This window comes from Geodermatophilus sp. SYSU D00867, from assembly GCF_054050315.1.
This window is the reverse complement of the sequence record NZ_JBJGZC010000002.1, coordinates 1-227,176: the sequence shown is the minus strand read 5'-3', so window position 1 is coordinate 227,176 and position 227,176 is coordinate 1. Positions and strand designations below refer to the sequence as shown.

Here is a 227,176-nt window from a genome sequence, read left to right as displayed (position 1 = left end):
CGATCTTGTTCTTGCGGACGTAGTGGAAGACCTCGTTGGCGTTGCCGGTGTCCGAGTCGCGGACGTCGGGCTTCTCGAGGAGGTCGGTGCTGCTCACGGTCTCTCCCTGGCTCGGGGACGTCTCCTGCGCGGGCACCCCGGCGTCCTCCGGCGGAGGTGGTGGCCGGGCGCGACCGCCCCGCCCACCATGATGGCAGGGTGCCCCCCGAAGCTCCCCGCACCGAGCCCCGCCGTGCTGCCACCGCACCCGTGACCCTCTCCCCGGAGGTGGCCGGGGCGCTCGACGCCGGCGCCCCCGTCGTCGCCCTGGAGAGCACGCTGCTCGCCCACGGCCTGCCGCGGCCGGACAACCGCGCCGCCGCCGACGACGTCGAGGCGGCCGTGCGGGCCGGCGGCGCGGTGCCGGCCACGATCGCGGTGCTCGACGGCGTGCCGCACGTGGGGCTGACGGCCGAGCAGGTCGACCGGGTGTGCGCCGACCCCGACCTGGCGAAGCTCGGCGTCCGGGACCTGCCGGTGGCCGCCGCGCTCGGCCTGTCCGGCGCCACCACCGTCTCGAGCACCGCGCTGCTGGCGGAGGCCGCGGGGATCGGCGTGTTCGCCACCGGCGGCCTGGGCGGGGTGCACCGGCAGTCGGCCGAGACCTTCGACGAGTCCGCCGACCTCACCGCGCTCTCGCGCACCTCGCTGGCCGTCGTCTGCGCCGGCGTGAAGTCCATCCTCGACGTCCCCGCCACGCTGGAGCGGCTGGAGAGCCTCTCGGTGACCGTCGTCGGCTACGGCACCCGCACCTTCCCCGGCTTCTACGTCGCCGACTCCGGCGCCCAGGTGGACTGGGCGGTCGAGTCCCCCGAGCAGGCGGCCGCGGTGCTCGCCGCGCGGCGCGCGGTGGCGCCGGGCGCGGTCGTCGTCGCCAACCCGCTGCCGGCCGACGAGCAGCTGGACCCGGAGCTGCACGCCCGGGTCATCGCCGACGCGCTGGCCGCCGCCGAGGCCGCCGGGGTGCGCGGCAAGGCGGTGACGCCGTTCGTCCTCGACCACCTGCACCGGGCCAGCGAGGGCGCGACGCTCGCGGTGAACGTGCGGCTCGTGCTGCGCAACGCGGAGCTCGCCGGGCGGATCGCGGCCGCGCTGGCCGCCGCGGCCCGCTGAGCACCCGCCCGGTCGTCGTCGTCGGCGACCTGGCCACCGACGTCGTCGCCGTCCTGTCCGGCGAGCCGGCGCCGGGCTCGGACCGGCCGGCCGCCATCCGCACCCGCGGGGGCGGGGCCGGGGCCAACGTCGCCGCGCACCTGGCCGCGCTCGGGGTGCCGGTCACCCTCGCCGGGTGCGTGGGCGACGACCCGGCCGGCGCGGCGCTGCTCGCCGAGCTCGCCGCCGCCGGGGTGGGCCTGGCGGTGCGGACCGTGCCCGGCGCGGCCAGCGGGACGATCGTCAGCCTGGTCGAGCCGGACGGGCAGCGGAGCATGCTCGCCGACCGCGGCGCCAACCTGGACCTGCGGCCCGACGACCTCCCGCCGCCGCTGCCCGGCGCCCACCTGCACCTGTCGGGCTACACGCTGCTCGACGAGCGCCCCCGCCCGGCCGGGCTCGCGGCGCTGGCCGCGGCCCGGGCGGCCGGGTGCACGGTGTCGCTGGACCCGGCGTCGACGGGCCCGCTGGCCGGCTACGGCGTGGACCGGTGGCTGGCCGACACCGCCGGCGTCGACCTGCTGCTGCCCAACGCCGACGAGGCGCGGCTGCTGTCGGGCTGCGCGGACGTGACCGACGCCGCGCGGGCGCTGGCCGCCCGGCACGGCGCGGTCGCGGTCACCCTCGGGCGCGACGGGGCGCTGTGGGCCGCCGGGACCGCGGTGCTGCACCGCCCGGCGCGCCCCGCCCGGGTCGTGGACACCACCGGCGCCGGGGACGCGTTCACCGCCGGGCTGCTCGCGGTGTGGCTGGGCGGGCCGGACGCCGACCCGGCCGCCGCGCTGGACGCGGGGCTGGCCCGGGCCGCCGAGGTGGTCGGCCGGCCGGGCGCGCGCTGAGGAGGCTCGGAGGCCGGGGCTCAGCCCTCGATGACGGTGCCGCCCTCGATGGCGCGCCGGCGGCGGGCCGGGTCGTCGAGGATGCGGTCGGGCTGCGGCGCCCGGTACCGGTGGGCGTCGAGCTTCTTCTTCGGCGGCCGGTCGTTGGCCATGACCACGGCGATCCACGGCAGCACCGTGCCGAGGACGGCGAACACGATCGCCAGCCACAGGATCTGGTAGGTCGCCGCGGCCAGCACCAGGGCGACGGCGCGGACGGCCATGGTGAGGACGTACCGCTTCTTCCGGGCCGCGTGCTGCTCGGCCAGGCTGGGTTCTGCCTGCGTGATGAGCACCGGCTCCGACCGTCGGGGTCGTGCGGACTGCTGGCTCGAGGCCACGGACACCCATCCCCTCCGCCGGCCCGGGGCCCGACGCTGTCGCCTCGCGGCCGGGTCCGGTCCCTGCTGGCCGGCCCCGGGGATCCCCGGTCCGGCCCCCATGGTGCCACCGGGACAGGGGCTGTGCAGGTGCCTCCGCGGACGATCGCGGGCCAGATCCAGCGTGTCGCGACGGACTCCCCGCCGCCTATCCGGCGGCCTGCTCCGCCGCCTCCTCGGCCGCCTTCTCGGCGGCCTGCTTGGCGGCCTGCTTCGCGGCCTGCTTCGCGGCCCTGACCTCGGCCAGCGACTCCGGGCCGGTGATGTCGGCGACCGACCGGCGCGAGCCCTCCTCGCCGTAGGACCCGGCCGCCTCGCGCCACCCCGGCGGGGTCACGCCGTACTGCTTGCCGAGCAGCGCCACGAGGATCTTCGCCTTCTGCGCGCCGAAGCCGGGCAGCTCGCCGATCCGGCGCAGCAGCGCGGCGCCGTCCGGGACGCCGTCCCACAGGCCCTCCGCCCGGCCGTCGTAGCGGTCGACGAGCAGCCGGCACAGCGCCTGGGCGCGCTGGGCCATCGAGCCCGGGTAGCGGTGCACGGCCGGCGGCCCCTGGAACCAGGCGAGCAGGACGTCGGGGTCGGCGTCGGCGATCGCGGCCGCCGAGAGCGTGTCCACCCCCATGCGGTCGGCGAGCAGCCGCGGGCCCGCGAAGGCGCGCTCCATCGGGAACTGCTGGTCGAACAGCATGCCGAGGACGAGGGCGAGCGGGTCGCGGCCGAGCAGGTCGTCGGCGGCGTCGTCCTGGGTGATGCGGAGGCTCGGCACGCCCCCGATCCTGCCGCACCGTGCGACGAGGGCATCCGGAGCGACCACCGACCTCGACGCAGGCCGGCCCGGAGGAGGTCGAGGGGACCCGCCCGTCGGCCCCTCAGAGCCCCCAGAAGGGGCCGGAGAGACCGACGCTGCGCATGTAGTCGGCGGCCTGAGCGGGCTCGCGGCGGGTGTACCCGCGGTCGAAGCGGCCGGTGTACCAGTCCGAGGCGAGGCGCCAGAGCGTGGTCAGGTCCATGACGTAGCCGCGGTCGTTCCCGGTCCGGTCGAGCCACGCGTCGACGCACGTCTCGCCGCAGAAGATCCGCTGATGGCCGCAGGTGCGGACGACGTCGTCCCAGATCCGCGCCGCGGGGACGAGGAAGTGGGCGACCTGGTCCCCCTCCGGCGGTGCGGTGCGCGTGACGTTCCACGCGTGCGGGGCCGCGCAGGCGGGGCAGGTCGTCGCGACGAGCAGTGCCGGTTCCCGGTGGAGCAGGTGGGGCATCGCGAAGGAGTCCCAGGCGCAGCCACCCCACCACAGCGTCGAGCTGCCCATCACGGAGAAGCCGAGGGGGATGGCCGAGAAGGGGTGGGCCATGACGATGCTGCCGCCCTGGTCGAGGACCAGGTGCCGCGCGGCCGCGAGCTGCTCCAGGGCGTCGCGGATGCGCTGCGGTGACACGTCGAACCGGTGGGCGAGCTCGTCAGGAGCCGGTGGGCGGCCCTCCAGGGCGAATCCGGTGTAGACGGCCAGGCGGACGTCCTCGAGGTCCATGCGACCCTCCTTCGCTCGGCAGGCGTCATCCCCCGTCCCGGTGCTGCGTGACGGTCGCGGACGCGGCGGTCCGACGGTCCGGGAGCCGGGTCGGTCCGGCCCACGGACCGGGGAGAGCCAGGCGCCCGCTGCTCCGCGGCCGTCTTCGACGCCTTGCCCGACGACCCGGACACGCCCTCGCGCACGGGGTCGGGTCCAGGACCGGGGGGCGCCGGACCCGCGCGGAACGAGTCCACGTCGGCGACCCGACGCCGCAGTTCCCCAGGGACCGTCACGCTCGACCTCCGCGTCTCCCTGCAGCCTACGGTCGTCCGCTCCTCCCGCACCGCTGCTCGGGCACCGGGAGCAGACCGGGCCCCCGGTGCTGCTGGTGCCGCGCCCGTGCTCGGGAGCAGACTCGTGCCGAGCCCCTGGAGGGCTCCCCTTCCTGCGGCGGCCCCGCTCGAGAGGAGGACCCGATGACCACGACCACCACCGGCCACGTGACCGTCGGCGAGGTGATGCGGCCCCCGGTGACGACGGTCGAGCGCGACGCCCACGTGGCCGCGGCCGCGTGGCTGATGAAGAAACACCACGACAACGCGCTGGTCGTCGTCACCGACGGCGCGACGCAGGAGCCGGTCACCCTGGTCTGCGACGGCGACGTCGCCCAGGCGGTCGCGGACGGGCGGGACCTCGAGCAGGTGCGGCTCACCGACCTGCCCCTCCTGCCGATGGTGCTGGTTGCGCCGGACACGCCGGTCGCCGACGCCGCGGAGCAGATGCTCGCGGCCGGCGTCGTCTACGCGCCCGTGGTGCAGGACCGGCGGCTGGTCGGGCTGGTCGACCTCCCCGCCGTCTGCCGCGGCCTCCTCGCCGAGCGCGCGAGCGGCGGGGCATAGGGCCCGACGTCAGGCGGAGACGGAGAACAGCGGCCGGCTCCCGGGCACGTTGCGCAGGACGGGGACGCCGCGGTCGTCGGAGGCGAGCCCCGAGCCGACGACGAGGTCCCGGACCGTGCCAGAGACGAGCACCTCCCGTCCCCGGCGACGCCGACCCGTGCCCGCCCCAGCGGGACGGCTCCGCGCGCGCCAGGGCGAGGAACCGGTCGCGGATGGAGGCCCGGGCGGCGTCGCCGACCCGCGCGACGAGCTGGGTGGAGCCCGCCACGGCGACGAACAGCACCGTCGACGGCACGGTCGTGGTGGGGTGCGCCGCCGGGCGGGTGCCGGTGGGGAACCGCTCGATCTCGGCCAGCGGGGCCTCGGTGTCCCCGAGGAAGAAGCGGTGGTCGTCGCCCTGGAGCTCGACCAGCCGTGCGCCGGGGATGTGGTCGGCGAGGTACCGGCCGATGCCGATCGGGATCACCAGGTCACCGCGGCGGTGCAGCACCAGGGCCGGGACCCGGATGGTGGGAGCACGTCGCGCAGGCCGATGCGCGGGTAGAGCTCGAACGTGCGGCGGGCCGTCCCGGAGCTGGCGCCGAGGCGCTGCAGCGTGCCCCACCAGGCGCGCAGCGCCGTGTCGCCGCGGCGTCCCGGGGCTCACGGCACGGTCCCGGGCTCACGGCACGGCGAGGAGGAAGCGGCGCACGGCGGCGTCGAACGCCGCGGGGGCCTCGAGGTTGACGACGTGGCCGACGCCGGGGAGGAGCACCAACTGGGATCCGGGGATCGCGGCGTGCAGCGCCTCGGCCACCGGCCGCGGCGCCCGCACGTCCTCGGTGCCGTGGAGCAGCAGGGTCGGGACGGCGACGGTCGGCAGCACGTCCCGCAGGTCGGCGTCGGCGAACGCGGTGAGCATCGACCGCGTCCCGGCCGGACGGACGTCGAGCACCACCGCACGGACGAGGTCGAGGGTCTCCTGCGGCACGGGGCCGGCGAAGAAGCCGGGCAGGTAGCCGTCGACCCACTCGGCCGGGGGGCGGTCGAGCTCCGCGCGCACCCGCCGCAGCCGGGCCTCGACCTCCTCCGGGGGCAGCGACCCCCTCCACCCGGCGTAGGCGGAGGCGAGGACCAGGGAGCGGACCACCTCCGGGTGGCGCTGCCACACCGCGAGCGCGAGCCCGCCGCCGAACGACAGGCCGCACAGGTGCACCCGGCCCAGGCCGAGCCCGCCGACGAACGCGGCCACCGCGTCGGTGTACCCGGCCAGCGTCAGGTCGGCCGGCGGGTCGGGGGACGCACCGCAGCCGGGCGCGTCCCAGGCGACCACGTCGAACCCGTCCGACAGCCCCTCCAGCTGCGGCCGCCACTCCCGGCCGTCGCTCCACGCGCCGTGCAGGAGGAGCAGAGGCGCTCCTGCACCCGCGCGGTGGTAGGCGATGGTCCACCCGCCGGCCTCGACGACGTCCACGGCGACCCCTCGACGATGCTGCTGGCCGTGGTGCGGGGCGGCTGCCGCCCCGCGGGCCGAGCGTCCCATCCGGGCCACCGGGCGTCGAGACGCCGGTCGAGGTGACCGGAGGACCCTGGTGCGACCGCCCCTGGACACGGGATGCCGCCTGGCCGACCCAGGGACCGGGTCGGACCGGCCGGCGGGGCAGGCACCGGGCCCGACCGGTGCGGGACGAGGAGGCGGCCGTGCCGCAGACGCTGACGGTGTCCCAGCCGGGGACGGTCCTGGGGTCTGGGCCCATCCGGACGACGAGGCCTACCTGTCGGCCGCGCTGATGGCCGAGGCCGGGGACGCGGGGGCGGACCGTCGTCGTGGTCACCGCCACCGACGGCGAGTTCGCCGGGAGGGGGACGGTCCGGTCGCCGACCTGCGGCGGCTGGAGGTGGTGGCGAGCCTGGCCGCGGTCGGCGTCACCGACCACCGGTGGCTCGGCTCCCGGGACGGGCGGTGCGCCGCCGTCCCTCCGGACGACGGCGGCCGGGCGGTGCGCGCCCTGCCCGAGGACGTGCGGCCGGACACCGTGGTCACCTTCGGCCGCGACGGGCCGTCGGGGAGGACACCTGCCTCCGCTGGTGGTCGGAGGAGAGCTCCGGCCGGGTCCCCGCACCGCCGGTGGTTCCCGTCCCCACGCCCCGGGCCCCGGGTGATGCGGTTCCGCGGGGGGTGTCCGGTGGGGCGGCCCGCTGACCCGTTCCGCCCAGGGGGTCCTGCCGCCGCGCACCGCTCGCGCAGGATGGGTCGGTGCGCGCGGTGGTGAGCAGGGTGTCCTCGGCCTCGGTGACCGTCGACGGGGCCGTCGTCGGGGAGATCGGGACGGGCCTGCTCGCGCTGGTCGGCGTCGGCCGGGACGACGACGCCGACCGGGCCCGCACCCTGGCCCGGAAGGTCCACGAGCTGCGGGTCTTCCCCACCGGGGACGGCGCCCGCTCGGCCGGCGACCTCGGCCTGCCGGTGCTCGTGGTGAGCCAGTTCACCCTCTACGCGGACACGCGGAAGGGCCGCCGCCCGTCCTGGGACGCCGCCGCGCCCGGGGACGTCGCCGAGCCGCTGGTGGACGAGGTGGTGGCGGAGCTGCGGCGGCGCGGGACCGGCGTGGCGACCGGCGTGTTCGGCGCGCGGATGGCGGTGGCGTCGGTCAACGAGGGGCCGATGACCTTGCTGCTGGAGGTCTGACCCGGCGACCGGACGGGTACGGGTGGTGACCGAACACACGGCCTGTGCGTTCACTGTGAACCCGGGCCGCGTGGAACACCCGGCCCCGTCGGGACCGTTGTACGGGGCGAAACACAACGGACCACAACGGACGAACGAACCGTGGGGGCCCCGCCGGACAACGGAGCCCCACCCCCGACGCGGGTGCGCCACCGCCACCGGACAGCCGGCGGCGCATCCGAACTCCGAGCAAGGACGAAGACATCCCGTGACGCTCCTCCAGTCTTCCCCCAGTGACGCCCTCGAGGTCCGCTCGCCCCGCCGCGAGCCGGACACCAGTGGCCTGGTGTCGACCGACCTGGTGCGCGTGTACCTCAACACCATCGGCAAGACCGCCCTGCTGACCGCCGAGCAGGAGGTGGAGCTGGCTAAGCGCATCGAGGCCGGTCTCTACGCCGAGCGGCTGCTCGCCGAGCGGCAGCTCACCCCTGCCCTGCAGCGCGACTACAAGGCCCTCGCGGTCGACGGCAAGGCCGCCAAGCGGCACCTGCTCGAGGCCAACCTGCGCCTGGTCGTCTCGGTGGCCAAGCGCTACACCGGCCACGGCATGACGTTCCTGGACCTCATCCAGGAGGGCAATGTCGGCCTCATCCGCGCCGTCGAGAAGTTCGACTACACCAAGGGCTTCAAGTTCTCGACCTACGCGACGTGGTGGATCCGCCAGGCGATCACCCGCGCGATGGCCGACTCCGGCCGCACCATCCGGCTGCCCGTGCACCTGGCCGAGCAGGTCAACAAGGTCGTGCGGACCCGCCGGCGGGTGCACCAGGAGCTCGAGCGGGAGCCCACCGCCGAGGAGCTCGGCCTCGAGCTCGACATGACGCCCGAGCGGGTCACCGAGCTGCTCGAGTACAGCCGGGACCTGGTCAGCCTCGACCAGACGGTCGGCGCCGACGAGGAGTCCCGCCTCGGTGACTTCATCGAGGACGCCGACGCCGCGGTGGCCGAGGACGCGGTGGCCTTCCAGATGATGAAGGGCGACGTGCGCAACGTCCTCTCCACGCTGGAGGAGCGCGAGCGCGACGTGGTCGTGCTGCGCTTCGGCCTCGACGGCGGCCAGCCCCGCACGCTCGAGCAGATCGGCAAGCAGTTCGGCCTGTCCCGTGAGCGGGTCCGCCAGATCGAGCGCGAGACGATGGCCAAGCTGCGCGACCCGCAGCGCGCCGACGCCCTGCGCGACTACCTGGCGTAGACGGAGGACCCCTCTGCCCCCCACCGCTCGCACGCTCGCGGCGGGACCCTGCAGAGGGCCGCACCGAGAGCCGGTTCCCCCTCGCGGGGAGCCGGCTCTCGGCGTTGACAGGGGTCGCGCCCCGGGCCAGGCTCGTGCTCAACCGAACGGTTGAGGAGGCGGCCATGGCGGGCACGGCGGAGCGGTGGGCGAGGCTCGCGGACGACTTCGGCCGCAGGGTCGACGGCGTCCCGCCCGGACGCTGGGACGACCCGGCGCCGTGCGAGGGCTGGGTGGCCCGCGACGTCGTCCGGCACCTGGTGGAGTGGATGCCCGCGCTCTACTTCCCCGCGGTGGACCTCCCGCTGCCCGCGCACCCCCCGGTCGACGACGACCCCGCGGGCGCCTGGCGGGCCACCGACGCCGCGATCCGGGCCCTGCTCGCCGACCCGGACCTCGCCCGCCGGCCGACCAGCACCCGGGCCGGGGACATGCCGATCGAGGACCTCGTCGCCATGACCGGCCTCATGGACCTCCTGGTGCACGCCTGGGACCTCGCCCGCGCCACCGGCCAGGACGAGACGATCGACGCGGACGAGGCCTCGGCGTTCCTCGCCGGCATCGAGCCGTGGGACGCCGCGCTGCGCGGCAGCGGCCACTACGGCCCGCGGGTGACCGTGCCCGAGGACGCCGACGACCGGGCGAGGCTGCTCGCCTTCACCGGCCGCCGTCCCTGAGGCAGGCGCGCCGATGAGTTTCGGCGCCGCCGGCGGTCAGCCCCTCGTTGACACCGAGGGAGGGACCGTGGGCCAGCTGTTGAGGGTGCAGAACTTCACCGTCTCGAGCGACGGGTACGGCGCCGGCGAGGGCCAGAGCCTGGAGCGGCCGTTCGGGCACGCCGACCCCATGACGTTGATGGCCTGGGCGGTCGCCACGGCCAGCTTCCCCAACCGCACCCGGCCGGGCGGCAGCCGCGGCCTGGACGACTACTTCACCCGCGACTTCACGCACGGCATCGGCGCCGAGATCATGGGCCGGAACAAGTTCTCGCCCCACCGCGGCCCCTGGGAGGACCTCGAGTGGCAGGGCTGGTGGGGCGAGGACCCGCCGTTCCACACGCCGGTCTTCGTGATGACCCACCACGTGCGGCCGTCGTTCACGCTGTCGGACACGACGTTCCACTTCGTCGACGCCGACCCGGCCACGGTGCTGGAGAAGGCGCGCGCGGCGGCCGGCGGTGCCGACGTCCGGCTCGGGGGCGGCGCCACGGTGATCCGCCAGTTCCTCGACGCCGACCTCGTCGACACGCTGCACGTCGCCGTCGCACCGGTCGAGCTGGGCGCCGGCTCCCGGCTGTGGACCTCGCCCGACGAGCTGCTCGACCGCTTCCACCACGAGGTCGTGCCCAGCCCGAGCGGCGTCACCCACCACCTGTTCTGGCGGAGGTGACCCGCCCTGCGCTGTCGTGCCCGAGCGGGGCCGGAGGGCTCCGCGGGTGGTGCCGGCCGGAGGCCGACGGTGTGATCAGTCGCGCATGCGGCGGGGACCCGGATCGACCCGGGCGGTCGGCGGCCCGACGCGCACGGTGCCGCCGGCGACCACGAGCGACCGGCCGCCGTGCCAGGGGTTCGCCGGGCCGACGATCACCGGCGACAGGGCGAGGCCGAGCACCTCGGGCAGGTCCTCGGCGAGCCGGGCCACCCGCAGCAGCAGGTCCTCCAGCGCCGCGACGTCGACCCGCTCGGCCCCCCGCCAGCCGTCGAGCAGCGGCCACGCCCGGGGCGCGCGGACCAGCTCGGCGGCGTCGAGGTCGGTGAGCGGCAGCGTGCGGTAGGCGCGGTCGCCGAGCAGCTCGGTGGCCACTCCCCCGAGGCCGAAGCTGACCAGGGCGCCGAACGACGGGTCGTCGACGACCTCGATGACGGTGGCCACGCCCGGCGCGGCCATCTCCTGCACGATCACCGGGTCGCCGGCCGGGATGGCCTCGAACGCGGCACGGACGGCGCCGGCGTCGGGCAGGTCCAGCCGCACACCGCCGAGGTCGGTGCGGTGCCGCAGCCACGGCGCCGTCGACTTGAGCACCACCGGGTAGCCGATCGCGCCGGCCGCGGCGACCGCCTCGTCCGCGGTGGTCGCCGTCCGCGTGCCGAGCAGCGGCACCCCGTAGGCGCCCAGCAGGGCGATGACCTCGTCGTCGCGGAGCTGCCGCCCCCCGGGGGACCCCGCCATCGCGCCGAGCACCACCGACCGCGCCCGGTCGGCGTCGACGCCGGGCAGCTCGGGCACGGTGCCGGCCGGCCGGCGGCGCCAGCGGGCGTACTCGGCGACCCGCGCCAGCGCGATGACCGCCCGCTCCGGCGTCGCGTAGGACGGGACCGAGCCACGGGCGGGCATGCCCTCGTCGTCGGGCACGGTGAGCTCCGGCGGGATGCCCTCCGCCGACAGGAACGTCGCGAGCACCGGCTTGGCCGAGCCCTGCGACACCTCGCGCAGCGCCCGGCCGTACGCGTCGGGCGAGGTCCGCACCAGCGGCGGGAGGAACACCGCGACGACGGCGTCCACCCCGTCGTCGTCGACCGCCTCCTGCAGCGCCGCGCGGAAGGCCTCCGGGGTGCCGGCGGTGCCGATGTCGACCGGCGCCTCGTGCGCCAGGGTCAGGCCCTGGTCGAGGACGGCGTCAGCGACCAGCACGCCCAGCGCCGTGGAGTTGCCGACGACGGCGACCCGGTCGCCCGCCGGCAGCGGCTGGTGGGCCAGCAGCATGCCGACCTCGAACAGCTGGGCGACGGTCTCCACCCGGATGACGCCGGCCGAGGCGAACAGCGCCGCCACCGACTGCTCGGGCACCGCGACCGACGTGCCGGCCAGGCCCGGGGTGAGCCCGCCGTGCCGGCCGCTCTTCACCGCCACCACCGGCTTGGTGCGGGCGACGCTGCGCGCGAGCCGGGCGAACTTGCGGGGGTTGCCGAAGCTCTCCAGGTGCAGCAGCACGACCTCGGTGCCGGGGTCGGTGGCCCAGTACTGCAGCAGGTCGTTGCCGCTGACGTCGGCGCGGTTGCCGGCCGAGACGAAGCTCGACAGGCCGATGTTGCGGCTGGCCGCCCGCTCCAGCAGGGCCACGCCGAGCGCGCCGGACTGGGCGAAGAAGCCCACCCGCCCGCGGCCGGGGACCCGCGGGGCGAGGCTGGCGTCCAGCCGGATCGCCGGATCGGTGTTGACGATGCCGAGGCAGTTGGGGCCGACCACCCGCATGCCCGAGGCCCGCGCCGCGGCGACCAGCCGCCGCTCGGCCTCCCGGCCCTCGGGCCCGGTCTCGCCGAACCCGCCGGAGATGACCACCAGGCCGCGGACCCGCTTGCGCCGGCAGGCCTCCACCACGTCCGCGACCTCGTCGGCGGGGACCGCGACGACGGCGAGGTCGACGTCGCCGGGGACGTCCTCGATGGAGGCGTAGGCGGGGACGCCGCGCACGTGTCGGGTGCCGGGGTTGACCGGGTAGACCGGCCCGTCGAAGCGGTAGTCGAGCAGGTTGCGCAGGACGAGGTTGCCGATCTTGCCCTCGTCGTTGCTGGCGCCGACCACCGCGACCGACGACGGGGTGAGCAGCCGCGCGATCGACCGGGACTCGCTGCGCTGCTCGCGCTCGTAGGCGACCGCCAGCGAGGTCTCGGTGGGGGCGATCGGGAAGGTCAGGTGGACCACGCCCTCCTCGTAGGAGCGGCGGGCCTGGTAGCCGGCGTCGAGGAAGACCCGGACCATCCGGCCGTTCTGCGACAACACCTCGGCGACGAAGGTGGTGATGCCGCGCTCGCGGGCGGCGGCGGCCAGGTGCTCCAGCAGCACCGAGCCGAGCCCGCGGCCCTGGTGGGCGTCCTCGATGAGGAAGGCGACCTCGGCCTCGGTGGTGCCCGGGAGGCGGTCGTAGCGGCCGACGCCGATCAGCTGGTCGCCGAGCAGCAGGACGAACGCGACGCGGGTGTCGTGGTCGACGTGGGTGAACCGGTGCAGGTCCCTGTCCGACAGCCGCTTCATCGGCCCGAAGAACCGGTAGTAGCGGGTCTGGTCGGAGCTGCGGTCCATGAGCCCGGTCAGCCCCTCGGCGTCCTCCGGGCAGATCGGGCGCAGGTGCACCGTGCCGCCGTCCGCGGCGACGATGTCGGCCTCCCAGTGCGCGGGCGGCTGCGGCGCCACCTCGGCTGGGGCCTGGTCGACGGTCTGCTGCTCAGTCACGGGGGTCGTCCGGGTCGAGGCCGAACCAGGGGAAGGACGCCTTGCGGGTGCGGGAGATCGCCCGGTCGACGCGGGACTCGGTGAACGGGTCCCACGCGGAGAAGCCGGTGTAGCCGCCCTCGGTCATGTGCGTGGGCGGCCGGGCCCGCAGCCCGCGGGCGACGACGTCGTCGCGCCAGGACTGCGGGATCGCGGTCACCGGGTCCAGCCGCTCCCCCGACGCCTCGGCGAGCAGGTGCGTCCAGGCCCGCGGCACGCAGCGCACCAGCCCGTACCCGCCGCCGCCGAGGGCGACCCAGCGGCCGTCGCAGACCTCGTGCGCGAGCTCGTGCACCGCCCGGTAGCTGGCCCGCTGGCCGTCGACGGTGAGCGCGAGGTCGGCCAGCGGGTCCTCGTGGTGGGCGTCGCAGCCGCACTGGGTGACCAGTACCTGCGGGGCGAACGCGCGCACCACGCTGGGGACGACGGCGGTGAAGGCGCGCAGCCAGCCGGAGTCGTCGGTGCCGTTGGGCAGGGCGAGGTTGACCGCGGTGCCCAGCGCCTTCTCGGGGTCGCCGGTCTCCTCGGGGAAGCCGGTGCCGGGGAACAGCGTCAGCGGGGTCTGGTGGACGCTCACCGTGAGCACCCGCGGGTCGTCGTAGAACGCGGCCTGCACGCCGTCGCCGTGGTGCACGTCGAGGTCGACGTAGGCGATCCGCTCGTAGCCCTGGCCGAGCAGCCAGGCGATGGCGATCGCGGCGTCGTTGAACACGCAGAAGCCCGAGGCGCGGTCGCGCATGGCGTGGTGCAGGCCGCCGGAGATGTTGACCGCGTGCTGCGCCTGGCCGGAGTGCACCAGCTCGGCGGCCTGGACGCTGCCGCCGGTGATGAGCGCGGCCGCCTCGTACATGCCCTCGAAGACCGGGTTGTCGGCGGTGCCCAGGCCGAACGCCTCGTCGGGGTGGGTGGGCGCGCGCCGCACCGCCTCCAGGTAGGCGGGGTCGTGCACCAGGGTGAGCAGGTCCTCGCCGGCCGGCGTGGGACGGACCACCTCCACCCGGCCCGGTGCCAGCACGCCCAGCCCGTCGGCCAGCCGCATGGTGAGGTCCAGCCGCACCGGGTGCAGCGGGTGGTCACCGCCCATCGTGTAGCCGAGCAGGGCGTCGTCCCAGACGACGGCCACCGAGTCGCTCACGAGCCCTCCCTGTCGCCGTCCCCGCCGGGCGCGCCGCCCGGGCCGGTGCCCGCGCGGGTGGTGCCCGGTCCGGACGCTACCGCCGCGCCCTCCGGCCGTCCCCTCCACGGCACCGCGGCCGTGGCCTCGGTCGCCCGCCCGGGAACCCCGTCCGCGATCCCCGGAACGGGGCGCAGCGCACCGTACGATCGGGTCCGACACGGAGGAGTGCCAGTGAACGACCTCATCGACACCACCGAGATGTACCTCCGCACGATCTTCGAGCTGGAGGAGGAGGGCATCGTCCCGCTGCGGGCGCGCATCGCCGAGCGGCTGCACCAGAGCGGCCCGACGGTGTCCCAGACCGTGGCCCGCATGGAGCGCGACGGCCTGCTGACCGTCGAGGGCGACCGCCACCTGCAGCTGTCGGAGACCGGACGCGCCCTCGCCACCGCGGTCATGCGCAAGCACCGGCTGGCCGAGTGCCTGCTCGTCGACGTCATCGGCCTGGACTACGCCGAGGTCCACGAGGAGGCCTGCCGCTGGGAGCACGTCATGAGCGAGGCGGTGGAGCGCCGGCTGCTGTCCCTGCTGGGCAACCCGACGGTCTCGCCCTTCGGCAACCCGATCCCGGGCCTGGACGCGCTCGGCGGGGAGACCTCGGCCGTCCTCGACGCCCTGACGCTGCTGTCGAACACCGCGACCGCCGAGGGCCGGCAGGTGACCATCCGGCGGATCAGCGAGCAGCTCCAGGAGGACGCCGCGCTGCTCCGGCAGCTCGCCGACCAGGGCATCCGACCCGGCGCCACGATGGTGGCGCAGTCGGTGAACGGCACGATCAGCCTCGACGGGCACCCGCTGCCGCAGGGCGTGGCCCAGCACCTGTTCGTCTCGGCCATGGACGAGGACCTGACCCCGGTCGAGGCCGCCGCCCAGCTCTGAGAGGACCCCGCCGCCCCCACGCCTCGCGGGCTCGGCGCGGGGCCCGCAGCGGGGCCGTTCCAGCACGTCACCGAGCCCGGCGCCCGGTCCCCCGCTCCGGTGGGGGGCCGGGCGCTGCTGGTTACGGTGGGCGGCACCGTCCCGTCGTCCCCGCGAGGAGCCCCGGTGAGCCCGTCCGACGCCGTGCCCGAGACCGCTCCCGATCCCGATCCGGCGCACCCGTTCGCCCGGCTGGCCGACTTCGTCGCGATCCCGCGGGTGACCGGCCTGGCGCTGGCCCACGACGGCCGGCTGGCGGTCTCGGTGCAGACCCTCGACGCCGACCGGAAGAAGTGGGTCTCGGCGCTGTGGGACGTCGACCCCGACGGGCACCGCCCGCCGCGCCGGCTGACCCGCAGCGCGCCCGGGGAGGCGGCGCCGGCGTTCGCCCCGGACGGCACGCTGCTGTTCCTCTCGGCCCGCCCCGACCCCGCCGCCGGCAAGGACGGCGGCGACCCGAAGCCGGCGCTGTGGGCGCTGCCGCCCGGCGGCGGGGAGGCCCGGCCGGTGGTGACCCGGCCCGGCGGCGTAGGCGGGTTCGCCGTGTCGGCCGACAGCGGTGAGGTCGTCGTCGTGGCCTCGACCATGCCCGGCGCTGCCGACGCGGACGAGGACGGACAGCGCCGCAAGGCCCGCACCGACGCCGGGGTGTCGGCGGTGCTGCACGAGGCCTATCCCGTCCGGTACTGGGACAGCGACCTCGGGCCGGCGGCCCCGCACCTGTTCTGGGCCGGCGCGCTGCCCGCGGAGGACCCCGCCGGCGAGCCGGCCGGGCCGGTGCCGCTGCGCGACCTCACGCCCGACGCCCTCCCGCCGCTCGGCGCCGGGGAGGCGGTGGCCCTCTCGCCCGACGGCCGGCTGCTGGTGCGCGTGGACTCCGTCGCCGACGGCCCGGCCGGCCGGCGCGACCGGCTGGTCCTCGTCGAGACCGCGACCGGTGACGGCCGGGTCCTGGTCGACGACCCGCTGGCCGACGTGTACGCCGCCGCGTTCTCCCCCGACGGCGCCTGGGTGGTCTGCGTGCGCGAGTCGATGACCACCTACGCCGAGCCGCCGGACTACACGCTGCTGCTGGTCGACGTCGCCTCCGGGGACGCCCGCGACCTGACCCCGGACTTCGACCGGTGGCCCAGCGCCCCGCAGTTCAGTGCCGAGGGCGACGCCGTCTACTTCCTCGCCGACGACGACGGCCGGCACGCGCTGTTCCGGGTGGAGCTCACCGGCGGCGCCCCGGTCCGGCTGACCGCCGACGGCGCCTACAGCGACCTGCGGGTGGCCCGCGACGGCAGCGCCCTGTTCGCGCTGCGCTCGGCCTACGACGAGCCGCCGGCGCCGGTGCGCCTGGACCCGCGCGCCACCGGCCAGCACCCCGAGCCGCTGCCCGCCCCCGGCGCGCTCGGGCCGCTGCCCGGCACCCTGCACGAGGTGCGCGCCACTGCCGCCGACGGCGCCGAGGTGCAGTCGTGGCTGGTGCTGCCCGAGGGTGCGAGCGCCGAGGACCCGGCGCCGCTGCTGCTGTGGATCCACGGCGGGCCGCTGATGAGCTGGAACTCTTGGTCGTGGCGCTGGTGCCCGTGGGTGATGGCCGCCCGCGGCTACGCCGTCCTGCTGCCCAACCCGGCGCTGTCGCAGGGGTTCGGCCAGGACTTCGTCCGCCGCGGCTGGGGCGAGTGGGGCGGTGCGCCCTACACCGACCTGATGACCGCCGTGGACGCCGCCCTCGAGCGGCCCGAGGTGGACGCGGAGCGAACCGCGGCGATGGGCGGCTCTTTCGGCGGCTACATGGCCAACTGGGTGGCCACCCAGACCGACCGTTTCCGGGCGATCGTCACCCACGCGAGCCTGTGGGACCTCGACTCGTTCATCGGCACCACGGACGCCGCCTACTACTGGGAGCGGGAGTGGGGCGCGCCGCTGGTCGAGCCCAAGCGCTACGAGCAGAACTCCCCGCACCGGTTCGCCGACGCCATCCGCACGCCGGTGCTGGTGATCCACGGCGACAAGGACTACCGCGTGCCGATCGGCGAGGGCCTGCGGCTCTGGTACGACCTGCAGAAGCGCGGCGTCCCGTCGAGGTTCCTGTACTTCCCGGACGAGAACCACTGGGTGCTCACGCCCGGGAACGCGACGGTCTGGTACGAGACGGTGATCGCCTTCCTCGCCGAGCACGTCCTCGGGCAGGGGTGGCAGCGCCCCGAGCTCGTCTGAGCCCGCTCACCCGGCCTCCTCGAGGGTGCTGCTGATCAGCACGCGCAGCTGGGCGGGCGGCAGGCACTGCGCCAGGCCGTCGGCGAGCAGCCGGGGCAGCCGGGCGTCCGGGTCCGCGGCCAGCGCGCGGTCCAGGGCCACGTTGGCCGTGGCGCCGTCGCCGCGCAGCCAGGCGCTGACCGCGAGCAGCGTGGCCGGCGGCCCGTCGAGCGGTACCGGCGCGCGGCGGGTGCACTCGGTCCACAGCACCTCGGCGGCCGCGGCGTCCTCGCCCAGCGCGAGACCGAGCGCGCGGTCGCGGACGTCGGGGACGGTGAGCCCCCACAGCACCCGGGCCACCCGGGCGTCGGCGAGCCGGGTGGCCGCGGTGGCCGGTCCGGGCCGGCAGTCGGCCAGGGCCGCGGCGATCGCCGCGCCGGCCTCCGCGGCGACCACGTCCCGGCCGAGCGCCTGGAGCCGGGCGGCGTGCTCGCGGCCCTCCGCCAGGCAGGCCGCCGCCATCGCGGGCGCCGCCGGGTCGCCGTCGGGCGGGGTGATCCGCGCGGCGAGCGCGGCGCGGTCGGCGGCCAGGACCGCGCCGCCGGCCACCGCCGCGGCGGCCAGCGGGCTGGCGCCGGCGGGCAGCGGCGTCCCGGAGCCGGGCTCGCAGCACGGGTACGGGCAGTCGTAGTCCCACCAGCGGCCCGACCGGACCAGCAGCGCCTCGCGCACCGGCACGTCCCGGGCGTCGAGGGCGAGCACGAGCTCGTGCACCAGGTCGCGGTGCGGGAGCTCCGGGGCCGGCTCCCCCGGCCCGGACGGGAGGACGGGGACCGACCGGTCGTCGGGGGCCATGACGTCGGGGACCATGACGTCGGGGGCCATGACGTCGGGGGCCACGACGTCGGGGGCCACGACGTCGGGGACCTCGGACACCACCGCCAGCAGCACCGCGACGGGGTCGTCGGTGAGCACCTTCCCGGCCAGCGTGACCGCCAGCGCGCGGGCCGCGGCGGGCGGCGGGAGGTCGGCGCGCACGGTGAGGCCGACGCGGCTGCCGTTCGGGCCGCGCAGGCCGACCAGCACGATCGACTCGGCGGGGTGGAAGCCGAGCAGGTGGGGCAGGGCGGCGGCGACCTCGCCGGTGTCGCCGAGCCGGATGACGGGGATGGGGGGTTGGTCCACCCGGCCGACCCTGGGGCCGGACGGGCCCTCGCTGGGCTCGCGCAGGGTGCCTGTGGAGGGGGTCGCTCCTGTGGACGGCCGGGACCGGGGGTGTCGGTCCCGGCTAGTCGAGGGCCTCGGCCTGCGTCTCGTACGCCTGCTCGAGCAGGCCGGTGAACGCCGTGGGGTCGGGCCGCCCGCCGGAGGTGTCGGTGGTCAGCAGCACGACCACCCGGTCCCCGTCCTGCACCACGCCGACCAGCGCCGGCACGGTCAGCTGCTGCCCGTCGGGCCCGGTCACCGTGGTCGTGTAGGTGACCCCGGCGGAGCCGTCACCGAGGTCGGGGACGTCGAGCCCGGCGAAGGCGATGGTGACCGTGCCGACCTGCGGCGCGCTGACCTGCACCTCCCGGCACCGGTCGAGCTGCTGCCCGAAGCCGGCCAGCGCGTCCTCGGCCGGGCCGCCGGAGGCCAGCGCCTGCACGGTGGTGACCGTCCCGGTGACGGCGACCTGCGCGGCGACGTCGTCGTACTCGTCGAAGGACGGCTGGGTGCCCTGCACCGCGGGCCCGCACTCCGGCGGGGTCACCTGCAGGTCCTCGGCCGTGCCGCCGGCCACCGCCGCGCCCTGCGCGAGCTGGGCCTCGGTCAGCGGGGTGACCTGCGCGCCCGCGCCGAACGCCTCGGCCGGCAGCAGGCTGGGCGCGAGGTCGGTCCCAGCGGACGACGACGAGGACGGCGACGCCGAGGACGAACCCGAGGCCGAGGACGACGAGGAGGTGGAGGCGGGCGAGGCCGCGCCCCGGACGTCCTCCCCGCCGCAGGCCGCGAGCAGCGGGACGGCGAGCAGGCCGGCGGTGGCGAGGACGGGGCGGCGTCCGGTCATGCGCCGGACGCTATCCAGCACCGGGCAGAACCGCAGGTCAGCCGCCCGATCGGGTCACAGCTCGTACTGGACGGCGCTGCGGGCGGCCAGGTACGGGCGCACGTGCTCGGCGATGACCGCGAGGTGCACCCGGTCGGTGGCGTAGCGCCGGAAGGCATCGGCGTCGGGGAAGTCGGCGACCAGGACCGCGTGCGCGTTGCCCTCGACCAGGCCGGCGTCGGGGGCGACGGTGAACGCCAGCGACCCGGGCACCTGCTCCGGCAGCCGGCGCAGCGCGGCCACCGTCTCGGCCCGCCGGGCGTCGTCGGCGGCGTCGGACCAGGTGAAGTGCACGACGTGTCGGATCACGCCGGTCACCCTGTCAGGCGGGCCCGGAAAGGGGACCGGACGGGGTCGGTAGGGTCCGGCGCATGGGACGACGGCTGCGGATCGCACTGCTGTCGTACCGCAGCAAGCCGCACGGCGGCGGCCAGGGCGTCTACGTCCGGGCCCTCTCGCGCGAGCTCACCGCCCTCGGCCACGACGTCGAGGTGCTCTCCGGCCAGCCCTATCCCGAGCTCGACGACGGCGTCCCGCTCACCCCGGTGCCGAGCCTGGACCTCTACCGCGAGCCCGACCCGTTCCGGACGCCGCGGCCCTCGGAGTTCCGCGACCGGATCGACGTCCTGGAGTGGGCGGCGATGTGCACCGCGGCGTTCCCCGAGCCGCTGACCTTCACGCTGCGCGCCGCCCGGCTGCTGCTCCCCCGCGCGCACGAGTTCGACGTCGTGCACGACAACCAGAGCCTGGGCTACGGGCTGCTGCGGCTGGTCCGCGCGGGCGTCCCGACCGTGGCCACGGTGCACCACCCGGTCGCCATCGACCGGCAGCTCGAGCTCGCCGCCGCGCCCACGCTGCGACGCCGGCTGACCCTGCGCCGCTGGTACGCCTTCACCGCCATGCAGGCCCGCGTGGCCCCCCGGCTGGACGCGGTCACCACCGTCTCGGAGAGCTCGCGGCGCGACATCGAGACCCACCTGCACGTCCCCGCCGCGGCCGTCGAGGTCATCCCCGTCGGCATCGACCCCGACGTCTTCACCCCGCCGCCGGCCGACCGGCCGCGCGAGGCCGACTCGATCGTCGTCACCACCAGCGCGGACGTCCCGCTCAAGGGGCTGGTCCACCTGCTCGAGGCGGTGGCCAAGCTGCGCACCGAGCGGCCGGTGCGGCTGACCGTCGTCGGCACCGCCCGGCCCGGCGGTCCGGCCGAGTCGGCGCTGGACCGCCTCGGCCTGCGCGACGCCGTCCGCTTCACCGGGCCGCTGCCCGAGGCCGACCTGGTGCGGCTGCTGCAGACGGCCACCGTCGCCGCCATCCCCTCCCTCTACGAGGGCTTCTCGCTGCCCGCGGTCGAGGCCATGGCCTGCGGGACGCCGCTGGTCACCACCGACGCCGGCGCGCTGCCGGAGGTGGTCGGCTCCCAGGCCGGCCTGCGGGTGCGCGCCGGGGACGTCGACGAGCTGACGGCGGCGCTGAAGCTGGTGCTCGAGAAGCCGTCGCTGCAGGAGCAGCTCGGTCGCGCCGGGCGCCGCCGGGTGCTGGCCGCCTACACGTGGCGCTCGACCGCGGAGCGGACCGCGGACTGGTACGCCGGGGTGCTGGACCGGAAGGGGCGCCGCGGATGACGCCGGGCCCGACGCGCGACCGGGAGGGCCGTCCGTGCTGACCGTCACCTACGACCTGCTCGACCTGCGCCCCGGCATGACCGTGCTGGACCTCGGCTGCGGCGAGGGCCGGCACGCCTTCGAGGCCTACCGCCGCGGCGCGTCCGTGGTCGCCGTCGACTGGGGCGTGCCCGAGGTGGAGACGACCAAGCGGTGGCTGGGCGCGATCGCCGAGGCCGGCGAGGCACCGGCCGGGGCGCACCACGAGGTGGTCCGCGGCGACCTGCGGCACCTCCCGTTCCCCGACGGCAGCGTCGACCGGGTGATCGCCTCGGAGGTGCTCGAGCACATCCCCGACGACGGCACCGCGATGACCGAGATCGCCCGGGTGCTCAAGCCGGGCGGGCGGGTCGCCGTCACCGTGCCGCGGTACGGCCCCGAGCGGGTGTGCTGGGCGCTGTCGGACGCCTACCACGCCAACGAGGGCGGGCACGTCCGCATCTACCGCGGCGACGTGCTGCGCGCCCGGCTGTCGGTGGCGGGCCTGGTGCCCGGGCGCAGCCACCACGCGCACGCGCTGCACGCGCCCTACTGGTGGCTCAAGTGCGCCGTCGGGGTGGACCGGGACGCCGCCGTCGTCCGGGCCTACCACCGGCTGCTGGTGTGGGACCTGACGAGGCGGCCGTGGGTGACCCGGCTCGCCGAGAGGGTGCTCGACCCGCTGATCGGCAAGAGCCTCGTGGTCTACGCGGACAAGCCCCGGGTGCCGGCGGCGGGCGCCCGCCCGGAGCGGGAGAAGACCGCTGCGGTCCGCTGAGCTGCCCGAGCTGCCCGGCGTCCTCGACGGGGCCGCCGTGCGGCGCACCGTGTCCGCCATCGCCGCCGAGCAGGGCCGCGACGGGTCGCTGCCGTGGTTCCGCGGGGGGCAGCTGGACCCGTGGGACTCGGTCGAGGCGGCGATGGCCCTCGACGTCGGCGGGGAGCACGCGCGGGCGGCGGCGGCCTACCGCTGGCTGGCCGCCCGGCAGCGCCCGGACGGCTCCTGGGCCGCCGAGTACCGCGACGGCGCCGAGACCCAGCCCGCCGTCGAGAGCAACCACGCCGGCTACCTCGCCGTCGGGGCGTGGCACACGTGGCTGGCCAGCGGCGACGAGCGACTGGTCCGCGAGCTGTGGCCGGCCGTCCGCCGCGGCCTGGACCTCGTCGTGGACATGCAGCTGGCCTCCGGCGCCATCGGGTGGGCGCTGCGGCCCGACGGCACGCCGGACGACGTCGCGCTGCTCACCGGCAACGCCAGCCTGTTCCAGGCGCTGCGCTGCGGCATCGCGCTGGCGGAGCTGGCCGGGCAGTCGCAGCCGGACTGGGAGCTGGCGGTCACCGGCCTCGGCACGGCGCTGCGCACCGAGCCCGCCGCCTTCGCCGACCGCTCCCGCTGGTCGATGGACTGGTACTACCCGGTGCTGGCCGGCGCGGTCACCGGCGGGCCCGCCCGCGCCCGGCTGGCGGCGGACTGGGACCGCTTCGTCGTCCCGGGCCTGGGCGCCCGCTGCGTGGCCGACCGCCCGTGGGTGACCGGCGCGGAGACCTGCGAGCTGGCGCTGGCGCTCGTCGTCGCCGGGCAGCCGGAGGCCGCCCTGGAGCAGGTGGCGGCCATGCAGCACCTGCGCCACGACGACGGCTCCTACTGGACCGGCTTCGTCTACCCCGACGACGCGCGCTGGCCGGTCGAGCGGACGACGTGGACCGCGGCGGCGGTGGTGCTCGCCGCGGACGCGCTGGCCGGCGCCACACCCGCCTGCGGGTTGTTCGCCGACCCGGCGGCGCTGCCCGCGCCGGGCACCGAGGACGCCGGTTCGGCAGCGACGCTGCCGGGCAGTGCCTCCGCGTGACGCGCACGTCGGTACGGCCCCGCACCCCCCGCACCCCCACCCCCGACGGCGTCAGCGTCGTCGTGATGAGCCGCGACCGGCGCGCGGACCTGCTGGCCACGCTCCCGCGCCACGAGGCGCCGGTCGTGCTGGTGGACAACGGCTCCACCGACGGGACCGTCGACGCCGTCCGCGCCGCGCTGCCGCAGGTGACCGTGCTGCCGCTGGTCGAGAACGCCGGGGCCCACGCCCGCACGATCGGCGCCGGGCACGCGGGCAGCGAGTTCGTGGCCTTCGCCGACGACGACTCGTGGTGGGCGCCCGGCGACCTCGCCCGCGCCGCGGCGGTCATGCGCGCGCACCCGCGGCTGGCGGTGCTCAACGCGCGGGTCCTCGTCGGCCCGGAGGAGCGGCTGGACCCGCTGTGCCCGGAGCTGGCCGCGAGCCCCCTCGGCACCCCGGCGCACCTGCCCGGACCGCGGCTGCTCGGCTTCATCGCGTGCGCGGCGATGGTGCGCACCGAGGCGTTCCTGTCCGTCGGCGGCTTCGACCCGGTGGTGCGCTTCCCCGGCGAGGAGGAGCGGCTGTCGCTGGACCTGGCCGCCGCCGGCTGGGACATCGCCTACGTGGACTCGGTGACCGTGCACCACCACCCCTCGGTCCGGCGGTCCGACCCCGCCGCGCGGCAGGCCGCGATCTGGCGCTCGAAGCTGCTCACCGCGGTGATGCGGCTGCCGCTGCGCGACGTCGCCCGCACCGTGGGCGCCGCGCTGCGGGCCGGGGCGCCCGGGCGGCAGGGGATGCGGCGGGCGCTGCCGGACCTGCCCGCCGCGCTGCGCCGCCGTCGCCGGCTGCCCGCCCAGGTCCTGGCCGACCTGCGCCTGCTGGCCGGGGACGCCGCGTGACGGCCACCGCCGCACGGCCGCAGGAGATCGGGAGCGACCCGCGGGTCGCCGTCGTCGTGATCACCCACCAGCGCCGCGACGAGGTGCTCGGGGCGCTGTCCCGGCTGCGGGCGCTGCCCGAGCGGCCGCACGTGGTGGTCGTCGACAACGGCTCCACCGACGGGACCGCGGAGGCGATCGCCCGGCGCTTCCCCGCCGTGGAGCTCGTCGCCAGCCCGGAGAACCTGGGCGCGATCGGCCGCAACGTCGGCGTCGGCCGGCTGGACACGCCGTACGTGGCCTTCTGCGACGACGACACCTGGTGGGACCCGGGGTCGCTGCGGACGGCGGCCGACGTCCTCGACGCGCACCCGCGGCTGGCCGTGGTGACCGCGCGGATCCTGGTCGAGCCCGGCGGCCGGGAGGACCCGATCGTGCCGGAGCTGCGCGACTCCCCCGTCCCCGGCGCCGGCTGGCTGCCCGGCCCGGCGCTCGGGTCCTTCCTCGCCGGCGCGAGCGTCGTCCGGCGGGAGGCGTTCCTCGAGGTCGGCGGCTTCAGCGAGCGGCTGTGGCTGGGCGGGGAGGAGGAGCTCATGGCCGGCGACCTCGCCGCCGCCGGCTGGGAGCTGTGCTACCTGCCCGAGCTGACCGTGCACCACCAGGCGTCGAAGGCCCGCGACGGGCACCGCCGCCGGCGCGACGGCATCCGCAACACCCTCTGGACGACGTGGCTGCGGCGCCCGCTGCGCCCGGCGCTGCGGCGCACCGTGCACCTGCTGGCCACGCTGCCGCGGGACCGGGTGACCGCGCAGGGGCTGTGGGCCGCCGTCCGCGGGATCCCCTGGCTGGTGCGCGAGCGGCGGGTCCTGCCGCCGCACGCGGAGGCCCGGTTCGCCGCGCTCGACGCCGCCCAGCGCCGCTCCACCGCCCGCCGCTACGTCAGCTGAGGGGACCCCGTGACGCCGCCGGACCACCGCACCGACCCGCCGCTGGTGGCGGAGGAGACGGCCACCGTCCTGGGTTTCCTCGAGTACCAGCGGCAGACGCTGGAGTGGAAGTGCGCGGAGCTGACGCCGCGGCAGCTGGCGACCCGGGCGGTGCCGACGTCGGAGCTGACCCTGCTGGGGATGGTCCGGCACCTGGCCGCGGTGGAGGCCGGCTGGCTGGTCGGGTTCGGCGGGCTGCCGTTCGACCTCTGGCCCGACGTGGTGCGGGACCGCGACGAGCAGTTCCGGGTGGACCCCGCGACCGTCACGGCGGCCGACGTCGAGGCGGCGTGGGCGACGTGGCGGGCGGTCGCGGAGGCGGTGCGGTCGGTCGTCGGCCGGCTGCCGCTGGACACCGCGGACCGGCCGTGGGGCCGTGACGACGAGTTCTCCCTGCGCTGGATCCTGGTGCACCTGGTCGAGGAGTACGCCCGGCACAACGGCCACGCCGACCTGATCCGCGAGGCCCTGGACGGCGTCACCGGCGAGTGAGCGCCGGCGCTCCGGCGCCCGGTGTCGACCTGCTGCTGTCTCGGCCCCGCTGAGGCGGCACCAGGTCGACGACGGGCGCCCCGGGACCAGGCCAATCCGGGCGATTGGCCCGTAGGAGCCGGGCCGGGCGCGCAGCAGAGTGGCGGTCGTGTTGCAGCACCGTCCGGTTCCCGTGTCGGCCCGTCTCCCGCGCCGCCTCGTCCAGCTCTACGCCGGCCTCGCGCTGTACGGGGCGTCGATGGCCCTGCTGGTGCGGTCCTCGCTCGGGGTCACGCCGTGGGACGTGCTGCACCAGGGCCTCGCGCAGCGGCTGGGCTGGTCGCTCGGGCTGGTCACCGTGGTCGTGGGTGCGCTGGTCCTGCTCGCGTGGATCCCGCTGCGGGAGCGGCCGGGGATCGGCACGGTGAGCAACGTCGTCGTCATCGGCGTCGCCGTCGACGGCACGCTCGCCGTCCTGCCCGCGCCGTCGCACCTGGCGGCGCAGGCGGCGTTCGCGGTGTCGGGCATCGTCCTCAACGCCGTCGCCACGGCCGCCTACGTCGGGGTGCACCTGGGGCCGGGCCCGCGGGACGGGCTGATGACGGGGCTCGTGCGGCGCACCGGCGGGTCGGTGCGGCTCGTGCGCACCACGATCGAGGTCGCCGTCGTCGCGACCGGGTGGGTGCTCGGCGGCACCCTCGGCGTCGCCACCGTCGCCTACGCCCTCGCCATCGGCCCGCTCACCCAGCTGCTGCTGCCCCGCCTGTCGGTGCGAGCGGAGGTCAGCGCGCGCAGCTGATGCAGGTGCGGGCGGTGGGCCGGGCGGCCAGGCGCTCGGGCGCGATCGGCCCGCTGCAGGTCTCGCAGCGGCCGTAGGTGCCGGCCTCGACGGCGGTGACGGCGGCGTCGACGTCGGCCAGCCGGCGGCGCGCCTGCTCCAGCAGCGCCGCCACCTGCTGCCGCTCGAAGGCGATGGTGGCGCCCTCCGGGTCGTGCTCGTCGTCGGCGTTGGACGCCCGCGACGCGGCGACGATCTCGTCGAACTGGCGGGTGAGCGCCTCGATCTGCGCCTGGGCGGCCGCCCGCTCGGCGCCCAGCGCGTCAGCGGACACGGCGCAGCAGCCGCAGCGAGCCGGTGCCCGGCAGCTCCTCGAAGTCCCCGGACGCGAGCACCCGGCGGTACACGCCGAAGGGTGCCTGGCCGCCGTCGGCGGGGTCGGGGAAGACGTCGTGGATGGCCAGCGTGCCGCCGACGGCGAGCTTGTCCACCCAGGCGTCCTGGTCGCGGCGCGCGGACTCCTCGGTGTGGCTGCCGTCGAGGAACAGCAGTGCCAGCGGGGTCGTCCACAGCGGCGCGAGCACCTCCGACCGCGCGACGACGGCGACGACGACGTCCTCGGCTCCCGCGTCGGCGATCGTGCGGCGGAACCGCGGCAGGGTGTCGATGCGCCCGACGGCGGGGTCGACCAGCGACGGGTCGTGGTACTCCCAGCCGGGCTGGTGCTCCTCGGACCCGCGGTGGTGGTCGACGGTGACCACCTGCCGGCCGGTCTCCCGCGCCGCGGCGGCGAGGTACAGCGCCGACTTGCCCATCCACGAGCCGATCTCCAGCAGCGGGCCGGGCACCGCCACCGCGCGGGCGGCCTCGTAGAGGGCGCGGCCCTCGTCGGCCGGCATGAACCCGGGTGCGGCCTCGGCGGCCGCCAGTAGTCGAAGGACCCCGTCCTCCTCCCGCCTCGCGAGCTCGGCGCGAGCCTCTGGACGGGGCCGGTCGGTGCGCGTGTTCACCGGGCGAACCTCGCACGCAGGCCCGACAGGCGTCGCTCCGGGGCCGCGCCGGCCGCCGTCCCGGCCGCGGTCGCGAAGAACGCGCCGACCGCCGTCGTCACCGGGACCGCCAGCACCAGCGCGATCGCGCCGACCAGCGTGCGGATGACCTCCTCGGCCACCGCGGCGCTGGTGAGCGTGACGCCGGCGGGCTGCGTGTAGACCTCGAACAGCAGCAGCAGCGGCAGCGCGGCCCCCGCGTAGGCGAAGACGATCGTGTAGACGGTGGAGGCGATGTGGTCGCGGCCGACGGCCATGCCGCGGCGGTACAGCTGCCGCCACCCCATCGCCGGGTCGACCTCGTTGAGCTGCCAGATCGCCGAGGCCTGGGTGATCGTGACGTCGTTGAGCACGCCGAGGCCGGCGACGACGACCCCGGCGATCACCAGGCCGGAGAAGTCCAGCGTCGGGTCGAACGTCAGCAGCTGGATGGTCTCCTCGCTGGTGAGCCCGGTCAGCCGCGCGACGTCGACGGCCACCGACCCCAGCACGGTCACCAGCGCCAGGCCGAACAGGGTGCCCACCAGCGCCGTCGTCGTCCGGGCGGAGAAGCCGTGCGCGAGGTACAGGACGACGAACATGATCGCCGCCGAGCCGACCAGGCTGACCAGCGTCGGCGAGGACCCCTCCAGCAGCGCCGGCAGCACGAACCGCAGCAGCACGAAGAACGCGAAGGCGAGGCCGACCAGCGCGGCGAGCCCGCGCAGCCGCGCGACCGCCCCGACGACGAGGGCGAACGCCACCGCGAGGACGACGATCGGCGTGGTCCGCTCGAAGTCGGCGAACTGGTAGTCCGGGCCGCCCTCGGCGCCGGGGTCGCGGGTGAGCACGAGGGTGTCGCCCTCGCCCACCCCGTTGGCGACCACCTCGGCCGACAGGTCGACCTGCTGGTAGTCCCCCGCGCCGTCGCCCTCGAGCACCTCGACGACGGCGGTGGCGCACGTGGCCTGCCCGGTCCCGGCCTCACCGCAGGGCAGCGTCTGCAGCGAGACCACCCGCGCGTCGGCGTAGGTGGTCCCCGCCGGGAGGAAGGTGGCCGCGACCTGCTCGGCGCGGGTCGGCTCGCCGCCGGGCCAGAGCGCGACCAGGCCGACCACGGTGGCCAGCCCGACCGGCACGAGCAGCAGGAGCATCAGCGTGACCGCGCGGCGTCGCCGGGTCAGCGTCTCCGGGCTCGGCGGGGGCGCGTCGGGGTCGGGCCCGTGGCTGTGGGTGTGGGGCGGCACCCGGCCAGGCTAGGAGCAGCCCCCGGCCCGGGACCGCCCGACACCGCGGTCGCGCGGCGCCGGTCAGGCGCTGCGGCCGTCCGGCCCGTCCGGGCGCCGCGAGGGACCCCCCGACGGCGGCGCGCCGCCGGCGTCGGCCGGTCCGGCGCCCTCGCCCACCACCTCGAAGCGGCGCCACAGGCCGGTCAGCTGCAGCGGCCGCGCGACCGCGGCCGGCGGCTCGACCAGCGCGACGGTGACCGCCCGCGGCTGGGTCATCCGCTGCAGCTGCACGAGGACGGCCATCCCGGCGGAGTTCATGTAGGAGACGCCGCTCAGCTCCAGCTCCACCCGCGAGAGCGTGGGCACCGACAGCAGCTGGTCGGTGACCACGCGGACCAGCGGCCGGCGGGCGGCCTCGGTGAGCTCACCGGTCACGGTGATGCAGCTGACGTCGCCGTCGAGCCGGGCGTCGACCTGGGGCTCGCCCTCGTGGGGCGCGGCGCCGGGGTCCTCGGCCGCGGGTCCACCGGTCTCTCGGTGCTCGTCCATGCCCGGGGTCTGCCCCCGTTGCCCGCGGTCCATGCGCGGCCGGGAACAATAGCCGACGAGAGACGTTTACAAGGGTGTCCGGTCGAGGTAATCTCCAGTTGCCACTGGAGGTTCATCCCCGGGCAGCGAACTCCACACCGGATCTCCCAGGAGGTTCACCAGCCATGCTGACCGCGTACGACCCGTTCGCCGCCACGTCCGCCGCCTTCCGCGCGCTGGACCAGCTCACCGGCCGCCCCGGCACCGCCCGCGCCCTGTCGGGCATGCCGATGGACGCCTACCGCGTCGGTGACAAGTTCGTCGCCCACTTCGACCTGCCCGGCGTGGACCCGGGCTCGATCGACCTGTCGATCGAGGGCACGACGCTCACCGTCAGCGCCGAGCGCTCCGTCCCGCAGCTGGAGGGCGCGGAGTGGGCCGTCGCCGAGCGTCCCTACGGCGCCTACACCCGGCAGCTGGTCCTCGGCCGCAGCCTCGACACCGACCGGCTGGAGGCCAGCTACCACGACGGCGTGCTCACCGTGAGCATCCCCGTGGCGGAGAAGGCCCGCGCCCGCAAGATCACCGTGACCCGCGCCGACGTGCCGGCCGCGGTGGAGAGCCGGACCATCGAGGGCGAGCAGGAGCCCGCCCAGGGCGAGACCCGGGCCGTCGAGAGCTGATCGGCGTCCCGTCCGCGGGGGCCGGGCCGGTACGGCCCGGCCCCCGCGCCACATCCGGGGCCCGTCGGGCCCCGGCACCGCAGGGAGGAGGAGGTCCCGTGGCCGGCCCCGACGACCGCCGGCAGGGCGAGCCGCAGCAGGCCGACCCGGCGGCCGACGCCGTGCGCCGGCTCGACGACCCCGACTTCCCGGCGCTCACGATGAGCCAGGCCGCCGCGCTGCTCGGTGTCCAGGCCGCCTTCCTGCGCAGCCTCGACGGCTCCGGGGTCCTGCAGCCGCACCGCTCCCCCGGCGGCCACCGGCGCTACTCGCGCCACCAGCTCGTCCTCGCCGCGCGGCTGCGCGGCCTCCTCGACGACGGCCACACGCTCGCCTCCGCCGAGGTCATCCTCGGCCTGCAGGACGAGCTCGCCGACGCGCGCGCGGACACCGTGCGGCTGCGCGAGACCGTCGCCCGCCTGCGCGCCGGCCGCCCGGAGGAGCCGGAGCAGGACGGGAGTTGATACCCCCTGGGGGTAGGGGTACAGTCGTCCGCGTGACCGACTCGGAGAGCGCCCCCGGCCACGTCCACGGCTACATCCACCGCAAGGACGACCACCTGAAGCGGCTGCGCCGCATCGAGGGCCAGGCCCGCGGGCTGCAGCGCATGGTCGAGGACGAGAAGTACTGCATCGACATCCTCACCCAGGTCTCGGCGATGACCTCCGCGCTGCAGTCGGTGGCGCTGAGCCTGCTCGAGGAGCACCTGTCGCACTGCGTCGCCGAGGCCGTCGCCACCGGCGGCCCGGAGGCCGACGCGAAGGTCCGCGAGGCCTCCGCCGCGATCGCCCGGCTCGTCCGTTCCTGATCCCCACCCCCACCCGGAGGACCCCGCCATGAGCACCGCCAGCTACACCGTCACCGGCATGACCTGCCAGCACTGCGTCGCCTCGGTCACCGAGGAGGTCAGCGGGATCCCCGGCGTCACCGACGTCGAGGTCGACCTGGCCAGCGGCGGCCTGACCGTCACCAGCGACGCCCCCGTCGACGACGCCGCCGTGCGCGCCGCCGTCGCGGAGGCCGGCTACGAGGTCGCCGGCCGCTGACGCGGCCGGTCGGGAGGGAGCCGTCGTGCGCACCGCCACCCGGGTCGCCGCCACGCTCGGCGCCGCGGCCGCCGTCCTCGGCGCCGGCTGGGGCGTGGGCGCCCTCGCCGGCCCGGTGGGCGCACCGCCGGCCGCCACCGGGGACGCCACCGCGGAGCACGCGGACGAGGGCGGGCACGCGGCGGCGGCTCCCGCCGAGGAGCACGACCTGCCCGCCGGGCTCGCCGTCTCGGCCGAGGGCCACACCCTCGACCTCGCCGACGACGTCCTGCCCGCCGGGGCCGCCGTCCCGCTGTCGTTCCGGCTGCTCGGGCCCGACGGCGACCCGGTGACCGCCTACGAGACCGTGCACGAGCAGGACCTGCACCTGGTCGTCGTCCGCCGGGACCTCACCGGCTACCAGCACGTGCACCCCGAGCTGTCCCCCGACGGCACCTGGACGACGACGGTCGCGCTCGAGCCCGGCGCCTGGCGGGTGCTGGCCGACGCCACGCCCACCGACCTCGGGCGCGACGTCGTGCTCGGCGCGGACCTCGCCGTCGGCGGCGCGTGGGAGCCCGCGCCGCTGCCCGCCCCCGCGGCGACCGCGGAGGTGGACGGCTACACCGTCACCCTCGACGGCGGCCTGGTGGCCGGCCGGGAGTCCGGGGTCGTGCTCACCGTGAGCCGCGACGGCGTGCCGGTGACCGACCTGCAGCCCCACCTCGGCGCCCGCGGCCACCTGGTCGCGCTGCGCGCCGGGGACCTCGGCTACCTGCACGTCCACCCCACCGGGGACGCCGGCGGGCAGGTGCGCTTCGCCGTCGAGGTGCCCGCGGCCGGCGAGCACCGCCTGTTCCTCGACTTCCGCCACGGCGACGTCGTCCGGACCGCCGCCTTCTCCCTCACCGCCCGGAGCGCCCCGTGACCACCCCCACGCAGATCGAGCTGTCGATCGGCGGCATGACCTGCGCCTCCTGCGCGGCCCGCATCGAGAAGAAGCTCAACCGGCTCGACGGCGTGACCGCCACGGTCAACTACGCGACGGAGAAGGCCCGGGTCACCTTCGGCGACGGCGTCGCGCCCGAGGACCTCGTCGCGACCGTGCAGAAGGCCGGCTACACCGCCGCCCTCCCCGTTCGGCCCCGTCCCGAGGCTCGCCCCGAGCTCGCGAGGGGTGAGGAGGACGGGGCCCTCCCACCGGACGCCGGGCTGCGGCAGCGGCTGCTCGTCTCCGCGGCGCTCAGCCTGCCGGTCGTGCTGCTCGGGATGGTCCCGGCGCTGCAGTTCGAGTACTGGCAGTGGGCCTCGCTGACGCTGGCCGCCCCCGTGGTCGTGTGGGGCGGCCGGCCGTTCCACCGCGCCGCCTGGACCAACCTCCGCCACGGCGCGGCCACCATGGACACCCTCGTCTCGCTGGGCACCCTCGCCGCGTTCGGCTGGTCGCTGTACGCGCTGTTCCTCGGCACCGCCGGCGAGCCCGGGATGACGCACCCCTTCTCGCTGGCCGTCACCCGCGGCGACGGCAGCGGCGACGTCTACCTCGAGGCCGCCGCGGGCGTCACCACCTTCCTGCTGGCCGGCCGCTACGCCGAGGCGCGCGCCAAGCGGCGGGCCGGGTCGGCGCTGCGGGCGCTGCTGGAGATGGGCGCCCGCGAGGTGTCCGTCCTGCGCGGTGACCTCCGCAACGGTGGCGCCGAGGTGCGCGTGCCGGTGGAGCAGCTGCACGCCGGCGACCTGTTCGTCGTCCGGCCCGGCGAGCGGGTGGCCACCGACGGCGAGGTCGTGGAGGGCTCCTCCGCCGTCGACGCCTCGATGCTCACCGGCGAGCCGGTGCCGGTGGAGGTGGGCCCGGGCGACGCCGTCGTCGGGGCCACGGTCAACGCCGGCGGCCGGCTGGTCGTGCGGGCCACCCGGGTCGGCGCGGACACCCAGCTCGCGCAGATGGCGCGGCTGGTCGAGGAGGCGCAGAACGGCAAGGCGCAGGTGCAGCGGCTGGCCGACCGGGTGTCCGGGGTGTTCGTGCCGGTCGTGCTCGCGCTGGCGCTGGCCACCCTGGGCTTCTGGATCGGCACCGGCGCCGGCGTGGCCGGGGCGTTCCCCGCCGCCGTCGCCGTGCTGATCATCGCCTGCCCCTGCGCCCTCGGGCTGGCCACGCCGACCGCGCTGATGGTCGGCACCGGCCGCGGCGCGCAGCTCGGCATCCTGGTCCGCGGCCCGGAGGTGCTGGAGTCCACGCGGCGGGTCGACACCGTCGTGCTCGACAAGACCGGCACCGTCACCACCGGCCGGATGAGCCTGGCCGGCGTCGTCGCCGCCGACGGCGAGGACGCGGCCGAGGTGCTGCGCCGGGCCGGCGCGCTGGAGGACGCCTCCGAGCACCCGATCGCCGCGGCCGTGGCGTCCGCCGCCCGCGAGCGCACCGGCGCACTGCCGGCCGTCACCGGGTTCCGCAGCGAGGCCGGACTGGGCGTCCGGGGCACCGTCGAGGGCGTGCCGGTCGTCGTCGGCCGGCCCGCGCTGGTGGGCCCGCTGCCCCCGGAGCTGGCCGCGGCGGTCGCCGACGCGGACGCCGCCGGGCGCACCGCGGTCGCCGTCGGCTGGGAGGGCGCCGTGCGCGGCGTGCTCGTCGTCGCCGACACCGTCAAGCCGACGTCGGCGGCCGCCGTGCGGCAGTTCCGCGCGCTCGGGCTGCGGCCGGTGCTGCTCACCGGCGACTCGGCCGCCGCCGCCCGCGCGGTCGCCGCCGAGGTCGGCGTCGACGACGTGGTCGCCGAGGTGCTGCCGCAGGACAAGGTCGACGTCGTCCGGCGGCTGCAGGCCGAGGGCGCGACGGTGGCGATGGTCGGCGACGGCGTCAACGACGCGGCGGCGCTGGCGCAGGCCGACCTGGGGCTGGCGATGGGCACCGGCACCGACGTCGCCATCCAGGCCAGCGACCTCACCCTCGTCCGCGGCGACCTGCGCGCCGCCGCCGACGCCGTCCGGCTGGCCCGCCGCACGCTCGCGGTGATCAAGGGGAACCTGTTCTGGGCGTTCGCCTACAACGTCGCCGCGCTGCCGCTGGCGATGGCCGGGCTGCTCAACCCGATGATCGCCGGGGCCGCGATGGCGTTCAGCTCCGTCTTCGTCGTCACCAACAGCCTGCGGCTGCGCCGGTTCCGCCCGCTGCCGGGCAACGACATCTCCGCGGTGCCGCCCGGCACACCGGCGCCCGCCGCCGCGTTGGACCCGGCATGACGAGCAGCTGGACCCCCGCCGACATCCCCGACCAGACCGGGCGCACCGTCGTCGTCACCGGTGCCACGAGCGGGCTGGGCCTGGCCACCGCCCGGGCGCTCGCGGAGCGGGGCGCGCGCGTCGTGCTCGCCGTGCGCGACCCCGCCCGCGGCGAGTCGGCCGCCGCCGGCCTGCCGGGCGACGTCGAGGCGCGCTCCCTCGACCTCGCCGACCTCGCCTCGGTGCGTGCCTTCGCCGACGCCTGGGACGGTCCGCTCGACGTCCTCGTGAACAACGCCGGGATCATGATGGTGCCGCAGGGTCGCACCGCCGACGGCTTCGAGCTGCAGTTCGGCACCAACCACCTCGGCCACTTCGCGCTCACCAACCTGCTGCTGCCGCACCTCACCGACCGGGTGGTGACGGTCGCCTCGACGGCGCACCGGATGGGCGGCCTCGACCTCGCCGACCTCGACTGGCAGACCCGGCGCTACTCGGCCGAACGCGCCTACGGCGCCTCGAAGCTGGCCAACCTGCTGTTCACCCTGGAGCTGCAGCGCCGGCTCACCGCCGCCGGCTCGCCGGTGCGGGCGCTGGCCGCGCACCCGGGCTGGGCGGCCACCAACCTGCAGGGCCGCACCGGCAACCGGCTGAAGGACGCGTTCGCGCTGCTGGGCAACCGGGTGGTCGCCCAGTCCGCCGAGCAGGGCGCGCTGCCGACGCTGTTCGCCGCGACCGCCGACCTCCCCGGCGGCAGCTACGCCGGCCCGGGGCAGCTGATGGAGACCCGCGGCGCCCCGACGCTCGTGGGGCGCTCCAACGCGGCGAGCGACGTCGCGACGGCGGCCCGGCTGTGGACGGCGTCGGCCGAGCTCACCGGCGTCGACTTCCCCGCGACGCTGCCCACCCGGGCCTGAGCACCTCCGCGGAGGCGCCCCTCAGAGGGCGGGGAGCAGGAGCAGGACGGTCGGGACCAGCAGGAGCAGGCCGGCGCAGAGCAGGGCGACGGCCCGGGCGGCGGCCGGCAGCGGGGCGGGCGGGCTGACCAGCCGCAGCACGCGGGCGGCGACCGCGCCGCCGGTCACCGCCAGCGCGCCGCTCGGCACGCCCCCGCCCGCTCCCCCGGCCGTGACGACGATCGCCTGCGCCAGCGTGCGCCGCGGGTCGGGCCCGGCCAGCGAGGTCACCGCGCGGTCGTCGGCGCGCATCTCCACCAGCTCGCGGACCGCGGCGTGCGCGCGGGCGGCCGCGGGCAGCACCGGCAGCGCCGCCTCCCACGCGACGAACGGCAGCAGGTAGAGGTGGTGGTGCTCGGCCAGGTGCGCCCGCTCGTGCGCGACGACGGCGGCCAGCTGCCCGTCGTCGAGCTCGGCGACCATCCCCGAGGACAGCACCAGCAGCGGGCGGGCGCCGGGGATGCAGAACGCCACCGGCGCGGGGTGCTCGAGCAGCCGGGCGTCGGGGGCGGCCGGCGACGGCTGCACGACCAGCTCCAGCAGCGCCCGGTGCCGCCGCCGCGTGCGCGCGGTCCGCACCCACGACAGCGCGAGGACGCCGAGCAGCTCGGCGGCGAGGACGCCGGCCAGGGTGAGGGTGACCCAGTGGTCGCCCCGGACCGGGTCGCGGGCGGGGTGCCCGGTCAGCACCGCCCAGCCGGCCTCCGGCAGCGAGTGCCCCCACGGCGCCAGCCCGTGCACGAGCAGCGCGCCGATGATCGACAGTCCACCGGCCAGCCCGATCGCCTGCCAGCAGACCAGCGCCACCAGCGGATCGCGCCGGGGCCACCGGGCACGGCCGAGCAGCGCCGGCACCGGCCAGGCCAGCAGGGCGGCGAGGACCGCGAGCGCCGCGGCGGTCGCGGGCAGCACGTCAGCGCGCGTCCGGCGCCGTCTCGCTGAGCAGCTGCCGCAGGAGGCGGGCCTCCTCCGGGTCGACGCCGCCGACGAACCGGGCGAGCACCGCCTGCCGGTCGCCGGCCTGGCCGAGGACCTCGTGCATGAGCTCGGCGGCGTGGTCGGCGCGGCTCGCCCGCGGCCGGAAGCGGCGCGGCCGGGCGTCGTCGTGCTCGACGAAGCCCTTGGCCTCCAGCCGGGACAGCACGGTGTGCACGGTGGTGAGCGCCAGCTCGCGGTCGGCCAGCGCGTCGCGCAGCTCGGCCGCCGCGACCGGCCCGTCGGCCGCCCACAGCACGTCCATGACGGTGCGCTCCAGGTCTCCCAGTGACGCCACGACGACTCCTCCCCCGGCCCGGCTTCTCTACCCAGCGTAGAACGTGCTCCGCCGGCCGGCCGTGCCGCAGGTCCCCGCCCCCTCCGGAGGGAGGTCCCCGCCTGTCCGCGACCTCACACGCCGGTCGTCTACACGTTGTAGAAAATAAGTTCTACGAGGCGTAGAAAGAAGGTGTCGGCGCAAGGCACAGACGAGGAGCGGCGCGCGTGGACGTGCTCGACATCGCCCGGTGGCAGTTCGGCATCACGACCGTCTACCACTTCCTGATGGTCCCGCTGACCATCGGACTCGGGATCCTGGTGGCGGTCATGCACACCCTCTGGGTGCGCACCGGCAAGCCGGAGTGGCTGCGACTGACGCGGTTCTGGGGCCGCGTCTACCTGGTCAACTTCGTGCTCGGCGTGGCCACCGGCCTGGTGCAGGAGTTCCAGTTCGGCCTGGCGTGGAGCGAGTACTCGCGCTTCGTCGGCGACGTGTTCGGCTCGCTGCTGGCGATGGAGGCGCTGCTCGCCTTCTTCCTCGAGTCGACCTTCCTGGGCCTGTGGATCTTCGGCTGGGGCCGCATCCCGAAGAAGCTGCACCTGGCGGCGCTGTGGGCCGCGGTCATCGGCTCGATCGTCAGCGCGTACTTCATCATCGCGGCCAACTCGTGGATGCAGCACCCGGTCGGCGTCACCGTCGGCGACGACGGCCGCCCGCAGCAGGTCGACTTCCTCGCCGTCCTCACCAACAACACCGCCCTGGCCGCCTTCAGCCACGCGATCGTCGCCGCGCTCATGGTCGCCAGCGCCCTGCTCGTCGGCATCGGCCTGTACCAGCTGCGCAGGCGCAAGCTGGCCGGCGCCCCCGCCACCGACGTCGACCACTCGGTGTGGCGCCGCTCGGTGCGGCTCGGCGGGTACGTGTCGCTGGCCGCGTTCGTCCTGGTCGCCGTCACCGGCGACTGGCAGGGCAAGCTCATGTACGCGCAGCAGCCGCTCAAGATGAGCTCCGCCGAGGCGCTCTGCGAGACCGAGGCGCCCGCGCCGTTCTCGGTCTTCGCCTGGGGCAAGCTCGGCTCCAACGAGTGCGACGACGTGCACAGCTGGACCGTTCCCGGCCTGCTCTCCTTCCTCGCCCACAGCGACTTCGAGACCGCCGTCCCCGGCGTGAACGAGCTGCAGGAGGAGTACTCCGCGGTCTACGGCGCCACCTACCCCGACGACCCGTCCTTCGGCGACCGCGCCGGCCAGCCGATCGACTACACGCCGGTGCTGGCGGTCACGTACTGGAGCTTCCGGCTCATGATCGGCATGGGCGCGGTCTCGGCCGGCGTCGCGGCCTACGCACTGTGGGCGACCCGCCGCGGCCGGGTGCCGACGTCGCGGATCGGGGTCTACGGCTCGCTGCTCGCCGTCGGCGCGCCGTTCGTGGCCAACGCGACCGGGTGGGTGTTCACCGAGATGGGCCGCCAGCCCTTCGTCGTCTACCCGAACCCGGACGTCCCGGTCGGCGAGCAGGTGTACTTCTTCACCGCCCAGGCCGTCTCCCCCGGCGTCACCGCCGCCGAGGTCTGGACCTCGCTGATCAGCCTCGGCCTGCTCTACGGCGCGCTCGCGGTGGTCGAGCTGTTCCTGCTCGTCCGGCTGGTCCGCCGCGGCGTCACCACCGGCGACACGACGCCGACCCCGCCGGCGGTCGGGTCGTCCCGCAGGGACGACGACGACCCGCGTCCGGGCGACGACCGGGCCGACGACGACGTCCTCTCCTTCGCGTACTGACCGGAGTGCCTGACATGGACCTGCAGACCCTGTGGTTCGCCGCCGTCGCGGTGCTGTGGACCGGCTTCCTGCTGCTCGAGGGGTTCGACTTCGGCGTCGCGGCGCTGCTGCCGGTGCTCGGGCGCCGCACCGCGGACAAGCACCTCATGCTGCGGACCATCGGCCCGGTCTGGGACGGCAACGAGGTCTGGCTGATCACCGCCGCCGGCGCGGTGTTCGCCGCCTTCCCCGGCTGGTACGCCACCTGGCTGCCGGCGCTGTACCTGCCCTTCGTCCTGGTGCTGCTCGGCCTGATCGTGCGGGCGGTGGCCTTCGAGTGGCGGCACAGCTCGCACGACCCGCGCTGGGACGCCACCTGGACCCGCGTCATCACCGGCGGCTCGCTGGTGGCCGCGGCGGGCGTGGGCGCGGCGCTGGCCGCCACCACGCTCGGCCTTCCGATCGACGCGGCGGGCACCCGGGTCGGCGGCGCGTTCGCCGGGCTGGGCTGGTCCTCGCTGCTCGGCGCGGCCGCGGTGGTCGGCTACTCGCTGGTGCACGGCGCGCTGTTCCTCGCGCTCAAGACCGACGGCCCGGTGCGGCTGCGGGCGCGGGCGTTCGCGCTGCGCTGGTCGCCGCTGGCCGCGCTGCCGCTGCTGGTGTGGGCCGGGCTGGTGCAGCTGCGCTCGGGCACGGCGCTCACCGGCGCGCTGTGGCTGGTGGCCGCGCTCGCCGTCGTCGTCACCTGGACCCGGGTGCGGCTGGACCGCGAGGGGCAGGCCTTCGCCGGCTGGGCCACCGTGCTGCTCGCCTCGGCGGCCACGCTGTTCGGCTCGGCCCACCCGGTGGTGGTGCCCTCGACGGTCGACCCGGCCTTCGACGTCACCGTCGCCGAGGCCGCGGTCAGCGACTACACGCTCACCGTGATGACCTGGGTGGCCGCGGTCGGCCTGCCGGTGGTGCTCGCCTACCAGGCCTGGACGTACTGGGTGTTCCGCCGGCGCCTGACCGCCGAGCCGCAGTCCGAGCCGGTGGCCGCGTGAGGAGCCCGGTGCACGACAGGGGCCCCTCGCGGGGGCCGCTGGCCCCGCTGGCCGGCGTGCCGGGGCTGCCCGGCGCGCTGGCCCGGGCGGCGGCCGCCGCCCTCGGCTCGACGGCGGGGCTGGTGCTGCTCGCCGCCGGCCTCGCGCACGCCGTCGCCCGCGCCGCCGGGTACGCCGACGGCGCCCTGACCGGCCCGCTCGCGCTCGCCGCCGGCGGCGCCGTGCTGCGCGCGCTGGCCGCCACCCTCGGCGACCGCGCCGCCGCCCGCGACGCCCGCCGCGCGGAGGACGCGCTGCGCCGGGCGCTGCTCGACCGGCTGGCCGCCTCCCCCGCCGCGGTCGCCGCCGCGGGCGGCCCGGCCCCCGCCGCGGTGCTGGCCACCACCCGGCTGGCCGACCTCGCACCCGCCCTCGCCACCTACCTGCCGGCGCTCGCGCAGGCCGCCGTCGTCCCGCCGGTGCTGCTGGTCGTGCTCGCCGCCACCGACCTGCTCTCGGCCGGCCTGGTCGCGGCCACCCTGCCGCTGGTGCCGCTGTTCATGGCGCTGGTCGGGCTGGCCACCCGCGACGGCACCACCGGCGCCGCCCGCGCCCTGGACCGGCTGGCCGCGCACGTCGCCGAGCTGGTCCGCGGGCTGCCGGTGCTGGTCGGCCTCGGCCGCGCCGCCGACCAGGTCACCGCGCTCGCCGAGCTGGGTGAGGCCACCCGCCGCCGGACGCTCGCCACCCTGCGCCTGGCGTTCCTCTCCGCGCTGGTGCTCGAGCTGATCGCCACGCTGTCGGTGGCGCTGGTCGCGGTCACCGTGGGCCTGCGGCTGGTGCACGGCGACCTTGGGCTCGCCGTCGGGCTCACCGCGCTGCTGCTCGCCCCCGAGGCCTTCGCGCCGCTGCGCGCACTGGGCACCGCCCACCACGCCGGCGAGGCCGCCACGCTGGCCGCCGCGGAGGCGCGCGCCGTGCTGTCCGCACCGGCCGCCCCCGCTCCCCCGGCGGCGGACGACGACGACCCGCGCGGCGCCGACGTCGTCGTCTCCGGGCTGACCGTGCGCCACCCCGGCCGCGCGCTGCCCGCCCTCCCGCCGGTCGACCTCGCGCTGCGGCCGGGCGAGCTGGTCGTGCTCCGCGGCCCCAGCGGCTCGGGCAAGTCCACCCTGCTGGCCGCGCTCACCGGCGCGCTCGACCCGGCCGCGGACGTCGCCGGCACCGTCACCGGCGTCCCCGCCGGCGGGATCGCGCTGGTCCCGCAGCACCCGCGGACGACGGCGCGCACGGTGGCCGACGAGCTGCGCCGGCACGCCGCCGCCTCGCCGGGCGTGGACGCGGTGGTGGCCGAGGCGTTCGTCGTCGAGGCGCTGCAGCGGGTGGGCGCCGAGGCGCTGGCCGGGCGGGACTGCACCACCCTCTCCCCCGGTGAGCTGCAGCGGGTGGCGGTCGCGCGGGCGCTGGTGCGCGTGCGCCGCGGCGCCCGGCTGCTGCTGCTCGACGAGCCCACCGCGCACCTCGACGAGGCCTCGGCGGCCCGCGTCGCCGCCGTGCTGGCCGGCCTGCGCGGCACGGTCACGGTCCTGCTGGTCACCCACGACCCGGCGCTGGCGGCGCTCGCCGACCGCACCGTCACGCTGTCCGGTCCCGCTGTCGCCGCGTCCCCCGGCGCGACATCGGCGGTCTCGGGGCGATCGGCGGCTGATGGCCACGAGACCGCCGATCTCGCGGGCCCGGCGACGGCCGCCCCCGCGACCACCCCGACGGCGGCGCTCGGCTGGCCGCGGCGGGTGCTGCTGCGGGCGGTCGCCGCCGGCACCGCCTCGGCCGGCGCGGGCGTCGCGCTCACCGCGGTGAGCGGCTGGCTGATCGTCCGGGCCGCGGAGATGCCGCCGATCCTCACGCTGCTGGTCGCCATCGTCGGCGTGCGCGCCTTCGGCCTGGGCCGGGCGGCGCTGCGCTGGGTCGAGCGGCTCACCGCGCACGACGCCGCCCTGCGCACGGCCGCCGGCCTGCGGGTGCGGGTGTGGCGGGCGCTGGCCGCGCAGGGCGTGGCCGCCGACCGGACGCCGGGCAGCGCGCTGGCCCGCGTGGTCGGCGACGTCGGACTGGTGCAGGACCTGTCGGTGCGGGTGGTGCCGCCCGCCGTGGTCGCCGCCGCCGTCCCGGTGCTCACGCTGGCCGCGCTGGCGCTGCTCTCCCCGGCCGCCGCGGGCGCCGCGGCGGCCGTCCTCGCGCTCACCGCGGCCGGCGTGCTGCTGGCGCACCGGCGGGTCGACGCCGGCGCCGCCCGCACCGAGGGCGCGCTGCGGGTGGCCGCGCTGCGCGACGTCACCACCGCCCTCGACGGCGCGGCCGACCTGCGCGCGCACGGCCTCGCGGCCGCCACCGCCGCCGACCTGGCCGCGGTGGCCGGCCGCCGGTCCGCCGTCGCCGCGGCCGGCGCCCGGGCCGGCGCGCTCGGCACCGGCCTGGTCGTCCTCGGCACCGGGCTGGCCGCCGTCGCCGCCACCGCGGTCGGCGCGGCGTCGGGCCTGGGTGGCCCGGAGGTCGCGGTCCTCGGCCTGGCCCCGCTGGCGCTGGCCGAGCCGCTGGCCGGCCTGGTGTCCGCGCTGCAGCGGCGCGGCGCGCTGGGCGACGCCCGCGCCCGCCTCGGCGCCGTCCTCACCGCCCCGGCACCCGCGGACCCCGCCGATCCGCTGCCCGCGCCCGCGCCGGTGCGCGACCTCGACGTCGCCGACCTGGTCGCCGGCTGGCCCGGCGGCCCCGACGTGCTGCGCGGCCTCACCGCGCGGGCGGCCGCCGACGGCGGCTGGCTGGTGGTCCGCGGCCCGTCCGGCGCCGGCAAGTCGACGTTCCTCGCCGTGCTGCTCGCGGCGCTGCGCCCGCGCGCGGGGCGCTACGCGCTCGGCAGCACCGACACCGCCCGGCTGACCGGCGCGGCCGTCCGCGCGCGCACCGCCTGGCTCCCGCAGGACGCGCACGTCTTCGCCTCGACGATCCGCGCCAACCTGGCCCTGGCCGCCCCGCGCGGTGAGCTGGCCGGCCCCGGCGGCGAGGCGCGGATGACCGCCGCGCTCACCGCCGCCGGCCTCGGCCCGCTGCTAGCCGGGCTGCCCGACGGGCTGGACACCCCGGTCGGCGCCGGCGGCACCGCGCTGTCCGGCGGCGAGCGGCGGCGGCTGGCCGCCGCCCGCGCCCTGCTCGCCGACCGCGACGTCGTCCTGCTCGACGAGCCGACCGCGCACCTGGACCCGCCGACGGCGGCCGCCCTGGTGCGGGACCTGCGCGACGCGCTGGCCGGCCGGGTCGTCGTCTGCGTCACCCACGACGACGCCGTCGAGCAGCCGGGGGACACCGTGCTCGACCTGGGCGACCGGCTGGCGCTCACCGGCTGAGGACGGGATCCGACGGCGCACGTCCCGGCGCCGCCGGCCCCGCCCGGGGCCCGCCCGGGGCCCGCCCCGAGCCTGCGGGGGTCCTTCCTCAGGCGGCAGCGGCGCCGGACCAGTGGCGGACGCCGGGCCGGACCCGGCGCACCTCGAAGCCCGGGCTGGCGGGCAGCCGCGGGTCGACGACGAGCGGCACGCCGGCCGGCTCACCGAGCGAGCGCGGACCGGTGCCGTGCCGGCCGAGCTGCGCGCACAGGCGCTCGTACAGCTCCGGCCGGACGGCGATCTCGCGGGGCGGCGCGGTGCCGGGCGCCCAGGCGACGGCGAGCAGGTCCCCGGCGGCGTCGGACGGGCCGGGGTGCGTGCTCGCGGGGAGGGAGACGACGGTGAGGGTCGTGGTGGCCATGACGAGCCTCCAGAGGCGGTTCCCCCGTGCTCCCGTACAACGCCGGGGGGAACGAGGTCATGCCTACCGCCTGGGTCCGACAGTTCCCCGTCAGTACCCAGGAGACGGCCGCGGACACCGCTGACGCAGGACTCCCGCGCGGGGACGGACGGCGACCGCCACACCGGGTCGCGCACCGGCCCTCCTCCGGCACCCCCGGCGGGTCGACACTGGCGGAGCCGTCCACGGGGGACCCGTCCTCGGGAGGGAGAGCACCGTGTCCGAGCACCCCAACCTCGTCCGCAGCCGCGAGGGCTACGAGGCGTTCGCCAAGGGCGACCTGGCCTTCCTGACCGAGCAGTGGCGCGAGGACGTCCGCTGGCACGAGCAGGGCACCACCGAGCTGGCCGGCGACTACGAGGGACCGCAGGCCGTCTTCGGCATGTTCGCCCGGATCATGGAGCTGACCGAGAACAGCTTCCGCGCCGAGCCGCTGCAGATGTGCGCCGACGACGAGTACGGCATCGCCCTGGTCCGGTTCACCGCCCGGCGCGGGACCGCGCACCTGGACACGCTGACCGCCCAGGTGGCCCGCTTCGACGGGGACGGGAAGCTGGCCGAGTTCTGGAACTGCCCCACCGAGCCGGCCGTCCTCGACGCCTTCCTCGGCGAGCAGCGGGCATGACGGATCCGGAGCACCCCAACGTCGTCCGGATCCACGAGGCGTACGCGGCCTTCGGCAAGGGTGACCTCGACCGCCTCCGTGAGCTGTTCGCCGAGGACGTCCGCTGGCACGAGCCCGGGCAGAACCAGCTCAGCGGCGAGTTCACCGGCGCCGACGAGGTCTTCGGGATGTTCGGGCGCCTCGCGGCGATCACCGAGGGGACCTTCCGGGTGGAGGTGCGGGCCGCCTTCGCCGACGACACCGACGGCGTCGGCGTCCTGCGGCTCACGGCCTCCCGCGGTGACCGGGCCCTCGACGTCCTCACGGCCCACGTCTTCCGCTTCGAGGACGGGCGGATCGCCGAGTTCTGGGAGGCGAACACCGACCAGGCCGCGATGGACGCGTTCTACAGCTGAGCCCGCCGACGACGAGGAGGCGACCGTGGCCGGCTCCCCGCACCCCCACGCCACCGTGCTGCTGGAGGCCTACGAGGCCTTCGGCAAGGGCGACCTCGACCGCCTGCCGGAGCTCTGGACCGACGACGTCCGGTGGCACGAGCCCGGAGCGCACCCGCTCGCCGGCGACTACACCGGTCCGCAGGAGGTCGTCGGCCTCTTCGGTCTGGCGTTCGAGGTCACCGAGGGCAGCCTGCGGGTCGAGGTGAGATCCGCCTTCGCCGACGACACCGACGGCGTGGCGGTCGTCCGCATGACCGCCACCCGCGGCGACCGGCACCTCGACGTCCTCGCCGCCCAGGTGCACCGCTTCGAGGACGGGCGGATCGCCGAGGTCTGGGACGCGCACACCGACCAGGCGGCGGTGGACGCGTTCTTCAGCTGACCCCGCCCGCGGGGAGCACCGGCCCCTCGTCCTTGAGCGCGACGCCGGAGGCGCCCAGCTCACGGGCGGCCGACAGCAGGGCGGCCACGGTGTCGGCGGCCTGCGCGTAGGACAGCCCGTGCGGCGGGCGGACGTTGGAGACGCAGTTGCGCTCGGAGTCCACCCGCCCCGGCCGCGGGTCCCAGGTGAGGTAGACGCCGAGGGAGTCCGCCGACGACAGTCCCGGCCGCTCGCCGATGAGCACCACGACCGCGCGCACGCCGAGGGCCTCCCCCACCGCGTCGCCCAGCGCCACCCGCGCCTGCGTGGCGACCACCGGCGGCGCGACCGACCAGCCGGGCAGCCGCTCGAGCAGCGCGGCGGCCAGCGCCGGCCCGTGCGCCTGCACCGCCCGCGGGGACAGCCCGTCGGCCAGCACGACCGCGAGGTCGGCGCCGGTCCGCGGCAGCGCCGTCCCCTCCGCGAGCTGCCGGCCGAGGTCGGGGCGCTGCAGGTAGGTGGCGCGGTCGGGCGCGGCCGAGGCGACGGTCAGGACCTCCCCGCCGAGCGCCGCGCGGACCGCGTCGACGTCGAGCGGCGAGTGGACGGCGTCCCGGGCGGCGGCGTGCGCGGCGCGGAACTCCAGCTCGCGGTGCGTGGGCAGCGCGTCCCCGGCCCGCCCGAGCGCCACCCGCGCCCGGGTCGCCGCCCGCAGCACCGCCCACGGGTCATCACCGTCCACGCGCGGGAGGCGGTCGCCGGTCACGAGGACGCCGCCGCGAGGAGGGCCCGCGCCGCCGGGGCGTCGGGGGCGAGCTCGCGCACCCGGCCGGCGTCGTCGAGCAGGTCCATCCGGGCCAGCCACGCCTCGAACTCCGGGGCCGGGCGCAGGCCGAGCACCTGCCGGGTGGTGAGGACGTCGGAGAACGACAGCGACTGGTAGTGCAGCATCACGTCGTCCGAGCCCGGGACGGCGATGACGAACGAGCAGCCGGCCGCGCCGAGCAGCAGCACGAGGGAGTCGGTGTCGTCGCCGTCGACCTCGGCGTGGTTCGTGTAGCAGACGTCGACGCCCATCGGCAGGCCGAGCAGCTTGCCGCAGAAGTGGTCCTCCAACCCGGCGCGCAGCACCTGCTTGCCGTCGTAGAGGTACTCCGGGCCGATGAACCCGACGACGGTGTTCACCAGCAGCGGGCGGAAGTGCCGGGCGACGCCGTACGCGCGGGCCTCGAGCGTCTGCTGGTCCACCGGCCGCCCGCCGACGCCGAGGTGCGCGCCGGCCGACAGCGCCGACCCCTGCCCCGTCTCGAAGTAGGTCACGTTCTCCCCGACGGTGCCGCGGCCCAGCGCGAGCGCCCCCGCGCGGGCCTCGGCGAGCAGGTCGAGGGTGACGCCGAAGCCGCGGTTGGCCTCCTGGGTGCCGGCGACCGACTGGAACACCAGGTCCACCGGCGCGCCCTGCTCCAGCGCCCGCAGCGTCGTCGTCACGTGGGCGAGCACGCACGACTGCGTCGGGATGCCGTAGCGGCCGATCACCGCGTCGACCAGCTCCAGCAGCGCCACCGTGCGGGCCGGGGAGTCGGTGGCCGGGTTGATGCCGATGACCGCGTCGCCGGAGCCGTGCAGGAGCCCGTCGACGATCGAGGCGGTGACGCCGACCGGGTCGTCGGTGGGGTGGTTGGGCTGCAACCGGGAGGCGAGCGTGCCGGGCAGCCCGACGGTGCTGCGCAGCCCGGTCACCACCCGCGTCCGCCGGCCGACGGCGACCAGGTCGGCGTTGCGCATGAGCTTCGACGTCGCCGCCACCATCTCCGGGGTGAGGCCCGGCGCGAGCGCGTTGATCGACGCCTCGTCGCCGGCCGCCGCCCAGGCCAGCAGGCGGTCGCGGAACTCGCCCACCGTCAGCGAGGCGACCGGCGCGAACGCCGCGGCGTCGTGGGTGTCGAGCACCAGCCGGGTGACGTCGTCCTCGTCGTAGCCGACCACCTGCTCGTCGAGGAAGGTGGCCAGCGGCAGGTCGGCGAGCACGGTCTGGGCGGCCACCCGCTCGGCGGCCGACCCGGCCGCGCACCCGGCGAGCACGTCCCCGGAGCGCAGCGGGGTGGCCTTCGCCAGCAGCTCGACGACGGTGGGGAACTCGTAGGTGGAGCCGCCGAGGGTCGTGCGGCGGACGGTCACGGCGGCTCCCCGGGTCGGCGGCCCGGTCAGCGTGGCCCGGCGCCGCCCGGCGGGTCAACGGGGTCGGACGGAACCGGACGCGCCGCTCACGGGATGCCGCGCCAGCGCCCCTTCTCGGCGTTGCCGGCCGGCCGGGACTCGAAGACGTTGCCCTCCGTCGGCTCCGTCCGGTGGTCGTCGGCGAGGGCGAACACGCGCAGCAGCGGGCCGACGAGGGCGTCGTAGACCGCCGGGAACAGCCGGAAGCCGAGGATGACGGCGGGGTTGGCGAAGCCGGACTGGATCAGCCGGCGCGGCCGGTCCAGCCGGGCGACGACCGAGCGGGCGACCCGCTCCGGCGAGTAGACCGGGATCGGCGGGCGGCCCTTGAGGCCGATGTAGCTGCCGGCCTGCGAGTAGATCGGGGTGTTCACCCCGCCCGGCGCCACCGCCGACACGTGGATGCCCGCGACGTCGCGCGTCTCCTGCTGCAGGACGCGGATCAGCCCCAGCTGGCCCCACTTGGCGGTGATGTAGCTGCCCATGAGCGGCGTGGTCACCGAGGCGAGCAGCGAGCTCACCACCACCAGGTGCCCGGCGCCCTGGCGGCGGAACTGCGGGAGGACGACGCGGGCCAGGTTGGCCGTGCCGTGCAGGGCGGTGTCGACCACCCGCTCGTACACCGCCTTCGGCACGTCCTCGATCCGCCCGTAGGCGACCACCTGCGCGGCGTGGACGACGACGTCGAGGCGGCCGGAGCGGACCACGGTGCCCTCGACGACGTCGCGCAGCGCGTCCTCGTCGAGCACGTCGGCCGGGCAGACGACGACGTCGGCCGCGCCCTCCGCTCGGACCTCGGCCGCGGTCTCCTCCAGCGCCTCGCGGCCGCGCGCCAGCAGGACCAGCGACGCGCCCCGCCGGGCGAACAGGCGGGCGGTGGCGCGGCCGATGCCGCTCGAGGCACCGGTGATGAGCACGGTCTGGGGCATGCGGGGACGACTCCTCGGCTCGGCGGTCCTCCCCCGCTACCCCGGTCGGTTGCCCGCCATGCGATCGAGCACGCCGAGCAGCCAGCCCGGCCCGCGGACGTCGGTGCCCGCCGGCAGCCGGGCGCGCAGGCCGCGGTCGGCGGTCACCGCGAGCACCGTCCGGCCGGTGCCGGCCAGCGCGGCGGCCTCCGCGGCCAGGGCGTCGTCCCCGCTGCCGGCCGCGCGCACCAGGCGGACGCCGTCGGGGGCCGGGACCTCCCGCGCGGCGCCCTCGACGACGACCACCACCTCGTCGACGTCCACCTCGCCGTCGTCCACCCCGCCGACGTCCACCCCGCCGACGTCCACCCCGCCGTCGTCCACCCCGCCGTCGTCCACCCCGCCGTCCGGGAGCGCCGCCTCGGCCAGCCGCCGCAGCAGCCGGGTGGTCGCGCCGGCGCGGTTGCGCCACCAGCCGTCGGGGCGGGCGCCGACGACGTTGGCGGCGTCGACGAGCAGGACGGCCACGTGTCCTCCCTGCGGGTGACCTCGTTCGCGCAGGTCCGGAGGCGGGTACCGGCGCGCCAGTTCCCCCAGACGAGGAGGTCCGATGGCGAGCACCGACCGTACCCACCACGACCACGACGCGACGGCGACCACCGAGGGCGCGCACGCCACCCGCGGCGCCGCCCGCGACGCGATCGACGCGCAGCGGGACCGCTTCGGCGGGATCAAGTGGGGCGCGGCCTTCTTCGGCTGGCTCTCGGCGAACGGGCTGGCGGTCGTCCTCGTCGCGCTGCTGGCCGCCGCCGGTGTGGGGCTCAGCCTCGCCGAGGTCGACGGCGTCGAGGACGTCCCGGCCGACCCGACCACCGCCCTCGGCGTCGCCGGCGGGATCGCGCTGCTGGTCGTCCTATTCCTGGCCTACCTCGCCGGTGGGTACGTGGCCGGGCGGATGGCCCGCTTCGACGGCGCCCGGCAGGGGCTGGCGGTGTGGCTGATCGGGCTGCTCGCCGTCCTGCTGCTGGCCGCGGCCGGGACGGTGCTGGGGGCGCAGTACAACGTGCTCGAGCAGCTGAACCTGCCGCGCATCCCGATCGACGAGGGCACCGCGACCACCGCCGGGATCGTCACGCTGGCGGCGGTCCTGGTCGTCACGCTGGCCGGCGCCCTGCTCGGCGGCAAGCTCGGCACCCGCTACCACCGCAGGGTCGACCGCGCCGGCTTCGGTGTCTGACCGACCGCGGGGCCCCCGTCGACGACCGGGGCCCCGCGGTCGTACCCCGGCCATACGCTGCGCCGCATGTGCCGCAACATCCGCCCCCTGTCGAACTTCGAGCCGCCGGCCACCGAGGACGAGGTCCGGGCCGCGGCGCTGCAGTACGTCCGCAAGATCAGCGGGTCCACGCACCCGTCCCGGGCCAACGCGGAGGCCTTCGAGCGCGCCGTCGAGGAGGTGGCCGCCGCGTCCGCCCGGCTGCTGGAGTCCCTGGTGACGACGGCCCCGCCGAAGGACCGCGAGGTCGAGGCGGCCAGGGCGCGCGCCCGCGCCGCCGTCCGCTACGGGACCTGAGACGCCAGCGGGTCGTGCACGACCCACTTGCTCCCCCGGGCATGGCCTCCGGCGGAGCGGGTAGGGGGCGGTCTCCCGACCCCTTCCCCTCCAGGAGAGTCCCGATGGCCCGCAACACCCTGTCCCGCGCCCTGCACGACCTCGGTCTGTCCGCCTGGTTCGGCGGCACGCTGGCCAACGCCGTGGCCCTCAACGCCGCCGCAGCGGACGCCGGCGGGGACGCCGGCCGGGTCGCCAACACCGGCTGGAACCGGTGGACGCCGGTGAACGCGCTGGCCATCGGCGCGCACCTGGTCGGCAGCGTCGGCCAGCTCATCGGCAACCGCGGCCGGGTGGCCCAGCAGGAGGGCGTGGCCGGCATGTCCGCCGTCAAGACCCTGCTCACCGCCGCCGCGCTGGGCGTCACCGCCTACAGCCGCTCGCTGGGCCAGATCGTCAACAGCCAGGACAACCCGTCGGCGAAGTCCGGCACCAAGCCCACCAAGCGCACCAAGGCCGAGATCGCCCACGCGCAGCAGCAGCTGGACTCGCTGCAGTGGGTCATCCCGGCGCTGACCGGCGCGCTCGTCGCCGTCAGCTCCTACGCGGGTGAGCAGCAGCGGCCCGGCGAGGTCGCGAAGGGCGTCGCCCGCCGCTGACCGCGGCACCGCCCCGCCCGCACCGACCCGGAAGGGGACCCGTGTCCCGGACCGATGCCCGCACGACCACGTTCTCCGGCAACACCGTGGCGGGTCCGGGCCCGGGTGGCCGCGGCGCCACCGTCTGCGCGCACTGCAGTGACGGCCTCGGCCGGCCGCGGCCGGTGCCGCCGGGCTCGTGGCGCGACCGCGTCCGGCAGGACCCGCCGCTGCACCTGGCGTACCGGATCGCGGTGTTCGTGGCCGGGCTGCTGTTCGTTCTGCTCGGCGTCGCGCTCACCGTGCTGCCCGGGCCGCTCACGATCCCGCCGGTCCTGGCCGGGCTGTGGGTGTGGTCGACGGAGTTCGACTGGGCGCGGCGCTTCTTCGCCGCGTTCCGCCGCAAGGCGGTCGCGGCGTGGCAGCACGCGAGGCAGCACCCGGCCGGCTCGGCGGCGGCGACCGTCGGCGGGCTCGCGGCGGCGGCGCTGGCGTTCTGGGCGGTCGGGCACTTCTCCCTGATCGACCGGGCCACCACCGCGCTCGGCCTCGGCTGACCGCACGTCCCCGGCCGCCGTCCGCACCCGCGGACGGCGGCCGGCGCGTGTCCGGGCCCGCTCCGCGGGCACACCGGAGACCGTGGCCGGACCGCACGCCCTGCCCCGCCGGCTGCCCCGGCTGGTCCGGCGCGGGCGCACCCCCGGGCTGCGCACCGGGAAGACCGTGCTCGCCGCGGTGCTGGCGTTCCAGGTTGCGACCTGGCTGGACACCAGCAGCTCGCCGGTCCTCGCGCCGCTGACCGCGCTGCTGGTCGTGCAGCTGACGATGTACGAGACGGTGGCGACCGGCTGGGAGCGGATCGCCAGCGTCACCGCCGGCGTCCTGATCGCGGCGCTGTTCGCCTCCGTCGTCGGCCTGTCCTGGTGGAGCCTCGGGCTCGTCGTCGGGCTGTCGCTCGTCGTCGGCCGGCTGCTGCGGCTGGGACCGCACCTGGCCGAGGTGCCCATCAGCGCGATGCTCGTGCTGGCCGTCGGCGGGGCGGAGAGTGCGGCGCTGGCCCGCGTCACCGAGACGCTGGTCGGCGCGGCGGTCGGGGTGCTGGTCAACCTGGTGGTCGCGCCGCCGCTCTACGTCCAGCCGGCCGGCGAGGCGATCGCGGAGCTCGCCGAGCGCATGGCCGGGCTCTGCGAGGACCTCGCCGCGGCGCTGCGCGGCCCGTGGTCGCGCCGCCTCACCGACGAGCTGCTGGCCCGTGCCCGTGCGGTGAGCACGGAGGTGGCCCGCGCCGACCGCCGGCTCGCCCGCACCGAGGAGAGCGCCCGCCTCAACCCGCGCGGGCGGGCGGCGCGGGAGGCCCAGCCGCGGCTGCGGAACACGCTGACCGCCCTCGAGCGGGTGCACGTCACCCTGCGCAACATCGCCCGCGTGCTGCTGGACCGCACCTACTTCCTGCCCGAGGACGACGCCGACCGGGCGTGGTCGCGGCCGGCGCGGGAGGCGCTGGCCGACCTGCTGGTCGCCGTCGCGGCCACCCTCCGCGACGCCGCGGCCGTGGCGGCCGGCACCGGGCCGGCCGCCGGCATCGACCCCGCCTGCCTGGAGACGCTGCTCGCGCTGCGCGGGCGGCTGGCCGAGGCGCTGCTCGTCGACCCCCGGGCCGATCCCGCCGCCTGGTCCCAGCACGGCGCCCTGCTCGACGCCCTGGACCTGCTGCGCGTGGAGCTGGGCACCGCGCTGCAGCCGCCTGCGGCGTCGTGGGCGCCGCCCCCGCTGGCCGCGGCGCAGCGGCGCGCGGTCCGCCGGGCGATGACCTGGCGCCGGCGCCGCTGACCTCAGGGAGCGGTGAGCACCACGGGGCCGTCGTCGGTGACCGCGACGGTGTGCTCGACGTGTGCCGCGCGCCGGCCGTCGGCGGTGACCACCGCCCAGCCGTCCTTCTTGTGCCTGTACCGGTCGCCGCCGGCCAGGAGCATCGGCTCGATGGCCAGGGTGCTGCCGGCGTGCAGGCGCACCCGGTCCAGGCCGGCCGACGGCCGGTTGGGCACGAACGGCGGCTCGTGCATCGAGCGGCCGATGCCGTGCCCACCGTGGTCGGGCAGGTGCGCGTAGCCGTACCGCCGGGCGACGTCGTCGACGGCGCGGGCGACGTCCTGCAGCGTCGCGCCGGGCACCGCGGCGGCGATGCCGGCGGCGAGCGCCTCCTCGGTCGCGGTGACCAGCCGCGCGTCGTCGTCGGAGGCCTGCTCCCCCACCAGCAGCGAGATCGCGGCGTCGCCGTTCCAGCCGTCGACGACGGTGCCGCAGTCGACGCTGAGCAGGTCGCCGTCCTTCAGCCGCTGGCCGCTGGGGCGGCCGTGCACGACGACCTCGTTGGGCGACAGGCACAGCACGCCGTTGTAGGCCGTCGGCGCCCACGCCGGCTTGTAGCCGAGGAACGACGACGTCGCGCCCGCCTCGTACATCGTGGTCTTGGCGAGGTCGTCGAGCTCGCGCAGCCGCACGCCGGGGACCGCCGCCGCCCGCACCGCGGCCAGCGTCCGCGCCACCACGCGCCCGGCCTCGCGCATGGTGTCGAGCTCGTCGGCGGTCCGCGGGGGCAGCACGGTCAGGTCCACGCCCCCGACGGTACGAGACGCCCGGCGCACGGCTGGCCGCGCCGCCCGGCCGGTGCCACGGTGACCGCCATGGACTTCCGCAGGGTCAGGCCCGGGCAGTGGCACAGAGCCGCCCGCATCGAGATCACCGAGCCCGGCGGGCTCCCGACGGCGCGCGAGGTGCACGAGCGCTGCCACGTCCTGTTCACCGAGGGCTGGTGCTGGGTGGAGACCTCCGACGGCAGCATCGACGTCTACCCCGCCTACCGGGTGCGCGCCGCGCACGACCTGCGCGAGGCCGACCAGGCCGGCGAGGTCCCCGGGACGGCGCCCAGCCCGCTGCTCTAGCCGGCGTCCGTCCCCCGCCGGACGTCGCCGGGGTCGGGCGTGCGGAAGACCGTGTCCTGGCCCTCGGCGCCCGGGGGCGACCCGCCGCCCTCCTCGGGACGGTCGGGCTCCTCGCCGCCCACGCCGAACCCCTCGGCGGGCGGCGGTGCGCCGGCGCCCGGGTCGGCGGCGGCGACCTCGTCGTCCGGGCGGTACCGGTTCGGCGTCATCGGCTCCCACATCGACATGGCCCTCCCCTACCCCGCGCGGGCTCCTCCGGTCGACGCCCGGGTGACCAGCGGGTGACCAGCAGGTGATCACCGGGCGTACGGCGGGTACACGGCCCTCCGAACGGCCGGGATCACGGGGATCCGCGGGGCGGCCGGTCACGGAGGGAGCGCGCGACGATGGCGACGACGGGCTCTGGTCAGCGGGCACGACGGGACGCCCGGCCGGTCCCCGCCCAGCACGGGATGGACGGCGCGGACGACGGGCGGCGGGAGAGCCGCGCCGAGCGGATCGACCGCGAGCTGATGGAGCTGCTCAACGAGCTGCGCGTGGCGCTGCCCGGGGTCCAGTTCCTCTTCGCCTTCCTGCTCATCGTGCCGTTCCAGCAGGCGACGTCCCGCGCGACCGACTTCCAGCGCGACGTCTACTTCGTGACCCTGGTCGCCGCCGTGGCGGCCACCGCGCTCCTCATCGCCCCCGCCGCGCAGCACCGCGCGCTGTTCCGCCAGCACGACAAGGAGGACCTGCTGCGGCGCAGCAACCGCAACGCCTTCCTCGGCCTGTGCGTGCTCGCCGTCGCGATCGTCTCGGCGGTGGTGCTGGTGGTCGACTTCCTCTTCGCCCTCCCGCAGGCGCTGGTCACCGGCGGCGTCGTGGCGCTGCTGCTGGGCTGGCTGTGGATCGGCAGCCCGGTCGTGCAGCGCGCCCGCGGCGGCACCGGCCGCCACTGACACCGGGGCACGTGTCCGCCCCAGCCGACCGTCGGACCCGGATGGCCCACTCCCCGGCCCCGAGCGGGCCACCGGGGTTCACCCCTCCGACGGGGTGGGCCGGCCGAGGGCGGCGCAGACGGCGTCGGCGACGGTGTCCGGGTCCTCGTGCTCCCAGAACCGCAGCACCCGCCAGCCGAGCCCGGTGAGGACGGCGTCGGCGCGACGGTCGCGCGCGACGTTGCCAGCGAGCTTCGCCGCCCACCAGTCGCGGTTGGCCCTCGGCAGGTGCCCGCACTCCGGGCACCCGTGCCAGAAGCACCCGGTAAGGACCCCGTCCCCCTCACCCCTCGCAGGCTCGGGGCGAGCCTCTGGACGGGGCCGGGGCCGGACGTCGACGCGGTAGCGGACGCCGCGGGCGTGCAGCCGCCGCCGCACCGCCAGCTCGGGAGCGGTGTCGCGCCGGCCCTGCCGCCGGAAGCGGGCTGCCACCGCCTCGGACGACGGCGCGGGCGCGGGCCCGGGACCGGGCGTCGGGTCGGAGCCAGCCGGGGACACCCCCGCATCCTGCTCCGCGGCACCGACGGTCCGGCGGTGCCGCTCCCCTAGGCTGGTGTCCCGTGCAGACGGCGGTGACGACGGGTGCCCCGCCGCGACCGGCCGGCGGCCCCCTCCGCTGGTCCCCCGTCGAGCTGCTCCCACCGGCGGTCCTCGCTCTGCTGTGCGCCGTGCTGCTGGCCCCCGGGCACGGGCTCTGGTTCGACGAGGCGTTCACCGCCCAGGTCGCCCGCCGCCCGCTGGCCGACATCCTGCGCGCGATCGTCACCGGCGAGGGCGTGACCAGCTACCTCGCCGACGTCCCGCCCTCCTACAACGCGCCCTACTACCTCGTCGTGCACGCCTGGGTGTCGCTGCCCGGGGCGGGCGGCGACACGTCGCTGCGGGTGCTCTCCGTGCTGGCCACCGCCGGCGGGCTGGCGCTGGTGACCCGGGCGGTCACCCGGCTGGCCGGCCGGGCGGCCGGCGTGCTGGCCGGCCTGGTGCCCGCCACCGCGCCGCTGCTGCTCGAGCAGGCCGTGGAGGCGCGCAGCTACGGGCTGGCCGTCCTCGCCACCGGCGGGGCGCTGCTGGGCCTGACCCGCTGGCTGCAGACCGGGCGCGGGCTGCTGCTGGTCGGCCTCGCCGGCGCCGGCATGGGCCTCGCGCACTGGTACGCGGTCACGGTGCTGGCGGCGTTCGTCGTCGCGGCGCTGCTGCTCCGCGGGCGGGCGGCCGTCCGGGTCGCCGTCGTCGGGACCCTCGCCGCCCTGCCGGTCGCCGGCCTGGTCGGCGTCAACCTGCTCAACGGCACCGGCGCGCGCAACGCCGAGCACCTGCGCGACACCGGCGGCACCCTGGCGGACCTGGCCGTCGAGGCGTGGGCCGGCGGGCGCACGCCGCTTCTCTACCTCACCGTCGGGCTGGCCGTGGTCGGCGCGCTGCGCGGCGCGGGGCTGCGGGTGGTCGGCGTCTGCTGGGTGCTGGTGCCGCTGCTGCTCCTGCTGGCCGCCGAGACGGTCCGGCCGGTCTACCTGCCCCGCTACCTGCTGGCCGGGCTGGTCGGGCTCGGCGTGCTCGCCGCCGCCGGGGTCACCGCCCTCCCCCGGGGCGCGCGGACGCCGGTGGCCGCGGTCCTGGTCGGCCTGTCGCTGGTGGCGAGCACGCCGCTCGCCACGCGGGAGCCGCGGGAGCGGTCGGACGACGTCGTCGCGTTCCTGCTGCGCGAGCAGCGGGCCGGTGAGCCGGTGGTGGCCGCCGACCAGCGCGCGGCGCTCGGGCTCGACCACTTCGTGCGCACGACGGGCCCGCGGCTGCGCCCCGACGTCGTCCTGCCGCCCGACGACGCCCCCGCCGGCGCCGACCGCGTATGGCTGGTCCGGCGGCTGATCGACGGCGAACCGGTGCCCACCGACGACGACGCGGTCCTCAGCGACGCCGGGCTGTCGCTGACCCGGACCGAGGACTTCCCGGCGGCGAAGACCGACCTCGTCGTCCAGCTCTGGGAGCGCTGACCCCGCGCGAGGCGGCCCAGGCCAGCGACCGCAGCGACTGCCGCAGCCGCGCGCGTGCGGTCCACGCCGAGGTCCCCACCGGCCGACGGTCCCGGGCGACCGGCACGCTGGTCAGCGGGGCGCCGGCCAGGCCGGCGGCGAGCACGACGCTGGGCGCGTCCCCGGCCGGCACGGTCGCGACGACGGCGCCGCGCACCGCCGGTCCGAGCGCGAGGAACGCGCCGGCGTCGGGCGGCAGGCCGGTGAGCCGGGCGGCGACCCGCCGGTGCAGCTCGCCGGTCACCCGGCGCACCGGGGACTCGTACCGCCCGCGGCGGCCGGCGAACACCGCGCCGACGTCACCCCGGGCCAGCCGGTCGAGCAGGACCGGCACCGCCTCCGGCGGGTCCTGCAGGTCGGCGTCGAGGCACACCCACACGTCGGCCTCCTCGTCGGCCAGCCCCGCGGCCAGCGCCCGGTGCTGGCCGACGTTGACCTCGAGCGCGGTGACCGCCACCCGCGGGTCGGCCGCCAGCTCGCGCGCGACCGCCAGACTGCCGTCGGGCGAGGCGTCGACCACCAGGCGCAGCCGCCAGTCCCGCCCGGCCAGCGCCGCGGCCAGCCGCTCCGCCAGCGGCCGCAGCGTCGCCTCGTTGCCGTACACCGGGACGACGACGGCGACGCGGGGACCGCTCACGGCGCCGCCCACGTGCGCGCCAGCCCGTCGGCGAGGTCGACCGTCGCGGTCCAGCCGAGGAGCGTGCGGGCGGCGCGCGGGTCGCACACCCAGTCGGCGGCGTCCCAGTGCCGGCCGGGGTGGGCGCCCGGGGCGGTGGCGATCTGCCGGCCGGTGACCCGCTCGGCGGTCGCGACCAGCTCCGCGACGTCGGTCTGCACGCCGGTGCCGACGTTGACCACGGTGCCCGGAGGGAGGTCGTCGGCCAGCGCGGCCCGCAGGCAGGCGTCGACGACGTCGCCCACCCACACCCAGTCGCGGCGGCTGACCCCGGCCGGCAGCGGCACGGTCGCGCCGGTGCGCGCGGCGGCGAGCACCACCGGCACCAGCCGGGTCGGGTGGTCGCCGGGCCCGTAGACCTGGAAGGCGCGCAGCACCGCCGCCCGCACGCCGCGCTCGGCGGCGGCCGCCTGCAGCAGCAGCGACCCGGCCGCCTTGGTGGCGCCGAAGAAGCCGCGCGGCCGCAGCGGGGCGTCCTCGGCCAGCGGCACCGGTGCGGCCGCGTACTCGGTCGACGAGCCGAGCCGCACGACGGCGCGGCAGTGGTCGGGCAGGGCGTCGACCAGCCACGGGCTCGTGTTCACCGCGACCGTGGCGGCGCGCTCGGCCGGGGTCGCCTTCGCCCGCCCGGCGGCCAGGGAGAAGACGACGTCGGGGGCGGCGGCACGGACCGCGGCAGCGGCGGCGGCGGGGTCGCCGAGGTCGACGTGGGCGCGGGTCAGCCCGGTGACGTCCCAGCCGTCGGCGCGCAGCCGCGCCACCAGGTGCCGGCCGACGAAGCCGCCGGCGCCGGTGACCAGCGCCCGGCCGTTCACGCGGGGACGGGCACGGGCGCGGCGGCAGCCTCCACGGCGGCCACGAAGGCGTTCCGCCGGTCGGCTGCGGTCGGCGCGTCGGCACGGGTGAGGTCGGCCAGGGAGGCGAGCAGGCGCGGCACCTCCACGAACGGGTCGCGCCCGGCCATGTCCGCGGTGAACGAGCGGCGCAGGAAGGTGAAGCCGGTGCCCAGCCGCACGAGTTCGGCGGCCAGCAGGTCCCCGGGGACCGGGAAGCCCCTGCCGGGCAGGGTCAGCCCGCCGACGCCGAAGGGCACCGGGACGGCGGCGCGCACGGCCTCGACGGTGCCGTCGACCAGCGGCCGGAACAGCTCCCGCGACCGCCGGTCGATGCGCAGGTCGTTCAGTCCGACGTAGACCCGCGACAGGGGCCGCCGGGCCAGCTCGGCGACCCGGTCGACGGCGTCCTGCGTCTCGACCAGGATGCCCAGCCCGCAGCGGCCGGCTACCACGTCCAGCGTGCGGTCGACCTCCTCGGGCGTGCGGACCATGGGCAGCAGGACCTCGTCGGCGCCTGCCGCCACCGCGTCGGCCACCTCGCGCGCCGTCCACGGACCCGCGGCGTTGATCCGGCACAGCACCCGCCCGTCGGTCGCCGCGCGCACGCGCTCGAGGTCCGCGAGGGTGTCGGCGTTGATCTGGGTGCCCTCGCCTGCCTGCCGGCGGTGCTTCCCGCGGCGCTCCCAGTCGACGACGAGCCCGGCCGCACCGGCCGCGACGACGTCGCGTCCCCAGGCGGCGTCCACGGTGAAGAGGAACAGGTCCACGCAGTGAGCTTAGGCACACCTAACCCACAGCCGGCGCCCAGGGTCAGGCAGCGGCCGGGGCCCGCGGGACCGGCGGCGGCGCGACCGGAGGCACCGGGAACGGCACCGCCGTCCCCTGCACGGTGACGGTGACCTCCGCGCCGCGCAGCGGCAGGTCCGCGCCCTCGGTGCGCGCGCTCACCCGCCGGCCCGACGGCAGCTCCAGCTCGACGCGCGCGTCGTGCCCGTAGAAGTCGACGTCGCGCACCCGGGCGCCGGGACCGGTCGTCAGCCGCAGCTGCTCGGGGCGGAGCAGCACCCGGACCGGGCCGTCCGGGCAGGGCCGGGCCAGCACCAGCTCGCCCAGCTCGGAGGCCACCCGGCCCCCCGCGGCGACGCCGTCGAGCACCACGGCCTCGCCGACGAAGGCGGCCACGTCCAGGTCGCGCGGGTCGCGGTAGAGCGTGCGCGGATCGGCCAGCTGGGCGAGCGTCCCGCCGCGCAGGACCGCCACCTGGTCGGCGGTCGACAGCGCCTCCGCCTGGTCGTGCGTGACCAGCACGGCGGTCGCGCCGGTGGCCCGCAGCGCCTCGACGACGGCCCGCCGGGTGTCCTCCCGCAGCGCGGCGTCGAGGGACGAGAACGGCTCGTCGAGCAGGACCAGCGACGGCTCGGGCGCCAGGGCCCGGGCCAGCGCCACCCGCTGCTGCTGGCCGCCGGAGAGCTGGTGCGGCGCGCGGCCGGCGAGCGCGGCGTCGAGGCCGACGAGGGCGAGCAGCCCGGCGATCCGCACCCGGTCGCGGCGCAGCCGGCGGGGCAGGCCGAAGGCGACGTTGCCCGCCACGCTCAGGTGCGGGAACAGCCCGCCCTCCTGGGGCACGAACCCGATGCCGCGCCGGCGGGCGGGCACCGTGCGGCCCGCCCCGGACACCACCCGGCCGCCCAGCTCGACGGTCCCGGCGTCGGGGTCGTCGAAGCCGGCGACGATGCGCAGCAGCGTCGTCTTCCCGCAGCCGGAGGGACCCAGCAGTGCGGTCGTCGTCCCGGTGGGGACGTGCAGGTCCACCCCGGTGAGCACGGGGGTGCGGCCGTAGGACTTCGCCAGGCCGGTGACGGTCAGCGCGCTCATGTGGTCAGACCTCGTCGGACGTCTCGGGAGAGCAGCACCGTGGCCGGTGCCGAGAGCAGGACCATGACGACGGCGTAGGGAGCGGCGGCGCCGTACTCCAGGGCGCTGCTGGCCGACCAGAACGCCGTCGCGAGGGTCCGGGTGCCGGTGGGGGCGAGCAGCAGGGTGGCGGTGAGCTCGGTGACCACCGCGAGGAACACCAGCGCCGCACCCGCGCCGATCCCCGGGGCCAGCAGCGGGAGGGTCACGCGCCAGAGCCGGGCCGGTGCGGAGGCGCCGAGGGAGGCCGCGACGTCGTCGTGCACCGGCGGCGACTGCTCCACCGCCGCGCGCACCGTGACGATCGCCCGGGGCAGGAAGAGGATCGCGTAGGCGGCCAGCAGCACCGGGACGGTCTGGTAGAGCGCCGGCACCACCCGGATGCTCACCGTGACCAGCGCCAGCGCGACGACGATCGCCGGCACGGCGCTGCCCAGGTAGGTGGTGCGCTCGAGCACGGTGGCGAGCGGCCCGCGGCGGCGCACGGCGAGCCAGCCGGTCGACAGGGCCAGTGCGGTGGTGACGGCCGCGGCCGCGGCGGCCAGCGCGAGCGTCGTCCCGGTGGTGGTGGCCAGGGCCGCCCAGTCGACCCGCGCCGAGGCGCCGGTGAGGAACCAGGACGCGAGCGCGGCGACCGGGACGACCAGCGAGAGGCCCACCAGCGCTGCGAGGGCCAGCAGCACCGGCCCGGTGAGCAGCCCGAGCCGGACCGGGCGCGGCCGGCGGGCGGCGCCGGCCCCGGTGCGGGCGTAGCCGCGGGCGCCGCGCAGCCGGATCTCGGCCACCAGCAGCACCAGGCACAGCAGCACGAGGACGCCCGCGAGCATGGTGGCGGCCGGCCCGTTGAAGGTGGCGCGGTACTGGTCGTAGACCGCCGTCGTGAAGGTCGGGTAGCGCAGCATCGCCAGGGCGCCGAACTCGGCCAGCACGTGCAGGGCGACCAGCAGCGCCCCGCCGAGCACCGCCACCCGCAGCTGGGGCAGCTGCACCCGCCGGAACACCGCCCAGCCCGACAGGCCCAGGCCCCGCGCGGTCTCCTCGAGCGCCGGGTCGGTGCCGCGGAGGGCGGCGACCGCGGGCAGGTACACGAACGGGAAGTAGGCCAGTGAGACGACCAGCAGCGCGCCGCCGTACGTGTCCAGCCCGGGTAGCAGGGAGATCCACGCCGAGCCGGTGACGAACGCGGGCAGGGCCAGCGGCGCGACCATCAGCACGTGCCACACCCGGCGGCCGGGCAGCGCGGTGCGCTCGACCAGCCAGGCCGCGCCCACGCCGAGCACGACGCACACCGCGACCGAGCCGGCGACCAGCCGGACGGTGTTGCCCAGCAGCTCGGCGACCCGCGGCCGGAGGACCAGCTCCGCCACGCCGCCCCACCCGACCTCGGCGACGGCGACCGCGATGTGCACGAGGGGCAGCAGCGCGAGCGCCGCCACGGCCACGGCCAGCGCCACCGTCACCGGCGCGCGCCGGGCCCGGGACGCGCGCCGGCCCCGCGACGCCGGCGGGGCGGGCGCCGCGGGGCGCGGACGGGCGGGGACCGGGGAGGCGCTCAGAGCAGGCCCACCTCCTGCATGAGCTCGGTGACCCGCTCCTGGTCCAGCGAGCCGGGGTCGACCGCCGGCGCGCCGAGGGTGTCCAGCGGCGGCAGCGCCTCGGCGGAGGCGACCCCGGTGCCGACCGCGTACTCCAGGGCGGTGCTCTCGGCCAGCCGCTCCTGCGCCTCCCGGCCGGTCAGCCAGGCGACCAGCCGCTGGGCGTCGTCGGGCTGGTCCGACGAGGCGAGGACGCCGGCCCCGGAGACGCTGAGGAAGGCGCCCGGGTCCTGGTTCCCGAAGAGGTGCAGCCGGGCGTCGTCACCCTTCAGACCGCCCTCGGCCTGGTCGCGGTACCAGTAGTAGTGGTACATGACGCCGGCGTCGATCTCGCCCTCGTCGGCGGCCACCATCACGGCGGTGTTGCTCTGGTAGACGCCGGCGTTGCGCTCGAGCCCCTCCAGCCACGCCCGGGTGGCGTCCTCGCCGCGCAGCGCCAGCACCGCGGCGACGATCGCCTGGAAGTCCGCACCCCCGGCCGCGATGCCGATGCGGCCCTCCCACGCCGGGTCGGCCAGGTCCAGGATCGACTCCGGCAGCTGGTCCTCCGGCAGCGCGGTGGGGTCGTACACCAGCACCGTCGAGCGGGCGGCGAAGCCGGTCCAGGTCCCCGACGACGGGCGGAACTGCGCACCGACCTGGTCCAGGGTCCCCTGCTCGAGCGGCGCGAGCAGGCCCTCGCGGTCGAGGACGGCGATCGACGGGCTGTTCTCGGTGAGGAAGACGTCGGCGGGCGAGGCGTCGCCCTCCTGCACGATCTGGTTGGCCAGCTCCGCGTCGTTGCCGTCGCGGAACTCCACCTCGATGCCCGTCTCCTCGGTGAAGCCCTCGAGCATCGTGCGCACCAGGCTCTCGTGCTGGGCGCTGTACACCGTGAGCGTCTCCGCGTCCGACGCCCCGGCGCTCCCGCAGGCGGCCAGCGCGCCGGACAGGCAGACGGCGGTCAGGACGGCGGCGGTGGCCCGCCCGGGCGTGGTCACGGGTCCTCCAGGAAGACGTGCACGGCTGGGGTCGACAGCCAGGGTAGGCACACCTAACCAGATGCGCTGACGGGCAGGGGGACCGATGAGTCCCTCCTCCCTCCCCGGTCGGAAGCGTCAGACCCGCGCGGGACCGTGCGGGCACCCGACTCGGGAGCAGGGGGTGGGGCACGTGACCGCGTACGTCGGTGATGCGGCGCCGGTCGGTGGGCGGGCGCCCGGGAGCGACGGTGTCCCGGCGATCGAGGCCGTGGGCCTGGTCAAGCGCTTCGGCACCACGACGGCGGTCGCCGGGGTCGACCTGCTGATCCCGCGGGGCGGCGTGCACGGCTTCCTCGGCCCCAACGGGGCCGGCAAGACGACGACGATCCGCATGCTGGCCACCCTGCTCCCGCCCGACGGCGGCACCGCCCGGGTGTTCGGCCACGACGTCGTCACCGACGCCGACGCCGTCCGCGGGCGGGTGAGCCTGACCGGCCAGTTCGCCTCCCTGGACGAGGTGCTCAGCGGCGCGGAGAACCTGCTGCTGCTCGCCCGGCTGCTCGGCTACTCGCGGGCCGCCGCCCGCCAGCGCACCGACCAGCTGCTGTCGGCGTTCGGCCTCACCGAGGCCGCGGGCAAGCAGGTGAAGAACTACTCCGGCGGCATGCGGCGGCGGATCGACATCGCCGCGAGCATCGTCGTCCGGCCGGACCTGATCTTCCTCGACGAGCCGACCACCGGCCTGGACCCGCGCAGCCGCAACCAGGTGTGGGACGTCGTGCGGGCACTGGTCCGCGGCGGGACGACGGTGCTGCTGACCACCCAGTACCTCGACGAGGCCGACCAGCTCGCCGACCGCATCTCCGTCATCGACGCCGGCCGCGTCATCGCCGAGGGCACGCCGGGTGAGCTGAAAGCGTCGGTGGGGTCGGGCACGCTGCACGTGCGGGTCGGCGACCCGGCCCGCCGGGGCGCGGCCCGCGAGCTGCTCGAGCGGGTGCTGGCCGTGCCGGTGACCGAGGACGGCGACCCGGCGGCCCTCACCGCCGCCGTGCCCGACGCCGGGCCGGCCGCCCGGGCGCTCACCGAGCTGGAGGCGGCCGGCATCCCGCTGGCCCAGTTCGCCCTCGGGCAGCCGAGCCTCGACGAGGTCTTCCTCGCCCTCACCGGCCGGCCCGCCGAGACCGCCGCTCCGTCCGCCCCCGACCCGGAGGACCCGCGATGACCACCCTCGACAGCCCGTCGGCCGCGACCGCCTCCGCCGAGGTCACGGCCCCGGACACCGACGCGGTCCTCGCCGCCCTCGGCTCCGCGGAGCGCCCGCGGCCGCAGGGCCCGCTGGCGGCGTCGGCGACCTTCGGCCGGCGCACCCTGCTGCGGATCAAGTACGTCCCGGAGCAGCTGTTCGACGTCACCGTCTTCCCGGTGATGCTCACGCTGATCTTCACGTACCTGTTCGGCGGCGCCCTGGCCGGCTCGGTCGACCGCTACCTGCAGTTCTTCCTGCCCGGGATCCTCGTGCAGAGCATCCTCATGATCACGATGTACACCGGGGTGGCGCTCAACACCGACATCGAGAAGGGCGTCTTCGACCGCATCCGCTCGCTGCCGGTCTGGCGGCCCAGCGCGCTGGTCGGCGCGCTGCTCGGCGACGTCGTCCGGTTCACCCTGGCCTCGGCGGTGGTCGTCGGCCTGGGCCTCGCGCTCGGGTTCCGGCCGCAGGGCGGGCCGGGCGGGGTGCTGGCGGCCGTGGCGCTGCTGCTGGTCTTCGCCTTCGCGCTCGGCTGGATCTGGACCTACCTGGCGCTGGTCGTGCGCACGCCGAACGCGGTCATGGGCTGGAGCATGCTGGTCATCACGCCGCTGACGTTCGGCAGCAACATCTTCGTCGACCCCGCCACGATGCCCGGCTGGCTGCAGGCCGTCGTCGAGGTCAACCCGGTCAGCCACCTGGTCAGCGCGGTGCGCGGGCTGGTGCACGGCGAGGTCGCCGGCTCCGACGTCGTCCTCGTGCTGGTGTGGGCGGCCGTGCTGGTGGCCGTCCTCGGCCCGCTGACGATGCGCCGCTACCGCACCCGCAACTGACGTCGGCTACAACGGGAGGGTGCCCGACTCGCAGCCGATCCTCCGCACCGCACCCTTCGCCGAGCTCACCCCGTTCGAGGTGTACGCCCTCTGCCGGTTGCGGGTCGACGTCTTCGTCGTCGAGCAGGAGTGCCCGTACCCCGAGCTCGACGGCCGGGACACCGAGCCGGCCACGCGCCACCTGTGGTTCGAGGAGGACGGCGAGGTGCTGGCCACGATCCGCGTCCTCGACGACGGCGCGAGCCGGGCGATCGGCCGGGTCGCCACCGCCGCCTCCGCGCGCGGGCGGGGACTGGCCGCGCGGCTGATCGAGGCCGGGATCGAGCTGTGCGCGGGCGCCCCGATCACGCTGGGCGCGCAGGCGCACCTGCAGGGCTGGTACGAGCGCTTCGGCTTCCGGCTCAGCGGGCCCGGCTACGTCGAGGACGGCATCCCGCACGTGCCGATGCGCCGCGAGCCGGCCTGACCCGCGCTCAGACCGCCGTCGCCGGTGCCAGGTCGGCGGCGCCGAACGCGGCGTCGAACCGGTCGCACCAGATGACGACGCTCGTCCAGCCGGTCGCGTCGACCCCCGCGGGCACGGCGTAGTTCTGGTCGCCGACGTTGCCCTTGAGCGGCCCGAGGTCGACGAACTCCGCGTCGAAGGCGGCCTCCTCGCCGGTGGCCGGGTTCTGCGACAGGTACACGTACAGCGCCGGGCCGTTGGAGGTCTCGAAGCCCTCCAGCCGGACGACGACCTGCCCGTCGGGGAGCCGCACCACCCGCGCGGTGCCGACGGTCTCGTGCTCGCGGGAGACGAACGTGCCGGTGGCGAGGTCGACCGGCCCGGGCGGCGCCACGGTGACGACCGCTGCCCCGCCGCCGGTCCCCGGGGTCTCCGCCGCGGCCGCCGACGGCAGGCTCTCGTCCACCCGGTCGTCGTAGAAGAGCTTCTGCGGCTGGAACCAGACGAGCGTGACGGCGGCCAGCGCCACCACCACGACCGCCGCCGCCAGCCAGATCCAGGTCCTCCGCCGCGCTGCCACGGCGGCGGACCCTAGCCGCGGCCCCGCCGACCGTGGGGCTCCGCGGGCGTGGCTGCCCGGTGAGCGGGTACCGCGCGCCCCATGGCAGACGACGGGACCCCCGGCGGGTTCGCCGGACGGCTCGGTGCGACGGTGGAGGACGCCGGCGACGGCGCCGCGACGCTGGCGTTCGAGGTCCGCGACGAGCACCTGAACCCGGCGGGCACGCTGCACGGCGGCGTCGTCGCGACGCTGGTGGACACGGTGATGGGCCAGGCGGTGCGCAGCACCACCGGCGACGGCGAGGTGCCCGCGACCAGTCAGCTCACCGTCACCTACCTGCGCCCGGGCAGGCCCGGCCCGCTCGAGGTCCGCGGCCGGGTGCGCACGCGCGGCGAGCACCTGACCATCTGCGAGGCCGACGTCGAGCAGGAGGGCAGGGCGCTGGCGCACGCCGTCGCGACGTTCGCGCTGCTCGAGCGCTGAGAACGCACGAGCGCCCCGCCGGCCGGGCCGGCGGGGCGCTCGCGTGGGGAGCTCGGATCAGGCGACGGGCTCGAGGCAGTAGACCGTGCCCTCGTCGCCGGTGTTGCCGTACCAGAGCGCCTCGGTGGCCGAGGCGAAGTCGATGCAGGTGTCGGGGTCGGCGAGGTACTCGCTCTCCGTCTGCTCCTCCTCCTCGACGCCGACCACCCGGAGCTCGGCCGCCGGGTCGTCGCAGTCGACGACGTCGACCTCCGACGAGCCGGTGGACTGGACGCAGTCGCCGACCTCGGGGGCGCCGAAGTCGACGAAGCGGAACGCGGCGATGCCGCCCGCGACGGCGACCGCGGCGACGACGCTGCCGATCCTCCTGCCCTTGCCCGGCTTCCCGGCCGGCGCCGGGCCGCCGGAGGGACCCGGCTGACCGGGCCGGCCGGGACCGAACTGCCCCGGGACGCCGGGCTGGCCGAACGCGGGCTGACCGGGCTGGGCCTGAGCGAACGGCGGCTGGCCGGGCTGGCCGTACGGCGGCTGGCCGGTCTGGGGCTGCCCCCACGCGCCGGGCTGCGGCGGACCGCCGGCGGGCGGCTGCCAACCCCCCGGCTGCGGGGCGCCCTGCGGCGGGACGGGCCGGCCGGGCTGCGGGCCCCCTGCCGGCGGCGGGGTGCCGGGCTGTCCCGGGTTCGTCATCACGTGCTCCTCGGTGCTCCGACCGGCGCCGGGGTGGCACGCGGTCCGACGGGCACCCTCACACACGGCGAACGCGCTGGTCAGGAGGACGCGCCGCGGCATCCCCCGCGCGGGTCAGGTCGCGACCGGGGCAGGGACGGGGTCCTCGAGCACGACGCTGACGCTCGCGGGGGCGCCGGACGGGTCGTCCTCGTACACCTCGTCGTCGTCCCCGGTGCCGCACTGGCTGACCAGCAGGATGAAGGCGAACACCAGCACGATCAGGCCGAGGAAGGTCCCGAAGAACATCGCCCGGCCGCGCTTGGGCCGCGGCTGCATGCCCCGCCGCGCGTCGTCGGGGTCGGGCGGACGGGCGGCCTGGGACATGGGCGGGCTCCTCGTGCAGGACGGACGGGGCGGCGTGTGCTGCGCCCTCTCTCCCCACACATGCCCAGCCGGCCCGCCGGTACGCCTGCGGGACGCGGCGGCGGGCGGCACGATCGCGGCATGACCACAGCCACGTGGAACGGGACCGTCGTCGCGGAGTCCGACGACGTCGTCGTCGTCGAGGGCAACGCCTACTTCCCGCGCGAGTCGGTGCGCGAGGACGTGCTGCGCCCGTCGGCGACGCACACCACCTGCCCGTGGAAGGGCCGGGCCTCCTACTTCTCCCTCGAGGTCGACGGGCGGACCAACCCCGACGCGGCCTGGTACTACCCCGAGCCGGAGGACGCGGCGAGGGAGATCACCGGCCGGGTGGCCTTCTGGCGGGGCGTCGAGGTCCGCTGACACGCCGAGGGCCCGGCCGCCGCGGCGGCCGGGCCCTCGCGGCGGTCGATCAGGCGCCGGGGCGTCCGCCGGCGAGCTCGCGGGCGGAGGCGGCCTCGTCGGGCGCGAGGTCGGCGCTGCGCTCCTGGCGCTCGATGGCCCGGTGGTAGGCCTCCCAGGCCTGGTCCGGGGTGACGCCCAGTGCCGCGGCGATCTGCTCCCAGCTCGCCCCGCCGCGCAGCGCGGCGCGGAAGCCGATCAGCTGGCTGTCGTGGGCCTTGCGGGCGATGACCTCGCCGAGCGCGAGGATCTCCAGGGACTCCGGCACGTCGAGAGAGGTCTGCTCGCTCAGCAGCGAGGCCCAGTCGTCGTCGTTCCGGTCACGGACGGTGTTGAGAGTCGTCGCCCCGGAGTCCCGCCGGCTGAGGAAGTCGAGGCGGGTGGCGGCCGTCTGGAGCGAGAACTCCTGCTCCAGGGCCTCGGGAGTGATCTGCATGCCCCCACCTTCCCCGAGGAACCGGACGGTCGCGACCGGCTGCGACGCGGATCTCCCCCGGTCAGCGGAGGGCCCGCACCCAGGGTGGGTGCGGGCCCTCCGGAGCGTGTCAGCCCGGCGTCACTCGTCCTCGACGCCCACGGCCTCCTTGGCCACCGCGGCCAGCGCCACCTGCGCGGCGCTGATCACGTCCGACCGGTTCTTGTGCGTCTCCTCGTACCGGATGAGCACGTTGATCTGGCGCGGGTCGCGCAGGGCCTTGGCGGCCTCGGCGGCGTCCGGGGTCGACAGCGAGTCGAAGCCCTTGACGGGCAGCTCGTCGGCGGAGACGTCGCCGAGCTCCTCGCGGGCGGCCCGGGCGGCGTCGGCGGCCTCGCGGTTGCCCTCGCGGTCGGCGACCCGCTCGGCCCGGCGCAGCGCGGCGCTCCGGCCGGCCCCCAGGGTCTCGCGGACGGCGCCCGCGAAGCCGCTGGCCTTGCTGGCGGCCTGCCCGATCTCCTCGCCGACCTTCTGCCGCCGCTGCTCGGCGGTGTCCAGGGCCTCGTTCACCCGGCTGGCGACGAAGCGGTACGGGGCGACGACGGCGCGGCTCGCGGCGCCGGCGACCTGCTGGAAGGGCGTGGGCCGCAGCGCGGCGGGCCCGCCCAGCGCCTCCTCGGCCAGCACGACGCGCAGCCAGTCGACGGTCGCCTCGTGGGCGGTGACCAGGCCCTCGGCGAGCCGCACGACCTTCTCGAGGCCGGCCTTCTGGCCGAGCACCTTGAGGTACAGGGCGCGGTCGAGCAGCTGGTGCTCGAGCACGAGGTCCTGCAGCAGCGCCTCCTCGATGGGCGCGGCCTGCTCGAAGGTGGCCTTGAGGACGGCGCCCAGCCGGCCGAGGCTCGGGGTCACGACGTCCGGCACGCCACCGAGCTCGCGCAGCTCGGCGGTGATCAGGCGGGTCCGCTCGGCGGCGTTGTCGGCGTTCTGGGTCAGCTCGCGGCGGACGGCGTCGGTCCGGGCCTGCAGCACCCGGGTGCGGGCGATCTGCTCCTCGGTCTGGCTGAGCAGGACGAGCGCGCGGAGCTGGTTGACGATCTTGGCGTTGTCGTTGTCGGTCACGGCGGGGACTCCAGTGATCGGGGACGGCCTGACGCCCTCTTCCTGCCCCGTCACCGGACACTGCTAACAACAGCAAGCGGATTGCTAGCAGTGAGGCACGTCACGTCCCCGGCGGCACCCAGTCGGCCGAGATGCCCAGCTGCTCCCCGATCGCCCGCATCTCCGCCTCGAACAGCGGCGCGGCGTCGACCAGGGCGAACCTCAGGTGCCCGAAGACCTCCATGCAGACCAGTCCGTACAGGCGCACCCAGCAGGAGAGGAAGACCGCCATCACGCCCAGCGGGAGCTCGACCGGGAACGTGGCACACCAGGTGCGCAGCTGGTCCCGGAAGTCGGGCTCGAGGTCGGCGTCGGCCGGGACCGGGAACGGCCGCTGGAGGTACACGGCCGCCAGGAGGGCGGCGAAGATCCCCCCGAAGCGGCGGCCGGCGACCGCGGCCGGCCCGTCGCCGGTCTCGTCGGGGACGACGCCGTCGGCCGCGGAGCCGAAGAGCAGCCCGAACTCGGGCGGGTGGCCGACCGCCCACGCACGGAAGGCGCGTGAGGTGACCAGCAGCTGCGCGCCGGGCCGGGGCGGGGCGACGGCGTCGCGCGCGGCCTCGAGGTGGTCGCACAGCTCGTCGTAGAGGTCGGCCACCACCTGCTCGACGAGCTCCTCGCGGCTGGCGTAGTAGCGGTACAGCGCGGGCGCGGTGAGCCCGACCTCGCGCGCGATCGCCCGCAGCGCCAGCCCGTCGGGCCCGTGCTCGACCAGCACGCGGCGGGCCGCGCTCCGGATGTCACGCAGCGTCTCGGCGCGCAGCCGCTCGCGCCTGCCTCCCGGCTCCGCCACGGCCGACCACCTCCCGGGGTTGACGTCAGTGAACGGTGTATGCAGAGTTATCGCCGTTCGCTAACAGTGTTCACCCAGCCTACCGGGAGAGGGAGGGGCTGCCGTGTTCGAGGCCCTCGGACGAGTGGTGTACCGACGGCGACGGTGGGTGCTGGCGCTCAGCGCCGTCGCCGTCGTCGTCGCGGGCGTGTGGGGCACGGGCGTCTTCGGCCGGCTGACCGGCGGCGGCTTCGAGGACCCGGGCAGCGAGAGCGCCCGGGCCGCCGCGCTGGCGGTCCGCGAGCTCGGCCGCGACGCCTCCGACGTCGTCGTCCTGTACCGCAGCGACGACCTGACCGTCGACGACCCCGCCTTCCGGGACGCGGTCGCCACGTCCCTGACCGGGCTCCCCGACGGCGTGGTCGAGCGGGCCACGACCTGGTTCGACACCGGCGCCGCGCCGCTGGTGAGCGAGGACCGCCGCTCCACCTACGCCGTGCTGCAACTGGCCGGGGACGCCGACGCGCGCACCGCGGCCGTCGACGTGGTCGAGGACCGGCTGTCCGCGCCCGGCCTGGAGACGTCGATCGGCGGCGCCACCACGGTGGAGCGCGACATCAACGAGCGGGTCAGCGCCGACATCGCCCGCGCCGAGGCGATCTCGCTGCCGGTGCTGGCGGTGCTGCTCGTCGTCGTGTTCGGCAGCCTGGCCGCCGCGAGCCTGCCGCTGGCCATCGGCGTCACCGCGATCCTCGGGGCGTTCACCGCGCTGCGGGTGGTCAGCCTGTTCACCGAGGTGTCGGTGTTCGCGGTCAACATCGTGACGATCCTCGGCCTGGGGCTGGCCATCGACTACGGCCTGTTCGTCGTCAGCCGGTTCCGCGAGGAGGTGCGCCGGCAGGCCACCGTCGAGGACGCGCTGGCGCGCACGATGGCGACGGCGGGCCGCACGGTCGCCGTCTCCGGGATCACCGTGGCGCTGTCGCTGGCCGGGCTGGTGGTGTTCCCGCAGGTGTTCCTCCGCTCGATGGGCTTCGGCGGGGTGAGCGCGGTGCTGGTCGCGATGCTCGCCGCGCTGACCCTGCTGCCCGCGCTGCTGGCGGTGCTCGGGACGCGGGTGGACGCGCTGTCGGCGCCGTGGCGCCGCCGGGCGCGGCACGAAGCGCCCGGCCGCGGGGCGTGGGAGCGCATCGCCCGCGGCGTCATGCGCCGGCCGGTGGTGGTGACCGTCGCCGTCGTCGGGCTGCTGCTGGTGCTGGCGCTGCCGTTCCTGCGGGTGCAGTTCGGCGCGATCGACGTCCGCGCGCTGCCCGCCGGCACGGAGAGCCGGGTGGTGGCCGAGACGATCGACCGCGACTTCCCACCGGCGCCGTCGGGCCCGGTGACCGCCGTGGTCGGCCTGCCCGACCCGGTCGACTCCCCCGCCGGCGCCGCCGCGCTCGAGGCCTACGTGGCCGACGTCGCCGCGCTGCCGGAGGTGGACGGCGCGACGGTGACCGGCGCGGCCGGGACGACCGCGCGGGTGGCGGTGGCCTACGACGGCGACCCGGTCGACGCCGGCGCCCGCGCGCTGGTCGCCGACGTCCGCGACGTGCCCGCCCCGCCGGGTGGCGAGGTGCTCGTCGGCGGCGAGAGCGCGGTGATGACCGACCTGCTGGACAGCCTCGGGTCGCTGCTGCCGTGGATGGCGCTGATCGTCGTCTCGACGACGTTCGTGCTGCTGTTCCTGGCCTTCGGGTCGGTGGTGCTGCCGGTCAAGGCGGTGCTGGTGAACGTGCTGTCGCTGGGCGCCTCGTTCGGCGCGCTGGTGTGGGTCTTCCAGGACAGCAACCTGTCCGGCGTCCTGGGCTTCACGCCGACCGGGTTCATCGAGGCGACCCAGCCGATCCTGGTGCTGGCCATCGTGTTCGGGCTGTCGATGGACTACGAGGTCTTCCTCATGTCCCGGATCCGCGAGCAGTACGACCTGACCGGCGACAACACCGCCGCCGTCGCCACCGGGCTGCAGCGCACCGGCGGGATCATCACCAGCGCGGCGCTGCTGCTGCTCGTGGTGATCGGGGCGTTCTCCACCTCGGGGATCACCTTCATCAAGATGATCGGCGTCGCGATGGCGATCGCGATCGTGCTGGACGCGACCGTCGTCCGGACCCTGCTGGTGCCGGCGACGATGCGGCTGCTGGGGCGGGCCAACTGGTGGGCGCCGGGGCCGCTGGGCCGGCTCTACGCCCGGTACGGGATCCGCGAGTCCGACGGCGGGGACCCGGGCGCCCCGGTGTCGCCGCCGCGGGTGCCGGAGCCGGCCGGCGTCGGGTGAGTGCGGGTCGCACCGGCTCCGCGGGACCGCCGCGGAGCCGGTGCGGCGTCTCAGCGCGCCGGCGCCGGGGGGACCGGGGGCCGGCGGCGGGTCTCCAGCCGCAGCACCGGCTGGGTCAGCTGCGCCAGCGCGGCACAGCGGGCGCAGACCGGGCCGGGGTGCGTCTCGGCGGCGCAGGTGTCACACAGCACGCGGGTCTCCTCGCTCGGGGGTCCGTCAGGACCCGGGAGCCAGAACATGCCACCCACCTGCGACGTCGTGCCCGCCCGTGGGACGGGTGTGACGTCTCGTCAGCGATCCGTCATCGAAGCCGGCGACGACGGCGCGGCGGGACCGCTCCCCCACCCCGGGCGGCGGCGCACGACGGCGGTCGCGACGGGGCGGGACGCGGGCGGGCAGGTGCAGACCTGCGCGGGACAGCGGTGCGAGGAGCTCAACGGGACCTCCCGGGACGGTGGGCGCCGAGGATGACGGCGCCCCGTCCGCGGCGGGAGCCCCGGGCGCGCCGGTGGGACGAGACGTCACCCGATCGACCCACCCCGTTCCCCCGTCCGGCACGCACCGGCCGCTGACGGGGCGCGCAGGCGCCGGGTGTCGACCTGCTGCTGCCTCAGCGGGCCGGAGACAGCAGCAGGTCGACGACGGGCGGGAGGACGGACGGTCGGGTCCTCTCCTGCCCCGTGCCTCTCCTCCGTCCCACCTGCCTCACCGTCTGACACCAGAAGGTCACGGCGCGTCCGGGATCAGCGACACCGTCCGGTTCCCGACCTACTCTCCCCGGGGCCGGCGCGGAGAGCGCCCGGCACTGCACAGGAGGACGCCGCGCATGACAACCACGCTGGTGCGGGGCGCCAACGCACCGCTGCGCTCGGCATCGCAGCAGCCGGCCGCCCAGGTGCGGGTCGAGCTCGGCTGGCGCGGTGCCGGCGTGCCCGCCGTCCTGACCGCGGTCGCCTGCGACGACCGCGGCCGGGCACTGAGCCCGGCGCACCAGGTCACCTGGCAGCACCCGACGTCGACCGGCGACCGCGAGCGCTTCGAGGTGCTCGTCGACCTGCGCGCCATCCCGGACGACGTCGCCGGCGTCGTCCTCGCGCTGGACGTGCCCGGTCCCGGCGCGCGGGCGCTGACCGGCCTGACCGCGACCGTGCGCACCGCGTCCGGCGAGCCGCTGGCCGCCTACCCGGTGGAGGACCTGCCGGACGCCCCCGGACTGCTGGTGACCGAGGTGTACCGCCGCTCGGGCCAGTGGAAGGTCCGCGCGATCGGCCAGGGCCTCACCCAGGGCCGGGCGGGACTCCTGCGCTCGGTGGGCCTCCCGGGCTGACCGGGACAGACCACGGCCGCGGACGACTTCAGGCGTCGCCGCCGGGGCCGATACCGATACTCGACCGACCCGCACCCCGGTGTGGGGCCCACCGACGGGGGGAACCGATGCTCGTCCCTCGCGTGCCCACAGGCCCGCGGCCGACCGGCGGGAGCGCCGCGTGACCGGCCCCGGTGGAGCCGGCCCCTGGGGAGCCTGGCCGTCCGGACCCACGGGCAACGCGCCCGCACCGGGCGGGTTCCCCTCGCCCGGCGGGTTCCCGTCGACGGGCGGGTTCCCGTCCCCCGGTGGGTTCCCGTCCCCCGGCGCACCCGCGCCGGGCCCGCTCGGGGGCACCGGCTCACCGTGGGGTCCGACACCCGCCGGGGCGCCGGCCGGGCGGGCGACGCCGCCGGTCGCCCTGCTGGCCGCGGCGCTGCTCGCCCCGCTGGTGACCGTGCCGCTGCTGTTCCTCGACGGGTGGGGCTGGCACGTCCTCGGCTGGGCGGTCGCCACCTTCGGCGCCGCCGCGCTGCTCATCGCCGCCACGCTCGCCGACACGCGGCGCCGGGCCTCCGCCTGGTACCTCGGCCGTGACGGCCTGGTGAGCGCGCTGCGGCTGGGCACCGTCGTCCTCGCCCTGCTCGCCGCCGGTGCGCACGCCTGGCTGTTCGCCGACTGGTTCTCCCGCCTCGAGGTGTTCGCGTGACCCTGCGAGCCATCAACACAGCACTCCCCCGCCGCGCGACCGCGCTCCTGCTGGTCTGCCTCGGCGCCGTCCTCGCGCTGACCGGCCTCGCCGTCCCGGCGGCCGCCGCGCCGTCCCCCGTGGGCACCGCCGCGCTGCAGGACCTCGGCGCCTGCCTCGCCGACCAGCAGCAGGCCGACGTCCTGCTGCTCGTGGACGAGAGCGGCAGCCTCGGCCGCACCGACCCCGACGACACCCGGGTCGCCGCCGCGCAGCTGCTGCTGGCCCGCCTCGCCGACACCGCCGCCCGCAGCGGCGCGACCGTCGACCTCGCCGTCAGCGGCTTCTCCGCCGGGGTCCGCGGGGCGCTGGACTGGTCGCCGCTGACCGAGGGCTCCCTGCCCGACGCCTCGGCCGCGGTCGCGGACTTCGCCGGCCGCGACGACGGCTTCGAGACCGACTACTGGACGGCGCTGACCACGGCCCGCCAGCAGCTGGTCGACCACCGCGACCCCGCGTCGACCCGCCCGTGCCAGGCGCTGGTGCTGTTCACCGACGGCCAGTACGAGCTGTCCGCCCGCGACACCGACGCCGAGCGCCGGCAGTACGGCGAGACCCTGCCGATCCCCGGCGCGGAGGGCGTCCCGATCACCTCGGACGACGCCGCCGCCCAGGTGGCCGAGGCCGGCCGGAGCGACCTCTGCCGGCCCGGCGGCGTGGCCGACCAGCTCCGCGAGGACCGCATCCTCCTCATCGCGCTGGGCCTGACCGGCGACGGCGTCGACCTGGGCCTGCTCGGGAGCATCGCCGAGTCCGCGCCGTCCCCGTGCGGCCAGGCCGCCCCCTACGGCCTGTTCCTCTCCGCCGACGACGTCCAGGACCTGGTGCTCGCCTTCGACGCCGTGGGCGACCCGGCCAACCCGCCGCAGCCGGTGGACGAGAAGGGCGTCTGCGTGGGCGCGGTCTGCCCGCAGCAGGCGCACACCTTCACCCTCGACGCCTCGATCACCTCCATCCACCTCGTGGGCACGTCCGACGCAGCGGGGATCGACGTCTTCGTCCAGCCGCCCGGCGTGCCGCAGCCGCAGCTGCTGCGCTACGACGCCGCCCGGCCCTCGGGCGTCCTCCCCGCCGGCGCGGTGGGCCTCGCCTACACCTGGTACGCCGACGGCGCCTTCTCGGTCGACGCGTCGATCCCGGCCGGCGGCGCCAACTGGTCGGGCCCCTGGCGGGTCGTCTTCGTCGACCCGACCGGGCAGAACCCGGACGCCGTCACCCGCACCCAGCTGACCATCCAGGCCGACCTGGCCGCGGTCGTCGGCCCAGGGGCTCCCGTCGAGTGGCGGGTCGGCGAGGACCTCGGGCCGGTGCCGTTCGCGCTCGTCCGCTCGGACGGCACGCCGGCCGCGCTCGGCGACCCGGCGCCCACCCTCGCCCTCGACGTCGCGCTGCGCGCGGACGACGGCACCGAGGCCGTGCTGGCCACCGCCGTCCCCGGTCCGCAACTGGGCGCCGTGCGGCTGACGGTGCCCGCGGACTTCCCGCCGGGCCCCGCCGAGCTGCGCACCTCGCTCGCGGTCACCACGGTCAGCGGCCAGGTGCTGCAGCCGCAGGTGCGCACCGCGCAGGTCGACGTCCTCCCGCCGCTGGGCTTCCCGGCCGTCTCCGCCGACCCGGTCGACTTCGGCCGGCTGGAGGGCACCGAGCCCAGCGACACCGTGACGATCCCGGTCACCGGCCCCGGCTGCGTGTGGGTGGGGTCCGCGACGCTCGACGTCCACCCCGCCGGGGTCGACGAGGTCACCGCGACCTCGCCGCACGGCAGCGCGGAGGAGTGCCTGGAGGTCGCCGAGGGCGACACCGGGCAGCTGACGGTGCAGCTGGAGAGCGGCGTCGTCGAGGCCGGTGACCTGCAGGGCGACCTGGTGCTGCGCGCCGCGCCCGAGGGCGTCGACGCCGGCGAGCGCGAGGCCCGCGCGGTCGACGTGCGGGTGGCCTACGCCGCCGAGCTCGTCCGCCCGGCCGACACCGGCGTGCTCATCGGTGTCTTCCTCGCCGCGCTCGTCGTCGGCATCGGCCTGCCGGTGCTGGTGTTCCTCCTCGGCCGCCGGATCGCCGCCAAGCTGCCCGACAAGCCGCTGCAGTCGACGCTGCTGGACGTGCGGGTGGGCCCGGGCGGGCTGTCCGGCGCCGCGCCGGACCGCACGTGGGACCCGGTCCCGCCGCCCGGCGGCGGCCGCAAGCAGGCCGTCCTCTCGGGCGTCCCGGTGCGGGCCCGCGCCGGCGTGAAGCTCACCGAGGCCGGCTACGCCGAGGTCGAGGACCCGGCGCGGGTCGGCGTGTCCGGCGCGCCGGGCGGACGGGCGCCGAAGTCGCTCGCCGCGCGGCTGCCGCTGGCCCTGGCCGGCAGCTGGACGCTGCTGCTGGACCGGGCGACGGCGGCCTCCGACGCCGCCGAGGTCCCCGCCCGGCTGCTGCTCGTCGTCGACGCGGTGGCCACCGCGGAGCAGCGGGAGGCACTGCTGTCCCGTGTCCGCGCGGAGGGCCCCGGCGCCGTCGACAGCCTGCGGGCCGCGGCCCGGGAGAGCGCCGACGCCTCGACGGCTCCCCCGCCCCCGCCGGACCCGTTCGGCGGCCCCTCCGGCGGGAGCACCCCGCCCGGCGGCGGCCCGGCGCCGGACCCGTTCGGCGGCAGCCCCGCGCCGGCGTGGCCGGGCGGGGGCGGCTCGTGGCCGCCGGCGACCCCGGCGACACCGGCGTCGCCGGCACCGCCGGCGCGCGACCCGTTCGCCGGGGGCGGCGGCTCCCCGTGGCCGTCCCCCTCCTCCGACCCGTTCCGGCGCTGACGGCGCCACGCACCCCGCACTGACCTGGAGACCCCGTGTACAAGATCTGCGTCGTCGGCCTGGGCGGCTCGGGCGGCAAGACCCTGCAGTTCCTCATGGACCAGCTGCGCTCGGAGCTGTCCGCAAAGGGCTGGACCGCCGACCACCTGCCCCGGTGCTGGGAGTTCGTGCACATCGACGTGCCCTCGGCACCCGACGGCGTCGGCCCCGGCCTGCCGCAGACCGTGCCGGCGCAGGGCGGCACGTACATCCCGGTGAGCAACCCCACCGACAGCTACGCCGTCCTCGACTCGGCGCTGCAGACCACTCTCTCCTCCCAGCCCACCGGCAGCCAGCTGCGCCAGCTGGCCCGCTGGCGCCCGGACCCGGGCAAGGTGACGACGCCGATCACCGAGGGCGCCGGTCAGTACCGGGCGGTGGGGCGGCTGCTGACCCTGGCCCGGGCCGGCCTGGTCTACGACCGGCTGGTCCCGGTGGCCGAGCGGCTCAACCAGGGCGCGGCCGACAGCGACCTGCGCACGCTGTCGAACCTGCTCAAGCTCGACGACAAGGGTTCCCAGGGCACGCTGGTCTTCGTCGTGTCGTCGCTGGCCGGCGGCACCGGCGCGTCCATGACCCTCGACGTCTGCAACCTGCTGCGCGCCGTCGGCGGGCAGGTGCCCAACTTCCCCGCCGAGCAGGCCCTGGCCTTCCTGTACACGCCGGACGTGTTCGAGCGGCTGCAGGCCAACCGCCGGGCCGGGGTGAACGCCAACGCCCTCGGCACGGTCGCCGAGCTCATGTCGTCGATGGCCGCCCGGCAGGCGCCGTGGACCCCCCAGGAGTGGTCGGTCTACGGCGGCGTCCCGCAGCCGGTGAAGCCCGGCCGCGGGCCGCTGCTGGCCTTCCCGGTCGGGGCCTACAACGGCATCACCGGTGCCCGGTTCGGCGACGGCGCCTCGGAGACCGTCTACCGCGGCTTCGCCCGGTCGCTGGCCTCGCTGTTCGTCTCCGAGGCCCAGCAGACCAGCCTCAAGGCCTACGCCATCGGCAACCTGGAGTCCGCGGCCACCTCCCTGCAGGACCGCACCCAGCTCAGCGTCCAGCCCGCCAGGCACGGCGCCGAGATCGAGACCACCGAGCCGCTGGTCTTCGGCTCGATCGGCTTCGCGTCCCTGGGCCTGGGGCGGGACCGGTACGCCGAGTACGCCGCCCAGCGGCTGGCCCGCCGCGGGCTCGAGCGGCTGCTCCGCGGCCACTGGGACGTCACGGTGCACAGCGGCGAGCGCAGCCCCCAGCAGGCGGTCGCCGCCACGGCGGCCGAGTACTACCCGCAGTTCCTGCAGTGGGCCGGCCTGCCGGACCTGCGCCTGCGGGACACCAGCTACCTGCGGCACCTGGTCGACGACGTCTGGACCGCCCAGGCACGCGAGACCCTCGCGGCGAACTCCACCTCCACCGCCGTCGCCCCGGCGATGGTGCCGGGCTACGCGGCGAAGGGCGCCCACTTCGCCCAGCAGCTGGCCGGGTTCATCACCTCGTCGTTCCAGAAGACCGTGGACGAGGCGGACGCCGAGCTGCGCGAGGCCGCCGCGAGGTGGGTGCAGGACATCCAGGTCCGGCTGGAGAAGGCGGTGCTCCTGGTCGCCGGCGAGCGCGGGCTGCCGGTGGCCGAGCGGGTGCTCGAGACGCTGGCCTCCGACCTCCAGGCGGCCGCCGACCAGCTGATCCGGAACTCCGCGACGACGCTGCACCCCCAGGAGATCGCCGCCGACGTCACCGCCGAGCTGCAGACGGTCACCTCGGCCATCGACGCCAACCACGGCGTCGTCGGCCGGGCCGTCACCCGCATCCGGCAGCACTTCGCCGACCTGTTCGTCCGCAAGGGCGCGGCCCTGGCCGGTGACCTGCTCGCCCAGCTCGGCACCGACCTGCTGCCGCCCCTGCGCACCGGCCTGCAGCACGCCCGCGAGGCGCTCGAGGCCGCCGAGCGGGCGACCGTCGGCGCCGCCCCGGTGTCGACCGTGGCGACGACGGAGGTGCAGCAGTGGCCGGTCGGTGACGACGTCCCCGGCCGCTTCGCCACCGCCGAGAACGAGGTCCTGCTCGAGGACATCGCCACCTACCCGCGGTCGTTCGCCGACCAGCTGGTGCAGACCTTCAACGGCTTCGCCCCCGGCGGCGGCACGGTGTCCGCCGAGCGCGCCGAGGAGCTCGCCGTCTTCGAGGCACTGACCTGGCTGCACGCCGACGTCCGCGGTGGCGTCCGCCCGGCCGAGCGGCTCACCGGCATCGACGTCAACGGCTCGCCGGTGCGGATCGGCCGCCGGTCGGAGTGGTGGCCGCAGGCGCTCGCCTCCCTCAACCCGTCCCGGCGGGCCACCTACCGCGTCGAGCTCGACGCGACGGCGCTGCTCGACGGCGCCCGCGTCTGGGTCAACCGGCCCGACCAGGTCATGGGCGGGTTCATCCAGCAGGGGCTCGACGCCTACCTCCGCCGCGAGGGGGCGGGGCTGCACGAGCGGGAGGCCCTCGCCCGCCACTTCGTCGACCGCTTCGAGGCGGCGCTGCAGCTGGCCGCCCCGCTCGTGGCCGTGGACACCGGGATGGTCCAGGCGGTCCACGACGTCCGGGTCGAGGTGACCTACCAGTTCGGCGAGGTGCCCCTGACGGCGCACCGGGACGTCGTCGAGCGGATGGCCGACGCGCTGCGCCGCGGCGCGAGCGACCACGACGCCGTCGAGCGGCTGCACCACGCGGTCACCGAGGGGCCGCAGAGCCGGATCGACATCCTGGGCAACTACGCCGGCATCTACAACCCGGTCGTCTTCTCGTCGCTGCAGCGTCCCATCCGGAAGCAGTGGACCGAGTCGAACTCCCCGCAGCTGCGCGGCAGCTTCTGGCGCTGGCGCCGCGGCCGGTCGCTGACCGACTTCGCCCCGGTGTCCCGCACCTGGCTGCAGGCCATGGTCACCGGCTGGCTGGTCGGCCGGCTCACCGGCGAGGTGCTCGTGCCCGGCGAGGGCCCGATCCTCGACGGCGGGGTCGCGGTGTGGTCGGAGGAACTGCGCACCTTCACCCGGCTGCCGCACCCGCTGCTCGGCGCCGAGGACCCCGCCCGCGACGCGCCCGGCTGGGGCCTGCTGGCCGCCGTCGTCGAGTCCCTGCCCCTGGCCCTGGCGCTGTGCGACGGCAACACCCAGCTGCCGGCGCTGCAGCCCTACCAGGCCCTCTTCCAGCTCGGCCGGTTCCTGCAGTCGGCCGACGAGCGGCAGCCGAACGACGCGCTGCTCACCTGGATCCGGGACGGCCGGACCCGCAGCGGTGCGCTGCCCTGGGGCGAGGCCCCGGTCGTGGCGACGCCGGAGCAGCGGCTGGCCGAGGCCCGGGAGTGGTGCGCGTCGCTGGGTGAGGACGCCACGAGCCTGCTGCCGCCGGACGCGTCCGTGCCGGGCCCGCGCGGGGAGTTCAGCACCGTGAGCCCCCACAACTTCTGGAAGGTGCCGCGGGACTGGGAGATCGCGCCGCAGCTGCTCACCGCGAGCTCCCAACTGCTGGCCAACCTGGAGCTGCCCGACTACACCGGGCTCTCCCTGGCGTCGCAGGCGTCCAGCGGCATCACCCGGACGCGCGCGTGACCGCCCCCGGCTCCGGCCCCATGACGGTCGTCCTCGGCAGGTTCGGCGGCGGCGCGGCGGCGGACGTCCGGGAGGTCGTCCGTGACTGGACCGCGGCCGACCTGCTCGGCCCGTCGGTGTGGATCGACCTGGACCAGCCGGCCGGGCCGCCGCGGCTGACCGTCGTCGACCGGGACGGCGCGCGCACGTCCCCGGCCGAGCAGTGGCTGGCCGTCTCGGGCATCACCGGGGCGCGCGTGGTGCTGGTGCAGGTCTTCACGGACGACGCCGGTACCGCGCCGCGGCCCGCCGTCCCGGCGACGACCGCGGCCCTGGCCCTGCTCGAGCGGATCGGCCTGGGCCACGCGCCGCTGGTCAACCTGCTCGTCCCCGCCACCGGTGCCACGCCCGTCCCCGAGGACGCCGTCGTCGGGTCCCGGCCCAACGTCCTGCTGCAGGCCCGCGATGGGCAGAGCCCGACCGCGGTGAGCCGGCCGGTGCCGGCCGGCGAGCTCGCCGCGCACGCCGCCTCGGGCCTGGCCACCGTCGCCGGGCTCTGGACGGCGATGGCCGAGGCGCCGTTCGACGGCACCCAGGTGTGGCCGGGCACGCAGGTGACCGTCGCCCGCGCCTACGCCCGCACCCTGGACTCGCAGGCGGTGTTCACCGGGCTGTCCGAGCAGGTGTACCGGGCCGAGGGGCCGCTCCCCCGGGCGCGCACGCCCCGCGGGGACCGGCTTCCCGACGTCCCCGACGTGCAGGCGCTGCCCGCCGCGGAGGCCGCGGCGACCGCGGTCCTGGAGCTGCACCGCGACCTGACCCGGTTCGCCGCCCCGCCGCCATTCACGCCCGCGCCGCGCACCGGCGTCGGGCTGCTGCAGGCGGTCCGGATGTTCCTGTCCTTCCTGTGGGCGGCGATCCGGAACGCCCCCAAGGCGTGGGTCGAGGGGCTGGTGCACCGGACCGCCGGCGCGCTCGCCGGGTGGGCCAACGACCGGCTCTTCGGCGACCGGTCGGGCTACGAGGTGCTCGTGCTCGGCGTCCGGCCGGCCAACCGTCCGCCGCAGTCGGCCGACGAGGACGACATCAGCGTGCTCATCGACGAGGCGACGCGGCTGTCGGCCCAGGTGTCCCCGGGCAGCGAGGTCGCCACGGTCGACGCCGGCGCGTTCTGGAGCGAGGTCACGGCGGTCGGCGTCAGCCTGGCCGACGGGTCGGCGGTGCACCCCGGCGTGCGGATGCCCCAGTTCGGCCAGGACCGGCAGGTGCTCGACCGGCCGGAGCTCATCGTCCCGCCGCCGGACGAGCCCGCGCACCGGCTGCCGGTCGGCGCGCTGCCGGAGGTCGGCGCCGTCGAGGTGCACCCCGACGACCCCTACCTCGCCGCCCAGGCCCACCGGCTGCTGACCGGCGAGCGCGACCGGCCCGCCGCGGGCGCGAACGACCCGTCCCGGTACGCCGTCCTCGACGGCACCCTGCGGTCGCTGGGCGCCTGGATGGCCCGGCAGCGCAGCTTCACCTGGGCGCTGGGCTCGTCGCTGTCCTGGGAGCTCGAGCAGGCCCGCCGGACGCTGAGCGAGGCGATCGGGACGGCCGGGGACACCGGCGGCGACGAGCCGCCGGCGCGCATCCTGGAGACCCAGCGGCGCACCCGCCGGTTCGTGCTCGGCGCCCTGGCCGCGGTGGTGGCCGCCCTGCTGCTGGTCGCCGGGCTGGTCGTCGGCGAGGTCCTCTCCGTCCTCGTCGGCAGCCTCGTCGGCGTCGGCCTGCTGGTCGCGTGGTTCGCCAGCTCCGCGCTGGTGTTCATGCGCCGGCAGAAGGAGCTGTTCACCTGGCTGCACGAGCGCGACGAGCAGCGGGCACGCCGAGAGTGGGCCCAGAGGCACGTCGCCCACGTGGCGCGCGAGGTGCAGCGGCTGGGCGTGCTGTACCGGCAGAGCCGGCTGTGGACCCGGGTGCTCTCCCGCGTCGTCCACGACCCGTTCGGCGCGACCGGGACCGCCGACGAGGAGTCGGCCTACCCGGCCGGCCTGTCCGGGACGCTGCCGCTGTCGCTCGCGGTCGGCTCCGCCGGCTTCTCGGCCGACGAGCACGTCCAGCTGGTGCACGAGGCCCGCCGGGCCCAGGTGCACGTCGGCTGGCTCGGCGCCCAGCTGCAGGCCCGCATCCAGGCCGCACTGGCCGCCCGCTCGCAGCGCTACGGCCGGGCCGAGCACTCCGCCGTCTGGAGCGACACCGGGTACTCCGACCAGGGCCCGCTTCCCGAGCTGGTGCGGACGCTGGGCACGCCCGAGGACCGGCACGCCGCCGCGGCCGCCGCCGACGCGCGGCTGGTCGACTGGCTCACCCGGCTGGGTGCGGAGCGCGGGCTGGAGTGGTCGCTGGCCGTCGTCCACCCGACGGTGACGGTGACCGCGGGCATGCGCGAGGAGACGGTGTCCGGCCCGGCGTTCCTCTCCCCCGTCCTCGGGAGCGCCGCCCACCTCGACCGGGAGGGCTTCAGCTCCACCGGCGCGGTGATGCTGGCCAACCAGGTCGAGTCCACCGTGCTCGCCGCGGTCGGCGTCCCGGTGCCCCCGGGCGCGGCCACCCAGCTGCGGGTCGTCCCGGCGGCCGGCCGGCGCAGCATGGACCGCTTCGTCGCCCGCCTCGACCTGACCCGCCAGCTCACGCTGGACCAGGTCGCGCACTTCACCCCGTCCACGCCCGAGGCGCCCGAGCCGCCGGCACCGGTGTCGCGCGGCATCGGCACGAGGAGCTGACCGCCGTGCTGTGGGACCTGCTGACGCTGACCGGCCAGCTCTTCCTGCTCATGTGGCTGGCCACCGCGCTCTTCTGGGGCCTGGCCGGCGCCGCGGCGGCCGCCGCGCTGGGCCGGCCGGCCTGGCAGGGCCTGCTGCTCGGAGCGGCGCTCCCCGGCATCGGCCCGGTCGTGCTGCTGGTGGTCGACGTCGTCCGCCGCGGCGGCGCCGCCGGCGTGCGCGCACGGCCGGCCGCGCCGTGGCGGGTGCGCGGCGCCCGGGAGGCGGCCGTCGCGCTCGCCGTCCTGGGCGCCGTCGCGGTCGTCGTGGTGACCGGTCTGCGCGACACCCGGCTGGCCGTGGTCACCGGCGAGGTGTCCTTCACCGTCCGCGACCTCGGCCTGACGACGGCCACCGGGGCCACCGTCCTCGTGCTGCTCGGCGCCGCCGTGCTGGCCTGGCGCCGGCCGAGCCGGATCGCCGCCGTCGCGGTCGCCTGGTGCGCCTCCTGGTGGCTGCTGTGGGCCGCCGGCGCGCTGCTGGTCGGCGACACGCTGCGGGTGCTCGCCGACTCCACCGGCCTGGCCGACGCCCTCGACGCGGCGGTCGAGGTCGGGACGTCGTGGTGGCTGCTGCTCGGCGTCGCGGTCGCGCTGCTCGCCTGGAGCACCGGGCTGGTCGTCACGGGCGCCCGCGGCCGGGTGCCGGAGCCGCTGACGCCCGGCCTGCCCCGGCCCGGGCTGCCCCTGCCGCGGGCCGGGGCGGACCCGTTCGCGGACCCGTTCGCGCCGCGCACCCCGTTCGCGGCGCCGGACCCCTCCGCCGGGCCGGCCGACCCGTTCGCGGGTCCCGGCCCGCGGCCGGGCTCAGGAGGCTGGTGAGGCGTGCGCCAGCGCCCTGACCACCGCCGCCGCGTCGGGGCGGGGCTCCGGGACGACGACGGTGCCCAGGCCGCTCGCGGCCACGGTGCCACCCGGCTCGGGGGCGGCCAGCACCACGCGGTAGCCGGACGCCGCGGCGCCGCCCTCCTGGTCGGTCACGGTGACCACGACGCCCGGACGGCCGTCGCCGGCCGTGGTGACCGCCCGCGACCCGGTGCGCAGGCCGATCTCGGCGGTCCAGGCGCGGAGGAACTCCTCGGGGTCGTCGGCCAGGCCGAGCTGCCGCGGCGGCTGGGGGCGGTCGCTGACCGCCACCACCGTGACGGCGGGCTGGTCGGCTGCCGCGGCGAGGGCCTGGACGGCGCCCAGGACGCTGGCCACGGTGCCGGCCACCAGCCGCGGGCGCATGGACGCCGACAGGTCGAGCACCGCGGTCACCGGGACGCCGCTGGCGACCAGGCCGGCGTGCCCGGCCAGCGCCGTGGCCTCGCGCAGGGCCTGCGGGACCTCCACGTGCTTGGACGCGGGTCCGCCGCCGCGCAGCCACGGGTCGCGGGTCGGGACGTAGGGCACCTGCTGCGGCAGGACGGCGTAGCCGGTGTCGGCCGGCGCCAGGCTCAGCGCCACGGTCGCGGTGCCCCCGACGGTGTCCAGGCCGGGGTGCTGGAAGGCCTCCTCCGTGCCGGCGCCCGGGCCGGTGCGCACGACCAGCGACAGCGACAGCGGGTGCGCCGTCGGCGCGGTGACCACCAGGTCCAGCCGCTGCCACCCCGCGGGCAGCGCGGCGGCGTCGAGCAGCCAGGTGTCGTCCGCCCAGGGCTGGCGGCGCAGCCCGGGGACCTCGTCGTCGGGGAAGCGCAGGTGCTGCCCGGAGGCGGTCACCAGGTGCGCGGCGACCTCGTCGCCGGGCCGCAGCCCCTGCCACTCGACCAGGCACTGGGCGCCCGGCAGCGGCTCGCGCTGGTTGACCGTCATGAGCACCGTCATCGGGTAGCTTCCCCCTCCGGATCCGGATCGTCCGTGTCCCGGCCACCCGGCCGGACGCCGCCGCAGTGTGACAGAGCGCCGGCCCGCCCGGGCTCGCTGCCGGCCCGTCCGCGCGTCCCCTCCGGGGCGGCCTCCCCCGCCGTCCCGTCCCCGCACCACACGAGGAGTCCCCGTGGCGTCCGCCCTCTACAGCGAGCTGCGCACCGCGCGTGACCAGCACGGCGTCGCTCCCGATGCGAGCGACGGCGTGCTGCTGCTCATCGCCCGGTCCCGCGTCGGGGACCCCGACCAGCTCGCCGGGCTGCTGCGGGACAAGGGCATCACCCTCGCGCCGTCGTCGGTGCAGGAGCTGGCCCGGCTGGTCCGCGAGAGCGGTGGCGGGACGCCTGCCCCTCCCCCGGCCGCCGCGCCCGCGTCCGGCGGCGCCATGGGCTTCCTGACCCGCGTCGACGACCAGCCGGCCGGCCGCGTCGTCGACAGCATCCCGCCGGTGCCGGCCGCGCCTCCGCAGGCGTCCTCCCGGCGCGACCGCGGCGGGCTGTCCCCCGAGCACGTGGCCTCCCGCAGCGCCGCGGGCACCCTCCCGCCGCCCGCCTACCCGGCGCCGGCGGCCGGGCCCGCCGCCGCTCCCGGGCCGGCCCCCGCCCCGCAGCGCCCGGCCGCCGCTGCCCCGCCGCCCCCGGCTCCCGTCCCGGCCCCGGCCCCGGCTCCGGAGCCCGAGCCCGCGCCCGCGCCGGTGGCCGAGGAGCCGGGCCTGCCCGGCCCCGAGGCGTTCTCCGACGACGTCGACCAGTGGGCGACCCGCGGCGACAAGGTGTCCACCCGCCGCGTCGACGACCGGACCGTCGACATCTCCTGGCCGGCGCTGGACGCGTCCGGCCAGTCGGTCGTCTACCTGCTCGTCGCCTCCTCCACCGGCATCCCGCCCCGCCCCAGCGCGGGCACCCGGGTGCTCGTGACCGACGAGCCGCGCGCGTCCGTCCCGGCCGGCACCGGACCGTTCGTCTCGGTGTTCAGCTACACGGCGGACACCGCCTGGAGCCTGCCGACGGTGCAGGCGGTGCACCACGCCGCCGGCCGGGTCGTGCCCGAGGTCGCCGACCTGCACGTGAGCGTCCACAACGACGCGGTGGTGCTCAGCTGGACCGCACCCCGGGGCGTCAGCCGCGTGCGGGTGCTGCGCAGCCTCCCCGACGAGGCGCTGCCTCCCACCTTCGACGCCGCGCGGGAGATCGGCAGCACCCCCGCCTACGCCCGCGACACCGGCGTGCTCCCCGGCCGCCGCTACGAGTACCGGGTCCTCACCCAGTTCACCGAGGGGTCCGTGACCCACCTGTCGACGGGCATCGAGGCCGTCGCCACCATCCCGGCGGTCCCCCAGCCGGTGACCGACCTGACCGCGACCGTCTCCGGCGAGACGGCGGTGGCGCGGGTCGAGCTGCGGTGGACCACGCCGGAGCTCGGCACCGTCGTCGTCTACGAGACCGGCGACAAGCCGGAGCACGCCGCCACCGGGCGGGTCATCAGCCGCGGCCAGCTCGACGTGCTGCCGCTGGGGCGGCCGGTGGGCGAGCCGGTGCTCTCCGAGGGGCCGGTGTCGATGGTGCCGGGCATCCCGTTCCGGCAGGCCGAGGGCGCCCGCCGCGCGTACACGCCGGTCACGCTCATCGGTGACCAGGCGGCGGTCGGGCCGGCGGCGGTCGTCGACCTGCTCGGCGCCCCGCGCGACGTCGCACTCACCGAGCGGGTGGGGTGGCAGCTGCTGCGCTTCGCCTGGCCGGTGGGCGCCACCTTCGTCGAGGTCGAGCGCGGCGGCATCGGCGGGCCCCCGGACGGCACCCCGGCGGTGCGCATCTCCGAGCAGGAGTACCGGCGGCTGGGCGGCATGCGCCTGGAGAACCTGCCGGTCAACGGCTGCGACCTGCACCTGCGCGGCTCGGTCCGGTCGGGCGGCGTGTGGACGCACGGCCCGACGACGGTGGTCACCTACCCCGGCCGCTGGGTCCTGTACTACAGGATCGACAAGGTCGGCCGGATCGGCCGCCGCCGGCAGCTGTCGCTCTACGTCGAGCGGCCGTGGCAGGACGCCGCACGGGTGGCGTTCGTGACCCGGCAGGACCGCATGCCGCTCAACCCGTGGGACCTGGAGCGCCCGCCCGACCACACCATCGACGTCCGCGGCAACACCCTCGTGCCGCACCAGTGGACGCCGGTGGGCGAGCTGCCGCCCGAGGGTCCCGGCTACACCCGGCTGTTCGCCCAGCACGAGCGGGCGGGCTGGCCGGCCGTCGTCCCGCCGCCGAGCGTGCCGCGCCCGCCGGGCCCGGCGCCCGCGCCCCTGGCGCCCGGCCAGCTGCGGTGCGTCACCTGCGGCACCACCCAGGACGCGCAGCCGACGCTGTTCCGCTGCACCGGCACCTGCCAGCCGGCGGTCGACCCGGTGCTCTCGGGCTTCCTCGGCGAGGCGACCGAGGACCGGCCGCTGTTCGCCGCCTCGGCGCCGGGCATGGACAGCGTCGCGTGCCCCAGGTGCAGCACGCCGTCCCGCGAGGTCGTCTGCAAGGCGTGCCACTCGCCGCTGCAGTCCCAGGCGGCGGCCACCGACCCGGTGACCGTCACCGTCGTCGGCGCGCGCGGCACCGGCAAGACGACGTTCCTGGTCCGGCTCTGCGACTGGGTCGAGAAGGTGTGGGGCCCGGCGACCGGCGCACCGGCGACGCCGCTGGACTCCCACACCGTCGGCCGGCTGCAGGCCATGCGCGAGTCCCTCACGGACGGCCGCGCGCTGCCCTCCACGATGACCGTGGAGCAGAACCCCGACCTGCTCACCCCGATGCTGATGACGCTCGACCAGTGGGGTGGCCGCGCGCGCACCCTCGCGCTCTACGACGTCGCCGGGGAGGACACCGAGCGCCCCGGCGCCCTGGCGCCCTACGGCCCGACGATGGCGCGCAGCGACGCGCTGCTGTTCCTGCTCGACCCGCTGCAGATCGAGGACGTCCGCAACTTCCTCGAGGGGCAGATCCCGCTGCCGCCGGTGGCCGGCAACCCGCTCACCGTGCTGAACAACGTCATCACCGAGATCCGGCGGCGCACTCAGGAGACCGGGCCGCTCCGCATGCCGCTCATGGTCGCCGTCAGCAAGCTCGACGGGATCCACGAGGCGGTGGGGACGCCCGGCACCGACCTGTCCGAGCTGCTCAACGGCGGGTCCGCCCTGATGCACGACCCGACGGCGGGTGACTCGCTGGCCTTCGACCCGTACGACCGCTACCAGGTCCACGAGGAGACCCGCAGCCTGCTGCTGCGGCTCAACGCCATGCAGTTCCTCTCGCTCGCCGAGGGGTCCTTCTCGCGGGTCGAGTACTTCTCGCTGTCCGCGCTGGGCCACTCGCCGGCCGGCGCCACCCTCTCGGAGGCGGGCGTGTCCTCCTTCCGCGTGCCCGACCCGCTGCGCTGGCTGGTCGCCGGCCGCTGGCCGGGCCGCTGAGGGGAACGGGGATGCTGCGCGCGCAGTTCACGTACACGGCCTCCCGCCGGCCCGGTCCCTTCGACACCGGCGCCGGCTGGAAGGTGTCGGCCATCTCCAAGGTCGGGCCGGTGTCCGACGACGTCATCCGGGCGGCGGCCCGCAACGTCGGCGGGTTCGTGCCGCCGCCGCTGCCGGAGCTGGCCTCGAAGGCCGACGTCGACGCGCTGCCGCACTGCCTGCGGCTGGACGTGCTCGACGGGCCCGAGCCGCTGGCCTGCCTGAGCTCCATCGTGGCGGCCGGGCCGGACTACTCGGGGCGGCCGAACACCTTCGCCCACGGGCTGGTCGTCTCCGGCGACGGGCTGGCGGACGGGCGGGACCGTCCCCTGCGCCCCGCCGACCTGTGGGACGCCGCCCTGTGGCAGCGGCCGCTGGGCGCCCAGGCGGCCGAGGAGACCCTGCTCGACGAGCACCTGCGCGACCTCACCCGCGGCCCGCTCGACGACGCCGCCCTGGAGGCCTTCACCCGCGCCCACCCGGACCAGCGCGAGCTCGTGCTCGCCGCGGTCGAGCGGTTCCTGGGTGGCGCCGGCCCGCTGGTCGTCGTCGGTGACGGGTCGTTCTCCTCGGTGGCCACCTGGCTGCACCTGGCCGGGCGGCTCCTGCTGCCCACGTCGGCGTGGCGGCTGCCGTTCAGCACCTACGAGCGGCTTCGGGATCCCCGCACGGCCACCGGCTGGCGGTTCGCCGTCGTCGGTGTGCCGGCGGCCGACGCCGCGGCCGCCGCGGCCCTGCCGGGCAGCCGGTTCACCGTGCTCCGCGACGACGAGAAGCCGGTGCGCGCGGGCCTGGGGCGCTGGACCCTCCACGACGGCGCTCCCCTGACGGCGGGGCCCTGGGCGCGGCTGGCCGAGTCGGTCATCAGCGCCGAGTTCCTGCCGGTGGTGACCGACCAGGTGGAGGCCCTGGCCGCCGCGGTGGGGAACTCGACCGCCGACCGGCCGATGTGGGCCCTGGGTGCCGCGGTCCTGCTCGACGACGACCTGGCGGAGTTCTTCGGCTCGGACGCCGCGGAGGTGGCCGCCGCGCACTGGCCGGCGCGCGTGGACGCCGAGGAGGTCCTCGAGCGGGTCCTGGAGTGCGTGGAGCGGCACGCCGCCCCCGGCTCCGACGCCGCCGCCCGCATCCGCGAGCGCCTCACGTCCGATCCCGACAGCCCGATGGCGCAGCGGGCGGTGCTGCGTCCGGTCCTCGCCGCACTCGAGACGCCGGCGGACTTCGAGCGGCTCGCGCACACGCTGCCGCAGCGGCCGATCGAGGTCGCTCCGGCGCTCCGGACGGATCTCGGCGGTGCCGTCGCCGACGCGCTCGGCCGTGTACCGCAGGCCGACGACCCGGTCGGGGCGCTCCTGGCGGTCGCCGCCGTGATGGACCACGTCTCCAGTCCCCTGGAGCTGCGGCTGCGGGCGGTCGAACTGGCCCGCGAACTGGTGGTGCCCAGGCTGGTCGAACCGGCGGCCGATCCGGTCCGCCGCGGCTGGCCGCCGGTGCCCTCCTGGCTGTGGGAATCGCTGACCCGGGAACTGGCCGCGACACCACAGCTGGAGCACGGCATCGAGCTGCCCGGCGAGAACCTGTCGGCGGCCACGCACGAGTGGCTCGGATCGCTCTCGCTGCCGGCCGGGGAGCTGACGGCCGAGGCGCTGCGCAGGACGGGACCGGTCGAGTGGGAACGCGCCGCCTACCGGCTGTACGTGCGCCGGGACCGGGACGTCACGCCGCTGGAGCGGGCCGCGGCCTTCCTCGGCACCGTGCGTTCGGGCGCGGTCAACGACGGCACTGCCATCGACCGCTGGGCCAGTCGGGCTGCCGACGACGCGTATCCGCGCAACTCGCTCGACGTCCCCACCGCGACCGTCCTCATGGACGCGATACCGGGCGAGGTGCCGTTCGCCGTCGCGCTCGCCACCGTCCTGCAGCGCACCCCTCCCTCACCGGAGACCCGTGCGGCGGCCGTGCGCCTGCACGAACGCGAGGTGGTGCCCCGCAACGTCGAGCACGTGGTGGAGCGGCACCGGCGCTTCGAGGAGCCGGCCGCCACGTCGGTCCCCACGGGCGGGACGCCGGTCACCGTGGCCGGGCACCCGGCCGCGCCCTCGGCGGCTGCCATCCCTCCCGGTGAGGTGCTCGTCACCGACAGGGCCCAGCTCCTGCACCTGCTCACCGAGCCGCAACGGCTCGGCGCGCCCCGGTCGGCGTGGATCCCGGTCGCCGAGGCGCTGCTGCGCGTCGACGTCCGCGTGCTGCCGATGGAGAAGCTGCCACAGGCCACGTGGGAGGACGCCATGCCCTGGGGCGACGGCTGGGCCCGGCTCGACGCCGAGCAGACCGATCCCGGCTCGCGCACCCTCCTCGCCGCCCACCTGCTCTGCCGCGGAGCGCGGGCACGCTGGTGGCTGCGCGAGGACTGGGCGGCCGGCTGGCTGACGGAGAAGGGCGAGGAGCGGAACACCGTCTGGGCCGAGACGATCGCCGGCCGGTTGCTGCTCCGCGGCGACCCGCGGATCGGCATCGAGGACCTGGTCCGGGTCCTGACCGAGCAGGCGCCGCGCAAGCCGTCGGGGACGTTCTCCGACGGGGGGAAGCGCGATGACGCCTGGCGGGAGGACGCCCTCACCTGGGCACGCCGGCTGGCCGGGTCGAAGCCGCGTCCGTCACCGGTCCCGCGAGCGCGGTGAGCGCCCCCGTGCGCGGCCCCGTCGTCCAGGCGACGTGGCGGCCCGGGACGGCCGGGCCGGTGCGGTGGGAGCCGCAGGTGGTCTCCCGATCGCCCTGGCGGATCCGGTCGAGCGGAACGAGCGCGGGCGACCGCCGTCCCGTCGCCGGGTGTCGACCTGCTGCTGCCTCGGCGGGCCGGAGGCAGCAGCAGGTCGACGAGCGGCGCGAGGGTCAGCCGGCGAGCAGGTCCAGCAGCCGGTCGAGGTAGGGCACCTGGCCCTTCACCAGCTTGGCCCGCGCCTCGTCGACGCCGAACCAGGCGGCGCGGTCGATCTCGGGGAACTCCTGCAGCCGCCCCGACCGCGGCGGCCACTCGATCGTGAACGTGTTGCTGACGGCGGCGTCCGCGTCGAGATCGCCCTCGCCGGCCCACACGGTGAGGACCTTGCCGCTGGTCCGCAGCTCACCGAGCGGCACCAGCGACGTCGCCGGCACCGGGCTGCCGAGCTCCTCCTCGAACTCGCGGTGCGCGACCGCGAGCGGGTCCTCGCCGTCGGCGTACTCGCCCTTCGGGAACGACCAGGCGCCGTCGTCCTTCCTCGCCCAGAACGGCCCGCCCATGTGGCCGAGCAGCACCTCCACGTGCGGCGCGCGCCGGTACAGCAGGACCCCCGCGCTCCGTCTCGGCACCGGCTCAGCCTGTCACGGGCAGCGCGGTCCCCGGTCGCCGTTGCCGCGGCCGTTGCCGCGGCCGTCCTGGCCCCGGCCCGGCGGGTCGTCGCAGGGGACCGGGGGCTCCGCGGTCGGGACGGGCGCGGCCGTCGTCGGAGCGGGCGTCGCCGCCGGGACGGCGGCCGGCACCCCGGCGACTCCCTCCGGGGCGGCGGCCGGGGAGGTCGGGGACGGCGGGGGCGCGGCCGACGACGGGTGCGGCGACGCGGGGCGCGCGACGGGGACGCTCGGCGCGGCCGTCCGCACGACGGGCGGCGCCGCGTCCACCGCCGTCCCGCTCACGGCCGGCGCGACCAGTACCGCCAGGCCGCTGACGGCGAGCAGCACCGCGAGTGCACCGAGCACCGCGAGCCACCGCCGGCGCGACGGCGGCCGCGCCGCCCGGTGCCGCGAGGAGGTGGGCAGCCGGTCCGTGTCGAGCCCGTCGGAGAGCCCGTCCAGCAGACCGCCGGACGGGCCGTCGGGCGGGGGCTCGGGAGCGGTGCGCACCCGGCCGAACGTACGGACGGGACGACCCGGTTCCGGCCACCGACCCGCTCCCCCGTGCCCGCCCGGCAACGTCTCGGCGCTCCCGTCACACCCGCCCCAGACGCTCCACGCGGATGACCGGACCGGTCCGTCCGGGCCGGTAGACAGGACGCCATGAGCACCACGGACACCCGCCCGCATCCGCACGACGGGGTCCGGGCTGCCGTGGCGATCTCGGCCACCAGCACGCCGGTGCTCTCCTACGCCCTCGCGCACAACCGGGTGCCGGTCGTGTCGCGGCTGGCGTTCACCAACCACGGCGCGGCGGTCCGCGGCGCCACCGTGCGCCTGGGCGTCCAGGACGCCGAGGGCCCCATCGGCAGCCCGGTCGAGCTGCTGGTCGACCTCGACGCCGGCACCACGACCGTGCTCAGCGACGTCGGCCTGGTCATGGACCCCGCCGCGATGCTGCAGATCGAGGAGCAGCGGCCCGGGTCGATCGAGATCGACGTCGCCGTCGACGGCGTGGACGTCGCCGGCACCGCCGTCCCGGTGCAGGTGCTCGCCGCCAGCCAGTGGCTGGCCACCCCGGTGCCGCTGGCGCTGGAGATGCTCGCCGCGCACGTCCTGCCCAACCACCCCGCGGTGACCGCGCTGCTGGCCGAGGCCGCCGCGGTGCTCGAGGAGCGCACCGACGACCCGTCGGTGCAGGGCTACCAGGCCGGTCCCGAGCGGGTCGACGAGATCGTCGCCGCGATCGCCGCGGCCGTGCGCGCCCGCGGCATCCGCTACAGCGAGCCCCCGGCCAGCTGGGCCGACATCGGCCAGAAGGTGCGCACCCCCGGCGACGTGCTCGACGGCCGGGTGGGCACGTGCCTGGACACCGTCGTCGTGCTCGCCGCCGCGCTCGAGGCCGCCGGCGTGCGGCCGCTGCTGTGGGTGGCCGAGGGGCACGCCTTCCTCGGCTACTGGCGCGAGGAGCGCACCGCGGAGAGCGCGGCGACCACCGACGTCGCGCCGCTGGTCAACCTGGTCGACCTCGGCCTGGTGCGGCTGGTGGAGACGACGCTGCTGACCAGCCGCAGCGCCGAGGAGCCCGACGCCGACCGGCTGCACCGGGCCGCCTACGACGCCTGGCTGCCCGGCCCCCTGGACCGCGTCGTCGGCGTCACCGACGTCCACCGCGCCCGCCGCGACGGCATCCTGCCGCTGCCCGCCCGCACCCGCGGCCCGGACGGCTCGGTGCAGGTCATCGAGTACCGCGCGGCCGAGCACGACCCCGCCGCCCGCCCGGCCGGCCGGCACGCCGCCCCGGTCGCCGGCGGCCGCCCCGGCGTGCCGCCGCGGGTGCAGCAGTGGAAGAACGCCCTGCTCGACCTCAGCCTGCGCAACCGGCTGATCAACTACACCGAGGGCGCCGGCCTGCCGCTGGTCGTCCCCGACGCCTACCTCGCCGGCCTCGCCGACCTGCTCACCGGTGACGACGCCCTCACCCTGCTGCCCAGCGACCGGCTGGCCGCCGTGCACGTCGAGCGCGGCGTGCGCTCGGCCCGCGAGCTGCCGGTCGGCCTGCTCGGCGAGACGCTGGTGGACCGCCGCGCGGTGCACGCCGACGTCACCGAGGGCGGCTACCTGCCCCGGCTGCGCGGGCTGGCGCACCGGGCGCGGACGGTCCGCGAGGAGACCGGCGCCAACAACCTCCACGTCGCGATCGGCAGCCTGGCCTGGGAGCTCGACGGCCGGGCGCTGCGCTCGCCGCTGGTGCTGCTGCCGGTGGTCCTCTCCCCCGCGGGCCGCACCGGCGCCTACCGGCTCAGCGCCGACGAGTCCTCCGCCGCCAGCCCCAACTGGTGCCTGCTGGAGAAGCTGCGCCAGGTGCACGGCCTGACCGTGCCGGGGCTGGACGGCGAGGGCATCGACGTCGACACCGCGCTGACCGCCGTCCGCCAGGCGCTGGCCGACGCCGGGCTGCCGTTCCGCGTCGAGGCGACGGCCGACCTCGCCGTCCTGCAGTTCGCCAAGTACCGGCTGTGGCGCGACCTCGACGAGCACTGGGCCGAGCTCACCGCCAACCCGCTGGTGCACCACCTCGTGCACGCCCCGACCGAGGCGTTCGCCGACCCGGTGCCGGCCGCGGCCGCCGACGTCGACCTCGACGAGCTGGCCGCCCGCTGCCCCGTCCCCGCCGACGCCTCGCAGCTGCGCGCGGTGGCCGAGGGCGTCGCCGGGCGCACGTTCGTGCTGGAGGGCCCGCCCGGCACCGGCAAGTCGCAGACCATCACCAACCTGCTCACCCGCGCGGTCGCCGACGGCAAGCGGGTGCTGTTCGTCGCCGAGAAGCGGGCCGCGCTCGACGTCGTCGCCCGGCGGCTCGAGGCGGTCGGCATGGGCCCGTTCGCCCTCGACCTGCACGACCGGGGCGCCCGCGCCGCCGAGGTCCGCGCCCGGGTGCGCGCGGCGCTGGACCACGCCGTCGCCGTCGACGAGCAGGGCCTGGCCGCCGACGGCGACGACCTGCGCGCCGCCCGCCGCACGCTGGCCCGCTACGCCGACAGGCTGCACGCGCCGAACGCGGCCGGGCTGTCGTACTACTCCGCGCGGACGGCGCAGCTCGCGCTCGGCGACGACGTCCCGCAGCTGCCGGTGCCGCAGGCCTTCGCCGCCGCCGCGCCCGCGGCGACGCTGGCCGAGGTGCGCCGCGCGCTGGCGCTGCTGCCCGACGTCGCCGACCTGGTCCGCCCCTCGCCGCGGCACCCGTGGGCGTTCGTCGACACCGCGCGGGTCGACCTGCGCGCCGCCCAGGCCGCCGCCGCCGAGGTCGACGCCGCCATGCGGGCGCTGCCGGCCGAGGAGCACCTGGCGCGGGCGCTGCGCGAGGTGCGCACCCCCGGCGACCTCGACGACCTCGCCCACCTGCTGTCCGGTCCGGCGGTGGGCTCCACGATCGGCATGGACGTCCTCGACGAGGTGCCCACCGAGCGCTGGACGACCGCGACGACGACGGTGCTCGGCGAGGTCGCCGCGTTCACCTCCGCGGTCCACCCGGGGCTGGAGCTCGCGACCCCGGAGGCGCTGGCGCTGCCGCTGGCCGACCTCTACGTCGCCGCCCAGACCGCGCAGGCCGCCCGCTGGTGGGCCCGCCGGCAGGGGCTGCGCGCGGTGCGCGCGCAGCTCGCGCCGGTGCTGCGCCCGGGTGTGACGGTCAAGCTCCGCGACGTCGCCGAGCTCACCGCCTCGCTGTGGCGGCTGCAGACCGCCGCCACCGGGATCGCCGCCCGCGCCTCGGTCATCCCCGGGCTGTCGGTGCCGCCCGGGTGGAACCCGCTGCTGGAGCCCACGCTGCTCGACGGGCAGGTCGCCTGGCTGCGCCGCGCCGGCGCGGTCGTCGACAGCGCCCGCGAGTTCGCCGTCGCGCTGCGCCGCTACGTCGTCGCCGGGCCCGGGCCGGACGCCGCCGCGGCCGCCGCCGTCGTCCGGCTGCGCGACGGGCTCGACGCGCTGCTGCGGGTCTGCTCCAGCACCCCGGCCGCGCTGGCCGCCTGGTGCGGTGACGACGGCGTGGTGCTGCGCTGGGCGATGACCCGGCCCGAGCGCGGCGTCGAGCACAGCGGGCTGATCTCGCTGCGCCGCTGGGCGGAGTTCCTCGACACCCTCGAGCCGCTGCGCGCCGCCGGGCTCACCGAGGCCCGCGCCGCGCTGGTGTCGGGCCGGCTGCCCGCCGAGGACGCCCCGCGCGCGTTCGAGCACGGCCTGGCCGCCGCGTCGTCGGCCGAGCGCCGCGCCGCCACCGGGCTGGACGGCTTCGACGAGGCCGCGCACGGCAAGGCGATCACCCGCTTCACCGCCGCCTCCCGCGCGGTGCGCCGGCACCTGGCCGCCGCGCTGCCGGCCGAGGTGCTGGCCGGCCGGGACCTCGGCCTCGCCCCTGACGGCACCGCCGACGACCGGCTCGGCGCCCTGCAGCGCGAGCTCGGCCGCTCCCGCCGGGGCCTGGGCGTGCGCGCGCTGCTGGCCGAGTACGGCGACCTGGTCACCGCGGTCGTGCCGTGCGTGCTGGTCAGCCCCGACTCGGTGGCGCGGTTCTTCCCCGCGCGGGCCGGGCTGTTCGACCTGGTGGTCTTCGACGAGGCCTCGCAGATCCGCGTCGCCGACGCCGTCGGCGCGCTCGGCCGGGCCAAGGCCGCCGTGGTCGTCGGGGACAGCGAGCAGATGCCGCCGACGTCGTTCGCCGAGCCGGTGTCCGTCCTCGACGACGAGCTCGCCGAGCTGCTCGGCACCGCCGTCGAGGACGAGGAGTCGATCCTCTCCGAGTGCGTGCAGGCGCGGGTGCCGCGGCACTGGCTGTCCTGGCACTACCGCAGCCAGGACGAGTCGCTGATCGCGTTCAGCAACGCGCACTACTACGAGAACCGGCTGTCGTCGTTCCCGGCGCCCACCCACGGGCGGCCCTCGCCCGACGTCGACGGCCGCGGCATCTCGCTGGTCCGCGTGCAGGGCACCTTCCACCGCGCCGGCGCCGGCCGGCTGCTGCGCACCAACCCGATGGAGGCCAAGGCCGTCGTCGCCGAGGTCCGCCGCCGGTTCGACGCGGGTACGGGCGGGGATGCCACAGCGGTGCCGTCGATCGGCGTGGTCACCTTCAACACCCAGCAGCGGGCCTACATCGAGTCGCTGCTGCGCGACGCCGGCGACGAGCGGCTGGCCGAGGCGCTGGACCGCACCGACGGCGAGGGCCTGTTCGTCAAGAACCTGGAGAACGTGCAGGGCGACGAGCGCGACGTCGTGCTGTTCTCCACCGGCTTCAGCCCCGACGACCGCGGCGTGCTGCCGCTGAACTTCGGCCCGCTCAACCGGGTGGGCGGCGAGCGCCGGCTCAACGTGGCGATCACCCGCGCCCGGCGGCAGGTCGTCGTCTTCTCCTCCTTCGACCCGTCGGCGCTGCGCGCGGAGCAGACGTCGTCGCTGGGCATCAAGCACCTGCGCGCCTACCTCGACCTGGCGGCGCTCGGCACCGACGCGCTGCCCCGCGAGGCCCGGCGGCCGTCGGTGCCCGACCGGCACCGCGAGGAGATCGCCGCGGCGCTGCGCGGGCGCGGGCTGGCGGTGCGCACCGACGTCGGCCTGTCGGAGTTCCGCGTCGACCTGTCCGTGGCCCGGGCCGCCACGCCGGACAGCCCGGTCATGGCGGTGCTGCTCGACGGCCCCGAGTGGGCGCGCCGCCGCACCGTCGGCGACCGCGACGGCCTCCCTGTCGAGGTGCTGTCCGGGATGCTCGGCTGGCCCGTCGTCGAGCGGGTGTGGCTGCCCTCGTGGCTGCGCGACCGCGACGCCGTCCTCGACCGCCTGGTCGCGGCGGTGGCCGCGGTCCCCGAGCCGGCACCCGCTCCCCCGGCCGCCGCCCTCACCGTGGTGGACGACGTCCCCGCCCCCGTCGTCGAGCTCCCCGTCGCCGAGCCGGAGCGGGAGACCGGGCCGCAGCCCGACCCCGAGCCGGAGTCCCGCGGGCTGCCGACGCTGCGCTCGATGGTGTCGGCCGCGGTCACCGCGCTGCCGGTGCCGCGGCACGCGCCGGTCGAGGCCCCGGTGGTGACGACGCCGGTGACCCCGGTGCCGCTGACCGTCGTCCCCGACCCCGTCGAGGAGCCCGCGCAGGAGCTGCGGTTCCGCGCGTGGGCGCCCAGGCCCGCGGGCGACCGCAAGGTCCTCGACGACCTGGCCGACCCGCGCAACGCCCGGCTCGTGCGGCGCGTCCTGACCGCCGGGGTCAAGGCGGAGGGGCCGGTGCACCGCGACCGCCTCGCGCGGCTGGCCGCCGGCGCGTTCGGGCTGACCCGGGTGAGCGAGGCCCGCCGCGACGCGCTGCTGGCCCTGCTGCCCGAGGGCTCGCTCGACGGCGACGTCGTCTGGCCCGGGACGCTGGACCGGGAGACCTGGACCGCGTTCCGCCGCCAGGCCACCAGCACCGCGCGCCCGCTCGAGCAGGTGCCGGTGCAGGAGGTCGGCAACGCGATGGTCGCCCTGTGCCGCGCGTCCGACGGCCTGACCCAGGACGAGCTGTTCCTGCGCACCGGCGAGGTGTTCGGCTACCGCCGCCGCACGCCGTCGCTGGCGCCGCTGCTGGCCCGGGCGCTGGCCCGCGTCACCGCCGCCGGGCGGGTCACCGCCGGCGACGACGGCCGGCTCACCGCCCGCTGACCTCTCCGCCACGCGGTCGTGCTCTGCACCCAGGTGCAGGCAGAGCACGACCGTCCGCAGGAGCCCCCCGGCTGCGGGGAGGATGGAGCACCGTGAGCACCGCCGGGACGACCGAGGCGACCGCGATCCGGGACTTCGCCGCCGACGTGCGCGACGCCGTCGGGCGGCTGGCCGGGGTCGCCGAGCGCACGCCGCTGCAGCGCAACGAGCGGCTCTCCGCACTCACCGGCGCCGACGTGTGGCTCAAGCGGGAGGACCTGCAGGTCGGCCGCTCGTACAAGGTCCGCGGCGCGTACAACACGATCAGCCGCCTCGACGACGCCGCCCGCGCCGCCGGCGTGGTCTGCGCGAGCGCCGGCAACCACGGCCAGGGCGTCGCGTACGCCTGCCGGGCGCTCGGCGTGCGCGGCGCGGTCTTCGTCCCCGGCACGACGCCGCGGCAGAAGCGCGCCCGCATCCAGGCCCTCGGCGGGGACACCGTCGAGCTCGTCGTCACCGGCGACACCTACGACGACGCCGCGGCCGCCGCCGCGGCGCACGCCCGCACGACCGGCGCCACGCTGGTCCCGGCGTTCGACGCCTGGCCGGTCGTCGTCGGGCAGGCGACCGTCGCGGTGGAGGTGCTCGACCAGCTCGGCGGCCGCGCGCCCGACGTCGTCGTCCTGCCGCTCGGCGGGGGCGGGCTGCTGGCCGGCTGCGGCACCTGGCTCGCGCAGGCCGCCCCCGGCACTCGGGTGGTCGGGGTGGAGCCGGCGGGCGCGGCGAGCATGGCCGCGGCCCTGGCCGCCGGGCGGCCGGTCGAGCTGGCGGAGATCGACACCTTCGTCGACGGCGCCGCGGTCCGGCGGGCCGGGGCGGTCACCCACCCGCTGGTGCGCGACTGCGGCGCCGAGCTGGTCGCCGTCCCCGAGGGCCGGGTCTGCACCGAGATGCTCGACCTGTACCAGGTCGACGGGATCATCGCCGAGCCCGCGGGCGCGCTGGCCTCCGCCGCGCTCACCGGCGGCACCGTGCGGGTCGAGCCGGGGCAGACGGTGGTCTGCGTGCTGTCCGGCGGCAACAACGACGTCAGCCGGTACGCCGAGGTCATCGAGCGCTCCCTGGTGCACCAGGGGCTCAAGCACTACTTCCTCGTGGAGTTCCCCCAGGAGCCCGGCGCGCTGCGCCGCTTCCTCGACGACGTGCTCGGTCCCGACGACGACATCGTGCTGTTCGAGTACGTCAAGCGGGACGAGCGGGAGACCGGCGCCGCGCTCACCGGCATCGAGCTCGGCACCGCCTCCGCGCTGCCCGGCCTGCTCGACCGGATCGCCGCGAACCCGCTGCGCATCCAGCACCTGGCGCCGGACTCCCCGGCCTACCGCTACCTCGTCCGCGGCGGCGCCCCCGGCTAGACCCGGGCCAGCCCCACCACGGTGACGTCGTCGGTGCCCGCGGGGTCCAGCGCCGCGACGACGCCGTCCACGACCTCCTGCGGCTCCCCGGCCAGGCCCGCCACCGTCGCGCGCACCGCCTCCAGGCCCTCGGGCAGCGGGCGGTCGCGCCGCTCGACCAGCCCGTCGCTGTAGAGCAGCAGCCGGTCGCCGGGGTCCAGCCGCAGCTCCACCTCGGGGAAGTCGGCGTCGTCGAGGAGCCCGAGCGCCGGCCCGCGGCCGTCGGTGACCAGCCGCGCGGCGCCGTCGTGCGCGTGCACGGCGGGCAGGTGCCCGGCGTTGGCCAGCGCCAGCGCGCCGCCGGCCGGGTCGAGCTGGACGACGAGGGCGGTCGCCATCTCCCCCGGCAGCAGCGCGGCGACCAGGCGGTTGAGCTCGGCCAGCGCCGCGGCCGGGCCCTCGTCGCGCAGCAGCGCGGCGCGCAGCGCGTGCCGCAGCTGGGCGGTCACCGACGCGGCGGTCAGGCCGTGCCCGGCGACGTCGCCGAGCACCACGGCCAGCCGGCCGCTGGGCAGCGGCACCAGGTCGTACCAGTCGCCGCCGACGACGTCGGCCTCGCTCGGCCGGTACCGCGCGCCGAGCGCGACGCCGGGCACCTTGGGCAGCTCCTCCAGCAGCAGGGTGCGCTGCAGCGCGGCCGAGAGCCGGTCGTCCTCGCCGGCGCGGGCGAGCCGCGCCTCGCCGAGGTGGCCGGCCAGCGCGCGGGCGGCGGCGACCTCGTGCTCGCGCCACGGGCGGGCGGTGCCGCGCACGGTCTCGGTCCAGCGGGCGAACGACCGGCGCGGGGACAGCCGCCCGTCGGTGACCTTCGACGTGTGCGGGTCACCGCCCCAGCTGACCTCGCGTGGGGTCTCGGGGCGGAACCAGGCCAGGAAGTCGCCGCGCCCGCCGCCGACCTCGACGGCGAGCACGCCGCTGGCGTCGTCGGCGAGATCGTCGAAGCCGGGCAACGCGAGGGTGAGCCGGTCGGTCGCGCCGCCGGCCCGCAGCACCGCGGGGACGGCGGCGGCGACCCGGTCGGCCGGCGGGGTGCGCCCGAGCAGGTGCAGCCGCCCGTCGAGGCGGATCGCGGCGCCGGCGGCGGGCAGCAGGTCCAGCGCGGTGAGGTCCCCGTCCACGAGCGCGGCCGCGGGCGTGCGCGGCGTGCGGCCGATCGCGGCCACCAGCTCCGCCTCCCGTTGCGCGACGGCGACCACCCGGTCGCGCTCGCCGGCCTCGACGGTGGTGTGCAGCAGCAGCGAGGCGGTGCGGCCGAGGAACTCCGCGGCGGTGCGGTCGGCGTAGGAGGGGCGGTGGGCGCCGCTGTAGCCGTGGCAGGCGACGAGTCCCCAGAGCTTCCCGCGGTCGATGAGCGACACCGACATCGACGCGGTGACGCCCATGTTGGCCAGGTACTCCAGGTGCACCGGCGAGACGCTGCGCAGCACCGCGCCGGACAGGTCCAGCGGCCGCCCCGTCCCCGGCACCAGCGGCGGCTCCAGCGGGACCGGCGTGTAGGTGGCGTCGGGGATCAGCCGCATCCAGTTGGTGGCGTAGAGGGCGCGGGCCTGGGCGGGGATGTCACCGGCCGGGTAGTGCAGGCCGAGGAAGGGCTCGAGGTCCGCCCGCCGGTCCTCGGCGACCACCTCGCCGTTCCACTCGGCGTCGAAGCGGTAGACCATCACCCGGTCGAAGCCGGTCAGCGCCCGCACCTCGCGGGCCAGGACGGCGGTCAGCCCCTCCAGCGACGTCGGCGCGGACAGCCGCTGCAGCACGGTCGGCAGCCGCCGGTGCCAGGCCGCGCCGGCCTGCCCGGCGCCGGCGACCGGCTCCCACTCGGTGACCAGCAGGTCGCCGCTGCGGGACAGGACCAGGTCCAGCTCGGTGCCGGCGGGCGCCACCCGCAGCGGGTCGGCCTCGACGAGGTCCGCGGCCAGCGCCGCCCGCAGCCGGTCGAGCTCGGCGGGGGTCAGCAGGTCGGCCAGCGTGCGGCCGGTGGGGTCGGTGCCGAGGACGGCGGCGGCGTTGGCCGAGGCGACGACGACGGCGAGGTCGGGCTCGGTGACGGCGAGCAGCGCGCCGTGCGGCTGGATCGCGCCGGGGACGGCGATCGGCTCCTCGGCGCAGCGGGCGAGCGCCTCGTCGTCGACCACACGGCGGAGCGGGTCGGGAGCCGGGGACGGGAGGGTCGGGGCGGCGCTCATCGCGGCCGACCCTACGACCCGACCTCCCCGTCGGTCAGGCTCGCCGACTCCACGACGGGCACCAGGCGGGACAGGTCCAGCAGGTCGATGACCAGGCGCACCGGCTGGTTGTCCCGCGGGCAGACGACCTGCAGCGCGGTCCCGGCCGCGGCGGCCTGCTTGGCGGCACGGACCAGCTGCCGGGCCCCGGAGGAGTCCATGAAGACGGTGGCGGTCAGGTCGATGACCAGGGATCGCGGGTGGGCGGCCAGCTCGTCGTCGACGTACGCGGCGAGGAGCGCCACCGTGGCGATGTCGAGTTCACCGCGTACCCTCAGCGCGGGCCGCCCGTTCACCGCCACGCGGTCGACGGCGAACAGCACGATCAGGCTCCCTCGGTACCCGGAACGGACCCGAGGAGCGTACGCGCCGTCACGGGAGGGGCTCGGCATGGACATCGCGTTCACCGTCCGGCTGCCCGTCGACGTGGACAGCGTGCCCTTCGTCCGCGGCCTGTGCCGGCAGGCGCTCGAGCACCTGCGGATCGAGCGGGCCGTCGTCGAGGAGACGACGCTCGCGCTCACCGAGGCCTGCGCGAACGTCGTCCAGCACGCCGGCGACCACGCCGAGTACCAGGTGTCGGTGGAGATCGACCGGGCGCTGTGCCGGATCACCGTCGTCGACGACGGCACCGGCTTCGACCCGGAGGAGGCGGCCACCCGGGCCGGCCTCGACGGCGAGCGCGGCGCGGGGCTCGCGCTCATGCAGGCGCTGGTCGACCGGCTGGACTTCCGCCTCGACCCCGACGGCCGGCACTGCGTCAGCCTGGAGAAGCGGCTGAGCAGCCGCCCGTCGCTGCGCCTGCTCGACCGCAGCTGACGAAGGACCCCCTGCCCCCACCGCTCGCAGGCTCGCGGCGGGCCCCTGCAGGGGGCCGGAGGGCGACTACCCGTCGAGCGGGTTGGCCCGGGCGCGGGCGGCGAAGCCGTTCGCCGAGAACCGGCCGGCCGGCGAGTCCGGCTTGCGGCGGGCCTGGTCCTCGAAGCAGGCGACGAACTCGCCGATGAGGCCCAGCCGCGGGTACTCCGCGAGGACGGCGGCGCGCAGGCCGGCGGGCCAGGTGTCCGGGTCGCGGCCGGAGATGTCGAGGCCGGTGGCCAGCTCCAGCAGGTGTCCCTCGGGGTCGGCGGCGACGTCGACCTCCGGCGCCATGTGCGCGACGACGACCTCCGCGACCCGGCGCCGCCGCGCGGCCGGCCAGCCCGCCCCCGCGGCGAACACCCAGCCGACCGCCCCGCCGGCCTCCTCGAACGGCACGGTCGCGCTGTCGAAGACCGGCACCAGCCCGATGTCGTGCACCATCGCCGCGACGAACAGCAGCTCCTCGTCGAACGCGATGCCGTGCCGGGCGGCGTGGTCGGCGGCCCACAGGTAGGAGCGCAGGCAGTGGTTCACCAGCGCCGGTGAGCTGAACTGCTCCACCACCTCCCGCGCGAGGCGGCAGGCGGCGGTGTCGGGCAGGGCGGGGAGGGAGGCGGTCACGGTCGGCGAGTGTGCCGCCGTCCGTCCGCTCCTCCCCCGCCCGCCGCGCACCCTGGCAGGTCCGTTGCGGAACCCGGCAGGGACGGTGTCCTGACGAGAGCCGTCACGCCGAGGGCTTGAGCTCCTTGACCCGCTCGATGAGCCCGCCGGCGCAGGCGTCGATGAACCCGTCGGGGTCCGGGCCGACGTTCTGCAGGACGAGGTGGTCGAAGCCCGCGTCGACGTAGGGCTGCGCCTGCTGCAGGTGCTTCTCCGGGTCCGGCCCGACGGAGAACTGCCCCCGGATGTCGTCCTCCCTCACCGTCTGGCTGGCGGCGTCGAAGTTGACCGGGTTGGGCAGCTCGCTCATGACCTTCCAGCCGGTGAGCGCCCAGCGGCTGGTCCTCAGCGCCTCCTCGACGGCGGACTGCTCGTCCTGCGCCCACGCCATCGGCACCTCGGCGTAGAGCGGGCCCTTGCCGCCGGCGTCGCGGAAGGCGCCGACGAGGTCCTCGCGCGGCTCGGTGGCGAACAGCCCGTCGCCGTACTGGGCGGCCAGCTCCGACGCGTTGTGCCCGCCGCTGGCGACCGCGATGACCGGGAGCTCGTCGGGCAGGTCGAACACGCGGGCGTCCTCGAGCTGCAGGTACCTGCCCTCGAAGGTCTGGTAGCCGCCCTGCCAGAGCTGCCGGATGATCTGCAGCGCCTCGCGGAGCATCTCGTGCCGCACGTGCACCGCCGGCCAGCCGGTGCCGACGACGTGCTCGTTGAGCCGCTCACCGGCGCCGATGCCGAGGGTGAACCGGCCCTCGGCGAGGATCTGCACGGTGGCCGCGGCCTGGGCGATGACCGCCGGGTGGTACCGGATGATCGGGCAGGTCACGCCGGTGACCAGGCCGATCCGCTCGGTCTTCGCGGCCATCGCGCCGAGCATCGACCAGGTGAAGCCGCTGTGCCCCTGGACGTCGAGCCACGGGTGGTAGTGGTCGCTCATCTCGACGAAGTCGAAGCCCGCCTCCTCGGCCCGCACCGTCTGGCGGACGACCTCCTCGGGCGGGAAGGCCTCGGTGGCGAGCTTCAGTCCGACCTGCATCGCGGGCGTCCTCACTGTCGGGTCCAGCGGTCGCACGAGGGCTGCCCGGGCCCCGCGGAACGGAAACGGCACGCCGGGGTCCCACGGCTCAGCCGGGGACGACGTCGACCCGCATGCCGAGTTGCTCGAGGAGCGTCTTCTGGTCGAAGTAGCCGACGACGCGCGTGATGCCGTCCGGCCCGACCTCGATCGCGTCGATGCCCGGCAGGTCGCAGCGGCGCTCGGTCGGCGCCGGCAGCCCCGGCACCACGCCGCTGTTGGTGCCCTGCATGCGCCAACGGGCATACACCCGCGAGCCCTCGCTCGAGACGTCCTCCAGGGCGAAGACCAGGTCGGGGAAGGCCGCGACCAGGGCGGAGACGTAGCTCGCGATCGCTGTCTTAGGCAGGGGCTCGGGGAGGGTCGGGTCGGCGTAGGTCCCGCCGTCGGCGAAGGTCGCCGCGACCGCGTCGCCGTCGTGGTCGTTCCAGCCGCGCAGGTAGCGCTCGGCCAGCTCGGCGGCGCTCAGCGTCGTCGTCATGTCGGTCTCCCCTCGGTCGGTGGACGGGCACCGCGGCGCGGACGGGGGCCGCCGCGCGCCACGGCGAGGTGGTCGCGCGAGGGTGCCGAGGCTAGTGCCGCGCCGCCCGGAAGCCGAGGGAGTTCCCCGCCGCGGGGTCCTCGGGTAATGCGGTCGCGGCGCGCGAGCCGAGCGCGTTGACTGCCCCGGCCCACCACGACGCCGCGGGGACCGGGCCCCGCACCCACAGAAGAGAAGGGACGATGGAGGAGATCAGCGAACGCCTGCTCAGCTGGGCGTCGATCCTCGAGGACGCGACCCGCGAGCAGGCCGAGCGCACCGCCTCGCTCCCGTTCATCCACCCGCACGTGGCGCTCATGCCCGACGCCCACCTGGGTCTGGGCGCGACCGTCGGCTCGGTCATCCCGACCGACGGGGCGATCATCCCGGCGGCGGTCGGGGTGGACATCGGCTGCGGGATGATGGCCGTGCGCACCCAGTTCACCGGCGACGACGTCCGCGGCCGCAACCTGGCCACGCTGCACGAGCAGATCTCGCGGGCGATCCCGCTGTCGGCCGGCCGCTACAACCGCAGGCTCCGCGACACGGCCGCGCCGCGGGTCGAGGAGCTCCGCGCACTCCCGGGCGCGGACCAGGCCGACGGCGTCGTGCGCGACTGGCCGCTGCAGCTGGGCTCGCTCGGCTCGGGCAACCACTTCATCGAGGTGTCCCTCGACGAGGCCGACCGGGTGTGGCTGTTCCTGCACTCGGGCTCGCGAGGCGTCGGCAACAAGCTGGCGTCGAAGCACATCCGGGTGGCGCAGGAGCGCACCCGGGCCCGGGGCGTCGTCGTCCCCGACCGCGACCTCGCCTACCTGGAGGAGGGCGAGCCAGAGTTCGACGCGTACATCGAGGCACTGCGCTGGGCGCAGCGGTTCGCCGCGCTCAACCGCGAGGAGATGATGGACCGCGTCGCCGACCAGGTGTCCCGGTTCATGAGTGGACAGGGCCTGACCGAGGAGGTCCGGCGCGAGCAGGTGGTCCAGTGCCACCACAACTACACCGAGCGGGAGACCCACTACGGCCGCCGGGTGTGGCTGTCCCGCAAGGGCGCGATCGCGGCGCGCCGGGGCCAGTGGGGGCTCATCCCGGGGTCGATGGGCGCGGCGTCCTACGTCGTCGTCGGCAAGGGCGACGCCGCGTCGCTGACCTCGGCGCCGCACGGTGCCGGGCGGGCGTTCTCCCGGTCGGCCGCGCGCAAGCGGTTCAGCCGGGCCGACCTCGACCGGCGGATGACCGGCATCGCCTGGGGCCGCTCGGACGCCTTCCTCGACGAGCACCCCGAGGCGTACAAGAGCATCGACGTCGTCATGGCCGACGCCGCCGACCTGGTCGAGGTCCGGCACACGCTGCGCCAGGTGGTGAACGTCAAGGGCGACTGAGGTCCCGCGCCCGCTCGTGCTCTGCCCCCGGTCGGGGGCAGAGCACGAGCACGCCGGGCGAGGAGCCTGCCGACTTTCGGTGCCACCTGGGCTCCAGCAGAGTGACGGCGTGACGACGTCGATCGAGGCCGCCGCGCTGCAGAAGGTGGCACCGGGCGTCTTCGCCTACGTGCAGCCCGACGGCAGCTGGATGATCAACAACACCGGCGTCGTCACCGGCGACGACGGCACGGGGCTGATGGTGGACACCACCTCGACCGAGGCCCGCAACCGCGCGCTCCTGGCCGCCGTCGGGTCGGTGGCGCCGGGCCGGCTGCGGGCGCTGGTGAACACCCACCACCACGGCGACCACACCTTCGGCAACTGGCTGGTCCCCGCCGACACCCCGGTCGTCGGGCACGTGCACGCGAGGGAGGACCAGCTCGCCGCCGGGCTGCTGGCCGCGCAGGTGCTCACCGGCCCGGACTACGGGCACCTGGAGGTGCGCCCGCCCGACCTCACGTTCACCGGCGCGCTGACCCTGCACCTCGGCGAGCGGGCGGTGGAGCTGCACGCGGTGGGGCCTGCGCACACCCGCGGCGACGTCGTCGTGTGGCTGCCGGCGCAGCGGGTCGCCTTCGCCGGCGACGTCGCCTTCGCCGGCGGCCAGCCGTTCCTCGCGGAGGGCAGCGTCGCCCGCTACCCGCGGGCGGTGGAGGCGCTGCGCGCGCTGCAGCCCGACGTGCTGGTGCCCGGGCACGGCCCGGTGTGCCGCGGCGACGAGGTCCCCCGGCTGCTCGACGACCTCGCCGGCTACGCCGCCTTCGTCGACGCCACCGCGCGCGAGGGGCACGCGGCCGGGTGGTCGCCGCTGGAGACCGCCCGCCGGCACGCGGACAACCCCTACGCCGGGTGGCAGGAGTCCGAGCGGCTGGTGGGCAACCTGCACCGCGCCTACGCCGAGCTCGACGGCCGGCCGCCGGGCGAGCGGCTGCCGCTGACCGCCATCTGGCCGGACATGGTGGCGTTCCACGGCGGCCCCATCGGCTGCCGGGCGTGAGGGAGGAGAGCTGATGCGCTGGGTCACCTACGTCTCGCCGTCCGACGGCGCGGAGCGGGCCGGGCTGCTGCGCGACGGGGAGGTGCACGGGTTCGACGCCGCGCTGGTCGACCTGCTGCCCGACCTCGCCGCGGCGGCGGAGCGCACCCCGGCCGAGGTGGTGCCGGAGGACGGGCTGGTGCTGCGCGCGCCGGTGCCGCGGCCGCCGTCGGTCCGCGACTTCCTGTCCTTCGAGCAGCACGCGCGCAACGCCGCCGCCGCGTTCGGCCGGGAGGTCTCGCCGGTCTGGTTCCAGCAGCCGGTCTTCTACTTCACCAACCCCGCGGCGGTGCGCGGGACCGGCGAGCCGGTGCCCGTCTCCCCCGGCTCGGCGGCGTTCGACTACGAGGTGGAGGTCGCCGCGGTCGTCGGCCGGGGCGGGTCGGACCTCACGCCGGAGCAGGCCGAGGCCGCGATCGCCGGCTACACGGTGTTCGTCGACTGGAGCGCCCGCGACGTGCAGGGCGTGGAGTCCCAGGTCGGCCTCGGCCCGGCCAAGGGCAAGGACGGCGCGACGACGCTCGGCCCGGTGCTGGTCACGCCCGACGAGCTCGAGCCGCACCGCTCCGGCGCCGGCTACGCGCTGCGGATGGCGGCCGCGGTCGACGGCGTCGAGCAGGGCGGCGGCAGCTGGGCCGACATCCACTGGTCGTTCGGGCAGATGCTCGCCTACGCCTCGCGGGGCACCGAGCTGCGGCCCGGTGACGTGGTCGGCAGCGGCACGGTCGGCACCGGGTGCCTGCTGGAGCTGCGGTCGCTGCACGGCGAGGAGGAGCACCCGTGGCTGCGGCCGGGCGTGGAGGTCGCGGTGACGGTCGAGCGGATCGGCACGGTGACCGCACGCATCGTCGCCGGCCCCGACCCGGTGCCGCTGGGTCCCCCCGCGACGGCCGCGCGGGCCTAGGGCGGAGCGTGCCCGTGCTCCGCCCCACGGTGGAGCCGGAGCACGGGCGCGCGCCGGTCAGTCCTCCGCCTGGCCCATCCCGGTGCCCTCGGCGGCGCCGGGGAAGCCGGGGCGGTCCCCGCTGCCCATGGGTCCCTGGGCAGCGCGGGGTCCCTGTTCGGGAGCGTCGTCGGCGACGCCGTTCTCGTCGGGGTGCTCACCGGGCAGCACGTGGTCGTCGGTGCGGCCGTCCGAGCCGCCGTTCGGCGGACCCTGGGTCATCGCGGACCTCCTCAGCCGTGCTCCGACCGGACGGCTGGGCTCACCCCGGTCGGGGCACGGGGTACCCGGCCCGGCGCCCCGGACACGGCTCGGGCGGTCGGCGTCCGCCCCGCGACGGGTGGTCAGGGGCAGCTCTCCTCGAGCTTCACGACGCCGAGGTCGATCGTCCCCTCCGCCGCGCCGGTGACCCGCTGGCCGGCCGGGACGTTCTGCGTGCAGACCCTCCAGTTGGCGTCGAGCACCTGGTTGCGGGTGCCGAGCAGGTCGTGGGACAGGCTGAGGAGGACGCCGTTGGCCTGGATCAGGTCCTGGGCGTCCTGCAGGGTCATCCCGACCACCGACGGCATGGCGAAGTCGACCACCGGCGCGGCCGGCGTGGTCGGGGCCGGGGTGGTCGGGGCGGCGGTGGTGGACGGGACCGGCGCGGGCGCCGGCGTCGACTCGGGAGCCGGCGCGGAGGCCGACGCACTGGTGGCCGAGGAGGTCGACGCGTCCGACGCCGCCGCGGTCTCGTCGCTCCCGCACCCGGAGGCGAGGACGCCGACGGAGAGCAGGACCGGGACGGCGGCGAGCCGGCGGAGCGGACGGACGGCAGAGGCGAGCTGGGTCATGGGACACCCCGTGGAGATCGAGAGCGGCGCGTGCGCCGGTCGCCCCACAGCCGGGCTGCGACCCGGTGCCGCAAGAGGAACGCCAGGAGCCTCACACGGTCGGCGGTCGCCGTCCGGGAGATCCGGGACGGCGTCGTAGCGGGACGGTCACGAAGTGCCCCGGTCGCCCCGCCGGTCCCCCCGGACACGCCGCGGCCCCCGTCCCGGGTGGGGGACGGGGGCCGCGGTCGCGCTCGCAGGTCAGTAGCCGCGACCGGCCTGACCCTTGCCGCCCTTCGCGTTCTTGGCCTGGAAGTCGCGGATGAACTGCTTGATCTTGGCCTGGTTCTGCGGCTTCCGGAGCTCCTGGACGACCTTGGCGGCGACGCCCGAGGCGATCAGGTTCCTCATCATGCCCATGGGGGGACTCCCTCCTCTCGACTGCTGGTTCCGGTGCCCCGTCAACGGGCGGCGCAACCGTCGCGATCCCCGGGGTTTCCCGCTCCCGTCGTGGTGGGCCGCTGACGCGCTGTGCGGGCGCACCGCTGCGTCCTTTCTCGTCCGCCACGGCGTGTCGGCGCCTGCGTGTCGGAGGTCGAGCGGCGGAGAGGACGACTCCTGCGCTGGTGGAACGGGCGATTCGGATCCGCGGCCCGCGTCAAGTCCGCGACTCGCGTCCGGGCGTGGCGCGGACGCGATCCGGTTGAACGCTGCAACACCCCTCCCTACCGTCGTCGCGGTCCGGCCGGCCCTCAGTCACCTCCCGTGTGACACCCGCCGGACACGCCGAACCAGGCGGCCGGCAACCGGCCGGCGCCCGGACCGGGGACCCACGTGAGCACTGGGGTGAAGCGCGCGCCGTCGCGCCGGGCGACTCCTCCGCCCGAACCCGTCAGCTAACCCGGTAGGCGGTCGCGGAGAACAGGAGAACCGTCGTCGATGACGACTGCACGCACGTCCACCGCCCGTCGTTCGTTCCGCGGCATCGCCGTCGCGGCCCTCGCCGGAGCCGGCATCGCCCTCTCACCCCTCCCGGCGTCGGCCGCCGCGGGCGACGGGGGTACCGCGACGGTCGCCGCCGCACCGGCGGCCGCTCCCAACGGCGCGGCCCAGGCCGCCGTCGACACCGCCCTGGCCCAGGTCGGTGACCCGTACGTGTACGGCGCCACCGGCCCGAGCTCGTTCGACTGCTCGGGCCTGACCAGCTACAGCTACCAGGCGGCGGGCGTCTCGATCCCGCGCACCTCGAAGGCCCAGTCGACGTTCGGCACCCCGGTGGTGAAGGCCGACCTGCAGCCGGGCGACCTGGTGTTCTTCTACAGCCCCGTGTCGCACGTGGGCATGTACATCGGCAACGGCCAGATGGTCCACGCCTCGACCGCCGGCAAGCCGGTGGCCGTCGTGAGCCTCGACTCGATGCCGGAGTACGTGGGCGCGCGCCGCGTCGCCTGACGCGCGGAACGGTGTCCCCGGCCGGCTCGCCCGGCCGGGGGCACCGAACCGTCCTCGGGTGGTGTCCGCCGGCGATCCCGCCTGGCCGCGGCCGGCCGGCCCCGGGCCGGTGGTGGCGGTGGGCAAGCTCGTCGCCGACCAGCTGCTCGAGCTGTCCGCGCCGCTGGTGGCCGGCGGCCAGCAGCGGGTCGAGCGGACGACGACGGCCGGCGGCGCCCCCGCCAACGTCACCGCCGGCGTGGCCCATCTGGGTGCGCCGGCGCGGTTCGCGGGCTGGGCCGGCGCCGACCCGCTGGCCGACGGGCTGCTGGCCGGTCTCGCTCGGAGGGGCGTCGAGCTCGCGGTGGTCCGCCGCGGGCGCGCGCCGCTGTCGACGGTGCTCGTGCACCCCGACGGCGAGCGCACGGTGCTGACCGACCGCGGCGAGGGCGGCCTGGAGCCGGCCGACGTCCGGCCGGAGTGGTTCGCCGGCGCCGCCGTCGCCCACCTCGACGGCTACGACCTGCTGCGCTTCCCCGACGCGGTGCGGGCCGCGGCCGGCACGGCGCACGACCTCGGGGTGCCGGTGAGCGCGGACGTCGCCGCGGCCGCCCGCATCGAGCGGCACGGTGCCGATGGCTACGTCGAGCTGCTCGCCGGGCTGCGTCCGGACGTGCTCTGCTGCAACGCCGCGGAGGCCGCGGCCCTGGGCCTGGACGGCGCCCTGCCCGCCTGGGCGCCGCCGCTGGTGCTGGTGCACGCCGGCGCCCGGCCGACCCGGGTCGTCACGGCGGCGGGCACGGTGGAGGTCCCGGTGGAGCCGCTGCCCGCGGGTGGACCGCGCGACACGACGGGCTGCGGGGACGCGTTCGCGGCCGGGCTGCTGACCGGCTGGCGCGCGGGCGTGCCCGTGCTGGACGCCGTCCGGACCGGCCACGCGGCAGCTGCTGTGGTGGCGGGTGTGGTCGGCGGTCAGCCGCCATCGTCAGGCGCCTGACCTGGGGGTTCGTGCTGCGCGGGCACTGCCGGCTCTCCGACGCCGCCGCTGCCCGACTGGTGCGCAGCGGCCGGGCGCTGGACCACCTGCCCGCCCTCGCCGAGGCCCACGACGCCGGTCTGGTGTCCGCCGAGCAGGTCGCCGTCGCCGCGAAGGCGGTGACCCCCGAACGCCTCACCGCCGCGGCCGCCGGGGTGGACCTGGCCGTCATCGACGCGGTGCTCACCGGCGTGGCGGTCGAGCAGCCGCACGCCGACCTCGTGCAGGTCGTGCAGCACTACCTCGACGACCTCGATCCCGACGGGCCCGAGCCCGACCCCACCGAGGGCCGGTCACTGACGCTGGCCAAGCACGCCGACGGGTCGCTGCCCACGCTGCGCGGCCACAGGCCGCAGATCGCCGTCGTCATCGACCTGGCCGACCTGGTCGACCCGGCCGGCAGCCGCAACGCCGGGCGGATGGGTTTCGGCGCCACCGTCTCCGCCGCCCGGACTCGGTGGCTGGCCTGCGACGGCGCCGTCTCCCGGGTGGTGTTCGGCCCCGACGGCGCCCCGCTGGACCTGGGCCGCGAGCAGCGGCTGATGAGCCGCCACCTCCGCAAGGCCGCCGAGCTGCGCGACGGCGGGTGCGTGTCCACCGGCTGCGGCGCCCCGACGTGGTGGTGCGACGTGCACCACCTGGTCCACTGGATCGACGGCGGCGACACCAGCCTGGACAACGCAGCCCTGCTGTGCGAGCGCCACCACACCGAGGTCCACCACGGCTTCCGGGTGGAACGACGACCGGCCGGCCGATGGCGCACGTGGCGCCCCGACGGCACCGAGATCACCACCCCGGCGCCACTGCTCTCTCCTGCCGCCTGACTCAGGGGAGGTAGCGGCGGCGGAAGAGCGCTGCCCAGCCCTCGACCTCCGGCACCGCCGCCGCGGCGTCCGCGAGGTCGCCGTGTCCGCGGAAGAGCACGCGCGTCGGCAGGGCACCGCGGTCGGCGTCGAGCCGGCGCACCACCTCGCGGGCGCCCTCGTCGTCGTCCCGGGCGAGGACCAGCGTCACCGCCGCGTCCCACTCCGGACCACCCGCGGAACCGCCGCGGCGCACGCTCTCGGTGAGCAGCACGTTCCGCAGCAGCTGCCGGGTCGGGTACTCGCCGAGGCGGTCGAAGGCGCCGTCGGCCATGCCGAACCGCTCGCAGTGCCGGCGGTAGCTGGCGTCCTTCTCCCGGCGCCGCCCGTCCTTCTCCGGACCGGGATCCCGGCTGAAGCCGTCCACGTACTTGGTCTCGACGGCGACGAGCAGGCTCCGGCCGTCGGCCAGCCGGGCCGACAGCACGGCGTCGAAGGCCGACCCGTCCCCGAGGTGCTCGCGCGGGGCCGGCGCCCACTCGCACTCGATGCCGTCGATGACGCGGTCGCCGACGTCCACCCGCTCGAGTCCCGTCACCGGCAGGTCCAGGAGACGGCCGATCACGACCGCGGCGGCCTCACGGTGGGCGCGCAGGTGCCCGAAGACGCTGAACGCCAGTGGCATCGAGCTGAGCATGTTGGTGAACAGCCGCGAGCGCTCGAGCTGACCTCCCTCCTCGCGCACGACCTCGGCGCGTGCGCGCGCGTACCGCGCCGCCTCGGGTGAGAGGAAGTTGCGGTCGCCGTGCTCCTCGCGGAGGTGGTTCCCGAGCGGCCGGCCCTTCCACGTGCCGGCCGGCAGGCCGAGCACCTGCTCGCGGAAGTCCGACTGCCGCCGCCGCTCCCGCCGGGTGACCGGGCCGTCCGACCGGACGACGGAGATGACGCTGTCGGTCACGACGTCAGATCCGCGCCAGGAGTTCGGCCTTCTTGGCCTCGAAGTCCGCGATGGTGATGACGCCCGCGTCCCGCAGCTCGGCCAGCTGGCGCAACTGCTCGACGACCGCGGGGAAGCCGCCGTCACCGGCAGCGCCCGGCTGCGGAGCCGGGGCGGGCGCCTGCTTGACGAACGGGTCCGCCGGAGCCGCCTGCGCCGGCGGCACGAGCAGCGCACTGACCGCGGAGCGGACCTGGTCCACGAAGGGGCCGCCGTCCGCCTTCGGCACGGACGTGTAGGTGACCTTGCGGCCGCCGTCCTGCACGGTCAGCTTCCCCGTCAGGACACCGGCGTCCCACAGGATCGAGCCGAGGCGCAGCAGGGGGTACTCGTCGATGCTGGAACCACCCCACCCGTCGCGGGCGAAGAGGACGCGGCGGTCCGTGAGCGCGAGCAGGCCCTGGCTGGTCCCGAGGACGGCAGGAGCGAGGGCTTCGACCCGCTCACCCGGCCACAGGTGGGCGGCGAGCCCGCGGATCTCCTTCCTCCTGCCCATCGTCGACGACATGCGCGCCGCCGCGGCGGCGATGTCGGGACGCAACTGCTCGGCCATGGTGCTCCTGTCCGCTCCGGCCCGCGTGGGCGCGGACTCCGGACGACGGTAAGGACGGATCCCCGGGCGCCGTGGGACCCGGTGGCGCGGTCCGGCACGTCTCCCCCGGCCGTCCCAGTCGCCTCACGAGGAACCGCTGAGGGCGATCGGCCCCGCGTCGGTTCAGTGGCGGACGCCGAGGTGGCGCTCCGCGCAGGTCGAGCAGAGCCCGGTGTTGTCGTGCACGTGCTCGCGGGCGTTGACCTGGCGGCACACCGGGCACCAGCGGAAGGTCCGCCGCCGCCTGCGGGCGACCTCCTCCGCCGCCTCGGCCAGCTGTGCGCGCTCGTACAGCACCTCGTCGGAGGAGAACCGGCGGTCGGCCACGAACTCCCACACCAACTCGGCGGGCCCGGACCAGCGCGGCTCGGGACGGGCCAGCGTGAAGCCGAACCCGTCCCAGCCGACCGCGACCTGCGCCGGCTCCCCGCTCACGAACCACCGCTGGTGCGGCGGCCCGGCCACCTCCGTCCAGCCGTCGCCGAGCGCCCGCACCAGCACGTCGGGCGCCACCCCGACCAGGGCGGCGAGCTCCGCGGTGTCAGACACCGGCCATCTCGGCCAGCCGGCACATCGCGTTGACCTGGCGCAGCTGCTCCGGCGTCCGCACCTGGGCGTCGAGCAGCAGGGGGCTCATCACCACCACCGCCAGCGCCTTCGCCCGCGACACCGCCACGTTGAGCCGGTTGAGGTCGTACAGGAACGACACCCCGCGCGGCGCCTCGTCGGCCGACGTCGACGTCGTCGAGTAGACGACCACCGGCGCCTCCTGCCCCTGGAACCGGTCGACCGTGCCCACCCGCGCGCCGTCGGGCAGCAGCGACCGGATCAGCGCCACCTGGTTGTTGTACGGCGCGACGACGAGCACGTCGTCCGGGCCGATCGGCCGCTCGGCGCCCTCGGCGTCCACCCAGCCGACGCCCTGCAGCGACTCCCAGACGGCGGCCACCTCGGCCGCCTCCTCCATCGACGACGCCGACGCCGCCACCGTGTGCTCCACGAACCGCACCGCCGGCCCGGCCCCCGACACCAGCCCGCCGGGCCGGACGGTGATCCGCTCCCGCAGCGCCGCCGACTCCAGCCGGCCCTCGTACGCCAGGTCGGACACGAACGCGGTCAGTGCCGGGTGCATCCGGTAGGTCGTGTCCAGGAAGACCCCGCGGCCCTCCGGCACGGTGGGGTGCCCCTCGAGCAGGTGCTCCAGCGCGGACAGCCCCGAGTCGCCGGGGTGCACGGCCTGGGTCGGCTGGGCCAGCTGCTGCGGGTCGCCGAGCAGCACGAGCGACCTCGCCGCCCGCGCCACCGCGAGGGCGTTGGCCAGCGCGAACTGACCCGCCTCGTCGACGACGAGCACGTCGACGGCCTCGGCGAGGTCGGGCTGCGTCCAGAACCACGCCGTCCCGCCGACCAGCGACACGTCGCCCTCCAGCAGCCGCGAGGCGACCTCCTTGCCGTCGCGCGACCACTCCACGCCCGGTGCGCCGCAGGCCTGCTTCTCCTCGCACTTCTGCAGCGCGGGCCGGCCGACGGCGGACAGCACGTTGCCGATGACGGCGTGCGAGGTCGCCGTGACGCCGACCTTCTTGCCGGCGTCGAGCAGCGCCCGGATCAGCCGCGACGCCGCCCGCGTCTTGCCGCTGCCGGGCGGGCCCTGCACGGCGAGCACCTCGCCGTCGAGCCGCAGCCCGAGCCGGACGACGGCGTCGCCGGCCTCCTCCCCCGGCAGCCGCCGGCAGTCCGCGGGCACCCACCGCTCGAGCAGCGCCCGGCCGAGGCAGTCGCGGCCGGCGAGCACGTCGAGCGCGGTCGCCGCGATCGCCTCGCGCATGCCCTTGTCGTCGATCGGCCCCTCCGGGCCGAGGGCGCGCGGCGTGGGTTCCTTCGTCGACTTGACGACAAGTCGACCCTCGACGGCGTCGAGCTCGCGGATCTCCCCGACGCGCGTGCGGGTGTCGACGTCGACCACCTTCGACCCCACCGACAGCTTCGTGTCCTGCGTCGGGAACGAGAACGCGTAGAGCTTCGACCGCTTCTCGGTGCCGACCTCGACCGGCGCCGACAGCCCGCCGAGCACCGTGCCGTCCTCGACCAGGGCGGCGTCGTCGAGGTCCTTGCGGCTGAAGAACTCCCACCAGCCGGGGCGCGCCTCGCGGCGGTGCCACTGCACGAGGTCGCCGAGCAGGCCGTGGCCGGCCATCTGCAGCCGCTCGACCAGCGCGAGCTCCTCGGTCTCGGCCTCCGACCGCTCGGCCGGGCCGGTCGTCTCGGACAGCACCGGCCGCGTCTGGCCGCCGAACTCCCGCTCGAGCTCCTCGCGCTGGGTCTCCAGCCAGTCGTGCAGCTCGCGGGTCGAGTCGACGTCGTCCTTGTTGTAGAGCTCGATGTCCACGAGGCGCTGCGGGTCCCGGTCGGCGAGCCACTTCTCGTAGGCGATGACGCTGCCCATGGCGTCGGCGACGTCGCCGGTGTGCTCGCGGCCGTAGAACGCCTCGACCTTCTTGATCGAGTACGAGCCCTTGCTGATCCGCATCGACTGCTTGACGACCGGATAGAGGTCGACGAACCGCTCGGCGCGCAGCAGCTGGTCGAGCTCCGCCTCGCGGACGCCGTACCGGCCGGTGAGCCGCTTGAGCGCGCTGACCTCGTAGGCGGCGTAGTGGTAGACGTGCATGCCGGGGTCGGCGCGCCAGGCATCGAGGACCAGGTCGATCAGGTCGGCGACCATCCGCTTCTCGGCGGCGGGGTCGTGCGCCCACAGCGCGGTGAAGCTGCCGTTGCGCCGCCCCACGCCGGCCAGGTACTCCAGGCCCGCGCCGTCGGCGGAGTGCGGGTCGCCCTCGAAGTCGAGGTAGAGGTCGCCGTCGCTGGGCTCGGGCAGCCGCAGCAGGCCGAGGCCCCCGGCCGGCGGGAGCAGGGTGCGGCTGGGGACGCCGGTGCGGCGCTCGTCGAGCTGCTGGCGCGCCTGCTCCTGCAGCCGGGCGCGGGTGGCCGCGCCGATGCGGGCGGCCTTCAGCGTCTCGGGCGGGGCCTCGGCGAGCTGCTCGAGGGTGGTGACGCCGGCGGCGCGCAGGGCGTCGCGGGTGTCGCGGCGCATGCCGGCGACGAGGGAGAGGTCGTCGGCCCCCTGCAGCTCGGCGTCGCACTTGGGCTTCCACGTGCACTGGCTGCAGTAGGGGCCGGGGACGGGCTCGGTGGCCGGCGGGTCGGCGACGAAGGCGGTCAGCCGGGCGCGGGCGCGGCGGGCGTAGGCGGCGACGTCGACCAGCCGCCACGGGTTGGTGACGCCGTCGCCGGTGACGACGCAGATCCGGTCGGGCTGCCTGCCCTGCAGGACGGCGAGGCGCTCGGCATAGGTGGCCATCTGCAGCAGGGCGGGCACCTTGACGCGGCGGGCGAGCTTGGCGTCGGCGACCTCGTACGACCAGCTCCCGAGGGCCGACGGCGTGGGCACCTTCAGGAGGAAGTCGGCCGCGCCGCCCCAGACGCCGTCGAAGAACGCGGCCTGCGAGACGACGTCGACGCCGGCGCGCATGGCCTGCAGGGTCATCGCCTCGGCCTCGCGGCGGCCGGCGGCGTCGAAGCGGGCCGGGATGCGGACGACGCTGCGCCCCTCGGCCTCGAGCGCGTCGAGGTAGCGCATCTCGTGCCCGGTGCCGAGGTCGGCGATGAGCGCGGCGTGGTCGCCCGGGCCCTCGGCGAGCGGCTCGAGCCGGCCGTCGGCGACGGCGAGGTCGAGCGTCGTGAGGTGTGCGCAGGCCTGGTGGCGGGTCAGGTCGGTGGGGCTCAGGACCAGGGAGCCGTCGGTGCGGTACATCGAGACGGGACGGTCTCACGTGACGGCGCCACCGAGGACTCCCCGCGCCGCAGCGGGCGGCACGTCCGTCCCACGGACCTCATCGCACTCCCCGGACTGCCGGCGGCCACACGCCGGCTCGGTCCCGCGTCGCCCGTGCAGCGCCGGTCGGGGCAGGTAGCTTCCGGCGACCGAGGGGAGCGGACGGTGCGGACGAGGCATGTGGCGGGACACGTCCTGGGTGCGTTGCTGCTGGCGCTGGGGACGTGGGTGGGGATCCTGCCGCGACGCGTCCGCGGCGACCTCGGCGACGTGGCGACCTGCGGGACGGCGTGGTTCCCGGCCGGCGCACGGCCTCATCCGGGCGACCCGTTCGACTCCGCCCACGCCTGCTCGTCCTTCCTCGAGCAGTACCGGGCCCTCTCGCTGGGTCTCCTGGCGGCCGGCGTGCTCGTCGTCGCGGGGACGTGGCTGCTGGCGCGCTCCGCCCGCCGCCGGGCCGCGGGCGCCACCGTCTGAGGTCCCGGGCGGGGCACACGCCTCCTCCGCGACACCGCCGGCACGTCCGTCCCAGCTCCATCACGGGGTGCGGCGGGTGGGCGTGTCCGGGCGGGCCTGGCGGCCGCGGCTGTGACGATCCCGCGCGCACGGCGGGGGCTGCACCCGCCGGCGGTCGACGGGGGTCGAGATGAGCCAGCCCGGATCGTGGGACCCGTTCGCCGGCGCGGCGACGCCGTGGCCACCGGCCCAGCCGGAGCCGCCCGCGCCGGCGGGCCCCCGGAGGTGGCGCGGCCTCGCGGTCGGCGGGGTCGTCCTGCTGCTGCTCGGCGTGCTCGTGCTCGGCGCCGGCATCGGCTGGACGACGCACGCCGCGGTCGACCGGCCCGACCTCGCCGACACCACGGTGCAGGTGGTCGACGCGCCGACCGACGACGCGGGCACCGCCGCCGAGGTGCCCGACGTCCGCGGCCTGGCGCTGGTCGACGCCCGCCAGGCGCTGGCCGACGCCGGCCTCGACCCCGCCGCGCTGTCCACCGTGGACACGCCGTCGGCGCTGCCCGCGGGCAGCGTGGTGCGGCAGGACCCGGTCGCCGGCAACCCGGGCGCCGGACCGGTCACCCTCTACGTCGCCGTGTCGGGCACCGTGCCGGCGCTCGTGGCCACCGACGGCGACGCCGCCGTCGCCACGCTGACCGAACTCGGCGTCGCCGCGCGGGTCGTGCGGACCTACGACCCCGCCGTCGCCGAGGGCACCGTGCTCGCGCTCGACCCGCCGGCCGGGAGCCCGCTGCCGAAGGAGGTGCAGCTCACCGTGGCCGGGCCGCCGTCGAGCGTGTTCCTCACCGACCTCGACGCCGAGGGCGGCTGCGGCACCGGCGAGGCCGCCAGCAACGGCACCCCGTACGCGCACGCGCTGTCCTGCTCGGCCGGCTCCTCCCCACGGCAGACGACCTACCTGCTCGACCGGCTGGGCACCACGGTCGAGGGCACCGTCGGCGTCCTCGACCGCGGCGACGCCGGATTCACCGGCTCGGTGGTGGTCCGCGGCGACGGGCGGGAGCTGTTCCGCGCCGACGTCCGCTTCGGCGCCGCCACCCCGTTCGCCGTGCCGGTCGGCGGGGTGCTGCAGCTGACCGTCGAGGTGGTGGCGACCTCCGCCACGAGCGGGACGGTCGTCCTCGGCGACCCGCGCGTCGTGGGCGCCCCCGACGCCATCGACGCCCTGGCCGGCTCGTGAGGACGCTGCGCGCGGCCGCCGTCGCGCTGCTGCTCGTCCTCGCCGGCACCGGCCCGGCGGCCGCCGCGCCCGCCGACCGCTCGACCCTGCCGGTCGACGCCCCGGTGATGCTGGTCGTGGACACGTCGGGGTCCATGGCGGAGTCCGACGACGAAGGCACGGTCAAGATCGAGGGCGCGAAGACCGCGATCCTCGAACTGCTCGAGGAGCTGCCGCCGTCGAGCCGGATCGGCATGCGAACCTACCCCGCCGGCGCCGGCGACTGCGGCACCGGGCACCTCGACGTCGACGTCGCGCAGCGGGACCCGCGGGCGATGAGCGCCGTGGTGCGGGCGCTGCGGGCCGACGGCGGCACGCCCACCGCCGAGGCGCTGCAGGCGGCGGCCGACGACGTCCGCGACGCCGGCTTCGGCGCGGCGACGATCGTGCTGGTCAGCGACGGCGAGAGCACCTGCGACCCGCCGTGCCCGGTCGCGCAGCGGCTGGTCGACGAGGGCTTCGACCTGACGGTCAACACCGTCGGCTTCCGCATCGACGACGCCGGCGCCGACGAACTGCGCTGCATCGCCGACGCCACCGGCGGCACCTACACCGACGTCCGGGACTCCGCGGAACTCGGCGAGCGGCTGGCCGCCACCCAGGCGCCGCGGCTGACCCTCGACGTCGACGCCCCGGCCACGTACTCGCCGTCGTCCAGCGCGGCGATCACGGCCACCGCGACCGTCGCCAACGACTCCGCCGTCCTCGCGCGCGACGTCCGGGCGTCGCTGGTCTTCGACCCCGGCGCCGACGGCGGCAGCCCGACGGTGCTGCGGCCGCTGCGGGTGCTCGGCAACGTCGCCGCCGGCGGCACGACGACGGTGTCGTGGACGGCGTACCCGTCGCTGGACGGCGGCGGCGGGCCCACGCAGTTCGACTGGACGCTGCGGGTGTCCGGCGCGCAGGTCCGGCCGCAGCAGCAGTCGGGCAGCATCTCGGTGCGCGAGTTCTCGCTCGCCGACGCGGCGCCGTGGCTGCAGGACACCCGGCACGCCGTCGTCCTGGGCGACTCCTACAGCTCCGGCGAGGGCGCCGGCGACTACGACCGCGGTGCCGGCCGCTGCCACCGCAGCCCGCACACCTACGCCGAGCAGCTGCTGCCCGACGCGGAGGTCACCAACCTCGCCTGCTCGGCCGCCGTGATCCAGGACTACCGGGAGCCGCAGGCCGACCGCGACGTCCGGTCGCAGGCCGCCCAGCTCGACGACGTCGACGACTACGACCTGGTGCTGATGACGATGGGCGGCAACGACATCGGCTTCGAGGACATCGTGGTCGACTGCGCGGCGGAGGAGCACTGCGGCGGCCGGCTCGGCGACCGGGGCTGGTGGACCCAGCGGCTGGCCGACCTGCAGACCGACCTGCGGCACCTCTACGAGGAGGTGCTCGCCGACACCGGCGTCGCGCCCCTGGTGGTGCTCCCCTACGTCGGCGTGGTGCCCACGGGCGCCGTGGGCACCGGGTGCAGCGGCACGACGGCCACCGTCTACGGGGTCAAGAGCCTGCGGTTCGACGAGGACGAGCTGCGGTCGGTGCAGTGGCTGCTCGGCGCGCTCAACGGCGCCATCGAGGGAGCGGTGCGAGCGGTCGGCGACTCGCGACTGCAGTACGCGGCCGACGTCGTCGAGGCGGTGCGCCCGGCCCACACGATCTGCTCCGAGGACCGCTGGATCGTCGGCCTCCCCGACCGGGGCAGCAACGCGCTGTCGGGCCTAGCCGCCGAGGCCAAGCAGGAGCTCGTGCACCCGACCGCGGACGGCTACCGCGCGATCGCGGCGGCGCTCGCCCGCTGGTCGCACTCGGTGCCCGACCCGCGCGAGGGGGCGCGGCCGCGGGAGCACCACCACACCTGGGTGGACGGCGTGGCCCGGCTCTACGACGACTGGTTGGCGCAGGACGGGTCGGTGGACCTGCAGGACGGCGCCGACCCGTTCACCGTCGACCCGGGTGCGGAGCTGAGGGTGCGGTCGGGCGGGTATGAGCCGAACACGCCGGTGCTGGTGGTGGTGCGCTCGACGGCGCAGACCCTGGCCTCGGTGTGGTCCGACGACCGGGGCGCGGTGGACGTCGTCGTCACGGTGCCGCGGACGCTGGCGCCCGGCGACGACCACACGCTGACCGTCTCGGGGACCGCCGCCGACGGGACGCCGCTGGAGCGGTCGGTCGGGATGACCGTCGGGTCGCCGCCCCTGACGCCGGGCCTGCTGCTGGCCGGGCTCGGGCTGGTGCTCGCCGCGACCGGTGCGCTGGTGGTGCGGCGGGCGCTGCGCCGCCGTCGCGCAGACTGAGCCCGTGACCGCAGGACTGCACCGCTCCCACCGCGTGGCCGGCGCGCTCGTCGGGGCGGCCGTGGGCGACGCGCTCGGGGCGCCGTTCGAGTTCGGCCCGGCCAGGGCGTTCTCCGCCCGCTTCCCCACGGACGCGCGTGGATCCACCACCGAGATGTGCGGCGGTGGGTCGCTGGGGTGGGAGCCGGGCGAGTTCACCGACGACACGCAGATGGCGCTGCTCGTGGCGCAGTCGCTGGTCGAGCGGGACGGGCTCGACGAGGCCGACGTCTTCGACCGGTTCGCGGCCTGGGCGGCGGCCGGTCCGCCGGACGTCGGCGTGCAGACCCGGGCGGTGTTCGACTCCGGGCTGCCCTGGGACCGCGCGGCGGCCCGGCACTTCGCGCGCACCGGACGCGCGGCCGGCAACGGCTCGCTCATGCGGACGACGCCCGCCGCCATCTGGTTCTCCCGGTCCGGCACCGCCGCCACCGTGGACGCCGCCCGGCGGCTCTCGGCGCTCACCCACGGCGACCCGGCGGCCGGCGAGGGCTGCGCGGTCTTCCACGAGCTCGTGCGGGTGGCGCTCGACGGCGGCGACCCGCTGGCCGCCGTCCCCGCGGCGCTCGCGCTCGTCGCGGACGAGCACCGCGACCGCTGGGCCGCCGTCCTGGCGCCGGACTGGGAGCCGTCGATGGCGACCGAGTCCAACGGCGCGGTGTGGCCGACGCTCGGCCAGGCGCTGTGGGCCCTGCGGCACGGGCGGGACTTCGCGCACGTGCTGCGGCTGGTGGTCGACCTCGGCGGCGACACCGACACGGTCGCCTGCGTGGCCGGCGGGCTGGCCGGCGCGGTGTACGGGATGGGCGGCATCCCGATGCGCTGGGCGTCGGTGGTGCACGGCCGGGTGCCCGGGCACGGGGACCGCGTGTGGCGGCTGCCCGACCTGCTGCCGCTGGCCGCCGCGCTCGACGGCAAGGAGTTCTTCCAGGCGGAGACGGGCGTCATCCCGCGGATCGGCCCGGCCGAGGTGCTGCCGGGCATCTGGGCGGGCAACCTCGACGGCGCGCGGTACTCCGAGGAGGACTTCGCCGTCATCAGCCTGTGCCGGCTGGCCGAGCCGTTCCCGCACACGCTGCACCGGATGGCCTACATCGCCGACAACAGCCACAACGTCGACGTCGACGTCGTCCTGGCCGACGTGCTCGACGACCTCGCCGCCCTGCGCGCCGAGGGCCACCGGGTGCTCGTGCACTGCCACGGCGGGGCGTCGCGGACCGGGCTGGTGCTGCGCGCCTGGCTGGTGCGCGAGCACGGGATGACGCCGGAGCAGGCGACGGCGCACGTCGCCGAGCGCTGGCCGCACCTCGGGCTGTGGAACGAGTCGTTCACCGCCGCACTGGAACGCCTCGCGGCTCAGCGGTAGTCAGACGTCGGTGACCCGGATGGCCAGCAGGTCGCTCACCTCGACGGGACGACCGGCGTCGACGACCAGCTCCAGCCGGTGCCGGCCCGGCCGGTGCACGAGGCGCGGACCCGCGTAGCAGGGGACGTCCGCCGCGGCGGGACCGGCGTGGTGCACGCACTGGAGGGCACCCGCCGGCGAGGCGGACCCGGCGGGTCGACGGGGCGGGAGGTCGAGCACGAAGACCAGGGGACGTGCGGGGTGGCGCTCGTCGTCGCGGTGCACCCAGATCGGGAAGCCGAGGTCGGCGTACGGCCGGAAGGCGGGCTCCTGCTCCGGCGGGAGTCGCCCGCGGAGCCCGATCCCGAACGGGCTGGCACCCGTCGTGGCCCAGTCGGCCCGGCGGTCCAGCCGCAGCGGGTTGTCCCGCGCCTCGGCACGGTCCTCGACCCACGCCAGCTCCAGGTAGTGCCCGGCCAGGAGGAGCCGCCGGTTGCGGGTGCCCTGACCCGGGTGCGCCGTCCCGGCGTCGAGCTCCCAGCCGGCTGCGGTCAGCCGCGGCGCCCAGGTGTCCTCCGGACCGACCATGCAGAGCACGTGGTCGAGCTCGAGCACCGTCCCAGTGTGCTGCCGCGCCGCGCGGGGAGCGTCATCCCCCGCGGACGACACCCTCCCGCCCCCTTCGGCCGACCTGGCTCGGCGGGCGCCGGATGGGACAGATCAGCGCGGTGGCTGAGCGGGTCAGGCGGGTGGGGCGGTGTGTGAAGTGGTCGGCCGGCGTCCTCCACCTGCATCCGGGCCGGCGCAGCGCGTCCGCCACCCCGGCACGCCGAGGGCCCGGGTCCCCGGCGTCAGTCCGTGCCGGACGGCGCAGGAGGTCCGTAGACGTCGGAGCGGTGCGCGATCCGGACCACGAGGATCTGCCGCCGGGCCTCGTCGACCTCGATGAGGACCCGGTAGTCCCCTCGCCGGGCGCTGCGCAGTCCGGTCAGCTCCCCGGTGAGGGGCTTGCTGAGCCGCACCGGGTTCTCGGGCAGGACGACGGTCAGGAACTCGACGACAGCCATGACCACCTTGGCGGGCAGGCGGCCGAGCTGGCGCCGCGCCGCCGAGGAGACACGGAGCCCGTACGGCGCGGTCACCCGTCGAGGCCGAACTCGGCTCTCAGCTGCTCACCAGGGGTGGTCTCGTCACTCTCGTCCTCGGCGCGGGCCCGCTCGACGTCCTCGCGGACGCCGGGCTGCGAGAGCCAGTACAGCGTCTCGTGCAGCGAGTCGAGGTCCTCCTTCGCCATGAGGACGGCGGCCTCCCGTCCGTGACGGGTGATGGTCACGATCTCGTGGGTCTTCTCGGCCGCCTCGACCAGCGCCGACAGCCGGTCCTTGGCCTCGCTGAGCGGGATGGTCGTCACGGATCGACTCTAGCCCGAAGTCTGGCCAGATCGCCTCGGATGGTTCACGGCCCCCGATCAGACGCCGGAGGTGGCCCGGCCGGCCGGGCGGCGGGTCGGGCGGATCGTGCGCGCGGCCGAGCGGGCCAGGCGGATCGGCCCGGTGTCCCAGATCTTCTGCACCGGCTCGTCGACCGGAGCCGCGGGCTGCGGCACCGGGCGGGCGGCCTCCTCGGCCTCCACCTGCGCCTGGGCGAGCGCGGCGAGGTGGCGGGCGCGGATGGCGGCCTTCTGCCGGTCCAGCCGCTCCTGCTCGGCCATGACCAGCATCTCCTCCTTGGCCTCGGCCACGGTGCGCCGGGACTGCTGCTGCATCTCCTCGATGTCCACGTCGCCGCTGTCGCGCAGCGCGGCGAGCTTGTCGTAGGCGGTCGGCGGGCCGAAGTTGAGCAGCACCTTCATGAGCACCGGCAGGATCTCGACGCACATGAACAGCAGCGACAGCATGAACTTCGCCGCGGCGAGCGTGGCGTTGCGGTCGCTGAGCCGGTCGAGCGCCTCCAGCCGCAGGAGGATGCCGCCGGAGCCCTCGTTGGTGGCGTCGAACGCGGCCTGCAGCCGGTCCAGCTCGGCGGTGAGCCGGGCCAGCTCGGCGGAGTCGGTGGCCAGCGAGGCGGCGGCGAGGTCGGCACTGCGCGACTCGGCGTCGGACGCCGCGTCCTGCGCGTCGTCGAGCGCCGCCCGGGCCGAGGCGACGACGCCGGCCTGCGCGTCGGCGGCCGCGCGGGCCTGCACGTAGGCGTCGCCGGTGCCGGGGTCGCCGGTGCCGCAGGTGCCGTCGAGCTCGCACTGGGCGCGCGCCTCGAGGTCGCGCTGGGTGGCGAGGGCTGCGTCGTAGGCGGACTGCTTCGCCGCGACGTCGGCCTGCACCGCGGCCAACGCCGGGTCGCTCTGCCCGCCCGTGGCGACGACGTCCTGCCCCTGCGTCACCCGCTCCTGCAGCTCGTCGAGGCCGGCGAAGCGCGCGTCGGCCTCCAGCGACTGCCGGTACGCGTCCGCGGCCTCGGCCTGCATGACGGTGATCTCGGCGTCGATCTCCTTGTGGAACACCTGCAGCGTCAGGGGCGTCGCGACGACGACGCCCAGGATCAGCGCCAGCCCCACGCGCGGGACGGCGAGGGCGAGGTTCCGCTTGAGCGAGGCGTCGTGCGCCATGCCGACGAGCAGCATCCGGTCGAGGTTGACCACGACGGCGCCCCAGCCGAGGCCGAGCACCAGCGCGAACGGCCACCAGACGCCGAGGGCCATGTGCAGCGCGAACGACGCCGAGGCGACGGCGAGCCCGCCGGTGCTGAGCAGGACCCCGCCGAGCGCGGCGAACCGCGGCCGCGCGCCGGGCGCCGCCTCGAGCAGGTCGGGCCGCGCGCCGCCGAGGACCGCGAGGCGGTCCTGGAGCCGTCGTCGTCCAGCCATGTCGTGCACTCCCCGAGCGCCGGGGGTCGTGGTTCGTCCGCCGCTCCCCCGAGGCATCGGCAGTCCCGCCGGTGGTCAGGACCCGGTCGTCACACGCGTCCCACGCCGCCCCCGACGGCGCGGAGCAGGACCGTGGTGACGCCGGCACCGCGGGCCACCACCACGCCGTCGCGCCCGAGATGCCCGACGGGCTCACCGGCCGTCGGCTCGCCCGCGAACCGGAGGCGGAGGTGGTGTTCGAGGACGTCGACCGCCGTCGTCATGAGGGTCGGCGGGTCCGGGACGGAGTAGTCGTTGCCCTCCCACACGTGCCACACGCCGCCGACCCGGGTGAGGCGGGGCCCGTTCCGGACGTCGTCGAGGGGGACCTCGCAGCGGTACTCGTCGACGGCGAGCGGGCGGAGGTGGCGCAGCCGGTCGACCAGGGCGCGCGTCTCGTCGTCGACCGGCGGCACCCACCCCCGGTAGCCGACCCGCGGCGGCGTGGCGACCAGCTCCGCCGGCGTGAGGGCGGCGAAGCCGGAGAAGGCACGGGCGCCGTGCAGGTCGGCGAAGGTGGCCCGCAGGCGGCCGGCCTGGCGGACCTCGACGCGGCCGTCGGCTCGTTGCACGAGGTCGAAGCGCCAGGCGTCGGGGTGACGGTGCACCGAGGAGCCGAAGCGTTCGGCGATCAGGAGCTCGATCTCGGCGAGCGCCTCCGCCTCCATCTCGAACCACTGCTCCCCCCGGTCGAAGCGGTCGACCTGGTAGAGCCCGTCGTCGCGCCGGAAGACGACGCTGCGGGCCTCGATGTCGCCGAGGTGGATCTCCCGCCCCTGGGGGACCACCACCGTCGCCCCGCGCTCGACGTGGTCGCCGTACCGCTCCACGAGGGCCGTGAGCTGCTGGTCCGGCGTCTCCATGCCGCCACGCTACGGAACTGGCCGACTCCGCTCCGGCGTGTCGTTGGTCACCCTGCCTGACCTCTCGGCAGCCAGTGGTGGGCCGGCTCGGGACCGAGGGGGAACCGCATGTGGAAGACCGTGACCACGGCGGCGCTGGCGTCGGCGATGCTGCTGGCGGGAGGGACCGCCGCGCAGGCGATCACGGGCAAGTCCACCGAGGACTTCGAGCACGAGTACGTGGGGCTCGCCGTCTTCTTCGACGCCGAGGGCGATCCCGGCCACCGCTGCTCGGGCAGCCTGCTCACCGACACCGTCTTCCTGACGGCGGGGCACTGCGTGACGCTGGACGACGAGGGCACCGTGGCGACCAGAGCGCGGGTGTACTTCGAGCAGGACGTCCAGGCCCTGGGGCCGCCTGTCCGACCAGCGGCGGCGTCGTCTCGACGCAGGTCCACTCCTACGGCTACACAGGTCTGGGCGACATCCCGGAGACCGAGGACGCCGGCGACTGGTCCTCGACGGGTCGATCGAGGAGTCGGACCACGACGTCGACGAGTACGCCTCGCTGGCCACCGCCGGTTCGCTCGACAGCTACGAGGCGGCACACCCCGGCCACTCGGCCACCACGACGGTCTCGGGCCACGGCGTGCAGGAGAGCAACGGCAGCCGGACCGGGAGCGGCTGACCGCCGAGAGCTCCATCGTCGGGCCGAACGGCACCAACGCCGGCGGCTACAACGTGAGTCTGTCGACCAACCCGGGCAACGGGCGCGGCGGCACGTGCTTCGGCGACTCCGGCGGCCCGGTCCTCGTGGGTGACACGGTGACCGCGGTGAACTCGTTCGTGATGAACGGCGCCTGCGCCGGCACGGGCTTCGGCTACCGGGTCGACCAGCAGCCGTTCCTCGACTGGCTGCAGACGACGGTCAGCGCGGAGTGGAACGAGATCGAGTTCGTCACCCTCTGACGCACTCCTGACAGAGGCCGTCCCGCCGCTTGTGGGGTCATGCTCGGCCTTCTGGGGTCCGGCAGCACCCCTGGTGCATGGACCCGGCTCCAGCGGCCGTGCCGGCGACACGCTCCTGCGGCCTCCTGCCACCTCTTGCGGCGCTGCACGACCGCAAGAGGGCACACGACACCGCAAGACCGTCTGGGTGCGAAGGGGCTCGGGGAAGCCGGACGCAAGGGGCCCGCAAGGGCGGGGCCGGAGGGTGCGGGCAACAGCCCACGCACCCCAGGAGCTCTCCCCCATGCGCTCGTCCCGTCCCGGCGCCGCCGCGCTGCTCGCCTCCGCCGTCGTCGCGGCCGGCTGCTCGACCCACGTCGTCGGCGTCGCCGAGCCGGCCGGGCCGGCCGCCGCCGGACCGCTCACCGAGGTCCTCGGCCGGGTGGAGGTCGACGCGGACGTCGAGGGGCACGTGCGCCTCTCCGACGTCGCCGCGACCCCGGACGGCGGCTTCGTCGTCCTCATGACCGGCGACCTCGCCGGCAACCACCGCAGCGTCCTGGTCGAGCTCGTCCCCGGCGACGGCGGCCTGGTGGTCGGCACCGTGACCGAGGGGCCGCCCGCCCTCGACCTCGGCGAGGTGCACGTCGCGCCCGACGGCACGGTGGTCGCCCTCGCGCCGATCGTGCCCGCCGACACCAGCGGCGGCGGCCGCGAGCAGGACCTCGCCCTCGCCGTCCTCGAGCCAGGCAGCGACGAACCGGACGTCCGGCGCATCGCCGCCGACGCCGAGCTCGGCACTCCCGACACCGGCACCGGCGTCCTCTCCCCCGACGGCACGACGCTGCACGCGAGCCTGCAGTGGTACGTCGACGGGGACACGGTCAGCCGGCTGGCCACCGTCGACGTCGCCACCGGCGAGGTCACCGCGAGCGCGTCGCTGCAGGTCGAGACGCCGGGCCGGGCGGTCGCGCGGGACGTCGCCCTGCGTCCCGACGGCGGCCTGGCGGCACTGGTGACCGTCGACCGCGACGCGGAGGGTGACGTCGACGGCGTCGTGCTTGCGCAGTACGACGCCGACCTGCTGCCCGCCGGCGAGCCGGTGGAGCTGGTCGAGGAGGAGCAGAGCACCGGCTACGCGCTGGCCGTGCTCGCCGACGGGACGGCGGTCGCGTCGGTCGTCGCGGGCGAGTGGGACACCGGCGAGCCGCGGCTGGTGACCGTCCGGGACGGTGCCGTGCAGGCCACCGCGGTCCTGCCCGGCTCGGGCACCGACCTCGCGGTCGAGCCGGGCGGGCGGCACGTGTACCTCGTGCACGGGCGGCCGGGGGCCGGCGTCGGCCTGGCCACCGTCGAGCTCGCTACTGGCGAGACCGTCGCCGACGTCGAGCCGTGCCCGGCCGGGATCCCCGCGCCGCTGGCGCTCGCCGCGGACGGGCGCACGGTCGCCGCCACCGTCGCCTGCGAGCAGGACGAGAACCTCGCCGCCGACCTCGCCGTCCTCGTCGGCTGAGGACGCCGGTGCCCCGGCCGCGCGAGGCGGCCGGGGCACCGGGTCGTGCAGGGGAGGCGGTCAGACCGAGACGGTCTCCCGCTCGGGCTGCGGGTCCTCGTCGGACGACGCCGCGGGGACCTCGCGGGCGTCCTCCCGCCGCTGCGCGACGACGCTGGCGACGACCGCCGCGACGATGAACAGGAGCCCGGTGAGGCCGGTGACGTACTCGCTGATGTGGAACCGCAGCTCCAGGATCATGATCGTCGCGAGCACGCCGATCGCCCACATCGCGCCGTGCTCGAGGTAGCGGTACTGCTCGAGCGTGCCGCGGTCGACCATGAAGATCGTCAGCGACCGCACCCAGAAGGCGCCGATGCCGAGGCCCAGGGCGATGATCAGGATGTCGCTGCTGATGGCGAACGCGCCGATGACGCCGTCGAAGCTGAACGACGCGTCGAGCACCTCGAGGTAGAGGAAGGCGGCGGCACCGGCGCCCGCGACCGCCTTGGTGGCGGTGCCGGTGGCCGACGGCGTCGACTCCTCGTCCTCGTCGTCGTCGGACTCCATGAGCTCGTTGAGCCCGCCGATCAGCAGGTAGGTGAACAGGCCGGCGAGGCCGGAGAGCAGGACGGTGCCGTACTTGTCGTCGTCGGCCATCTGCGAACCGGTGTAGATGACCGCGAGCGCGATGACGATCGACAGGTAGGGCAGCTTGCCGGCCTTGGCCAGCGGCTTCTCCAGCCACGCGAGCCAGTGGACGTCGCGCTCCTCGTCGAACGCGAAGTTCAGGAAGATCATCAGCAGGAAGATCCCGCCGAAGGTGTAGATCGCCTCGGCGGACGCCTCGACGTTCTGCGCGTAGGCCTCCTGGTCGGTGAGCGCCAGGTCCCACACCTCGGGGATGGACAGCTGCGCCGTCACCGAGACGAGCAGGATCGGCAGCAGCAGCCGCATGCCGAACACGGCGATGAAGATGCCGACGTAGAGGAACAGCTTCCGCCACAGCGGGCTCATGTTCCGGAGGACCTTGGCGTTGACGACGGCGTTGTCGAAGGACAGGCAGACCTCGAGGACGCCGAGGACGGCGACGGCGAGGAGCGCGGCGGGACCGCCGAAGAGCACGGCGGTGACGAGGGCGGCCGCCGTCAGGAAGACGGAGAAGCCGAAGTAGCGGATCAAGGGACGCCTTTCAGGGAACCGCGCGGAGGCGGTCGCGGGTGGGAGGAGGGAGTCGGGTTACTTGCTGCCGGCCGTCCAGCGCAGGCCCCAGCCGTACGCCTGGTCCAGGTGGCGCTGGCTGCCCTGCAGGTAGCGCATCTCGCGCTGCACGTGCAGCTCGCCCCGCTGGTTGGTCAGCATGGCGATGGCGCAGAAGCGCGCGTTGTCGGCGTGCTCGTCGAGGTCGACGGTGATCTCACTGTCGTTCTGGGCGGACAGCGTCACGACACCTCGAGCCGCGGCCCAGTGCGGGGCGCCGTCGTAGATGTACGCGAACACCAGGATCCGCCTGATCTCGTCGAGGTGGTCGAGGTTGACGATGAGGTTCTCGCCACCGGCGTTCCTGCCCGAGCGGTCGTCGCCGTCGAGGAGGACGTAGGGCGGGGAGTCGAGGTCGCCGAAGGCGTTGCCGAGCGCCTGGACGACGCCCTTGTCACCGTCGGTGGTCTCCCAGAGGCAGCCCAGGTCGAGGTCGACCGCCTTCGCCTTGCCGAAGAACCCGCGTCCCGGGCGCTGGTCCCAGTTGAGGTTGACGCGCATCCGCCCGCGGGCGCCCTGCGCCTTGGACAGCGAGACGGACGGCGCCGCCTTGGTCAGCGCGACCTTGCCGAGGGAGACCCCGGCCGGCTTCTGCTTCGGCGGGCGGGTGTAGTCGATCATGACCTGCCTGTTCTGAGGAGGAAGGGCTCAGGCCGGCGGTCCGGCCCCGCGCTCGTCGCCGCGGGGCCAGACTGCCGAGGGCCGGGTCAGGCGACGTTGACGCCGAAGTCCTGCGCGATGCCGCGCAGACCGGAGGCGTAGCCCTGGCCGACGGCGCGGAACTTCCAGTCGCCGTTGTGCCGGTAGAGCTCGCCGAAGACCATGGCGGTCTCCATGGAGGCGTCCTCGGTGAGGTCGTAGCGGGTGATCTCCCGGCCGGTGACCTGGTCGACGACGCGGATGAACGCGTTGCGGACGCCGCCGAAGTTCTGCCGGCGGTTGTCGGCGTCGTGGATGGAGACCGGGAAGACGATCTTCTGGACGAACTGCGGGACGGCCGTCAGGTCGACCTGGATCATCTCGTCGTCCCCGTCGCCCTCACCGGTCAGGTTGTCGCCGGTGTGGAGGACGGAGCCGTCGGGGCTGCGCAGGTTGTTGTAGAAGACGAAGCCCGAGTCGTCCGGGGTCACCCGGCCGCTGGCGTCGAGCATGATCGCCGAGGCGTCGAGGTCGTACTCGAAGTCGGAGAACGTGTTGACGTCCCACCCGAGACCCACGTTGACGGCGCGGAGGCCCGGGGCCTCCTTGGACAGCGAGACGTTCCCACCCTTGGCGAGGACGACGGTCATGGTGTTCTTCTCCCGTGGTGTTCGCGGCTGCGGAGGCGGCGGGTCACCGCACCGCGCGGCGCGGAGCCGGTCGATCCGGAACGGTGGCGGACCGGCTAGGGATGCTGCCGCACCGGAACCCGCAGCACCACGACCTCGCACCTCGCAGGGGTGATCGCGGGACGCCTGTGACTCGTGCGCACGGACCGAGAGCCGGACGAGACGAAGGGGCGTGCACGGACGCCGCGGACCGGCACGAGGACCTCGGGAACGACGACGGGCTGCCGGTGGTCACCCACCGGCAGCCCGTCGCCGTTCCCGAGATCGGGACTCCGCTCAGCCCTGCATCACGGCGCACGCCGAGCCGAACGGCGCGGCAGGTTCCGGTAGAGCAACCATCCCCCGAATGCAATTCCGATCAGACCGGCCCATCGGCTCGGCGATTCCGCCGTACTCGGACCGAAGATGACGATGAAACTCCCCACGACGACCAGGAGCCCGAGCAGCACATTCCACGTCCGCGCGACGCCGTTGTAGGCGCGCGCCACCTTTCCCGCCATGACCACTTCCCGTCGTCCGACCGCACCGGCGAGGGGAAGTCGTACTCCTCGCTGTTGCGCATGGCAAGCATCGGCGCGCCGTGACGCAAACGAGACACAACGGGTTCGAGATGCGCGCGTACCAGTTGCTCACGAGCGGCACAAGGCGCGTCGCAATGCCATTCTCAGATCAATACGGGAGGTCGATCCCGACCGACCGGCAGGGAAAATGCCAGGAATGCTTGTCCGCGGTGACCGGGTGCGCTTCACTGTCCGCCGCGCCGGGCCGCGGACGCATTCCGGCGACGCGGTGGACCGGCCGACGACACGACACGGGGCCCTGTCATGACCGTTCGACACCACCGCACCACCGCCGTTTTCGGCCTGCTACTCGTCCCGCTGGCGGGCCTGACCGGCTGCAGCAACAGCGGCGATCTCACGTGCGGGGAGTACAACACCCAGGGCGCCACGGAGCAGACGGACACCCTCTCCGACCTGCTCCGCGAGCACGACCTGGACACGGCCGACCCGGGCAACATCCAGGGCATCACGCAGGCGGTGTCCCAGCTGTGCGCGTCGAGCTCCGGCGCCGTGCTCGACGACGCGACGGACTGGGACTCGGCCTACTGGTGAGGACCGGCCCGGTCATCCGCTGCCGGGCGGGGACCCGTGGTGCTCGACCATGGGTCCCCACCCGGCTGCTGCTCCCGTCGGCGGCGGACGGGACGCACGGCGGGGTCCGTCAGAGGTGGCCCGCCACCGTCGGCAGCAGGTCCTGGAAGGTCCGGCCGTTGGCCACGGCACCGATGGCGGTCATGCTCCAGCCCCCGCCGTTCCGGGTGAGCTTCGCCATCACCTGGCTGTTGTGCGTGCCGGACCCGGAGAGGTCGTAGCGCGCCAGCTCGGCGTCGCGGGCGGTGGAGTCGACGAGCCGGCAGAACGCGTTGGTGATCTGGCTGAAGTCCTGGCCGGTGAAGGAGTTGACCACGAAGACGATCTGGCTGACGTTGCCCGGGACGCTCTGGAGGTCAACCAGGATCGACTCGTCGTCCCCCTCCCCCTCACCGGTCAAGTTGTCCCCGGTGTGCTGCACCGATCCGTCCTTGCTGCGCAGCTGCTGGAACCACACCTGGTCGACCAGCCGGCCCCTCCCGTCGAAGAGGAGGGCCGATGCGTCGAGGTCGATCGACTGGCTCTTCATCTTGCCGAAGAGGCCCCGTCGGGGGGCGGCGTCCCAGCCCAGGCCCATCCGCACGCGCGTCAGCGACCCTCCGCCCCGCTTCTGCAGTGAGACCGTCTGACCCTTGCTGAGGTTGACCACTCCGACCCGTTCCCTTCGTTCCTCGTGGATGTCCTGGCCTCGAACGGCCCTCTCCGTCAGTTCGTCGGCGGAGGACCGCAGTTGTCGAGGGTGTACTGGTTGACCCGCTGCTCCGCGCCGCTGGTCGACAGGCCGGCCGCGAATGCACCGGCCAGGGCCCCCAGCGGGTTGTCCATGAGGTCGCCAGCCTGACTGCCGAGAGAATCCGCCTGCTCCTGGAATGCGTCGCGCAGCGCCGCCACGTCCGGCTCGATCTCGTCGGGAGCGACCTCCGCGAGTCGACCGAAGAAGATGGCGAGATCGCGGGGAGCGGAGAATATGGCCGCCATGCCCGCCAGCGGATCATCGGTGTTGCCGGCCTCGGTCCAGGCGTGCCGCAGTTCCTGACCCTCGCCGTAGAAGACGTCGCAGTACGCCTCCACGGAACGTCCCTGACCGCACGCCGTCAATGTCGCGGAAACGGCGACGAGTCCCACGAACGTCACGACGGAACGCCTCGTCGGCACATTGCCCCGAATGCGCACAGCGACCACGGGAGACTCCTTTGTCGGCGGCCCCGGGAGTAAAGCGGAGGGAGTGCCCGGGCGCCATACCGACTCGCTGCGCCGTCGTCGGAAACGTGCGGACCCGTGATGTCCGCGGGCGTTGATCCCTCGTGCCGGCGGAGCCGGGCTCCGGTGTCCTCGCGGGCTCCGGTGCCCTTCCGGCCGCCGGGGTACCGCCGTCCCGACCGCACGCCCGTCGCCGGGGGTAGGAACCGGCCATGGGCTCGACCGGGGACCGTCCGATCCTGCTGCTCGACGTCGACGGCGTGCTCAACGCGCCCGTCCGCACGCTGCCCGACGGCTGGCGGCGGGGCACGTTCAACGGCTTCGTGCTGTCCTGGGACCCGACCGTGACCGCCCGCCTGCGGGAGCTGCACGAGTCGGGCCGGGTGGAGATCCAGTGGCTGACCACCTGGACCACCGACGCCGACCGGCTGCTGGCCGAGCCGATGGGCCTGCCGCGCGGGCTGAAGGTGCACGCCCGCACCGACTCCGCGCCGACCGGCTTCCTCGGCCCGCTCTGGGGCGAGTCGGGCTGGTGGAAGCTGGCCGTCGCGCAGGAGGTGGCCGCGGCCGAGCCGGACCGGCGGATCGTGTGGATCGACGACGACCTGGCCGAGCAGGCGGAGGACACCGGCGACTGGCTGGCCGCCCACCCGCACGTGCTCGTGGTCGCGCCGGACCTCTACGTCGGGCTCACCCACGCGCAGCTGGACGCGATCGAGGCGTGGCTGTGACGCCTCGGCTACCGGCGCGGGCGCAGATCCAGGCGCAGGTCGGAGGGGACGTCGACCCCGTCGGCGTGCCCGTCGAGCCGGGCCAGGCCGTGCCGCAGGAGCAGCCCCTGCGGAGCGGAGCGGGCGACGTCGCCGGCGGCCGGGTGCTCCGGGCACGGGGCGAGCGGCACCTGCGCCGGGAGGTCGCACAGCGCGCGCCACTCCTCGGCGACGGCGGTCAGCGCCGCCAGCGGGTCGGTGTTCCCGCCGGCGGCGAGCACGGTGACCGGCCCGCCGTCGCGGCCGACGACGACCGGTCGCCAGGGGCCGAACGCCGGGCCGAAGGTGCGGTGGACGGCGTCGTAGTCGTGCACGGCGACGGCGGGGTAGTCGGCCGCGGCCAGCGCCCACAGCGTCCGCTCGGTCAGGGTCATCGGGTCTCCTGTCAGTTCGGGGTGCCGACCGGCCACGGGTCGGGCCGGGGGCCGGGACGGGGCTGCTTGACGAAGCTCGTGCCGATGCCGGCGCTGCCGGCGGGGGTGGGCTGCTGGTCCTTCCAGCGCTCGACGCCCTGCCGGGTCACCTCGAGCTGCGCCTCCAGCACCAGTCCGGTCGCCCGGGACTCGGCCTCCAGCGTGCGAGCCGCCCGCGCCTCGGCGGCCGCGAGCGCGGACTTCGCCAGCACCTCGGCCTCCTCGTACTCGGTCTGCATCCGCAGCCGGACCCGCTCCTCGACCTTCTCCTCCCCCAGCGCGAGCAGCCGCTCGTAGAGGGACGGCGGGGCGAGCGCGAGCATCGTCTTGAACAGGATCGGCAGGCACTCGAGCGCGGTGAGGAAGAGGAACAGCAGCGCGTGCGCCGTCGCGAGCGTCGGCTCGTCGTCCTGGATGCGCTCCATCGCGGTCATCCGGGCGAGGATCCCGTCGCTGTTGCCGACGGCGGCGTCGTGCGCCGCGACGTCGTCGGCGCGCTGCTGCTCGGCGTCGGCGACCAGCACCTGCAGCTCCTCGAGGTCCTGCTGCTGCGTGCGGGTGTTCTGCTCCTCCTCGGCGAGGAGCTGCGTGTACGTCCGCGCCTTCAGCTCCTCAAGCTGCTGGGCGAGGTCGTCCCGCTCGGCGCGCAGCCGGTCGCGGTCGGCCTGGCGCGCGGTCGTCGCCGGGCCGTAGCCGCGCTGGCCGGTGCCGCCGGACCCGTCGAGCTCCGCGTTGTAGGCGGCCTCCGCGGCGTTGTAGCGCGCGTCGACGGCGTCGAAGCGGGCCTGCAGGGCGGCGACGGCGGGGTCCTCGTCGACGTCGGTCTGGGTGACGCCGTCGGCGATGTCGGCCTGCAGCGCCGCGATCCGCTCGCGCTGCGCGGGCAGGTCGGCGTAGCGGGTGTCCTCGGCGAGCTGCTGCGTGAACTCGTCCTCGGCCTCGGCCGCCATGACCTCGACCTCGGTGTCGATCTCGGCGCTGAAGACGGCGAGCGTGAGCGGCGTCGAGACGACCGCGCCGATGAGCACGGCGAGGGCCACGCGCGGCAGCGCCATGGCGATCGTGCCGACCTTGCTCGTCAGCCGCGGCGTGGAGACGACCAGCCAGCGGTCGAGGTTGAGGATGACCAGGCCCCAGGCGAGGCCGCCGAGGACCGCGACGGGCACCCACAGGTGCAGGGCGACGTACAGCGCATAGCTCGCGGAGACAGCGGCGAGCGCGGCGGTGCAGACGAGCACCGCGCCCATCGCGACGTGTTTGCCGCGCTCCTTGGGGGCGTCCTGCAGGACCTCGCGGTTGGCGCCGGCGACGGTGAGCAGCTGCTCGCTGACGACGGCGCGGAGGGACCGGGGGCGGTTCACGGGGTGTCCTTCCTTCCGGCTCGCCGGAGGCTGTCGAGGAGGGAGTCGGGCACGCCGACGAGGCGCGGCGACACCTCGATCCGGGGGCGGAGGGCGTCCTGGGTGGCCCAGAAGGCGTCGAGCCGGTCGGTGACGGGCGAGGGTGCGCCGACGGTGGCGGCGACGTCGGCGCGCAGGGACACCGGCGGCGGCGCGGTGACGCTCGGCAGGTCGAGCTGGGGAACGGCCACGGCGGCGACGACGGGGGTGGCCGCGGGCGTCGTCGTGGAGCGGTTGCGGCCGGTGACGTCGACCCGCCGGCTGGCCTCGATGCGGACGAGCGCCTCCCCGCACGGCGGGTGCCCGGGGTGACCGTCGACGAGGACGTCGCGGGCGTGCTCGAAGCACCAGGTGACGAGGACCTCGGAGCCCGGCCGGACGATCGTGTGGCTGACCGAGATCGCGCGCAGGACGGGCACCTGCCCGTCGGGTGCCTGACCGGCAGGGACGCCGTGCCGGCAGGCGAGCAGTTCAGGCTCGGCGTCGCCGGCCGGGCGGCCCTGGGCAGCCTCCTGGCGCCAGTCGCGGATCCAGCGGTCGGTCCACGGCAGGGCGGACCGGGGCTGCTCGGGCTTCGGGTGCTTCAGGGCCGGGCCGGCGGCGTCGCCGAACCAGCCCTTGGCGCGCAGCCAGGCGAGGAGGAGCAGGAGGAAGAAGGACCAGAGGAAGGCCTCTGCAAGGTCCTTCAGGAAGCCCGCGACGCGCTCAGCCTCGACGGAGCCGCTCCACTCGGTGTTGTTGCTCAGCGCGACGAAGCCGGCCAGCAGCAGGACGACGGCCCAGCCGACGACGAGGGGATCGCGGCGCAGCGGTCTCCGGAACATCTCTCCCCCGTCGCGGGTCGCACCCGCCTGTCAGCACACCGTCGGACCAACGGAACCCGATCGGATCGGAGTCCTCGGGATTGGTACCGGGCGGGACCGACGAAAGGCAGCGGCGCCTCACCCGTACGGGGGAGGCAAGGCGCCGGATGCTCAAGGAACTGCGTGCGGACTCACATCCGCAGTCCCGTGCCGCGGGACTCCGGTCGGGACGCGGGCGGGAAGTAGGCCTCCCGCCGGCGCTCGAGCCGACGGAGCTCCCTGGTCCACGGGACGCGCGCCGCCTTCCGCCCGTTGTGCCGCGGGCACAGCGCCTGACCGTTCTCGATGCGCGTCGCACCGCCGCGGCTGTGCGGGTGGGACGTGGTCGGCCTGCAGGTCCTCGGTCGTGCCCCCAATGCGGTCCTCGACGGGTAATGGAGGCGGCGGGCCCAGCTGGCTCAGGTCCACGTCAGGCCCCGGAGGCGCACGGTGAACTGAACCCCGCTCGTCAGCGTGTCGGGCAACGAAGGACTGCCGCCGCCTGTAGACCTGTGTCGACGGGCCACCGGTGCCTCCTAGAAGTGGCCCGTCCGGGGCCACCCCCGCACACGAAGGCTCAAGCCTCGGGAGTCGCTGACCCGTTGCGTGCGCGGATCGGGGTGGTCTCCGTCATCCGGGGGGTCGGTCGATGCGGCCACCCGACTCGGCTTGCGCCATCAACGGTTGGCGTCGCACCCATCGCCTGACTGCGAACGTGGCGTTGACGTCGTCCTCGCTGTAGGCGAGCAATCGCAGCTCAGCGGTGTCGTCGCCGGCCACCGCCTGTTCGTACCAGAGCTGGGACTGCAATCCGCCTGGGTCCTCGTCACGCCACTCGAAACCTGCACCGTAGACGGCAACGATCTTGAGCCCGTGGCCCCAGCGGCTGTCCAGGCTCGCCCGCACGTAGGGCAGCAGGTCGATCCACGCGTTGACGGCAGCCCCCGTGCGGAGGGTGGGCAGCGGTCGACCGACCGCCTCGGTGATCCGCCGGATCTGCTTCGTCTCGGCCGGCGAGTAGTAGAAGACCGCCGTGCTCCGACCCGCCGCCGCGTCCGCGCGGACCTGACCGTCCAACCAGGTCAGGAAGCGGACGAGCAGGTCGTACTCCGCCTCGTCGTCCGCAGCCCCGAAGTCCACGAACGGCATGTAGCTGCTCGTCCCGCCTTTGCTGCGCAGCACCCCCCACAGGTACACCCGCTCCTGGGGGTTCCACTCGCAGTCGACGTCGTACTCGACGTCCGCCGAGGGGATGACGGGCGCGTCCGGCCGCCGTCTCAGCACGACCCCGGCGTGAGCCAACTCGGCGTTCAGCCGTGCCTTGCGCAGCCGTCGGGCCCGGGTCCGCAGGTGCGCCGTCTCGGTCTCGTAGCTCTGGGTCAGCAGCTCGTCCACGTCCGCCGTCGCCAGGTCGGCCACCGTGTCGATGCCGGCCTTCCGCAAGGTGAGGTACTCGCGGATCGACAGGTCGGCGCGCAGTTCGTTGCTCAGGTCGTCGTCGGGCAGGGTGTCGACGCAGACCGGCGCCCACTCACACGTGGCGCACTCCTCGTGTCCGATGGGCAGCACGAGCGGCTCCGGATCGTCGGGTGCACCGGTCCGGCGGCGGGCGACCAGGGCAACGTCGACCCGGAACCCGTGCTCGTGGTCATACCGCTCCAGCGACGATCGCCACTGGGTCCCGGACGCCCGGGAGAAGGTCTCGAACGCGGGCTCGGCGAGGTCGTGCCACACCAGGGCCAGCGGGTCGGCGACGTATCCCCTCAGTCCGTCCGTCCCCAGCACCGCACCCCACGGGTGCTCGGCGGCGAACCCGGACGCCTGGAGGAGCCGCCAGTAGTGCGCGAGCTGGAGGCAGTCGTCCTCGCGCCAGCGCAGCCGCGCCGTGTCCCGCGCGGCCGCCGATGCGCGCTCCGGTGTCGACGGGACGCTGACCAGGGCAGGCGAACCGTTCCTGCGCTCGGTGACCAGGTGGTGCTTGATGTCGCCGACGTGGTACCCGGGCCGGCCGTCGGACCGGTTCTCTGCCCGGACGAGGAGGTCCGGCTTCCCGGTCCGCCCGCCGACCACGTCGTCAGGCAGCCTGCCACCGATGATCAGCCGCGTCCCCGCCTGCAGGTGGGACAACGTCGCGGCGACGTGCGCGGTCTTGTCGCCGTCGTGCTCCCGCAGGTCCACTGCCGAGGGGCATGCACGCAGCAGCGCGACGACGACGTCGTCCTCGAAGCTGCGGCCGGCCTCCTTACGCTCGTGGACGGCGGCGTCCGGCTCCCAGACGACCCGGGGCACGGTGCTGTCGTACTGGTTGTGGGTCGCCCGCGGGCACCGCTTGGCCGAGTACCCGCCCAGCAGCACGGGCCGCACCGTCGTCGTCACGATCGCCATATCGGAAGGTCAGGGGCCGGACCACAGCGGAACGCCCGGGATCGGTCAGGACGAGGGAGCCACGTCGCGTTCCACTGCCACCCCTCTCGCGGCACCGACGACCACGGCATCAACGGCCGGAAGCGACGCGTTGGGTCGTCGTCGTCGTGCACGCCGTCCCTCAGGCGACTGGCTCGGTAACGGCCGGGGCGGCGTAGGCGCCGGGGCGTTGGGCGGCCTCCACCTGCGGCACCGCCGTCACGTGCATCGGCTCGCCAGTGGGCCCCGCCAACGGTCGCCGTCCCCGTCCCCCGACGTAGGCCAGCACGTCGTCCATCCGACGACCGACCTCCGTCGTGACCGTGCCGCTCCGGAGGACGCCGAGGTCGTGGATGCCGGCCGCCCGCTCCTCGACACGGTCGAACCGCGCCATCTGCACGGAGGTGCAGAGCAGGATGTGGTGGGTCTCGACCGTGTCGGGGGCGACGATCAACGTCGCGGGGATCTGGCCGTCCCGGCGTGGGTCGGTGCACCACGCGGCCGCGAGGTCGGTGGTGGTGACCTGCAAGGCGACGACAGGCCCGATGCGCAGGTCGGCCAACTTCGCCGGGTTGGCGTTGCTGCCGTAGGCCAGCAGTGCCACCCGGGCCGGTCAGGCCAGGTACGTCCAGGCCTTCGAGGAGGGCGTGGACGTCCCTTCCGTCCGTGGTCGCCCAGCCCGACGGCGCGTGCGGCAGGGGCCCCACCTGCTGGACGTGCCCGTCCACCAGCAGGAACGACCCGTCGGGACGGCGCCCCGGATAGGGATCAGTGGGGAACCGGGTGGCAGAGACGCCGTCCCAGGAGGCGACGGGCCGGCGGGGGACACAGTCGGTGATGCTCATGTCCCCGACTGTCCGGTGGGTTAGGACACGCTCCCCGCGAGGTAGCACCGCTCGACGCGGGCGGGCTACTCCGGCACGCACAGGGGAAGTCCGTGTGCCCGGCGGCGCGAGGGCGGCAGCCACCGCCCGGACGACCGCCCTCGGACGTCGGGACCCCACCATCGACGCCTCGACCCTTCTCGCCGCCCCGTCCGCATGGCGACCGAGCGCCTCGTTCTTCGAGGGCAGCCCGACCCCGCCGCACCGACGGGGGTGAGGTCGGGAGCGTGGTGACAAGCGCAACAGCACCCAGGCGGAGACGGCGGTCCGCAGGCCGGCTGCCCGTCGAGGTGAATCTGCCGTGCCCGCAGACGCAACGCGAGGAGGCGGATACTCCTTGTCACACTGCGCTCGTGCCCCGGATGACCCCCACCCAGCGGATGGCTGCGATCCTGCGCCGACTCGTGTCGGCCGAGGGCCGACTGGTGTCCACCGTCGACCTCCGTCGACGAACGCGACGGAGCCGGAGGTCTGGGCGAAGGCCCGCAAGTTCCGGCGCGACATCGAGAACCTGCGCGAGCGCGGCTTCATCGAGACCGGGTTCACCGCGGACTTGCCGGACATGGACAACCGCCAGGGCGTACGCCTGATCCGCTACGTGGACAAGAGCACGGCGCTGCACCTGACGGCGACCGAGCACCGCGCCATCCACCGGGCGCGCGCCCGCCACCGCAGCGGCCCCGCACGAGTGGAGGTCCAGACGGGGTCGGGAAGGCGACTGGACCTGGCTCTGGCCGTCGTCCGTCACCTGGAGGAACAGGGGACGGGGTGGGCGTCGGGGCAGGCCCTCGCCGAGGACCTCGACGTGCCCGCGACGACGTTGCTGGACGCCCTCGAGGCGTTGCTCGAGGACGTCTCCCAGGGCAGGAACCGCGGACGCCCGATCGTCGACGACCTCGAGGTCGAGCACCGGTACGACATGACGACCGGAGGGGTCGTCGACTTCCGCGTGCGCATCCGAGATGCCCTCTCGTCCCGGCACGGCGCAGGCTCCGTCAGTCCCACCTTCGGGCGCGGGATGCACCACGTGGGTCGCTTCGCCTATACACCGGCCGAGACCGACGAACGCCTGGAACTGATCGCGAGGGCACTGCAGGACGCGGGGACGTCCGCCACCGACGTCCCGCTGCTGATCCGGTCCCGCGACAAACTCGGCCAATGGCACGGCGTGCTCACCGGTCGGGAGTGGACGCCGGGAGACTGTTGCCGGCCGGGCACGCCCCGTTCACGAGCCGACGTGTCCTAACCGTCCCGATCCTGGGTGCAGGTCACCTGCACCCACGATCCGGAGGACCCCGTGAGGACGAGGCACACGAACGACGAGACGACCGGGACCGGTGGTCCCGTGCTACCGGGAGAGATCCGGGTCGTCCTCTTCCCGGTGAACCCGGCTGAACCGGTGACTGTCATGACCGTCGATGATTCCGACCTCGGGATGCACCGAGCGCTGGGCAATGCGTGGCCGGACCACGTCTTCCTCCGCGAGGTGGCCGCCGCACTCCTGTGCGACCAGGACGGGAAGTCCAAGCGGTTGCCCCCCAACCGGCGCGCCACCCGGTTCGTCGACCGCTACGTCCCCGGCTTCGCGCGGGCCGACACGATCGTGGGCCCCGCCATGGTGGTCGGGCTCGACCACGACGGCTCTCGCACCGACGTCCCCGACGAGGTGGTGCGCGGCGGACACGACCGGGGATCAGCGCGCCGCGCGCTCGTCGTCGACGGCCCGTGTGCGCCGCGGATCCATCTCCTGCTGTCGGACGGTCCCGCGACGGCCTGACGACTCCACCGGCTGGTGTCCCGGCCGGGTCACCAGCCGGGCCGGGACACCTCGGTCATAGCGAGCACCTGGGTGTCCCGGCCGTCCGCGGCATCCCGGCGCCCGCGGTCCACCGATCGAGAGGAGCAGTTCAGTGACGCGACCGCCCACGACCGGACCCGACGCCGTGTTCGTCTACGGCACACTCAAGCCCGGCCGCTCCCGGTGGCCCGTGCTCGCCCCCTTCGCGGACGCCATGACCGGCGCATGGGAGACATCGGTGCGTGGGCGTCTGTGGGACACCGGACACGGCTGGCCCGCCATGACGGCCGGGGACGGCGAGGTCCGCGGCGTCCTGGTGCCCCTCCGTACCTCGCGCACCACGGACGCCCTGGCCCTGCTGGACGCGATCGAGGGCGTGGCGACCGGCCTCTTCGAGCGGATCCGGGTGACCACGGCGGAAGGCACCACCTGCTGGACGTACCGGTGGCCCGGCGCCACCGCCGGCTTCGTCCCGGTCGAGGGCGCCTGGTGAGCGTGCCGACGGTCATGAGCGGTCGTCGTCCCCGAGGCCTGGAAGCGCGCGTCGCTGTCGGCCAAGGCCGCGGGCTCGCCGGTACGGAAGTCTACGGCGCGGCATGTGGCGGCATCCCGGCCGGACAGGGCCGGCGCTCCCGACTCGACGGAGCACCGGATGACGCCCCCGGAACCATCTCGACAACCGGGTGCCCGCTCAGGGGCGAGCGGGCCTTACCCGAGTCGAGTACCACGCCGTCCTCGGCGGATTCCGACAGCGGTCCGCTGCTCCGTGCTCGCCGGGAACTGCCGAACCGTTCACCTGTTCGAGCGAGTCGGCAATTGGCCGTCGCTCTTCCGTCGCATCCCGTCCTGAGAATGCACGGCAACGGCTCGCAGTCGACGAGAGAACGTCTTCAGCGCTTCCCGATGCCGTTTCACACAAGAGGAGTTGGTCGACCGATGACCGCCGACGTCCACACCCTTGACTTCCTCCCGCTCCGACGCACCTCCGAGGGAGAGTGGGTGGAGGCAACCTGCTGGCTGGACGAGGGCATCGAGCGCGTCGTCATGGGCTGCGTGTGCGGCTGGCACGGCCGTGAACTGACCGCCGCCGATCTCGGGGTCCCGCCTGCCGCATTCGCCGGCGACATCGCCGACGAGCCCCTCTTTGCCCAGGTCAGCAACGAGATGGAGGCCGCGCACGCCGCCGAGATCGTGCCGGCCGTGAACGATCTCGCGGACCCGGCGACGGTCGAGAAGGCATCCGCCGGCCGGTAGTCGGCACGTCAGCGGCGCGGGCGCCGTCGTCCACTCGACGGCGCCTGCGCCGCGTCAGGACGATGACGAGGAGGAGCGGTGGGCCTGGCCACCGACGGGGACCTGCTCGTCACTCATGCGGGACTGACAGCCGGCCTGTGGGAGCGGTTGGGCTCCCCCGGTGACGTCCGGGACGTCCTGCCCCTGCTCAACGGGTCACGGGAGTCCGTTCCCGAGGCCCTGTGGGGCACCGGCCGCCTGTTGTGAGCCGGCGCAAGCAACCACAGCGCCGGACCACTGTGGGCCGAGGCCGGGCACGAGGTGTACACCTCGTGGATGGCCGTCGAGCAAGCCGGGCGGCCGGTGCCGTTCGGGCAGGTCCACGGGCACTCCAGCGTCTACGACTGGGGGCGGCGTGCCTGGCGGTGCCCCGCCGAGGTGGCGACCCGCTTCGTCCCCGTACGACGGTCGCGGCACCTCCGCGGCGTGATCGGCAGCCGCCTCTTCGCCGGCGTCGGCCCCGGCTGGGGGCGGTCGGCCGCCGGCTCGTGGGCACCCCTGGTGTTCACCGGCGCCCGCGTCGTCGCCCGAGCGGTGACGGGCCCGCCCGGGATGCAGCCTCACTGCACGAGGTGGTGACCGGTCACGGCCGCCCACCGCGAGGATCGCGCGGGAGGCACATCTGCTGCATGCGACCGCCGCCCTGGTCCTCACGGGCTCCTGGACGCGATCTCGAGGGCCTCCGCCCAGCGGAGATGCACCCGCCCCGTGGACGGGTTCGAACACCTGTCGCCGGATGGGCGGGTGCTCAGTCGGCCACGCACTCGGGACACCCACGACGGTCGATGGCCTGGGCGATGCTCCGCTGGTACTCGTGCCCCTCCGGGCAGAACCACCACACCGGTCGATCGGTGACGTCCTGCCCGTCGTGGTACCAGCGGCCGTCGTCCCCCTGATGGATGTTGTCCGGCGTGAACGGCGTGGACGTCACAGCGCCTTCATCAGGTTGATAAAGGCCGACCGGTGGAGGGACTCGAGGAACTCCCGTTCGTCGACCGGCCGCAGCCAGATGATGTTCGGTGGATCCTGGACGTCGGCCATCCCGGAGATCGGCTGGTCGACGTCGGTGTAGGGCGCATAGCCGGTCTCGACCAACACGAGCGGGACGTCGGGGTCCCAGAAGTCGACCCGTGGCTGCTCGTGCCGAGAGCCATTGAGGACGGCCCATTCCTCGGCGGTCAACACCGCAGCCGCCTCCGGGGTCAGGTCGGCGTTGATGCCGGCCTGGATGGCGATCTGCGCTCTGATGGCCAGCCGGATCCGGGCCTCGAGACGTTGCTGATCAGTCCGCTCCGCGTAGCCCGGCACGAGTGCCGCGAGGAGGTCCTCCGGCGTGTCCGCATAGGCGATGCGCTCACCGTCGTCGAACTGCATCGCGTAGAGGTGGAGTGAGCCGTCTTCGCGGAGGGGCGGTGTCGGCGGCGCTTCTGCCTGCCGGGTGTTCCTCATCACGACCGCACTCACGGCGTCTCCTCACTCAACGGGTCCGACCCACTGGGCCGTTCACTTGGCATTCGGCCGCGACCACGCGCGGATGGAGCACAGTTCTCGAGTCCCCGACCAACGGGTGGGCTCTGCTAGCCCGTCAGGCCTGAGCCTGGTCGTCGCCTACTTCACGGAGGGAGGCGTACTTGGCGACGCGACGACGCTGCCGGGTGACCGTCGCGGCCAAGGCTGCGACGAGGAGGCCGGCGCTGCCGACGTACGCCGTGAGCAGCTGAACAGCCTGCCACTCACGACAGACGGCAACCGACCCGATGACACCGATGACGACTGCGGCAAGGCCTGACCACGTGACCACCCAACGGTTGCGCCTGTTGGTCACCCGCCTGCGATCCCTGCGCTCCAACTCATCCCCGTCGTCGCCAGGCATGACCACCCACGGACCCGCCTCCTTCTTCGCGATCGCGATCACCGCCTCCTCCGCGCCCGCGTCGTGCCACGGCAACGTGAGCAGGAGCAACAGGAAAGCGACCACGCAGAGCCCGCCGACGAGCCAGGCCCCCCACACCCGGCCTGGGGGGACGGCGACGAGTGCAGTCGGCACCCCGGCCACAGCAAGGGGATAGGCCACGGTCCGCACCCAGCCCTTCTCGCGGACACAGCGGCTCCACCACCTCGCCTTCGTCCCCTCCGGGAAAGGAGCCAGGTCGGCGACCGACTGGAACTCACCCCGCGCCGACCCACGCAACTGCAACCAGCAGTAGCTCAGGAGGACCGCAGCGAGAACGAGGCGCAACCGCCAGTCCGCGGGTACGTCGTCGATCTCCTCCGCGCCGTCCAGCGGGAGCCCCTCGGCCGCGGCCCTGAGCACCAGGACGACCGAGAGGGCGAACGAGAGGAGGGCGAAGGACAGCACCGCCACGGCCTCGTTCGTCCGTGCGTACTTGTGTTCTGCGCGCACAGCCAGGTTGTGCGTCTCACGTACGAGCGACTCGTTGCGCTCTCTCCAGAGCCTCGTCGGCCCCTGTTGCCACTTCTTGTGCCACTGGGCCAGCGACCCGGACGCGATCTCGTTGAAGTAGACCTGCCCGGCCTCGAACGACGTCGCGTAGGTGATCTCGGGAGCATCCGGACGGCTGCCCCCGGGGAAGCGCAGGGCAGTCGTCATGGTGCCGATCAGCAGGACGACGGCAGCCAACACCCCCACGAGGAACACGCCGAGCGTGACCAGGGCGAGGGGAAGGGGGACGTCCAGGACGAACGACCGCATCGCGAGCTTCCCGTCAGCGAGGTTCGCCAGGGCGAGGGAGCCTGCAACGAGGAAGGCGACCGCCGTCAGCAGTTTGTTGATCTTCTCGTCCTGGTGCTTCGTGGCGGCCAGCACCTCGTGATAGGTGAAGCCGAGAAGACTGAACCTGGTCTCCTCGGACGGGTCCACGATCGAGTCCTGTCGTGAGGCGTGCGGAGCGGACACAAGAGGCAACCTCGGCAGTAGCGGGGCGTCGCTTGAGTCGGCGACCCTCGCGGGTGAGATCCCCGCCGAGGTTCGTCCCGCGACAGCCCGTCGTGCCCGGAAAGCTCTGACTCTGCGTCTACCGTCCGTGCCCATGAGCGAGGACACCGTGAGCGATCCGACCCGGCACGCCGGCGTGCTCGCCGACGTCCTGCTCGGCTTCGTCCGTTGCCTGGGCGCTGAGGACGGCAACGTCGTGTACGTGAGCGCGCCCATCACCACCGGTCGTGACTTCGCGGCCTGGTACCCGGAGCAGCCCGACAAGGGCACTCCGGCGTACTGGGCACGACTGCGCCGGGACATCATCACGCCGAATCTCGAGCGTGCCCGGCCGCTGGTGCGGGCATGCCGGACCCGATGGGCCGGCCGGCCCGTCGTGGATCCGACGATGCTCGAGGACGTGGCCGGCTGGCGTCAGCCGGACTACCACCGCTTCTGGACCCGCATGGTCGAGGACCACGCCGGCACCGTCGTCTTCAGCGAGGGCTGGCAGTTCAGCACCGGCTGCGCGCTGGAGTTCGTCTCCGCACACAAGGTCGGGGCGGAGATCCTCGACCACGACTTCGCGCCGATCTCCGGCGCCGAGGGGGTGCGACTCCTGTCCGACGCCGTCGTCACGATGGACGAGATCGGCTGCGATCCCTCGGCGCTGCGCGCAGCCGTGGAGACGCTGTCTCCCACTGTCACGGAGGGTGCGGCTCGATGACCGGCCTCAAGGACGACCGACTCGCCGCACTCGCCGAGCGCGGCAACGTCGCTCGCTTCGTGAGCTTCTCCCCCGGCGCCGCCCCCGTCCTCCGACACGCCCGCTTGAGCGCGGGGGAGCCGCCTGGGGACGTCGAGGCCGCGATCACCGTCCTGCTCGGCGAGTCCGCCGGCACGGTGAACGTCCGCAGCTTCCGGCCCGACAAGGACAAGGGCTGCCCGTTCCACTACGGTCTCGCCTCGGCCGCCGAGGCAGCTGCGCTCGTCCGGGCGCTGGCAGCGGACGGCTACTTCACGATCGTGAACGAGACGGTCGACGTCCGTGACGGCGGAGTGTCTGGCGTCAGCCTCGGCGGGGTCGTGGAGTTCGCTCCGGACGACACTCCCCGGGCGGTCGAGCACCCTGGCACCGCCGCACTGAGTCACGACCTCGCTCTCCGCGTGCTGAACACCGTCTACGGGTTCATCCCGGACGTGGAGCACCGCCCGGAGGAGCGGCTGGAGTTCTCGATCCACCCTCAACGGGTCGGTTACCGCCGGACGCACACCCTCTGGTGGGAGGTCGAGGACGTCGCAGCCCGAGAGCTCTCGGTCTCCCCGAGGTGGCCCAACCGGTTCAGCCGGCACATCGGGGACAAGGCCTTCGGGTTGCTCATGGCCGACGCACTCGGCTTCCCCGTTCCGCAGACCACCGTCGTCGGCCGCCGGACGGCTCCCTTCGTGTTCGGCACGCCGACCGGCACCGCGGAGCACTGGACCCGGACGTGCCCGACCGAGCAGGTGCCTGGCCGGTTCACCACCGTGCCGTACTGGACCGATCCCTTCGCGCTCCTCCAGGACGAGGACCCGGGCGGTACGAGCATCGCTTCGGTTCTGTCGCAGGAGGCGGTCGATGCCCGCTGGTCCGGTGCGACCATCCCATCGGAGGACGACACCCCCGACCACGTGGAAGGCGTCCCCGGGACGGGCGACGACTTCATGCTCGGCGAGCAGGCGCCCGAAGCCCTTCCGGACGAGGTCGTGGAGGACGTCCGCGCGCTGGCGGCACGGGCCCGCGAGGAGCTCGGCCCAATCCGACTCGAGTGGGCGCACGACGGTCGGACCGTCTGGGTGCTGCAGGCACACATCGCCACACACTTCTTTCGCGGTCGCGCGGTGCTGAGCCCCGGCGACGCGAACGAGTGGCTCGACTTCCACGCCGGGCACGGTCTCGACGGCCTCACCGACCTCATCGCGAGCGCACAGAGTCGCGGCGCCGGCGTCCTCGTCCACGGCACCGTGGGACTGACCTCGCATGTCGGGGACCTGCTGCGGAAGGCCGGTGTGCCGGGTCGTCTGGCCGACTGACGTCGACGTGTTCTGACCCACTGCAACGCGGCACGATCGACCATCCCGGCGCCGAGTGCCGATGGCACGGCGGACGGGTTCCGGTGTCCTCGTAAGGGACACCGGATCCGAGGGTGTCGATGTCGGCGGCTTCAAGCGTTGCGGGCGCGGCCGCCCTACCCTTTCCCGGTCTGGCCTCACCGGGGGCCCGGTGTCACCGGTGCCCCCTCACTTCTTACGCAGGCCGACCGTCGGCGCGTCATGACGAGATGCCGTGTGCCGCCCCGCCTGACAGCGGAGCGGCACACGGCATCATCGAGCAGGTCTTGAACTCACGGATTGACGAGCTCAGCCAACTTCGCTCGGGTCGCGGGGTCGGTGGCGTAGATCGTGGTCGCTGCCATCGCCCGGGTGAGCAGCACCCGGTAGTGGTTGCGCACCAGGTCCTCGGCGTCCGCTTCCGCTGCCGGATCCCCGGCTCGGCGAGATGCCTGCAGCAGCTGCCCGTACCGCGTCTGGGACACGTCGACGATCCACTCGTCGGACTCGGGATCCCAGCGGAAGTCGGGTCCGATGATCACGCCGCAGCGACCGAACTCGAACCCCTGAGCGGTGAACACGGAACCCACCTGCTCCGCGCCGCTCGGCTTCGACGCCCACGAGGAGTCCGCCGGGTAACCATCGATGCCGTTGCGCAGGTTCCAGTGCTTCTTCCAGGCGCCGATCTCGATGTCGAACGGGACGTCGTCGATGCTGCGGGCGCCCTGCGGCCATCGCCGCCAGTCCCAACAGAAGCCGGCCACCAGCCGGGCCCCGGAGTCGGCCCCGCGACCGGTCTCGTCGAACGTGACGCGCTCCAACTCCTCAGGGGAGTCCACCACACGGACCTGGAAGTCCTGCTCGTCCTCCCAGACCTTCGGGTTGCCCTCGAGGAGGGCGTCGACCCAGGCCTCGTAGGCCTCACTGCCCCCGGACCGGTGCTGCTCAGTCAGATGGAACTCCTGGTACGAGGCCCCGACGCGGTCGGCAATCGCCTTGATGCGGTCGATGGAGCAGTCGTCCTTGGGAGTGATGCTTTGGTCCTCGTCGATGAACAGCACCAGGACCTTCGTCGACCTCGCGAGCTCGTACAGCTGCGTGATGTCACGCTTCTCGAGGTCCTCCTGGACCGATCGGGAGTGTGCCGGCCACGTACGCGCGGTGTACTTGGTGATCCGGTGCGCCTCGTCGATGAGCAGCACGTCCAGCGGGTCACTCCACTGCTGCTCGTCCCAGTACTTCCGGGCCGACGTGATCAAAGCGTCGACCGGGCGGTCGAGCGAGCGGAGGCCCCGCCTGGCGCGCTGGGTAAGGGCGGTCCGGAGCGACGACGAGTTGGTCGCATAGCTGACCTGACGGCGCTCCTGAGCAGTGGAGCCGAGCAGGTGCATGGCGATCCAGGTCTTGCCTGTTCCCGGGCCACCGTTGATCACGATGACCGCCCGCTGACGATCGGCCCTCGTCGACAGCGCTTCCTGGATGGCGTGCAGGACCTTCGCGTGGATCTCCTGCTGCTGGTCACTCATCGGGTAGTTCTCGGGGTTGGTCAGGATTTCGCTGGCCGCATCGAGCAGCGCCGGCGCCTGGCGGTACCGCGCTTCGACGAGCGCGCGGCCCACTTCGGCATGGTCGCCGTCCACCGCGAACCAGGACCTCAACGCCTCGAGGAACCGCGCCTCACCCTGCGCATCACCGGTGAAGACGTGGCGCTCCTGTTGCCAGTCGCCGGTGAGAAGCGTGCGGACGGAGTCCTCGGTGGCGTTGTGCAGATACGCCACCGGACGGATGAGGACCCCGTCCTCCTCGTGCATCCCGTCGGTGTAGTTGCGGATGAAGGCCGCATAGCCGCGCGCCTGCTCGTAGGGGTCCTGCAACCCCTCTGGCCCCTCGTACCGGGCGCCGGTCCCGTGGACCTGGCCGCTCTCCGGGTCGCGATGCGCAGCCGACCACTGCTTGACCTCGATGACGGCATACGAGCGCTGTCCGGCGGGTGCACGGCCTGCCACGATGACGTCCACCCGGCCGCCGGACTGGTAGGGGCTGTACTCCAGGATGACGTGCGTGCCCTCGAGACCAGCGCTCGCGAGCACCTTCGCGACCCGGGGCAGGCTCTGGGCCCAGCTACCGGTCTCACCGCGCAGGTGGGCATCGGGCCGGGCGAACCGGGTCGGGGCGGCAAGCCGTTGGAGGAGCCGGTCGATCGTCCCCGGCCCGGTCGAGTCGATGAAGTCCTGCGCGGAGCCGTGCCAACGGCAGCGAGACATGTCGGTGTTCCACCTTCCCCGTCGAGCCGAGGGCCTGCCTCGGTGTCGTCGGTTGTCCTGGTCGGCGTTGTCACCGGGCGCGCGCCCGAGCCGACCTGCTGTGGTCATCGGCAGGTACGACCGGCACCAGGAGGACCGCGACGGCAGAGCCCGACCCTCGGGAGTGAGTGCCGAGCACGGTGGCGGACCACGCCCGGGGCGACGTCACACCGGCTGGGGGTCACCACGTCGTGTCGCTGGGGTGCAGGGCGGTACACGGAACTGCTCTGCCGGGCGCAGTCGGCACTCGAGGGCCGCACCGACCCGGGAGGACGCCCTGCCTCGAGTAGACCGTCGCTGTCAGGCGTGGATGTGGATGGGGGAGGCCGTCCACAGGACCTGGCAGATGGACCCGCGAGCAGGGACCGCCCGGTACGGAAGACGCATCAAGCGAACCACCACCTCCGGTGAGGGACGATCACATGAAGGACCGCAGCACCTCTCTCCTGCGCCGCTCAGCGGTCCGCAAGATCACGAACATGCCGTCCCCGAACGGCAGGACGCCGCGGGTCGCGAACAGCTTCGGCCTCCCCGCCGGCCCGCAGCACTCCTGCCCGGGCGCGACCGCGACCTGCGAGCGGGTCTGCTATTCCGCCCGAGCCGAGCGATACACGAGCGTCCGGGAGATGCTCTTCGGCAACATGCGCGCACTTGCCGGCCGCAGCACGTCCGACATGTCCGAACTCCTCTGCGAGATGATCGCCGAGTTCCGGACTGATTGCGCCCGGGCCGGGAGCACAGGCGCGAGAGTGCCGCTCGACTTCCGCATCCACTGGGACGGCGACTTCTTCTCGTACGCCTACGCCGAGGCATGGGCCCGCACGATTCGGGAGAACCCGGACGTACGGTTCTGGGTCTACACGCGCAGCTTCGACCCCGAGACGCTCGACGTCCTACCGGCGTTGACCGACCTACCCAACCTGACCCTGTATCTCTCCATCGATGCCGACAACAGGCCCGCCGCGGAGGCTGCGCTGTCACGGCACCCGTGGGTGCACTGCGCCTACCTGGCGGAGACGTTCGCCAGTGGAGCCACTGATCTGGCGGATGCGTCGAGGAAGCACTACCCGTGCCCCGAGAACGGCGGACGCATCCCGCTCATCACCGAGAAGGGGTCCGCGTGCATCCGCTGCGGGGTGTGTCTCGAAGGCCGGGGGGATGTCGTCTTCTCGTTCACCAAGAGGTAGGCGGGCACAGGCGTCGAACCCCCGTGACAGCCCCCGTGGGTGCTGACCAGGTCACGCCGTCGGTCGCGTGACCCGGTGAGCGGCGGCGTCGAGCGAGGTGGGACCAGGTCCTCGAACGGCTCCCGCACGTCGGGCTCCTGTACTCGCTCGGTGACGCCAGATCGGTGCACGGCCGGCTTCGTCAGTCCTTGAGCGGCGCGACACCTTGGGCACTCCCAGGCGGGAAGCGGTTCTCGTTGACGGCGAGCTTGCCTCGCGTTGCTCCCGCCAGGTCGACACCGACGACGTCGGCCAGCCGAAGCAGGTAGAGGAGGACGTCGGCCATCTCCTCCCCCAGCCGATCGTGCAGGGGCTGTTGACGGACAGCCGCCGACTGTTCCTCCGCCGGCAGCCACTGCAGCAGCTCGGCCAGCTCTCCCACCTCACCGACCAAGGCGAGCGCCAGCGACTTGGGGTCGTGGAACCGTCCCCAGTCACGGGCCTCGGTGAAGGCGCGCATCCGCCGGGTCAGGTCATCGATGTCCGACATGGGCCGAGTATCGGGACGGGGCCGGACCGCGACGCCAGCCGCCGTCCATGAATGCGGCCCACCGGGCTGCGGTCCCGGGCACGCCTCCACCTGGACGCGTCGATTCGTGTCGTCCGGAGACTGTCCTGGGCCCTGATGCGCATTCTCTCCTGGGCCCGCGCCGCGTCCCGGAAACCGTTGACTGCCAGGACGACGGCCGGCCGCTCCAGGCCCTTGAAGCCGAGCACGTGCCCGTAGGGAAGATCGTCGCCCTCTCAGAAGGCTTGAGCGTCCGCCACTGCTGGCATGCCTGACAGGCGGGTTCTTGATGGACACGGACCTCACATCTCAGGAGTCGTGGTCTCGACGACATCCGGTAGGCGGCCGTCGTGGGAGAGCCGGTACTCAACGACATCGGCCGGCACCCCGAGCTCAGCCGCTCGCTCTGCCGTCCTGGTCAGATAGCTGAGCCACTGCCTGCCGGTCCAGCCCCGACTGGGGAATGTTGGGCCGCCTGCGGCCGGCAGTGCCCGGGCGACGCGTGCGTCGAGGATCAGCGACTGAGCCCCGGCTGTCCATACCGGTGGCCGGCGAAGTACAGCAGCTTGGTGAGGAAAGGCCGGCCCGAGCCCGCGGATCCGCGAGCGGCCGCCCCATGACAGCGCCCGGTCAGCGTTGATGAGCTCCTCCGGGACAGCGAGGTCCTGCCGGCGCAGGACCCTCAGCGCCAATTCCAGTCGGTCGGCCATGCCTGTAGTCCCGAGCATGCGGCGGGTGCGGTGCTGGCCGTGGCCAACATTGCCGCATCCCCACGCCATGGTCAGCGCGAGCAACTCGGTGGCCGAACGAGCGCCCGACCGCCACTGCTCGGCGGTCCGGAACAGGTCGGCGCCGGAGATCTGGCCATTCCGCGGCGCGTCGTCTGACCACCACGGGCCAAGAGCGTCCTGCCAACGCGCCAAGGAGAAGGAATCGGCGTTTGCAGGGCGTGGCGGTCTGGCTGACGTCTGTCATCAGGCTGGCCTCCTTCGCAGAACCGCGGTGACGCCGCGCACGGTCTGCGCCCACCCCCGCAGCTCCGCGAGCGTGGGCGCCAGCTCGTAGGCGTGGTGGTGGCAGGCCCGGCTCAGCGCGAGCCAGGCGGCCGCGACGTCGGTGGCGGTCCGCACGCCGGCGTACTCAGGCCGCCGGAGCACGGCGAGCTGGGCGCGCATCGAGCACTGCTCCACGCCGGGCGCGGCCCGCGTCCAGTAGGCGGCGAGCTCGCGCTCCAGCGCCGCGCGGAGCAGGAAACCGGTCGCCCGCGGCCACCAGCCGCCGCGGGTGGTCAGGTCGCCGGCGAGCAGCTGGTCCGCGTCGTCGAGCAGCTCGTCGGCGGGCCCGGCGAGGTCGTCCCGGCCAGGGAGGGTGGCCGTCACCGGAACGCCGCCTGGCGCACGCTGGCGACCAGCTGCTCGACGTCCCTGACCAGGTCGGCCAACAGGCCATCGTGCCCGCCGTGCGCTCCCTCCTTGCAGGAGCGGAACGCGTCCGCCGCCCGCCGGCCGAAGCGGCGGTCCAGCGTGGGCAGCACCTGACCGCCCTCGGCCGCGTCGTCGAAGAGCGCGAGCGCCATGGTCGCCGTCGTCGTCCGCGCGCCGGCGAGGACCTCCTCGACCTCCGCGTGCCGCACCCCGGACGCCAGTCGCCGGGTGCGGACCACCTCGTGGCAGGCCGCCTCGATCGCCGAGCGGCACAGCCCCGGGACGACGAGCCGCTGGGCCGCCTCGCCGAGGTCGCGGGTGAGCGCGACCGCGCGGGCGTCGTCGAGGTAGCGCGCCACCGGGTCCTCGGACTTGCGCAGCTCGACGACGCTGCGTTCCCGGCGGGTGACCTCCCAGATGGTGGCGCCCAGCTGCAGCCGGCGGGCCGCCTCGGGCAGCCGGTCGTCGTGGGTGAAGACGACGACCTGGTGGGTGCCGGCGACCTCGGCGAGCACCCGCGCCAGGCCGTCGACCTTGGCCGGGTCCATGGCCTGCACCGGGTCGTCGATGACGAGGAAGCGGAACGGGCTCTGCTCGAGCATGGCGCGCGGCAGGAAGAGTGCGAGGCCCAGTGCGTGCACCTCGCCCTGGCTCATGACGCCGAGCGCGGCCGAGGCCTCGCCGTCGACGGTGACGTCGAGGGCGACCCGACGGCGGGTGGCACTCCCCTCGAGCCGGACCGGCCCGAGGTCGACGTTCGACTCCTGGCGCAGCTCCTGCCACGTCCGGGCGGCCCGCTCGGCGATCGGCGCGAGCCCCTCGTCGCGCAGTCCGTCGGTCTGGGCCTTCAGCCACTTCTCGGCCGCCTGCAGGTCGGCGCAGACGTCGGAGGCGAGGAAGACCGCCTCGGCCGCGTCGACGTGCTCGCGCAGACGCTGCGCCAGCGGCTGCCAGACGTCCTCGCGGCGACCGAGCTCGGCGCGGGCGGCCGCCACGGCGTCCTGGAGGGCGGTGACCAAGCCAGCCGTGACCTCGCGGAGCGCGGCGGCGGCGACCGACGCGTCGTCGTCGCGGGCGGCGGCGGCCCAGGTCCGCCACCGCTCGGCCAGCCCCTCCCCCGGCACACCGGCCGGGACGGTCTCCACCAGGCGAGGCGGCGACGGGACAGCGGCAGCCGCGGCCGCGCGGGCGGCGCGCAGCTCGCGGTGCGTGTCCTCGGCCGCGCCGGCCCGCTCGCGCAGGCGGGCGACCTCGCCCCGGGTGGCCGTGCGCCAGGCGTCGTCCAGGCGGTCCGTCGCGCCGCAGACGGGACAGTCGGTGGTCGCCGTGTGGCCGGCGTGGACCAGTGCCGCCTCGAGCAGGTCGGCCAGCCACCGCGCCTGCTCGCTGTCGTCCCCGCTCAGGGCGGCGACGGCGGCCGCGGCGGCCTCCAGCCTGTCGGCGGCGGCGAGCGCCGGGTCGAGGTCGGGGACGGGGAGGGCGGCCCAGGCGCGCAGCGGCGCCAGGTCGGCCATGGGCTCGGTCTCGGCACGCAGGACCTCGCGGAGGGCGTCGAGGTCGGGCGTGCGCTGGCCGAGGACGGCGGCGACCCGGCGGGCCCGGTCGTCGTCGACGCCCTCGAGGTCCGCGAGCAGCACCTTGCGCGCCTGCTTCACTGCGGTCTCGGCGTCCTTGAGCCGCTTGCACTCGGCCTTGAGCCGGGTCTGGGCGTGCACCACCCGCTCCAGGCCCAGGATGCGGAACAGCGAGTCGTAGAGGTCCGAGGGCCGGCCCGAGAGCATCGCGCCCAGCTCGGCGTAGGAGAGGAACGGCCGGTAGGACACCAGCGCCTCGTCCCAGCCGAGCTCACGCAGCTCGCGCCGGCCGCCGTGCTGCTGCACGGACGCCTGCGACTCCTCGACGTCGTCGCCGGCCCACGTGCGCAGCACCTTGGTGACGCCCGGCTGGCCGTCGACGACGAGCTCGACGCCGACCGACGGGTCGGCGTCGCTGCTGTGCAGGTTGCGCCAGCTGCTCGTCCAGGCTGCGGCCCGGTCCTTCCAGCGGGCGTTGCTGCCGGTCAGCGCCATCTCGGCGGCCTCGGCGAAGCTCGACTTGCCCGAGCCGTTGCGACCGACGACGAGCGTGAGGCCGGGGCCGGGCTGCAGCCGGAGGGACCTCTCCGGGCCGATGCCGCGGAAACCCGCCACCGTGATGCTCTTCAGGTAGGTGCGCGGGACGTCGACGACCGCAGCCGCCGGCGCCTCGGGCTCCTCGCGGGGGCCGGTGGAGGTGACGGCGGCAGCCAGTTCGGCGTCGCCCTGGTAGGCGGCGAGCACGAGGTCGCCGGCGCGGTCGCCCAGGCTCCCCGACCCGCACGCCTCGACGATCCGGTCGAACAGCCGCGGGAGGAGCGCGTCCTCTGCCGCGGTCACGCGGCCACCTGGTTCCTGAGCAGCACGGCGCGACCGTCACACGGGCAGCGGCCGGTCCGGCGGACGTCGGGAACCGACACGTCCCACGAACCTCAGACGCCACCCCGACCTGTCGTCAGCCGTGCCGGAAGAGCTCGGCCGGCCGCCCGACCGACCCGCGGGTCATCTCCCCCGTGCTCTCGAGGCGGTCCCTGACGTGCCGCCGGAAGACGTCGGGCTGCAGGCGCCGGCCGGCGACGGCCTCGTGCAGCCGCCGCAGGTCGCGCAGGGTGAACGGCTCCGGCAGCAGCCGCTCCGGATCCGGCCGCTCGGCATAGGCGGCCCGGACCAGGGCGACCGCCATCTCCACGATGTCGTCGTGGTCGAAGGGCAGGCCGATCGCCTCTGCCACCGGGCGCATCTGGACGTCGCCCGGGCGCGTTTCGCCGACCGGTGCGACGACCGCCGTCGGCAGCAGGACGACGTGCGCCACCGACAGCACCCAGCCCCGGTCGTCGCGCCGCGGGTCGTCGAAGACGTGCAGCTGCCGCGGCGCCTGGCCGCGGAGGCCGGCCTTCTGGTCGAGCGACCGCAGCACCGCGTCGGCGAGGGTCTCCCCCTCGTGCAGGAAGGTCCCCGGCAACGCCCACGCGTCGGACCGGCTCGCGCTGTCGCGGCGGACGAGGAGGACCAGCAGCCCCCGCTCGGGGTCGGGGGTCAACACGGCCGTGTCGACGGCGACCGACGGCCGCGGGTAGTCGACCAATCGTCGGCCGGAGCTGTCGCGGTACTCGGCCGTGGACATTAACGCGACTCCCGTCTAATATGAGTTTGCGCGTTCGTGCGCAAACTACGCGAGCGGTCGGCTCGGAGCGAGGGGGCACCGCCGGCCGGATGGGAGGACTGAGCGGATGACGTCACTCGAGGACCGCCGGACGATGGGCAGCGGTCCGCTGTCGAGTCGCTACGACGAGGCGCTGGCCTACGCGGCGGAGCACCACCGGGAGCAGCTGCGCAAGGGCTCGCGAGTGCCCTACCTGACGCACCTGATGAGCGTCAGCGCGCTGGTGCTCGAGCACGGCGGCACCGAGGACCAGGCGATCGCCGGGCTGCTGCACGACGCCGTCGAGGACGCGCCGGCCGGCGCCGGCGGCGCCGTCCTCGCCGACATCCGCGCGCGCTTCGGCGACGACGTCGCGGACATCGTGCGGGCCTGCTCAGACGGACTGGACGCCGACGGCAATCGCAGCGGGACGTGGTCCGAGCGCAAGCGGCCGTACGTCGCCGGACTGAGCGACAAGTCCCTCGACGCCCTGCTGGTGACCGCGGCGGACAAGACGCACAACGGGCTCTGCATCGCCGCCGACGTCCGCCGGTACGGGCCGCAGTTCTGGTCGACCTTCAACGCCTCGCGCGACGAGCTGCTCTGGTACTACACGAGCGTCGAACGGGCCGTCGCCGAGGGGCTGCCCGGACGCTCGATCACCGCAGCGCTGCAGCGGGCGGTCGCCGAGCTGCTCAGCGCCGCAGGCGTCAAGCGGGCCGAAGTCCCCACGGATCTTTCAGCGATTGTCCCTTAATTAGATCGGCCCCACCGACCGGACGAACCTGCCAGAAGCTGCCATCTGAGGACACGTCAGCCACGTTGACATGGTGAGCTGTCAGTGGCCGCCACGGCTCCGCATGGGATTACTCGTCCCCGCTCCCAGCCGGCCAGACAGCGCTCTTCTGATCTCTCGTGCCAGGCAGCTCATCGTTCTAGCCGCCGCGTGGCGCGTGTCCGAGGTCTTGGAGTCGTTGACGTGCCCGCTCGACTTCCGCAGATGTGAAAAGAGATGTGAATCGGGGATCCAACACCGCCACTTCAACACTTAAATCAAGCAACCCCGCTTCCCACAGCGTCGACAAGCCGTCGTGCACCTTGGCCTCGGCCAGCAGTTGGCGCGCCGCCCGCCATCCACCTTGTTCGTTCAACATCCGCTGGAAGTAGGTCGGGCGGTAGCCGGTCCGTCGGGTGACCTCAGCCATGTCCCGACGCAAGCGTCGATCGAACTCCAACTTCAGCTTCTTGGAGGCGGCCAGCGATTCATCCTCAATTCCCGTTGAGGTGCTCGGCGACTGCGCCGCTGGGGGCAGCTTGCGCCCCGCGCTACTCGGCGCGGGCAGCACATACCGCGCGCTACGTCCCCAACCGCGCTGGTCGAGCCGGCCCTCTGCGCTGAGGCTCCTCAGGATCCACGAGGCTTTACCTGGGTCAATCCCCAACTGGCTGGAAACGAGCTCCGTCGTCAAACCCGTTGCTCCTGCAAGGGCCAGAACTGACGCCCGGATGCGGTCCGGCTCCAGCTCATCCGCTGCAGCCGTCGGCTGCTTGAGGACGGCTGGGCCCGAGCCGCTACCTGGTGCTCCCCTTCCATTCGTCGGGGCAACGGCTGTGGGTGCGACGGCCGCGGGGGGCGTCGTGCTGTTCCTCCCGGGACCTGCTGCGCTGATGCCTGTGGAGGCTGCTGCCGGCGAGCCCGCCCCTGGGTCGAGGCGGACGTAGTGCGTCCCCCTCGTGGCCCCGCGACGCTCGAGCAGACCCGCGACGGTCATGCGCGTGAGCAGCAGTCGCGCCTCTTCCGGCGTCACCTCGAGGAAGCGGCGGACCATCTCGGTGTTAACCGCGCCATGAGCCGCTAGTTCTAGAACCAGCCGCTCCGGATCACCCTTCTCTCCGCTGTCGCCTCGGACGATCTCGAGCGCTTCACGCAATCTCTCATCGAGCTGCGGCCTGACTGGGCGGGGGGAGGTGACTTCCGACGGCGCAGGTGTCAGCGGTGCCGGCTCCGGCATGACCGCGCTGAAGGACTCCATCGCGGTGTGGGCGGTCGGAGATCCGTTGGAAGGGGCAGCCTCGTCCACCACAATGACGTCGTCGGAGGGCTCCTCTTCGTCAGGTTCGCTAGTGCCTGGTATCTCAACCGGCGCCCAGTCCGCGGCGATGCCGTCATCGGTGGCAATACGTGTGGGACCGATGCCGCGTCGGTCGAGCGTGAGCCACAGGTCAGCAAGAGCTGCCTCGGGGTCCAAGTAGAACCGGGACTCACGGATGCGCCAGAACTGCCAGCCGCAGCGACGCAGCTCGAGCTCGCGGGCGAAGTCGCTGGCCACCTGCTCGGGCGTGCTGTGCCACGCGTCGCCGTCGCACTCGACCGCGAGCTTCCCCTGCGCACCGGTGATGACGAGGTCGATGCGCCGGCCGTTGACCTCGACCTGCGGGGTCACGTGGTAGCCACGCTGCTGGATGCGCCGGAAGACCCGCTGCTCGAAGAGGCTGTCGAAGTCGGGATGCCGCTCGTCCTCGGGCACGTCCTCGGGCATCGCCGCCGCGGCAGCGACCGGAGTCGACGTCATGTACGTGAGGAGCTGGGCTCGCAGGTCGTCGGGCCGCAGCTGATCCGCCATCACAGAGTGGAACAGCCACAGCTGGTCGCGGGCCCGCGACGCGGCGACGTTGTACGCACGCTGCGCATCGAGTCGGGTCTGCGTCTGCCGCTTGTGGTCCGGAGCGGTGACCAGGCTCAGCAGGACGACGTCCCGCTCGTCCCCCTGGAAGTCCGGCGGGGTGCCGATCCGGATGGCGCGCCGCTCCCACTCCTCCGGGTTGACGCGGCTGAGCAGCGCGTCGCGGATGACGTCGACCTGCGCCTGCCCCTGCAGGACCACGACGCCGAACGTCTTGCGGTCGTAGGCCGGGTCCTGCAGGCAACCGACGAGGGCCTCGACCACCGCCTCGGCCTCGACCACGTTGCGCAGCTGCGCGTTGGCGCCCTGGATGTAGGCGCCGGGGACGAAGCTCGACCGCAGCGGCGGCAGCCGGTCCGCCCCGTGCTGCCGCACCGGCACCAGCGGTGCATCGCGATAGAACATCTGCGACGACCACGTGATGATCTCCGGCATGCAGCGGAAGTGCTCCCGCAGCCGGATAACCTGACCGAACCGGGTCCGCAGGAGCGAGAAGACGCTCGACCGCGGCGTGAAACCCGACCGCAGATAGTTCGGGACATCAGGCAGCAGGGTGTCGAGGCGGTCGAAGACCTTGTCGAGCGCCCCGTGCTTGACCTCGGAGGGCGTGCACTGCTTGTCGTCGCCGACCACGATGACCCGTGGGGCGAGCCACAGCAGGAACAGGTTCTCGATGCCGACCTGGCTGGCCTCGTCGACGATGACGACGTCGAAGGCGCCCTGCTGCGGCGGGATGGAGGCGAGTACCTCCTGCAGCGGCATGACCCAGGCCGGCACAGCGCCCTGGGCCTCCGTCATGGCCTCACGGGCGGCGAGCCGGTAGCGCTGGGCGTACTTCCCACTGCCCTTGCCGACGTTGGCCATGCTGTCCCGGTAGGCCTGCAGCGCGGTCACCTGGCGAGCGGTCATCCGCTCCATGCAGGCCTGCCACGCCCGCTGGGCCGCCAGCTCGGCGGTCAGCTTGGCGATGTCGCGGTCGACGCCGGCGAGCTGCCGGTCGAGCTCCTCTTCCCGCCCGGGCGCGGTGCGCTCCCGGACGAAGGTCGCCGCCCGCGCCCAGTCCCAGGCCGCCTCGAGCTGCGGCAGCCGCTCGGCCCAGACAGGGTCGGTGGCCGTGTCCCGGAGGAGGGCGAGCAATGCCGGCGCAGTGGCGCCCAGCCGTCCGGCGAGCTCGTCGCATCGAGCCTGGGCGCGCTGCTCGCGACCGGCGAGGTCCAGGTCGTGGACCGCTGCCTCGTAGGTCGAGGCGTCGGCCGCCCTCAGCGCGTCGATGGCGGCGTCGAGCTCGGGTGGACGCTGCCCACGCTCAACTGTGCCGGCCAGCGACACGGCCAGCCGCTCCAGTTCGTCGGTCGCCCGTCGGGCGATCTCAACGTCGGCGAAGACGGTGGTGACGTCGACGAAGCCGCGCACACCCACGGTCGTGACCAGGTCGACCCGGGGCATAGCGGGGATGCCCCCCAGCTGCTGGGCGAGCTGGTCCCGAGCGACGCGGAGAGTCTCGATCGCCGCAATCGTGCCGACCACGCGGTGTGCGTGGGAGATCTGCAGCGGGCGCGGTCCCCCCACGCCACCGGGGATGCCGAGCATCCCGGTCGCCGAGGCGAACGCCTGGAGTCGCGCCAGCGACAGCAGGTGCAGCGAGACCAGGTGTGCCTGCGCGGCCGTCGTCACCGGTTGACCGTCGACAGTGGCCAGTGGCAGGTGCGGCTCCGCGGCCTTCTGCTGGTCGCTCTTGAACAACTTCTTCAGAGCACCGCCGCCATGCAGGTACGCGGCGAGGTCGGCGAAGACCTGGCCGGTCGGCGCGAGAGGGGCCTCACCGGCGTACTGGACGTCGCGGAAACCGATCTGCTCGTGCATCCCGCGGGCGTCGTCGACGAGCTGTCGCGCCTGCCCGATCTGCTGCCAGAGCAGCTCGTTGTCGCGGCGCAGGACGGTGTCGAGGACGGGCATCGCCCAGCTCGCGTCCGTGCCGCTGGCCAGCTCGGCCAGTCCGTCCCGGATGTCGCCGCAGACCCGCACAAGCGCGGCGAGGGTGGGTGCGTCCAGCTGACCGAGCACGTCGGCCAGCGGCCCTGACTGGGTGGCGCGCGCCTCGGCGCCTCGAGTGACTTCCTTCGCCAGCAGGCGCACCACAGCGAGTTCGGGCAGCGCCGACGCCGGGGGCATGACCTGGTCGCGACGGCGACGCCGGAGGTCCGTGTCAGCGGGCAGCTCGCGGCGGAGCTCGTCGACCTCGGCCACCGTCAACGGCAGCTCTCCGGTGGCGGGGACGGGCATCCAGTTGCTGGTGTCCCCCGCCGCAGCGACGCGTTCGGCGATGCGGGCGAGGGTGCCGGCGTAACCGGGCGCGACCTCCGGGTGCTGGTACGTCTCGGACTCACGCAGGGAGCGGACGTCCTCGAGGACCCGAGCACGGCGACCACGGGCTTGGTCCAGCTTGCCGACGAGGTCGTGGATGACGCGCTGGGATCGATCGCGGTTGTAGGACGAGTGCTCGGAGGCCAGCCGGGCGACGCTGCGGCTGAGCTCGGTGGAGCCACCGCGGCCGGCGTCGGTGATCGCGACGCAGAGCTCCTGCATCTCGGCGGGCAGCTTGTCGCGCAGCACCTTGAGGGCCTGCGCCTTCTCGCTGGTGACCAGGACCCGCTGGCCGCGCGCGAGCAGGGCCGACATCAAGTTCGCGATGGTGTGCGTCTTGCCGGTACCGGGCGGCCCCTCGACGACGACGCCGGTGTCCCCACGCAGCCGCCGGATGATCTGCGCCTGCTCCTCGTTGGCGGGCAGGGGGAACAGCGGATCGTCGGCCACGTCCGCACCAGCGGTGGCACCCGCGGACTCGAGCCAGGCCACCCGCTCGTCCGCCTCGATCGACTCGACCAGCTGTGCCAGCCCCAGCGGGACCGGCTCACCGTCTCCGGCGAGGGTGCGCTCGATGTCGTTGTAGTACTCCTGCAGGGCATAGGCCCCACGCCGACGGAGGACGACCGCCGGAGTCACCGTGAGCGACAGCTTGCCCGGTGCCGGCACCGTCCAGTCGGGCGCGACGTCGACCTGCCGGAGCAGCGCACGGCCCGCCCACTCCTTGAGGAACGTCAGGGCGTTGTCACTGGCGGGACGGACGTCGAGGTCGGCGATCCGGCTGCGGAGCACGGAGGTGCCACCGTCGTCGAAGACACCGTCGAGGCCGGCGAGGACGCGGCCGTCCTCGAGCGCCGTGCCGGCCGAGGACGGGTCGAGCCGGACGACGGCGTCTCCGGTCTCGACCTCGATGTCGATGACGACGCGGTGAGTGAGGACGTGCGTCCGGACACCCGCGTCCGGGAGTTGTAGCAGACCTCCTGCCAGGACGGCCTCGACGCTCTCGGGGTTCTCGAGCGTCTGCTGGCGCATGGTGCGCAGCTGGTCGTAGGTGCGGTGCAGGACCCGCTGCGGGCGGTCGTGCTCGGCCCACGCCTGCCAGACCGGCAGCCAGCGCTCGTAGGCCTCGGTAACCTCGGGGTGGTCGTCGAGCGACACCTGGGCGCCGTCCCGAGCGGGACCCTGAGCACGCAGCCGGGGAGCCTCGAGGGAGCTGTCGTCGCGCTCGGTCAGCGGGATCCAGCCGTGGAGGACCTCCGGCACCGCCGGGGACGGCTCGAGGACGACGCGCGGTAGGCGGAGCAGGACGGCACCCGCACCGACCTCACCGTCGACGGCGGCGAGGTCACGTACACCGTCGAGCCACAGGTGGTCGAGGTGGCCGCTGATCTGCCGGACCGGCACAGCCCGAGCGGTCACCAGGTCCTTGAGGAACTGGATGAGCCGGTTGACTTTGTCCTTGAGAGCCGGGTCCATTGCGCGCATGGCAGCCGGCAGCGTCGACAAGCTGTTCCCCCGTAGCGGTGAAGCGCAGTTCCGAACCTGACCGGTTCACGAGGACACGCTAGAGCGCCTCACTGACAGGGGCCAGACCCGCGCACCAGAGTCCATCGCTGGCGCCACGGGAGTCCCAGGGGTCAACGATCGGGTGGCTGACTGGGCACCTGCGTCGAGTCGCAACACCTCCTGTCGTTCCGGTGCCATACGGTTCCGCACCAGCGAAGGACAGCAGTGGCTCGCGGAAGGACCGTTCTACCTATGGACTCCCCCGATGCCGTTGTCGACCCCTGGGTGGTCCTCCGTCGACTCATGTCTCGGAACCACGCACTCCAGGATGAGCGCGATGCGCTGCGGGCCCGCATCGATGACATGGAGCAGCGGCTGCAACAGCTCGAAGCCGAGCTGCGCTCAGTAACGGTCGTCCGCGAAGCCTCGTCCGCTGAGGCGCCAGTGAGTGCTCCTGCGGACGGCACTCCGGTGACCACTGGGGACGCTGCTGACAGCGCGCACGAGCGACGGGAACGAGACAACGCGGTTCCTGACAGTGGGCAAGAGGCGGACTTCCTGCTGCCGGATCTACGGACGAGGCTCGACGTCGAGCACCGCGCTGCACTGGACCGGTGGTTGTCAGCAGGGCGGCGCGGACGGATCCACGTGTCCGACAACGGCCACCGTTGGCTCGTCGGAGCAGCAGCAGTGCGGGAAGTCCTGCTCGAAGGCGCGCAGGTCCTCGTCATCACGGCGCTGCCGACTTCGCAGTCGTCGTGGATCGAGGTCGTAGAGCGGTTCCTACCTGACATCGAGGTCGGCCAGCTGGGCGCGGGCAACTACGACAGCCTCGAGGACTGTCACGTACTCGTCGCCACTTCGGACGCTCTTGCCGCACATGAGACGGTGACGCCTCACCCAGGGGACCTTGTTCTCATCGACACCTGCGACGGCCCTCTAGTCGGGCACTCCCAGTCCCTGACGGACGTGTTCACGGACTTCCTCGTCCTGACGTCACGAGAGGAGGAGCTCAGCCAGCGGAAGGGGACAGAGGAGTTTCGTCCGGTAAGGCAGTCAGCTGGCCCGCCAGTGCAGCCCGCCGCCTCAGCTCCACAAGCCGTTCGCCAACCAGACGGGCCGGCTGCCGCCAACAGGGTCGGATCCGCTCAGCAGGGCCGTGCACTCCGGCAGCCAGCGGGCGTCCTGGGTCCGATGCCGTCCTCGCGGGCCACCGGCCGTCAGTCGATCGACGAGACCGTCGTCGCCGGTCCCGACGGCGCCGAGGCCGAGGCGCCCGCCGCCGAGGAGACCGCCGAGGGCGGCGACTTCGAGTGGGACGACGAGGAGGAGTCCGAGGCGCTGCGGCAGGCCCGCAAGGACGCCGAGCTCACCGCCTCGGCCGACTCGGTCCGCGCCTACCTCAAGCAGATCGGCAAGGTCGCCCTCCTCAACGCCGAGGAGGAGGTCGACCTGGCCAAGCGCATCGAGGCCGGCCTGTACGCCGCCGAGCGCATGCGCCAGGTCGAGGAGGAGGGCCAGAAGCTCTCCCCGCAGATGCGCCGCGACCTCAACTGGATCATCCGCGACGGCGAGCGCGCCAAGAACCACCTGCTGGAGGCCAACCTCCGCCTGGTGGTCTCCCTCGCCAAGCGCTACACCGGCCGCGGCATGGCGTTCCTGGACCTGATCCAGGAGGGCAACCTCGGCCTGATCCGCGCGGTCGAGAAGTTCGACTACACCAAGGGCTACAAGTTCTCCACGTACGCCACCTGGTGGATCCGGCAGGCGATCACCCGCGCGATGGCCGACCAGGCCCGCACCATCCGCATCCCGGTGCACATGGTCGAGGTCATCAACAAACTCGGCCGCATCCAGCGCGAGCTGCTCCAGGACCTCGGGCGCGAGCCGACCCCGGAGGAGCTGGCCAAGGAGATGGACATCACCCCGGACAAGGTGCTGGAGATCCAGCAGTACGCCCGGGAGCCCATCAGCCTCGACTTCCTACTGGAGGACGAAGAGACGGCCTCGAGCATCCGCGCCCTCGTGAGCGATGACAGCGAACATCTCGCGCGAAGGGCGCTGGAGAACTCAGCCAGGCTGGCATTGGACGTGCTCCCAGTTAGAGAGGGCACCATCCTCCGGATGCGATTCGGCTTCCCCCCTTACGAAGCGATGACCTTGGAGGACATCGGTGGCGAGTTCGGGGTCACGCGAGAGCGCATCCGTCAGCTCGAGGCGAAAGGGCTAAAGTTTTTGGCGTCTAAGGTGGATCGCGACCTTTCGTGGCGCGCCGAGCCGTTTGCCGTACGGATGCCTATGACGAACCCCCGATCGATCACGGCGTCGAACAACCGACGTCCTGTGAGCCGCCGGACTAGAACAGCATCGATGCTCTTCGCTCGTCGGCTCGGGAGCTGATGCACACCTGCTGCAATGGGCACAGGTCACAGAGCGGCTCCGCCGGCCGGCAGATGCTCGCGGCTACCTCGATGAGCGCCAGGTGTGCGGCACGCGCGTTCGACCCACCTCCGATTATCCGGGCCACTGCCATGCGACCGTCGCTCAGACGGTTCTTGCGGTCCACGTTGTCACCGCTGACCCGCGCAGCAACCCGGAGAACGCCCTTGGTGGCGAGTACCGGCTCTTCCGACGCCTCGTCACCGGCCACGGGGACGACGAGTGAGGCCAGCTCGAGTGCCGCTGAAGGTGCGATCGGTATGGGAGTCGCGGATGCCTCGGCCTCCTCCAAGGCGCCTGGGTGCTCCGACAGCCAGTCCGCGAGCTCGAGGACCTGGAGGGCGCGTGGCCCACGACCCATGTGGGTCCCGATCTCACGCAGCGCCTCGTCGCTGTCCTGCGTCGACTCTGGCGTCTCCCACCCGCGGAGGATGGGCCACAGGAGCTTCGTGACGTCGGCTGTGGCCCGGTCGAGCAGGAGTTCCGCCGAGACGACCTGCCATCTGGTGGTCGCACGCAGCCAGGGGACTCCTCTCGGCTCGATCTCCGAGAACCAGTCCGAGAGCACGGCTGCGACCGCTCTAGTGGAGGAGCTGGCCTTGTCCTTTGCATCGAGCGCTCGGTTGATCGCATGGCCAAGGTGCTCGGCGAGCAGCGGCGGTACCGCATTGCCTATCTGCTTGAAGGCCGCTGACGGGGGCCCTGCAAACCGGTACCAGTCGGGGAAGGTCTGCAGCCGCGCTGCCTCGCGGACGGTGATCGTGCGCCCCTGTCGGGGATGGATGTACCAGTAACCGTCCTTGGCGATGTGCGCGGTAATCGTCCGCGACAGGTCGTTCTCGTCCAGACGCTTGTACTTGTCGTCGAAGATGTCGTCGCGATAGCGCTTCATCTCCGCAGGGAGGTCCGAGTAGCGCGTGGACGAGTCCATCAGTTCGAAGGCTCGGGCGTCATCTTCACGCACAGGCCGGGTGATGTGGTCGTAAAGCCGCGAGGCCTCCGACGCCGGAATCCCCTCACGCATCCGGTGCTGGAAGGACGTCAGCGGACCGTCGTACTCCGCCCAGCCATCGGCACCACCGTCGGGCCGCCAGCCTCCGTCGACCTCAGGCATGTCACCGATGGCATTCCACACGGAGACGCGTTCGGCGGATTCCGTCGGCCACTGGAAGGCGAGCCCGTCCCGTAGGGCGACGAGGATCAGACGCTGCCGGAACTGTGGAACCCCGTACCGCCAGGTGTCTACGATCCGTTCCTCGACGCCGTAGCCGAGGTCCTCCAGCTCTTCCACCATCGACCGGAGGATGAACATCTCCCGATCGAGCGCCATGTCGGGAACGTTCTCCATGAGAACAGCAGGAGGTCGCACCAACTGGACGACCTCGAGGAAGGACCGCCACAGGTCCCTTCGCTGGTCATGTGGGTCGCGGAGCCCATGCCGCACTCGGTGTCGAATACCTGAACGGCCAGCCTTGGAGAAGGGTTGGCACGGCGGCCCACCTGCGATCAGGTCGACCTGGATTGCAGTCAGGAGCTCGGCCAACTCCTCGATGCGCTCAACATCTGAGAGATCCCAGTTGAGACTCATGCCTCGAAAGTGGTGCCCGTGGGTCTCGACGGCTTCGGGATAGTGATCGACGGCCACCACACTCCGGAAACCGGATCGCTCGAGTCCCAGGCTGATCCCCCCAGCGCCGCTGAACAGGTCCGCCGCCAAGCGGGCCTCCGGCTCTTGCTCTCGGAGACGGTCGACCACCGCGATCAACTCTTCGCGGGTGGTTGCGCGCTCAGGATGCGGTGACAGCTTGACGAAGGGACCGCGGACGAGCTTGACGCCATAAGGGGCTCGCACGGGTTCAACACCCAACGCCTGGCCGACCTCTTCTTGGTGCTCCTGGACGGAAATTGCACTACCCCCGTTGGTCATGAAGACGCGAAGCCGAGCGCTCGCCATACGTCAGGCGCGACGGCCTCGAGCCGCTGCGCGATGCGTTTGAACGCTTCGTACTCCCCTGCCTGCAATGCTGCGGATCTCAACGCGAGCCCTGTCATCGCCGGCAGCTCACCGGCTACAGCGTTGGCGCGGTCCGCTCGGCCGGTCTCCGAGACCCTGCCTGCGCGGTCGCGGTATCTCTGGTTCGCCGCCATGCACAACTCGTTGATGGGGCGCTCGAGTAGATGCTTGAGTTGAGCGGGAACTGAAACGCGCATCTTGGCGACGTTGATCTGGAAGAGGTCGTCGAGTTCGGTGTCAAAGTCCAACGAGGCTCTCGCCAGCTTGAGGTGCTCATCGATACCTCGTAGGCCGGCCCAACCGCCCCACTGCACCAACCGGTCGCCTCGGTAGATGTAGAGGCCCTGCTGGCGGTTCCACTTGAGCGGTCCCGAGAGTTCGTCAAAGCGGGCCAAGGTACTGAAGTCGTCCTTCGCAGGAAGGACGAACCGGTCGAGGCGCACGCGCCCCAGACCTTCACCGGCGGTCAGCTCGAAAGTCTGTGTATGCAGCCGCAGCGTGTGTTCCTCGTCGACCGCAAACGGATTCCACGGCTCCAGCTTCTCCCCGTTCACGGTGATGACCAAGGGCCGCTCGGCGACACCCTCCAGAAATCGGTGGAAAACCATCCTCAGGTGGTCCGCCGTCTTCCTAGCCAACGACTCGATGCGTCGTCTGGCCCATCCGCCATCCGGGTTCTTCTCGGGCAGCACCCGGTCGAGGTTCCGCCACACGACGACCGTACCTCGACCTTCACCGAGAAGCGCCCGCGCATCCGCCGTCCTAGACTTCTCAGGTGCGGTGATGAGCCAGTCATCCCATTCGATGATGGTGTCGAGGTTCAGTTCACGTGAGGCAACTGGGCCATTGGCTAGTCGACGGCTCACAACAGTGACGCTGCGACACTGGGAGAGCGATGCCGTCTTGAGTCCCAGACCGTACCGGCCGAGGTCGCTTGATCCGTAGGCTCGTCGACTGCCGAAACGGAGAGCCTCGACCAGACCATTTGGGCTCATCCCAGCCCCGTCGTCACAGATAGACACGGAGGAATTTACACCATCGAATCGGACGACCACGTCAACGCTCTCGGCGCCAGCCATCACGCTGTTGTCCACGAGATCGGCGACAGCCGAGGGAAAGTCGTAACCGATGTCCCTGAGCGACTCGGTAAGACGGGCCGCCGAGGGAGCTACGGATCGATGCCGACTCGCGGACACATGCACTCCTCGCACCTTTGGATCCCGTCCAGGCTCTCACACGGCGAGCTCAGGACCGCGGCGGCTCGCCACGCAACGTTCGCCACACCGCCTCGATCCGGTCACCGGCGGTGTCGACCGGCTCATGCTCCCAGACCCGTATGACAGTCCAGCCGGCGTCGGTGAGCTGCTGGTCCTGTCTTCGGTCCCTTGCCACGTTGGCGTCGAGCTTGGCCTCCCACCATGCGGCGTTCGTCTTCGGACGAGTGGAGTGGAGCGGGCACCGGTGCCAAAAGCACCCGTCGACGAAGACAGCAAGCTGAGCTCGCGTGAAGACGATGTCAGGACGCCCCGGCAGGCCTCGGAACTCCTTCCGGAACCTGAGTCCCCGTGCGTGTAGCTCGCGCCGCAGGGCGACCTCCGGGCCTGTGTCCCGGCGGGGCATCCGCTGCATCTGACGACTTACCTGCGCGTCACGGGCGGGCGGTCGTTGAGCCTTCACGCGTCGGCCCCGACCACCTTCGACCACCTCTCGAACATACGTCCGTCGCGGGGGTGACGTGGCCGATCTCTCGGCCACATCGAGGTACCACACCTGGACGATCCGCCCGGTCGCGTCGGTCATCCCCCCGTTGCGGTGACCGTCAACCCGACCTCCTGCAGGAACCGACGCGAGACTGCGCCTTTGGACCAGCCGAACAGCTCGCACAGGGCGCCGGCCAGGACGTCCAGCCCGGCGCCTGGGTGCTCCTGGCGCAGATGGGACATGGCCAGCCGGATCTCTTCGGGAGGCACGCGGCCGGGCGCCCGTACGTCTCCGTTGGAGGGCACCCGGACCTGCTCGAGCAGCTGGCCGGGCAGCCGGATGAAGTTGTCTGTGGCCACGTCTATGCGCTGCCCCGCAATCGAGCAGCGGTGCAGCGCCCGGTCAAGAGCGTCCGGCATGTCGCCCCCGTATGGGTCCACCTCCCAGTCCCGCTGGAAGGCTTCGTAGAGGGTCTCGACATGGACGGGCGCCTCCTTCCGAATCAGCCTCTCGAAGTACCGGGTGAGGTAGGGCGTCGCCAGAGGACTGTCGGGACGGAAGCGGCAGTTAGCAGGGGACGCCTTGCCGTGCGCCTCGCCGTGCTCGTAAGGCCTCGTCCACGATGCAGCAGCTGGCTCAGATGGCACTTCGACCTGGACAGGCACCGGATGCACCGCATCGACGACAACTGGTTCGCGCATCGTCGCAACCTGGCTGACCGGCTTGCCGGTCATGGCCGCGATGGCCTGCTGCAGCTCCCGCTGCACGACAGCGTCGAGTTCGTCGTCAGGGAGGACATCAAGACAGAAAGCGCCCTGCGCCCGCAGCATCCGCTTCGCGAAGTCCCGCATGAGTTCACTTCGGCTGACGGCTCCGCTAGGAGCCCCCAAGATCGCGGCTGCCATCCTCCTGGCAAGGCGCCGGTCCGCAGCGAGGGTGGGGCGTTCCATGATGTTGACGAGTTCGTCCTCGCCGAGACCGTCAGCGCGGTCGATGAGATCAGCACCCACGATCTCGGCGCGCCACCAGAGGCGGCGCAGGACATTGCGCGGCCGTCCCAGCATGCGCTTCTCCGCCCGGTCCGGAAAGCGCCATACGCTCAGGTCTGGAAGAACCACCATCGCGAGGAAGTTCCACACTTCGTCCGCGGCGGCGTCCGCTGGCACGATCGCCATGTGCTCGTGCAGCAGGGCGGTGGCTGGTCGGTCGAAGTCACCGATCCGGGCCCGGCTCAGAGAATCGGGGAAACCGAGCCGGTCCGCGAGCTCACGTAGCGCGACCGCGACGTCTTCGATCGAGGATTCAGGTACAGCCGTACCACCGACCGCGACGGGCGCCGCATCCGGGTGATTGGTCTCTGCCCTCTTCCGCAGCTCGGTTGGCTCGAGCTCGGCGTACTCCTCGAGGAGAGTCCGCGCCGCAATGTCCGACAGCCGTGGGTAGACGTACACGCTCAGCTCACCGCCTCAGCGAGCAGACCGGTCCGTGCCTGCATCGCTGCCTCGAACCTCGATCGACCCGAATCACGACTTGCTCGCAGTGACCTCGCGTCCTCGTATGGCCAGAGCCGTCGGCAGATCTGTTCCAAGGTGTGCCCCAACGAGCCGATCCGGAAGGTGCCCCAGCCGCTGATGAAGTCATCGGAGTCGAGTGCTGCGTGCACGAGGAGGCGATGGACATCCCAGAACAGGACGCTCCTGATCTCCTCCGAGTCGGCGGTGCCCCGAACGAGCCTGGTCCCCACCGGATGGGCACTGTTGATCCTGATGCGCAGACAGGCGAGAGGGTTCGCATCCAGGTCGGTCAGATCGTGCTGAAGCCACCAGATGCCTCCGGCATCCCCCAGTCCTGACTGGCCGAAGTCGATGACGTCAGTGGGGAACCGCGAGGCATCGCCCTCGAGGAGGCAGCTGGCCTGCTCATCTCGGGACTCCCTCCACAGGACGGACCCCGGTCGTGTAGCAGAGAGCGCTGCCCCGCCCGTCCCGGGACGTAGCAGGACGATGAGCCGTTCGATCGTCAAGCGTCCGCCGGCCACACCAGGCGGTACATCGAATGCGAGGTTGATCGCACGGTCCCCGACGATGGGGACTGTGGCGCCTACAGACCGAGCCGTCGTCGACGACGCCGACCACAGTGCTGTGACGGCGATTTCTGCATCGTCGGGCAGTCCACACTCCCGGAGCACTTGGTCGCGAGAGACCCGGACAATGGACTCCAGCGTGATGGTTGACGTGTAGTCCCATCCCTTGAGAAGGAGCGGGAGGGGCTGCCGGTCGCCCCGCAGCTCGACGATCCACTGGCCGCACTGGGGTTCGGTCTCCGCTTGGAGGTAAGGCAGAGTCACGACCCTCATGACTCGACACCCAAGGGCTCAAGCCTGAGATCGACGACGGTTCCGACGTCACGTGGTTGCAGCACCTTGAGACACCAGGCCCCTTGGTCGTCCGCAGCCACCTGCAGTACTTCCCCTGCGTCGGGCACGGGGCGGCCATCCCGCCAGTACCCGAGGACCTCCGGCACGGGGGCCCCGACGGGCGCCTCCTTCTCTCGCGAGACACCATCCGGACCAGCAGCCGCCACGAGGGCCATGACCTCCGTTGCCTGCGTCCCCCGCCTTGGCGTCACCGCGAACTCGATACAGAGACGGGTCCGTCCCTCCGTCTCGGGTTCGAGCCATCGCCGACGGATTTCAGCCTTCGCTGTCGGGCCACCACCACTCGCACTGGAACTGGTCTTCTTCGTACGTGGTGCCCTCGGCCCGTTTCCTGCTGAGACACTCAGAAGCTGGCCGAGCTGATCTGCGACCACGACTCCCGACTCTCGGACCTCTCCGCCGCCGAGCCGCACGGCAGGCGCGAATGCGTCCTCCGCTGCAGCCTTGATGTCTCGGAGCGCCACGTTCACGTAGGTGCGCTGGCGTCTCTCGCTGACGAGAGTCGGGTTCCAGGTGTCGTGGGTTGGGGGCTCCGCTGCGGCGAAGGCAGCGTCCACCTCCTCCGAGGTGCGGAAGACGCCGGCCCACTCGAGCCCCTTGTTGGTCAGTGCAGGCCCGGAGCGGTACTGCACCACGAGCTCCGCTCGACGCATCACGGCCACGTGATGGGACGGTCCCGTGAACGGAGCGGCGGTGCGCTGTTGCCCGTGGTCGTCCAGTCCACAATCCAGGATGGGCCGAGTCGCGAAAGGTACGGCGTGCATCGCGAGCCACCCGAGATTGGCGATGGGCCGCTGCGACTTGATGTTCCTGATGTGCTGTAGGGGATACAGCTCCGGAGCCGCTCCCTCGTCATCGCACGCCCTCAGGGAATCCAGTGCTTGGGCGAAGGCAGATAGTGGCGGTGTCTGACGTGGATCCGGCACCGGGATGGCTTCGCCATCCAAGGTCGCGACGAAGGTCATGGCAGGCCGAGACCCGTCTCTGGCCACCATTTTGGGCCAGAAGTTCCACAGCAGCGCTTCGATCATGAAGTTGACGACCTGGTGAGGCTCACGTCCTGCCAGGTCAGGCGCGAGGATTGCGATGGTCGTCCCCGTCTCCTCGGCGGAGAAGGCCGGGAGTCCCAGCCGGTCAGCCAGCCGCTTGGCGGCGTCGCCGGTGACAGGCTCAACTGCGTTGTCGCTCCCGAAGCGACCCCACCAGTGCCGGCCCGTGTAGTTCTGTCGTCTGTAGTCGTACTGGCGTCCGATGGTCTGGGCGATGAGCCGCTGCTGGATCCGCCCTCGGTAGTTGGCGCTGGTGTGGATGAGGACCGTACGACAACCGCTGACCAGATAGCTGATGGTCTTGCCGAAGCCGTAGGTACCGCCACCGAGCTCCCGATCAGAAGGCTGGCCGATGTTGAAGACGAGGTCGATGAAGTTCGTCGCTTCGCCCTCATCTGCTGGACGGTCCGCACGGAGGGGACCACCGAGACCCTTCGTTCCCCGGTCGGTGATGCACAGCATCCGCAACCCGCGGTCTTTCAGCGCACGCTCGAGCTCGACGTCGCCGCTCTCCAGGACGTTGTTGAAGACCCCCTTCGGCGGAAGGGATGAAAAAACCTCGTCCTTCAAGGCGAGACGCTGTTCAGTTGTGACCTCGCTCAGACCGAGCGATACACGGACGTCACCGTCGCCCGCGCGGGCGTCCCAGCTGTTCTGGACCGCTTCCCGGACGAGCACCACGTACGGATCGAGATCCGGACGCCCGAGGAGGTTGAGCGCCCCCTCCCCCGCCAGCCCGCCATGCGGCGCGCGGGGTTCTGCGAAGTGGTTCATCGAGATCACAGCGCTGCGAGCTCCCTCAGGACGGTGATGCGGGCACCCGCGGGCAGGGCCGCCGGATGGGGCCCGGCCAAGTCGAGCTGGTAGTTGAGGTTCAGAACACCCTCAGGCACTCGACCGCCGATGAAGCTGGTCGGCACGACGCGGGGGAACGTCTCGTCGATGTGGTACCAGAGCTCCTCCCGCACCTCGAAGGGGCGGGTGTCCGAGGACTCAGAGATGCCCGTACGGGCGAGGATCCGCTCGAAGTCGGCCGGATCCACCCCGAGCCCCCGGATCTCGTCTATCAGCTGCCGGAGGGTCATCCCAGCCGACGCCTCCCCGAGGCGGAGGTAGACGAGATACAGGCGCCCCGCCGTTGGGGCCGCCAGCTGCTCTGGGCCGTGGATTTCGACGGTTCGGCCATTCCGGGCGCTCGAGGCCTTCACCTCAAGGGCGACAGCGCCACGACGGAAGTCGTGCACGGCCCGGTCAGGGCCAATCCAGTGCTCGATTCGACGGAGCGGATCCTCGGCGACCAGCTGCCGTAGAACCCAAAGCTCCCCGTAGATGCCTATCAGGCCGCTCTCTCCCAGCGGCTCCTTCCCCGCCTCGAGGAGTTGTCGCCACCGTGACAGCGTCAGCTGCGGGATGGTCCGGTAATCATCAGGTCGCGCGAGCACGCGCTCGCAGATCTCCCCCGCCAGCCGCTCGAACACGTCCCTGAGCTCCACCCGGTGACAGGCCACGTCGACGAACAGCCTCCGGCTGCCTTGGACTATGAGCTCGCGACGCTCCAGCGTGACCGACTTGGACCTCCGGTCCGGCGCCACGGGTGTCCCAGGTGGCACCGGCACCAAGACGTGTTGGGTTCCGTCGTGATCGACGGCTGCCATGAGGTCGCCGGCGGGCGTCGCAACAGGAAGCGAGACTAGGAGCACCTCGCTTGCTTCCTGGGACTTGGAAAGCGCGTGGAACGCAGCCGCAACGTCGTCGCGCACTCAGGCCTCGACACCGTTCAGGCTGGACTCGGTGTCCATGCTCTCGACGTCAACGTCCTCCGCGTCGTCCACGTCGTCGAATTCCTCAACGTCACCCAGGGGCAGGCCAACTGCCTTGTAGCGCACGGCAGAGTCCTTGACTGTCGCCTCGGGGAAGACGAGGCCGATCCCCATGACGTCCTCCGCGGCATCTAGGTCGACGCGCACAGGCTCCTTCCCGGGGCGCGGAGCGCGGAGTGGCTTCGAGTCCTTGTCGATGGGATACAGCACTACGAGTCCAATACCGACGGGACGCAATTCCTGCAGTTCGGCGTCGGACATCTCGGCAACTTTCGCCGCGTCCATGTCGAGGTCAATGACGCGGTCCTCGTGAGACATGAGGGACTTGATGTTCGCGTGCGGCTTAGCCACTGTCCTAAAGGCTGCCCGGTTGATCAGACCCACCGGCGGCAAGCCGCCGCCAAGCTCGATAAGACGCCCCGCATGTTCGGTGCCGCGAGTCACGACGGCGATGTTCCATGTCGCGAGCTCACCGTAGCCGTTCTGGCGCCCGATGTACTCGGCGATCCGGTCAGAGTTGAGATCCTGCGCATCAGCATGGAACCGATACCGACTCAGGAAATCGACCACAACATTCACCGGAACACCGTCATACACGTACCTGTTGCTGCCGGTTTTGCGAGGCGCCCCACCATTCACCTTTTCCGCTGCGGCGAGCAGCCGGCGACTGGCACGCAGATTATCGATCAGCCAGTCCCGATCGCGGTGGTTGAACAGGATCGTCTGAAGGCGCCGGCCGCTGTAGGACACAGCGACGTCCTGGGCAGCCTTCATCTTGAGTGCAGAAGTGATCGCCAGCTGCGGGTGCGTGCGCACTCGAACCGCGAACTCGCGGGGCGTGAGATCCTCGCGCTCGTACCGCGAGATGTCGACCCGGATCTCCGCTTCGACTGTTGCCAGGAACTGGAAGTACTCAGCGAGGTCCTTAGTCATCCAGATCCGGGGAAGGTCCGAGTAGCCTGGGCGGTAGCCGAACCATCTTCCCATCTGGAGGAGCGTGTCGTAGGCGCTCGCAGTCCGCAGGAAGTAGCTGACAACCAAACCCTCGAGCGTAAGTCCCCGTGACAGGGTGTTTCCCCCAACTACGATGACAACTTGAGCCTCATCGCCGTAGTCGAGGCGGTCCGCGCTCTGGAAGTTGTCCACCACCACCTTGATGTCGTGGAGGACTCCATCAACCTCCGCGGACACCTGTTCAAAGGTGACAGGTTGTTCGCCCAACTCCTGAGCGGACACCCGGTCGGCCTGTCGACGCCACACCTCCGCTAGTGCAGCGCGGCCCGCCTCCCCGCGTAGTGACATCAGAAGCCCCTCAATGGGTTCCCTGTACCGGAAGTGCATAGAAGAGAGCTGCGTCGTGTGGATCAACATAGATGAATGCCGGTCGCTCTGACCACGGACACGTCGAGTTGCCGTTGCAAGGACAAACCAGCGGATAGCTTCTTGCAGCGAAGGCGTGATGCGCGGCTTCCACGAGTCTCGGTCGGCCCGCTTGCGCGGGGGACGGAGGTGAGTGACCTCTTCCATCGGAACCTCCGACACGAGATCGAGGCCATCCGCGCCGAGTTCCGCCTCTTCCTCGGTCAGAGGCTCGCGCCCGAACAGGCGCTCAGCGCCGAAGTATGCGTCGGGCCTCGGAAGGTCGACAATGAAGTCGCTCGGGTACAAGTCCTCAGGCACGGAGGGGTCGATGAAGATATTGGCGAAGGGCGTCGCCGTATATCCGACGTAGGCCGCCTTTGGCTGGTTGAGCAATCGAAGAATCAGCTTGTTGATCTCAGCGCGATCCGCGCCCTTGGTGTTAACGCTGGCCTGGTCTGCCTCGTCATCGATGACAAGGATTGGACAGTTCTGAAGCGTTGATTTAGAAGCCTTCTCGAGCCAATCGCAGAGGTTCTCCAAGCGCGTCTTGTTCTTCTTGACGACTGCGAGCACACGGAGCTGGTCCTGCGCGAGGAGCGCGTCCGTGTTGCCCGGGTCACCGAAGTCGGCTCCGCTGTTGGTCAGCCCGATCCAGCGCTTCTTGTTGAGGGCGACGAGCTGCTGATCCAGTCGTACCTGCGTCTGTCGACGGAGGTTGTTGTGGATGCCTGAGAGCACGATGAATAGCCGGTAGCCGGCGTCGGCAGCCTTGGATATGACCGCGGTGAAATTGGAAGTCTTTCCACTCTGGACGTAGCCCAGCACGAGGCCTCGGCCTCGGAAATCCCGGCGCCATGGCGCCGGCAGGCTGGCAACCACCTTGGTCGACGCGCGGTCAAGGGACTCGAGACCGTCCGGCCCCATCGACCCCGCTTCGGTCAGCGCCCGCTCCAACGCCGGCCAGAAGTCGTCCGCGGGACGCGACCCCGTATACCAAGGGACGATCCGCCGAGGATCCGTCAGGGCATTCGGCTCGCGAGCAGCGATGATCCCCGCGGCGGTCTCGTGGTACCTCTTCACAGCGGCGGTCACGACCTCGTCGTTCGGGATCAAGTCCCGCATCGAGGCTTCTGCAGCCTCCGGCGACTGATCTTGGCGCAGCAGACCGATGAACATCGCGTAGGCGGCCTGCACGGCGGCACTATTGGGCGTCACTTGTCCCCCGTCTTGATCACGTAACGGAACGAGAGCGTAACTGAGGGAGACGCACACGCGGTTCTAGTGCTCAGCGACGAGTCGAACGTGCACCTCCCGACACAGGCGCCCCTCGCACGTCCGCGGAATTCCTGCTGCGGAGCAGGGGTGCCCTCAAGCACCAGAGCCCGAGGGCCAATCCGTCGGTCGGGCTTGGGCGCACTACTAGCAGCGGTAGAGACACCGGCCGACCAACGGCCCTGCCACGAGAGCTGGCCACATGCCCGATGTCGGTAGAAGCCTCATGCGGGCCTGGCTGGCTGGACGCTCAGCTCCCGACCTGTCGAGCAACGCTGATCTTGAGTTCTTCCACGGTTAGCCAGGGCTGCCTGCGGTGGATCATCCTGTGGCAGTTGGAGCACAAGAGTGCGAGGTCGGCGAGGTTCGTGCGCGTCGGCCCTGTGACGTGCAGCGGCGTCCGGTGGTGGACCTCGATGTACTGGCGCCCGCGGTCGCCGTAGGTGGCGGCGAAGTCGAAGGAACAGACCTCGCACTCGATCCGGCCACCGACGTCCACCACCGACTTGATCTTGCGCTGGCGCAGGCCGCGGTCGCGCTCGTAGGCTAGATGCCGGCGTTCCAGGAGACCTCCTTCGTCGGCCCCCTCGCCGTCGATGTCCGGCACCGCTTGGGGCGTGGGCTGACCGACGAGGTCGCGGAGCACTTTTGCCCGGGCCAGGTTGGCCTCGGGAGCGGTGATGAAGGCGTCGACGATCCGCTGGTCGAGCCGGCCGCCTCTGGTCCGCTCGCCGGTGTAGTCGCCGCGTCGGGTAACCAGGTCGCTGGACTTGCGGGACACGCTGGCGGGGCTGCGGAACGAAGGGCTCTGCAGTTCCCGTGGATGGGTCGGCATCGACCGCAGCAGTGCGGACAGCTCGACCGCCTCGGGGTACTCGGTGCGCAGTTCCCGCCATCCCCGTTCGACCACTGCGGCGCAGACGAGCGTGAGCTCGTCCCTTGTCCAGTCGGGTCCAGGTGTGGTGACGGTGAATCCCAGGCTGCGGAGCAGGTCGGCGACGTGGCTGTCCCCTCCGGAGAACTCGTCGGCGCGCAGGGGCCGGCCGTGGCGGATCCCGTGCGCGGCGGCTGCCAGCACCTTCGAGTCGTAAAGGGCGCCGGCGTCGTTGACGAAGTAGTCACGAGCCTTGCGGTGGCCATAGGGCGCGTATCTGGCCAGGAAGCCGTCCCGGCCGAGCCGGTTGAACTCCTCCATCGCCGCGCGCACGTCCTCGCGCGACACGTCAGTTTGGGTCACACGCGGACGATAAGCACGGGCAAGCCGCACACGCGGGCATTGACCGTTACGGCGCGAACCGGAGTCTGCGTCAGATGGAAGGCGTCAGCTCGCCGATGACCGGCGCCGGCCCGTGCAGGCCCTGGAGGACGTCAGCGGAGGCAAGCAGGGCCGAACTCGAGCAGCCCACGGGTCTGCCGGTCGGAGAGGTCATACAGCTTCGACACGATCAGCCTGAGCTGTTCGACGTCCGGCTCGTAGCGGTATTCGGCGATGAAGGATGCGATGCGGTCGGTTCGCTCGACTCTGACGGCGGATGACAGCGGCAGCGCAGCCATGTGCTGCTTCCACGGAAAGTTCCGCTTCGCAGCGTTGCAGGGTTTGCAGGCCGGCACGAGGTTGCCCCAGGCGTGAAGTCCGACGCTCTCCCGGTTGATCGGCACGACGTGCTCCTCAACCAGTGGTCCGTCCTGCGCAGCGCAGTAGGCGCACGCGCGCCCGAAGTAGTCGAGCAGCTCTTCGGTCATCTTGCTGTAGGGCTTGAGGCCTCGCTGCGGTCGTACTGCTCGCCTGCGTGCTCGAGGAAGATCCGCACGATCCGGTTGGGCACGTCCGCCTTGCTGCGCCTAGGCATGACGCCACCGTAAGTTCTAGTCAGGCGCGATCCGTTCAACGCGGGCGATGTCCGCGGTCGGCACAGGAGCTCGCTAGATCTCCACCACGTGCAGGACGCCGCGCCCGCGCTCCTTGGCGCCGTACATCGCCCGGTCCGCCAGCGAGAGCACCTCGTCCAGCGTCGTCCCGGGTGCGGCCATCGCCAGCCCGATGGAGGCCGACACCCGCACGGTCCGCCGTCCTACCTCGACCTCGTCCACCAGGACGGCGGCCAGCCCGTGCCCGATCCCCTCAGCAGTGGAAGCGTCCACCCCCGGCAGGACCGCCACGAACTCGTCCCCGCCCAGCCGACCCACTACGGCCCTCGGCAGCTCCCGCTCCACGTGCCGGCGTAGCCGGTCGGCGAGTCGCACGAGCAACTGGTCCCCCACCGCGTGCCCGCCGCGGTCATTGACCTCCTTGAACCGGTCGACGTCGACGAACAGCACCGCTCCCCCGAGCGCCAGCGCGGAACGGCCGGTGTCGAGCAGGTGGCTGCGGTTGGCCAGCCCGGTCAGCGGGTCCTGCCGGGCCGACCGCAGCAGCGCCTGCCGCCAGCCGTCGGCCTTGGTCGCCACCGCGGTCAGCCGGTCCACCGTCTCCTGCAGCCGCACCGCCTGGTCCGCGTCCGCGTCCTCGGCCAGCCCCGCCGTCGACGAGGCCAGCGTCTCGAGCACCGTCTCCAGCGGCAGGCCGGCCGCCACCGCCTCCAGCGTCCGGCCCTGCGCGGCCAGCAGCTCGCCGTCCCACCGGTGTGCGGCCACCTGCCGCCGCAGTGACAGCACGCTGCGCACCAGCCGCACCTGGTTCTCGAGCAGCTCCTCCTCGGCCCGGGAGAACGCCCGCGGCTCGTCGTCGAAGACCCCCAGCGAGCCGAGGACGAAGCCGTCCTCGTCGATCAGCGGCACCCCGAGGTAGGAGCGGATCGCGCCGGCCGCCACGGCCGGGTTGTCGCGGAAGACAGGGTGGTCGAGCGCGTCGGCCACCTGCAGCGACGCCCGCAGCGCCACCACATAGGCGCAGAACGACAGCTCGTCGGGCACGTGCGAGTACGGCGCGCCCGCGCCCCGCTCGGCCGGGAAGCACTGCTCGTCCGGGCCCACCAGGTTGATGACCGCGATCGGCGCCTCCACCGTCTCCGCCATGTACGCGACGACGGCGTCGAGGTCGGACACCCCGGCGTGCCCCGGCAGCCGGTAGCTGGCGATCGCGGCAAGACGCGCCGCCTCGGCGACGGCCGCCCGCGGATCGGGCAGCGGGGCGCCGACCGGCACGGAGTCGGGCAGGCGCGGCGTCGGGACGGCGGCGGTCACGCACGACGACGCTAGCGGCCGAGCGTCACCGACGGAACACGCTGCGCCACCGGGTCACCCCTCGACGCCGAGGCGCCGAGCCGGACCCTCCCGACGGCGAGACCGCGCCTTCCCGCGGCTCGCGGCCCGTCCCGCGGCCCCAGGGCCGTCCGCCTCTGTCGCCGAAGAACCCGTCATCGCGACGCTCCGGGTCCCTACCGTATCGGGAGGTCGGCACCGTGTACGTCACCCAGGGTCTGCACCGCCACGTCCAGCAGCGCCCGGACGAGATCGCCACCGTCTGCGCCGGCCGCACCCGGACCCACGCCGAGTCCGTCGACCGGATCGCCCGCCTGGCCGCCGCTCTCCAGCAGCTCGGGATCCGGGACGGCGAGCGCGCGGCCGTCCTGTCCCTGAACTCCGACCGCTACCACGAGTTCCTCGGCGCGACGCTGTGGGCCGGCGGCGTCGTCGTGCCGGTCAACATCCGGTGGAGCGTCCCCGAGATCGCCGACTCCCTCGCCGAGGTCGACGCCCGGGTCCTCGTCGTCGACGACGTCTTCGCCGCGTACACCGAGCCGATCCGGGCGGCCCACCCGCGCCTGGAGCACCTCGTCCACGCCGGCGACGGCCCGACCCCCGACGGCATGCTGGCGTTCGAGGAGCTCGTGGGAGCGCACGAGCCGGTCGAGGACGTCCGCCGCGGGGGCGACGCCCTCGCCGGCGTCTTCTACACCGGCGGCACCACCGGCCGGTCCAAGGGCGTCATGCTCAGCCACGACAACCTGCTGACGTCGTCCATGGGCGGGCTGGCCACCGACCACTTCCCGCCCGGCCGGGTGGGCCTGCACTCGGCGCCGATGTTCCACCTCGCCGCCTTCTCCAACTGGGTCGGCGCCGTCGTGGTCGGCGGGACGCAGGTGATGATCCCGGTGTTCGACCCGGTCGCCGTGCTGACCGCCGTCCAGGAGCACGGCGTCACCGACGTGCTGCTGGTCCCCACGATGATCCAGCTCGTGGTCGACCACCCGCGGGTCGACGAGTTCGACCTGACCAGCGTCCGCCGGGTGATGTACGGCGCCTCCCCCATGTCCGACGCCCTGCTCGGCCGGACGATGAAGGCGCTGCCCAACGCCCGGTTCATGCAGGCCTACGGCATGACCGAGCTCGCCCCGGCGGCCACCGTGCTCACCCCCGACGACCACCAGGACCCCGCGCACCGACGCTCCGTCGGGCGCGCCGCTCCGCACGCCGAGGTGCGCGTCGTCGGCCCGGACGACGTCGAGCTCCCCCGCCGGGAGGTCGGGGAGATCGTCGTCCGCGGCGGCCACGTGATGCTCGGCTACTGGGACCGGCCGGAGGAGACCGCCGAGGCGCTGCGCGGCGGCTGGATGCACACCGGCGACGCCGGCTGGATGGACGACGAGGGCTACCTGTACCTCACCGACCGCATCAAGGACATGATCATCTCCGGCGGGGAGAACGTGTACTCGGTCGAGGTGGAGAGCGTCCTCGCCCAGCACCCGGCGGTGGCCACCTGCGCGGTCATCGGCGTCCCCGACGAGACCTGGGGCGAGCGGGTGCACGCCGTCGTCGTCCCGGCGGCCGGCGCCACCGTCACCCTCGAGGAACTGCGGGCCTTCTGCGCCGACCGGCTCGCCGGGTACAAGACGCCGCGGTCGATGGACGTCGTCGACGCGCTGCCGCTCTCCCCCGTCGGCAAGGTGCTCAAGCGCGAGTTGCGCCGGCCTACTGGGCCGGGCAGGAGCGCGCCGTCCACTGACGTGGACCGGCCCGGGGAGGCTGCCCGACGGCTGGGCCATTGCCTCGCGCACCGAGCGTCGACAGGCTGAGCCGTGACGCCGCAGGGGCGTCCCCACCAGGTCAGGAGAGCGGCGCATGCACGCACGGTCCACGAGCATCCGCGGCAACACGGCCGGCATCGACGCCGCCATCGCCTACGTGCGCGACGACGTCCTGCCGACGGTCCAGAACACCGACGGCTGCGTCGGCCTCTCCATGCTCGCCGACCGCGACAGCGGCCGCTGCATCGTCGCGACCGCCTGGAGGGACGAGCAGGCCATGCGCGCCACCGCGGCCGAGGACCGCACCGTCCAGCACCGCCTGCTGCACACCCTCGGCGGCGGGCACGCCGACGTCCGGGAGTGGGACATCGCGGTCCTCCACCGGGACCGTCCGGCCGGGGACGGCGCCGGCGCGCAGGTCACCTGGGCCCGCATCGCGCCGAACCACCTCGACGACCTGCTCGACGCCTACCGGCACAACCTGCTGCCCAAGCTGCAGGAGCTACCCGGCTTCTGCAGCGTCAGCATGCTGGTCGACCGGCGCCTCGGCCGGACGGTCAGCGTCACCAGCTTCGAGGACCGCGACGCCGCGGGGCTGGTGCGCCGGCACGCCCGGTCCCTGCGGGAGCAGTTCGCGCAGGCCCTGGGCGCCAAGATCGTGGACGTCGCCGAGATGGACCTCGTCCTCGCCCACCTGCACGTCCCCGAGGCGGTGTGAGCGGTCTCAGTCCTTGGCGGACCGGCGCATCGACCACATCTGCGCGGGGCGCTCGAACTGGGTGGCGACCTCCCAGCTCACCGCGCCGTTGACGACCTCCCTGCGGAAGTTGCCCACGGCCACGCGGGCGAGCTCGGGGTCGGCGGCGACGCGGCGGGCCAGCTCGAGCGCGCGGTCCTCGACGGCGGCGTCGTCCACCGACTCCCACGCCAGGCCCAGCTCCACGGCCTTGGTGCCGTTGATCTCCTCGCCGAACAGCGCCATCGCCGCGGCGGCCTCGCGGCCGATCAGCCGGGACAGGATGACGAAGTGCCCGCCGCCGGGGTGCAGGCCGCGCTTGAGGAAGCCGGCCAGGAGCCGGGCGTCGTTCGCGACGATCCGCAGGTCGGCGGCCAGCAGCATGTTCATCCCGGCGCCGACGGCGGAGCCGCGGACGGCCGCGATCGTCGGCACCTTCACCTGGCCCAGCCGGTAGAAGGAGTCGTAGATGCGGCCCATGCCCTCGTAGGCGTCGGGCGCGGCCGGGTCCTTGCCGGCGTTCGTCAGCGTCGCGACGTCGCCGCCCGCGCAGAACGACTTCCCCACCGCCCGGACGACGAGCGCCCCGACCTCCGGCTTGGCGTCCACCTCGTCGAACACGTCGATCAGCTCGCCGGCCATCTGCGGCGTCAGCGCGTTGCGGCGGTCGGGCGCGTTGAGCGTCACCACCGCCACGCCGCCGTCGACCTCGAGCAGGACCTCGGCGTCAGCCACGAGCGCACCTCCGGATCGGGGCCCGCGGGCCCGGGGACCATCCGCAGGCATCAGACCACGAGGCCGTGTTGCCGCCCTGCGCGGGCCGGTCCCACACTCGGCTCCCCACCTCGGGAGCCTTCGCATGCCCGTCCGCCGCGCCGCCGCCCTCGCCGTTGTCGCGCTGATGGCTGCGGGCTGCACCGGCGTCGAGGGCGACCCCAGCCCCGCGCCGACGACGTTCACCGAGCTCCTCGGCACCGCCGACCTCGACGCCGTCGCGCCCGCCGGGGTGGACGTCCTCGACCTGGCGGCCGGTCCGGACGGCCCGCTCGTCCTGCTCGCCGACAGCGCCGACCCGTCGATCACCTACCTGGCGCCGGTCGGTGAGGACGGCGTCGGTGACGTGCAGCGGCTGGACGGCCCCGGCGAGCAGTTGTTCGTGGGACCCGACGGTGCCGTCCTCGTCCTCGGCCCGGGCCGGCTGACCACCGTGGGCGTCGGCACCGTCGAGCTGGGCGTCGACGGGGACACCGCCGCCCTCTCCCCCGACGGCCGCCGTCTGTACGTCACCGGCGGGGGTCGGCTGGCCGCGCTCGACCCGGCCACCGGCGCGGTGCAGGCGACCACCGACCTCGACCCCGGCCTCACGGTCGAGGCCCTCGCCGCCGGGCCGGACGGGCCGGTCGCGCTCATGAGCGACGCCCGCGCGCTCGACCTGGCCGACGTCGCCGTCCTGGGCACCTGGGTTGAGGACCTGGGGCGGGCCGAGCTCGTCGAGCTGGCCTCCGACCGCCCGGCCAGCATCCCGTCCGCGCTGCGGCTGACCGACGACGGCGACGCGGTCGTCACGCTCACCGTCCACGGCGACGACCCGTTCCGCGTGACGGTCGTCGAGGACGGCGAGGTGACCGCCGCGCACCCCATCCCCGGCACCGACCGCGCGCCGGCCGACCTGGCCCTCTCCCCCGACGGGCGGGTCGCCTACCTGGCGGTGGCCGGGTTCGAGGTGGAGTCCGGCCTGGTCACGCTCGACCTGTCCAGCGGCGAGCAGCTCGCGGCCGGCCGGCTGTGCGAGGGGCAGGGCACCTTCGGCCGGGTGGCGCTGACCGGCGACCGGCTGACCGTCATCGGCGCGTGCGTCGGAGGGGACAACTCGTCGACCACCGCGTTCGTGCTCGGGTAGCCGTTCGGGTGGGTTGTCCCCAGGGTGCGATCCGGAGCGGTGCTGTTCTGGTTATCGTCCGCGATCGTGCGGAACCCCGGCACCGGACGGACGAGCCTCATCGCAGTGGTCGTCGGCGCGGCGCTGCTGCTGCCCGCCTGCTCAGCTGCTGACGACGCCGAGGCGCCGAGCACGAGCCTGCCGACGACGTCGGCGCCGGCGAGCACCACCGAGGCGCTGCCCGTGGTGGGTCCGGCCGACTTCCCGGTGCCGCCCGAGGCCCGCACCCAGGACTCCGCCGGCGCCGAGGCCTTCCTCCGCTACTGGATCGACCTGCTCAACCGGCAGCAGTCGATCCCTGCGGGCCAGCCTCTCCGTGACCTAGGTCCGGACTGCGACGAATGCCGCCGCATCGCCAACAACTACGACGAGGCGGCCGCTGCAGGGAACCGGTACGTCGGCGGGGAGGTGACCATCACCGCCGTGGCTCAGCCCGCATTCGACGGCCCAATTGCGCAGTACTCCTTCAGCGCACGACGAGAGCCCGTCTCATTGGTTGACGGTTCGGGCGCAGTCCTTGAGGCGCAGCCCGATCCGGCGCCGCGGCTCTCTTCGGGTCTTTACCTGGAGTGGGACGAGAGCGCCCGCTCGTGGCGCGTCACGTCCTTCCAACTCGGATGAGACGTCCTCTGGCGGTCATCACCGCAGTCCTTGCGTTGGTCGCGTGGATGACAGCCTCGGTCGGGTCATCAGCCTTGGCTTGTTCATTCGACGACTGCGGCTCGACCGGTGTGGCTGACGGAGCGGCCTCTGTCGAGTACTCCGGCGGAGCGGTCAACCAATTGGTGAGCGGTGGTGGGGCCGCTGCCGTGGACTACGTCTGGCGACTGATTCAGCCTTGCGCCTTGACTGACGAGCGCGAGGGCGCCTGCACGGCCATCGACTTCCAGGACTGCCCCGCCGAACCAGGGCAAGTCGTCCGCTATCTCTCCGTCCAGCAGCGCCCCGTCGTGCGTCCGGACGGCACAGCAGTCATCCCCGTGACTCCCGGCTTCGGGCCTGGCGATCTGCTCGGCGCGTGGGAGACGCTCCGCACGGCGTGCATCGACATCACGGCGCTCAACCCGCCGCCATCGCCGGAGGAGGTGTTCGCCTACTTCCAACGACTCCCACTGCCGCAGCTGACCACCTCGCACGCGCCGCCGGGACGCGGCCTGGCCGGGCTGCCGGTCGTCTTCTGGACCGACGCCCCGACCACCCAGACCTTCACCGTCGACGTCCGCGGCTACGCCGTCGTCATCGTCGCCGAGGCGCAGCGCTACACCTGGCGCACCGGCGACCCCGCCGCGCCCACGCTGACCACGACCGTCCCCGGCGGCGCCTATCCCGAGCAGGCCACCGAGCACCTCTACCGCTCGGGCACGTACACCGCGTCGCTCACCGTCACCTGGGGCGCCACGTTCACCGTCGACGGCAGCGCGCCGGCCGACGTCCCCGGCACCACCACGACCGACGGGCCGCCGGTGACGTTCGACGTCGTCGAGGCCGCCGCCGTCCTCACGAACCCCTACGACTGACCAGCTCGTCGGACAGCCGCCGCAGCCTTTCGCGCGCGAAAGGCTCGCGCGTCCGGCCGCGTCGCGACTGCTTGTCGCGCCTGTGGGGCCCGGTCACACTCTGCCGGCATGCGCCCCAGCCCCGGGCTCGTGCTCGCCGGTCTCGTGCTGACCGGCTGTGGCGGGGCGATCGCGGGCACGGCGATCCCGGGGCCGACGACGGTGTCGCTGGCCGACGTCGCGGGCGCGGACGCCGAGGTGCTCGACGTGGCCGCCACCGCCGACGGCCGGTCGGTCGCGCTGCTGGCGCCGCCCGGCGGCCCGCTCACCCTCGCCGACGTCGCCGCCGACGGCACCGTCACCGCCGTACCGCTCCGCGGCCTCGACTCCGAGCGGCCCGGCCTCACCCGCATCGCCGCGGACGGCGAGGGCGTGGTGGTCGTCGGGTTCGCCGCCGGGCGCGTGGCCCTCGTCGAGGCGGACCTGCGGCGCGCCGACGCGCCGGAGCCGGTCGGCACGCTCGGTGCCGCCGACGTCTCGGCGCTCGACGCGGTCGTCATCGACGGCGTGCTGCTCCTCGCGCTCAGCGGCATCGACGGCGCGCACCGGCTGGTCGCCGTCGACCCCGAGAGCGGCGTCGTCCGCGACGAGGTCGCGCTGCCCGGCACGCCCCGCGACCTGCACGTCTCGGGGGACGGCATGGTCGTCGTCGCCACGGACACCGGGCGCAGCGCCTCCGTCGTCATCGTCGACGCCGCGCTGCAGATGATCGGCGAGGTGCCGACCGGCCCGGGTGCCGCCGGCCCGCTGACCGTCGTCGACGGCGACGTGTACGCGACCGTCGGCGGGTCCGGCGACGTCTCGATCACCCGCGGCTCCGAGGTGCTGGCCACCGTGCCTGGTGACCTGCCGGCGCTGGTGACGGTCGACGGGGACAGGGCCACGCTCGTCGACACCGTGGCCGACGGCGAGGTGCCGCGGGTGCTGCAGCGCAGCGTCGACCTGGCGGCGGGCGAGGTGGTCGCCGAGGTGGAGCTGTGCGACGGCGGCGCGGTCGACGGGTCCGACGTCGACGGGTCCGGCCGCGCCTCGGTGGTCAGCGACTGCCGCGGCGAGCCGGTGCTCTGGCGGTTCGGCTAGGCCGGCGGCTTCCAGCCCGGGTCGCGGCCGGTGACGCCGAGCAGCCGGTCGAGCGCGGGGGCGTCGGCGAGCACCGGCACGACCGGGCCGTACAGGTCCGGCGGGCGGTCGTCGCCGAAGGACTCGGCGAACGCGCGGCAGGTGTCGGCGTCCGCGTCGGCGACCTCGTAGCGCTGACCAGTGGCGGCGGCGAGGTCCCAGCCGTGGACGACGACCTCGTCGAGCGCGACGACGGCCGCCACCTCCCCCGGCATGTCCACCCCGCCGGCCGCCGTCATGCCCTCGTGCGCCGCGGGGTCGCGCCAGGCCGCGGCCAGCGCGTCGAGCTGCGCGGGGACGAAGGTGCGCCAGTCGGCGGGCAGGTGTGCGGGGTCGGTGGAGGCGGTGCCGTCGACGGGCGTCTTCTCCGCGGCCATGCGGAAGGCGTAGGCGAGCCCGGCGAGGTGGCCGAGCAGCCCGGCCACGGTCGTCCCGTCGCACGGGGTGGGGGCGGTGAGCTGGTCGTCGCGGATCCCGGCCACGACCCCCGCCGTGGCGGCCGCTGCGGGTCCCAGGTCGATCGTCATGCCAGGGCAGACCGCCGCCGTCCCCGGGAATGAGCGGTGCGGCGGGTACGACCGACTCCCCGGCGCGCGTCCTCCCGCTTCGGCCGCGCCGAGCCGCGGACGGAGTTGAATGGGCCCGTGTCGGTCGGACCGGACGCGGCTGCCCTCGTGCTCCCGAGCGCGGGGCCCGACCCGATCCCGCTGGCCACCGCGCTGGCCGCCGTCCTCGGGTACGCGCGCGGGCGCCGTCCGCTGTTCTTCCGCTCCCCCAGCGTGCCGCAGGGCCGGTGGGTGCAGGTGCTCGCCTACGCCTTCGACCGCTTCGACGGGCAGCCGCCCGCGACCGGCGACGGCCCCACCGACCGCGACGTCCTGCTCGCCGAGGGCCTGCACGGCCGGCTCGACCCGGCGGGGTGGCGGGAGGTGCGCGGCCGGCTCGACGACGTCTGGCCGGACTACGCCGCTGCGCTCGCGCGCGCGGCCGGGCGACCGCTGTGGGAGCTGCCCGCCGACGAGTTCTCGGTGCTGATGGAACCGGGCACGGTCGGGGCGTCGCTGCGGTCGGTGGCGGAGGGGCCGGGGGCGCGGCACGTCGTCGCCGCGCTGCACCACCGCTCCCCCGCGCTGGTGCCGCTGACCGACGGGCACACCCGCCGCCAGCTGTGGGGCCACCTGCGCGAGGGCGACAGCGGGGCCGCGGCGATCGTCCACCGCGAGCTCACCGCCAACGCCGGCGCGTTCGCCGCGCTGGAGACGGCGACGGCGCGGCTGCTCGGCCGCCCGCTCGGCCGGGTGCGGCTGCACGACGTCCTGCTGTGGCTGTCCGGGTCGCTGCGGATGACCCACGCGGTCGCCGTCGGCCGCGCGATCGCCGCCGACTCCGAGCAGGGCCTGGAGGCGCTGCTCCCGGCGTGACCCGCCGCCGCCTGTCGATCATCGTCTGCGTGCACGCGACACGCGCGGACACGCCGGTGCGAGCGGCACACGGACGATGATCAACTGCAGCACCGGCGCGCCGTTCCGCCTGACGCCCGGCCTGCCGATACGAGTAGGGAACGGGCGCGACGACGGCCCAGGGACGAGAGGACCGCATGCACCCCCGCACCCGGCTCGAGACGGTCATGGCCGCTCCCCTCACCACCGGGAACCTGCTGGCCGACTGCGAGCGCTGGTGCCGCGACGTCCTCCCGCCGCGGGGCACCGGTCCCGCCGCCGTCCCCGCCCCGCGCCTCGTTCCGGCCGAGCGGCGGAGCGCGCCCGAGCGGGTGGAGCGGCGCCGCGTGCCGGTCACCGGCGCCGCGGTGCGGGCCATCGCCCGGACGCTCACCGAGCAGGCCAAGGCCCACCGCGAGGCGGAGGCCGGCGCCGCCTGAGCCGTGCACATCCTGCTTGCGGATTGCTAGCATCCTGCGACGTGAGGACGCTGTACCTGCGGAACGTCCCGGACGACGTCGTCGAGCGGCTGGAGCGGCTCGCCGCCCGCGAGGCGACGTCCGTGGGTGCGCTGGCGGTGCGCGAGCTGGCCGAGGCGTCCCGCCGCGCGGACAACCCCGCGCTCCTCGGTGCGCTGCCCGACCTCGGGGTCCCGGCCGAGGACGTCGTCGCGGACCTGGACGCCGAGCGCGCGGGGCGGTGATGGTCGCCGACGCCTCGGCGGTCGTCTCCGGCCTGCTGAACGCCGGCTCCGCCCGGGACCTGCTCGGGCGGGAGCGGATCCAGGTGCCCCACCTGGTCGACGCCGAGGTGGCCAGCGCGCTACGGCGGGCCGCGGCGGCCGGCTCCGTGACGCCGGGTCAGGGCTGGGCGGCTCTCGACACGTGGCGCCGCCTCGGGGCCGCCCGGCACCCCGTCACCGGACTGCTCGACCGCGTCTGGCAGCTGCGGGAGAACCTCACCGCCTACGACGCCACCTACGTCGCGCTGGCCGAGGCGCTCGGCTGCCCGCTGGTCACCGCCGACCGGCGTCTCGCGCGGGCGCCCGGCCTCCGCTGTCCCGTGACCGTGGTCCCGCAGTAGCGCCTACCGCGGAACGGGGGTCCAGTCGGTCGTCGCGCGCAGCGGGTGCTTGAGCACCTTCCCGCCGGCGTTGCGCGGCAGCGGCGCGTCGAGGATCTTCACGAACTGCGGCACCTTGAAGTCCGCCAGCCGCTCGCGCGCGAACGGCGCCAGGGAGGCGACCAGGTCCTCGGCCGAGACGCCGGCACGGGGCTGGACGACCGCGCCGACCTTCTCCCCCATCACCGGGTCGGGCACGCCCACCACGGCCACCTCGACGACGTCCGGGTGCTCGGCCAGCGCGTTCTCCACCTCGACCGAGTACACGTTCTCGCCGCCGCGGTTGATCATGTCCTTCGCGCGGTCGACGATCCGCACCATCCCGTCGGTCACCCGCGCCAGGTCGCCGGTGCGCAGCCACCCGTCTCCGAACGTCTCCGCCGTCCGCGCCGGGTCGCCCCAGTAGCCGGCGACGACGTTCGGCCCGCGCACCAGCAGCTCCCCCACGCCGGTGTCCGGGTCGGGCCGGTCCACCCGGACGTCGTCCACCGGCACCGCGAAGCCCACCGAGTCGGCGTGCTCGAGCGCGAACTCGTGCGGCAGGTAGGTCGCCAGCGCCGCGGTCTCGGTCAGCCCGAAGCCGTTGCCCACCCGCGCGTTCGGGAACGCCGCCATCAGCCGGTGCACCAGCTCCGGCGCGATCGGCGCCCCGCCGTAGCTGAGCACCCGCACGCCGCTGACGTCGGTCGAGGCGAACGAGGGGTGCCGCAGCAGCAGCTCGAAGATCGTCGGCACGCTGGTCAGCAGGCTGACACCGAACGCCGGGATCGCCTCCAGCACCGCGGCCGGGCTGAACCGCGGCATCACGACGACGGTGTTGCCGATCGCCGTCTGCCCGAGCAGCTGCGAGTTGCACCCGGTGACGTGGAACAGCGGCACCGAGATCAGCGACGTCTCGCCGCCCTCGCGCGACAGCCCGAGCACGCGGCGCATGTTCTCCGCCGCGGTCGCGAAGTTCTCGTGCGTCGTCATCGCGCCCTTGGGCCGGCCGGTCGTGCCGGACGTGTAGAACAGCGCGGCGACGTCGGTGGGCGCGGCGTCGTGCGGCTCGACGGGCTCCCCGGCCGGCAGCGGAGCACCCGGCTCCACCACGTAGGCGGCACCGCAGTCGTCGAGGACGAACCGCGCCTCGGGCTCCGACAGCCGGGTGTTCAGCGGCACGACGACGCCGCCGGCCAGCTGCGTCCCCCAGAACGCGAGCACCCAGTCCAGGCCGTTGCCGATGCGCAGCGCCACCCGGTCGCCGACCCCGACGCCGGCCGCGCGCAGCCCGCCGGCCACGACCCGGGCGCGCTCCTCCAGCTCGGCGTAGGTCACCGACGGCCCGCCCGGCTCGACGACGGCGGTGCGGCCGGGGACCCGGGCGGCGGTGGCGGACAGCAGCGCGGGCAGGGTCGGCGCCAGGCCGGTGTAGCGGCGCATGCCGTCGGGGCCGGTCTCGATGCCGGTGCTGTCGAAGACGGTCGAGCTCACGTACGCCGATCGTCCTCCTGTGAGCGCGGCCACCCGGGTGTCGCCCGGACCCGGGCCGGGCACCGGCGACCCGTGACCGGCACCGCGCGATCCACCGCCCGCCCGATGCCCGGCATCCCGCCCGCGCCCGAGGACTCCGGCGTCGACCCGGACCGCAACGAGGTCCCGCGCCCCGGCGCCGTCCGCGTGGACAGCCTGCGCTGGGGCGCCGGCGAGGACTCGGCGGTCACCGAGCGCGACGACCTCGGCTACGCCGACCTGCGCACCTACGCCGCCATCGGCGACGGCCGCACCCTCGCCCTGGTCGCCCGCGACGGCCGGATCGACTGGCTGCCGCTGCCGGAGATGGACGGCCCGCCGGTGTTCGGCGCGCTGCTGGACACCGACAACGGCGGCTGCCTGGAGCTGTGCCCCGAGGGCGAGTTCACCGTCAGCCGCGGCTACGCCGGCGACACGAACGTCCTGCGGACGACGTTCAGCACGCCCACCGGCCGGGTCCGCGTCACCGACGCGCTGACCACCGGCGTCGCCGGGCGGCTGCCGTGGTCGGAGCTGGCCCGCCGCGTCGAGGGGCTGGAGGGCACGGTGCGCATGCGCGCCGCCGTCCGCCCCGGCACCTGCCTGAACACCGTGGCCCCGTGGGTGCACGAGACCGCGCACGGACCGGCGCTGCGCGTCGCCGGGCTCACCCTCGCCGTCCGCACGACGGGCGCCGACGACGTCACCGCCGACAACCGCCGACACCACCCCGGGAGACGACCGATGACCTCCTCCGCAGACGACCCGTACCGGCTGGCCCGCTTCGTGGAGGCGCAGACCGACACGTACGCGCAGGCGCTCACCGAGCTGCGCGCCGGGCACAAGACCAGCCACTGGATGTGGTTCGTCTTCCCGCAGGTCGCCGGCCTCGGCCGCAGCGCGACGGCGCAGCGGTTCGCGATCTCCGGCCTCGACGAGGCCCGCGCCTACCTCGCCCACCCGGTGCTCGGCCCGCGGCTGGTCGAGTCCGCGCAGGCGCTCACCGAGCTGCCCGGCTCCGACGCCGCCGCGGTGCTCGGGCCGGTCGACGCGGTGAAGCTGCGCTCGTCGATGACGCTGTTCGCGCACGCCGACCCCGGGCAGCCGGTGTTCCGCGCCGTCCTGGAGCAGTACTTCGGCGGCGAGGAGGACGACGCGACGACGTCCCGGCTGTAGTCCCGCGCGCAGTCGTGCTCTGCCCACAGGTGTGTGCAGTGCGCGAGTCAGGGCGGGAGAGGTCGGTCAGGCGGTCAGCTCGTCGACGTCGACGACGTCGAGCAGCGCCTGCAGGCCCGGCTGGCCGGTGAGGTCGAGCGGCCGCAGCTCCTTGGCCTTGACGTCGACCAGCAGCTCCGCGGCGGTGTCCCGGGCGATCGTGGAGGCGTCCGCCGTGGACCACTGCACGCCGGTGAGGGCGGCGCGGGTCCAGTGGCCGGCGAGCAGGCAGTCGAGCCGGGGGCGGCCGTAGGCGTCGGTGCCCGCGGCGCGCAGCGCGACCACCCGGGCCGAGCGGATCGCGGGCGCGACCGCGAGCGCCTCCTTGAGCGTCACCAGCACGTGCCCCATCACGGCCTCGGTGTAGAGCCGCGCCCGCTCGCCCTTGGGCAGCTTGCGCAGGCTGAGGTTGCCCGCCTGGGTGGTGGCCGGCATGCGCTCGGGGACGACGGTCTCCGGCGGCGCGAGGACGACCAGGGCCACCTCGTCGCCGTCGACACCGAGAGGTGCTGCGGCGGCCTCGTTGTCCTCGAACGCCTCGGCGAGTGCGGCGATCACCGTGTCCGGGTCGTTGGTGGACAGCGCCCACCACCACTCGTCGAGACGGGCCTGCAGGTCGGCCTGCTCCCGCTGCGCCTCCTGCCGCAGGGCCGCGATCTCGGCCTCCGCAGCGACGTCCGCCTGCCGGCGTGCCGCCTCCTTCGCGGCCCGCTGGAACAGGCCGAGGCCGGCGGTCGACGCCTCGCGGTGCCGTGCGCGGACGGCGTCGACGTCGGGCTCGGGGGCCGGCGGCGCGACCGGGTGCCGCGTCCGGTCGAACTCGGCGCGGTGCACGCTCAGCAACTCCGCGAACATCGCCGCCAGTCGCCGGGCCTCCTCCTCCTTCGCCGCCTCCTCGGCCGCCCTCGCCGCGGCCGCGAGCTGCCGCTGGTACGCGGCCGGTGAGGGACGACCGGCCGTCGAGCGTCTGCGGCTGCCGCCTCCCGCCGACGTGGAGTAGGTGAACGGCCCGGCGCCGGTGGAGAAGGACGTGCGCCCCCCTCCCACGTGCACGCGCGCCGCTCTCGGCCCGATGCTGGTCCGCACGCCCCGGCTGGAGGCGCGCACCCGGACACCCGGCGCCAGCTTGACCGAGAAGCTCAGTCCCATGTCCCACCTGTCGTCGTCCGTGGACCGTTCCGTTCCGGATGCCATCACGAGGACGGGACGGAACCGGGCAGGGGACGACCGCGTCGTCGCCGGGTGGGGCGGGTGGGACCGGAGTGCCGGTCCGCAGGAGGCGCAGCCCCAGGCGGCACAGGAGTTGCGGGTCACCCTGGTCCGCCGGGCGGTGGGAGGCGCGGTCGGCGAGAGTTGATCGTGTGAGCGACGACCAGGGATCCGGCTACGTCAGCAGCGGCCAGGAGTACACGCGGGACACCAACTACATCACCGACCGGATCACCGCCGACGGCTCGAGCCCCTGGCCGGTCGAGCCGGGCCGCTACCGGCTGGTCATCGCCCGCGCCTGCCCCTGGGCCAACCGCGCCGCGATCGTGCGCCGGCTGCTGGGGCTGGAGCCGGCGTTCTCGATGGGCATCTGCGGGCCCACGCACGACGAGCGCAGCTGGACCTTCGACCTCGACCCGGGCGGGCGCGACCCGGTGCTCGGCTACGAGCGGCTGCAGGAGGCGTTCTTCGCCCGCGACCCGGAGTACCCGCGCGGGATCACGGTGCCGGCGATGGTCGACGTCCCGACCAAGGCCGTCGTCACCAACGACTTCATGCAGATGACGCTCGACTTCTCCACGCAGTGGACGGCCCACCACCGCGACGGCGCCCCCGACCTCTACCCCGAGCACCTGCGGGACGAGATGGACGAGGTGATGCAGCGCGTCTACACCGAGGTCAACAACGGCGTGTACCGCTGCGGCTTCGCCGGCTCACAGCGCGCCTACGACAAGGCCTACGAGCGGCTGTGGACGGCGCTGGACTGGCTCGAGGAGCGGCTGACGACGCGGCGGTACCTCATGGGCGACACGATCACCGAGGCCGACGTCCGGCTGTTCACCACGCTGGCCCGCTTCGACGCCGTCTACCACGGCCACTTCAAGTGCAACCGGCAGAAGCTGACCGAGATGCCGGCGCTGTGGGGCTACGCGCGCGACCTGTTCCAGACGCCGGGGTTCGGCGACACCACCGACTTCCCGCAGATCAAGGAGCACTACTACGTCGTCCACGCGGACATCAACCCGACGCAGGTCATCCCGATGGGGCCGGACACGTCGAACTGGCTGACCCCGCACGGGCGCGAGGAGCTCGGCGGCTCCCCCTTCGGCGACGGGACCCCGCCCGGGCCCGTGGCCGCCGGCGAGGAGGTGCCGGCGTCGCACGGTCCCGGCGGCATCGGGCACCGGCCCGACGACGAGCGCCGGCCCCGGCCCTAGCGGCCGGTCACGGACGGGCCGGCGCGGGCCCGGAGGTCGGGGTCAGCAGCCCCCGCCGCCGCCGTCGCCGGCGCAGCCGCCGTCGAAGCCGCCGCCCGCGTCGGTGCCGGCGATGAACCCACCGGCGGTGACGACGCCGGGGCCGTGCGCGCGACCGGTGCGCCCCCCGACGGTGCCACGGCTCTCGGCTCCTGCTCGGGAGCGCTGCATCGCGTAGGCCATGAGGAAGACGGCTGCCACCACGACGGCGAGCACGGCCAGGGCTGTCATGCGTGAACTGTGGACCGGCGCGGGCCGCGGCGCCAGCTCTCGCCGCAGGAGCTCATCCGGTCAGTCCCCGCCGCCGCCTCCGCCGCCGTCTCCCCCACCGCCGCCGGAGTCGCCGCCCCAGCCGCCGCCGTCGTGGTGGCCGTGGTGTCCGCCGCCGGAGTCACCGCTCCAGCTGCCGCCGTCGCCGTACCAGCCTCCGCCGTCACCGCCGGAGCGCCGGCCGCCACCCCGCCGAGCGGCGCGTACGGCGGCCGTGAACATCGCGGTGAAGACGAGCAGGACCAGGGCGATCACGATCCACGGGAGCACGAGCGGCACCGTGCCCGACAGGTCGACCGAGCGCCAGTGATCTCCGCGCCTCAGCTCGCCGCGCGGACCTCGACCCGCTCCACCTCGGCCGCACACCGGGCCGTCGCCGCGGCGGTGGCGAGGGTGTCCCGGTCGAGCCACTCGAGCAGGAAACGGGATCCGTACACGTCGACGACCGTGGCGCGGTCCGGTAGCGGGCGCAGCACGCACGGAGTCGTCATGACGTCATGACTAACACACGGACGTGTCGTGCACGTGGCCGTTCGGCGTCCTGCGGATGTCACGGTCGGATCGGTCGACGGGGGCGGGGCGCCGGTGTCGCCACCGCCCCCGTCGTCCGGAGTGTCGGGCGGGGAGGTCAGGGGTGCCGCGACCGCTCGGTGCGCGGAACCCCCAGCCCCGATACCTCCCCGCCCGGTGGCCCCGGCCCAGCGGTGGCCAGGTCGGGGTCACGCCCGGGAAGGCAGCGCCCAGTCGGCGGTGCGGTGCGGGAGGGTCCCCGACCTCGGCCGGCGGCTGGTGCGCGCCTGGCAGGGAGGTCAGTCGGGAGAGAAGGACGGGTCGCGCAGGACGGCGGCGGCGACGGCGGGGGCCGACGCCGGTGCCGGGACGGTGCAGAGAGCGGTGGCCGGCACGCCCGACGGGCAGATCGCGGCCAGGGTGGTCAGCCAGGTGGAGGCCGACATGGTGGGCGCCGGGGGCGCGATCGGCCTCGGCTCGGGCGCCACCGGCGCCGTGGGCTCGGTGGGGAGGTCGTTCCCGCGCGGCGGGGCGGCGGGCCGGGGAGCGGCGGAGTGCTGCCGCTGCGTGGTCCTGGCCGTCGGGGCCGCGGTGGCCTCGTCAGCCGCGCCGCACTCGGCCCGCGGGGCGGTCAGCAGGACGGCCACGGTCGCCGGGGCGACGGCGAGCCCGGTGGCCCGCGCGGTCTGGGTGGTCGCGGTCCCGACCGCGGGGGCGGTCCCGGCGACCGGAGCTGAGGACGAGGTCGTGACCTGCGCGGTGGCGGTGCCGGCGGCCGCCGTGGCCACCGCCTCGGCGGCCGGCTCGGTCACCGGCGTGACGGCCTCCGCCACTGGGGCAGCGACCTCCGTCGCCGGCGCGACAGCCTCCGCCACCGCCGCGGATTCGACAGCGGTCTCCACCACGGGCGCAACGACGGTCTCCACCACGGGCGCGACGGCTTGGACCGCAGGCGCGACAGCTTCGACCACCGGCAGGAGCGGCTGCGTCACCGACTCGACCACCGCGTCGACGACCGGGCCGACCGCCCCGGTGACGACCTCGGCCACCGGAACGACGGGCGCGGTGACCGTGTCGACGACAGGAGCGACCGGATCGAGGACCGTCTCGAGGACGGGCGCGACCGGGTCGATCACGGTGCCGACCACCGGTGCGGCGACGTCCTCGACGACGGGAGTGACCGGTCCCAGGACCGGGGTGACGACGTCCTCGACGACGGGGACGAGCGGGTCGGTCACCGTCTCCACGATCGGCGCGGCTGGCTCCACGATCGGGCCAACCGGCTGTGTGATCGGCTCGACCACTGGTGCCACCGGCTCGACCACCGCGTCGACCACCGGAGCCACTGGGCCGGTGACCACCTCGACCACCGGCGGGACGACGTCCTCGACCACCGGCACGACCGGCTCGACCACCGGCGGGACCACCTCGACGACAGGGGCCACCGGTCCGGTGACCGTCTCGACCACCGGAGCCACCGGTTCGGTCACGGTCTCCACGACCGGAGCCACCGGTTCGGTCACGGTCTCCACGACCGGAGCCACCGGTTCGGTCACGGTCTCCACGACCGGAGCCACCGGCTCCGTCACCGTCTCGACCACCGGAGCCACCGGCTCCGTCACCGTCTCCACGACAGGTTCGACGACGGTCTCAACCACCGGAGCCACCGGCTCCGTCACCGTCTCGACCACCGGAGCCACCGGCTCCGTCACCGTCTCCACGACAGGTTCGACGACGGTCTCAACCACCGGAGCCACCGGCTCCGTCACCGTCTCGACCACCGGAGCCACCGGCTCGGTCACCGTCTCGACCACCGGAGCCACCGGCTCCGTCACGGTCTCCATGACAGGCTCGACCACAGCCTCGACCACCGGAGCCACCGGCTCCGTCACCGTCTCGACCACCGGAGCCACCGGCTCCGTCACCGTCTCCACGACAGGCTCGACCACAGCCTCGACCACGGGAGCCACGGGCTCGGCCACCGGCTCGGTCACCGGCTCGGCCACGGGCTCGGTCACCGGCTCGGCCACGGGAGCCACCGGCTCCGTCACGGTCTCCACGACCGGAGCCACCGGCTCCGTCACGGTCTCAACCACCGGAGCCACCGGCTCCGTCACCGTCTCCACGACAGGTTCGACGACAGCCTCGACCACCGGAGCCACCGGCTCGGTCACCGTCTCGACCACCGGAGCCACCGGCTCGGTCACCGGCTCGACAACCGGAGCGACGACGTCCTCGACGACCGGAAGTGGCGCGGCGCTGACCGGCTCGGGCGTCTCCGCGGGAACGTCGGCGACGGGCTCCGGAGCAGGCTCGGGCTCCGGAGCGGGCTCGGGCTCCGGAGCGGGCTCGGGCGTCTCCGCGGGAACGTCGGCGACCGGCTCGACCACGGACTCCACGACCGGCTCGACCACCGGCTCGACGGCGACCTCGTCGACCGTCGCGGTGACCTCCTCGACCACGCCGCCGAGGAGGGACCCGTCCGGAGCAGGCGGCTCCTCGGCACGGGCCGTGGAGGAGACGACCACCAGGAGCGCGTAGATGCCGGCCACCAGGCCGAACAGGAGGAGGACCCGACGGGGCCAGCCAGCGACTGCGGCGCTGCTCACCGACCCCCGTGTGGAAGTCCCCTCCCGCACGGACGAAGGGTAGAACGACTCCATCCGGAATGCTCGTCGATCACGGCAACGGGGCGTATCGGGACCTCGCCGGATCAGACGACGCGGATGCGCAACCGGCGGAACCCGCGGCCCTTGTTCTCCATCTTGACCACCTCGACGCGGCCGACCATCGCCGTCGAGGCGACGTGCGTGCCGCCGTCGGCCTGCAGGTCGAGGCCGACGATGTCGACGATCCGCACCTGCTCGATGTCGGGCGGCAGCAGGTCGGTCGCCGTCCGGATGAGGTCCGGGATCGCGTACGCCTCGTCGCGCGGGAGCGTGCGGACCCGGATCGGCCGGTCGGCGGTGATCTCGGCGTTCACCGCCTCGGCCACGCGGTCCTTGAAGTCGGCCGGCACCTCGGCGAGGTCGAAGTCCATCCGGGCGGTCAGCGGCTCCATGTTGCCGCCGGTGACCTTGGCGCCGAAGTCGCGCAGCACCACGCCGGTGAGCACGTGCAGCCCCGAGTGGGTGCGCATGAGCGCGGTCCGGCGCTCGTCGTCGAGCGCCCCGCGGACGGCGGTGCCCGGCGGCGGCACCGGGTCGCCCTCGACCGGGATGAGGTACAGCTCGTCGCCCTTGCGCGTGCCGGCGATCCGGGTGCGCACGCCGCCCCACAGCAGCACGCCCTCGTCCGGCGGCTGCCCGCCGCCGCCCGGGTAGAAGGCCGAGCGGTCGAGGACGATGCCCTGCTCGGGGTCGGCCGCGACGACGGTCGCGTCCCACTCCCGCACGGTGGCGTCGGCGAGGTCGAGGCGGTGGGTGTGCCCGTGGCGGTCAGCGCTCACGGGCGCCCATCCTGCCGAACGCGCCCGGGCTCAGGCCGCCGTCTCGTCCTCCGCCGGGCGGACGCGGTCGGCCCGGTCCAGGAACGCCTCGACGAGCCGGGCGCAGGCCGCGGCGGCCTCCGGCTCCCGCTCGCCGATCTCGCGGCGCAGCCCGGGCACCAGCGCGGCGGCCTCCGGCGGCGGCGGGCCGGTGAGCTCCCAGGTCTCCTCCCAGGCCGAGAACGCGCCGGGGTCGATCTCCGGGTGGAACTGCACGCCGAGGTGCGGGCCGGCGGTGAACGCCTGCACCGCCCGGTCGGTCCGCGCCACCTCCACCGCGCCGGGCGGCACGGTGAACCGGTCGCCGTGGTACTCGAACCACGGGCCGGCCGGCACGAGCGCGGGGTCGGCGGTCTCGACGTCGAGGAACCCGTGCTCGCCCGCCGGCGCCTGGGCGACCACGCCGCCGAGCACCCGCGACAGCGCCTGCCCGCCGAAGCACACGCCGAGCACCGGCGTCCCGGCGTCGACGGCGCGCCGCAGGTACGCCAGCTCCCCGGCCAGCCACGGCACCGTGTCGTCGTAGGCGGCCGCCCCCGAGCCCATCACCACCAGCGTGCGCAGCGCGGCGGGGTCGGGCAGGTCGGTGAGCAGCGGCGAGTCGCCGACCGTCGTCCCGACGACGACCGTCAGCCCCTGCGCCTCCAGCGCCGGCCGCAGGGTGCCGACCAGCCGGTGCCCGCGGGAGGCGTCGGCGTCGTGGACGAGGACGAGCGCGGTCTGCATGCGCCCAGTATCCGCGGGCTCACCGACGGTCCGGGACGTCCCGCGCCGGGGTGCCCCCCTTCCCGGCGGGCCGCCGCCGGAGCAGGCTGACGCCCGCGGCGGTGCCGCCCGGGCAGCGCCGCCCCAGAGAGGAGCGGCCATGTACGCACGCTCGACCTCCGTCGCGGGCACACCCGAGAGGCTCGACGACGGGATCGCGTTCGTCTGCGACGAGGTCATGCCCGCGCTGGCCGACATGCGCGGCTTCGTGGGCCTGTCGATGCTCACCGACCGCGCCAGCGGCCGGGCCGTCGTCACCTCGTCCTGGCGCGACGTCGAGTCGATGCGGGCCAGCGCCGACCGGGTGCGCGCGCTCCGGGACCAGGCCGCGGAGGTCTTCGGCGGGGACGTCACGGTCCAGGAGTGGGAGGTCGCGGTCATGCACCGCCGCTCGGAGGCGCCGTCGGGCGCGTGCACGCGGGTGACCTGGTGGCGTGCCGACCCCGCTGGGCTTGACCGGGTGCTGGACGCCTACCGCAGCGTCATGGTGCCGCGGATGGAGGACTACCCCGGCTTCTGCAGCGTGAGCCTCATGGTCGACCGGGAGAGCGGCCGGGCCGCGTCCGCGGTGACCTTCGAGGACCGCGACGACATGGACGCCGGCCGCGCCCACGCCCGCGCCGCCCGGGACGACTTCGCCCGGGCGATGAAGCTCGAGATCACCGACGCCGAGGAGTTCGACCTCGTCCTCGCCCACCTGCGGGTGCCCGAGACCGTGTGAGGACCCTCCTGCCCCCCACCGCTCGCGGCGGGCCCCTGCAGGAGGGCCACCCGGGCCGGCGCCTCGGTCGGGCGCCGGCCCGGAGCCTCACACCACGGCGGTGAAGGCCGGCCAGACGTCCTGCGGGCCGGCGGCGACCAGGCCCGCGCCGAGGAACCGCGACCAGGTCAGCTCGCTGCCGGCCTCGTCGCGCCAGGACCAGCAGCGCCGGGTGAGGTGGTGCAGCCGGTGCTCCTGGGTGAAGCCGATCGCGCCGTGCACCTGGTGGGCGAGCTTGGCCACCCGCTCGACGGCCTCCCCCGCGCGCACCTTCGCGGCGGCCGCGGCCAGCCCGACCGTCGCCTCCCCGCGGCCCAGCGCCTGGACGACCGCGTCGACCAGCGCGGCGGTCGACGTGACCTCCCCGGCCATCTGCGCCAGCTCCATCTGGATCGCCTGGAACTTGCCCAGCGGCCGGCCGAACTGCTGCCGCTCGCCGGCGTACTGCACCGTCCACGCCAGCACCTGCTCCAGCGCGGCCGAGATCTGCACCGCGCGGGCCAGCGCGTAGCGGGCCCGGACCTCCGCCGCCTGCGCCGGGGTCAGCAGCGCACCGCGCGCGCCGACGCCGTCGAGCACCAGCGACCCGCGCGGCTCCCCCGCCAGGTTCACCGCCCGCGACGCCGTCAGCCCCGCCGCGTCGACGACGGCCAGCACCGCGCCCTCGATCCCGGCCGGGGCGGTGGCCAGCACCGCGACGTGCCGGGCCACGCCGGCCCACGCGACGTCGGTGGCGGTGCCGGAGAGGGTGAACCGGCCGGGGCCGTCGCCGTCGTCGGAGGGCTCGGCGGTGACCGTCCCGTCGACGGCGACCGTCAGCGGCTCCTCGGGCGAGGGCAGGTCGAGGTCGGCGGCCACCAGCGCGGGCCCGGCCACCAGCAGTTGCTCGGCCACCGGCACCGCGCCGGCACCGGCCGCCAGCGTGCGCACGACCGCCACGGCGTCGGCGAGCTCGCCGCCGGAGCCGCCGGCGTCCTCGGGCAGCCCGACGCCGGTGAGCCCGGCCTCGGCCAGCGTGCTCCACAGGCCCTCGTCCCACGGCCGCTCGGCGGTCAGGACGAACGGCTCGTGCCCGGACAGGATGTCCCGGACGGTCTCGACCACCAGGTCCTGGTCGGATGCCATCAGCGCAGCCCCAGCCCTCGCGCCACGATCCCCTTGAGGATCTCGTTGGTGCCGCCGCGCAGCGTGTAGCCCGGCGCGTGCAGCTGTGCCTCGGCCAGCGCCCGGCCCAGCGGGTCGGGACTGTCCAGCGACGCCGGGACGTCGACCACCCGGCGCACCTCGTCGACGACGTCCTGCTCGAACGTCGTCCCCATGTCCTTGACCAGCGCGGCCGGGATGTCGGGCAGCTCCCCGCGGTCGAGCGCGGCGGCGATCCGCAGCGACAGCTGGCGCAGCGCGAGGGCCCGCGAGGACAGCCGGCCCAGCACCGCCAGCTGCGCGGGGTCGCCGGAGGCGGCGGCGCGGCGGCCGAACTCGGCCAGCAGCGGCCAGGTGGAGAGGAACCGCTCGGGGCCGGACCGCTCGAAGGCCAGCTCCGCGGTCACCTGGTGCCAGCCGGCGCCCTCGGTGCCCAGCAGCATGTCGCCGGGGACGACGACCTCCTGGAACACCACCTCGTTGAAGTGGTGGCCGCCGTCGAGGATGCGGATCGGGTTGACCGTGATGCCGGGCAGCGACAGGTCGACCAGCAGCTGCGTCAGCCCCTGGTGCTTGCCGCGCGGGCCCTCGCCGGGCGGGCCGGTGCGCACCAGCACGATCCCGTAGTGGGAGTGGTGCGCGTTCGACGTCCAGATCTTCGCGCCGTTGACCACCCAGTCGCCGTCGGCGTTGCGGGTCGCGCGGGTGCGGATCGAGGCGAGGTCGGAGCCGCTGTCGGGCTCGCTCATGCCGATGACGAAGTAGCACTCCCCCGCGGCGATGCGCGGCAGGATCTCCTTGCGCTGCGCCTCGGTGCCGTAGCGCAGCAGGTTCGGCCCGGACTGCCGGTCGGCGATCCAGTGCGCGGCCACCGGCGCGCCGGCGGCGAGCAGCTCCTCGGTGACGGCGTACCGCTCCTGCGCGGTGCGCTCGTGGCCGCCGTACTCCCTGGGCCAGGTCATGCCCAGCCAGCCGCGGGCGCCGAGCTTGCGCGAGAACTCCGGGTCCACGCCGGACAGCCAGGTGTCGACGTGCGTGGTGAAGGTCCCCGCGGCGAGCTCCTGCGCGAGGAACTCCCGTACCTCCAGGCGGACCCGCTCGGCCGCCTCGGACGGCGGCGCGGGCGCCAGGGTCAACTGGTTGCTGCTCATGACGGACACGTCCCCACGTCGGCGTGGCAGTTGTTCCCGTCGGTTCTACCGCGCGCAGCGGTGGAACACCCGCGCCGGGGTGTGTCGGACCCCCTCCGGCCGCCGGGCGGGGACGCGGTCAGCCGCGGTCGTCGCCACCGGGGAACGCGTCCCGGGCGAGCTGGCGCAGCCCGCCGGCCACGTCGCCGGCGACCGTCGTCAGCCGGTCGACGGCGCCGGAGACCAGCCGGCGCACCGCGACGGGGTCCAGCCCCAGCACGGAGCCGAGCCCCGCCGCGACGTCGACCCCCGGAAAGCCGGGGGGCGGCTCGGGCGGCTCCGCCGGCCCCGGCGTCCAGCGCATCGCGTCACCGGAGACCGAGACGTCCCCGGTCGCGCCCTCGAGCACGTCGGTCAGCTCACTGCGCGTCTGCTCCACGGCCGCCTCCTCGCGCAAGGCCCCGCCGGTGGGGCGGTGGCTGCGATGGTCCGCCTCCTCACCCCCGCCCGCCAGACCCTCCACCGGCAGCCGGGTGAGCACGAGCAGGGCGACGTCGTCGGCGCGGCGGGGCCCGGCCAGGGCGTCGAGCAGCCGGTCGCACAGGGCGTCCGGGTCCGTGTCACCGTGGGCCGCGGCGGCGACGGCGCGCAGCCGGTCCAGCCCCGCGTCGATGTCGGCGGTGCGGCTCTCCACCAGGCCGTCGGTGAACAGGACGAGCGTGGCGCCGGGCCGCAGCCGGCCCCGCCACTCCGGAGCGGGACCCGGCGGGGCGCCGAGCAACCGGCCCGGGCGGACGTCGAGCAGCCCGGCCCGCCCGTCCTCGACCAGCAGCGGCGGCAGGTGGCCGGCCGAGGCGATCCGCAGCCCGCCGGTGGGCGGGTGCAGCCGGGCGAACAGCGCGGTGGCCATCCGCGGCAGGCCCAGCAGCGGCCAGCTGCCGTGCAGCCGGTCGACCAGCGCCGCCGGCCCCGGCCGGTCCACCAGCAGCGCGCGGTGCACACTGCGCAGCTGGCCCATCGTCGCCGCGGCCGTCACGTCGTGACCGACGACGTCGCCGACCGCCAGCGCCACCTCGCCGCCGGGCAGCGGCACGACGTCGTGGAAGTCGCCGCCGACGTCGGCGCCGCGGCTGGCGGGCAGGTAGCGGACGGCGACGGCGTACCCCGGCACCTCCGGCGGCGCGGGCGGCAGCAGGCTGGCCTGCAGCGTGTGCGAGGTCCGCTCCTCCAGCTCGTGCCGCTGGGCCACGTCCATGCCCTGCGACATCTGCAGCGCGAGCTGCTCGGCGGTCTCGACGTCGGCCTCGGTGAACGGGCCGCGGCGCACGTCGGCGCCGAGCGAGATCACCCCGAGCGGCCGGTTCTCCGCGACCAGCGGCACGCAGACGAGGTCGGCCAGCTCCAGCGCCCGGGTGACCTCCCGGTGCCGCGGGCTCGTGGTGGCCCGGGCGAGCTCGGCGTCGGCCCCGCCGCGCAGCCAGACCGTGCGGTGCTGGGTCATCGCCCGCACGCTCGGGTGGGAGCCGTCGCGGCGGGGCAGGTGGACGTCGCGCAGCTCCTCGACCAGGGGGCGGCGGGCCGGGTCGGCGTGCGCGACCACCGGCTCCACCAGCCCGTGCTCGGTCAGCACGTCGACGACGCACACGTCGGCCAGCCGGCGGACCGTCAGCTCGGCGAGCTCCGCGATCGTCTCGGTGACCCCGTGCCCGGCGGCCATGAGCCGGGCGGCCTCGAGCAGGAACGTCGACCGGGCCGCCTGCCGCACGGTCTCCTCGTGCAGCCGGACCCGCTCGAGCGCCTGCCCGGCCTGCCGGCCGAGGGTGGCCAGCAGGTCGGCGTCCGCCGGCGCCAGGGAGCCGCGCGCGCCGGGCTCGGTCAGGCTGATCAGCTCGCTGTCGTCGGTCACACCGAGGACCAGCACCAGCGCGCCGAGGTGCCGGTCGTCGGCGGCCGACACCGGCACGACGACGACCGCCTCCTGCCCGGCCTCGACCATCGCCTCCGCCAGCCCCGGCCACCGGTCGCGCAGCGCCGGCCCGACCGGCACCGACCGCACCCCGCCGGTGCGGACCAGCTCCGCGCCGTCCCGCGCGGCGGCGGCCAGCTCGCCGAGCAGGTGCGGCGCCACGTGGTCGCTGGCGGCCAGGGCGACCGGCAGCGGCGCACCCTCCGGGCCGGGGACGGCCAGCCACAGCGCGGCGCCGCCGGCCTCCACCGCCGCCCGCGCCCGGCGGACGACGACCTCGGCGACCTGCTCGGCCGACGCCGCCGCGGCCAGCTCGGAGACGACCTGGTGCAGCGTCCGCGCCCGCGCCTCCGACTCGGCCGCGGCCCGCTGGGCGGTGAGCAGCGCCCGCTCGTAGCGGCGCCGCGACGTCGCCTCGAACACCGTGGCGCGCACCAGCAGCGGCTGCCCGTCCTCGTCGCGGACCTCGACCGCGTTGAGCAGGCACGGCAGCACCGACCCGTCCGCGCGGACGACGTCGAGCGCCACCTCGCGGACCGCCCCCTGCAGCCGCAGCAGCGGCGCGAGGTGGGTCTCGTAGAACACCCGGCCGCCGGCGTTGAGCAGGTCCGGCAGCCGCCGGCCGCGGACGTCGCCGGGCTCCCGGCCGGTCCAGGTGCAGAAGGTGCGGTTGACCTTGACGACCCGCCCGTCCGGGACCATCGACAGGTAGCCGCAGGGGGCGTTCTCGTAGAGGTCGGCGGGGTCCTCCTCCAGCAGCCGCGCGAGACCCTCCGGCTGCTGCTCGAGCCGGTCGGGGGGCGGTGCGGGGTCGGTCACGGGCCGGCCGGGCCCCCGAGGAAGGCGCGGATCGCCGCGGTCGTCTCCTCGGGCGCGGACAGGTGCGGGCAGTGCCCGGTGGCGGCCAGCCGCGTGAAGACGCTGCCGGGCACCTGCGCGTGCACGAACCGGCCGACGGGCTCGGGGGCGATGGCGTCGTCGGAGCACTGCAGCACCAGGGTCGGGACCCGGAGCGCGGGGAGGTCGGCGCGGTTGTCGGAGAGGAACGTGACGCGGGCGAAGTCGCGGGCGATGCGGGGGTCGGTGCGGCAGAAGCTCGCGGCCAGCTCCGCGGCCACGTCGGGGTGGTCCGGCCCGGCGACCACCGCGGCCAGCCCCGCCGCCCACTGCGCCGGGTTGCTGTCGAGCGAATCCAGCAGCGCGACGACGTCGGCCCGGCTGAAGCCGCCGGTGTAGTCCTCGTCGTCGACGTAGCGGGGACTCGGGCCGATCATCACCAGCGCCCCGAACCGGCCGGGGTCGGCCCGCACCGCCAGCACGCCGATCATCGCGCTCACCGAGTGGCCGACGAGGACGACGTCGGTCAGGTCCAGCTCCCGGACGACGTCGAGGAGGTCCTCGGCGTAGCCGCGCAGGGAACCGTGGCGGACGGGGTCGTAGGCGGAGACGTCGGACCCGCCGGCGCCGACGTGGTCGAAGGTGACCACCCGGTGGTCGACGGCGAACTCGGGCACCAGGGCCCGCCACATCGTCTGGTCGCAGCCGTACCCGTGCGCGAGCACCATCGGCCGGGCCCCTTCCGGCCCGCTCACGCGCACGCAGTTCCGGGTGACCACCGTCACCCCGGGGACGGTAACGGACGCAGGCGTCCCTGTCCCCGCCCGGCCGCGCACGGACCCCTGTCCCCCCGCCCGGCGGGCTCCTACCCTGCCCCCGTCCCGGACGAGACCGGTCCGGTCCCTCCCCCCGTGAGCTGCACCGGAGGTGCCCCGTGACCGCCGTCCCGACCTCCCTGCGTCCCCCCACACCCGCCGCGGAGGCGCCCGCCACCACCCGGGCCGGCGACTCCCAGCGCGTCCTGCACCGGCTGGTCCGCCGGGAGCTGCGGACCCTGGCCGAGCTCGCGACCTGGGCGCCGCCCGGCGACGCCGCGCGCACCGCGGCCCTGACCCGGCACGCCGACCTCGTCGGGCGGGTGCTGCTGGGCCACCACGCCGTGGAGCGCGAGCTGCTGTGGCCGGCCCTGGAGCGCGCGCTGCCGGCCGGCGCCGCGCGGTCCGGGCGGGCGCGGGTCGCCGCGTGGACCACCCGCTGCGCCGCCGTCGACAACCGCCTGCGCGACCTGTCCACCGCCGCCCGGCAGTGGGCGGTCGCCGGCACGCCGCCGGCCCGCGACGCCTTCGCGCTGGCCTGCCTGGACCTCGCGGCCGTCGTGGACGCGCAGACCGCGGCCGAGGAGCGGGAGCTGCTGCCGCTGCTGGAGGCGCACCTGCCGGCGCGGGAGTGGACGGCGATCGTGCACGCCGCGCGGCCGGCCCTGTCGGCGCGCGAGCGGCTGACGGTGCTGGGGCTGGCCCTCGAGGACGCCGCACCGGCGGAGCAGGCGCGGCTGATGGCGGGGCTGGGCCGGGGGACCCGGCTGGCCTGGCGGCTGGCCGGGCGGGCGCGCTACCGCGCGGCGGTGGTCCGGCTGCGGGGTGCCCCGCCCTCGCACTGAGGGCGGGCCGAGGGAGCGGGCGCGACGACGAGCCCGCTCCCGCAGGGGTCAGAAGCGCGACGTGCCGCAGTCCCGGCAGCGCTTCTTGGCCGTGGTGGTCTCGCCGTGGCAGTTCGGGCAGGTCCAGGACGCCCGCTCGGTGGGGCGCTCGGTCGTGGTCGTGGACATGGTGTTCTCCCCTGTCGTCCGGGAGCCTCCGACGGTAGGCAGCCGGGATGTCGGGGAGGTGTCCTGCGGGTTGCGGGACGGCACGGTCTCCCCCGGCTCCCCACCCATCCCGCCACGAGCCACTGGCAGCCCACTGGGACGCGGGTGCAAGCCGGGCCTCCAGTCGGCGCCCAGTCCCGTACAGGAGGTGCGCGGGAGCGTCCTCGCAGCGAGCCGGACAGCGGCTCGACCACCGAGGAGGCACTGCCATGACCCGCACCGCCCTGACCCGCACCGCCCTGACCCGGACCCTGCTGCGCACCGCCGTCCCCGCGACCGCGTTCGCCGCCGTGCTCGCCACCGCCGGCACCGCGTCGGCCGGCTCGGTCGCCTACAACGCCTACGACACCGACGCGAACGGCTACGTCGACCTGTACGCCTTCGACGACAGCGGCGACCTCTACGAGGACACCTGGGCGGTCGACTGGGACGAGAACGGCTACGTCGAGCAGGTCGCCGTCGACACCGACCTCGACGGCTGGGCCGACACCTTCGCCTTCGACGGCGACGAGGACGGCTACGTCGAGGAGGTCGGCGTCGACACCACCGGCAACGGCCTGCCCGACGTGTGGGGCGCCGACTCCGACCTCGACGGCTACCTGGACGCCGCCGCCTACGACGTCGACGACGACGGGTACGCCGACTGGTCCGAGCCGATGGCCCCGACCTCCTACGCCTACGCGTCGGTGACCTACGTCTTCGCCGAGGCCGACGGCTGGACCTACTGGGAGGTGTCGGTCGAGTACGGCTACGGCCTGACCTCCGACTCCGACGACAGCGGGATCGAGCCGGCGGACGGCGGCACGTTCACCGCCGCCCAGGACACCTCCGCAGGGGACACCTCTGCAGGGGACACCGCCGCCGGGGACACCGCGCACGAGTGGACCGGCGACACGGTCACCACCGCGCTGCGCGAGCTGGCCGGCCTGTTCTGACCGCACCGCATCCGGAGTCCGGCCGGCCGGGGCCACGGGGCCCCGGCCGGCCGGGCCCGTGGTGGATCCCTCCCGCCGACACGCGGCGCAGAGGTGACAGCGGGGGGTGGACAGGCGCAGGATGGTCGATTGCCGCGCGCGTCAGGAATGGCGCCGGAATGGCACCGAAGAGAGATTGCCGACCATTCTAGCAGAGGGAAGTGCATTGCCGGCGAGCCCGTCCGACGTCGCCCCCGACCCCGACCTCGACGCCGCAGACCTCGACACCGCAGGCCTCGACACCGCAGGCCTCGACACCGCAGGCCTCGACACCGCAGACCTCGACACCGAGGTGGCCCTCGAGCAGGAGTACGTCACCGACCTGTACCGCCGGCTGGACGCGGCCCGCGAGCTGGCCAGCACCCGCTGGCGGCAGGCGATCACCTGGCCGGCCGTCGACCCGCAGGCGCTGCAGGAGCGCGACGCCACCGTCCGCTTCCACGGCGAGCGGGTGGTCGCGCTCGACGCCGCCGAGGCCGGGCTGGTCGTCGGCCGCATCGACCGCGCCGACGACGGCGGCGCCCTCTACGTCGGCCGGATCGGCCTGCCCGGGGACGACCCCGCGCAGGACCCGGCGCTGGTCGACTGGCGGGCCCCCGCGGCCCGGCCGTTCTACGTCGCGACGCCGGTGCAGCCGCTGGGCATCGTGCGCCGCCGGCACATCCGCACCCGCGGGCGCACCGTCGTCCGCCTCGACGACGAGGTGCTCACCGACGGCGTCATGGGCTCCGGCCTGACCGGCGAGACCGCGCTGCTGGCCGCGCTCGACGCCTCGCGCACCGGGCGGATGACCGACATCGTCCGCACCATCCAGGCCGAGCAGGACCGGGTGATCCGCAGCGACGCCGCGGGCGTGCTCGTCGTCCAGGGCGGGCCGGGCACCGGCAAGACCGCCGTCGCGCTGCACCGGGCGGCCTACCTGCTCTACACGCACCGCGAGCGGCTGGCCCGCCGCGGCCTGCTCGTCGTCGGCCCGACGCCGACCTTCCTGCGCTACATCGCCGACGTGCTGCCCTCCCTCGGCGAGACCGGCGTGCTGCTGGCCGGGCTCGGGCAGCTGCGCCCGGGCCTGGACGCCCGGGGCGAGGAGTCGCCGGAGAGCGCGGCGGTCAAGGGCCGGCTGGAGATGGTCGACGTGCTGCGCGCCGCCATCGCCGACCGGCAGGTGGTGCCCGCCGCGCCGCGGGAGGTCGAGGTCGACGGGTTCCCGTTGCGGCTGCGGCCGATCGACGTCACCCGCGCGCAGAACGCGGCGCGCCGCGCGGACCCGCTGCACAACCTGGCCCGGCCGGTGTTCGTCCGCCGCGTCGTCGACACGCTGACCAAGCGCTACGCCGACCGGCTCGGCCGGGACGTGGACGGCGGCGCGGGCCTGCTCGACCGGGAGGACGTCGCCGCGCTGCGCCGCGAGGTGAGCGAGGACCCGGGCGTGCGGTCGCTGCTCGCGGAGCTGTGGCCGGTGCTCACCCCCGAGCGGCTGCTCACCGACCTGTTCGCCGACCCGGCGCGGATCGCCGCGGCCACCCCCGGCTGGTCCGACGCCGACCGCGCGCTGCTGCACCGCCCGCGCGGCAGCGTGTGGACCCCGGCCGACGTCCCGCTGCTGGAGGAGGCCGAGGAGCTGCTCGGCTTCGACGACAGCGCGCAGCGCGCCCGCGCCGACCGGGACCGCCGCCGCGCGCTGCAGCGGGCCCAGGAGACCCTCGACGTGCTGCACGGCTCCCGGTCGGTGGACCTGGAGGACGAGCACCTGGAGGCCGAGGTGCTCAGCGCCGGCGACCTGCTCTCGGCCGAGGACCTCGCCGACCGGCAGCGCGAGCTGGACCTGCGCACCACCGCCGAGCGGGCGGCCGCCGACCGCACGTGGACCTTCGGGCACGTCGTCGTCGACGAGGCGCAGGAGCTCTCGCCGATGGCGTGGCGGCTGCTGGTGCGCCGCTGCCCGACCCGGTCGATGACCGTCGTCGGCGACGTCGCGCAGACCGGCAGCCTCGGCGGCGCGCAGCGGTGGGACGCCGTCCTGCGCCCGCACGTCGGCGACGCGTTCCGGCTGGAGGAGCTGACCGTCAACTACCGCACGCCGGCCGAGGTGATGGCGGTGGCCGCCGACGTGCTGGCCGCGACCGGCACCGGGCTGCGGCCGCCGCGGTCGGTGCGCACCGGCGGCACGCCGCCGGTCGCGGAGGTCACCGGGGAGTCCGCGCTGGCCGGGCGGGTCGCCGCGGTGGCCGCGGACCTCGCCGGCCGGGAGGGGACGACGGCGGTGCTCGTGCCGCCGAGCCGGGTCGCCGGCGTCGTCGCGGCGCTCGGGGAGCTGCGGCCGGACGTGCAGTCGGGGCCGGGCGCGGACTCCTCGCTGGGGCCGGTGGTGCTCACCCCGGGCGAGGCCAAGGGCCTGGAGTTCGACTCGGTGGTGGTCGCCGACCCGCAGGGCGTGCTCGACGAGGGCGTGCGCGGGCTCAACGACCTCTACGTCGCGCTCACCCGCGCCACCCAGCGGCTGACCGTGCTCTCCCCCGGCCCGCTGCCCGCGGTGCTCGGCCGGCTGGCGGCCGAGGCGGCCTAGCGGGGTCCAACCGCGGGCGCAGTGCGGTGCAAGCGCGGTCCGGAGGGTGGACGGCGTGTCCCGCTCCCGCCTGCTGACCGTGTCCGCCCTGCTCCCCGCCGCGCTGCTCGCGACGGCCGCGTGCTCCCCGGGCCCGGCGGCCGAGCCCTGGTCCGCCGCGCCGGCGGCCGAGGTCGCGCGCACCACCGTGTCCGCGCCCGGCACCGTCCCGGCCGGCGACCGCACCGACGCCCGCGGGGTCTCCGCCGGCCCGGACGGCACCACGCTCGTCGTGCTGGCCGGTGACGACACCGCGGACGGCACCGCGCCGGGCGCCGCGCTGGCCGTCGTCGGCCCGGACGGCACGACGGTGCAGGCGACGGCGGAGCTGGCGCCCGGCTCCCGCCCGGACACCGCGTTCGGCTCCGGGGGTGCGGCCGTGGTGGCCGGGCCGGTGTGGCCGGGCGCGGGACCGGTCGGCTACGCGCTGCAGGTCGTCGACCCGGCGACCGGGACGGTCACCGCCACCCTCCCGGTCGCCGTCCCCGGGGACGCGCTGCTCACCGGCTCGGCCGCGACCCTGGGCCCCGACGGCGTCCTGTACGTGGCCGTGTCCCGCAGCGCCGGTCCCCCGCTGCTGCTCGCCGTGGACCCGGCCACCGGCGCGGTCCGGGCCTCGGCGGACGTCGACCTCGCCGTCGACGGGGTCGAGCCCACCTCCGCGGAGGTCGGGGCGGTGGCGGTGTCCCCCGACGGCTCCCGCATGGTCCTGGCCGCGACGACCCCGGGGCCCGACACGGGAGCGCCGGCCCGCAGCCTGCTGCTGCCCCTGACGCCTGACCTCCTGCCGCGGAGCGCGCCGGTCGACCTCACGCCCGGCTTCGTCCGCACCGGGGTCCAGGACCTGGTCGTGGTCGACGACGGCACCGTGTACGCGGTGGTCCGCGGCGCCGACGCCGACGGCGCCGACCGCGAGCACGTGGTGACCGTCGGCGTGGGCGCGACCGAGCCCACGGTGCTCACCGCCGACGGCGCCTTCCGCGGCACGCCGGTCACCGACGCCGAGTTCGACGGGACGGCGCTGTGGCTGACGCTGCAGCAGGAGTCGGCCGCGGCGTCGGTGGTCGTCGTCGACCTGGTCACGGGTGCGGTCGGGACGCCGCTCGGCCTGTGCGACGAGCTGGCCGGGTACCTGCACGCCGGGGACGACGGCCGCATCGCGGTGACCGCCCGCTGCGACGGCGAGGCCGTGCTCTGGTGGCTCGACCCCCGGTGACCCCTCCTCCGCGGACGCTCGTGCTCTGCCCCCACATACGGGGCAGAGCACGAGCGCGTGGAGGGACACCCGTCGGCCCTCTCTTCGAGCTCTGCCCCCACGGGCGGGGCAGAGCACGAGCGTGCGCGGGGGGACCCGGTCAGCGCGGCTGCATGACCACGCGGCTGGCCGGCAGGGCGGGGATGCGGTGCAGCGAGATGGTCAGGTCCTGGCCGGGGGCGAAGTCCGCCTGCAGCCGGGCCAGCCGGGGCGCCAGCGCGGCGAGCAGCGCGACCGTGATCTGCTCGCCGGGGCAGCGGTGGTTGGTCCGCGGGTCACCGCCGCCCTGCGGCACCAGGTCGAACTCGCCGATCCCCCGGTCGAGGAACCGCTCGGGGCGGAAGGCGTAGGGCTCCTCCCACAGGTCCGGGTCGTGGTTCTGCCCGTACAGGTCCAGCAGCACCATCGCGTTCTTCGGGATCGTCTGCCCGGCGAACTCCAGCCGCTGCGGCGCCCGGCCGCCGATGAACGGCGCGAAGGGGTAGAAGCGCCGCACCTCGTGGGCCCACGCCTCGGCGAAGGAGGCGTCGGCCGCGGCCAGCTTGCCGCGGTAGTCGGGCCAGGTGGCGAGCGCGTGCCCGGAGAAGGCCAGGAACCAGGCGACGGCGGTGGTCGGGCGGATGACGTTGAGCAGCTCGACGGCGGCCACCCGCGGGTCGAGCAGCCCGCCGTCGGCGTCCCGGTGCGCGGCCACGACCTGCAGCACCGACCCCGCCGGCACGACCAGCTCGCCGGACCGGACCCGCTGGACGATCCCGGCGAGCCACTCCTCCCGCCGGCCGCGGGCCCGCCGCGCGCGCCAGTGCCGCGGCCCGCCGGTGGCGAAGCCGTCGACCATCGCCAGCAGGTCGCGGGCCAGCGCGGGCACCTCGTCGTCGGCGACCGTGATCCCGGCCCAGCGGGTCACCGCGCCGGCGATCACCCGCGCCGACTCGTCGAACAGCACGAACTCCGGGCGGCCGGACCACTCGCGGGCGGCGTCGTCCCAGGCGGCGCCGGCCCGCTCGGCGAGCGCGTCGATCGCGGCGGGGTCCATGAGCACCCGGACGAACATCGCCTTGCGGACCCGGTGCGCCTCGCCGTCCAGGGTGTGCACCGCGCCCTTGCCGAACAGCGTGCCCTGCACCGGCTCGGGGATGGCGTGCGCGCGGTGCACGTGGTCCTCGTCGTAGAGGAACCGAGCCGCCTCGGGACCCTCGATGCCGACCGCGGGCAGGCCGCCCAGCCGCGTCCCGACGGCGTGCCGGCCGCGGGCGCGGCGCAGGTCGGGCAGCCAGGCGTAGCCCTTGGTGAGCAGGGCGAGGGAGTTCTCCAGACGCATGGGTCCCGCGGTTCCCCGTACGAGGGCGGGTCAACCTCGGCCGGGTGGGGCCGACCTCAGCCCGGGCGCTGCTGCTGCAGCCGGTCGTCGCGGGCGTCGGTGGCCTCGTCGACGGGGCGGTCGTCGACGGGCCGGTCGTCGCCGGACCCGTCGCGCCGGCCGCCGGAGCGCCCGGCGCCCAGCCGGCGCAGCAGCGCGGCCACCTCCCCCGCCGCCGACGGCGTCGACGCCCCCTCCGGCAGCGCCTCGGCGACCCCCTGCAGCGCCTCGGCCAGCACCCGCTCCTCGTCCGAGAGCATCCCGCGGTAGGCCGGGTCGAGCAGGTACCCGGTGGGCGGCGTGGACAGGCAGCCGAGCAGGTCCAGCAGCACCTCCAGCCGGCGCGCGGCCTCGGCCGGCGGGGCGTCCGCCCCGCCCATCGCCACGGTCTCGACGTCCTGCTCCCACAGCCGGCTGCGGGCGGCGTCCTCGCGCAGCGCGAGCACCGTGCCGGAGCGGCGGCGCGGCTCGCGCCCGGGCACCTGCACCGCGCTGCGCACCTGGTGGGCGATGCGGATCAGGTCGTCGTCGAGCATCGAGGTGCCCACGAACAGCACGTGCCGGGTGAGCAGCAGCGAGTGCAGGACGCCGGAGAGCGCGGCGCGGGAGTCGCCGAGCTGCAGGTACTCCTCGCGGGTCAGCACGACGCCGGCCGGGTGCGCGGCGTCGCCGTGCAGCTTGAGCAGCCACGGCCGGCCGGGCCGGGGCTCGTCGTAGGGCAGCACCGACAGCTCCCGGCCCATGTCGGCGGCGGCGAGCTCGACCAGCGGGTCGTAGTTGGTGGTCACGAACTCCTGCACCGGCAGGTCGGCGATCAGCGCGTGCGCCAGCGCGTACGGCCCGGGGCCGAAGCGCTCCTGCACGAACCGCTCGAGCTCGTCACGGCCGAGCTCCCGGGCCAGCAGCGCCGCGGCGTCCTGCGGAGGCAGCCGGGACAGCCCCTCGCGCAGGTCGTCGTCGAGGCCGGAGCGGGCGGCCAGCTCCCCGAGCAGCTCCTCCCACGTCGGCAGGCCGGCGGCGGCGCTGACCCCGGCGCCGATGAACAGCGCCAGCTGGCCGCGGCGGGCGCGCTCCCCCAGCTGCTCGGCCAGCGCCCTCAGCGGCTCGGGCAGGTCCCAGCCACCGTCGTCGCCGCGGCGCACCCGCTGGGCGGCGGCGAGATCGCTGGGCCCGCGCAGCACCAGCGCGACGTCGAAGCCGTGCTCGTCGGCGGCCTCGCGCAGCACCGGCAGCAGCTGCTGCAGCAGGTCGCCGCGCCGCCCGGCCGCCCCGCCCCAGCCGGTGCCCAGCGCCGGCAGCCCGACCAGCCGCCGCGCCCGGCCGTGCACCGGCTCGGTCACCTCGCGGCGGGCGACGGCGGCCAGCGCCTCGCGGGCGCCGTCGAGCAGCCAGCCCAGCCCGCGGCCGCGGTCGTCGACGGTGTCGAGCAGCCAGGCCCGCCGCGGCCCGCTGCCGGGGACCTCGAGCACCCGCTCGTCGCCGTGCCACGCCAGGTCGACGCACACGCCGTCGGCGTCCTCGTCGGTGACCAGGTCGTCGGGCAGCAGCGCCCGCCAGCTGGCGGCGACGCGCAGCGTCCGGCCGGTGGGCACCAGGACGTCGTCGCAGGACAGGCGGGTCAGGTCGGCGCCGACGACGAAGACGTGTCCACTCACGCCCAGTCCCCTACCCACGGCACCGCCGCGACGGAACGGCAGCGGGTGCGGACTCGCGACCGGAGCGGCCGCGTCAGCCGGCCTGCGGGACGCCGCAGCCGCCGGCCGAGCAGGCGCAGCCCGCGCACCCGGCCGGACGGGCCGGCGCCGGGGCGGTGGCGACGGCGCGCAGGCCAGCCGCGGCGACCAGCAGCGGCACCGCCGCCAGGCCGGTGGCCAGGGCGGCGACCACCGTGGCGACGTCGGCGGCGCGGCCGGCGCCCTGGACGGCGAGCGTGCCGGCGAGCAGCGCGCCGACCAGCACCGTCCACACCAGCAGCGCCGCGCCGCCGCGGCGGGCGGCGCCCCCGCGGGCGAACGCCACGGCCGAGCCGGCGAGCAGCACCAGCGGGACGCCGGCGAGCAGCACCCAGCCGGTCGCGGCGGCGGAGACGACGGCGACCGCGACCGCGGCGACCCCGCCGGCGACGGCGGCCGCCCCGGCCGGGACCGACCCGGCACGCAGCAGCCCGGCGCCGCGGGCGGCGGCGAGGACGCCCAGCCCGCCCAGCAGCAGCCGGGCGCCGAGGTCCCCGGTCACGACGGCGAGCACCGCGAGGACGACGAGCACGACGCCGAGGGCGGCGCGCAGCGGCCAGGCGCGGCGGGCGACGTCCCGCTCCGTGCGGAGAGGAGCGGGACCTGTCTTCGTGCGTGCCGTCGTCGCGTTGACCACGACGCCCAGTGTCCCGCATCGGCCGCCGGACCCGGCGCGGCGGCCCGGCGCGTGCGACGCTCGGGTCCCGCGCGAGCAGGCGCACGGGCGAGGACGACGGGGGCGGCGTGACCGAGGGCGGGGTCCGGGCGCCGCAGCGCGCTGCCCGCAGCCGCCTGCTCGAGCACGTCGCCCGCGCCGGGCTGGTCGGGTACGCCCTCATCCACCTGCTGGTCGCCTGGCTGGCGCTGCAGCTGGGCTGGGGCACGCCCGGGCTGGTCACCCCCGCCGAGTCGACCGACTCCGCCGGCGCGCTCGCCCTGCTCGCCGCCACCCCGCTGGGCAACGTCCTGCTGTGGGTGCTGGCCGGCGCGCTGGCCGGCCTGTGCCTGTGGCAGGCGGTCGAGGTGCTGCGTCACCACCACCGGCTGCCGCCGCCGGGCCGCGAGCGCCGCGCGGCGCTGGTGCAGGTGGTCAAGACCGTGGGGACGGCGGCCCTCTACGGCTACCTGGCGGTGGCGGCGGTCCGGCAGGCCCTGGGCCTGGTGCAGCCGCCCGCCGAGGACCGCGAGGCCGTGCGGGGCGTGCTGTCGTGGCCGGCCGGGCAGGAGCTGGTGGTGGGCGTCGCGGCGGTCGTCGTCGGCATCGGGCTCTACCACGTGCGCAAGGGCCTGCGGTCGGACTTCCTCGGGGAGATCGACCTCCGCACCGTCGCCCCGGCGCTGTGCCGGCTCACCCACCGGTTCGCCCAGGTGGGCTTCGTGCTCAAGGGCGTGGCGCTGGTCCTCGTCGGTGGCATCGTGGGCTGGGCCGCGGCGACCTTCGACCCGGCGCGCGCCACCGGTCTCGACGGGGCGCTGCGCGCCGTCGCCGGGGAGCCCTACGGCCGGTGGCTGCTGGTCGTCGTCGCCACCGGGCTGGCCTCCTTCGCCGTCTACCTGCTGGCCCGGGCCCGGCACCCGGTCGGCTGACCGGCGCGGCGGCCGTCCCCGTGCCACGCTGACGCGGCACAGGAGCGGACCGAGGAGGGCGGCCATGACCGGAACGGGGACGGCGGCGGGCAGGTCCGGCAGGAGTGACGCCCTCGAGAACCTGGCGCGCGTGGGGCTGGTCGCCTACGGCGTCGTCCACCTGCTGGTCGCCTGGCTGGCGCTGCAGCTGGCCTGGGGTGGCGGCGGGCAGCCGGCCGACCAGTCCGGCGCGCTCGGCACCCTCGCCGCCACGTCGGTCGGCAAGCCGCTGCTGTGGGTGCTCGCCATCGGGCTGGTCGCACTCGCGCTGTGGCAGGCCGCCGAGGTGCTGCGCTGGCGGTACGGCTGGTCGGCGTCGGGCGAGCTGCGCACGAAGGCGGTCACGAAGTCGGTCAAGGCGCTGGCCAAGGCGGTCGTCTACGTCGTGCTGGCGGTGACCGCGTTCCGGTTCGCCACCGGCGCCGGCCAGTCGAGCGCGGCCCAGCAGCAGCAGACCGCGGCCGGCGTGTTCGGCTGGCCCGGCGGGCGCTGGCTGGTCGGCGCGGCCGGCCTGGTGGTCATCGGCATCGGCGTCCACCACGTGCTCAAGGGCGTCAGGAAGAGCTTCGTCGACGAGATCGACCTCGCCGCCGCACCCCCGACCGCCCGCCGCACGGTCACCCGGCTCGGCCAGGTCGGCTACCCGGCCAAGGGCGTGGCGTTCGGGGTGGTCGGCGCGCTGCTGGTCTACGCGGCGGTCACGGTCGACCCGGCCAAGGTCTCGGGCCTCGACGGCGCGATGCGCACCATCCTCGAGGCCCCGTTCGGGAAGGCGCTGCTGACCCTGGTGGCCGTGGGCATCGCCGCGTTCGGCGTCTTCTGCTTCGTCCGGGCGCGCTACCCCGAGCGGACGTGACGGGGCCGCTCTCCCGCGTGCACCGGGCGGTCACGGCCGCCCGGGAGGTCACCGACCACCCGGTGCTGGAGGCCGCCGCCCGCGTCGGGCTCGTCGCCTACGGGGTGGTGCACCTGCTCATCGGCTGGCTGACCTGGCGGGTCTCCCGCGGCGCCGGCGGCACCGACGCCGACCAGACCGGGGCGCTGGAGACGGTCGCCGGCACCCCCGGCGGGTCGGTGCTGCTGTGGGCGATCGGCCTGGGACTGCTGGCGCTGGCGCTCTGGCAGGGCGGTGAGGTGCTGCTGTGGTGGCGCGGGCTGCTCGACCCGGCGCACCGCACCCGCACCGCCGTCGTCTGCGCCAAGTGCCTGGCCAAGGCGTTCGTGTACGCCGTCCTCGGCGTCACCGCGCTGCTGTTCGCCGTCGGCGCCGAGTACGAGGCCGACGAGCGGCTGCGGGAGCTGACCGGCGAGACCCTCGAGGTGCCCGGCGGCGCGGTGGCGGTGGCGGTCGCGGCCACCGGCGTCGTCGCGGTGGGGCTGTACTCGCTGTGGCGCGGGGCCACCGGCGGCTTCATGAAGGACGTCGACCTGCCCGCCGCCCCCGACCGGTGGGAGCCGGTGATCGAGGCCGTGGGGCGGGTCGGGTACGTGGCGAAGGGCGTGGCGTTCGGCGTCGTCGGGGTGCTGCTGTGGCGCGCGGCGACGACGGCCGACGTCTCCACCGCCACCGGCCTGGACGGCGCGGTGACCACGATCGGCCGCACCGGCGCGGGACCGTGGCTGCTCACCGTCGTCGCGGCCGGGTTCGCGGCGTTCGGCGTCTACGCCCTGGCCCGCGCCCGCTACCCCGACCGCGACCCGTCGCAGTGACGTGCGGGAACGGCCCCCGTGCGGGGGCCCTCCGCCTGCGCGTGCGAGGTGTGGGGGGCCTTCCTCAGGTGCGGGGGCCGCCGGCGACGTAGACGACCTGGCCGGAGACGAAGCCCGCGCCCTCGCTGACGAAGAACGAGACGGTGTGCGCGATGTCCTCGGGCACGCCGGCGCGGGCCACCGGGATCGCCGCGGCGCGCTCGGCCACGTACTCCTCCCAGTCGCGGCCGATCCGCTCGGCGGTCGCCCTGGTCATCTCGGTCTGGATGAAGCCCGGGGCGATCGCGTTGGCGGTGACGCCGAACTTGCCCAGCTCGATGGCGAGGGTCTTGGTGAAGCCCTGCAGCCCGGCCTTCGCGGTGGCGTAGTTGGCCTGGCCGCGGTTGCCCAGCGCCGAGGTGCTCGACAGGTTGACCACCCGGCCCCACTTCGCGTCCACCATGTGCTTCTGGCAGGCGCGGGTCATGAGGAACGAGCCGCGCAGGTGGACGTGCATGACCAGGTCCCAGTCGGCGTCGGTCATCTTGAACAGCATGTTGTCGCGGGTGACGCCCGCGTTGTTCACGAGCACGACCGGCGGGCCGAGCTCGGCGGCGATCCGGTCGACGGCGGCCTGCACCTGCTCGGCGTCGCCGACGTCGGCCCCCACCCCCAGCGCGCGCCCCCCGGCGGCCTCGATCGCCTGGACGGTGCCCGCGGTCGAGGACTCGTCGAGGTCGAGCACGGCGACGGCGAAGCCGTCGGCGGCCAGGCGGAGCGCGGTGGCCGCACCGATGCCGCGGGCGGCGCCGGTCACGATGGCGACGCGGGCGGGGGACTCGCTCATGGGGAGGTTCTCCTCGGGGTCGGGGGCTGCCGGCCGATCATGCCGGGCAGCCCCCGGACACGCCGGGTGGGGTGTCACACGCCGGGGCGGGTCCTCACACCCGCTCGAGGACGGCGGCCAGGCCCTGCCCGCCGCCGATGCACATGGTCTCCAGGCCGTAGCGGGCGCCGCGGCGGTCCATCTCGCGGGTCAGCGTGGCGAGGATCCGCCCGCCGGTGGCGCCGACCGGGTGGCCCAGCGAGATGCCCGAGCCGTTGACGTTCATCCGGTCGAAGTCGGACTCGGTGAAGCCCCACTCGCGGGTCACCGCCAGCACCTGGCTGGCGAAGGCCTCGTTGAGCTCGATGAGGTCGATGTCGGAGAGCTTGAGGCCGGCGAGGTCCAGCGCCTTCGCCGTCGCGGGGACCGGGCCGATGCCCATGGTCCGCGGCGGGACGCCGGCCACCGCCCAGGACACGACACGGGCCAGCGGGCGCAGCCCGTGCTCGGCGGCCTTCTCCGGCGAGGTGACGACGCAGACCGCGGCGCCGTCGTTCTGGCCGCTGGCGTTGCCGGCGGTGACGGTGGCCTCGGGGTCGTCCCTGCCCATGATCGGGCGGAGCCTGGCGAGGGTCTCGACGTTCGAGTCGGGGCGGATGTGCTCGTCGCGCTCGACGACGGTGTCGCCCTTCCGGCCCTTGACCGTCACCGGGACGATCTCGTCGGCGAACCGGCCCTCCTCGGTGGCGGCGGCGGCCCGCTGGTGGCTGCGGACGGAGTACTCGTCCTGCTCCTCGCGGCCGATCGAGTACTCGCGGCGCAGGTTCTCCGCGGTCTCGAGCATGCCGCCGGGCACCGGGTGGTTCACGCCGCCGGCGGTGACGCGGCCGCGGGCCAGGCCGTCCTGCAGCAGGACGCCGGGGCCGGCCTTGACGCCCCAGCGCATGGCGGTCGAGTAGAACGGCGCGTTGCTCATCGACTCGGCACCGCCGGCCAGCACGACGTCGGCGGCGCCGGTCTGCACCTGCATCGCGGCGTACAGCACCGCCTGGAGGCCCGAGCCGCAGCGGCGGTCGACCTGGATGCCGCTCGCGGTCACCGGCAGGCCGGCGTCGAGCGCGGCGACGCGGCCGATGGCCGGTGCCTCCATGGTCGGGTAGCAGTGGCCGAGGACGACGTCGTCGACCGACTCGGGCGGCAGGCCGGTGCGCTCCATGAGCGCCCTGACGACGGTGGAGGCGAGGTCCTGCACGGGCACGTCCCGCAGCGACCCCCCGAAGCCCCCGACCGGGGTCCGCAGCGGCTCACAGATGACCGCGTCACGCACGGCGTCCTCCTCCTCGACTCGGCCGGCGGGCAGGCCCCGCACCGCCGCCGAGTGTGCTCCCCGGCGAGGCACCGCGCGCAGTCAGGTCGGGAGCGGCCCCCTCGCAGGGGCCCGCCGCGAGCGTCGGAGAGGGGGGAGGAGGAGTCCCTCCCTCAGGCGGCGCCGGCCCCGGCGCCGGGCCGGACCTGCTCGACGCCCAGCAGGTCCCAGAGGCCGGTGACCTGCAGCGCCCGGGCCACCGCCCGGGTGCCGACCAGCACCCGCAGCCGGGTGCCCTGCGCCTCGGCGGTGCGGTGCGCGACCGCCAGCGCGGACAGGCCGGCCGAGTCGAGGAAGGTCACGGCCTCGAGGTCCACGGTGACCACCCGCGGGTCCGCGGCGAGGGCGCCGTCGAGCTCACGGCGGAGCAGCGGCGCGCTGGCGCAGTCGACCTCACCGGCGCACAGGAGCCGGGTGTCGCCGTCGAGGGAGACGGTCTCGACGGTCAGCAGGTCGTCGGCGGCGCCCGAGGTCGTCGGGGGGCCTGAGGAGAGTGTGGTCACGGTGCGCCTCTCGATCGAGGGCGGGCCCGTGCGGAGGACAGCGGCTCGAGAGCCACACCACGGCGCGGAGTCCGGCATTGGCGGAGCACGGCTGGATGTTGAACCGCAACCCGGACGGTAGGCGCGGGACGGATGGGGCGCAAGGTCCGCACCGAGGTGTCCACCGTGCGTCGACCGGCGTGTCGCCCGCGGCGCGCGGGGCCGTGACCAGGCACTCCTCGCCCGGTACCCCGGGGACGACCCCCGCTCACCGGACGCGGGGATACTGGACGGCGTGAACGGGCGACTGGTGCTGGCGGGCCTCATCTGGGCGGCGGTCTCGGTCGTGGCGTTCCTCGCGATCCCGGACGTGATCGTCGCCGCCGGGCTGGTCATCTTCGGGGCCGTGCTCCTCCTGGTGCTCTTCGTGGCCCGGGACTGGGACACGCACTCCTCCTTCGAGGAGCGGGAGATGATCCGCGCGCGCCGGCGCAAGGACCGGTGGGAGCGCACCGCGGACTCCCGCGCCCGTGACCGCGAGCGGTGGGAGGCCCACCAGGCGCGCAAGGCCGCCCGCTCGGCCGGCGCCGACGACGCCCCGCAGCGGTAACCGCCTCCCGGATAAGGACTCGACGGGCCGGGCCGGGGCTCCCTACCGTCGCGGCATGCGCTCCTGAGCCGACCGCCTCGCCGCGACGTCCGCGTCCTGCCACCGGGACGCCCGCGGGTCGAGCCGCCGCTCCCCGCTCCCCTCCGCCCCTCCCGGGCGCCCCTCCCCTGGCTGCCGGCCGCCCGCGGCCGGTCCGACCTCCTCCCGGAGGCACCCGTGTCACGTCCCTCCCGTCCCCTGCCCGCCGCGGCTGCCGCCGCGCGAGACGCCCTCCCGCCCGCGGACGCCGCCGCCTTCGAGCGGCTGGCCTCGGCCGTGCTCGCCTCGCCCGGCGCGGCGCTGGGCCCGGTCCTGCGCGCCCAGTTGCCCGGCGTCGCCGGGGTCCGCTGGCTGCGGACCGCGGGGCTCGCCCCGACCACCCGGGCCGGGTCCCTGTCCGCCGAGCAGTGGTCGAAGGACCCCTCTGCCCCCCACCGCTCGCATGCTCGCGGCGGGCCCCTGCAGAGGGGCCGGAGGACAGGCGGCCGGGCCTCCGCGCACGGGCACGCCCCCGGCGCCCAGGCCGTCCCGCGCTGGTTCTGAGCACCCGGCCGGGCTAGCCGATCGCGTCCTCCGCGGCGAGGTCGGCGGCCCGGCCGGGGTCGGCGAACGCCTCGGCCAGCGCCTGCCGCAGCGGCCAGGCGCGGGCCCGCCAGGCCAGCGCCCGACCGAGGGCGGCGGGGCTGCCGTCCACGTGGTCGACGCCGTCGCCGGGCCACCACGGCACCGGCCGGCCGCCGGCCAGCAGCGGCTCGTGGACGGCGACCTCGCCGGTCAGCTCCGGCACGCCCAGCCGGGCGGCGGCCAGGCCGGCTCCCGGCACCGACGCCCACGGCTGCCGGCGCACCGGGGTGCTGGTGACCTCCGCCCGCACCCGCTCGCCGGCCAGCGGCAGGTCGAGCAGGTCGGCCACCGCCGCCGGCGCGCCGCCGGCCGGGACCAGCAGCGCGTCGACCAGCGGCTGCACCCACGGGACGTCGAGCACGGCGACGGCCTCCCGCGCGGGGTCGGCGACCCGGTCCGGCGCCACCCGCACGCGGCGCGGCGGGTCGACGTCGACGCCGTCGAGCGCGCGCGCCAGCCGGGCGTGGACCGTGCGCAGCACCGGCGGCGGCACCGTGCGCGCGGGGTCGCCGAGCCGGTCGAGCAGGTCGAGCGCGGTGTCGACGTCGGCGAGGACGTCGTCGACGGTGGCCGGCAGCCGCAGCCGCCCGAGCACCGCCGCGGGCCCGTCGGCGGGGTCGTACAGCCCCCGCAGCTCCCGGCTGCCGGGCGCGCACAGCCGGTCGGGGCGCCGGCCGGCGAGCACCGGGTGGGTGGACAGCCACCAGCGCAGGTAGCAGGGCACGGCGACCCCGTCGAGGACGACGTCGGCCCACGCCTCCTCCGGCGCGGCGGCCAGCAGCGGCAGCGCGCCGGCCCAGTCGGCGACCAGCTCCAGGTCCCGGACGGCGGTCAGCGGCGGCCACGCCGGCGGGGGTCCGCCGGGCGGCAGGCGGTCGAGGACGGCGTCGGCCCACTCGCCGGCGGCGTCGACGTCGAGGTCGTCGGGGTCGTCGGCGTGCACCAGCGCGAACTCGGCGAGCACGCCCGCCGCGCGCAGCACGGCCGGGTCGTGCGCGGCGGCGAACCCCGGGTCCAGCGTCCCCAGCGCGCCGTCGCGGAGGACGGCGGCGAGCGGCGCGCCGGGCAGCAGCAGCTCCCCCGCCGGCGCCCACGCGCCCTCGGCGTCGGGCAGGGCGAGCTCGGCCAGCCAGGGCAGCTCCCCCGGCGCGGTGCCGGCCGCGGCCACCAGCGCGAGCACCGCCTCGGCGAGCGCCGCCGGGTCGCCGTCGTCGAAGCCCTCCTCGACCGCGTCGACCGACTCCTCCACGGCGCCCCGCACGGCCGGGTCGGCGAGCACGACCGCGGCGGCCGCCGGGCGCGCGCCCAGCCGCTCGAGCAGCCGCCGGGCGGCCGGGTCGGCGACGGCGCCGGGGTCGGCGACCCGCAGGTGCAGCGGGCCCAGTCGGGCGACCGGCAGGTCCTCGCCGGGCAGCAGCACCCCGGCCGGGCCGGGCGCGGTCCGCCCGTCGGCCAGCGGCACCGGCAGCGCGCCCAGCTCCTCGCGGTCGGCGCCGTCGAGGGCGGCGTACAGCCGCGCCCACCAGTCCGCCGGCCGGCTGATCCCGGAGACGGCCTCCACCACCTCGGCGGGGCCGATCCGCCGCACGCCGAGAGCGGCCAGCGCGGGTGCCCCGTCGCGCCGGGACCAGCCCGCCGGCAGCAGGCCGGGCACGACCCCGGCGAGGACGGCGACCCGCTCGTCGGTGTCGTCGGCGAGGACCGCGGCGCGGTCCGGGGGCTGCCGGCGGGCGGGGTCGTCGGCGGCCGGCAGCCAGGCCGCGGCGCGCAGCCGGTCGAGGACGGCGGAGCCCAGGGCGGCGTCGAGCTCGGCGGCGGCCAGTCCGATGCGCGGCACCAGGCCCAGCACGGCGGGGTCGGCCGGGAGCGCGGTGGCCAGGTCGGCGTAGGTGTCCGCGGCGACGACGACCAGCGCGTCGGTGACCGGGCCGGGCGCCACGTGCCGGCGGTCGGGGCCGAGCGGGAACGGCGCGACGAGCCGGACCGGCAGGGACAGCGGCTCGTCGCTCGGGGTCGGGGCGTGCACCACCTGGCGCCCGGTCAGCGGGACCGGCCGGCCGTCGTCGTCGAGGGGCACCGCACAGGTGACGTCGTAGCCGCGGCGGGCGCGCTCCTCGACCGGGCGGCCGGCCAGCAGCTCCGCGGGCAGCTCGCCGCTGCGGGTGGCCAGCCGCCAGGTGGTGGTGCGGTCGCCGTCGCGGACCCGGGCCAGCGGCGGGGTGCGCGTGCAGGACAGGGTGCGGACGGCGCCGTCGACGGCGACCTCGACCTCGGCGAGGCCCGGCAGCGCCAGCAGCAGCTCGGCCTCCAGCGCCTCCAGCGCGCCCCGGACGGCGGCCCGCGACCCGGCGCGCAGCGGCAGGACGACCTCGGTGGCGAACCCGTCGGGCGGGGGCCCGTCGGCCGGCCACGGCAGCCGCAGCACCGGCACGGCGCCGTCGCGGCGGGCCAGCTCGCCGGCGAGCGCGGGGACGTCGGCCACCGCGGCGCGGGTGTGCGCCGCGCTGAACCGCACGCCGCCGGAGGTGGAGTGGACGGCGGGCTCGTCGGAGACGGCGAGGACGGCGGCGAACCCGACCCCGAAGCGGCCGACGGTCCGCGCCTCGTCGCGCTTGGCGGAGGCGCGCAGCGTGGCCAACCCCGTGACCCCGGCGGCATCCAGCGGGGCGCCGGTGTTGGCCGCCCGCAGCACCTCTCCCCCGCCGCCCACCGTGGCCAGCTCCAGCCGCAGCCGCCCGGGCACGCCCGCGCGCACCGCGGCGTCGGCGGCGTTCTGCGCCAGCTCGACCAGCAGCCGGTCCCGGTAGCCGCCGCGGACCAGGTCCTCCTCGGCGTTCGCGTCCTCGCGGAAGCGCGCCGGGGAGTCGGTCCACGCAGCGAGGACGCGGCGGCGCAGCCCCGCGGTGTCGAAGGGGTCGGCCACGGGCACGAGCATGGGTCCCGGACCGGACCTACGCGTGAGTAACTTGCCGGGTAACCTGCGCCACATGTCGCTCGCCGAGCAGATGGACACGGTCACCGACGCCGCCGCCGGCACGGTCGACCGGCACGCCACCACCCAGACCTTCGAGTCGACGGACCCGGCCACCGGCGCCGTCGTCGGCGTCTTCCCGGTCCACGACGCCGACGCCGTCCGCGAGACCGTCGGGGGGGGGGGGGGGGGGGGGGGGGGGGGGGGGGGGGGGGGGGTGGGGGGGGGGGGGGCGGGGGGGGGCGGCGACCGCGCCGAACGAGGCCGCCGGCTGCCGGTGCTTTGGGT

214 protein-coding genes and 1 riboswitch (1 of these 215 cut by a window edge) are annotated in these 227,176 nt (G+C 75.1%); of the genes, 103 read left to right on the top strand and 111 right to left on the bottom strand.

Annotation, left to right across the window (positions count from 1 at the left end; genetic code table 11):
* Positions 1–97 carry the 5' end (the start) of a DUF3039 domain-containing protein gene (locus ACI8AK_RS03185; protein ID WP_456903269.1) on the bottom strand. 134 nt of this gene lie to the left of the window's left edge, so the window shows 97 of its 231 coding nt (coding positions 1–97); it begins with the start codon at positions 95–97; the stop codon falls past the left edge of the window.
* A 152-nt stretch (positions 98–249) separates the two neighbouring features.
* Between ACI8AK_RS03185 and ACI8AK_RS03180 the strand changes: the two genes are divergently transcribed.
* The gene (locus ACI8AK_RS03180; RefSeq protein ID WP_387990815.1) at positions 250–1,152 is read left to right on the top strand and encodes a pseudouridine-5'-phosphate glycosidase; all 903 of its coding nucleotides are present in this window, start codon (positions 250–252) and stop codon (positions 1,150–1,152) included.
* Positions 1,149–2,030, top strand: coding sequence for a carbohydrate kinase family protein (locus ACI8AK_RS03175; protein ID WP_456955118.1), 882 nt, complete (start codon positions 1,149–1,151; stop codon positions 2,028–2,030). Before ACI8AK_RS03180 ends, ACI8AK_RS03175 begins: the two co-directional genes overlap by 4 nt.
* A 20-nt stretch (positions 2,031–2,050) precedes the next feature.
* Here ACI8AK_RS03175 and ACI8AK_RS03170 read toward each other — a convergent pair whose 3' ends face one another.
* From ACI8AK_RS03170 to merB, 3 genes are all read right to left on the bottom strand, one after another.
* Positions 2,051–2,365, bottom strand: a complete 315-nt coding sequence (locus ACI8AK_RS03170) for a DUF3099 domain-containing protein (protein ID WP_387990813.1) — start codon at positions 2,363–2,365, stop codon at positions 2,051–2,053.
* 232 nt (positions 2,366–2,597) lie between these two features.
* Positions 2,598–3,215 (bottom strand): HhH-GPD-type base excision DNA repair protein, encoded by a 618-nt coding sequence (locus ACI8AK_RS03165; protein ID WP_456955091.1) that lies wholly within the window; start codon positions 3,213–3,215, stop codon positions 2,598–2,600.
* A gap of 103 nt (positions 3,216–3,318) precedes the next feature.
* A complete protein-coding gene (gene merB, locus ACI8AK_RS03160) occupies positions 3,319–3,978 on the bottom strand; it encodes an organomercurial lyase (RefSeq protein ID WP_456955090.1) in 660 nt (219 codons plus the stop codon).
* Positions 3,979–4,436: 458 nt separating this feature from the next.
* Here merB and ACI8AK_RS03155 point away from each other — a divergent pair, with 458 nt between their 5' ends.
* Positions 4,437–4,859 (top strand): CBS domain-containing protein, encoded by a 423-nt coding sequence (locus tag ACI8AK_RS03155; RefSeq protein ID WP_387990805.1) that lies wholly within the window; start codon positions 4,437–4,439, stop codon positions 4,857–4,859.
* Positions 4,860–4,868: 9 nt separating this feature from the next.
* On the opposite strand, the gene ACI8AK_RS03150 is transcribed toward ACI8AK_RS03155, so the two are convergent.
* Positions 4,869–4,991 (bottom strand): hypothetical protein, encoded by a 123-nt coding sequence (locus ACI8AK_RS03150; RefSeq protein ID WP_456955089.1) that lies wholly within the window; start codon positions 4,989–4,991, stop codon positions 4,869–4,871.
* Between the two features lie 253 nt (positions 4,992–5,244).
* Between ACI8AK_RS03150 and ACI8AK_RS03145 the strand changes: the two genes are divergently transcribed.
* Positions 5,245–5,403: a hypothetical protein gene (locus ACI8AK_RS03145; RefSeq protein ID WP_387990799.1), complete on the top strand. Its 159-nt coding sequence runs from the start codon at positions 5,245–5,247 to the stop codon at positions 5,401–5,403.
* 117 nt (positions 5,404–5,520) lie between these two features.
* Here the strand turns inward: ACI8AK_RS03145 and ACI8AK_RS03140 are convergent, their stop codons facing one another.
* A complete protein-coding gene (locus ACI8AK_RS03140; RefSeq protein ID WP_456955088.1) occupies positions 5,521–6,312 on the bottom strand; it encodes an alpha/beta fold hydrolase in 792 nt (263 codons plus the stop codon).
* Between ACI8AK_RS03140 and ACI8AK_RS03135 the strand changes: the two genes are divergently transcribed.
* The 5 genes from ACI8AK_RS03135 (at position 6,281) to ACI8AK_RS03115 (ending at position 10,186) form a co-directional block, all read left to right on the top strand.
* Positions 6,281–7,111, top strand: a complete 831-nt coding sequence (locus ACI8AK_RS03135) for a PIG-L family deacetylase (RefSeq protein ID WP_456955087.1) — start codon at positions 6,281–6,283, stop codon at positions 7,109–7,111. The two genes, ACI8AK_RS03140 and ACI8AK_RS03135, sit on opposite strands and share 32 nt — an antisense overlap.
* The gene (dtd, locus tag ACI8AK_RS03130) at positions 7,096–7,527 is read left to right on the top strand and encodes a D-aminoacyl-tRNA deacylase (protein ID WP_387990793.1); all 432 of its coding nucleotides are present in this window, start codon (positions 7,096–7,098) and stop codon (positions 7,525–7,527) included. Before ACI8AK_RS03135 ends, dtd begins: the two co-directional genes overlap by 16 nt.
* A gap of 247 nt (positions 7,528–7,774) precedes the next feature.
* Complete coding sequence (sigB, locus tag ACI8AK_RS03125; RefSeq protein ID WP_387990790.1) at positions 7,775–8,758, top strand: RNA polymerase sigma factor SigB; 984 nt, start codon at positions 7,775–7,777, stop codon at positions 8,756–8,758.
* 164 nt (positions 8,759–8,922) lie between these two features.
* On the top strand, positions 8,923–9,474 hold the full coding sequence (locus tag ACI8AK_RS03120; RefSeq protein ID WP_456955086.1) for a TIGR03086 family metal-binding protein: 552 nt from the start codon (positions 8,923–8,925) through the stop codon (positions 9,472–9,474).
* Between the two features lie 67 nt (positions 9,475–9,541).
* The gene (locus ACI8AK_RS03115) at positions 9,542–10,186 is read left to right on the top strand and encodes a dihydrofolate reductase family protein (RefSeq protein ID WP_456901796.1); all 645 of its coding nucleotides are present in this window, start codon (positions 9,542–9,544) and stop codon (positions 10,184–10,186) included.
* A 75-nt stretch (positions 10,187–10,261) separates the two neighbouring features.
* Here ACI8AK_RS03115 and ACI8AK_RS03110 read toward each other — a convergent pair whose 3' ends face one another.
* The gene (locus ACI8AK_RS03110; protein ID WP_456955085.1) at positions 10,262–12,967 is read right to left on the bottom strand and encodes a bifunctional acetate--CoA ligase family protein/GNAT family N-acetyltransferase; all 2,706 of its coding nucleotides are present in this window, start codon (positions 12,965–12,967) and stop codon (positions 10,262–10,264) included.
* Complete coding sequence (locus tag ACI8AK_RS03105) at positions 12,960–14,141, bottom strand: acetoin utilization protein AcuC (RefSeq protein WP_456901798.1); 1,182 nt, start codon at positions 14,139–14,141, stop codon at positions 12,960–12,962. The genes ACI8AK_RS03110 and ACI8AK_RS03105 overlap by 8 nt, the downstream gene beginning before the upstream one ends.
* A gap of 213 nt (positions 14,142–14,354) precedes the next feature.
* On the opposite strand from ACI8AK_RS03105, the gene ACI8AK_RS03100 reads away from it, so the two are divergent.
* Complete coding sequence (locus tag ACI8AK_RS03100) at positions 14,355–15,062, top strand: metal-dependent transcriptional regulator (RefSeq protein WP_387990778.1); 708 nt, start codon at positions 14,355–14,357, stop codon at positions 15,060–15,062.
* A gap of 165 nt (positions 15,063–15,227) precedes the next feature.
* Positions 15,228–17,309 carry a S9 family peptidase gene (locus ACI8AK_RS03095; protein WP_456955084.1) on the top strand — a complete coding sequence of 694 codons (2,082 nt, stop codon included), beginning with the start codon at positions 15,228–15,230 and terminating at the stop codon, positions 17,307–17,309.
* A 6-nt stretch (positions 17,310–17,315) separates the two neighbouring features.
* Here the strand turns inward: ACI8AK_RS03095 and ACI8AK_RS03090 are convergent, their stop codons facing one another.
* The 3 genes from ACI8AK_RS03090 to ACI8AK_RS03080 all read right to left on the bottom strand — a co-directional run bounded on the left by ACI8AK_RS03090 (position 17,316) and on the right by ACI8AK_RS03080 (position 19,686).
* Positions 17,316–18,473, bottom strand: coding sequence for a DUF4192 domain-containing protein (locus ACI8AK_RS03090; protein WP_456955083.1), 1,158 nt, complete (start codon positions 18,471–18,473; stop codon positions 17,316–17,318).
* 103 nt (positions 18,474–18,576) lie between these two features.
* Positions 18,577–19,338 (bottom strand): hypothetical protein, encoded by a 762-nt coding sequence (locus tag ACI8AK_RS03085; RefSeq protein ID WP_456955082.1) that lies wholly within the window; start codon positions 19,336–19,338, stop codon positions 18,577–18,579.
* A 54-nt stretch (positions 19,339–19,392) separates the two neighbouring features.
* The gene (locus ACI8AK_RS03080) at positions 19,393–19,686 is read right to left on the bottom strand and encodes a Dabb family protein (RefSeq protein WP_456955081.1); all 294 of its coding nucleotides are present in this window, start codon (positions 19,684–19,686) and stop codon (positions 19,393–19,395) included.
* 62 nt (positions 19,687–19,748) lie between these two features.
* Between ACI8AK_RS03080 and ACI8AK_RS03075 the strand changes: the two genes are divergently transcribed.
* From ACI8AK_RS03075 to yczE, 7 genes are all read left to right on the top strand, one after another.
* Positions 19,749–21,002 carry a glycosyltransferase family 4 protein gene (locus ACI8AK_RS03075; protein WP_456955080.1) on the top strand — a complete coding sequence of 418 codons (1,254 nt, stop codon included), beginning with the start codon at positions 19,749–19,751 and terminating at the stop codon, positions 21,000–21,002.
* 34 nt (positions 21,003–21,036) lie between these two features.
* Positions 21,037–21,798 carry a class I SAM-dependent methyltransferase gene (locus ACI8AK_RS03070; RefSeq protein WP_456955079.1) on the top strand — a complete coding sequence of 254 codons (762 nt, stop codon included), beginning with the start codon at positions 21,037–21,039 and terminating at the stop codon, positions 21,796–21,798.
* 37 nt (positions 21,799–21,835) lie between these two features.
* Positions 21,836–22,870 carry a prenyltransferase gene (locus ACI8AK_RS03065; protein WP_456901804.1) on the top strand — a complete coding sequence of 345 codons (1,035 nt, stop codon included), beginning with the start codon at positions 21,836–21,838 and terminating at the stop codon, positions 22,868–22,870.
* Between the two features lie 65 nt (positions 22,871–22,935).
* Positions 22,936–23,754, top strand: a complete 819-nt coding sequence (locus ACI8AK_RS03060; RefSeq protein WP_456955078.1) for a glycosyltransferase — start codon at positions 22,936–22,938, stop codon at positions 23,752–23,754.
* Positions 23,751–24,680, top strand: a complete 930-nt coding sequence (locus ACI8AK_RS03055) for a glycosyltransferase family 2 protein (RefSeq protein ID WP_387990754.1) — start codon at positions 23,751–23,753, stop codon at positions 24,678–24,680. The genes ACI8AK_RS03060 and ACI8AK_RS03055 overlap by 4 nt, the downstream gene beginning before the upstream one ends.
* Positions 24,681–24,689: 9 nt before the next feature.
* Positions 24,690–25,211 (top strand): DinB family protein, encoded by a 522-nt coding sequence (locus ACI8AK_RS03050; protein ID WP_456901807.1) that lies wholly within the window; start codon positions 24,690–24,692, stop codon positions 25,209–25,211.
* Between the two features lie 172 nt (positions 25,212–25,383).
* Positions 25,384–25,989 (top strand): membrane protein YczE, encoded by a 606-nt coding sequence (yczE, locus tag ACI8AK_RS03045; protein ID WP_387990748.1) that lies wholly within the window; start codon positions 25,384–25,386, stop codon positions 25,987–25,989.
* Here yczE and ACI8AK_RS03040 read toward each other — a convergent pair.
* The 4 genes from ACI8AK_RS03040 to ACI8AK_RS03025 all read right to left on the bottom strand — a co-directional run bounded on the left by ACI8AK_RS03040 (position 25,973) and on the right by ACI8AK_RS03025 (position 28,774).
* Positions 25,973–26,302 (bottom strand): TraR/DksA family transcriptional regulator, encoded by a 330-nt coding sequence (locus tag ACI8AK_RS03040; RefSeq protein WP_456901808.1) that lies wholly within the window; start codon positions 26,300–26,302, stop codon positions 25,973–25,975. The genes yczE and ACI8AK_RS03040 overlap by 17 nt on opposite strands.
* A complete protein-coding gene (locus tag ACI8AK_RS03035) occupies positions 26,292–26,978 on the bottom strand; it encodes a class I SAM-dependent methyltransferase (protein ID WP_456955077.1) in 687 nt (228 codons plus the stop codon). Before ACI8AK_RS03035 ends, ACI8AK_RS03040 begins: the two co-directional genes overlap by 11 nt.
* Positions 26,975–28,243, bottom strand: coding sequence for a YibE/F family protein (locus tag ACI8AK_RS03030; RefSeq protein WP_456901810.1), 1,269 nt, complete (start codon positions 28,241–28,243; stop codon positions 26,975–26,977). Before ACI8AK_RS03030 ends, ACI8AK_RS03035 begins: the two co-directional genes overlap by 4 nt.
* Positions 28,244–28,306: 63 nt before the next feature.
* On the bottom strand, positions 28,307–28,774 hold the full coding sequence (locus tag ACI8AK_RS03025) for an STAS domain-containing protein (RefSeq protein ID WP_387990737.1): 468 nt from the start codon (positions 28,772–28,774) through the stop codon (positions 28,307–28,309).
* Between the two features lie 164 nt (positions 28,775–28,938).
* Here ACI8AK_RS03025 and ACI8AK_RS03020 point away from each other — a divergent pair, with 164 nt between their 5' ends.
* The 7 genes from ACI8AK_RS03020 (at position 28,939) to ACI8AK_RS02990 (ending at position 34,636) form a co-directional block, all read left to right on the top strand.
* Complete coding sequence (locus ACI8AK_RS03020; protein WP_387990735.1) at positions 28,939–29,436, top strand: Hsp20/alpha crystallin family protein; 498 nt, start codon at positions 28,939–28,941, stop codon at positions 29,434–29,436.
* 98 nt (positions 29,437–29,534) lie between these two features.
* On the top strand, positions 29,535–29,939 hold the full coding sequence (locus ACI8AK_RS03015; protein ID WP_456901811.1) for a helix-turn-helix domain-containing protein: 405 nt from the start codon (positions 29,535–29,537) through the stop codon (positions 29,937–29,939).
* A 32-nt stretch (positions 29,940–29,971) separates the two neighbouring features.
* Positions 29,972–30,283: a metal-sensitive transcriptional regulator gene (locus ACI8AK_RS03010; RefSeq protein WP_387990729.1), complete on the top strand. Its 312-nt coding sequence runs from the start codon at positions 29,972–29,974 to the stop codon at positions 30,281–30,283.
* A 28-nt stretch (positions 30,284–30,311) separates the two neighbouring features.
* The gene (locus ACI8AK_RS03005) at positions 30,312–30,521 is read left to right on the top strand and encodes a heavy-metal-associated domain-containing protein (RefSeq protein ID WP_387990726.1); all 210 of its coding nucleotides are present in this window, start codon (positions 30,312–30,314) and stop codon (positions 30,519–30,521) included.
* Positions 30,522–30,546: 25 nt separating this feature from the next.
* Positions 30,547–31,428, top strand: coding sequence for a hypothetical protein (locus ACI8AK_RS03000; protein WP_456955076.1), 882 nt, complete (start codon positions 30,547–30,549; stop codon positions 31,426–31,428).
* Positions 31,425–33,740, top strand: a complete 2,316-nt coding sequence (locus tag ACI8AK_RS02995) for a heavy metal translocating P-type ATPase (protein ID WP_456955075.1) — start codon at positions 31,425–31,427, stop codon at positions 33,738–33,740. The genes ACI8AK_RS03000 and ACI8AK_RS02995 overlap by 4 nt, the downstream gene beginning before the upstream one ends.
* The gene (locus tag ACI8AK_RS02990) at positions 33,737–34,636 is read left to right on the top strand and encodes an oxidoreductase (protein ID WP_387990717.1); all 900 of its coding nucleotides are present in this window, start codon (positions 33,737–33,739) and stop codon (positions 34,634–34,636) included. Before ACI8AK_RS02995 ends, ACI8AK_RS02990 begins: the two co-directional genes overlap by 4 nt.
* 21 nt (positions 34,637–34,657) lie before the next feature.
* On the opposite strand, the gene ACI8AK_RS02985 is transcribed toward ACI8AK_RS02990, so the two are convergent.
* Together ACI8AK_RS02985 and ACI8AK_RS02980 are read right to left on the bottom strand one after the other, a co-directional pair.
* On the bottom strand, positions 34,658–35,587 hold the full coding sequence (locus ACI8AK_RS02985; protein ID WP_387990714.1) for a M56 family metallopeptidase: 930 nt from the start codon (positions 35,585–35,587) through the stop codon (positions 34,658–34,660).
* 1 nt (position 35,588) lies between these two features.
* Positions 35,589–35,948 carry a BlaI/MecI/CopY family transcriptional regulator gene (locus ACI8AK_RS02980; RefSeq protein ID WP_387990711.1) on the bottom strand — a complete coding sequence of 120 codons (360 nt, stop codon included), beginning with the start codon at positions 35,946–35,948 and terminating at the stop codon, positions 35,589–35,591.
* A 206-nt stretch (positions 35,949–36,154) separates the two neighbouring features.
* Between ACI8AK_RS02980 and ACI8AK_RS02975 the strand changes: the two genes are divergently transcribed.
* From ACI8AK_RS02975 to cydC, 3 genes are read left to right on the top strand one after another with little or no spacing between them, the layout of a single operon-like run.
* The gene (locus ACI8AK_RS02975; protein WP_456955074.1) at positions 36,155–37,708 is read left to right on the top strand and encodes a cytochrome ubiquinol oxidase subunit I; all 1,554 of its coding nucleotides are present in this window, start codon (positions 36,155–36,157) and stop codon (positions 37,706–37,708) included.
* 14 nt (positions 37,709–37,722) lie between these two features.
* Positions 37,723–38,730, top strand: a complete 1,008-nt coding sequence (cydB, locus tag ACI8AK_RS02970) for a cytochrome d ubiquinol oxidase subunit II (RefSeq protein WP_387990705.1) — start codon at positions 37,723–37,725, stop codon at positions 38,728–38,730.
* 8 nt (positions 38,731–38,738) lie between these two features.
* The gene (gene cydC / locus ACI8AK_RS02965) at positions 38,739–42,110 is read left to right on the top strand and encodes a thiol reductant ABC exporter subunit CydC (protein ID WP_456955073.1); all 3,372 of its coding nucleotides are present in this window, start codon (positions 38,739–38,741) and stop codon (positions 42,108–42,110) included.
* Positions 42,111–42,198: 88 nt separating this feature from the next.
* On the opposite strand, the gene ACI8AK_RS02960 is transcribed toward cydC, so the two are convergent.
* Positions 42,199–42,510, bottom strand: a complete 312-nt coding sequence (locus ACI8AK_RS02960; protein ID WP_456901817.1) for a hypothetical protein — start codon at positions 42,508–42,510, stop codon at positions 42,199–42,201.
* A gap of 256 nt (positions 42,511–42,766) precedes the next feature.
* On the opposite strand from ACI8AK_RS02960, the gene ACI8AK_RS02955 reads away from it, so the two are divergent.
* From ACI8AK_RS02955 to ACI8AK_RS02945, 3 genes are read left to right on the top strand one after another with little or no spacing between them, the layout of a single operon-like run.
* Positions 42,767–43,174: a nuclear transport factor 2 family protein gene (locus ACI8AK_RS02955; RefSeq protein ID WP_387988847.1), complete on the top strand. Its 408-nt coding sequence runs from the start codon at positions 42,767–42,769 to the stop codon at positions 43,172–43,174.
* Positions 43,171–43,569 carry a nuclear transport factor 2 family protein gene (locus tag ACI8AK_RS02950; RefSeq protein WP_387988846.1) on the top strand — a complete coding sequence of 133 codons (399 nt, stop codon included), beginning with the start codon at positions 43,171–43,173 and terminating at the stop codon, positions 43,567–43,569. The genes ACI8AK_RS02955 and ACI8AK_RS02950 overlap by 4 nt, the downstream gene beginning before the upstream one ends.
* Positions 43,570–43,594: 25 nt before the next feature.
* Positions 43,595–43,993, top strand: a complete 399-nt coding sequence (locus ACI8AK_RS02945; protein ID WP_387988845.1) for a nuclear transport factor 2 family protein — start codon at positions 43,595–43,597, stop codon at positions 43,991–43,993.
* Here the strand turns inward: ACI8AK_RS02945 and eutC are convergent.
* From eutC to ACI8AK_RS02925, 4 genes are all read right to left on the bottom strand, one after another.
* On the bottom strand, positions 43,986–44,714 hold the full coding sequence (gene eutC / locus ACI8AK_RS02940) for an ethanolamine ammonia-lyase subunit EutC (protein WP_456955072.1): 729 nt from the start codon (positions 44,712–44,714) through the stop codon (positions 43,986–43,988). The two genes, ACI8AK_RS02945 and eutC, sit on opposite strands and share 8 nt — an antisense overlap.
* 20 nt (positions 44,715–44,734) lie before the next feature.
* A complete protein-coding gene (locus tag ACI8AK_RS02935; RefSeq protein ID WP_456955071.1) occupies positions 44,735–46,150 on the bottom strand; it encodes an ethanolamine ammonia-lyase subunit EutB in 1,416 nt (471 codons plus the stop codon).
* Between the two features lie 86 nt (positions 46,151–46,236).
* Positions 46,237–47,118, bottom strand: a complete 882-nt coding sequence (locus tag ACI8AK_RS02930) for an SDR family NAD(P)-dependent oxidoreductase (RefSeq protein ID WP_387988842.1) — start codon at positions 47,116–47,118, stop codon at positions 46,237–46,239.
* 36 nt (positions 47,119–47,154) lie between these two features.
* On the bottom strand, positions 47,155–47,625 hold the full coding sequence (locus ACI8AK_RS02925) for a hypothetical protein (protein WP_456955070.1): 471 nt from the start codon (positions 47,623–47,625) through the stop codon (positions 47,155–47,157).
* 82 nt (positions 47,626–47,707) lie between these two features.
* Between ACI8AK_RS02925 and ACI8AK_RS02920 the strand changes: the two genes are divergently transcribed.
* The 5 genes from ACI8AK_RS02920 to ACI8AK_RS02900 all read left to right on the top strand — a co-directional run bounded on the left by ACI8AK_RS02920 (position 47,708) and on the right by ACI8AK_RS02900 (position 51,117).
* The gene (locus tag ACI8AK_RS02920) at positions 47,708–48,334 is read left to right on the top strand and encodes a hypothetical protein (RefSeq protein ID WP_456955069.1); all 627 of its coding nucleotides are present in this window, start codon (positions 47,708–47,710) and stop codon (positions 48,332–48,334) included.
* 66 nt (positions 48,335–48,400) lie between these two features.
* A complete protein-coding gene (locus tag ACI8AK_RS02915; RefSeq protein ID WP_387988839.1) occupies positions 48,401–48,670 on the top strand; it encodes a DUF2277 domain-containing protein in 270 nt (89 codons plus the stop codon).
* 104 nt (positions 48,671–48,774) lie between these two features.
* A complete protein-coding gene (locus tag ACI8AK_RS02910) occupies positions 48,775–49,308 on the top strand; it encodes a hypothetical protein (RefSeq protein WP_387988838.1) in 534 nt (177 codons plus the stop codon).
* Between the two features lie 41 nt (positions 49,309–49,349).
* Complete coding sequence (locus ACI8AK_RS02905; RefSeq protein WP_456955068.1) at positions 49,350–49,844, top strand: PGPGW domain-containing protein; 495 nt, start codon at positions 49,350–49,352, stop codon at positions 49,842–49,844.
* 82 nt (positions 49,845–49,926) lie between these two features.
* Positions 49,927–51,117 carry an aromatic acid exporter family protein gene (locus ACI8AK_RS02900; protein WP_387988836.1) on the top strand — a complete coding sequence of 397 codons (1,191 nt, stop codon included), beginning with the start codon at positions 49,927–49,929 and terminating at the stop codon, positions 51,115–51,117.
* A 2-nt stretch (positions 51,118–51,119) separates the two neighbouring features.
* Here ACI8AK_RS02900 and map read toward each other — a convergent pair whose 3' ends face one another.
* Positions 51,120–51,902 carry a type I methionyl aminopeptidase gene (map, locus tag ACI8AK_RS02895; protein ID WP_387988835.1) on the bottom strand — a complete coding sequence of 261 codons (783 nt, stop codon included), beginning with the start codon at positions 51,900–51,902 and terminating at the stop codon, positions 51,120–51,122.
* Positions 51,903–51,971: 69 nt separating this feature from the next.
* Between map and ACI8AK_RS02890 the strand changes: the two genes are divergently transcribed.
* Positions 51,972–52,229, top strand: coding sequence for a hypothetical protein (locus ACI8AK_RS02890; protein WP_456955067.1), 258 nt, complete (start codon positions 51,972–51,974; stop codon positions 52,227–52,229).
* Here ACI8AK_RS02890 and ACI8AK_RS02885 read toward each other — a convergent pair.
* On the bottom strand, positions 52,226–52,456 hold the full coding sequence (locus ACI8AK_RS02885) for a hypothetical protein (protein ID WP_387988833.1): 231 nt from the start codon (positions 52,454–52,456) through the stop codon (positions 52,226–52,228). The two genes, ACI8AK_RS02890 and ACI8AK_RS02885, sit on opposite strands and share 4 nt — an antisense overlap.
* Before the next feature lie 225 nt (positions 52,457–52,681).
* Between ACI8AK_RS02885 and ACI8AK_RS02880 the strand changes: the two genes are divergently transcribed.
* On the top strand, positions 52,682–53,167 hold the full coding sequence (locus ACI8AK_RS02880; RefSeq protein WP_456901828.1) for a DUF6328 family protein: 486 nt from the start codon (positions 52,682–52,684) through the stop codon (positions 53,165–53,167).
* 78 nt (positions 53,168–53,245) lie between these two features.
* Here ACI8AK_RS02880 and ACI8AK_RS02875 read toward each other — a convergent pair whose 3' ends face one another.
* Entirely contained in the window at positions 53,246–53,704 is a 459-nt protein-coding gene (locus tag ACI8AK_RS02875; RefSeq protein WP_456955066.1) for a very short patch repair endonuclease, read from the bottom strand.
* 62 nt (positions 53,705–53,766) lie between these two features.
* Here ACI8AK_RS02875 and ACI8AK_RS02870 point away from each other — a divergent pair, with 62 nt between their 5' ends.
* Positions 53,767–55,197 carry a hypothetical protein gene (locus ACI8AK_RS02870; protein ID WP_456955065.1) on the top strand — a complete coding sequence of 477 codons (1,431 nt, stop codon included), beginning with the start codon at positions 53,767–53,769 and terminating at the stop codon, positions 55,195–55,197.
* On the opposite strand, the gene ACI8AK_RS02865 is transcribed toward ACI8AK_RS02870, so the two are convergent.
* From ACI8AK_RS02865 to ACI8AK_RS02840, 6 genes are all read right to left on the bottom strand, one after another.
* Positions 55,112–55,873, bottom strand: a complete 762-nt coding sequence (locus ACI8AK_RS02865; RefSeq protein ID WP_456955064.1) for a glycosyltransferase — start codon at positions 55,871–55,873, stop codon at positions 55,112–55,114. The two genes, ACI8AK_RS02870 and ACI8AK_RS02865, sit on opposite strands and share 86 nt — an antisense overlap.
* Entirely contained in the window at positions 55,870–56,727 is an 858-nt protein-coding gene (locus ACI8AK_RS02860) for an NAD-dependent epimerase/dehydratase family protein (protein WP_456955063.1), read from the bottom strand. Before ACI8AK_RS02860 ends, ACI8AK_RS02865 begins: the two co-directional genes overlap by 4 nt.
* Complete coding sequence (locus ACI8AK_RS02855) at positions 56,724–57,515, bottom strand: aldolase/citrate lyase family protein (RefSeq protein WP_456955062.1); 792 nt, start codon at positions 57,513–57,515, stop codon at positions 56,724–56,726. Before ACI8AK_RS02855 ends, ACI8AK_RS02860 begins: the two co-directional genes overlap by 4 nt.
* Before the next feature lie 43 nt (positions 57,516–57,558).
* Positions 57,559–58,623, bottom strand: a complete 1,065-nt coding sequence (locus ACI8AK_RS02850) for an ABC transporter ATP-binding protein (protein WP_387988827.1) — start codon at positions 58,621–58,623, stop codon at positions 57,559–57,561.
* Positions 58,620–60,122 carry an ABC transporter permease gene (locus ACI8AK_RS02845; RefSeq protein WP_456955061.1) on the bottom strand — a complete coding sequence of 501 codons (1,503 nt, stop codon included), beginning with the start codon at positions 60,120–60,122 and terminating at the stop codon, positions 58,620–58,622. The genes ACI8AK_RS02850 and ACI8AK_RS02845 overlap by 4 nt, the downstream gene beginning before the upstream one ends.
* 92 nt (positions 60,123–60,214) lie before the next feature.
* Complete coding sequence (locus tag ACI8AK_RS02840; protein WP_387988825.1) at positions 60,215–61,237, bottom strand: iron ABC transporter substrate-binding protein; 1,023 nt, start codon at positions 61,235–61,237, stop codon at positions 60,215–60,217.
* Between the two features lie 172 nt (positions 61,238–61,409).
* Between ACI8AK_RS02840 and ACI8AK_RS02835 the strand changes: the two genes are divergently transcribed.
* From ACI8AK_RS02835 to ACI8AK_RS02825, 3 genes are read left to right on the top strand one after another with little or no spacing between them, the layout of a single operon-like run.
* Positions 61,410–62,444 carry an ATP-binding cassette domain-containing protein gene (locus tag ACI8AK_RS02835; protein ID WP_387988824.1) on the top strand — a complete coding sequence of 345 codons (1,035 nt, stop codon included), beginning with the start codon at positions 61,410–61,412 and terminating at the stop codon, positions 62,442–62,444.
* Complete coding sequence (locus ACI8AK_RS02830; RefSeq protein ID WP_387988823.1) at positions 62,441–63,304, top strand: ABC transporter permease; 864 nt, start codon at positions 62,441–62,443, stop codon at positions 63,302–63,304. The genes ACI8AK_RS02835 and ACI8AK_RS02830 overlap by 4 nt, the downstream gene beginning before the upstream one ends.
* 19 nt (positions 63,305–63,323) lie before the next feature.
* Positions 63,324–63,770 (top strand): GNAT family N-acetyltransferase, encoded by a 447-nt coding sequence (locus tag ACI8AK_RS02825; RefSeq protein WP_387988822.1) that lies wholly within the window; start codon positions 63,324–63,326, stop codon positions 63,768–63,770.
* Between the two features lie 7 nt (positions 63,771–63,777).
* Here the strand turns inward: ACI8AK_RS02825 and ACI8AK_RS02820 are convergent, their stop codons facing one another.
* Positions 63,778–64,329 (bottom strand): DM13 domain-containing protein, encoded by a 552-nt coding sequence (locus ACI8AK_RS02820; protein WP_387988821.1) that lies wholly within the window; start codon positions 64,327–64,329, stop codon positions 63,778–63,780.
* A gap of 81 nt (positions 64,330–64,410) precedes the next feature.
* On the opposite strand from ACI8AK_RS02820, the gene ACI8AK_RS02815 reads away from it, so the two are divergent.
* Positions 64,411–64,794, top strand: coding sequence for a PaaI family thioesterase (locus ACI8AK_RS02815; protein ID WP_387988820.1), 384 nt, complete (start codon positions 64,411–64,413; stop codon positions 64,792–64,794).
* Positions 64,795–64,851: 57 nt separating this feature from the next.
* On the opposite strand, the gene ACI8AK_RS02810 is transcribed toward ACI8AK_RS02815, so the two are convergent.
* Positions 64,852–65,481, bottom strand: a complete 630-nt coding sequence (locus ACI8AK_RS02810) for an LppU/SCO3897 family protein (RefSeq protein ID WP_456955060.1) — start codon at positions 65,479–65,481, stop codon at positions 64,852–64,854.
* Positions 65,482–65,595: 114 nt separating this feature from the next.
* Entirely contained in the window at positions 65,596–65,847 is a 252-nt protein-coding gene (locus tag ACI8AK_RS02805; RefSeq protein ID WP_387988818.1) for a hypothetical protein, read from the bottom strand.
* A gap of 120 nt (positions 65,848–65,967) precedes the next feature.
* Here ACI8AK_RS02805 and ACI8AK_RS02800 point away from each other — a divergent pair, with 120 nt between their 5' ends.
* Positions 65,968–66,249, top strand: a complete 282-nt coding sequence (locus ACI8AK_RS02800; RefSeq protein WP_456955059.1) for a DUF427 domain-containing protein — start codon at positions 65,968–65,970, stop codon at positions 66,247–66,249.
* 49 nt (positions 66,250–66,298) lie between these two features.
* Here ACI8AK_RS02800 and ACI8AK_RS02795 read toward each other — a convergent pair whose 3' ends face one another.
* From ACI8AK_RS02795 to ACI8AK_RS02785, 3 genes are all read right to left on the bottom strand, one after another.
* Positions 66,299–66,724 carry a hypothetical protein gene (locus ACI8AK_RS02795; RefSeq protein ID WP_387988816.1) on the bottom strand — a complete coding sequence of 142 codons (426 nt, stop codon included), beginning with the start codon at positions 66,722–66,724 and terminating at the stop codon, positions 66,299–66,301.
* Positions 66,725–66,844: 120 nt separating this feature from the next.
* A complete protein-coding gene (locus tag ACI8AK_RS02790; protein ID WP_387988815.1) occupies positions 66,845–67,825 on the bottom strand; it encodes a ferritin-like domain-containing protein in 981 nt (326 codons plus the stop codon).
* Positions 67,826–67,925: 100 nt separating this feature from the next.
* Positions 67,926–68,657: a TetR/AcrR family transcriptional regulator gene (locus ACI8AK_RS02785; protein ID WP_387988814.1), complete on the bottom strand. Its 732-nt coding sequence runs from the start codon at positions 68,655–68,657 to the stop codon at positions 67,926–67,928.
* A gap of 103 nt (positions 68,658–68,760) precedes the next feature.
* Here ACI8AK_RS02785 and ACI8AK_RS02780 point away from each other — a divergent pair, with 103 nt between their 5' ends.
* Complete coding sequence (locus ACI8AK_RS02780; protein ID WP_456955058.1) at positions 68,761–70,953, top strand: MMPL family transporter; 2,193 nt, start codon at positions 68,761–68,763, stop codon at positions 70,951–70,953.
* Positions 70,954–71,003: 50 nt separating this feature from the next.
* On the opposite strand, the gene ACI8AK_RS02775 is transcribed toward ACI8AK_RS02780, so the two are convergent.
* A complete protein-coding gene (locus ACI8AK_RS02775) occupies positions 71,004–71,144 on the bottom strand; it encodes a hypothetical protein (protein ID WP_387988812.1) in 141 nt (46 codons plus the stop codon).
* Positions 71,145–71,779: 635 nt separating this feature from the next.
* Here ACI8AK_RS02775 and ACI8AK_RS02770 point away from each other — a divergent pair.
* The 6 genes from ACI8AK_RS02770 (at position 71,780) to ACI8AK_RS02745 (ending at position 83,011) form a co-directional block, all read left to right on the top strand.
* On the top strand, positions 71,780–72,280 hold the full coding sequence (locus ACI8AK_RS02770; RefSeq protein ID WP_456955057.1) for a TerD family protein: 501 nt from the start codon (positions 71,780–71,782) through the stop codon (positions 72,278–72,280).
* A 160-nt stretch (positions 72,281–72,440) separates the two neighbouring features.
* Positions 72,441–72,968, top strand: a complete 528-nt coding sequence (locus ACI8AK_RS02765; protein WP_387988810.1) for a hypothetical protein — start codon at positions 72,441–72,443, stop codon at positions 72,966–72,968.
* Positions 72,965–75,793, top strand: coding sequence for a vWA domain-containing protein (locus ACI8AK_RS02760; RefSeq protein WP_456955056.1), 2,829 nt, complete (start codon positions 72,965–72,967; stop codon positions 75,791–75,793). The genes ACI8AK_RS02765 and ACI8AK_RS02760 overlap by 4 nt, the downstream gene beginning before the upstream one ends.
* Before the next feature lie 35 nt (positions 75,794–75,828).
* Complete coding sequence (locus ACI8AK_RS02755) at positions 75,829–79,410, top strand: tubulin-like doman-containing protein (RefSeq protein ID WP_387988808.1); 3,582 nt, start codon at positions 75,829–75,831, stop codon at positions 79,408–79,410.
* On the top strand, positions 79,407–82,151 hold the full coding sequence (locus tag ACI8AK_RS02750; RefSeq protein ID WP_456955055.1) for a hypothetical protein: 2,745 nt from the start codon (positions 79,407–79,409) through the stop codon (positions 82,149–82,151). Before ACI8AK_RS02755 ends, ACI8AK_RS02750 begins: the two co-directional genes overlap by 4 nt.
* A 5-nt stretch (positions 82,152–82,156) precedes the next feature.
* Complete coding sequence (locus tag ACI8AK_RS02745) at positions 82,157–83,011, top strand: hypothetical protein (protein ID WP_456955054.1); 855 nt, start codon at positions 82,157–82,159, stop codon at positions 83,009–83,011.
* Here ACI8AK_RS02745 and ACI8AK_RS02740 read toward each other — a convergent pair.
* Positions 82,997–83,998, bottom strand: coding sequence for a hypothetical protein (locus ACI8AK_RS02740; RefSeq protein ID WP_456955053.1), 1,002 nt, complete (start codon positions 83,996–83,998; stop codon positions 82,997–82,999). The two genes, ACI8AK_RS02745 and ACI8AK_RS02740, sit on opposite strands and share 15 nt — an antisense overlap.
* A gap of 172 nt (positions 83,999–84,170) precedes the next feature.
* Here ACI8AK_RS02740 and ACI8AK_RS02735 point away from each other — a divergent pair, with 172 nt between their 5' ends.
* Both ACI8AK_RS02735 and ACI8AK_RS02730 read left to right on the top strand, forming a co-directional pair.
* Positions 84,171–87,488 (top strand): hypothetical protein, encoded by a 3,318-nt coding sequence (locus tag ACI8AK_RS02735; RefSeq protein WP_456955052.1) that lies wholly within the window; start codon positions 84,171–84,173, stop codon positions 87,486–87,488.
* A gap of 11 nt (positions 87,489–87,499) precedes the next feature.
* Complete coding sequence (locus ACI8AK_RS02730; protein WP_456955051.1) at positions 87,500–90,208, top strand: GAP1-N2 domain-containing protein; 2,709 nt, start codon at positions 87,500–87,502, stop codon at positions 90,206–90,208.
* 211 nt (positions 90,209–90,419) lie between these two features.
* On the opposite strand, the gene ACI8AK_RS02725 is transcribed toward ACI8AK_RS02730, so the two are convergent.
* Together ACI8AK_RS02725 and ACI8AK_RS02720 are read right to left on the bottom strand one after the other, a co-directional pair.
* Positions 90,420–90,878: an NUDIX domain-containing protein gene (locus tag ACI8AK_RS02725; protein ID WP_456901843.1), complete on the bottom strand. Its 459-nt coding sequence runs from the start codon at positions 90,876–90,878 to the stop codon at positions 90,420–90,422.
* Between the two features lie 12 nt (positions 90,879–90,890).
* Positions 90,891–91,409 (bottom strand): hypothetical protein, encoded by a 519-nt coding sequence (locus ACI8AK_RS02720; protein WP_456955050.1) that lies wholly within the window; start codon positions 91,407–91,409, stop codon positions 90,891–90,893.
* 153 nt (positions 91,410–91,562) lie between these two features.
* Between ACI8AK_RS02720 and ACI8AK_RS02715 the strand changes: the two genes are divergently transcribed.
* Complete coding sequence (locus tag ACI8AK_RS02715; RefSeq protein WP_456955049.1) at positions 91,563–97,583, top strand: DUF3320 domain-containing protein; 6,021 nt, start codon at positions 91,563–91,565, stop codon at positions 97,581–97,583.
* A gap of 92 nt (positions 97,584–97,675) precedes the next feature.
* On the top strand, positions 97,676–98,977 hold the full coding sequence (gene ilvA, locus ACI8AK_RS02710; protein ID WP_456955048.1) for a threonine ammonia-lyase IlvA: 1,302 nt from the start codon (positions 97,676–97,678) through the stop codon (positions 98,975–98,977).
* On the opposite strand, the gene ACI8AK_RS02705 is transcribed toward ilvA, so the two are convergent.
* Both ACI8AK_RS02705 and ACI8AK_RS02700 read right to left on the bottom strand, forming a co-directional pair.
* Positions 98,974–101,199 carry a SpoIIE family protein phosphatase gene (locus ACI8AK_RS02705; RefSeq protein ID WP_456955047.1) on the bottom strand — a complete coding sequence of 742 codons (2,226 nt, stop codon included), beginning with the start codon at positions 101,197–101,199 and terminating at the stop codon, positions 98,974–98,976. The genes ilvA and ACI8AK_RS02705 overlap by 4 nt on opposite strands.
* Before the next feature lie 11 nt (positions 101,200–101,210).
* Positions 101,211–101,561 carry an STAS domain-containing protein gene (locus ACI8AK_RS02700; protein ID WP_387988796.1) on the bottom strand — a complete coding sequence of 117 codons (351 nt, stop codon included), beginning with the start codon at positions 101,559–101,561 and terminating at the stop codon, positions 101,211–101,213.
* Between the two features lie 67 nt (positions 101,562–101,628).
* Here ACI8AK_RS02700 and ACI8AK_RS02695 point away from each other — a divergent pair, with 67 nt between their 5' ends.
* Entirely contained in the window at positions 101,629–102,057 is a 429-nt protein-coding gene (locus tag ACI8AK_RS02695; RefSeq protein ID WP_456955046.1) for an ATP-binding protein, read from the top strand.
* Positions 102,058–102,123: 66 nt separating this feature from the next.
* On the opposite strand, the gene ACI8AK_RS02690 is transcribed toward ACI8AK_RS02695, so the two are convergent.
* The 3 genes from ACI8AK_RS02690 to ACI8AK_RS02680 form a co-directional block, all read right to left on the bottom strand.
* Positions 102,124–102,720 carry an HD domain-containing protein gene (locus tag ACI8AK_RS02690; RefSeq protein ID WP_456955045.1) on the bottom strand — a complete coding sequence of 199 codons (597 nt, stop codon included), beginning with the start codon at positions 102,718–102,720 and terminating at the stop codon, positions 102,124–102,126.
* Between the two features lie 103 nt (positions 102,721–102,823).
* Positions 102,824–103,792, bottom strand: coding sequence for a TIGR03557 family F420-dependent LLM class oxidoreductase (locus tag ACI8AK_RS02685; protein ID WP_387988793.1), 969 nt, complete (start codon positions 103,790–103,792; stop codon positions 102,824–102,826).
* Positions 103,793–103,880: 88 nt separating this feature from the next.
* Entirely contained in the window at positions 103,881–104,312 is a 432-nt protein-coding gene (locus tag ACI8AK_RS02680; protein ID WP_456955044.1) for an ester cyclase, read from the bottom strand.
* A gap of 242 nt (positions 104,313–104,554) precedes the next feature.
* Between ACI8AK_RS02680 and ACI8AK_RS02675 the strand changes: the two genes are divergently transcribed.
* The 3 genes from ACI8AK_RS02675 to ACI8AK_RS02665 all read left to right on the top strand — a co-directional run bounded on the left by ACI8AK_RS02675 (position 104,555) and on the right by ACI8AK_RS02665 (position 107,715).
* Positions 104,555–105,733: an RtcB family protein gene (locus ACI8AK_RS02675; RefSeq protein ID WP_456955043.1), complete on the top strand. Its 1,179-nt coding sequence runs from the start codon at positions 104,555–104,557 to the stop codon at positions 105,731–105,733.
* Positions 105,734–105,842: 109 nt separating this feature from the next.
* Positions 105,843–106,772, top strand: coding sequence for an MBL fold metallo-hydrolase (locus tag ACI8AK_RS02670; RefSeq protein WP_456955042.1), 930 nt, complete (start codon positions 105,843–105,845; stop codon positions 106,770–106,772).
* 13 nt (positions 106,773–106,785) lie between these two features.
* The gene (locus tag ACI8AK_RS02665) at positions 106,786–107,715 is read left to right on the top strand and encodes a fumarylacetoacetate hydrolase family protein (RefSeq protein WP_456949509.1); all 930 of its coding nucleotides are present in this window, start codon (positions 106,786–106,788) and stop codon (positions 107,713–107,715) included.
* 57 nt (positions 107,716–107,772) lie between these two features.
* Here the strand turns inward: ACI8AK_RS02665 and ACI8AK_RS02660 are convergent, their stop codons facing one another.
* The 3 genes from ACI8AK_RS02660 to ACI8AK_RS02650 all read right to left on the bottom strand — a co-directional run bounded on the left by ACI8AK_RS02660 (position 107,773) and on the right by ACI8AK_RS02650 (position 108,986).
* Positions 107,773–107,976: a hypothetical protein gene (locus ACI8AK_RS02660; RefSeq protein WP_387988788.1), complete on the bottom strand. Its 204-nt coding sequence runs from the start codon at positions 107,974–107,976 to the stop codon at positions 107,773–107,775.
* A 122-nt stretch (positions 107,977–108,098) separates the two neighbouring features.
* On the bottom strand, positions 108,099–108,587 hold the full coding sequence (locus ACI8AK_RS02655; protein ID WP_456949508.1) for a PASTA domain-containing protein: 489 nt from the start codon (positions 108,585–108,587) through the stop codon (positions 108,099–108,101).
* A 240-nt stretch (positions 108,588–108,827) separates the two neighbouring features.
* A complete protein-coding gene (locus tag ACI8AK_RS02650) occupies positions 108,828–108,986 on the bottom strand; it encodes a hypothetical protein (RefSeq protein ID WP_387988786.1) in 159 nt (52 codons plus the stop codon).
* Positions 108,987–109,387: 401 nt separating this feature from the next.
* Positions 109,388–109,472, top strand: a riboswitch (cyclic di-AMP (ydaO/yuaA leader).
* A 33-nt stretch (positions 109,473–109,505) separates the two neighbouring features.
* Here ACI8AK_RS02650 and ACI8AK_RS02645 point away from each other — a divergent pair.
* The 3 genes from ACI8AK_RS02645 to ACI8AK_RS02635 are packed head-to-tail and all read left to right on the top strand — an operon-like array spanning position 109,506 to position 111,857.
* The gene (locus ACI8AK_RS02645) at positions 109,506–110,018 is read left to right on the top strand and encodes a C40 family peptidase (protein ID WP_456955041.1); all 513 of its coding nucleotides are present in this window, start codon (positions 109,506–109,508) and stop codon (positions 110,016–110,018) included.
* A 58-nt stretch (positions 110,019–110,076) separates the two neighbouring features.
* On the top strand, positions 110,077–110,994 hold the full coding sequence (locus ACI8AK_RS02640) for a carbohydrate kinase family protein (protein WP_456955040.1): 918 nt from the start codon (positions 110,077–110,079) through the stop codon (positions 110,992–110,994).
* Between the two features lie 11 nt (positions 110,995–111,005).
* Positions 111,006–111,857 (top strand): DUF222 domain-containing protein, encoded by an 852-nt coding sequence (locus ACI8AK_RS02635; protein ID WP_456955039.1) that lies wholly within the window; start codon positions 111,006–111,008, stop codon positions 111,855–111,857.
* A 1-nt stretch (position 111,858) separates the two neighbouring features.
* On the opposite strand, the gene ACI8AK_RS02630 is transcribed toward ACI8AK_RS02635, so the two are convergent.
* From ACI8AK_RS02630 to ACI8AK_RS02615, 4 genes are all read right to left on the bottom strand, one after another.
* The gene (locus ACI8AK_RS02630) at positions 111,859–112,794 is read right to left on the bottom strand and encodes a PGN_0703 family putative restriction endonuclease (RefSeq protein ID WP_456955038.1); all 936 of its coding nucleotides are present in this window, start codon (positions 112,792–112,794) and stop codon (positions 111,859–111,861) included.
* A gap of 4 nt (positions 112,795–112,798) precedes the next feature.
* Entirely contained in the window at positions 112,799–113,386 is a 588-nt protein-coding gene (locus ACI8AK_RS02625) for an SHOCT domain-containing protein (protein WP_456955037.1), read from the bottom strand.
* Between the two features lie 162 nt (positions 113,387–113,548).
* Entirely contained in the window at positions 113,549–113,974 is a 426-nt protein-coding gene (locus tag ACI8AK_RS02620) for a hypothetical protein (protein ID WP_456949502.1), read from the bottom strand.
* Positions 113,967–117,239 carry a TM0106 family RecB-like putative nuclease gene (locus tag ACI8AK_RS02615; RefSeq protein WP_456955036.1) on the bottom strand — a complete coding sequence of 1,091 codons (3,273 nt, stop codon included), beginning with the start codon at positions 117,237–117,239 and terminating at the stop codon, positions 113,967–113,969. The genes ACI8AK_RS02620 and ACI8AK_RS02615 overlap by 8 nt, the downstream gene beginning before the upstream one ends.
* A gap of 201 nt (positions 117,240–117,440) precedes the next feature.
* On the opposite strand from ACI8AK_RS02615, the gene ACI8AK_RS02610 reads away from it, so the two are divergent.
* The 4 genes from ACI8AK_RS02610 to ACI8AK_RS02595 all read left to right on the top strand — a co-directional run bounded on the left by ACI8AK_RS02610 (position 117,441) and on the right by ACI8AK_RS02595 (position 122,688).
* On the top strand, positions 117,441–117,737 hold the full coding sequence (locus tag ACI8AK_RS02610; RefSeq protein ID WP_456955035.1) for a hypothetical protein: 297 nt from the start codon (positions 117,441–117,443) through the stop codon (positions 117,735–117,737).
* 169 nt (positions 117,738–117,906) lie between these two features.
* Entirely contained in the window at positions 117,907–118,956 is a 1,050-nt protein-coding gene (locus ACI8AK_RS02605; RefSeq protein WP_456955034.1) for a PASTA domain-containing protein, read from the top strand.
* Positions 118,953–121,283 carry a GDSL-type esterase/lipase family protein gene (locus tag ACI8AK_RS02600; protein ID WP_456955033.1) on the top strand — a complete coding sequence of 777 codons (2,331 nt, stop codon included), beginning with the start codon at positions 118,953–118,955 and terminating at the stop codon, positions 121,281–121,283. Before ACI8AK_RS02605 ends, ACI8AK_RS02600 begins: the two co-directional genes overlap by 4 nt.
* 4 nt (positions 121,284–121,287) lie before the next feature.
* Positions 121,288–122,688: an ADP-ribosylglycohydrolase family protein gene (locus ACI8AK_RS02595; RefSeq protein ID WP_456955032.1), complete on the top strand. Its 1,401-nt coding sequence runs from the start codon at positions 121,288–121,290 to the stop codon at positions 122,686–122,688.
* Here ACI8AK_RS02595 and ACI8AK_RS02590 read toward each other — a convergent pair whose 3' ends face one another.
* The 5 genes from ACI8AK_RS02590 to ACI8AK_RS02570 form a co-directional block, all read right to left on the bottom strand.
* Positions 122,689–123,282 carry a VOC family protein gene (locus ACI8AK_RS02590; RefSeq protein ID WP_456955031.1) on the bottom strand — a complete coding sequence of 198 codons (594 nt, stop codon included), beginning with the start codon at positions 123,280–123,282 and terminating at the stop codon, positions 122,689–122,691. It abuts the gene before it with no gap.
* A 236-nt stretch (positions 123,283–123,518) separates the two neighbouring features.
* The gene (locus tag ACI8AK_RS02585; RefSeq protein ID WP_456955030.1) at positions 123,519–123,809 is read right to left on the bottom strand and encodes a type II toxin-antitoxin system RelE family toxin; all 291 of its coding nucleotides are present in this window, start codon (positions 123,807–123,809) and stop codon (positions 123,519–123,521) included.
* Positions 123,806–124,078, bottom strand: coding sequence for a type II toxin-antitoxin system Phd/YefM family antitoxin (locus ACI8AK_RS02580; RefSeq protein WP_456901863.1), 273 nt, complete (start codon positions 124,076–124,078; stop codon positions 123,806–123,808). The genes ACI8AK_RS02585 and ACI8AK_RS02580 overlap by 4 nt, the downstream gene beginning before the upstream one ends.
* 57 nt (positions 124,079–124,135) lie before the next feature.
* A complete protein-coding gene (locus tag ACI8AK_RS02575) occupies positions 124,136–125,530 on the bottom strand; it encodes a DUF4407 domain-containing protein (RefSeq protein ID WP_456901864.1) in 1,395 nt (464 codons plus the stop codon).
* Between the two features lie 89 nt (positions 125,531–125,619).
* The gene (locus ACI8AK_RS02570; protein WP_456955029.1) at positions 125,620–126,432 is read right to left on the bottom strand and encodes a hypothetical protein; all 813 of its coding nucleotides are present in this window, start codon (positions 126,430–126,432) and stop codon (positions 125,620–125,622) included.
* Positions 126,433–126,540: 108 nt separating this feature from the next.
* Here ACI8AK_RS02570 and ACI8AK_RS02565 point away from each other — a divergent pair, with 108 nt between their 5' ends.
* Both ACI8AK_RS02565 and ACI8AK_RS02560 read left to right on the top strand, forming a co-directional pair.
* Positions 126,541–127,380: a trypsin-like serine protease gene (locus ACI8AK_RS02565; RefSeq protein ID WP_456955028.1), complete on the top strand. Its 840-nt coding sequence runs from the start codon at positions 126,541–126,543 to the stop codon at positions 127,378–127,380.
* A gap of 283 nt (positions 127,381–127,663) precedes the next feature.
* Positions 127,664–128,872, top strand: a complete 1,209-nt coding sequence (locus ACI8AK_RS02560; protein WP_456955027.1) for a hypothetical protein — start codon at positions 127,664–127,666, stop codon at positions 128,870–128,872.
* 60 nt (positions 128,873–128,932) lie between these two features.
* On the opposite strand, the gene ACI8AK_RS02555 is transcribed toward ACI8AK_RS02560, so the two are convergent.
* From ACI8AK_RS02555 to ACI8AK_RS02540, 4 genes are all read right to left on the bottom strand, one after another.
* Entirely contained in the window at positions 128,933–130,033 is a 1,101-nt protein-coding gene (locus ACI8AK_RS02555; protein WP_456955026.1) for a DUF475 domain-containing protein, read from the bottom strand.
* Positions 130,034–130,090: 57 nt separating this feature from the next.
* The gene (locus tag ACI8AK_RS02550) at positions 130,091–130,732 is read right to left on the bottom strand and encodes a TerD family protein (RefSeq protein ID WP_456955025.1); all 642 of its coding nucleotides are present in this window, start codon (positions 130,730–130,732) and stop codon (positions 130,091–130,093) included.
* Positions 130,733–130,818: 86 nt separating this feature from the next.
* A complete protein-coding gene (locus ACI8AK_RS02545; protein WP_387988761.1) occupies positions 130,819–131,400 on the bottom strand; it encodes a TerD family protein in 582 nt (193 codons plus the stop codon).
* A 326-nt stretch (positions 131,401–131,726) separates the two neighbouring features.
* Positions 131,727–131,939, bottom strand: a complete 213-nt coding sequence (locus tag ACI8AK_RS02540) for a hypothetical protein (RefSeq protein WP_456955024.1) — start codon at positions 131,937–131,939, stop codon at positions 131,727–131,729.
* Positions 131,940–132,263: 324 nt separating this feature from the next.
* Between ACI8AK_RS02540 and ACI8AK_RS02535 the strand changes: the two genes are divergently transcribed.
* Positions 132,264–132,551: a hypothetical protein gene (locus ACI8AK_RS02535; protein WP_456955023.1), complete on the top strand. Its 288-nt coding sequence runs from the start codon at positions 132,264–132,266 to the stop codon at positions 132,549–132,551.
* Positions 132,552–132,660: 109 nt separating this feature from the next.
* Here ACI8AK_RS02535 and ACI8AK_RS02530 read toward each other — a convergent pair whose 3' ends face one another.
* Positions 132,661–133,239, bottom strand: coding sequence for a TerD family protein (locus ACI8AK_RS02530; RefSeq protein ID WP_456955022.1), 579 nt, complete (start codon positions 133,237–133,239; stop codon positions 132,661–132,663).
* A gap of 56 nt (positions 133,240–133,295) precedes the next feature.
* Positions 133,296–133,772: a hypothetical protein gene (locus tag ACI8AK_RS02525; RefSeq protein ID WP_456955021.1), complete on the bottom strand. Its 477-nt coding sequence runs from the start codon at positions 133,770–133,772 to the stop codon at positions 133,296–133,298.
* 230 nt (positions 133,773–134,002) lie between these two features.
* Between ACI8AK_RS02525 and ACI8AK_RS02520 the strand changes: the two genes are divergently transcribed.
* On the top strand, positions 134,003–134,521 hold the full coding sequence (locus ACI8AK_RS02520) for an HAD domain-containing protein (RefSeq protein WP_456901876.1): 519 nt from the start codon (positions 134,003–134,005) through the stop codon (positions 134,519–134,521).
* An 8-nt stretch (positions 134,522–134,529) separates the two neighbouring features.
* On the opposite strand, the gene ACI8AK_RS02515 is transcribed toward ACI8AK_RS02520, so the two are convergent.
* From ACI8AK_RS02515 to ACI8AK_RS02495, 5 genes are all read right to left on the bottom strand, one after another.
* Positions 134,530–134,934 (bottom strand): hypothetical protein, encoded by a 405-nt coding sequence (locus ACI8AK_RS02515; RefSeq protein WP_456955020.1) that lies wholly within the window; start codon positions 134,932–134,934, stop codon positions 134,530–134,532.
* An 11-nt stretch (positions 134,935–134,945) separates the two neighbouring features.
* Positions 134,946–136,334, bottom strand: coding sequence for a DUF4407 domain-containing protein (locus ACI8AK_RS02510; RefSeq protein WP_456955019.1), 1,389 nt, complete (start codon positions 136,332–136,334; stop codon positions 134,946–134,948).
* Positions 136,331–137,197, bottom strand: a complete 867-nt coding sequence (locus ACI8AK_RS02505) for a hypothetical protein (protein ID WP_456955018.1) — start codon at positions 137,195–137,197, stop codon at positions 136,331–136,333. Before ACI8AK_RS02505 ends, ACI8AK_RS02510 begins: the two co-directional genes overlap by 4 nt.
* A 648-nt stretch (positions 137,198–137,845) precedes the next feature.
* A complete protein-coding gene (locus ACI8AK_RS02500; protein WP_456955017.1) occupies positions 137,846–139,600 on the bottom strand; it encodes a TM0106 family RecB-like putative nuclease in 1,755 nt (584 codons plus the stop codon).
* A gap of 160 nt (positions 139,601–139,760) precedes the next feature.
* Positions 139,761–140,222 (bottom strand): hypothetical protein, encoded by a 462-nt coding sequence (locus ACI8AK_RS02495; protein WP_456955016.1) that lies wholly within the window; start codon positions 140,220–140,222, stop codon positions 139,761–139,763.
* A gap of 842 nt (positions 140,223–141,064) precedes the next feature.
* Here ACI8AK_RS02495 and ACI8AK_RS02490 point away from each other — a divergent pair.
* The 6 genes from ACI8AK_RS02490 to ACI8AK_RS02465 all read left to right on the top strand — a co-directional run bounded on the left by ACI8AK_RS02490 (position 141,065) and on the right by ACI8AK_RS02465 (position 144,172).
* The gene (locus ACI8AK_RS02490) at positions 141,065–141,748 is read left to right on the top strand and encodes a hypothetical protein (RefSeq protein WP_456955015.1); all 684 of its coding nucleotides are present in this window, start codon (positions 141,065–141,067) and stop codon (positions 141,746–141,748) included.
* 15 nt (positions 141,749–141,763) lie between these two features.
* Positions 141,764–142,279, top strand: a complete 516-nt coding sequence (locus ACI8AK_RS02485) for a DUF3846 domain-containing protein (RefSeq protein WP_456955014.1) — start codon at positions 141,764–141,766, stop codon at positions 142,277–142,279.
* A 133-nt stretch (positions 142,280–142,412) separates the two neighbouring features.
* Positions 142,413–142,793, top strand: a complete 381-nt coding sequence (locus tag ACI8AK_RS02480; protein ID WP_456955013.1) for a gamma-glutamylcyclotransferase family protein — start codon at positions 142,413–142,415, stop codon at positions 142,791–142,793.
* 443 nt (positions 142,794–143,236) lie between these two features.
* Positions 143,237–143,554, top strand: coding sequence for a hypothetical protein (locus ACI8AK_RS02475; RefSeq protein WP_456955012.1), 318 nt, complete (start codon positions 143,237–143,239; stop codon positions 143,552–143,554).
* A 78-nt stretch (positions 143,555–143,632) separates the two neighbouring features.
* A complete protein-coding gene (locus ACI8AK_RS02470; RefSeq protein ID WP_456955011.1) occupies positions 143,633–143,800 on the top strand; it encodes a hypothetical protein in 168 nt (55 codons plus the stop codon).
* A 69-nt stretch (positions 143,801–143,869) separates the two neighbouring features.
* Positions 143,870–144,172, top strand: coding sequence for a hypothetical protein (locus tag ACI8AK_RS02465; protein ID WP_456955010.1), 303 nt, complete (start codon positions 143,870–143,872; stop codon positions 144,170–144,172).
* A 169-nt stretch (positions 144,173–144,341) separates the two neighbouring features.
* On the opposite strand, the gene ACI8AK_RS02460 is transcribed toward ACI8AK_RS02465, so the two are convergent.
* From ACI8AK_RS02460 to ACI8AK_RS02450, 3 genes are all read right to left on the bottom strand, one after another.
* Complete coding sequence (locus ACI8AK_RS02460; RefSeq protein ID WP_456955009.1) at positions 144,342–144,524, bottom strand: zinc-ribbon domain-containing protein; 183 nt, start codon at positions 144,522–144,524, stop codon at positions 144,342–144,344.
* Positions 144,521–145,057, bottom strand: a complete 537-nt coding sequence (locus ACI8AK_RS02455) for a hypothetical protein (protein ID WP_456955008.1) — start codon at positions 145,055–145,057, stop codon at positions 144,521–144,523. The genes ACI8AK_RS02460 and ACI8AK_RS02455 overlap by 4 nt, the downstream gene beginning before the upstream one ends.
* 121 nt (positions 145,058–145,178) lie before the next feature.
* Positions 145,179–146,474, bottom strand: coding sequence for a hypothetical protein (locus tag ACI8AK_RS02450; protein WP_456955007.1), 1,296 nt, complete (start codon positions 146,472–146,474; stop codon positions 145,179–145,181).
* A gap of 169 nt (positions 146,475–146,643) precedes the next feature.
* Here ACI8AK_RS02450 and ACI8AK_RS02445 point away from each other — a divergent pair, with 169 nt between their 5' ends.
* Complete coding sequence (locus tag ACI8AK_RS02445; protein ID WP_456955006.1) at positions 146,644–147,255, top strand: hypothetical protein; 612 nt, start codon at positions 146,644–146,646, stop codon at positions 147,253–147,255.
* Positions 147,252–148,601, top strand: a complete 1,350-nt coding sequence (locus ACI8AK_RS02440) for a hypothetical protein (RefSeq protein ID WP_456955005.1) — start codon at positions 147,252–147,254, stop codon at positions 148,599–148,601. Before ACI8AK_RS02445 ends, ACI8AK_RS02440 begins: the two co-directional genes overlap by 4 nt.
* Positions 148,602–148,912: 311 nt before the next feature.
* Here ACI8AK_RS02440 and ACI8AK_RS02435 read toward each other — a convergent pair whose 3' ends face one another.
* Positions 148,913–150,883: a DNA/RNA helicase domain-containing protein gene (locus ACI8AK_RS02435; RefSeq protein ID WP_456955004.1), complete on the bottom strand. Its 1,971-nt coding sequence runs from the start codon at positions 150,881–150,883 to the stop codon at positions 148,913–148,915.
* A gap of 461 nt (positions 150,884–151,344) precedes the next feature.
* Between ACI8AK_RS02435 and ACI8AK_RS02430 the strand changes: the two genes are divergently transcribed.
* Entirely contained in the window at positions 151,345–152,109 is a 765-nt protein-coding gene (locus ACI8AK_RS02430) for a GP88 family protein (RefSeq protein WP_456955003.1), read from the top strand.
* A 181-nt stretch (positions 152,110–152,290) separates the two neighbouring features.
* Here the strand turns inward: ACI8AK_RS02430 and ACI8AK_RS02425 are convergent, their stop codons facing one another.
* The 5 genes from ACI8AK_RS02425 to ACI8AK_RS02405 form a co-directional block, all read right to left on the bottom strand.
* Entirely contained in the window at positions 152,291–152,638 is a 348-nt protein-coding gene (locus ACI8AK_RS02425; RefSeq protein WP_456955002.1) for a nucleotide pyrophosphohydrolase, read from the bottom strand.
* A gap of 320 nt (positions 152,639–152,958) precedes the next feature.
* Entirely contained in the window at positions 152,959–153,579 is a 621-nt protein-coding gene (locus tag ACI8AK_RS02420) for an 8-oxoguanine DNA glycosylase OGG fold protein (protein WP_456955001.1), read from the bottom strand.
* Between the two features lie 51 nt (positions 153,580–153,630).
* Entirely contained in the window at positions 153,631–154,035 is a 405-nt protein-coding gene (locus ACI8AK_RS02415) for a hypothetical protein (RefSeq protein ID WP_456955000.1), read from the bottom strand.
* Positions 154,032–156,494 (bottom strand): AAA family ATPase, encoded by a 2,463-nt coding sequence (locus ACI8AK_RS02410; RefSeq protein ID WP_456954999.1) that lies wholly within the window; start codon positions 156,492–156,494, stop codon positions 154,032–154,034. The genes ACI8AK_RS02415 and ACI8AK_RS02410 overlap by 4 nt, the downstream gene beginning before the upstream one ends.
* Before the next feature lie 115 nt (positions 156,495–156,609).
* Entirely contained in the window at positions 156,610–157,278 is a 669-nt protein-coding gene (locus ACI8AK_RS02405; RefSeq protein WP_456954998.1) for an NUDIX hydrolase, read from the bottom strand.
* Positions 157,279–157,384: 106 nt separating this feature from the next.
* Between ACI8AK_RS02405 and ACI8AK_RS02400 the strand changes: the two genes are divergently transcribed.
* A complete protein-coding gene (locus tag ACI8AK_RS02400; RefSeq protein ID WP_456954997.1) occupies positions 157,385–158,053 on the top strand; it encodes an HD domain-containing protein in 669 nt (222 codons plus the stop codon).
* A gap of 178 nt (positions 158,054–158,231) precedes the next feature.
* Here ACI8AK_RS02400 and ACI8AK_RS02395 read toward each other — a convergent pair whose 3' ends face one another.
* On the bottom strand, positions 158,232–163,850 hold the full coding sequence (locus tag ACI8AK_RS02395) for an AAA domain-containing protein (protein ID WP_456954996.1): 5,619 nt from the start codon (positions 163,848–163,850) through the stop codon (positions 158,232–158,234).
* A gap of 252 nt (positions 163,851–164,102) precedes the next feature.
* On the opposite strand from ACI8AK_RS02395, the gene ACI8AK_RS02390 reads away from it, so the two are divergent.
* Positions 164,103–166,250, top strand: a complete 2,148-nt coding sequence (locus ACI8AK_RS02390) for a sigma-70 family RNA polymerase sigma factor (RefSeq protein ID WP_456954995.1) — start codon at positions 164,103–164,105, stop codon at positions 166,248–166,250.
* Here ACI8AK_RS02390 and dcm read toward each other — a convergent pair.
* The 11 genes from dcm to ACI8AK_RS02335 all read right to left on the bottom strand — a co-directional run bounded on the left by dcm (position 166,207) and on the right by ACI8AK_RS02335 (position 181,127).
* Entirely contained in the window at positions 166,207–168,216 is a 2,010-nt protein-coding gene (dcm, locus tag ACI8AK_RS02385; protein ID WP_456954994.1) for a DNA (cytosine-5-)-methyltransferase, read from the bottom strand. The genes ACI8AK_RS02390 and dcm overlap by 44 nt on opposite strands.
* Positions 168,213–169,499: an ATP-binding protein gene (locus tag ACI8AK_RS02380; protein WP_456954993.1), complete on the bottom strand. Its 1,287-nt coding sequence runs from the start codon at positions 169,497–169,499 to the stop codon at positions 168,213–168,215. Before ACI8AK_RS02380 ends, dcm begins: the two co-directional genes overlap by 4 nt.
* Positions 169,500–169,548: 49 nt before the next feature.
* The gene (locus ACI8AK_RS02375; RefSeq protein ID WP_456954992.1) at positions 169,549–170,103 is read right to left on the bottom strand and encodes a very short patch repair endonuclease; all 555 of its coding nucleotides are present in this window, start codon (positions 170,101–170,103) and stop codon (positions 169,549–169,551) included.
* Positions 170,100–171,455, bottom strand: coding sequence for a hypothetical protein (locus ACI8AK_RS02370; RefSeq protein ID WP_456954991.1), 1,356 nt, complete (start codon positions 171,453–171,455; stop codon positions 170,100–170,102). Before ACI8AK_RS02370 ends, ACI8AK_RS02375 begins: the two co-directional genes overlap by 4 nt.
* Before the next feature lie 2 nt (positions 171,456–171,457).
* Entirely contained in the window at positions 171,458–172,360 is a 903-nt protein-coding gene (locus ACI8AK_RS02365) for a hypothetical protein (RefSeq protein WP_456954990.1), read from the bottom strand.
* Positions 172,357–174,273: a hypothetical protein gene (locus tag ACI8AK_RS02360; RefSeq protein ID WP_456954989.1), complete on the bottom strand. Its 1,917-nt coding sequence runs from the start codon at positions 174,271–174,273 to the stop codon at positions 172,357–172,359. The genes ACI8AK_RS02365 and ACI8AK_RS02360 overlap by 4 nt, the downstream gene beginning before the upstream one ends.
* Positions 174,270–175,250, bottom strand: coding sequence for a PD-(D/E)XK motif protein (locus tag ACI8AK_RS02355; protein WP_456954988.1), 981 nt, complete (start codon positions 175,248–175,250; stop codon positions 174,270–174,272). Before ACI8AK_RS02355 ends, ACI8AK_RS02360 begins: the two co-directional genes overlap by 4 nt.
* Complete coding sequence (locus tag ACI8AK_RS02350) at positions 175,251–177,866, bottom strand: Z1 domain-containing protein (RefSeq protein ID WP_456954987.1); 2,616 nt, start codon at positions 177,864–177,866, stop codon at positions 175,251–175,253.
* Positions 177,867–178,194: 328 nt separating this feature from the next.
* Positions 178,195–179,181, bottom strand: a complete 987-nt coding sequence (locus tag ACI8AK_RS02345; protein ID WP_456954986.1) for an HNH endonuclease — start codon at positions 179,179–179,181, stop codon at positions 178,195–178,197.
* A 131-nt stretch (positions 179,182–179,312) separates the two neighbouring features.
* Positions 179,313–179,687 (bottom strand): HNH endonuclease, encoded by a 375-nt coding sequence (locus ACI8AK_RS02340; RefSeq protein ID WP_456954985.1) that lies wholly within the window; start codon positions 179,685–179,687, stop codon positions 179,313–179,315.
* A gap of 180 nt (positions 179,688–179,867) precedes the next feature.
* On the bottom strand, positions 179,868–181,127 hold the full coding sequence (locus tag ACI8AK_RS02335) for a diguanylate cyclase domain-containing protein (protein WP_456954984.1): 1,260 nt from the start codon (positions 181,125–181,127) through the stop codon (positions 179,868–179,870).
* Positions 181,128–181,345: 218 nt separating this feature from the next.
* Here ACI8AK_RS02335 and ACI8AK_RS02330 point away from each other — a divergent pair, with 218 nt between their 5' ends.
* Together ACI8AK_RS02330 and ACI8AK_RS02325 are read left to right on the top strand one after the other, a co-directional pair.
* Entirely contained in the window at positions 181,346–182,959 is a 1,614-nt protein-coding gene (locus ACI8AK_RS02330) for an acyl-CoA synthetase (RefSeq protein ID WP_456954983.1), read from the top strand.
* 46 nt (positions 182,960–183,005) lie between these two features.
* Positions 183,006–183,629, top strand: a complete 624-nt coding sequence (locus tag ACI8AK_RS02325; RefSeq protein WP_456954982.1) for a hypothetical protein — start codon at positions 183,006–183,008, stop codon at positions 183,627–183,629.
* 6 nt (positions 183,630–183,635) lie between these two features.
* Here the strand turns inward: ACI8AK_RS02325 and ACI8AK_RS02320 are convergent, their stop codons facing one another.
* A complete protein-coding gene (locus tag ACI8AK_RS02320; protein WP_456954981.1) occupies positions 183,636–184,382 on the bottom strand; it encodes an enoyl-CoA hydratase-related protein in 747 nt (248 codons plus the stop codon).
* A gap of 124 nt (positions 184,383–184,506) precedes the next feature.
* Here ACI8AK_RS02320 and ACI8AK_RS02315 point away from each other — a divergent pair, with 124 nt between their 5' ends.
* From ACI8AK_RS02315 to ACI8AK_RS02300, 4 genes are all read left to right on the top strand, one after another.
* The gene (locus tag ACI8AK_RS02315) at positions 184,507–185,547 is read left to right on the top strand and encodes a hypothetical protein (protein WP_456954980.1); all 1,041 of its coding nucleotides are present in this window, start codon (positions 184,507–184,509) and stop codon (positions 185,545–185,547) included.
* 39 nt (positions 185,548–185,586) lie between these two features.
* The gene (locus ACI8AK_RS02310) at positions 185,587–186,207 is read left to right on the top strand and encodes a DUF6318 family protein (RefSeq protein ID WP_456954979.1); all 621 of its coding nucleotides are present in this window, start codon (positions 185,587–185,589) and stop codon (positions 186,205–186,207) included.
* Positions 186,208–186,431: 224 nt separating this feature from the next.
* Positions 186,432–187,103: a hypothetical protein gene (locus ACI8AK_RS02305; protein WP_456954978.1), complete on the top strand. Its 672-nt coding sequence runs from the start codon at positions 186,432–186,434 to the stop codon at positions 187,101–187,103.
* 108 nt (positions 187,104–187,211) lie between these two features.
* The gene (locus tag ACI8AK_RS02300; RefSeq protein ID WP_456954977.1) at positions 187,212–188,222 is read left to right on the top strand and encodes a hypothetical protein; all 1,011 of its coding nucleotides are present in this window, start codon (positions 187,212–187,214) and stop codon (positions 188,220–188,222) included.
* On the opposite strand, the gene ACI8AK_RS02295 is transcribed toward ACI8AK_RS02300, so the two are convergent.
* Positions 188,219–188,788: a TIGR03086 family metal-binding protein gene (locus ACI8AK_RS02295; RefSeq protein WP_456954976.1), complete on the bottom strand. Its 570-nt coding sequence runs from the start codon at positions 188,786–188,788 to the stop codon at positions 188,219–188,221. The two genes, ACI8AK_RS02300 and ACI8AK_RS02295, sit on opposite strands and share 4 nt — an antisense overlap.
* A 117-nt stretch (positions 188,789–188,905) precedes the next feature.
* Here ACI8AK_RS02295 and ACI8AK_RS02290 point away from each other — a divergent pair, with 117 nt between their 5' ends.
* The 4 genes from ACI8AK_RS02290 (at position 188,906) to ACI8AK_RS02275 (ending at position 190,783) form a co-directional block, all read left to right on the top strand.
* Positions 188,906–189,682: a DUF6308 family protein gene (locus ACI8AK_RS02290; RefSeq protein ID WP_456954975.1), complete on the top strand. Its 777-nt coding sequence runs from the start codon at positions 188,906–188,908 to the stop codon at positions 189,680–189,682.
* A 176-nt stretch (positions 189,683–189,858) separates the two neighbouring features.
* A complete protein-coding gene (locus ACI8AK_RS02285) occupies positions 189,859–190,140 on the top strand; it encodes a hypothetical protein (protein WP_456954974.1) in 282 nt (93 codons plus the stop codon).
* Between the two features lie 41 nt (positions 190,141–190,181).
* Positions 190,182–190,403, top strand: a complete 222-nt coding sequence (locus ACI8AK_RS02280; protein WP_456954973.1) for a hypothetical protein — start codon at positions 190,182–190,184, stop codon at positions 190,401–190,403.
* Positions 190,403–190,783 carry a type II toxin-antitoxin system VapC family toxin gene (locus ACI8AK_RS02275; RefSeq protein WP_456954972.1) on the top strand — a complete coding sequence of 127 codons (381 nt, stop codon included), beginning with the start codon at positions 190,403–190,405 and terminating at the stop codon, positions 190,781–190,783. Before ACI8AK_RS02280 ends, ACI8AK_RS02275 begins: the two co-directional genes overlap by 1 nt.
* A gap of 3 nt (positions 190,784–190,786) precedes the next feature.
* Here ACI8AK_RS02275 and ACI8AK_RS02270 read toward each other — a convergent pair whose 3' ends face one another.
* Complete coding sequence (locus ACI8AK_RS02270) at positions 190,787–192,295, bottom strand: class I adenylate-forming enzyme family protein (protein ID WP_456901908.1); 1,509 nt, start codon at positions 192,293–192,295, stop codon at positions 190,787–190,789.
* A 72-nt stretch (positions 192,296–192,367) separates the two neighbouring features.
* Here ACI8AK_RS02270 and ACI8AK_RS02265 point away from each other — a divergent pair, with 72 nt between their 5' ends.
* On the top strand, positions 192,368–193,489 hold the full coding sequence (locus tag ACI8AK_RS02265; RefSeq protein ID WP_456954971.1) for a DUF1810 family protein: 1,122 nt from the start codon (positions 192,368–192,370) through the stop codon (positions 193,487–193,489).
* A gap of 66 nt (positions 193,490–193,555) precedes the next feature.
* On the opposite strand, the gene ACI8AK_RS02260 is transcribed toward ACI8AK_RS02265, so the two are convergent.
* Positions 193,556–194,677: a DUF4236 domain-containing protein gene (locus tag ACI8AK_RS02260; RefSeq protein ID WP_456954970.1), complete on the bottom strand. Its 1,122-nt coding sequence runs from the start codon at positions 194,675–194,677 to the stop codon at positions 193,556–193,558.
* A 212-nt stretch (positions 194,678–194,889) separates the two neighbouring features.
* Between ACI8AK_RS02260 and ACI8AK_RS02255 the strand changes: the two genes are divergently transcribed.
* Positions 194,890–195,954 carry a glutathione S-transferase family protein gene (locus ACI8AK_RS02255; RefSeq protein WP_456954969.1) on the top strand — a complete coding sequence of 355 codons (1,065 nt, stop codon included), beginning with the start codon at positions 194,890–194,892 and terminating at the stop codon, positions 195,952–195,954.
* Between the two features lie 42 nt (positions 195,955–195,996).
* Here ACI8AK_RS02255 and ACI8AK_RS02250 read toward each other — a convergent pair whose 3' ends face one another.
* From ACI8AK_RS02250 to ACI8AK_RS02225, 6 genes are all read right to left on the bottom strand, one after another.
* Positions 195,997–196,224, bottom strand: coding sequence for a hypothetical protein (locus ACI8AK_RS02250; protein WP_387988728.1), 228 nt, complete (start codon positions 196,222–196,224; stop codon positions 195,997–195,999).
* A gap of 60 nt (positions 196,225–196,284) precedes the next feature.
* Entirely contained in the window at positions 196,285–196,533 is a 249-nt protein-coding gene (locus ACI8AK_RS02245) for a hypothetical protein (protein ID WP_456954968.1), read from the bottom strand.
* A gap of 50 nt (positions 196,534–196,583) precedes the next feature.
* On the bottom strand, positions 196,584–196,754 hold the full coding sequence (locus tag ACI8AK_RS02240; protein WP_387988726.1) for a hypothetical protein: 171 nt from the start codon (positions 196,752–196,754) through the stop codon (positions 196,584–196,586).
* Positions 196,755–197,072: 318 nt separating this feature from the next.
* A complete protein-coding gene (locus ACI8AK_RS02235; protein ID WP_456954967.1) occupies positions 197,073–199,382 on the bottom strand; it encodes a hypothetical protein in 2,310 nt (769 codons plus the stop codon).
* Between the two features lie 104 nt (positions 199,383–199,486).
* On the bottom strand, positions 199,487–200,221 hold the full coding sequence (locus ACI8AK_RS02230) for an alanyl-tRNA editing protein (protein ID WP_387988722.1): 735 nt from the start codon (positions 200,219–200,221) through the stop codon (positions 199,487–199,489).
* A gap of 30 nt (positions 200,222–200,251) precedes the next feature.
* A complete protein-coding gene (locus tag ACI8AK_RS02225; protein ID WP_456954966.1) occupies positions 200,252–200,986 on the bottom strand; it encodes a type 1 glutamine amidotransferase in 735 nt (244 codons plus the stop codon).
* Between the two features lie 139 nt (positions 200,987–201,125).
* Here ACI8AK_RS02225 and ACI8AK_RS02220 point away from each other — a divergent pair, with 139 nt between their 5' ends.
* Complete coding sequence (locus tag ACI8AK_RS02220) at positions 201,126–201,746, top strand: hypothetical protein (RefSeq protein WP_456954965.1); 621 nt, start codon at positions 201,126–201,128, stop codon at positions 201,744–201,746.
* An 87-nt stretch (positions 201,747–201,833) separates the two neighbouring features.
* On the opposite strand, the gene ACI8AK_RS02215 is transcribed toward ACI8AK_RS02220, so the two are convergent.
* From ACI8AK_RS02215 to ACI8AK_RS02200, 4 genes are all read right to left on the bottom strand, one after another.
* Complete coding sequence (locus ACI8AK_RS02215; protein ID WP_456954964.1) at positions 201,834–202,910, bottom strand: acyl-CoA dehydrogenase family protein; 1,077 nt, start codon at positions 202,908–202,910, stop codon at positions 201,834–201,836.
* Complete coding sequence (locus ACI8AK_RS02210; protein WP_456954963.1) at positions 202,910–204,079, bottom strand: acyl-CoA dehydrogenase family protein; 1,170 nt, start codon at positions 204,077–204,079, stop codon at positions 202,910–202,912. Before ACI8AK_RS02210 ends, ACI8AK_RS02215 begins: the two co-directional genes overlap by 1 nt.
* A gap of 118 nt (positions 204,080–204,197) precedes the next feature.
* Positions 204,198–206,843 (bottom strand): SpoIIE family protein phosphatase, encoded by a 2,646-nt coding sequence (locus ACI8AK_RS02205; protein WP_456954962.1) that lies wholly within the window; start codon positions 206,841–206,843, stop codon positions 204,198–204,200.
* A complete protein-coding gene (locus tag ACI8AK_RS02200; protein WP_387988716.1) occupies positions 206,840–207,646 on the bottom strand; it encodes an alpha/beta fold hydrolase in 807 nt (268 codons plus the stop codon). Before ACI8AK_RS02200 ends, ACI8AK_RS02205 begins: the two co-directional genes overlap by 4 nt.
* A gap of 149 nt (positions 207,647–207,795) precedes the next feature.
* Between ACI8AK_RS02200 and ACI8AK_RS02195 the strand changes: the two genes are divergently transcribed.
* The 4 genes from ACI8AK_RS02195 (at position 207,796) to ACI8AK_RS02180 (ending at position 213,523) form a co-directional block, all read left to right on the top strand.
* The gene (locus ACI8AK_RS02195; RefSeq protein WP_456954961.1) at positions 207,796–208,521 is read left to right on the top strand and encodes a hemerythrin domain-containing protein; all 726 of its coding nucleotides are present in this window, start codon (positions 207,796–207,798) and stop codon (positions 208,519–208,521) included.
* Positions 208,522–208,937: 416 nt separating this feature from the next.
* Positions 208,938–209,663 (top strand): hypothetical protein, encoded by a 726-nt coding sequence (locus tag ACI8AK_RS02190; RefSeq protein WP_456954960.1) that lies wholly within the window; start codon positions 208,938–208,940, stop codon positions 209,661–209,663.
* A 205-nt stretch (positions 209,664–209,868) separates the two neighbouring features.
* Entirely contained in the window at positions 209,869–212,268 is a 2,400-nt protein-coding gene (locus tag ACI8AK_RS02185; RefSeq protein ID WP_456954959.1) for a HelD family protein, read from the top strand.
* Positions 212,269–212,323: 55 nt separating this feature from the next.
* A complete protein-coding gene (locus ACI8AK_RS02180) occupies positions 212,324–213,523 on the top strand; it encodes a hypothetical protein (RefSeq protein WP_456954958.1) in 1,200 nt (399 codons plus the stop codon).
* Between the two features lie 139 nt (positions 213,524–213,662).
* On the opposite strand, the gene ACI8AK_RS02175 is transcribed toward ACI8AK_RS02180, so the two are convergent.
* The 3 genes from ACI8AK_RS02175 to ACI8AK_RS02165 form a co-directional block, all read right to left on the bottom strand.
* Positions 213,663–214,883 (bottom strand): cytochrome P450, encoded by a 1,221-nt coding sequence (locus tag ACI8AK_RS02175; protein WP_456954957.1) that lies wholly within the window; start codon positions 214,881–214,883, stop codon positions 213,663–213,665.
* 56 nt (positions 214,884–214,939) lie between these two features.
* Positions 214,940–216,577 carry an SIR2 family protein gene (locus tag ACI8AK_RS02170; RefSeq protein ID WP_387988710.1) on the bottom strand — a complete coding sequence of 546 codons (1,638 nt, stop codon included), beginning with the start codon at positions 216,575–216,577 and terminating at the stop codon, positions 214,940–214,942.
* A 73-nt stretch (positions 216,578–216,650) separates the two neighbouring features.
* The gene (locus ACI8AK_RS02165; protein ID WP_456901924.1) at positions 216,651–217,292 is read right to left on the bottom strand and encodes a hypothetical protein; all 642 of its coding nucleotides are present in this window, start codon (positions 217,290–217,292) and stop codon (positions 216,651–216,653) included.
* 107 nt (positions 217,293–217,399) lie between these two features.
* Here ACI8AK_RS02165 and ACI8AK_RS02160 point away from each other — a divergent pair, with 107 nt between their 5' ends.
* The 3 genes from ACI8AK_RS02160 to ACI8AK_RS02150 all read left to right on the top strand — a co-directional run bounded on the left by ACI8AK_RS02160 (position 217,400) and on the right by ACI8AK_RS02150 (position 219,991).
* On the top strand, positions 217,400–218,242 hold the full coding sequence (locus tag ACI8AK_RS02160; RefSeq protein WP_387992865.1) for a DUF1206 domain-containing protein: 843 nt from the start codon (positions 217,400–217,402) through the stop codon (positions 218,240–218,242).
* A gap of 64 nt (positions 218,243–218,306) precedes the next feature.
* The gene (locus ACI8AK_RS02155) at positions 218,307–219,137 is read left to right on the top strand and encodes a DUF1206 domain-containing protein (RefSeq protein WP_456954956.1); all 831 of its coding nucleotides are present in this window, start codon (positions 218,307–218,309) and stop codon (positions 219,135–219,137) included.
* Positions 219,134–219,991 carry a DUF1206 domain-containing protein gene (locus ACI8AK_RS02150; RefSeq protein WP_456901926.1) on the top strand — a complete coding sequence of 286 codons (858 nt, stop codon included), beginning with the start codon at positions 219,134–219,136 and terminating at the stop codon, positions 219,989–219,991. The genes ACI8AK_RS02155 and ACI8AK_RS02150 overlap by 4 nt, the downstream gene beginning before the upstream one ends.
* A 64-nt stretch (positions 219,992–220,055) precedes the next feature.
* Here ACI8AK_RS02150 and ACI8AK_RS02145 read toward each other — a convergent pair whose 3' ends face one another.
* The 3 genes from ACI8AK_RS02145 to ACI8AK_RS02135 all read right to left on the bottom strand — a co-directional run bounded on the left by ACI8AK_RS02145 (position 220,056) and on the right by ACI8AK_RS02135 (position 222,665).
* Positions 220,056–220,817 (bottom strand): SDR family oxidoreductase, encoded by a 762-nt coding sequence (locus ACI8AK_RS02145; protein WP_387992857.1) that lies wholly within the window; start codon positions 220,815–220,817, stop codon positions 220,056–220,058.
* 94 nt (positions 220,818–220,911) lie between these two features.
* The gene (locus ACI8AK_RS02140) at positions 220,912–222,123 is read right to left on the bottom strand and encodes an acetyl-CoA C-acetyltransferase (RefSeq protein ID WP_387992855.1); all 1,212 of its coding nucleotides are present in this window, start codon (positions 222,121–222,123) and stop codon (positions 220,912–220,914) included.
* 152 nt (positions 222,124–222,275) lie between these two features.
* Entirely contained in the window at positions 222,276–222,665 is a 390-nt protein-coding gene (locus ACI8AK_RS02135) for an STAS domain-containing protein (RefSeq protein ID WP_387992852.1), read from the bottom strand.
* 274 nt (positions 222,666–222,939) lie between these two features.
* On the opposite strand from ACI8AK_RS02135, the gene ACI8AK_RS02130 reads away from it, so the two are divergent.
* On the top strand, positions 222,940–223,254 hold the full coding sequence (locus ACI8AK_RS02130) for a hypothetical protein (RefSeq protein WP_387992850.1): 315 nt from the start codon (positions 222,940–222,942) through the stop codon (positions 223,252–223,254).
* Between the two features lie 216 nt (positions 223,255–223,470).
* Positions 223,471–223,836: a hypothetical protein gene (locus ACI8AK_RS02125; protein WP_456901928.1), complete on the top strand. Its 366-nt coding sequence runs from the start codon at positions 223,471–223,473 to the stop codon at positions 223,834–223,836.
* A gap of 13 nt (positions 223,837–223,849) precedes the next feature.
* Here ACI8AK_RS02125 and ACI8AK_RS02120 read toward each other — a convergent pair whose 3' ends face one another.
* Positions 223,850–226,840 carry a sacsin N-terminal ATP-binding-like domain-containing protein gene (locus tag ACI8AK_RS02120; protein WP_456954955.1) on the bottom strand — a complete coding sequence of 997 codons (2,991 nt, stop codon included), beginning with the start codon at positions 226,838–226,840 and terminating at the stop codon, positions 223,850–223,852.
* Positions 226,841–227,176 lie beyond the last annotated feature (336 nt).

Excerpts from the sequence above, each read along its gene's own strand:
- merB (WP_456955090.1), bottom strand. The coding sequence starts at position 3,978 with ATGGACCTCGAGGACGTCCGCCTGGCCGTCTACACCGGATTCGCCCTG.
- ACI8AK_RS03155 (WP_387990805.1), top strand. The coding sequence starts at position 4,437 with ATGACCACGACCACCACCGGCCACGTGACCGTCGGCGAGGTGATGCGG.
- ACI8AK_RS03135 (WP_456955087.1), top strand. The coding sequence starts at position 6,281 with ATGGTCCACCCGCCGGCCTCGACGACGTCCACGGCGACCCCTCGACGA.
- ACI8AK_RS03120 (WP_456955086.1), top strand. The coding sequence starts at position 8,923 with ATGGCGGGCACGGCGGAGCGGTGGGCGAGGCTCGCGGACGACTTCGGC.
- ACI8AK_RS03085 (WP_456955082.1), bottom strand. The coding sequence starts at position 19,338 with ATGACCGGACGCCGCCCCGTCCTCGCCACCGCCGGCCTGCTCGCCGTC.
- ACI8AK_RS03075 (WP_456955080.1), top strand. The coding sequence starts at position 19,749 with ATGGGACGACGGCTGCGGATCGCACTGCTGTCGTACCGCAGCAAGCCG.
- ACI8AK_RS03060 (WP_456955078.1), top strand. The coding sequence starts at position 22,936 with ATGAGCCGCGACCGGCGCGCGGACCTGCTGGCCACGCTCCCGCGCCAC.
- ACI8AK_RS03025 (WP_387990737.1), bottom strand. The coding sequence starts at position 28,774 with ATGGACGAGCACCGAGAGACCGGTGGACCCGCGGCCGAGGACCCCGGC.
- ACI8AK_RS03020 (WP_387990735.1), top strand. The coding sequence starts at position 28,939 with ATGCTGACCGCGTACGACCCGTTCGCCGCCACGTCCGCCGCCTTCCGC.
- ACI8AK_RS03005 (WP_387990726.1), top strand. The coding sequence starts at position 30,312 with ATGAGCACCGCCAGCTACACCGTCACCGGCATGACCTGCCAGCACTGC.
- ACI8AK_RS02990 (WP_387990717.1), top strand. The coding sequence starts at position 33,737 with ATGACGAGCAGCTGGACCCCCGCCGACATCCCCGACCAGACCGGGCGC.
- cydB (WP_387990705.1), top strand. The coding sequence starts at position 37,723 with ATGGACCTGCAGACCCTGTGGTTCGCCGCCGTCGCGGTGCTGTGGACC.
- ACI8AK_RS02960 (WP_456901817.1), bottom strand. The coding sequence starts at position 42,510 with ATGGCCACCACGACCCTCACCGTCGTCTCCCTCCCCGCGAGCACGCAC.
- ACI8AK_RS02950 (WP_387988846.1), top strand. The coding sequence starts at position 43,171 with ATGACGGATCCGGAGCACCCCAACGTCGTCCGGATCCACGAGGCGTAC.
- ACI8AK_RS02930 (WP_387988842.1), bottom strand. The coding sequence starts at position 47,118 with ATGCCCCAGACCGTGCTCATCACCGGTGCCTCGAGCGGCATCGGCCGC.
- ACI8AK_RS02920 (WP_456955069.1), top strand. The coding sequence starts at position 47,708 with ATGGCGAGCACCGACCGTACCCACCACGACCACGACGCGACGGCGACC.
- ACI8AK_RS02915 (WP_387988839.1), top strand. The coding sequence starts at position 48,401 with ATGTGCCGCAACATCCGCCCCCTGTCGAACTTCGAGCCGCCGGCCACC.
- ACI8AK_RS02910 (WP_387988838.1), top strand. The coding sequence starts at position 48,775 with ATGGCCCGCAACACCCTGTCCCGCGCCCTGCACGACCTCGGTCTGTCC.
- ACI8AK_RS02890 (WP_456955067.1), top strand. The coding sequence starts at position 51,972 with ATGGACTTCCGCAGGGTCAGGCCCGGGCAGTGGCACAGAGCCGCCCGC.
- ACI8AK_RS02885 (WP_387988833.1), bottom strand. The coding sequence starts at position 52,456 with ATGTCGATGTGGGAGCCGATGACGCCGAACCGGTACCGCCCGGACGAC.
- ACI8AK_RS02880 (WP_456901828.1), top strand. The coding sequence starts at position 52,682 with ATGGACGGCGCGGACGACGGGCGGCGGGAGAGCCGCGCCGAGCGGATC.
- ACI8AK_RS02850 (WP_387988827.1), bottom strand. The coding sequence starts at position 58,623 with ATGAGCGCGCTGACCGTCACCGGCCTGGCGAAGTCCTACGGCCGCACC.
- ACI8AK_RS02830 (WP_387988823.1), top strand. The coding sequence starts at position 62,441 with ATGACCACCCTCGACAGCCCGTCGGCCGCGACCGCCTCCGCCGAGGTC.
- ACI8AK_RS02815 (WP_387988820.1), top strand. The coding sequence starts at position 64,411 with ATGGCAGACGACGGGACCCCCGGCGGGTTCGCCGGACGGCTCGGTGCG.
- ACI8AK_RS02810 (WP_456955060.1), bottom strand. The coding sequence starts at position 65,481 with ATGACGAACCCGGGACAGCCCGGCACCCCGCCGCCGGCAGGGGGCCCG.
- ACI8AK_RS02805 (WP_387988818.1), bottom strand. The coding sequence starts at position 65,847 with ATGTCCCAGGCCGCCCGTCCGCCCGACCCCGACGACGCGCGGCGGGGC.
- ACI8AK_RS02800 (WP_456955059.1), top strand. The coding sequence starts at position 65,968 with ATGACCACAGCCACGTGGAACGGGACCGTCGTCGCGGAGTCCGACGAC.
- ACI8AK_RS02795 (WP_387988816.1), bottom strand. The coding sequence starts at position 66,724 with ATGCAGATCACTCCCGAGGCCCTGGAGCAGGAGTTCTCGCTCCAGACG.
- ACI8AK_RS02770 (WP_456955057.1), top strand. The coding sequence starts at position 71,780 with ATGACAACCACGCTGGTGCGGGGCGCCAACGCACCGCTGCGCTCGGCA.
- ACI8AK_RS02740 (WP_456955053.1), bottom strand. The coding sequence starts at position 83,998 with ATGACGGTGCTCATGACGGTCAACCAGCGCGAGCCGCTGCCGGGCGCC.
- ACI8AK_RS02730 (WP_456955051.1), top strand. The coding sequence starts at position 87,500 with ATGCTGCGCGCGCAGTTCACGTACACGGCCTCCCGCCGGCCCGGTCCC.
- ACI8AK_RS02715 (WP_456955049.1), top strand. The coding sequence starts at position 91,563 with ATGAGCACCACGGACACCCGCCCGCATCCGCACGACGGGGTCCGGGCT.
- ACI8AK_RS02705 (WP_456955047.1), bottom strand. The coding sequence starts at position 101,199 with ATGAGCGCCGCCCCGACCCTCCCGTCCCCGGCTCCCGACCCGCTCCGC.
- ACI8AK_RS02695 (WP_456955046.1), top strand. The coding sequence starts at position 101,629 with ATGGACATCGCGTTCACCGTCCGGCTGCCCGTCGACGTGGACAGCGTG.
- ACI8AK_RS02685 (WP_387988793.1), bottom strand. The coding sequence starts at position 103,792 with ATGCAGGTCGGACTGAAGCTCGCCACCGAGGCCTTCCCGCCCGAGGAG.
- ACI8AK_RS02680 (WP_456955044.1), bottom strand. The coding sequence starts at position 104,312 with ATGACGACGACGCTGAGCGCCGCCGAGCTGGCCGAGCGCTACCTGCGC.
- ACI8AK_RS02675 (WP_456955043.1), top strand. The coding sequence starts at position 104,555 with ATGGAGGAGATCAGCGAACGCCTGCTCAGCTGGGCGTCGATCCTCGAG.
- ACI8AK_RS02665 (WP_456949509.1), top strand. The coding sequence starts at position 106,786 with ATGCGCTGGGTCACCTACGTCTCGCCGTCCGACGGCGCGGAGCGGGCC.
- ACI8AK_RS02660 (WP_387988788.1), bottom strand. The coding sequence starts at position 107,976 with ATGACCCAGGGTCCGCCGAACGGCGGCTCGGACGGCCGCACCGACGAC.
- ACI8AK_RS02655 (WP_456949508.1), bottom strand. The coding sequence starts at position 108,587 with ATGACCCAGCTCGCCTCTGCCGTCCGTCCGCTCCGCCGGCTCGCCGCC.
- ACI8AK_RS02650 (WP_387988786.1), bottom strand. The coding sequence starts at position 108,986 with ATGGGCATGATGAGGAACCTGATCGCCTCGGGCGTCGCCGCCAAGGTC.
- ACI8AK_RS02645 (WP_456955041.1), top strand. The coding sequence starts at position 109,506 with ATGACGACTGCACGCACGTCCACCGCCCGTCGTTCGTTCCGCGGCATC.
- ACI8AK_RS02625 (WP_456955037.1), bottom strand. The coding sequence starts at position 113,386 with ATGGCCGAGCAGTTGCGTCCCGACATCGCCGCCGCGGCGGCGCGCATG.
- ACI8AK_RS02615 (WP_456955036.1), bottom strand. The coding sequence starts at position 117,239 with ATGTACCGCACCGACGGCTCCCTGGTCCTGAGCCCCACCGACCTGACC.
- ACI8AK_RS02605 (WP_456955034.1), top strand. The coding sequence starts at position 117,907 with ATGAGCCAGCCCGGATCGTGGGACCCGTTCGCCGGCGCGGCGACGCCG.
- ACI8AK_RS02575 (WP_456901864.1), bottom strand. The coding sequence starts at position 125,530 with ATGGCTGGACGACGACGGCTCCAGGACCGCCTCGCGGTCCTCGGCGGC.
- ACI8AK_RS02570 (WP_456955029.1), bottom strand. The coding sequence starts at position 126,432 with ATGGAGACGCCGGACCAGCAGCTCACGGCCCTCGTGGAGCGGTACGGC.
- ACI8AK_RS02565 (WP_456955028.1), top strand. The coding sequence starts at position 126,541 with ATGTGGAAGACCGTGACCACGGCGGCGCTGGCGTCGGCGATGCTGCTG.
- ACI8AK_RS02560 (WP_456955027.1), top strand. The coding sequence starts at position 127,664 with ATGCGCTCGTCCCGTCCCGGCGCCGCCGCGCTGCTCGCCTCCGCCGTC.
- ACI8AK_RS02550 (WP_456955025.1), bottom strand. The coding sequence starts at position 130,732 with ATGATCGACTACACCCGCCCGCCGAAGCAGAAGCCGGCCGGGGTCTCC.
- ACI8AK_RS02545 (WP_387988761.1), bottom strand. The coding sequence starts at position 131,400 with ATGACCGTCGTCCTCGCCAAGGGTGGGAACGTCTCGCTGTCCAAGGAG.
- ACI8AK_RS02540 (WP_456955024.1), bottom strand. The coding sequence starts at position 131,939 with ATGGCGGGAAAGGTGGCGCGCGCCTACAACGGCGTCGCGCGGACGTGG.
- ACI8AK_RS02535 (WP_456955023.1), top strand. The coding sequence starts at position 132,264 with ATGACCGTTCGACACCACCGCACCACCGCCGTTTTCGGCCTGCTACTC.
- ACI8AK_RS02520 (WP_456901876.1), top strand. The coding sequence starts at position 134,003 with ATGGGCTCGACCGGGGACCGTCCGATCCTGCTGCTCGACGTCGACGGC.
- ACI8AK_RS02515 (WP_456955020.1), bottom strand. The coding sequence starts at position 134,934 with ATGACCCTGACCGAGCGGACGCTGTGGGCGCTGGCCGCGGCCGACTAC.
- ACI8AK_RS02505 (WP_456955018.1), bottom strand. The coding sequence starts at position 137,197 with ATGTTCCGGAGACCGCTGCGCCGCGATCCCCTCGTCGTCGGCTGGGCC.
- ACI8AK_RS02500 (WP_456955017.1), bottom strand. The coding sequence starts at position 139,600 with ATGGCGATCGTGACGACGACGGTGCGGCCCGTGCTGCTGGGCGGGTAC.
- ACI8AK_RS02490 (WP_456955015.1), top strand. The coding sequence starts at position 141,065 with ATGGACAACCGCCAGGGCGTACGCCTGATCCGCTACGTGGACAAGAGC.
- ACI8AK_RS02475 (WP_456955012.1), top strand. The coding sequence starts at position 143,237 with ATGACCGCCGACGTCCACACCCTTGACTTCCTCCCGCTCCGACGCACC.
- ACI8AK_RS02465 (WP_456955010.1), top strand. The coding sequence starts at position 143,870 with ATGGCCGTCGAGCAAGCCGGGCGGCCGGTGCCGTTCGGGCAGGTCCAC.
- ACI8AK_RS02445 (WP_456955006.1), top strand. The coding sequence starts at position 146,644 with ATGAGCGAGGACACCGTGAGCGATCCGACCCGGCACGCCGGCGTGCTC.
- ACI8AK_RS02440 (WP_456955005.1), top strand. The coding sequence starts at position 147,252 with ATGACCGGCCTCAAGGACGACCGACTCGCCGCACTCGCCGAGCGCGGC.
- ACI8AK_RS02435 (WP_456955004.1), bottom strand. The coding sequence starts at position 150,883 with ATGTCTCGCTGCCGTTGGCACGGCTCCGCGCAGGACTTCATCGACTCG.
- ACI8AK_RS02430 (WP_456955003.1), top strand. The coding sequence starts at position 151,345 with ATGAAGGACCGCAGCACCTCTCTCCTGCGCCGCTCAGCGGTCCGCAAG.
- ACI8AK_RS02425 (WP_456955002.1), bottom strand. The coding sequence starts at position 152,638 with ATGTCGGACATCGATGACCTGACCCGGCGGATGCGCGCCTTCACCGAG.
- ACI8AK_RS02405 (WP_456954998.1), bottom strand. The coding sequence starts at position 157,278 with ATGTCCACGGCCGAGTACCGCGACAGCTCCGGCCGACGATTGGTCGAC.
- ACI8AK_RS02400 (WP_456954997.1), top strand. The coding sequence starts at position 157,385 with ATGACGTCACTCGAGGACCGCCGGACGATGGGCAGCGGTCCGCTGTCG.
- ACI8AK_RS02390 (WP_456954995.1), top strand. The coding sequence starts at position 164,103 with ATGGACTCCCCCGATGCCGTTGTCGACCCCTGGGTGGTCCTCCGTCGA.
- dcm (WP_456954994.1), bottom strand. The coding sequence starts at position 168,216 with ATGACCAACGGGGGTAGTGCAATTTCCGTCCAGGAGCACCAAGAAGAG.
- ACI8AK_RS02375 (WP_456954992.1), bottom strand. The coding sequence starts at position 170,103 with ATGACCGACGCGACCGGGCGGATCGTCCAGGTGTGGTACCTCGATGTG.
- ACI8AK_RS02365 (WP_456954990.1), bottom strand. The coding sequence starts at position 172,360 with ATGAGGGTCGTGACTCTGCCTTACCTCCAAGCGGAGACCGAACCCCAG.
- ACI8AK_RS02340 (WP_456954985.1), bottom strand. The coding sequence starts at position 179,687 with ATGACCGAAGAGCTGCTCGACTACTTCGGGCGCGCGTGCGCCTACTGC.
- ACI8AK_RS02325 (WP_456954982.1), top strand. The coding sequence starts at position 183,006 with ATGCACGCACGGTCCACGAGCATCCGCGGCAACACGGCCGGCATCGAC.
- ACI8AK_RS02315 (WP_456954980.1), top strand. The coding sequence starts at position 184,507 with ATGCCCGTCCGCCGCGCCGCCGCCCTCGCCGTTGTCGCGCTGATGGCT.
- ACI8AK_RS02300 (WP_456954977.1), top strand. The coding sequence starts at position 187,212 with ATGCGCCCCAGCCCCGGGCTCGTGCTCGCCGGTCTCGTGCTGACCGGC.
- ACI8AK_RS02295 (WP_456954976.1), bottom strand. The coding sequence starts at position 188,788 with ATGACGATCGACCTGGGACCCGCAGCGGCCGCCACGGCGGGGGTCGTG.
- ACI8AK_RS02285 (WP_456954974.1), top strand. The coding sequence starts at position 189,859 with ATGCACCCCCGCACCCGGCTCGAGACGGTCATGGCCGCTCCCCTCACC.
- ACI8AK_RS02275 (WP_456954972.1), top strand. The coding sequence starts at position 190,403 with ATGGTCGCCGACGCCTCGGCGGTCGTCTCCGGCCTGCTGAACGCCGGC.
- ACI8AK_RS02260 (WP_456954970.1), bottom strand. The coding sequence starts at position 194,677 with ATGGGACTGAGCTTCTCGGTCAAGCTGGCGCCGGGTGTCCGGGTGCGC.
- ACI8AK_RS02250 (WP_387988728.1), bottom strand. The coding sequence starts at position 196,224 with ATGACAGCCCTGGCCGTGCTCGCCGTCGTGGTGGCAGCCGTCTTCCTC.
- ACI8AK_RS02240 (WP_387988726.1), bottom strand. The coding sequence starts at position 196,754 with ATGACGACTCCGTGCGTGCTGCGCCCGCTACCGGACCGCGCCACGGTC.
- ACI8AK_RS02225 (WP_456954966.1), bottom strand. The coding sequence starts at position 200,986 with ATGCAGACCGCGCTCGTCCTCGTCCACGACGCCGACGCCTCCCGCGGG.
- ACI8AK_RS02220 (WP_456954965.1), top strand. The coding sequence starts at position 201,126 with ATGTACGCACGCTCGACCTCCGTCGCGGGCACACCCGAGAGGCTCGAC.
- ACI8AK_RS02215 (WP_456954964.1), bottom strand. The coding sequence starts at position 202,910 with ATGGCATCCGACCAGGACCTGGTGGTCGAGACCGTCCGGGACATCCTG.
- ACI8AK_RS02210 (WP_456954963.1), bottom strand. The coding sequence starts at position 204,079 with ATGAGCAGCAACCAGTTGACCCTGGCGCCCGCGCCGCCGTCCGAGGCG.
- ACI8AK_RS02190 (WP_456954960.1), top strand. The coding sequence starts at position 208,938 with ATGACCCGCACCGCCCTGACCCGCACCGCCCTGACCCGGACCCTGCTG.
- ACI8AK_RS02175 (WP_456954957.1), bottom strand. The coding sequence starts at position 214,883 with ATGCGTCTGGAGAACTCCCTCGCCCTGCTCACCAAGGGCTACGCCTGG.
- ACI8AK_RS02155 (WP_456954956.1), top strand. The coding sequence starts at position 218,307 with ATGACCGGAACGGGGACGGCGGCGGGCAGGTCCGGCAGGAGTGACGCC.
- ACI8AK_RS02145 (WP_387992857.1), bottom strand. The coding sequence starts at position 220,817 with ATGAGCGAGTCCCCCGCCCGCGTCGCCATCGTGACCGGCGCCGCCCGC.